The organism is Trinickia camelliae, assembly GCF_053525655.1.
Window position 1 is genome coordinate 170315 of record NZ_JBCHAA010000003.1, and the last position, 228367, is coordinate 398681.

General features: G+C 63.3%; 207 protein-coding genes, 2 tRNA genes, 1 pseudogene and 1 riboswitch (2 of these 211 cut by a window edge). Of the genes and pseudogenes, 129 read left to right on the forward strand and 81 right to left on the reverse strand.

All coding sequences use genetic code 11. From position 1 onward, the window contains the following. The 28 genes from AAHK20_RS07030 to AAHK20_RS07165 all read left to right on the forward strand — a co-directional run. A protein-coding gene (locus tag AAHK20_RS07030; RefSeq protein ID WP_449180738.1) for a GMC family oxidoreductase crosses the window boundary here: on the forward strand, positions 1 to 284 show its 3' end. The gene continues 1423 nt to the left of window position 1, outside the view; 284 of the gene's 1707 nt are visible here — the last part of the coding sequence; the start codon falls outside the window, past its left edge; its stop codon occupies positions 282 to 284. Between the two features lie 366 nt (positions 285 to 650). Further along, a complete protein-coding gene (locus AAHK20_RS07035; protein ID WP_449180739.1) occupies positions 651 to 1430 on the forward strand; it encodes an ABC transporter ATP-binding protein in 780 nt (259 codons plus the stop codon). Further along, the gene (locus tag AAHK20_RS07040) at positions 1427 to 2182 is read left to right on the forward strand and encodes an ABC transporter ATP-binding protein (RefSeq protein WP_449180740.1); all 756 of its coding nucleotides are present in this window, start codon (positions 1427 to 1429) and stop codon (positions 2180 to 2182) included. The genes AAHK20_RS07035 and AAHK20_RS07040 overlap by 4 nt, the downstream gene beginning before the upstream one ends. A 107-nt stretch (positions 2183 to 2289) precedes the next feature. Then, complete coding sequence (locus AAHK20_RS07045; RefSeq protein ID WP_449180741.1) at positions 2290 to 3510, forward strand: ABC transporter substrate-binding protein; 1221 nt, start codon at positions 2290 to 2292, stop codon at positions 3508 to 3510. Positions 3511 to 3600: 90 nt separating this feature from the next. Next, complete coding sequence (locus tag AAHK20_RS07050) at positions 3601 to 4485, forward strand: branched-chain amino acid ABC transporter permease (protein WP_449180742.1); 885 nt, start codon at positions 3601 to 3603, stop codon at positions 4483 to 4485. Next, positions 4485 to 5456 (forward strand): branched-chain amino acid ABC transporter permease, encoded by a 972-nt coding sequence (locus AAHK20_RS07055; RefSeq protein ID WP_449180972.1) that lies wholly within the window; start codon positions 4485 to 4487, stop codon positions 5454 to 5456. The genes AAHK20_RS07050 and AAHK20_RS07055 overlap by 1 nt, the downstream gene beginning before the upstream one ends. Before the next feature lie 523 nt (positions 5457 to 5979). Continuing rightward, on the forward strand, positions 5980 to 7146 hold the full coding sequence (locus tag AAHK20_RS07060; RefSeq protein WP_449180743.1) for an ABC transporter substrate-binding protein: 1167 nt from the start codon (positions 5980 to 5982) through the stop codon (positions 7144 to 7146). A gap of 192 nt (positions 7147 to 7338) precedes the next feature. Next, positions 7339 to 8499: an ABC transporter substrate-binding protein gene (locus AAHK20_RS07065; RefSeq protein WP_449180744.1), complete on the forward strand. Its 1161-nt coding sequence runs from the start codon at positions 7339 to 7341 to the stop codon at positions 8497 to 8499. A gap of 168 nt (positions 8500 to 8667) precedes the next feature. Next, positions 8668 to 9723: a branched-chain amino acid ABC transporter permease gene (locus AAHK20_RS07070; protein ID WP_449180745.1), complete on the forward strand. Its 1056-nt coding sequence runs from the start codon at positions 8668 to 8670 to the stop codon at positions 9721 to 9723. 4 nt (positions 9724 to 9727) lie between these two features. Further along, on the forward strand, positions 9728 to 11512 hold the full coding sequence (locus AAHK20_RS07075; RefSeq protein WP_449180746.1) for a branched-chain amino acid ABC transporter ATP-binding protein/permease: 1785 nt from the start codon (positions 9728 to 9730) through the stop codon (positions 11510 to 11512). A gap of 1 nt (position 11513) precedes the next feature. Next, positions 11514 to 12272, forward strand: coding sequence for an ABC transporter ATP-binding protein (locus tag AAHK20_RS07080; protein ID WP_449180747.1), 759 nt, complete (start codon positions 11514 to 11516; stop codon positions 12270 to 12272). Between the two features lie 275 nt (positions 12273 to 12547). Continuing rightward, positions 12548 to 14515 carry a tRNA uridine-5-carboxymethylaminomethyl(34) synthesis enzyme MnmG gene (gene mnmG, locus AAHK20_RS07085; protein WP_449180748.1) on the forward strand — a complete coding sequence of 656 codons (1968 nt, stop codon included), beginning with the start codon at positions 12548 to 12550 and terminating at the stop codon, positions 14513 to 14515. A gap of 44 nt (positions 14516 to 14559) precedes the next feature. Continuing rightward, complete coding sequence (gene rsmG, locus AAHK20_RS07090; protein WP_449180973.1) at positions 14560 to 15222, forward strand: 16S rRNA (guanine(527)-N(7))-methyltransferase RsmG; 663 nt, start codon at positions 14560 to 14562, stop codon at positions 15220 to 15222. 39 nt (positions 15223 to 15261) lie between these two features. Beyond that, positions 15262 to 16032 carry a ParA family protein gene (locus tag AAHK20_RS07095; protein WP_449180749.1) on the forward strand — a complete coding sequence of 257 codons (771 nt, stop codon included), beginning with the start codon at positions 15262 to 15264 and terminating at the stop codon, positions 16030 to 16032. A gap of 22 nt (positions 16033 to 16054) precedes the next feature. Continuing rightward, positions 16055 to 16942: a ParB/RepB/Spo0J family partition protein gene (locus tag AAHK20_RS07100; RefSeq protein ID WP_449180750.1), complete on the forward strand. Its 888-nt coding sequence runs from the start codon at positions 16055 to 16057 to the stop codon at positions 16940 to 16942. 32 nt (positions 16943 to 16974) lie between these two features. After that, entirely contained in the window at positions 16975 to 18117 is a 1143-nt protein-coding gene (locus tag AAHK20_RS07105) for an SLC13 family permease (protein WP_449180974.1), read from the forward strand. Between the two features lie 281 nt (positions 18118 to 18398). Then, positions 18399 to 18929: an ATP synthase subunit I gene (locus tag AAHK20_RS07110; protein ID WP_449180751.1), complete on the forward strand. Its 531-nt coding sequence runs from the start codon at positions 18399 to 18401 to the stop codon at positions 18927 to 18929. Between the two features lie 124 nt (positions 18930 to 19053). Further along, positions 19054 to 19905 carry a F0F1 ATP synthase subunit A gene (gene atpB / locus AAHK20_RS07115; protein WP_449180752.1) on the forward strand — a complete coding sequence of 284 codons (852 nt, stop codon included), beginning with the start codon at positions 19054 to 19056 and terminating at the stop codon, positions 19903 to 19905. 74 nt (positions 19906 to 19979) lie between these two features. Further along, the gene (atpE, locus tag AAHK20_RS07120) at positions 19980 to 20249 is read left to right on the forward strand and encodes a F0F1 ATP synthase subunit C (RefSeq protein ID WP_007180033.1); all 270 of its coding nucleotides are present in this window, start codon (positions 19980 to 19982) and stop codon (positions 20247 to 20249) included. A gap of 134 nt (positions 20250 to 20383) precedes the next feature. Beyond that, positions 20384 to 20854 carry a F0F1 ATP synthase subunit B gene (locus AAHK20_RS07125; protein WP_449180753.1) on the forward strand — a complete coding sequence of 157 codons (471 nt, stop codon included), beginning with the start codon at positions 20384 to 20386 and terminating at the stop codon, positions 20852 to 20854. A gap of 2 nt (positions 20855 to 20856) precedes the next feature. Beyond that, a complete protein-coding gene (locus AAHK20_RS07130) occupies positions 20857 to 21396 on the forward strand; it encodes a F0F1 ATP synthase subunit delta (RefSeq protein WP_449180754.1) in 540 nt (179 codons plus the stop codon). Positions 21397 to 21445: 49 nt separating this feature from the next. Continuing rightward, entirely contained in the window at positions 21446 to 22987 is a 1542-nt protein-coding gene (gene atpA / locus AAHK20_RS07135; RefSeq protein WP_449180755.1) for a F0F1 ATP synthase subunit alpha, read from the forward strand. A 96-nt stretch (positions 22988 to 23083) separates the two neighbouring features. Further along, positions 23084 to 23959, forward strand: a complete 876-nt coding sequence (gene atpG, locus AAHK20_RS07140; RefSeq protein WP_449180756.1) for a F0F1 ATP synthase subunit gamma — start codon at positions 23084 to 23086, stop codon at positions 23957 to 23959. 85 nt (positions 23960 to 24044) lie between these two features. Continuing rightward, the gene (gene atpD / locus AAHK20_RS07145; RefSeq protein ID WP_449180757.1) at positions 24045 to 25439 is read left to right on the forward strand and encodes a F0F1 ATP synthase subunit beta; all 1395 of its coding nucleotides are present in this window, start codon (positions 24045 to 24047) and stop codon (positions 25437 to 25439) included. A 111-nt stretch (positions 25440 to 25550) separates the two neighbouring features. Further along, on the forward strand, positions 25551 to 25976 hold the full coding sequence (locus AAHK20_RS07150; RefSeq protein ID WP_136897603.1) for a F0F1 ATP synthase subunit epsilon: 426 nt from the start codon (positions 25551 to 25553) through the stop codon (positions 25974 to 25976). Between the two features lie 238 nt (positions 25977 to 26214). Next, entirely contained in the window at positions 26215 to 27945 is a 1731-nt protein-coding gene (locus AAHK20_RS07155) for an AMP-binding protein (protein ID WP_449180758.1), read from the forward strand. 655 nt (positions 27946 to 28600) lie between these two features. Then, positions 28601 to 29092 carry a CoA-binding protein gene (locus AAHK20_RS07160; protein WP_449180759.1) on the forward strand — a complete coding sequence of 164 codons (492 nt, stop codon included), beginning with the start codon at positions 28601 to 28603 and terminating at the stop codon, positions 29090 to 29092. A gap of 28 nt (positions 29093 to 29120) precedes the next feature. Beyond that, positions 29121 to 30059, forward strand: a complete 939-nt coding sequence (locus AAHK20_RS07165) for an alpha/beta hydrolase (protein ID WP_449180760.1) — start codon at positions 29121 to 29123, stop codon at positions 30057 to 30059. Here AAHK20_RS07165 and AAHK20_RS07170 read toward each other — a convergent pair. Next, the gene (locus tag AAHK20_RS07170; RefSeq protein WP_449180761.1) at positions 30052 to 30843 is read right to left on the reverse strand and encodes a transporter substrate-binding domain-containing protein; all 792 of its coding nucleotides are present in this window, start codon (positions 30841 to 30843) and stop codon (positions 30052 to 30054) included. The two genes, AAHK20_RS07165 and AAHK20_RS07170, sit on opposite strands and share 8 nt — an antisense overlap. 172 nt (positions 30844 to 31015) lie before the next feature. Here AAHK20_RS07170 and AAHK20_RS07175 point away from each other — a divergent pair, with 172 nt between their 5' ends. The 3 genes from AAHK20_RS07175 (at position 31016) to AAHK20_RS07185 (ending at position 35524) form a co-directional block, all read left to right on the forward strand. Then, entirely contained in the window at positions 31016 to 31468 is a 453-nt protein-coding gene (locus AAHK20_RS07175) for an Hsp20/alpha crystallin family protein (protein WP_449180762.1), read from the forward strand. A gap of 239 nt (positions 31469 to 31707) precedes the next feature. Next, positions 31708 to 32796, forward strand: coding sequence for a uroporphyrinogen decarboxylase (gene hemE / locus AAHK20_RS07180; protein ID WP_449180763.1), 1089 nt, complete (start codon positions 31708 to 31710; stop codon positions 32794 to 32796). A gap of 451 nt (positions 32797 to 33247) precedes the next feature. Next, a complete protein-coding gene (locus AAHK20_RS07185; protein WP_449180764.1) occupies positions 33248 to 35524 on the forward strand; it encodes a primosomal protein N' in 2277 nt (758 codons plus the stop codon). 339 nt (positions 35525 to 35863) lie between these two features. Here AAHK20_RS07185 and AAHK20_RS07190 read toward each other — a convergent pair whose 3' ends face one another. Next, on the reverse strand, positions 35864 to 36049 hold the full coding sequence (locus AAHK20_RS07190; RefSeq protein WP_449180765.1) for a hypothetical protein: 186 nt from the start codon (positions 36047 to 36049) through the stop codon (positions 35864 to 35866). A gap of 289 nt (positions 36050 to 36338) precedes the next feature. Between AAHK20_RS07190 and putA the strand changes: the two genes are divergently transcribed. From putA to AAHK20_RS07245, 11 genes are all read left to right on the forward strand, one after another. Next, complete coding sequence (gene putA / locus AAHK20_RS07195) at positions 36339 to 40298, forward strand: trifunctional transcriptional regulator/proline dehydrogenase/L-glutamate gamma-semialdehyde dehydrogenase (protein WP_449180766.1); 3960 nt, start codon at positions 36339 to 36341, stop codon at positions 40296 to 40298. 90 nt (positions 40299 to 40388) lie between these two features. Continuing rightward, positions 40389 to 41537, forward strand: coding sequence for a branched-chain amino acid ABC transporter substrate-binding protein (locus AAHK20_RS07200; RefSeq protein WP_449180767.1), 1149 nt, complete (start codon positions 40389 to 40391; stop codon positions 41535 to 41537). A gap of 1241 nt (positions 41538 to 42778) precedes the next feature. Then, the gene (locus tag AAHK20_RS07205) at positions 42779 to 43840 is read left to right on the forward strand and encodes a hypothetical protein (protein ID WP_449180768.1); all 1062 of its coding nucleotides are present in this window, start codon (positions 42779 to 42781) and stop codon (positions 43838 to 43840) included. An 88-nt stretch (positions 43841 to 43928) separates the two neighbouring features. Then, the gene (locus AAHK20_RS07210; protein ID WP_449180769.1) at positions 43929 to 44408 is read left to right on the forward strand and encodes a hypothetical protein; all 480 of its coding nucleotides are present in this window, start codon (positions 43929 to 43931) and stop codon (positions 44406 to 44408) included. Between the two features lie 62 nt (positions 44409 to 44470). Continuing rightward, positions 44471 to 45007 (forward strand): hypothetical protein, encoded by a 537-nt coding sequence (locus AAHK20_RS07215; RefSeq protein WP_449180770.1) that lies wholly within the window; start codon positions 44471 to 44473, stop codon positions 45005 to 45007. A 257-nt stretch (positions 45008 to 45264) separates the two neighbouring features. Beyond that, complete coding sequence (locus tag AAHK20_RS07220; protein WP_449180771.1) at positions 45265 to 45450, forward strand: hypothetical protein; 186 nt, start codon at positions 45265 to 45267, stop codon at positions 45448 to 45450. 11 nt (positions 45451 to 45461) lie between these two features. After that, positions 45462 to 46865, forward strand: a complete 1404-nt coding sequence (gene dbpA / locus AAHK20_RS07225; protein WP_449180772.1) for an ATP-dependent RNA helicase DbpA — start codon at positions 45462 to 45464, stop codon at positions 46863 to 46865. Positions 46866 to 47090: 225 nt separating this feature from the next. Further along, the gene (locus AAHK20_RS07230) at positions 47091 to 48245 is read left to right on the forward strand and encodes a pyridoxal phosphate-dependent aminotransferase (RefSeq protein WP_449180773.1); all 1155 of its coding nucleotides are present in this window, start codon (positions 47091 to 47093) and stop codon (positions 48243 to 48245) included. Between the two features lie 10 nt (positions 48246 to 48255). Next, complete coding sequence (locus AAHK20_RS07235) at positions 48256 to 49113, forward strand: carbon-nitrogen hydrolase family protein (protein WP_449180774.1); 858 nt, start codon at positions 48256 to 48258, stop codon at positions 49111 to 49113. 98 nt (positions 49114 to 49211) lie between these two features. Further along, positions 49212 to 49991, forward strand: a complete 780-nt coding sequence (locus tag AAHK20_RS07240; RefSeq protein WP_449180775.1) for an ABC transporter substrate-binding protein — start codon at positions 49212 to 49214, stop codon at positions 49989 to 49991. A gap of 23 nt (positions 49992 to 50014) precedes the next feature. Next, a complete protein-coding gene (locus AAHK20_RS07245) occupies positions 50015 to 51439 on the forward strand; it encodes an FAD-binding oxidoreductase (RefSeq protein WP_449180776.1) in 1425 nt (474 codons plus the stop codon). A gap of 107 nt (positions 51440 to 51546) precedes the next feature. Here AAHK20_RS07245 and cadR read toward each other — a convergent pair whose 3' ends face one another. Continuing rightward, entirely contained in the window at positions 51547 to 51978 is a 432-nt protein-coding gene (gene cadR, locus AAHK20_RS07250; protein ID WP_449180777.1) for a Cd(II)/Pb(II)-responsive transcriptional regulator, read from the reverse strand. An 81-nt stretch (positions 51979 to 52059) separates the two neighbouring features. Here cadR and AAHK20_RS07255 point away from each other — a divergent pair, with 81 nt between their 5' ends. Beyond that, entirely contained in the window at positions 52060 to 54549 is a 2490-nt protein-coding gene (locus tag AAHK20_RS07255; protein ID WP_449180778.1) for a heavy metal translocating P-type ATPase, read from the forward strand. Between the two features lie 43 nt (positions 54550 to 54592). Here AAHK20_RS07255 and AAHK20_RS07260 read toward each other — a convergent pair whose 3' ends face one another. From AAHK20_RS07260 to AAHK20_RS07280, 5 genes are all read right to left on the reverse strand, one after another. After that, on the reverse strand, positions 54593 to 55720 hold the full coding sequence (locus tag AAHK20_RS07260) for a sulfotransferase family protein (protein ID WP_449180779.1): 1128 nt from the start codon (positions 55718 to 55720) through the stop codon (positions 54593 to 54595). Positions 55721 to 55748: 28 nt separating this feature from the next. Continuing rightward, the gene (gene cysC / locus AAHK20_RS07265) at positions 55749 to 56348 is read right to left on the reverse strand and encodes an adenylyl-sulfate kinase (protein ID WP_449180780.1); all 600 of its coding nucleotides are present in this window, start codon (positions 56346 to 56348) and stop codon (positions 55749 to 55751) included. 86 nt (positions 56349 to 56434) lie between these two features. Beyond that, on the reverse strand, positions 56435 to 58108 hold the full coding sequence (locus AAHK20_RS07270; protein WP_449180781.1) for a methyl-accepting chemotaxis protein: 1674 nt from the start codon (positions 58106 to 58108) through the stop codon (positions 56435 to 56437). 227 nt (positions 58109 to 58335) lie between these two features. Next, the gene (locus tag AAHK20_RS07275) at positions 58336 to 58698 is read right to left on the reverse strand and encodes a DUF1493 family protein (RefSeq protein WP_449180782.1); all 363 of its coding nucleotides are present in this window, start codon (positions 58696 to 58698) and stop codon (positions 58336 to 58338) included. Positions 58699 to 58845: 147 nt separating this feature from the next. Then, positions 58846 to 58921: transfer RNA gene (locus AAHK20_RS07280), tRNA-Lys, on the reverse strand. 213 nt (positions 58922 to 59134) lie between these two features. Between AAHK20_RS07280 and AAHK20_RS07285 the strand changes: the two genes are divergently transcribed. Both AAHK20_RS07285 and AAHK20_RS07290 read left to right on the forward strand, forming a co-directional pair. After that, complete coding sequence (locus AAHK20_RS07285; protein ID WP_449180783.1) at positions 59135 to 59539, forward strand: PaaI family thioesterase; 405 nt, start codon at positions 59135 to 59137, stop codon at positions 59537 to 59539. Positions 59540 to 59541: 2 nt separating this feature from the next. Beyond that, on the forward strand, positions 59542 to 60411 hold the full coding sequence (locus AAHK20_RS07290) for a patatin-like phospholipase family protein (RefSeq protein ID WP_449180784.1): 870 nt from the start codon (positions 59542 to 59544) through the stop codon (positions 60409 to 60411). A 102-nt stretch (positions 60412 to 60513) separates the two neighbouring features. Here the strand turns inward: AAHK20_RS07290 and AAHK20_RS07295 are convergent, their stop codons facing one another. Continuing rightward, the gene (locus AAHK20_RS07295) at positions 60514 to 61554 is read right to left on the reverse strand and encodes a D-2-hydroxyacid dehydrogenase family protein (RefSeq protein WP_449180785.1); all 1041 of its coding nucleotides are present in this window, start codon (positions 61552 to 61554) and stop codon (positions 60514 to 60516) included. A 354-nt stretch (positions 61555 to 61908) separates the two neighbouring features. Here AAHK20_RS07295 and AAHK20_RS07300 point away from each other — a divergent pair, with 354 nt between their 5' ends. Together AAHK20_RS07300 and AAHK20_RS07305 are read left to right on the forward strand one after the other, a co-directional pair. Then, positions 61909 to 63765, forward strand: coding sequence for a phosphoenolpyruvate carboxykinase (GTP) (locus tag AAHK20_RS07300; RefSeq protein ID WP_449180786.1), 1857 nt, complete (start codon positions 61909 to 61911; stop codon positions 63763 to 63765). 385 nt (positions 63766 to 64150) lie between these two features. After that, positions 64151 to 65260: a LysR family transcriptional regulator gene (locus tag AAHK20_RS07305; protein WP_449180787.1), complete on the forward strand. Its 1110-nt coding sequence runs from the start codon at positions 64151 to 64153 to the stop codon at positions 65258 to 65260. A 75-nt stretch (positions 65261 to 65335) separates the two neighbouring features. Here the strand turns inward: AAHK20_RS07305 and AAHK20_RS07310 are convergent, their stop codons facing one another. The 3 genes from AAHK20_RS07310 to dprA form a co-directional block, all read right to left on the reverse strand. Continuing rightward, positions 65336 to 67996 carry a DNA topoisomerase III gene (locus AAHK20_RS07310; protein ID WP_449180788.1) on the reverse strand — a complete coding sequence of 887 codons (2661 nt, stop codon included), beginning with the start codon at positions 67994 to 67996 and terminating at the stop codon, positions 65336 to 65338. Positions 67997 to 68200: 204 nt separating this feature from the next. Continuing rightward, complete coding sequence (locus AAHK20_RS07315; RefSeq protein ID WP_449180789.1) at positions 68201 to 68578, reverse strand: thioredoxin family protein; 378 nt, start codon at positions 68576 to 68578, stop codon at positions 68201 to 68203. A gap of 88 nt (positions 68579 to 68666) precedes the next feature. Beyond that, positions 68667 to 69878: a DNA-processing protein DprA gene (gene dprA / locus AAHK20_RS07320; RefSeq protein WP_449180975.1), complete on the reverse strand. Its 1212-nt coding sequence runs from the start codon at positions 69876 to 69878 to the stop codon at positions 68667 to 68669. Between the two features lie 263 nt (positions 69879 to 70141). Between dprA and def the strand changes: the two genes are divergently transcribed. The 14 genes from def to AAHK20_RS07390 all read left to right on the forward strand — a co-directional run bounded on the left by def (position 70142) and on the right by AAHK20_RS07390 (position 82855). After that, positions 70142 to 70645, forward strand: coding sequence for a peptide deformylase (gene def, locus AAHK20_RS07325; protein WP_449180790.1), 504 nt, complete (start codon positions 70142 to 70144; stop codon positions 70643 to 70645). Positions 70646 to 70718: 73 nt separating this feature from the next. Continuing rightward, a complete protein-coding gene (gene fmt, locus AAHK20_RS07330) occupies positions 70719 to 71711 on the forward strand; it encodes a methionyl-tRNA formyltransferase (protein ID WP_449180791.1) in 993 nt (330 codons plus the stop codon). A 111-nt stretch (positions 71712 to 71822) separates the two neighbouring features. Next, positions 71823 to 72464 (forward strand): LysE family translocator, encoded by a 642-nt coding sequence (locus AAHK20_RS07335; RefSeq protein ID WP_449180792.1) that lies wholly within the window; start codon positions 71823 to 71825, stop codon positions 72462 to 72464. Positions 72465 to 72569: 105 nt separating this feature from the next. Then, positions 72570 to 73427, forward strand: coding sequence for a zinc metalloprotease HtpX (gene htpX, locus AAHK20_RS07340; protein ID WP_449180793.1), 858 nt, complete (start codon positions 72570 to 72572; stop codon positions 73425 to 73427). A 260-nt stretch (positions 73428 to 73687) separates the two neighbouring features. After that, a complete protein-coding gene (rsmB, locus tag AAHK20_RS07345) occupies positions 73688 to 75136 on the forward strand; it encodes a 16S rRNA (cytosine(967)-C(5))-methyltransferase RsmB (protein ID WP_449180794.1) in 1449 nt (482 codons plus the stop codon). Next, positions 75133 to 75723 (forward strand): DUF4390 domain-containing protein, encoded by a 591-nt coding sequence (locus AAHK20_RS07350; protein ID WP_449180795.1) that lies wholly within the window; start codon positions 75133 to 75135, stop codon positions 75721 to 75723. The genes rsmB and AAHK20_RS07350 overlap by 4 nt, the downstream gene beginning before the upstream one ends. After that, complete coding sequence (locus AAHK20_RS07355) at positions 75713 to 78109, forward strand: sensor histidine kinase (RefSeq protein WP_449180796.1); 2397 nt, start codon at positions 75713 to 75715, stop codon at positions 78107 to 78109. The genes AAHK20_RS07350 and AAHK20_RS07355 overlap by 11 nt, the downstream gene beginning before the upstream one ends. Then, entirely contained in the window at positions 78110 to 78796 is a 687-nt protein-coding gene (gene esaR / locus AAHK20_RS07360; RefSeq protein WP_449180797.1) for a response regulator transcription factor EsaR, read from the forward strand. A gap of 58 nt (positions 78797 to 78854) precedes the next feature. Then, positions 78855 to 78930 (forward strand) — tRNA-Phe (locus tag AAHK20_RS07365). 376 nt (positions 78931 to 79306) lie between these two features. Beyond that, on the forward strand, positions 79307 to 80038 hold the full coding sequence (queC, locus tag AAHK20_RS07370) for a 7-cyano-7-deazaguanine synthase QueC (RefSeq protein ID WP_449180798.1): 732 nt from the start codon (positions 79307 to 79309) through the stop codon (positions 80036 to 80038). A gap of 24 nt (positions 80039 to 80062) precedes the next feature. Beyond that, on the forward strand, positions 80063 to 80695 hold the full coding sequence (gene queE / locus AAHK20_RS07375; protein WP_137334252.1) for a 7-carboxy-7-deazaguanine synthase: 633 nt from the start codon (positions 80063 to 80065) through the stop codon (positions 80693 to 80695). A 10-nt stretch (positions 80696 to 80705) separates the two neighbouring features. Continuing rightward, the gene (gene queD / locus AAHK20_RS07380) at positions 80706 to 81149 is read left to right on the forward strand and encodes a 6-carboxytetrahydropterin synthase QueD (RefSeq protein ID WP_449180976.1); all 444 of its coding nucleotides are present in this window, start codon (positions 80706 to 80708) and stop codon (positions 81147 to 81149) included. Positions 81150 to 81320: 171 nt separating this feature from the next. Further along, positions 81321 to 82103: an HpcH/HpaI aldolase family protein gene (locus tag AAHK20_RS07385; RefSeq protein WP_449180799.1), complete on the forward strand. Its 783-nt coding sequence runs from the start codon at positions 81321 to 81323 to the stop codon at positions 82101 to 82103. 62 nt (positions 82104 to 82165) lie between these two features. Then, complete coding sequence (locus AAHK20_RS07390) at positions 82166 to 82855, forward strand: tetratricopeptide repeat protein (protein WP_449180977.1); 690 nt, start codon at positions 82166 to 82168, stop codon at positions 82853 to 82855. 72 nt (positions 82856 to 82927) lie between these two features. Here the strand turns inward: AAHK20_RS07390 and rodA are convergent, their stop codons facing one another. The 5 genes from rodA to AAHK20_RS07415 form a co-directional block, all read right to left on the reverse strand. After that, positions 82928 to 84076: a rod shape-determining protein RodA gene (rodA, locus tag AAHK20_RS07395; protein WP_449180800.1), complete on the reverse strand. Its 1149-nt coding sequence runs from the start codon at positions 84074 to 84076 to the stop codon at positions 82928 to 82930. Between the two features lie 11 nt (positions 84077 to 84087). Beyond that, a complete protein-coding gene (mrdA, locus tag AAHK20_RS07400) occupies positions 84088 to 86484 on the reverse strand; it encodes a penicillin-binding protein 2 (RefSeq protein WP_449180801.1) in 2397 nt (798 codons plus the stop codon). Positions 86485 to 86551: 67 nt separating this feature from the next. Then, complete coding sequence (gene mreD, locus AAHK20_RS07405; RefSeq protein WP_449180802.1) at positions 86552 to 87064, reverse strand: rod shape-determining protein MreD; 513 nt, start codon at positions 87062 to 87064, stop codon at positions 86552 to 86554. Next, positions 87061 to 88164 carry a rod shape-determining protein MreC gene (mreC, locus tag AAHK20_RS07410; RefSeq protein WP_449180803.1) on the reverse strand — a complete coding sequence of 368 codons (1104 nt, stop codon included), beginning with the start codon at positions 88162 to 88164 and terminating at the stop codon, positions 87061 to 87063. The genes mreD and mreC overlap by 4 nt, the downstream gene beginning before the upstream one ends. Positions 88165 to 88276: 112 nt before the next feature. Beyond that, on the reverse strand, positions 88277 to 89320 hold the full coding sequence (locus AAHK20_RS07415; RefSeq protein ID WP_136897651.1) for a rod shape-determining protein: 1044 nt from the start codon (positions 89318 to 89320) through the stop codon (positions 88277 to 88279). 403 nt (positions 89321 to 89723) lie between these two features. Here AAHK20_RS07415 and gatC point away from each other — a divergent pair, with 403 nt between their 5' ends. The 5 genes from gatC (at position 89724) to AAHK20_RS07440 (ending at position 94846) form a co-directional block, all read left to right on the forward strand. Next, positions 89724 to 90023 (forward strand): Asp-tRNA(Asn)/Glu-tRNA(Gln) amidotransferase subunit GatC, encoded by a 300-nt coding sequence (gatC, locus tag AAHK20_RS07420; protein WP_449180804.1) that lies wholly within the window; start codon positions 89724 to 89726, stop codon positions 90021 to 90023. 22 nt (positions 90024 to 90045) lie between these two features. Further along, entirely contained in the window at positions 90046 to 91536 is a 1491-nt protein-coding gene (gene gatA, locus AAHK20_RS07425; protein ID WP_449180805.1) for an Asp-tRNA(Asn)/Glu-tRNA(Gln) amidotransferase subunit GatA, read from the forward strand. 2 nt (positions 91537 to 91538) lie between these two features. Then, a complete protein-coding gene (gene gatB, locus AAHK20_RS07430; RefSeq protein WP_449180806.1) occupies positions 91539 to 93008 on the forward strand; it encodes an Asp-tRNA(Asn)/Glu-tRNA(Gln) amidotransferase subunit GatB in 1470 nt (489 codons plus the stop codon). Between the two features lie 129 nt (positions 93009 to 93137). Continuing rightward, positions 93138 to 93989 carry a PPK2 family polyphosphate kinase gene (locus AAHK20_RS07435; RefSeq protein WP_449180807.1) on the forward strand — a complete coding sequence of 284 codons (852 nt, stop codon included), beginning with the start codon at positions 93138 to 93140 and terminating at the stop codon, positions 93987 to 93989. A 77-nt stretch (positions 93990 to 94066) separates the two neighbouring features. After that, complete coding sequence (locus AAHK20_RS07440) at positions 94067 to 94846, forward strand: exodeoxyribonuclease III (RefSeq protein ID WP_449180808.1); 780 nt, start codon at positions 94067 to 94069, stop codon at positions 94844 to 94846. A 62-nt stretch (positions 94847 to 94908) separates the two neighbouring features. On the opposite strand, the gene AAHK20_RS07445 is transcribed toward AAHK20_RS07440, so the two are convergent. From AAHK20_RS07445 to AAHK20_RS07475, 7 genes are all read right to left on the reverse strand, one after another. Beyond that, the gene (locus AAHK20_RS07445; protein ID WP_449180809.1) at positions 94909 to 95424 is read right to left on the reverse strand and encodes a hypothetical protein; all 516 of its coding nucleotides are present in this window, start codon (positions 95422 to 95424) and stop codon (positions 94909 to 94911) included. A 46-nt stretch (positions 95425 to 95470) separates the two neighbouring features. After that, positions 95471 to 96289, reverse strand: coding sequence for a hypothetical protein (locus AAHK20_RS07450; RefSeq protein WP_449180810.1), 819 nt, complete (start codon positions 96287 to 96289; stop codon positions 95471 to 95473). Between the two features lie 194 nt (positions 96290 to 96483). Continuing rightward, on the reverse strand, positions 96484 to 97542 hold the full coding sequence (locus AAHK20_RS07455; RefSeq protein WP_449180811.1) for a M48 family metallopeptidase: 1059 nt from the start codon (positions 97540 to 97542) through the stop codon (positions 96484 to 96486). Continuing rightward, positions 97539 to 98897: an AmpG family muropeptide MFS transporter gene (locus AAHK20_RS07460; protein ID WP_449180812.1), complete on the reverse strand. Its 1359-nt coding sequence runs from the start codon at positions 98895 to 98897 to the stop codon at positions 97539 to 97541. The genes AAHK20_RS07455 and AAHK20_RS07460 overlap by 4 nt, the downstream gene beginning before the upstream one ends. Positions 98898 to 98913: 16 nt before the next feature. Continuing rightward, positions 98914 to 99522, reverse strand: a complete 609-nt coding sequence (metW, locus tag AAHK20_RS07465) for a methionine biosynthesis protein MetW (protein WP_449180813.1) — start codon at positions 99520 to 99522, stop codon at positions 98914 to 98916. Further along, entirely contained in the window at positions 99519 to 100664 is a 1146-nt protein-coding gene (gene metX / locus AAHK20_RS07470; protein WP_449180814.1) for a homoserine O-succinyltransferase MetX, read from the reverse strand. Before metX ends, metW begins: the two co-directional genes overlap by 4 nt. Before the next feature lie 313 nt (positions 100665 to 100977). After that, a complete protein-coding gene (locus tag AAHK20_RS07475) occupies positions 100978 to 101928 on the reverse strand; it encodes a LysR substrate-binding domain-containing protein (protein WP_449180815.1) in 951 nt (316 codons plus the stop codon). A 174-nt stretch (positions 101929 to 102102) separates the two neighbouring features. Between AAHK20_RS07475 and AAHK20_RS07480 the strand changes: the two genes are divergently transcribed. Then, positions 102103 to 103266, forward strand: coding sequence for a M20 aminoacylase family protein (locus AAHK20_RS07480; protein WP_449180978.1), 1164 nt, complete (start codon positions 102103 to 102105; stop codon positions 103264 to 103266). 58 nt (positions 103267 to 103324) lie between these two features. Continuing rightward, positions 103325 to 104671, forward strand: a complete 1347-nt coding sequence (locus tag AAHK20_RS07485; RefSeq protein WP_449180816.1) for an MFS transporter — start codon at positions 103325 to 103327, stop codon at positions 104669 to 104671. 31 nt (positions 104672 to 104702) lie between these two features. On the opposite strand, the gene slmA is transcribed toward AAHK20_RS07485, so the two are convergent. From slmA to argB, 3 genes are all read right to left on the reverse strand, one after another. Next, positions 104703 to 105404 carry a nucleoid occlusion factor SlmA gene (gene slmA, locus AAHK20_RS07490; protein ID WP_449180817.1) on the reverse strand — a complete coding sequence of 234 codons (702 nt, stop codon included), beginning with the start codon at positions 105402 to 105404 and terminating at the stop codon, positions 104703 to 104705. Further along, positions 105371 to 106150, reverse strand: coding sequence for a pyrimidine 5'-nucleotidase (locus AAHK20_RS07495; protein WP_449180818.1), 780 nt, complete (start codon positions 106148 to 106150; stop codon positions 105371 to 105373). The genes slmA and AAHK20_RS07495 overlap by 34 nt, the downstream gene beginning before the upstream one ends. 90 nt (positions 106151 to 106240) lie before the next feature. Beyond that, positions 106241 to 107140, reverse strand: a complete 900-nt coding sequence (gene argB / locus AAHK20_RS07500; protein WP_449180819.1) for an acetylglutamate kinase — start codon at positions 107138 to 107140, stop codon at positions 106241 to 106243. A 210-nt stretch (positions 107141 to 107350) separates the two neighbouring features. Here argB and AAHK20_RS07505 point away from each other — a divergent pair, with 210 nt between their 5' ends. Genes AAHK20_RS07505 through AAHK20_RS07515 form a run of 3 tightly spaced genes read left to right on the forward strand, consistent with a single transcriptional unit; the run spans position 107351 to position 109443 of the window. After that, positions 107351 to 107599 (forward strand): cysteine-rich CWC family protein, encoded by a 249-nt coding sequence (locus tag AAHK20_RS07505; protein WP_449180820.1) that lies wholly within the window; start codon positions 107351 to 107353, stop codon positions 107597 to 107599. 9 nt (positions 107600 to 107608) lie between these two features. Continuing rightward, positions 107609 to 108904 (forward strand): ATP-binding protein, encoded by a 1296-nt coding sequence (locus AAHK20_RS07510; RefSeq protein WP_449180821.1) that lies wholly within the window; start codon positions 107609 to 107611, stop codon positions 108902 to 108904. Continuing rightward, positions 108901 to 109443 carry a response regulator transcription factor gene (locus AAHK20_RS07515; RefSeq protein ID WP_449180822.1) on the forward strand — a complete coding sequence of 181 codons (543 nt, stop codon included), beginning with the start codon at positions 108901 to 108903 and terminating at the stop codon, positions 109441 to 109443. Before AAHK20_RS07510 ends, AAHK20_RS07515 begins: the two co-directional genes overlap by 4 nt. Before the next feature lie 97 nt (positions 109444 to 109540). Here AAHK20_RS07515 and hslU read toward each other — a convergent pair whose 3' ends face one another. The 9 genes from hslU to AAHK20_RS07560 all read right to left on the reverse strand — a co-directional run bounded on the left by hslU (position 109541) and on the right by AAHK20_RS07560 (position 118948). Beyond that, a complete protein-coding gene (gene hslU, locus AAHK20_RS07520; RefSeq protein WP_449180823.1) occupies positions 109541 to 110890 on the reverse strand; it encodes an ATP-dependent protease ATPase subunit HslU in 1350 nt (449 codons plus the stop codon). 7 nt (positions 110891 to 110897) lie between these two features. Further along, positions 110898 to 111434 carry an ATP-dependent protease subunit HslV gene (gene hslV, locus AAHK20_RS07525; RefSeq protein WP_449180824.1) on the reverse strand — a complete coding sequence of 179 codons (537 nt, stop codon included), beginning with the start codon at positions 111432 to 111434 and terminating at the stop codon, positions 110898 to 110900. 393 nt (positions 111435 to 111827) lie between these two features. Continuing rightward, a complete protein-coding gene (dksA, locus tag AAHK20_RS07530) occupies positions 111828 to 112247 on the reverse strand; it encodes an RNA polymerase-binding protein DksA (RefSeq protein WP_449180825.1) in 420 nt (139 codons plus the stop codon). Between the two features lie 592 nt (positions 112248 to 112839). Then, positions 112840 to 113922, reverse strand: a complete 1083-nt coding sequence (locus AAHK20_RS07535; RefSeq protein WP_498063344.1) for a CobW family GTP-binding protein — start codon at positions 113920 to 113922, stop codon at positions 112840 to 112842. 110 nt (positions 113923 to 114032) lie between these two features. Beyond that, positions 114033 to 115235 carry a class I SAM-dependent rRNA methyltransferase gene (locus AAHK20_RS07540; RefSeq protein ID WP_449180826.1) on the reverse strand — a complete coding sequence of 401 codons (1203 nt, stop codon included), beginning with the start codon at positions 115233 to 115235 and terminating at the stop codon, positions 114033 to 114035. 72 nt (positions 115236 to 115307) lie between these two features. After that, a complete protein-coding gene (xerC, locus tag AAHK20_RS07545) occupies positions 115308 to 116237 on the reverse strand; it encodes a tyrosine recombinase XerC (protein ID WP_449180827.1) in 930 nt (309 codons plus the stop codon). Between the two features lie 40 nt (positions 116238 to 116277). Further along, complete coding sequence (locus tag AAHK20_RS07550; RefSeq protein WP_449180828.1) at positions 116278 to 117030, reverse strand: DUF484 family protein; 753 nt, start codon at positions 117028 to 117030, stop codon at positions 116278 to 116280. A 55-nt stretch (positions 117031 to 117085) separates the two neighbouring features. After that, positions 117086 to 117970, reverse strand: a complete 885-nt coding sequence (gene dapF, locus AAHK20_RS07555) for a diaminopimelate epimerase (RefSeq protein WP_449180829.1) — start codon at positions 117968 to 117970, stop codon at positions 117086 to 117088. A 93-nt stretch (positions 117971 to 118063) separates the two neighbouring features. Then, positions 118064 to 118948 carry a lipid A biosynthesis lauroyl acyltransferase gene (locus AAHK20_RS07560; protein ID WP_449180830.1) on the reverse strand — a complete coding sequence of 295 codons (885 nt, stop codon included), beginning with the start codon at positions 118946 to 118948 and terminating at the stop codon, positions 118064 to 118066. Between the two features lie 289 nt (positions 118949 to 119237). Here AAHK20_RS07560 and metK point away from each other — a divergent pair, with 289 nt between their 5' ends. Beyond that, positions 119238 to 120425, forward strand: coding sequence for a methionine adenosyltransferase (gene metK / locus AAHK20_RS07565; RefSeq protein ID WP_449180831.1), 1188 nt, complete (start codon positions 119238 to 119240; stop codon positions 120423 to 120425). 80 nt (positions 120426 to 120505) lie between these two features. On the opposite strand, the gene AAHK20_RS07570 is transcribed toward metK, so the two are convergent. Next, on the reverse strand, positions 120506 to 120871 hold the full coding sequence (locus AAHK20_RS07570; protein WP_449180832.1) for a hypothetical protein: 366 nt from the start codon (positions 120869 to 120871) through the stop codon (positions 120506 to 120508). A gap of 385 nt (positions 120872 to 121256) precedes the next feature. Between AAHK20_RS07570 and AAHK20_RS07575 the strand changes: the two genes are divergently transcribed. Beyond that, entirely contained in the window at positions 121257 to 122018 is a 762-nt protein-coding gene (locus AAHK20_RS07575; protein WP_449180833.1) for a phytanoyl-CoA dioxygenase family protein, read from the forward strand. 97 nt (positions 122019 to 122115) lie between these two features. Here the strand turns inward: AAHK20_RS07575 and AAHK20_RS07580 are convergent, their stop codons facing one another. Beyond that, positions 122116 to 122325: a DUF3185 family protein gene (locus AAHK20_RS07580; RefSeq protein WP_449180834.1), complete on the reverse strand. Its 210-nt coding sequence runs from the start codon at positions 122323 to 122325 to the stop codon at positions 122116 to 122118. Between the two features lie 256 nt (positions 122326 to 122581). Between AAHK20_RS07580 and mgrA the strand changes: the two genes are divergently transcribed. Then, entirely contained in the window at positions 122582 to 123625 is a 1044-nt protein-coding gene (gene mgrA, locus AAHK20_RS07585; RefSeq protein WP_449180835.1) for an L-glyceraldehyde 3-phosphate reductase, read from the forward strand. 152 nt (positions 123626 to 123777) lie between these two features. Here the strand turns inward: mgrA and AAHK20_RS07590 are convergent, their stop codons facing one another. After that, a complete protein-coding gene (locus tag AAHK20_RS07590) occupies positions 123778 to 123963 on the reverse strand; it encodes a hypothetical protein (RefSeq protein ID WP_449180836.1) in 186 nt (61 codons plus the stop codon). Positions 123964 to 124486: 523 nt separating this feature from the next. Between AAHK20_RS07590 and AAHK20_RS07595 the strand changes: the two genes are divergently transcribed. Together AAHK20_RS07595 and AAHK20_RS07600 are read left to right on the forward strand one after the other, a co-directional pair. Further along, positions 124487 to 124699, forward strand: coding sequence for a hypothetical protein (locus AAHK20_RS07595; protein ID WP_449180837.1), 213 nt, complete (start codon positions 124487 to 124489; stop codon positions 124697 to 124699). A 91-nt stretch (positions 124700 to 124790) separates the two neighbouring features. Then, entirely contained in the window at positions 124791 to 125843 is a 1053-nt protein-coding gene (locus tag AAHK20_RS07600; protein WP_449180838.1) for a serine/threonine protein kinase, read from the forward strand. Between the two features lie 51 nt (positions 125844 to 125894). Here the strand turns inward: AAHK20_RS07600 and AAHK20_RS07605 are convergent, their stop codons facing one another. Beyond that, positions 125895 to 127313 carry a coniferyl aldehyde dehydrogenase gene (locus AAHK20_RS07605; protein WP_449180839.1) on the reverse strand — a complete coding sequence of 473 codons (1419 nt, stop codon included), beginning with the start codon at positions 127311 to 127313 and terminating at the stop codon, positions 125895 to 125897. 91 nt (positions 127314 to 127404) lie between these two features. Next, on the reverse strand, positions 127405 to 129081 hold the full coding sequence (locus AAHK20_RS07610; RefSeq protein WP_449180840.1) for an isovaleryl-CoA dehydrogenase: 1677 nt from the start codon (positions 129079 to 129081) through the stop codon (positions 127405 to 127407). A 226-nt stretch (positions 129082 to 129307) separates the two neighbouring features. On the opposite strand from AAHK20_RS07610, the gene AAHK20_RS07615 reads away from it, so the two are divergent. After that, entirely contained in the window at positions 129308 to 130954 is a 1647-nt protein-coding gene (locus tag AAHK20_RS07615; protein ID WP_449180841.1) for a GMC family oxidoreductase, read from the forward strand. On the opposite strand, the gene AAHK20_RS07620 is transcribed toward AAHK20_RS07615, so the two are convergent. Next, positions 130912 to 131853: a LysR family transcriptional regulator gene (locus AAHK20_RS07620; RefSeq protein ID WP_449180842.1), complete on the reverse strand. Its 942-nt coding sequence runs from the start codon at positions 131851 to 131853 to the stop codon at positions 130912 to 130914. The genes AAHK20_RS07615 and AAHK20_RS07620 overlap by 43 nt on opposite strands. 114 nt (positions 131854 to 131967) lie before the next feature. Here AAHK20_RS07620 and AAHK20_RS07625 point away from each other — a divergent pair, with 114 nt between their 5' ends. The 11 genes from AAHK20_RS07625 to AAHK20_RS07675 all read left to right on the forward strand — a co-directional run bounded on the left by AAHK20_RS07625 (position 131968) and on the right by AAHK20_RS07675 (position 143600). After that, entirely contained in the window at positions 131968 to 132441 is a 474-nt protein-coding gene (locus AAHK20_RS07625; RefSeq protein WP_449180843.1) for a CidA/LrgA family protein, read from the forward strand. A gap of 27 nt (positions 132442 to 132468) precedes the next feature. Further along, positions 132469 to 133194, forward strand: coding sequence for an LrgB family protein (locus AAHK20_RS07630; RefSeq protein WP_449180844.1), 726 nt, complete (start codon positions 132469 to 132471; stop codon positions 133192 to 133194). A gap of 95 nt (positions 133195 to 133289) precedes the next feature. Continuing rightward, positions 133290 to 133400: riboswitch (S-adenosyl-L-homocysteine riboswitch) on the forward strand. A 34-nt stretch (positions 133401 to 133434) separates the two neighbouring features. Beyond that, positions 133435 to 134853, forward strand: a complete 1419-nt coding sequence (ahcY, locus tag AAHK20_RS07635; RefSeq protein WP_449180845.1) for an adenosylhomocysteinase — start codon at positions 133435 to 133437, stop codon at positions 134851 to 134853. 152 nt (positions 134854 to 135005) lie between these two features. Then, positions 135006 to 135359, forward strand: a complete 354-nt coding sequence (locus tag AAHK20_RS07640) for a phage holin family protein (protein ID WP_449180846.1) — start codon at positions 135006 to 135008, stop codon at positions 135357 to 135359. Positions 135360 to 135400: 41 nt separating this feature from the next. After that, positions 135401 to 136231, forward strand: coding sequence for a methylenetetrahydrofolate reductase [NAD(P)H] (gene metF, locus AAHK20_RS07645; protein WP_449180847.1), 831 nt, complete (start codon positions 135401 to 135403; stop codon positions 136229 to 136231). Between the two features lie 441 nt (positions 136232 to 136672). Beyond that, on the forward strand, positions 136673 to 138304 hold the full coding sequence (locus tag AAHK20_RS07650; RefSeq protein WP_449180848.1) for an ABC transporter substrate-binding protein: 1632 nt from the start codon (positions 136673 to 136675) through the stop codon (positions 138302 to 138304). Positions 138305 to 138473: 169 nt separating this feature from the next. Next, complete coding sequence (locus tag AAHK20_RS07655) at positions 138474 to 139484, forward strand: ABC transporter permease subunit (RefSeq protein WP_449180849.1); 1011 nt, start codon at positions 138474 to 138476, stop codon at positions 139482 to 139484. A 7-nt stretch (positions 139485 to 139491) separates the two neighbouring features. After that, complete coding sequence (locus AAHK20_RS07660) at positions 139492 to 140409, forward strand: ABC transporter permease subunit (protein WP_449180850.1); 918 nt, start codon at positions 139492 to 139494, stop codon at positions 140407 to 140409. 2 nt (positions 140410 to 140411) lie between these two features. Then, the gene (locus AAHK20_RS07665; protein ID WP_449180851.1) at positions 140412 to 141419 is read left to right on the forward strand and encodes an ABC transporter ATP-binding protein; all 1008 of its coding nucleotides are present in this window, start codon (positions 140412 to 140414) and stop codon (positions 141417 to 141419) included. Beyond that, a complete protein-coding gene (locus tag AAHK20_RS07670) occupies positions 141419 to 142435 on the forward strand; it encodes a peptide ABC transporter ATP-binding protein (RefSeq protein ID WP_449180852.1) in 1017 nt (338 codons plus the stop codon). Before AAHK20_RS07665 ends, AAHK20_RS07670 begins: the two co-directional genes overlap by 1 nt. Beyond that, a complete protein-coding gene (locus tag AAHK20_RS07675; protein WP_449180853.1) occupies positions 142428 to 143600 on the forward strand; it encodes a TraB/GumN family protein in 1173 nt (390 codons plus the stop codon). Before AAHK20_RS07670 ends, AAHK20_RS07675 begins: the two co-directional genes overlap by 8 nt. Before the next feature lie 154 nt (positions 143601 to 143754). Here AAHK20_RS07675 and AAHK20_RS07680 read toward each other — a convergent pair whose 3' ends face one another. The 10 genes from AAHK20_RS07680 to pxpB form a co-directional block, all read right to left on the reverse strand. Next, the gene (locus tag AAHK20_RS07680; protein ID WP_449180854.1) at positions 143755 to 144891 is read right to left on the reverse strand and encodes a two-partner secretion domain-containing protein; all 1137 of its coding nucleotides are present in this window, start codon (positions 144889 to 144891) and stop codon (positions 143755 to 143757) included. A 254-nt stretch (positions 144892 to 145145) separates the two neighbouring features. Next, complete coding sequence (locus AAHK20_RS07685; protein WP_449180855.1) at positions 145146 to 146858, reverse strand: ShlB/FhaC/HecB family hemolysin secretion/activation protein; 1713 nt, start codon at positions 146856 to 146858, stop codon at positions 145146 to 145148. Positions 146859 to 147251: 393 nt separating this feature from the next. Then, a complete protein-coding gene (locus AAHK20_RS07690) occupies positions 147252 to 149507 on the reverse strand; it encodes a two-partner secretion domain-containing protein (RefSeq protein ID WP_449180856.1) in 2256 nt (751 codons plus the stop codon). A 266-nt stretch (positions 149508 to 149773) separates the two neighbouring features. Further along, positions 149774 to 152086 carry a two-partner secretion domain-containing protein gene (locus tag AAHK20_RS07695; RefSeq protein ID WP_449180857.1) on the reverse strand — a complete coding sequence of 771 codons (2313 nt, stop codon included), beginning with the start codon at positions 152084 to 152086 and terminating at the stop codon, positions 149774 to 149776. Between the two features lie 320 nt (positions 152087 to 152406). Then, the gene (locus tag AAHK20_RS07700) at positions 152407 to 154656 is read right to left on the reverse strand and encodes a two-partner secretion domain-containing protein (protein ID WP_449180858.1); all 2250 of its coding nucleotides are present in this window, start codon (positions 154654 to 154656) and stop codon (positions 152407 to 152409) included. 215 nt (positions 154657 to 154871) lie between these two features. After that, positions 154872 to 155828 carry a DUF979 domain-containing protein gene (locus AAHK20_RS07705; RefSeq protein WP_449180859.1) on the reverse strand — a complete coding sequence of 319 codons (957 nt, stop codon included), beginning with the start codon at positions 155826 to 155828 and terminating at the stop codon, positions 154872 to 154874. Further along, the gene (locus AAHK20_RS07710; protein ID WP_449180860.1) at positions 155825 to 156592 is read right to left on the reverse strand and encodes a DUF969 domain-containing protein; all 768 of its coding nucleotides are present in this window, start codon (positions 156590 to 156592) and stop codon (positions 155825 to 155827) included. Before AAHK20_RS07710 ends, AAHK20_RS07705 begins: the two co-directional genes overlap by 4 nt. Positions 156593 to 156866: 274 nt before the next feature. After that, a complete protein-coding gene (gene pxpA / locus AAHK20_RS07715) occupies positions 156867 to 157619 on the reverse strand; it encodes a 5-oxoprolinase subunit PxpA (RefSeq protein ID WP_449180861.1) in 753 nt (250 codons plus the stop codon). 22 nt (positions 157620 to 157641) lie between these two features. After that, complete coding sequence (locus AAHK20_RS07720; protein ID WP_449180862.1) at positions 157642 to 158688, reverse strand: 5-oxoprolinase subunit C family protein; 1047 nt, start codon at positions 158686 to 158688, stop codon at positions 157642 to 157644. Then, entirely contained in the window at positions 158685 to 159338 is a 654-nt protein-coding gene (gene pxpB, locus AAHK20_RS07725; RefSeq protein WP_449180863.1) for a 5-oxoprolinase subunit PxpB, read from the reverse strand. The genes AAHK20_RS07720 and pxpB overlap by 4 nt, the downstream gene beginning before the upstream one ends. A 189-nt stretch (positions 159339 to 159527) precedes the next feature. Between pxpB and AAHK20_RS07730 the strand changes: the two genes are divergently transcribed. Both AAHK20_RS07730 and AAHK20_RS07735 read left to right on the forward strand, forming a co-directional pair. After that, the gene (locus AAHK20_RS07730) at positions 159528 to 160040 is read left to right on the forward strand and encodes a winged helix DNA-binding protein (RefSeq protein WP_449180864.1); all 513 of its coding nucleotides are present in this window, start codon (positions 159528 to 159530) and stop codon (positions 160038 to 160040) included. A gap of 420 nt (positions 160041 to 160460) precedes the next feature. Next, positions 160461 to 160799: a DUF805 domain-containing protein gene (locus AAHK20_RS07735; protein ID WP_449180865.1), complete on the forward strand. Its 339-nt coding sequence runs from the start codon at positions 160461 to 160463 to the stop codon at positions 160797 to 160799. Here AAHK20_RS07735 and AAHK20_RS07740 read toward each other — a convergent pair. After that, a complete protein-coding gene (locus AAHK20_RS07740; protein WP_449180866.1) occupies positions 160787 to 161377 on the reverse strand; it encodes a 5-formyltetrahydrofolate cyclo-ligase in 591 nt (196 codons plus the stop codon). The genes AAHK20_RS07735 and AAHK20_RS07740 overlap by 13 nt on opposite strands. 32 nt (positions 161378 to 161409) lie before the next feature. Here AAHK20_RS07740 and AAHK20_RS07745 point away from each other — a divergent pair, with 32 nt between their 5' ends. The 4 genes from AAHK20_RS07745 to AAHK20_RS07760 all read left to right on the forward strand — a co-directional run bounded on the left by AAHK20_RS07745 (position 161410) and on the right by AAHK20_RS07760 (position 166358). Next, on the forward strand, positions 161410 to 163377 hold the full coding sequence (locus AAHK20_RS07745; RefSeq protein ID WP_449180867.1) for a lytic transglycosylase domain-containing protein: 1968 nt from the start codon (positions 161410 to 161412) through the stop codon (positions 163375 to 163377). A 101-nt stretch (positions 163378 to 163478) separates the two neighbouring features. Continuing rightward, positions 163479 to 164435, forward strand: coding sequence for a complex I NDUFA9 subunit family protein (locus tag AAHK20_RS07750; protein WP_449180868.1), 957 nt, complete (start codon positions 163479 to 163481; stop codon positions 164433 to 164435). Between the two features lie 40 nt (positions 164436 to 164475). Beyond that, a complete protein-coding gene (locus tag AAHK20_RS07755) occupies positions 164476 to 165123 on the forward strand; it encodes a glutathione S-transferase family protein (RefSeq protein ID WP_449180869.1) in 648 nt (215 codons plus the stop codon). Continuing rightward, positions 165120 to 166358: a multifunctional CCA addition/repair protein gene (locus AAHK20_RS07760; RefSeq protein ID WP_449180870.1), complete on the forward strand. Its 1239-nt coding sequence runs from the start codon at positions 165120 to 165122 to the stop codon at positions 166356 to 166358. Before AAHK20_RS07755 ends, AAHK20_RS07760 begins: the two co-directional genes overlap by 4 nt. Positions 166359 to 166376: 18 nt before the next feature. Here AAHK20_RS07760 and AAHK20_RS07765 read toward each other — a convergent pair whose 3' ends face one another. Both AAHK20_RS07765 and AAHK20_RS07770 read right to left on the reverse strand, forming a co-directional pair. Beyond that, complete coding sequence (locus tag AAHK20_RS07765) at positions 166377 to 166571, reverse strand: DUF2905 domain-containing protein (protein WP_449180871.1); 195 nt, start codon at positions 166569 to 166571, stop codon at positions 166377 to 166379. Between the two features lie 16 nt (positions 166572 to 166587). Then, complete coding sequence (locus tag AAHK20_RS07770; RefSeq protein WP_449180872.1) at positions 166588 to 167775, reverse strand: class I SAM-dependent methyltransferase; 1188 nt, start codon at positions 167773 to 167775, stop codon at positions 166588 to 166590. Between the two features lie 13 nt (positions 167776 to 167788). Here AAHK20_RS07770 and AAHK20_RS07775 point away from each other — a divergent pair, with 13 nt between their 5' ends. From AAHK20_RS07775 to ttcA, 3 genes are all read left to right on the forward strand, one after another. After that, entirely contained in the window at positions 167789 to 168649 is an 861-nt protein-coding gene (locus AAHK20_RS07775; protein WP_449180873.1) for an SDR family oxidoreductase, read from the forward strand. Between the two features lie 91 nt (positions 168650 to 168740). After that, on the forward strand, positions 168741 to 169136 hold the full coding sequence (locus AAHK20_RS07780) for a dihydroneopterin aldolase (RefSeq protein ID WP_137334179.1): 396 nt from the start codon (positions 168741 to 168743) through the stop codon (positions 169134 to 169136). A 2-nt stretch (positions 169137 to 169138) separates the two neighbouring features. Then, positions 169139 to 170137 (forward strand): tRNA 2-thiocytidine(32) synthetase TtcA, encoded by a 999-nt coding sequence (gene ttcA, locus AAHK20_RS07785; protein ID WP_449180874.1) that lies wholly within the window; start codon positions 169139 to 169141, stop codon positions 170135 to 170137. Positions 170138 to 170165: 28 nt separating this feature from the next. Here the strand turns inward: ttcA and AAHK20_RS07790 are convergent, their stop codons facing one another. Next, a complete protein-coding gene (locus AAHK20_RS07790) occupies positions 170166 to 170765 on the reverse strand; it encodes a GNAT family N-acetyltransferase (protein WP_449180875.1) in 600 nt (199 codons plus the stop codon). A 210-nt stretch (positions 170766 to 170975) separates the two neighbouring features. On the opposite strand from AAHK20_RS07790, the pseudogene AAHK20_RS07795 reads away from it, so the two are divergent. The 3 genes and pseudogenes from AAHK20_RS07795 to glmS all read left to right on the forward strand — a co-directional run. Beyond that, a pseudogene (locus tag AAHK20_RS07795) lies at positions 170976 to 171695 on the forward strand (GNAT family N-acetyltransferase); the annotation flags it as partial. A gap of 147 nt (positions 171696 to 171842) precedes the next feature. Next, positions 171843 to 173204, forward strand: a complete 1362-nt coding sequence (gene glmU, locus AAHK20_RS07800) for a bifunctional UDP-N-acetylglucosamine diphosphorylase/glucosamine-1-phosphate N-acetyltransferase GlmU (RefSeq protein ID WP_449180876.1) — start codon at positions 171843 to 171845, stop codon at positions 173202 to 173204. An 87-nt stretch (positions 173205 to 173291) separates the two neighbouring features. Next, on the forward strand, positions 173292 to 175109 hold the full coding sequence (glmS, locus tag AAHK20_RS07805) for a glutamine--fructose-6-phosphate transaminase (isomerizing) (RefSeq protein ID WP_449180877.1): 1818 nt from the start codon (positions 173292 to 173294) through the stop codon (positions 175107 to 175109). 144 nt (positions 175110 to 175253) lie between these two features. Here glmS and AAHK20_RS07810 read toward each other — a convergent pair whose 3' ends face one another. Further along, positions 175254 to 175721: a hypothetical protein gene (locus AAHK20_RS07810; protein ID WP_449180878.1), complete on the reverse strand. Its 468-nt coding sequence runs from the start codon at positions 175719 to 175721 to the stop codon at positions 175254 to 175256. A 300-nt stretch (positions 175722 to 176021) separates the two neighbouring features. On the opposite strand from AAHK20_RS07810, the gene AAHK20_RS07815 reads away from it, so the two are divergent. Beyond that, the gene (locus AAHK20_RS07815) at positions 176022 to 176528 is read left to right on the forward strand and encodes an arsenate reductase ArsC (RefSeq protein WP_449180879.1); all 507 of its coding nucleotides are present in this window, start codon (positions 176022 to 176024) and stop codon (positions 176526 to 176528) included. Between the two features lie 106 nt (positions 176529 to 176634). Then, positions 176635 to 176829, forward strand: a complete 195-nt coding sequence (locus AAHK20_RS07820; RefSeq protein WP_449180880.1) for a DUF3562 domain-containing protein — start codon at positions 176635 to 176637, stop codon at positions 176827 to 176829. Positions 176830 to 177352: 523 nt separating this feature from the next. Here AAHK20_RS07820 and AAHK20_RS07825 read toward each other — a convergent pair. The 6 genes from AAHK20_RS07825 to AAHK20_RS07850 form a co-directional block, all read right to left on the reverse strand. Then, complete coding sequence (locus tag AAHK20_RS07825; protein ID WP_449180881.1) at positions 177353 to 178711, reverse strand: MFS transporter; 1359 nt, start codon at positions 178709 to 178711, stop codon at positions 177353 to 177355. Between the two features lie 21 nt (positions 178712 to 178732). Continuing rightward, a complete protein-coding gene (locus AAHK20_RS07830) occupies positions 178733 to 179086 on the reverse strand; it encodes a DOPA 4,5-dioxygenase family protein (RefSeq protein ID WP_449180882.1) in 354 nt (117 codons plus the stop codon). A gap of 29 nt (positions 179087 to 179115) precedes the next feature. Then, entirely contained in the window at positions 179116 to 180303 is a 1188-nt protein-coding gene (locus AAHK20_RS07835) for a GGDEF domain-containing protein (RefSeq protein ID WP_449180883.1), read from the reverse strand. A gap of 209 nt (positions 180304 to 180512) precedes the next feature. After that, positions 180513 to 181892, reverse strand: a complete 1380-nt coding sequence (locus AAHK20_RS07840; RefSeq protein WP_449180884.1) for an MFS transporter — start codon at positions 181890 to 181892, stop codon at positions 180513 to 180515. Between the two features lie 105 nt (positions 181893 to 181997). Then, positions 181998 to 183248, reverse strand: coding sequence for a metal-dependent hydrolase family protein (locus AAHK20_RS07845; protein ID WP_449180885.1), 1251 nt, complete (start codon positions 183246 to 183248; stop codon positions 181998 to 182000). A 91-nt stretch (positions 183249 to 183339) separates the two neighbouring features. Then, positions 183340 to 184434, reverse strand: coding sequence for a tartrate dehydrogenase (locus AAHK20_RS07850; RefSeq protein WP_449180886.1), 1095 nt, complete (start codon positions 184432 to 184434; stop codon positions 183340 to 183342). Between the two features lie 90 nt (positions 184435 to 184524). Between AAHK20_RS07850 and AAHK20_RS07855 the strand changes: the two genes are divergently transcribed. The 8 genes from AAHK20_RS07855 to AAHK20_RS07890 all read left to right on the forward strand — a co-directional run bounded on the left by AAHK20_RS07855 (position 184525) and on the right by AAHK20_RS07890 (position 195772). Continuing rightward, positions 184525 to 185448 carry a LysR family transcriptional regulator gene (locus AAHK20_RS07855; RefSeq protein WP_449180887.1) on the forward strand — a complete coding sequence of 308 codons (924 nt, stop codon included), beginning with the start codon at positions 184525 to 184527 and terminating at the stop codon, positions 185446 to 185448. A gap of 260 nt (positions 185449 to 185708) precedes the next feature. Continuing rightward, positions 185709 to 187280 (forward strand): ABC transporter substrate-binding protein, encoded by a 1572-nt coding sequence (locus tag AAHK20_RS07860; RefSeq protein WP_449180888.1) that lies wholly within the window; start codon positions 185709 to 185711, stop codon positions 187278 to 187280. A 31-nt stretch (positions 187281 to 187311) separates the two neighbouring features. Next, the gene (locus AAHK20_RS07865; protein WP_449180889.1) at positions 187312 to 188265 is read left to right on the forward strand and encodes an ABC transporter permease; all 954 of its coding nucleotides are present in this window, start codon (positions 187312 to 187314) and stop codon (positions 188263 to 188265) included. A gap of 74 nt (positions 188266 to 188339) precedes the next feature. Further along, positions 188340 to 189260: an ABC transporter permease gene (locus AAHK20_RS07870; protein ID WP_449180890.1), complete on the forward strand. Its 921-nt coding sequence runs from the start codon at positions 188340 to 188342 to the stop codon at positions 189258 to 189260. Position 189261: 1 nt separating this feature from the next. After that, complete coding sequence (locus tag AAHK20_RS07875; RefSeq protein ID WP_449180891.1) at positions 189262 to 191166, forward strand: ABC transporter ATP-binding protein; 1905 nt, start codon at positions 189262 to 189264, stop codon at positions 191164 to 191166. A gap of 108 nt (positions 191167 to 191274) precedes the next feature. Then, entirely contained in the window at positions 191275 to 193338 is a 2064-nt protein-coding gene (locus tag AAHK20_RS07880) for a hydantoinase/oxoprolinase family protein (protein ID WP_449180892.1), read from the forward strand. An 18-nt stretch (positions 193339 to 193356) separates the two neighbouring features. Continuing rightward, positions 193357 to 195351, forward strand: a complete 1995-nt coding sequence (locus AAHK20_RS07885) for a hydantoinase B/oxoprolinase family protein (RefSeq protein ID WP_449180980.1) — start codon at positions 193357 to 193359, stop codon at positions 195349 to 195351. 37 nt (positions 195352 to 195388) lie between these two features. Then, the gene (locus AAHK20_RS07890; protein ID WP_449180893.1) at positions 195389 to 195772 is read left to right on the forward strand and encodes a cupin domain-containing protein; all 384 of its coding nucleotides are present in this window, start codon (positions 195389 to 195391) and stop codon (positions 195770 to 195772) included. A gap of 142 nt (positions 195773 to 195914) precedes the next feature. Here AAHK20_RS07890 and AAHK20_RS07895 read toward each other — a convergent pair whose 3' ends face one another. From AAHK20_RS07895 to AAHK20_RS07915, 5 genes are all read right to left on the reverse strand, one after another. Further along, positions 195915 to 196325, reverse strand: a complete 411-nt coding sequence (locus AAHK20_RS07895) for a hypothetical protein (protein ID WP_449180894.1) — start codon at positions 196323 to 196325, stop codon at positions 195915 to 195917. Then, positions 196312 to 196890, reverse strand: a complete 579-nt coding sequence (locus tag AAHK20_RS07900; RefSeq protein WP_449180895.1) for a lysozyme — start codon at positions 196888 to 196890, stop codon at positions 196312 to 196314. The genes AAHK20_RS07895 and AAHK20_RS07900 overlap by 14 nt, the downstream gene beginning before the upstream one ends. Positions 196891 to 196929: 39 nt before the next feature. Next, on the reverse strand, positions 196930 to 197496 hold the full coding sequence (locus AAHK20_RS07905) for a PAAR domain-containing protein (protein WP_449180896.1): 567 nt from the start codon (positions 197494 to 197496) through the stop codon (positions 196930 to 196932). Then, entirely contained in the window at positions 197497 to 198063 is a 567-nt protein-coding gene (locus AAHK20_RS07910) for a PAAR domain-containing protein (RefSeq protein ID WP_449180897.1), read from the reverse strand. 128 nt (positions 198064 to 198191) lie between these two features. Beyond that, complete coding sequence (locus AAHK20_RS07915) at positions 198192 to 198863, reverse strand: PAAR domain-containing protein (protein WP_449180898.1); 672 nt, start codon at positions 198861 to 198863, stop codon at positions 198192 to 198194. Between the two features lie 261 nt (positions 198864 to 199124). Between AAHK20_RS07915 and AAHK20_RS07920 the strand changes: the two genes are divergently transcribed. Together AAHK20_RS07920 and AAHK20_RS07925 are read left to right on the forward strand one after the other, a co-directional pair. Further along, complete coding sequence (locus AAHK20_RS07920; RefSeq protein ID WP_449180899.1) at positions 199125 to 199334, forward strand: hypothetical protein; 210 nt, start codon at positions 199125 to 199127, stop codon at positions 199332 to 199334. 110 nt (positions 199335 to 199444) lie between these two features. Beyond that, on the forward strand, positions 199445 to 199828 hold the full coding sequence (locus tag AAHK20_RS07925) for a hypothetical protein (protein ID WP_449180900.1): 384 nt from the start codon (positions 199445 to 199447) through the stop codon (positions 199826 to 199828). 104 nt (positions 199829 to 199932) lie between these two features. Here AAHK20_RS07925 and AAHK20_RS07930 read toward each other — a convergent pair whose 3' ends face one another. From AAHK20_RS07930 to AAHK20_RS07955, 6 genes are all read right to left on the reverse strand, one after another. Then, positions 199933 to 200916 (reverse strand): M14 family metallopeptidase, encoded by a 984-nt coding sequence (locus tag AAHK20_RS07930; RefSeq protein ID WP_449180901.1) that lies wholly within the window; start codon positions 200914 to 200916, stop codon positions 199933 to 199935. Positions 200917 to 200953: 37 nt separating this feature from the next. Beyond that, complete coding sequence (locus AAHK20_RS07935; protein WP_449180902.1) at positions 200954 to 202435, reverse strand: NAD-dependent succinate-semialdehyde dehydrogenase; 1482 nt, start codon at positions 202433 to 202435, stop codon at positions 200954 to 200956. Between the two features lie 151 nt (positions 202436 to 202586). Beyond that, positions 202587 to 203069 carry an Lrp/AsnC family transcriptional regulator gene (locus tag AAHK20_RS07940; protein WP_449180903.1) on the reverse strand — a complete coding sequence of 161 codons (483 nt, stop codon included), beginning with the start codon at positions 203067 to 203069 and terminating at the stop codon, positions 202587 to 202589. 177 nt (positions 203070 to 203246) lie between these two features. Then, the gene (locus tag AAHK20_RS07945; RefSeq protein ID WP_449180904.1) at positions 203247 to 204626 is read right to left on the reverse strand and encodes an aspartate aminotransferase family protein; all 1380 of its coding nucleotides are present in this window, start codon (positions 204624 to 204626) and stop codon (positions 203247 to 203249) included. Between the two features lie 210 nt (positions 204627 to 204836). Then, positions 204837 to 205775 carry a 2-hydroxyacid dehydrogenase gene (locus AAHK20_RS07950; RefSeq protein WP_449180905.1) on the reverse strand — a complete coding sequence of 313 codons (939 nt, stop codon included), beginning with the start codon at positions 205773 to 205775 and terminating at the stop codon, positions 204837 to 204839. A gap of 54 nt (positions 205776 to 205829) precedes the next feature. Further along, complete coding sequence (locus AAHK20_RS07955; protein ID WP_449180981.1) at positions 205830 to 206651, reverse strand: GNAT family N-acetyltransferase; 822 nt, start codon at positions 206649 to 206651, stop codon at positions 205830 to 205832. Between the two features lie 290 nt (positions 206652 to 206941). Between AAHK20_RS07955 and AAHK20_RS07960 the strand changes: the two genes are divergently transcribed. Then, complete coding sequence (locus AAHK20_RS07960) at positions 206942 to 208423, forward strand: aldehyde dehydrogenase family protein (protein ID WP_449180906.1); 1482 nt, start codon at positions 206942 to 206944, stop codon at positions 208421 to 208423. A 101-nt stretch (positions 208424 to 208524) separates the two neighbouring features. Here AAHK20_RS07960 and AAHK20_RS07965 read toward each other — a convergent pair whose 3' ends face one another. Continuing rightward, positions 208525 to 208950: a type II toxin-antitoxin system VapC family toxin gene (locus AAHK20_RS07965; protein WP_449180907.1), complete on the reverse strand. Its 426-nt coding sequence runs from the start codon at positions 208948 to 208950 to the stop codon at positions 208525 to 208527. Then, on the reverse strand, positions 208947 to 209210 hold the full coding sequence (gene vapB / locus AAHK20_RS07970) for a type II toxin-antitoxin system VapB family antitoxin (RefSeq protein WP_449180908.1): 264 nt from the start codon (positions 209208 to 209210) through the stop codon (positions 208947 to 208949). The genes AAHK20_RS07965 and vapB overlap by 4 nt, the downstream gene beginning before the upstream one ends. A gap of 284 nt (positions 209211 to 209494) precedes the next feature. Here vapB and AAHK20_RS07975 point away from each other — a divergent pair, with 284 nt between their 5' ends. From AAHK20_RS07975 to AAHK20_RS08005, 7 genes are all read left to right on the forward strand, one after another. After that, positions 209495 to 210163, forward strand: coding sequence for a haloacid dehalogenase type II (locus AAHK20_RS07975; protein WP_449180909.1), 669 nt, complete (start codon positions 209495 to 209497; stop codon positions 210161 to 210163). Positions 210164 to 210234: 71 nt separating this feature from the next. Next, entirely contained in the window at positions 210235 to 211512 is a 1278-nt protein-coding gene (locus AAHK20_RS07980; RefSeq protein ID WP_449180910.1) for an NAD(P)/FAD-dependent oxidoreductase, read from the forward strand. Between the two features lie 32 nt (positions 211513 to 211544). Next, on the forward strand, positions 211545 to 211853 hold the full coding sequence (locus AAHK20_RS07985) for a (2Fe-2S)-binding protein (protein WP_449180911.1): 309 nt from the start codon (positions 211545 to 211547) through the stop codon (positions 211851 to 211853). After that, positions 211835 to 213211, forward strand: coding sequence for an FAD/NAD(P)-dependent oxidoreductase (locus AAHK20_RS07990; protein ID WP_449180912.1), 1377 nt, complete (start codon positions 211835 to 211837; stop codon positions 213209 to 213211). Before AAHK20_RS07985 ends, AAHK20_RS07990 begins: the two co-directional genes overlap by 19 nt. Beyond that, positions 213208 to 214368: an NAD(P)/FAD-dependent oxidoreductase gene (locus AAHK20_RS07995; RefSeq protein ID WP_449180913.1), complete on the forward strand. Its 1161-nt coding sequence runs from the start codon at positions 213208 to 213210 to the stop codon at positions 214366 to 214368. Before AAHK20_RS07990 ends, AAHK20_RS07995 begins: the two co-directional genes overlap by 4 nt. An 11-nt stretch (positions 214369 to 214379) precedes the next feature. Then, on the forward strand, positions 214380 to 214697 hold the full coding sequence (locus tag AAHK20_RS08000; protein WP_449180914.1) for a helix-turn-helix transcriptional regulator: 318 nt from the start codon (positions 214380 to 214382) through the stop codon (positions 214695 to 214697). A gap of 147 nt (positions 214698 to 214844) precedes the next feature. Next, complete coding sequence (locus AAHK20_RS08005; RefSeq protein WP_449180915.1) at positions 214845 to 215804, forward strand: lipase family alpha/beta hydrolase; 960 nt, start codon at positions 214845 to 214847, stop codon at positions 215802 to 215804. A 666-nt stretch (positions 215805 to 216470) separates the two neighbouring features. Here AAHK20_RS08005 and AAHK20_RS08010 read toward each other — a convergent pair. Further along, positions 216471 to 217442, reverse strand: a complete 972-nt coding sequence (locus tag AAHK20_RS08010; protein WP_449180916.1) for a LysR family transcriptional regulator — start codon at positions 217440 to 217442, stop codon at positions 216471 to 216473. Between the two features lie 101 nt (positions 217443 to 217543). On the opposite strand from AAHK20_RS08010, the gene AAHK20_RS08015 reads away from it, so the two are divergent. The 7 genes from AAHK20_RS08015 to AAHK20_RS08045 all read left to right on the forward strand — a co-directional run bounded on the left by AAHK20_RS08015 (position 217544) and on the right by AAHK20_RS08045 (position 223167). Continuing rightward, positions 217544 to 218620, forward strand: coding sequence for an ABC transporter ATP-binding protein (locus tag AAHK20_RS08015; RefSeq protein WP_449180917.1), 1077 nt, complete (start codon positions 217544 to 217546; stop codon positions 218618 to 218620). A 75-nt stretch (positions 218621 to 218695) separates the two neighbouring features. After that, positions 218696 to 219409, forward strand: coding sequence for an HAD-IA family hydrolase (locus AAHK20_RS08020; RefSeq protein WP_449180918.1), 714 nt, complete (start codon positions 218696 to 218698; stop codon positions 219407 to 219409). Beyond that, complete coding sequence (locus tag AAHK20_RS08025; protein ID WP_449180919.1) at positions 219410 to 220738, forward strand: NAD(P)/FAD-dependent oxidoreductase; 1329 nt, start codon at positions 219410 to 219412, stop codon at positions 220736 to 220738. Positions 220739 to 220776: 38 nt separating this feature from the next. Then, positions 220777 to 221646 (forward strand): ABC transporter permease, encoded by an 870-nt coding sequence (locus AAHK20_RS08030; protein ID WP_449180920.1) that lies wholly within the window; start codon positions 220777 to 220779, stop codon positions 221644 to 221646. Beyond that, positions 221643 to 222446, forward strand: coding sequence for an ABC transporter permease (locus AAHK20_RS08035; RefSeq protein ID WP_449180921.1), 804 nt, complete (start codon positions 221643 to 221645; stop codon positions 222444 to 222446). Before AAHK20_RS08030 ends, AAHK20_RS08035 begins: the two co-directional genes overlap by 4 nt. Before the next feature lie 131 nt (positions 222447 to 222577). Then, the gene (locus AAHK20_RS08040; protein ID WP_449180922.1) at positions 222578 to 222850 is read left to right on the forward strand and encodes a type II toxin-antitoxin system Phd/YefM family antitoxin; all 273 of its coding nucleotides are present in this window, start codon (positions 222578 to 222580) and stop codon (positions 222848 to 222850) included. Further along, entirely contained in the window at positions 222847 to 223167 is a 321-nt protein-coding gene (locus tag AAHK20_RS08045) for a type II toxin-antitoxin system RelE/ParE family toxin (RefSeq protein ID WP_449180923.1), read from the forward strand. Before AAHK20_RS08040 ends, AAHK20_RS08045 begins: the two co-directional genes overlap by 4 nt. A gap of 40 nt (positions 223168 to 223207) precedes the next feature. Here the strand turns inward: AAHK20_RS08045 and AAHK20_RS08050 are convergent, their stop codons facing one another. Beyond that, a complete protein-coding gene (locus AAHK20_RS08050; RefSeq protein ID WP_449180982.1) occupies positions 223208 to 224215 on the reverse strand; it encodes an ABC transporter substrate-binding protein in 1008 nt (335 codons plus the stop codon). A gap of 346 nt (positions 224216 to 224561) precedes the next feature. After that, positions 224562 to 225485 carry a helix-turn-helix domain-containing protein gene (locus tag AAHK20_RS08055; protein ID WP_449180924.1) on the reverse strand — a complete coding sequence of 308 codons (924 nt, stop codon included), beginning with the start codon at positions 225483 to 225485 and terminating at the stop codon, positions 224562 to 224564. A 167-nt stretch (positions 225486 to 225652) separates the two neighbouring features. Between AAHK20_RS08055 and AAHK20_RS08060 the strand changes: the two genes are divergently transcribed. Further along, the gene (locus AAHK20_RS08060; RefSeq protein ID WP_449180925.1) at positions 225653 to 226567 is read left to right on the forward strand and encodes a DMT family transporter; all 915 of its coding nucleotides are present in this window, start codon (positions 225653 to 225655) and stop codon (positions 226565 to 226567) included. Between the two features lie 122 nt (positions 226568 to 226689). On the opposite strand, the gene AAHK20_RS08065 is transcribed toward AAHK20_RS08060, so the two are convergent. Both AAHK20_RS08065 and AAHK20_RS08070 read right to left on the reverse strand, forming a co-directional pair. Further along, the gene (locus AAHK20_RS08065) at positions 226690 to 227043 is read right to left on the reverse strand and encodes a YgiW/YdeI family stress tolerance OB fold protein (protein ID WP_449180926.1); all 354 of its coding nucleotides are present in this window, start codon (positions 227041 to 227043) and stop codon (positions 226690 to 226692) included. A gap of 120 nt (positions 227044 to 227163) precedes the next feature. Then, a complete protein-coding gene (locus AAHK20_RS08070; protein WP_449180927.1) occupies positions 227164 to 227604 on the reverse strand; it encodes a DoxX family protein in 441 nt (146 codons plus the stop codon). A 565-nt stretch (positions 227605 to 228169) separates the two neighbouring features. Here AAHK20_RS08070 and AAHK20_RS08075 point away from each other — a divergent pair. Continuing rightward, on the forward strand, positions 228170 to 228367 hold the 5' end (the start) of the coding sequence (locus tag AAHK20_RS08075; RefSeq protein WP_449180928.1) for a response regulator. It continues 432 nt past the right edge of the window; the window shows 198 of its 630 coding nt (coding positions 1–198); its start codon is at positions 228170 to 228172; its stop codon lies beyond the right edge, outside the window.

Here is a 228367-nt window from a genome sequence, read left to right on the forward strand (position 1 = left end):
GCGAAGTCGGCACGACGATCTTTCATCCGGTCGGCACATGCCGCATGGGCACCGTCGACGATCCGGCGGCGGTGGTCGATGCGCGTTTGCGTGTCATCGGATTGGAAGGATTGCGAGTGGTCGATGCATCGGTGATGCCGGTCATTACATCGGGCAATACGAATTCGCCAACGCTGATGATCGCCGAGCGAGCCAGCGCAATGATTCGCGAGGATCGCAAAGCGCGGGTGTCGGGAACGCAAGCTCAATCGCCTTCGACACATGGCGCGAGCGTGTCCGTCTGATGACAGTGAGTGCGCGTCATTGAGTGCACGTCGCGCGCAATAACGCGCTCATGCAGCCGATTCTGTCTATTGGATGAACTCGCATGCAATTGCGTAAAACGCAATTACATGGCTTTCAATGTCATGCACAAAAGGCGTTCGCTTTGTTATTCATAGGTAAACCGACCCTAGTGCAAATCCCAATGATTGCGGTGCATCATTGGCGAGACAATGGCGCCGTACCGCGTGGTGCGGTAGGGACGATCGTCCGTATTGATGCACCACGTCATAAAAAGCGGGGGCCCGACCGGCACCTGTCGTAACCTGGTGCTGCGCGATCGGCGCGCAACCTAGCAGTGCATCGCCTGACTTCGCACGGAAGGGGACATGATTCTCGGCGACACGATTCTCGAAACGCGCGGGCTGACCAAAGAATTCAAAGGATTCACCGCTGTCAACGGCGTCAACTTGCGCGTGCGCCGCGGCTCGATTCATGCATTGATCGGGCCGAACGGCGCGGGCAAGACCACCTGCTTCAATCTGCTCACCAAGTTTTTGCGGCCTACCGCAGGGCAGATCGTGTTCAACGGTGTGGATATCACGGGAGAGCGTCCTGCGCAGATCGCGCGGCGCGGCATCATCCGCTCGTTCCAGATATCCGCCGTATTTCCGCACATGACGGTCTTGCAGAACGTGCGCGTCGCGTTGCAGCGCTCGCTCGGCACCGCCTTTCATTTCTGGAAGAGCGAACGCTCGCTCAAAGAGCTCGATGAAGAGGCGCTCGATCTGCTCACGCAAGTGGGCCTGACCGATTTCGCCGATACGCTCACCGTCGAACTGTCATATGGCCGTAAGCGCGCGCTCGAGATCGCGACGACGCTCGCGATGGAGCCCGAGCTGATGCTGCTCGACGAGCCCACGCAGGGGATGGGCCACGAAGACGTCGACCGCGTGACCGCGTTGATCAAGAAAGTGTCGAGCGGCCGCACGATCCTGATGGTCGAACACAACATGAACGTGATCGCGGGCATCTCCGACACGATCACCGTCCTGCAGCGCGGCGAAGTGCTCGCTGAAGGCACTTACGCCGAAGTATCGAAGAACGCGCTCGTGATGCAGGCTTATATGGGCAGCGTCGATACCGCGCTAACGGGAACGCACGCATGAACCAGGCCGTGAGCGAAAACGTCGATGTAGTCGCCGCTGCGACCGGCACGCCCGCGCTGACCATCGCCGGACTGCAGGCGTGGTACGGCGAATCGCACATCCTGCATGGCGTCGATTTGAAGGTGAACCGCGGCGAAGTGGTCACGCTGCTCGGCCGCAACGGCGCGGGGCGCACCACGACCATGCGCGCGATCATGGGCCTGACGGGACGGCGCACGGGCTCCATCCGCATCGGCGAGCGCGAGACCATCGATTTGCCGACGCACAAGATCGCGCACTGCGGGATCGGCTATTGCCCGGAAGAGCGGGGCATCTTTTCGAGCTTGTCGTGCGAGGAAAACCTGATCCTGCCGCCGATGGTCGGCGCGAGCAAAGACGCGATGTCGCTCGACGAAATCTACGAGATGTTCCCGAACCTCAAGGAACGCCGGATGAGTCAGGGCACGCGCCTCTCGGGCGGCGAGCAGCAGATGCTCGCGGTCGCGCGCATTCTGCGCACGGGGGCGAACCTGCTCTTGCTCGACGAAATCTCGGAAGGTCTCGCGCCCGTCATCGTGCAGGCGCTCGCGCGCATGATCCTGATGCTCAAGCAACGCGGCTATACGGTGGTGATGGTCGAGCAGAACTTCCGTTTTGCCGCGCCGCTCGCGGACCGTTTCTATGTGATGGAGCACGGCCGCATCGTCGAGCATTTCGGTGCGAGCGAACTCGAAAGCAAGATGCCCGTGCTGCACGATCTGCTCGGTGTGTGAATCCAGTTTGACACGTTGGTCCTGACCGATGCGCTTGCGCGCCGGCGGGACCCGTGGGCTCGACTTTGTACGTACAACCAGAACGCAACGAACGAAGGAGTAGACCAATGAAGAAGAAGTTGCTCGCACGCGTCGCAGGATCACTCGCTTTGACGACGGCCGCATGGCTGGCCGCCGCGCCGCTGCAGCAGGCCGTGGCCGACGAGAACCAGGTCACGATCGGCTTCATCACCGACTTGTCGGGTCTGTACGCGGACATCGACGGCAAGGGCGGCCTGACGGCCGTCCAGATGGCAATCGACGACTTCGGCGGCAAGGTCAACGGCAAGCCAATCAAGCTGCTCTACGCCGATCACCAGAACAAGGCCGACATCGCTGCGACGACCGCGCGCAAATGGATCGACACCGAAGGCCTCGACATGCTCGTCGGCGGGACGAATTCGGCGACGGCCCTGGCGATGAACGACGTGATCAAGGAAAAGAAGCGGCCGTTCTTCTCGATCGGCGCAGGCACCGACGCGCTGACGAACAAACAGTGCACGCCTTATACCGTTCACTACGCCTACGACACGACCGCGCTCGCGAAAGGCACCGGTTCCGCGACCGTGAAGCAGGGGCTCAAGACCTGGTACTTCCTGACCGCCGATTACGCCTTTGGCAAGTCGCTCGATGCCAACACGACCAAGGTCGTCGAAGCGGGCGGCGGGAAGGTGCTCGGCCACGCGTTCCATCCGCTGTCGGCTTCGGATTTCTCTTCGTTCCTGCTTCAAGCGCAGGCATCGAAGGCGCAGGTGCTCGGCCTCGCAAACGCGGGCGGCGACACCGTGAATTCGATCAAGGCCGCGAAGGAGTTCGGCATCGGCAAGACGATGAAGATCGCCGCGCTGCTGATGTTCATCGACGACGTGAATAGCGTCGGCCTGCCGACGGCGCAGGGCCTGCTGCTCACGGACAGCTGGTACTGGGATCAGAACGATGCCTCGCGCAAATGGGCGCAGCGCTACTTCGCGAAGACCGGGAAGATGCCGTCGAGCCTCCAGGCCGCCGACTACTCGGCGACGATGAATTACCTGAACGCGGTGAAGGCTGTCGGTACGACGGATGCAGACAAGGTGATGGCGCAAGTCCGGCAGCAGAAGATCGACGACTTCTATGCGAAGGGCTACGTTCGGCAGGACGGCGTCATGATCCACGATATGTACCTGTTCGAAGTCAAGACGCCGGCCGAATCGAAGAAGCCGTGGGACTACTACACGCTCAAAGCGACGATCCCCGGTGATCAGGCATTTGGGACCAAGGCTGAAACGCAGTGCGATCTCTGGAAGTAATGCGGCGCGCGCGCTCGCTCGGGGTTGGCGCGCCAGTGCTGACTCCGATCCACGCGGCGCACCGTTCTGACTCTGACGGCAGGTTCATCGATGGATATTTTTGGCGTTCCGCTGCCTGCGATGCTGAGCCAGTTGCTGCTCGGGCTCGTCAACGGCTCGTTTTACGCGATTCTGAGCTTAGGTCTCGCGGTGATCTTCGGCCTGCTCAACGTGATCAACTTCGCCCACGGCGCGCTGTTCATGCTGGGGGCGATGCTCGCGTGGATGGGTCTCTCGTACTTCAATCTGCCGTACTGGGCGATGCTCGTGGTCGCGCCGATCGTGGTCGGCGTGTTCGGCATGATCATCGAGCGCTCGATGCTGCGCTGGCTCTACAAGCTCGATCACCTCTATGGACTGTTGCTCACGTTCGGGCTGACGCTCGTGATCGAAGGCGTGTTCCGCTCGATTTACGGTTCGTCGGGGCAGCCGTATGACGTGCCCGATGCGCTATCCGGCGCGACGAATCTCGGCTTCATGTATCTGCCGAACTATCGCGCGTGGGTGGTCGTTGCCTCGCTGGTGGTGTGCTTCATCACGTGGTTCGTGATCGAGAAGACACGGCTCGGTTCGTACCTGCGTGCGGGCACGGAAAACCCGAAGCTTGTCGAAGCGTTCGGCGTCAACGTGCCGCTGATGGTCACGCTCACCTATGGCTTCGGCGTCGCGCTCGCGGCGTTTGCGGGCGTGCTGGCGGCGCCGGTCATCCAGGTGTCGCCGCTGATGGGGCAGTCGATGATCATCACCGTGTTCGCGGTGGTCGTGATCGGCGGCATGGGCTCGATCATGGGCTCGATCTTGACGGGTCTGCTGCTGGGTGTGATCGAAGGGTTCACGCGCGTGTTTTATCCGGAGGCGTCGGCCACGGTTGTCTTCGTCATCATGGCGCTCGTGTTGCTCGTGCGTCCCGCGGGTCTCTTCGGCAAGGAACGATGATGCAGAGAAAAGCGCTCTATGGCCTGATGCTGATCGGCCTGCTTGCCGCGCCTTGGCTCGGCGTGTACCCCTTGTTCGTGATGAAGGTGATGTGCTTCGCGCTCTTCGCGGCGGCGTTCAATTTGCTGATCGGCTATACGGGGTTGCTGTCGTTCGGGCACGCGATGTTTCTGTCGACGGCGGGTTACGTCACCGGTTTCGCGATTCAATCGATGTCGCTTTCGCCCGAGGTTGGCGTAGTCGCCGGCACGGCGGCGGCTACGCTGCTCGGTTTGGTCGTCGGCTTGTTTGCGATTCGCCGGCAAGGCATCTACTTCGCGATGGTGACGCTCGCGCTCGCGCAGATGGTCTATTTCGTTTATCTGCAGGCGCCATTCACGCACGGCGAGGATGGCTTGCAAGGCGTGGCGCGCGGCAAGCTCTTCGGCTTCCTGGATCTGTCGTCGGATCTCGCGCTGTATTACGTCGTGCTCGTGCTCGTGGTGCTGGCGTTTCTGCTGATCGTGCGTGTCGTGCATTCGCCCTTCGGACAGGTGCTGAACGCGATCAAGGAGAACGAGCCGCGTGCCACTTCGCTCGGCTACGACACCGATCGCTTCAAGCTGCTCGCGTTCGTGCTGTCGGCGGGGATCGCGGGGTTTGCCGGCGCGCTCAAGGTGCTCGTGCTCGGCTTCGAGACTCTGAGCGACGCGTACTGGACGATGTCGGGTCTGGTCATCCTGATGACGCTCGTGGGCGGCATGGGCACGCTGTTCGGCCCGCTGCTCGGCGCCGCGCTCATCGTTGCGCTGGAAGACCGCATGGGCGATATCGGCACGGCGATCGCGTCGGCGACGGGCATCGACTGGTTCCGCTCGCTCGGCGAATCGACGACCATCGTCATCGGCCTGATCTTCATCGCCTGCGTGCTGGCGTTCCGGCGCGGCATTGTCGGCGAGATCGTCGCCCGTGTTCGGATGTTGCGCGCATGACGGTGTTTTCGGAGCGGCAGGCGAAGTTAGTTCGGAATCCGACGTAAATCGACGCTTCGGAAAATGCCTTGATCTACGGCGTTTCACACCAAAAAACCGCCCCATCTGAGTGCAAACCTGCACCACTAGGGTAAATGCTAGGTTGTCTCGTGGGGCAGGGTTCGTTAATCTTCTGCCTAGTTCTGATGCACCCGAATTTGCAGGTGGAGAACGAGGAGACAATCGAGGCACTCAGTGCCCGGACGAAAGCGCTGTTGGATAGGATCCAACAGCGCTTTTACTTTGTGGCTTCCATTACTGCGTTTTCCGCCGTTCCTGCCGTTTAGCGTGCCGTTCGGCGCGCGCTTCTTTCCCCGCTTTCACCCGCTCCTACGTCCTTAAGAATCGTCCGATTCTTAGCGCGATTCCTTGCTGCGCCTCGCTCGCGTCCCTTACACTCGCCCGTTCTCGATATGGGGCCGGTCCATTCGGCTCCGTTTCAATCGTCAAATTCAAACGAGTAGTCGCTACGGGGTTAAACGGTATGAAGTTCACGTTGCGTTGGATCGGCGCCGCGCTCGCCGCGACAGGCATGGCGGCAGGTTGGAGCGGCCACGCGCTGGCAGACGTCAAGATCGGTGTGACCGTGTCCGCGACGGGTCCTGCCGCTTCGCTCGGGATTCCCGAAAAGAACACGATCGCGCTGCTGCCGAAGGAAATCGCCGGCCAGAAGATCGATTACATCGTGCTCGACGACGCGACTGATTCCACGCAGGCCGTGAAGAACGCACGCAAGCTGACGAGCGAGGACAAGGTCGATGCGATCATCGGATCGACGGCGGCGCCGGGCTCGCTGGCGATGATCGACATCGCGTCGGAATCGTCGACGCCGATGATTTCGATGGCGGCGAACGCGTCGATCGTTGCGCCGATGGACGGCAAGCGCGCATGGGTCTTCAAGACGCCGCAGAACGATACGCTGATGGCGACGGCGATCGCACAGCACATGGCCGCCAACGGCGTGAAGACGGTCGCTTTCATCGGCTTTAGCGATGCGTATGGCGAGAACTGGGTCAAGGAGTTCGGCAAGGCCGCGGGTCTGGCCGGCATCAAGCTCGTCGAGAGCGAACGGTTCGCGCGCAACGATACGTCGGTGACGGGGCAGGTGCTCAAGATGATGTCGTCGAAGCCCGATGCGGTGCTGATCGCCGGCGCGGGCACCCCCGCGGCGCTGCCGCAAAAGACGCTCAAGGAGCGCGGCTACAAGGGCAAGATCTATCAGACGCATGGCGTCGCGAACAACGATTTCCTGCGTGTGTGCGGCAAGGATTGCGAAGGCACGTATTTGCCCGCAGGGCCGCTGCTCGTCGCCGATCAACTGCCCGATGCCAACCCGGCCAAGAGCGCCGCGCTCAAGTACAAGGCCGCGTATGAGGCGGCCTATGGCGCGGGTTCGGTATCGACATTCGGCGGGCACGCATGGGACGCGGGGCTGCTCTTGCAGCGCGCGATTCCCGTCGCGCTGAAAGCGGGGCAGCCGGGCACGAAGGCGTTTCGCGAAGCGCTGCGTGCCGCGCTCGAGAACACCAAGGACATGCCGGCTTCACACGGCGTCTTCAACATGAGCGCGACGGACCACGCGGGGCTCGACCAGCGCGCTCGCGTGATGGTGCAAATCACCGGCGGCAAGTGGAAGCTGATCGGCGATTGATCGGCATCGACCGGCCGGTTGCTCGAAACCAGAAGGCGCGTGCTGTCGGACGCGCCTTTTTTATGCGTGTTGCGCGGGAAAACCATGCTTGGCACGCCGTGGCACGATAACTAGATTCGAGTGTTCGACCTTTGGTTTGGCCTTTGTGTCGGCAACGAAAACACGCTTCTAGAATGCGTTTGGAGACGATCGATGAAAAGAACGAAACGGTGGATGCAAGCAAGCGTTGCGGCAATGCTGGTGTGCGGTGCGAGCGCGGCTTTCGCGCAAGTGAAAATCGGGGTCACGCTTTCGACGACGGGGCCGGCCGCGTCGCTCGGCATTCCGGAGAAGAACACCATCGCGCTGCTGCCGAAGGAGATTGCGGGCAAGAGCGTGCAATACATCGTCCTCGACGACGGCTCGGACACGAGCCGCGCCGTGCAGAACACGCACAAGCTGATCGATGAGGACCACGTCGATGCGATCATCGGCTCGACCGTGACTCCGAATTCGCTGGCGATGATCGACCCGGTATCGCAAGGCAAAACGCCGATGATCTCGCTCGCGGCTTCCGCCGCAATCATCGAGCCGATGGACGCTAAACGCGCGTGGGTCTTCAAGGTGCCGCAGAACGATAGCCTGATGGCGGAAGCGATTGCCGGCTACATGGAAAAGCACGGCGTGAAGACCGTCGGCTTCATCGGCTTCTCGGATGCCTACGGCGAAAGCTGGTACGGCGTGTTCAGCAAGGCCGCCGACGCGCATCACCTGAAGATCGTCAGCAACGAGCGCTACAACCGCACCGACACCTCGGTGACGGGGCAGGTGCTGAAGATCATGAGCGCGAATCCGGACGCGGTGCTGATCGCCGGCTCGGGCACGCCGGCCGCGCTGCCGGCGACGGCGCTCAAGGACCGCGGCTACAAGGGCAAGGTCTATCAGACGCACGGCGTCGCGAATAACGACTTCCTGCGCGTGTGCGGGAAGGTCTGCGACGGCGAGCTGCTGCCGGCGGGCCCGATTCTCGTCACCGATCAATTGCCGGACTCGAATCCGGTCAAGCAATCGTCGCAAGCGTACAAGACGGCCTATGAGAAGGCGTATGGCGTGGGGACGGTGGCGACGTTCGGTGGGCACGCATGGGACGCAGGGCAGATGCTGCAACGGGCGATTCCCGAAGCGCTGAAGAAGGGCGAGCCGGGCACGGAAGCCTTCCGCGAAGCGCTGCGTGCCGCGCTCGAAAACGTGAAGGATTTGCCGCTCTCGCACGGCGTGATGAACACGACGCCGACGAACCACAACGGTCTCGACGACCGCGCACGCGTGATGGTGCAGATCGTCGACGGCAAGTGGAAACTTCAGAACGACTGAAGTGTTTCAACGGAAGCGGGGGGCGCGACGTGCTGTCGTGATCCGCGCTGCTGAATGGCAATTAGCAAACCGCCCGTCGCGCCGCTTTGCGGTCCGGCGGGCGTGCTTTGATGTCAGCGTGCCGGTGCTCTCCCGTTTCCCCATTCGAAGTTAGAAAAAAGAGGAAGTATGGATCTATCGATTGCGGCGATTCTCGCGCAAGACGGCATCACGACGGGCGCGATCTACGCATTGCTCGCGCTGGCCCTGGTGCTGGTGTTCTCTGTCACGAGGGTGATCTTCATCCCGCAGGGCGAGTTCGTTTCCTATGGCGCGCTGACGCTCGCCGCACTCCAGACGCAGAAATTTCCCGCGACGTGCTGGCTGCTGGTCGCGATGGGCTTCGCGTGTTTCGTCGTCGAGACAGCGGGACTCGTCCGGCATCCCGAGCGGCGGCGTCATGCGCTGCGCACGCTCACGACGCTTGTCAGCCAGTATCTGCTGTTTCCGATTGCGATCTATGCGGTGACGCGCGGCGTCTTCATGCAGCCGTTGCCGATGATCGTGCAGATCGCGCTCACGCTCTTGATCGTCGTGCCGATGGGGCCGTTCGTGTACCGCCTCGCGTACGAGCCTATCGCCGAGGCGACGACGCTGTTGCTGCTGATCGTCGCGGTGGCCGTGCACTTCGCGATGGTCGGCCTGGGCCTCGTGATGTTCGGCGCCGAAGGCTCGCGGACGACGCCGTTTTCCGACGCCACGTTCAATTTCGGCAGCCTGTCGGTATCCGGGCAGAGCTTGTGGGTGGTCGGCACGGCGGTCGTGCTGATCGTCGCACTCTATCTGTATTTCGGACGCACGATCTCCGGCAAGGCGTTGCGCGCCACGTCGGTCAACCGGCTTGGCGCACGGCTCGTCGGCATCGGCACGACGCAGGCCGGACGGCTCGCGTTCACGCTGGCTGCGGGCTTGGGCGCGCTGTGCGGCATCCTCGTCGCGCCGCTCACCACGATCTACTACGACTCGGGCTTCCTGATCGGCTTGAAGGGCTTCGTCGGCGCGATCATCGGCGGCTTGGTCAGCTATCCGCTCGCGGCGGCCGGCTCGCTGCTCGTAGGCTTGCTCGAATCGTATTCGTCGTTCTGGGCGAGCGCCTACAAGGAGGTGATCGTTTTCACGTTGATCATTCCCGTGCTGCTGTGGCGGAGTTTCGCGAGCCCGCACGCCGAAGAGGAACAGGAGTAAGCCGATGAAACGCGTCATTCGAAACAAGTTCTTCTGGCTGTTCCTCGTCGTGATGTTTGCGCTTCCGGCGCTTCCGCATCCGATTCGTGTGCCCGAGTACTGGGTCACGCTGCTCAATTACATCGGGCTCTATTCGATTGTCGCGATCGGACTCGTGCTGCTCACGGGCGTCGGCGGGATGACGAGCTTCGGGCAGGCGGCGTTCGTCGGCGTGGGGGCCTATGCGACGGCCTATCTGACGACGCAATACGGCGTCTCGCCGTGGCTTGCGCTGATCGTGGGCGTCGTCTTGACGGCGCTGGTGGCGTTGATTCTCGGCGCGGTCACCATGCGGCTCTCCGGTCACTTCCTTCCGCTCGGCACGATCGCCTGGGGGCTCTCGCTGTACTACCTGTTCGGCAACATGGAGTTGCTCGGCAAGTACGACGGCATCAACGGCATTCCCGTGTTGAACGTGTTCGGCATTCCGCTGGAATCGGGGCGCCACATCTACTACCTGATCTGGATCGTCGTACTCGCGTCGGTCGTCTCAGTTCAGAATCTGCTTAATAGCCGGCCTGGGCGTGCGATTCGCGCGCTGCGCGGCGCCGGCGTGATGGCCGAGGCGATGGGCGTGAACACCGCATGGATGCGGGTCTTGATCTTCATCTATGCCGCCGTGCTCGCAGCGATTTCCGGCTTCCTCTACGCGCATTTGCAGCGCGCGGTGAACCCGACGCCGTTTGGTCTGAACCATGGCATCGAATTCCTGTTCATGGCGGTTGTGGGCGGTGTCTCTCACGTCTGGGGGGCATTGCTGGGCGCGGCGATTCTCACCGTCCTGCAGGACTATCTGCAGACGCTGTTGCCGATGCTGCTCGGCCAGAACGGCAACTTCGAAGTGATCGTGTTCGGCGTGCTGATGGTGCTGCTGCTGCAATATGCGCGGCAAGGCGTCTGGCCGTTCGTCGCGCGCCTGTTTCCACGTGGCCCGAGCGCGCATGTGCCCGAGCACGCGGAGCCGCTGCCGCAGCGGGCGAAGCCGACGGCGGGGGAAACGCTGCTGGTCGTGGACAACGCGCGCAAGCAGTTCGGCGGCCTGGTTGCCGTCAACGACGTGAGCTTTGAGGTCAAGGCGGGGCAGATCGTCGGCTTGATCGGGCCGAACGGTGCGGGCAAGTCGACCACCTTCAACCTGGTCACGGGCGTGCTGCAAGCGACGCGTGGCGCGATCAGTTTTCGCGGCGAGCGGATTGATTCGCTCAATTCACGTGAAATCGTCAAGCTCGGAATCGGGCGCACGTTTCAGCACGTCAAGCTGCTGCCGGGCATGACGGTGCTGGAGAACGTCGCGTTGGGCGCGCACTTGCGAGGCTCGGCGGGCGTGTGGCGCAGTGTGGTCCGGCTGAACGCTGCGGAGGAAGCGCGCTTGATGGCGGAAGCCGCCAAACAGATTCGTCGCGTTGGCCTCGAGTCCCATATGTATGAGGAAGCCGGGAGTTTGGCTTTGGGGCAGCAGCGGATATTGGAAATTGCTCGGGCACTTTGCTGCGATCCGACGCTGCTATTGCTGGACGAACCCGCGGCGGGCCTGCGCTATCAGGAAAAGCAGCAGCTAGCGGGTTTGCTGCGCAAGCTGAAGGCCGAAGGGATGAGCGTGCTGCTGGTCGAGCACGACATGGACTTCGTGATGAATCTGACGGATCGGCTGGTCGTGATGGAATTTGGAACGCGAATCGCGGAGGGCTTGCCGCAGGACGTGCAGAAAGACCCGGCGGTGCTGGAAGCGTATCTCGGCGGAGTGGAGTGAAATGAATCAGACAAAAACCATGCCGATTCTGGAAGTGACGGGTCTGTCGGTGCGTTACGGGAAAGTCGAAGCGCTGCACGGCGCGGGGCTCAAGGTTGCGCCGGGCCAAATCGTCAGTGTTATCGGGCCCAACGGGGCGGGTAAATCGACCTTGCTGAATGCCGTGATGGGTGCGTTGCCTGTGACCGGGCACGCCAAAGGCAGCGTTCGCTATCGCGGAGAGGAGGTGGGCGCGGTCCCGATTGAAAAGCGTGTGGCACGTGGCATGTGCCTGGTGCCGGAAAAGCGCGAGTTGTTTGCGACGATGAGCGTCGAGGACAACCTCGTGCTCGGCGCGTACCGGCGCAAGCGCGCTGGAGAGCGCGATTTTCTGGACCAACTCGGGCCTGTGTTCGATCTCTTTCCGCGCTTGAAGGAGCGTCGCAAACAGGCGGCGGGGACGCTGTCGGGCGGCGAGCGGCAGATGCTCGCGGTGGGGCGGGCACTGATGGGAAAACCCGATTTGTTGATGCTTGATGAGCCGAGCCTCGGTCTGGCGCCGCTAATCGTAAAGGAGATATTTCACATCATCGCCAAGCTCAAGGGAACGGGTGTGGCGACGCTGCTGATCGAGCAGAACGCCCGTGCCGCATTGCAGATCTCGGATTACGGCTACGTTCTGGAAACTGGGGAGCTTGCGCTGGAAGGACCGGCGGAGGATCTTGCGCAGAACCCGCGAGTGATTGAAACGTACCTCGGGCTGGTGAAGAAGACGGCTTAGCGGTTGTTGGGTCAACCAGGTGGCTGGGATGAGCGGTGTGTTTCACGTGAAACACACCGCTTTTTTGTCGACCGGAGTTAGTGGTTCAGCACTTACTCCGGTCCCATGCTGTGGTTGCCTGAAGTTGGCGCTTTAGCGATTACTTCAGGCCCACAGTGAGTATCTGCTTCGCGCGTTAGCCATTCGGATGAAATTCGGGCCAAAAGCGAACCCGCTATAATTCGCGCATACATTTTTCTCGAAAGGCTCGTGCACGTCCCCGCGCGAGGTCTCCAATGCTTTTTCCTACAGAATTTGACGTCATCGTCGTCGGCGGCGGTCATGCCGGCACGGAAGCCGCTTTGGCGTCCGCGCGTATGGGCGTGAAAACGCTGCTGCTCACGCACAACATCGAAACGCTCGGCCAGATGAGCTGCAACCCGTCCATTGGCGGCATCGGCAAGGGCCATTTGGTCAAGGAAGTCGATGCGCTGGGCGGTGCCATGGCCGCTGCCACCGACGAAGGCGGGATTCAATTCCGCATCCTCAATTCATCCAAGGGGCCGGCGGTTCGCGCGACGCGTGCCCAGGCGGATCGTCTCCTGTACAAGCAGGCGATTCGCCACCGCCTCGAGAATCAGCCGAATCTTTGGCTGTTCCAGCAGGCGGTGGATGACCTGATAGTGGAGGGCGATCGCGTCGTCGGCGCGGTGACTCAGGTCGGCATTCGATTCAGGGCTCGGGCGGTCGTGCTGACGGCCGGTACGTTCCTTGATGGGAAGATTCATGTTGGTCTTAACAATTACACCGGTGGCCGGGCAGGCGATCCGGCTGCCGTTTCGCTTTCCGCTCGACTGAAAGAGCTGAAGTTGCCCCAAGGGCGGCTGAAAACCGGTACGCCTCCGCGCATTGACGGCCGCACGATCGATTTCTCGGTGCTCGAGGAGCAACCGGGCGACCTCGATCCGGTGCCGGTGTTCTCGTTCCTCGGTCGCGCCGAGCAGCACCCACGGCAAATGCCGTGCTGGGTGACGCATACGAACGAGCGGACACACGACATCATTCGTGGCGGTCTCGATCGCTCGCCGATGTACACCGGAGTCATCGAGGGGGTAGGGCCGCGCTATTGCCCGTCGATTGAGGACAAGATCCATCGGTTCGCTTCGAAGGAATCGCATCAGATTTTTCTCGAACCGGAAGGGCTGACCACCAACGAGTTCTATCCGAACGGGATTTCGACCAGCCTGCCGTTCGACGTCCAACTTGAGCTAGTCCACTCGATGCGCGGCCTTGAGAATGCGCACATCCTGCGACCGGGCTACGCAATCGAGTACGACTATTTCGATCCGCGTGGCCTGAAGGCGTCGCTGGAAACCAAGGTGATCCACGGGCTCTTCTTTGCTGGCCAGATCAACGGGACGACCGGGTACGAAGAGGCGGCAGCGCAAGGCCTACTTGCCGGGATCAACGCGGGGCTGCAAGTGCAGGGCAAGGACGCATGGTGTCCGCGCCGAGACCAGGCTTATCTGGGTGTGCTGGTCGATGATCTCGTCACGCGCGGTGTTTCGGAGCCGTATCGAATGTTCACGAGCCGTGCCGAATATCGCTTGAGCTTGCGTGAAGACAACGCCGACATGCGGTTGACTGAGATCGGTCGCCAATTGGGCGTCGTTGACGATATCCGCTGGGACGCATTCAGCCGGAAGCGTGATGCTGTTTCACGTGAAACAGAGCGGCTCCGCACCACGTGGGTCAATCCGAAGACGCTTTCGTCAGAGGAGGCGACCGCGCTGCTTGGGAAGCCAATCGATCACGAATATAGCTTGGCTGAATTGTTGCGCCGGCCGGGCGTGAGCTACGACGGCGTTTGTGGCTTGCGTGAAGGCACGTCAAGCCCCGCGGAGCCGCTTGCTGATGACCCGGTTTTGCTCGAGCAGATCAAGGAGCAGATCGAAATCGGCATCAAGTATCAGGGCTACATCGAGCGCCAAGCCGGGGAAATCGAGCGAAACGAGGCCCACGAAAACACGCGTTTGCCGGAAGCGCTGGATTACGCGGAAGTTCGCGGCCTGTCGTTCGAAGCTCGCCAAAAGCTCACGCAATTCCGTCCCGAGACAATCGGGCAAGCTTCGCGGATCTCGGGCATCACGCCAGCGGCCATTTCGTTGCTGATGGTCCACCTCAAACGCGGGCTAGGCCGTCGCGCAACGACGAACGTCGTCGCCGACGAAACCGGGGCTGACAACACCCCGGCGGCTCAATGACGGCGCCGCGTGTGAGCGGCGGTCAATCCGGCAGCGGTGAGGCGATGGCCGCGCTGTTGCGCGCCGGTGCAGCCGAATTGGGCGTCGAGCTGAGTGAAGTGCAGCAGGGTCAGCTGCTCGATTATGTTGCATTGCTTGCGAAATGGAACGCCGTCTATAACCTGACGGCGATTCGCGACCCGCGGCAGATGCTGATTCAGCACATCCTCGACTCGCTTTCGATCGTCCCCCATCTTGCTGGGCGAGGGACGTCGTCAGTCCTGGACGTTGGCTCCGGCGGCGGGTTGCCGGGCATCGTTCTGGCGATCGCGCTTCCTGATTGGACAGTGACCCTGAACGACATCGTCCACAAGAAGACGGCATTTCAGTCCCAGGCAAAGGCCGAATTGAAGCTCGGCAACCTCTCGGTTGTCACCGGCCGAGTCGAAACACTGCGCCCGGGTATCGAAGTGCCGGGGAAATTCGATGTAATCGTGTCGCGCGCATTCGCAGAGCTCTCCGATTTCGTTACACTGGCGCGTCATCTGGTTGCAGAGGGCGGTTTCATCTGGGCGATGAAGGGCGTGCGCCCGGACGGCGAAATCGAGCGCCTGCCGGCCGGCTCGAAGGCGGTGCAGGTGATTCGGCTCGCGGTACCGTCGCTGGATGCGGAGCGGCACCTGGTCCAGGTTTCGGTCGACGGCGGTGCAGGCGAGAGCAGGGCTTAGAACATTCGGTTTGATGCGGTAAAAAGGGATATACCAACGATGGCAAAAATTTTCTGCGTTGCGAACCAGAAAGGCGGCGTCGGCAAAACGACGACAACGGTCAATCTCGCCGAGAGTCTCGCATCGCAGGGACAGCGCGTCCTGCTGATCGACCTGGACCCGCAAGGTAATGCCACGATGGGCAGCGGCATCGACAAGGCCGCGTGTGAGAACACAGTCTATGAAGTGCTCGTCGATGGGGTTTCAGTCGCGGACGCGCGTATCAGGCCCGAGTCGGTGTCCTACGACGTCCTGCCCGCGAATCGCGAATTGGCAGGCGCGGAAGTGGAGTTGGTGAGCGTCCAGAATCGCGAGCGCCAACTGAAGGATGCGCTGGATCTGGTCGTGCAAGAGTACGACTTCGTGTTGATCGATTGCCCGCCTGCGCTTTCGCTGCTGACGCTGAATGGCCTGTGCGCCGCCCATGGCGTCGTGATTCCGATGCAATGCGAATATTTCGCGCTCGAGGGCCTCTCCGACCTGGTCAACACGATCAAGCAGGTGCACGCGAACTTGAATCGTGACCTCAAGGTGATCGGCCTGCTGCGGGTCATGTTCGATCCGCGCATCACACTTCAGCAGCAAGTGTCCGACCAATTGAAGGAACACTTCGGCGACAAGGTCTTCGACGTCGTGATTCCACGCAACGTGCGACTGGCGGAGGCGCCGAGCTATGGTTTGCCGGGTGTCGTCTTCGACCGCGCTTCGCGCGGCGCGCAGGCCTATGTCCAGTTCGGCGCCGAGATGATTGAACGCGTGCGCGCCTTGTAACGCACAGAATCGAGGAAGCACGATGAACGCAGTAGCAAAGAAAAAGGGATTGGGCCGCGGTCTGGAAGCATTGCTCGGCGGCAGCCCTGAAATTGCCGCGGCCGTGCGCAGCGAAGGTGCGCCGCACGTATTGCCGCTCGGCAAACTGCAGGCCGGCAAGTACCAGCCGCGCACGCGAATGGACGAAGGTGCGCTGCAGGAGCTGGCCGCAAGCATCCGCGCGCAGGGCTTGATGCAGCCGATCCTGGTGCGTCCGGTATCCGCGGAGAAATACGAAATCATCGCTGGCGAGCGTCGTTTCCGTGCCGCGCATCTGGCCGGGCTCGACGAGGTGCCGGTGCTGGTCAAGGATGTGCCGGATCAGGCGGCCGCCGCGATGGCGCTGATCGAAAACATCCAGCGCGAAGACCTGAATCCGCTCGAAGAGGCGCACGGCATCCAGCGCTTGCTCGATGAGTTCAACTTTACGCACGAACAAGCTGCCGAATCCGTCGGCCGTTCGCGCAGTGCCGTTTCGAACTTGCTGCGCCTTTTGAATCTCGCGACGCCGGTGCAAACGATGCTGCTGGCAGGCGACCTCGATATGGGGCACGCTCGTGCGCTTCTCGCCGTCGACGCCGCGACGCAAATCACGCTGGCCAATCAGGTGGTCAATAAGCGGATGTCGGTGCGGGAAATCGAGAAACTCGTCACCGCGACGACGAAGGCGAGCCCGGCAGTTAAAGCGCGCGCGAATCACGACGGCGGCCGCGACACGCGCCGTCTCGAAGAAGAACTGTCCGACCTGCTCGCGGCAAACGTGAAGATCAAGATGGGTCGCCGCGGGCGAGGGCAGGTGCAGATCGATTTCGGCGATCTCGACGCGCTCGAGGGCATTCTCAATCGCCTGCGCGGCGGCTCCGCGGTCTGAAACCGTCCGATCGCGCTTGCTCGCCCGTGCCTATCGCCAATGAATCTCGAAGCGTTCGATTGAGTTGGCCGCGCAGGCTTTTGGCGCTCGTTGCCAAAGAGCCTGTGCTGTCGCTGCTGCTGATCGCGCTCGCCTTTCTCCAAGCATTCCATCCGCGTCCCTGGACGTCGCTGCCGGGGCTCGTCGACTGGCAAACCGTGCTGACCCTGGCAGGACTCCTGATTTTGACCAAAGCGCTCGAATTATCAGGAACCCTAACTTGGTTCGCGCACCGCGTCGTCCATCATGTCCACTCCGAGCGAGCGCTCGCGTACTGGCTTGTGACGCTGGCGGCGGCGCTGTCGACCGTTTTGACCAACGATGTCGCGCTCTTCGTCGTGGTGCCGCTCGTGCTATCGCTGAACGAGCTGACACCGTTACCGCTGAAGCGTCTCGTCATCTTTGTCGCGCTGGCCGTCAATGCCGGGTCGATCCTGACTCCGTTCGGAAATCCACAGAACCTATTTCTCTGGCAATTAAGCGGCGTTTCGTTCGGGGGCTTCGTGTGGGCGCTCGCGCCGTTATGCGCCCTGATGATGGCGATGCTGTATGCAGTGACGGCTGTCTCGTTCAAGGCGCGGCCTCTCGACCTCTCGCAAGACTCCGTCGTGCAGCCCGTCGATCGCGCATTCGCGGGCGTCGCAGCCGTTCTCTTTGCCGCGTTCGTCCTGCTTGCGGATTCGCATCATGCCGGCATTGGACTGATCGGCGTCGCGGGCGGCTTTCTGATCTGGCGACGCGACGCGGTCCTGAAAATCGACTGGTTGCTGCTGCTGATTTTCGTCTTCATGTTCATCGTTCTGCGCAGCGTCGCGGCCTTGCCGTGGGTGCAAGAGACGATCGAGCACATCGGCCTCGATACGCCGCAGCGCGCGTACGTGGCGGGGATGGTGCTGTCGCAAGGCATCAGCAACGTGCCGGCCGCGATCATGCTCGCCGAATTCACAAAGGACTGGCGCTCGCTCGCGTTTGGCGTCAGCGTCGGCGGTTTTGGTATAGCGATCGGCTCACTCGCGAACCTGATCGCTGTCAGGCTGGCCAAGAGGCGCGGTATGTGGTCTCAGTTCCATGCCTTCTCAATTCCGTTCTGGATCGTTGGCGGCGTAATCGGCGGATGGGTGTTGTCGCATTTTTGACACGTTATAAACGACATTTCGATATACCTCGCCGCCCCGATGACTCAAGTCAATAAGCGATAAGCCCGCGCCGCGCCCGGCCGTCTTACATTCGACGCGCCCGTCCTATAGACAGACTGTTTTCCAAACCCCGCGAAGCTCCCTTACGCGCCGGGTTTTGGCGCGCCTAAAGTCTTGAATCACCTGCAACTATCGCTTACAATCGCCCGGATTTATTAGCTAGGCAACCCCGTAAGCGTCACGAAAGACACGGGCCAAAATGGACTTTGCGGAACACTGCGATGGCGGGTCGAGCGCCGAATGACAGGCACGAAGAACACGCACAGCGCACCGCCTCCGAAGCGGCCAACGGTCAGCAGGAATGGGCTGACGATGCGTGGGATGCCGAGCAGCAAGATAAAAACATCGTTCCGCTCTCGCGGGCTGAAGCAGAGAAGCTGTTTGGTCCGAATGTGAGTCGTCCATCGCGCGTCACGCCTTTCAAGGTCGTGGTTGCGCAAATGGTTTTGTCCCTGGTTGCTACGCTGGTTTGGTGGCTGTTCTATAAGCCGCCGGGCGCTGCTGCGCTGTCGGCGTTCCTGGGGGGAGCGATTTGCTGGGTGCCGAGCGCATTGTTCGCGGCACGTCTTAGGAAGCTGGGCGGCGGCGCAACCATCCTGAGCTGGATGATTGGCGAAGCGCTCAAGATGGGAGCGACGGTCGCGATGTTCGTGGCGATCGCGTACTGGTATCACGACGTGCGCTGGTTGCCGCTGCTCGTGACCTATCTCATCGCGCTGAAGACGTACTGGATTGCGTTGGCCTGGCGCTGAGCTGGTTGAGTCCGATTACGGCGCACGATTATGAGATCGCTTGCGCCAGCGAGTTCCCGCAACGCACTCTTGCGGCGGGCGCGAGCACCGAAAGATTTTCGACAATTTGGGTGGCATTAACGATATGGCAGCTAGCGAAGGAACGCGCGGTATGGATCCGTCCGAATACATAGCGCACCACTTGCAGAACCTCTCCACGTCGCACCAGACGTCGGTCGTCGACTTCCACGTATGGAATCTCGACACGCTGTTCTGGTCGATCGTCTGCGGTCTCGTGACGATCCTCATCCTGCGTCTTGCCGCGCGCAAAGCGACCCCCGGCGTACCGGGCCGCTTCCAGTGCGCGATCGAAATGCTCGTCGAGATGGTCGAAGACCAATCGAAGGCGATCGTTCACGGCAACCGCACCTTCATCGCACCGCTGGCCCTGTTCGTGTTCGTCTGGGTCGCGCTGATGAACTCCCTCGACTTTCTCCCCGTCGATCTGCCGGGCCGCGTGATTGGCTGGCTGGGTCTGTCGGCGGTCATTCCGCACCACCGCATCGTGCCGACGGCCGACTTGAACGGCACCTTCGGCATCGCACTCGGCGTGTTCGCGCTGATGATCTACTACAACCTCAAGATCAAGGGCCCGGGCGGCTTCCTGCACGAGCTGCTGTCGGCTCCGTTCGGCGCGCATCCGCTGCTGTGGATTCCGAACCTTGCGTTGAACCTCATCGAGTACGTCGCCAAGACCGTGTCGCTGGCGCTGCGGCTGTTCGGCAACATGTACGCCGGCGAACTGCTGTTCCTGCTGATCGCCTTGCTCGGCAGCATGTGGACGTTCAGCGCGGACACCTCGGTGCTTGGCTTCATTGGCCACGTGATCGCAGGCAGTGTCTGGGCAATCTTCCACATCCTGATCGTTCTGCTGCAAGCATTCATTTTCATGATGTTGACGCTGGTGTACATCGGTCAAGCACACGACAAGCACTAAGCGCGTAAAGAGTTTCAAGTTCGTTTCGTTTCTTAAATCCTGGTTTTAAAAAGTCTTTTCACAAAGGAGTGATCATGCAAGCTTTCATCGCCAACATCCAAGGTCTGACCGCCATCGGTATCGGCATCATCATCGGCCTGGGTGCAATCGGCGCCTGTATCGGTATCGGCCTGATGGGCGGCAAGTACATTGAAGCTTGCGCACGTCAGCCGGAACTGATGAACCCGCTGCAAACCAAGATGTTCCTCTTGGCTGGTCTGATTGACGCGGCGTTCCTGATCGGCGTTGGTGTGGCAATGCTGTTTGCGTTCGCGAACCCGCTGCTGTCGAAGCTGGCAGGCTGAGGTTCCTCGGAAGTTTGCGCCAACTCCTTTTCATGGCGCAGGGCGAAACGGGTACTGGGGCGCTGATCGAATCCATGTCGATGAGCGCCTTACCGTTTCATCTTTCCGTGCATAGCAACATTTAAGGAAACACCATGAATCTCAACGCAACCCTGTTTGCGCAGATGGTCGTGTTCCTGATCCTCGCGTGGTTCACGATGAAGTTCGTGTGGCCGCCGTTGGTCAATGCCCTCGACGAGCGCTCGAAAAAGATCGCCGAAGGTCTCGCTGCAGCCGAGAAGGGCAAATCGGAACTCGAAGCCGCGCACAAGCGCGTCGACCAGGAACTCGCTCAAGCACGCAACGACGGCCAGCAGCGCATCGCTGACGCCGAGAAGCGCGCACTCTCCGTCGCCGACGAAATCAAGGCGAACGCTCAAGCCGAAGCCGCACGCATCATCGCGCAAGCGAAGGCCGACGCCGACCAGCAGATCGTCAAAGCACGCGAAGCGCTGCGCGGCGAAGTCGCCACGCTGGCCGTGAAGGGCGCCGAGCAGATCCTGAAGCGCGAAGTCGATCAAAAGGCCCACGCCGAACTGCTGAATCAACTGAAAGCCGAGCTCTGATCATGGCCGAACTTGCAACCATTGCCCGTCCGTACGCAGAAGCGCTGTTCCGCGTGGCCGAAGGCGGTGACGTCGGCGCCTGGTCCACTCTCGTGCAGGAGCTGGCACAGGTTGCGCGTCTGCCCGAGGTGCTGTCGATCGCCGCGAGCCCGAAAGTGAGCCGTACCCAAGTCGGCGATCTGCTGCTGGCTGCGGTCAAGTCGCCGACCAAGGACACCCCGCAGGCGAAGAATTTCGTGCAGATGCTGATCGACAACCATCGGCTTTCGCTGCTGCCGGAAATCGCCACGCAGTTCGAAGAACTGAAGAACGCTCGCGAGGGCGCGGCCGATGCACTGATCGTCAGCGCATTCCCGCTCGAAGGCGAGCAGTTGAACGACCTCGTCGCAAGTCTCGAACGCAAGTTCAAGCGCAAGCTGAAACCGTCGGTTGAAGTCGACGCGTCGCTGATCGGCGGCGTGCGCGTGACGGTGGGCGACGAAGTGCTCGATACCTCGGTCCGCGCGCGGCTCGCCAGCATGCAGACGGCACTGACCGCCTGAAGCGCATACGCGGCTGGCACGCAACAGAATTGACTATCAGGAGCGAATAATGCAACTCAATCCCTCTGAGATCAGCGAGCTGATCAAGAGCCGGATCCAGGGCCTTGAAGCGAGCGCAGACGTTCGCAACCAAGGCACCGTGATCTCCGTGACCGACGGTATCGTGCGCATCCACGGCCTGTCGGAAGTGATGCAAGGCGAAATGCTCGAATTCCCGGGCAACACGTTCGGTCTCGCACTGAACCTCGAGCGCGACTCGGTCGGCGCCGTGATTCTGGGTGAATACGAGCACATCTCCGAAGGCGACATCGTCAAGACGACGGGCCGCATTCTCGAAGTGCCGGTGGGTCCGGAACTCGTTGGCCGCGTGGTCGACGCGCTCGGCAACCCGATCGACGGCAAGGGCCCGATCAACGCGAAACTGACTGACGCAATCGAAAAGATCGCGCCGGGCGTGATTTGGCGTAAGTCGGTGTCGCAGCCGGTGCAAACGGGTCTGAAGTCGATCGACTCGATGGTGCCGATCGGCCGCGGCCAGCGCGAGCTGATCATCGGCGACCGCCAGTGCGGCAAGACCGCAGTCGCTGTCGACGCGATCATCAACCAGAAGGGCAAGGACCTGATCTGTATCTACGTCGCGATCGGCCAGAAGGCTTCGTCGATCATGAACGTGGTGCGCAAGCTCGAAGAAACGGGCGCGATGGAATACACGATCGTCGTCGCCGCTTCGGCTTCGGAATCGGCTGCGATGCAATACCTCGCACCGTACGCCGGCTGCACGATGGGCGAATACTTCCGTGACCGCGGCCAAGACGCGCTGATCATCTATGACGATTTGACCAAGCAAGCTTGGGCGTACCGTCAGATCTCGCTGCTGCTGCGCCGTCCGCCGGGCCGTGAAGCGTACCCGGGCGACGTGTTCTATCTGCACTCGCGTCTGCTCGAGCGTGCGGCTCGCGTCTCGGAAGAGTACGTCGAGAAGTTCACGAACGGCGAAGTGAAGGGCAAGAGCGGTTCGCTGACGGCACTGCCGGTCATCGAAACGCAAGCCGGCGACGTGACCGCGTTCGTTCCGACGAACGTGATCTCGATTACCGACGGCCAGATCTTCTTGGAAACCGACCTCTTCAACGCAGGTATCCGCCCGGCAATTAACGCCGGCGTGTCGGTGTCGCGTGTGGGCGGTGCGGCGCAGACGAAGGTCGTGAAGAAGCTCTCCGGCGGTATCCGTACCGACTTGGCGCAATACCGTGAGCTGGCAGCGTTCGCGCAGTTCGCATCGGACCTCGACGAAGCCACCCGCAAGCAGCTCGAGCGCGGCCGCCGCGTGACGGAACTGCTCAAGCAGCCGCAATACCAGCCGCTGCAAGTGTGGGAGCTGGCCGTCGCGCTGTTCGCGGCCAATAACGGCTACCTCGACGACCTCGAAGTGAAGGACGTGCTGCCGTTCGAAAAGGGCCTGCGCGAATTCCTGAAGACGAGCCATGCCGACCTGATCAAGCGCATCGAAGATACGAAGGACCTCTCGAAGGACGACGAGGGCGCGCTTCACGCCGCTCTGAAGGACTTCAAGAAGTCGGGCGCTTACTGATCCAGCGTGATCCGCTAATCAAAAACGGATGTTGAAGCGGCGCGTACGGCAGAGGTTGAGCCCGCGCCGCTTCGATCAAGGATCAAGGAGCAAGCAATGGCTGGAATGAAGGAAATTCGCGGCAAGATCAAGAGCGTGCAAAACACGCGCAAGATCACGAAAGCGATGGAGATGGTCGCCGCATCGAAGATGCGCCGCGCCCAGGAGCGCATGCGCTCCGCTCGTCCGTACGCCGAGAAAGTCCGCGACATCGCTGCGCACATGAGCCGCGCGAACCCCGAGTACCGTCACCCGTTCATGGTGGAGAACGAGGGCGCGAAGGCGGCAGGCATCATCCTCGTCACGACCGACAAGGGTCTGTGCGGCGGCATGAACACGAACGTGATGCGTGCATCGCTGGCGAAGTTCAAGGAGCTGGAAGGCAAGGGGCAGACGGTCGAAGCGACGGCAATCGGCAACAAGGGCCTCGGCTTCCTGAACCGCCTGCGCGCGAAGGTCGTGTCGAACGTGGTGCAGCTGGGCGATACGCCGCACCTCGAGAAGCTGATCGGCGCGGTGAAGGTTCAGCTCGACCTGTACTCGGAAGGCAAGGTTTCGGCGGTGTACCTCGCGTACACGCGCTTCATCAACACGATGAAGCAAGAGCCGGTGATCGAGCAGCTGCTGCCGCTGTCGGCGGAGCACTTCGAGCGCGACGAGACGACGCCGAACTCTTCGTGGGACTACATCTACGAGCCGGATGCGCAGGCAGTCGTGGACGAGCTGCTCGTGCGTTACGTCGAAGCACTCGTGTATCAGGCAGTGGCCGAGAACATGGCGTCGGAGCAGTCGGCGCGGATGGTCGCGATGAAGGCCGCGTCGGATAACGCGAAGACGGTGATCAACGAGCTTCAGCTGTCGTACAACAAGAGCCGCCAAGCTGCGATTACGAAAGAACTGTCGGAAATCGTCGGCGGCGCCGCGGCGGTCTGATCGTAGCGATCGGCCGCAACGTAGCGAATAGCTCGGTAACTGCGCCTTTGCGCGAGTGAAGAATTGAGTATCTAAAGGAAAAGCGATGAGTACAACTGCTTTGGTAGAAGGCAAGATCGTACAGTGCATCGGCGCGGTGATCGACGTGGAATTCCCGCGCGAGAGCATGCCGAAGGTCTACGATGCCCTGATTCTCGAAGGCACGGAACTGACCCTCGAAGTTCAGCAGCAGCTGGGCGACGGCGTCGTGCGCACGATTTGTTTGGGCGCATCGGACGGCCTGCGCCGCGGCGTCGTGGTGAAGAACACCGCGAAGCCGATCAGCGTGCCGGTCGGCAAGCCGACTCTCGGCCGCATCATGGACGTGCTCGGCCGTCCGATCGACGAAGCTGGCCCGATCACGAGCGAAACGACGCGCTCGATCCACCAGAAGGCTCCGAAGTTCGACGAGCTGTCGCCGTCGACGGAACTGCTCGAAACCGGCATCAAGGTTATCGACTTGATCTGCCCGTTCGCGAAGGGCGGCAAGGTGGGTCTCTTCGGCGGTGCAGGCGTGGGCAAGACCGTCAACATGATGGAGCTCATCAACAACATCGCGAAGGAACACGGCGGTTACTCCGTGTTCGCGGGCGTGGGCGAGCGTACCCGTGAAGGGAACGACTTCTACCACGAAATGAAGGACTCGAACGTTCTCGACAAAGTGGCGCTCGTGTACGGCCAGATGAACGAGCCGCCGGGCAACCGTCTGCGCGTGGCGCTGACCGGCCTGACGATGGCCGAGCACTTCCGTGACGAAGGCCTCGACGTTCTCTTCTTCGTCGACAACATCTACCGTTTCACGCTGGCCGGTACCGAAGTGTCGGCACTGCTCGGCCGTATGCCGTCGGCGGTGGGCTATCAGCCGACGCTGGCTGAAGAAATGGGTAAGCTGCAAGAGCGCATCACGTCGACCAAGACCGGCTCGATCACCTCGGTGCAGGCCGTGTACGTCCCTGCGGACGACTTGACCGACCCGTCGCCGGCTACGACCTTCGGCCACTTGGACGCAACCGTCGTGCTGTCGCGTGACATCGCTTCGCTCGGTATCTACCCCGCCGTGGACCCGCTCGATTCGACGTCGCGCCAGATCGACCCGAACGTGATCGGCGAAGAGCACTACTCGATCACGCGCCGCGTGCAGCAAACGCTGCAGCGCTACAAGGAACTGCGCGACATCATCGCGATTCTGGGCATGGACGAACTGTCGCCGGAAGACAAGCTGTCGGTCGCGCGTGCGCGTAAGATCCAGCGTTTCCTGTCGCAGCCGTTCCACGTCGCGGAAGTGTTCACGGGCTCCCCGGGCAAGTACGTGCCGCTGAAGGAAACGATCCGCGGCTTCAAGATGATCGTCGACGGCGAGTGCGACCACCTGCCGGAACAGGCGTTCTACATGGTCGGCACGATCGACGAAGCCTTCGAAAAGGCCAAGAAGATCCAGTAAAGGTCGGGTGTAACGCGGCGGGCGCCAGTCTCGCGCGTGTTGATACGTGTGATGTATCGATACGCCGTGCAGGCGCCCTCGTAATACGTTCAACCTGCCTTAGGAGTCGATATGGCAACCATCAAAGTAGACGTCGTCAGCGCGGAAGAGCAGATCTTCTCGGGTCCGGCGAAATTCGTCGCTCTGCCGGGCGAGGCGGGCGAGCTCGGCATTCTGCCGGGCCACACGCCGCTCATCACGCGGATTCGTCCGGGTGCGGTGCGCATCGAGGCTGAGAACGGCGAGGAAGAGTTCGTGTTCGTCGCGGGCGGCATTCTCGAAGTGCAGCCGGGCGCGGTGACGGTGCTGGCCGACACGGCGATTCGCGGTGCGGACCTCGACCAAGCCAAGGCCGAGCAGGCTCGCAAGCGTGCGGAAGAGGCGCTGCAGAACTCGGGCTCGAATCTCGAGTACGCGACCGCGCAAGCGGAACTCGCGTACGCAACGGCTCAGCTCGCGGCGATCGAGCGTCTGCGCAAACTGCGCGGCCAACGCTGATACGCTTTCTGTCGCAAGAGAAAAAGCAGCCTTCGGGCTGCTTTTTTTTCGACCCAAGTTAGCGCTTCAGTGCTGACTTGAGTCCCATGCAAAGCTCCGCATTTAGCGCGAAGGTGCAATCGCAGGCGAGCGTATGCTGCGGGAAAGACTTGATGTCGCACTGTCATCCCCGGGTGGCAGAATGACGGCCGATACTTATTCCCAAAAAGCTCACCTCTGGCCGACACAGGAGACAACCATGGCAACGCAAGTCCCAGGCGGCGGCGCGCTCATCGTGCCGGTCGACGGCATGTCCTATGTGCGCGGTTCCACCGAGATCCCGCTGTCCGAGGCGACGATTGGGCAGTTTCTGCGCGACACCGCGCGGCGTTTTCCGGATCGGCCGGCCGTCGTGTTTCGCGAGCAGGGCATTCGCTGGACTTGGCAGGAGTTTGCCGACGAAGTCGACGTTGTCGCGGCCGGGTTCGCGGCGCTTGGGATCGTCAAAGGGGATCGTGTCGGCATCTGGTCGCCGAATCGCGTCGAGTGGCTGCTGACGCAGTTCGCGACGGCACGCATCGGCGCCGTGCTCGTCAACGTCAATCCCGCCTATCGGCTCTCCGAGCTCGAGTACGCGCTGAACAAGTCCGGCTGCAAGATGATCGTTTGCGCGGAGCGCTTCAAGACTTCGATGTATGTCGAGATGCTGCAAACGCTCGCGCCGGAACTCGCGCAGCAGTCGCCGCGAGAACTGCATATCGCACGCCTGCCGCATTTGCGCACGGTGGTTCGGACCTGCGATACCGAGACCGCCGGCATGCTGTGCTTTTCGGAGCTGGTTGAGACGGGACGCGTCGCGCGCGACAGCATGAACTTCGATGCCATCGGTGCGACGCTTTCGGCGCATGACCCGATCAACATCCAGTTCACGAGCGGCACGACTGGCAATCCGAAGGGCGCAACGCTCACCCACCGGAACGTCGTCAACAACGCGCGTCATATCGCAATGGCGATGCGCTTGAGCGAAGCCGATTCGCTGTGCATTCCGGTGCCGTTGTATCACTGCTTCGGCATGGTGTTGGCGGTGCTCGCATGCGTGTCGGTCGGCGCGGCGATGGTGTTTCCCGGCGAGGCGTTCGACCCCGGCGCAACGCTTGCAGCGGTGTCCGATGAACGCTGCACCGCGTTGCACGGCGTGCCGACGATGTTCATCACCGAGTTGGACCACCCGGACTTCGGAAACTTCGACTTGACGTCGCTGCGCACCGGCATCATGGCCGGCGCACCGTGTCCGATCGAAACGATGAAGCGCGTGATGTCGAAGATGCACCTGTCGGAAATCACGATCGCCTACGGCATGACCGAGACGAGCCCGGTGTCGTTTCAAACCTCGACGGCCGACCCAGTCGAGAAACGCACATCCACGGTCGGCCGCATTCAGCCCCATCTCGAAGCGAAGGTGGTCGATCCTTCCGGTCAAATCGTTGCGGTCGGCGAGACCGGCGAGCTGTACGTCAAGGGCTATTCCGTGATGCAAGGCTATTGGGACGACGAAGAGCGCACGCGCGAATCCATCGTCGACGGCTGGATGCGCACGGGCGATCTGGCGACGATCGATACCGACGGTTACTGCAACATCGTCGGCCGCCTGAAGGACATGCTGATTCGCGGCGGAGAAAACGTTTATCCGCGCGAGATCGAGGAATTTCTGTTTCGGCATCCGAAGATTCAGAGCGTCCAGGTGTTCGGCGTGCCGGATGCGAAATACGGCGAGGAGATCTGCGCATGGATCACGCTGCGCGCCGGCGAATCGATGACTGCCGAAGAAGTGACGGAGTTCTGCCGCGGCCAGATCGCGCATTACAAGGTGCCGCGCTATATCCGCTTCGTCGACGAAATGCCGATGACGGTAACGGGCAAGGTGCAAAAATTCGTCATGCGCGAACGGATGATTGACGAACTGAAGCTGTCGACGCCACCGACGGCGTAAAGCACGCAAAGGCACGCACACGCCAGGTCCGGCAATTGCTCGACTTCGATGGAGGAGAGCGGTTGCCACGCCGAATGTGCGCTGCGTCACATATAGACGGAACACCTAAGTGTTCTGGGGCGTTTGCAAAGAGAGAGGGCGAAAAAAAAGCGGGCCTGGAGCCCGCTAAAAACCACACGCTACGGGGTTAGCGCGAGGAGACCAATGTAGGAACCGACTGGATTGACGCATTGCGCCGATAACGGCTCCAGCAGGGATGCCCCCGGGGAGGGATTCGGCGCGAGGCCGACCGGCTTAAGTGCATCGTATCCGCTCACACTTTGCACTGCCGCCACATCCGTGTTGAAACCGTTGAAGGGCATTGTGGGCGAATTGCTTTCAGGACGCGGTAACAAAGTGTTTCAGGTTGTAACGCCCGCCGGATAAGGCTCCCCGGGATTTTTTGCCATCGGCAAACGCTTAATAAGATATTCTTACCGATTTCCAAACGAGTCGTGACAGACCGGCTCGCATCGGCCAATCTTCCATTCAAGAAACGTAGCCGCGCGACACGGAGATCGCCGAATATGCGGACGAATCCGCTCGATAGCGAGCCGCCGATAGAGTTCGTGCCGCCGGATGTCGAGACACCTATCTTTCCGTCGATTATTCAACGATGAACGAGCCTGTAACTTTGCAGCACATTCTGGAGCGCGATCGCGTGATCGCGGTGGTTGGATTGTCGAACCGTCCGCATCGGCCGAGCTATTCGGTCGCCGCCTATATGCAGGCGCACGGCTACCGGATCGTGCCGATCAATCCCGCTTATGCAAACGACTCCGCCGGCGTGCTCGGGGAGCGTTGCTACGCGACGCTTGCCGATGCCGCGCGTGCGCTTGCCGAAGAGCAGGTGTCGATCGACATGGTCAACGTTTTCCGGCGCCCCGAGGAAGTGCTCCCGGTGGCCGCCGACGCCGTTGCGATCGGCGCGAAGTCGCTGTGGTTGCAACTGGGCGTCGTCAACGATGAGGCGGCGGCGCTCGCCGCGGCCGCGGGGCTCGATGTCGCGATGGACGTGTGCGTGAAAGTCGAGCATGAACGCTTGTTCGGCGCGTTGCATCGCGCGCATGCGCCGGCGCCGCGCGTGCCGGGGCAACTGGTCGAGTGAATCCGCGACTGACACGAAAGGCAAACCCATGACGATCGATTCCCAGCTGCTCGATTTATATGCCGCTATCGCCGAGCACTTCGCACCACTTCCTCTCGACGCCGATGCGAACACGCGCCGGCAGCGCATGGCCGACGTGGGGCGCCGCTTCGCAAGGCCGCGTCGCGCGGACGTCGAGTCGGTCGATATCACGGTGCCGCTCGCCGGACGCACGCTGCGTGCACGCATGTATCGGCCTGCCGGGAGCACGGGCCCGTTGCCGCTCGTCGTCTACTTTCACGGCGGCGGTTGGGTCGTCGGCGATCTCGACACGCACGATTCGATCGCGGCCGGTCTGGCGGCGGACGGCGGCCTTGCAGTGGCGAGCGTCGAGTATCGGCTCGCGCCCGAGCATCCGTTTCCTGCGCCGGTCGACGACGCGATCGACGCGCTATCGTGGTTCGCCGAACAACGCGCGCGGCTCGGCTTCGCACTCGACACACTCGCCGTGGCCGGCGACAGCGCAGGCGCGCATCTCGCCACTGTCGCGGCGCGCACGCTCAACGAGCGCGTCGCCGGTCTCGTGAAAGCGCAATTGCTGCTGTATCCGGTGACGCAGTTCGACTTCGATACAGACAGCTACACGCGTCACGCGAACGGCGTGGGCCTGACGCGCGACGAGATGCGCTGGTATTGGGCGCAGTTCTTGTCCGGCGCGCGCCCGCGCGAGGACGACCCGCGCGCTTTTCCGCTCACGGCTCTGTCGGAGCGTGTGCCTGCGCCGGCGGTCGTGTTTGGCGCGCTGCACGATCCGCTCTACGACGACGCTGCCCTCTACGCGCGATATCTGGAGGCGCACGGCGGGCGCGTCGAATGGATCGAAGCATCCGACATGACGCACGCCTTCGGCCGGATGCAAAGCGAATCGGCGGCTGCGCGCGCGTGGATGCGCACGGCGGCGCAGCGTCTGGCGGGGCTCCTCACTTGAGCCACTTGTCGGAGATCGTCTGGAACTCGCCGGTTGCACGCGAGAGATGCAGCCATTGGTCGACGTACTGCTGGAACACGACGTCGTCGCTCGGCACCAGGTAGGCTTTTTCGCCGTACTGAAACGGCTTGTCCGGATGCACCGAGCAGAGACCGGGGTTGAGCTTTTGCTGCAACAGCGTCTCCGATGCATCCGTGACCATCACGTCGGCCTTGCCCGCGAGGATCTGCTTGAAGATCGTGACGTTGTCCGGGTAGACGGTCAGTGTCGCGTGCGGCAAATACTGCTTCGCGAAGCGCTCGTTGGTGCCGCCGGGGTTGACGATCACGCGCGTCGACGGCTGATCGATCTGCGCGACCGTCTGGTATTTCTCGACGTCGGCGCAGCGCGCGATCGGCGTCTTGCCGTCGATCATGTAGGGCTGCGTGAAGAACGCGCGCTTCTGCCGTTCGAGTGACGTCGATACGCCGCCCACCGCGATATCGCACTTCGCGATGAAGTCGTTCATGAGGTTCGACCACGACGTTTTCACGTATTCCGCTTTCACGCCGAGCGACTTCGCGAGCGATTCGGCCATGTCGATGTCGATGCCTTCGAAGCTGCCATCCGCGCGATAGAACGAATAGGGCTTGTAGTCGCCCGTCGTGCAGACGCGCAATGTGCCGCGCGCGGTGATCTGTTCGAGCCGGGACGCCGCGGACTGGCCGGCGGCGCCGTTCGTCTGGGCGAGCGCCGAGCCGGCGCAGGCAACGCTCAGCAGCAGGGCGAATGCGGTTCTTTTCATGGGTCTCCTCGTGCGTCGGTTGGGTGGGTCGATCATAGCCGAGCGTATTGCCCCTTGAACATCGAAAGGCACACCCTATCTTTCTGTCATGGCGGAACGCTTTCCACTTGAACGATGCGCGGCATGCCCGCGCGCGGCGTTTCCGCGTGTGTCCAATTCAAAGGAGCTCGAAATGTCGTCGCTGACCAGCCGTTCCATGTTTGAAGAACTATTCCGTGATTTTGCCCCTGGGTTCTATATTCGCCCCGTGCATGGCCAGGTGCCGGGCGAAGCGTCTCCTGTCGTCGACGTACGCACCGAAGTGCGCGAAGACGCGACCGGCTTCACGTTGCTCGCGGATCTGCCCGGTGTGAGGAAAGAGGACATCCAGGTGTCGATCGACGCGAACGTGGTCACGCTACGCGCGGAGTTGAAGCGCGAGACGTCGACCGAAAACGTCGGCGGGGAAGGGGTGAAGTTCCGCGTGCTGCGCAGCGAGCGGCAATATGGGGTGGTTTCGCGCAGCTATGCGCTGCCCAACGAGGTCGATGAAGCGAATGCCCGCGCCAAGTTTGAAAACGGCGTGCTGACGCTGACCTTGCCGAAAAAGGCGGCCGCCAAGACGCGCCAGCTGACGGTCGAATAAGAGCGGGGTGTGATCGAGGGCCCGCCGCTGGCGCGAACGGGTCGCGGAAAGCCGGTGTGGCGACGAGCCGCACCGGCTTTTTTGTGCCCCTGCGCATGCGGCAGCGCCGCGACAGCGGCGAAAGCGTGGAGCAAAAAAGTGCGGCGGCGCGGCCCGTTATTGCGCGTATCTCGCACGATCGGACAAGCCGCCTCCGGTAGAATCGCTCTTTGCTCTTCTGCCTTTTCGTTGCCTCCACCGTGGCCCATACCCTTCTGAACGACACCTTCCTGCGCGCGCTCCTGCGCCAGCCGACCGACTACACGCCGATTTGGCTGATGCGTCAGGCGGGCCGCTATCTGCCCGAATACAATGCGACGCGCAGCCGCGCCGGCAGTTTTCTCGGCTTGGCGAAGAACCCGGATTACGCGACCGAAGTGACGCTTCAACCGCTCGAGCGCTACCCGCTCGACGCCGCGATCCTCTTCTCCGACATCCTGACGATTCCCGACGCGATGGGCCTCGGTCTCGACTTCGCAGTCGGCGAAGGCCCGAAGTTCGCGCGCCCAGTGCGCACGGAGGCTGACGTCGCGAAGCTGGCGGTGCCTGATATCGGCGCAACGCTGTCGTACGTGACCGATGCGGTGCGCGAAATCCGCCGCGCGCTGACCGATGGCGAAGGCCGCCAGCGCGTGCCGCTGATCGGCTTCTCGGGCAGCCCGTGGACGCTCGCGTGCTACATGGTCGAAGGCGGCGGCTCGGACGATTTCCGCACGGTGAAGTCGATGCTGTACGCCCGCCCCGACCTGATGCACCGCATTCTCGACGTGAACGCACAAGCGGTTGCCGCGTATCTGAACGCCCAGATCGAAGCGGGCGCGCAGGCCGTGATGATCTTCGATACCTGGGGCGGCGCGCTCGCCGACGGCGTCTACCAGCGTTTCTCGCTGCACTACATCGAGCAGGTCGTGAGCCGCTTGAAGCGCGAGCACGACGGCGCACGCGTTCCAGTGATCACGTTTACGAAAGGCGGTGGCCTGTGGCTCGACGAGATCGCAGCGACGGGCGTCGATGCCGTGGGCCTCGACTGGACGGTGAATCTCGGCCGGGCGCGCGAGCGCGTCGGCGGGCGAGTGGCCTTGCAGGGCAATATCGATCCGAACGTCCTGTTCGCGCCGCCGGCGGCGATCCGCGAGGAAGCGCGCAAAGTGCTCGACAGTTTCGGCAACCATCCTGGCCACGTTTTCAATCTCGGCCACGGCATCTCGCAATTCACGCCGCCCGAGCATGTCGCCGAATTGGTCGACGAGGTGCACCTGCATAGCCGCGCGATCCGGGCCGGCGTGTAAATGTCGGCTCGATGACAATCTTTGCTGCGATGCACCAAGGTGGGCTCTTCCCCTAAGGGGGAACCCTCTCGCAGCGCCGCGCCGTTCGGCCGTCTTGTGATTGTCAAGACTTGACTTATACACATTTGGCACGTTGCGGCGCGGTAGAGCGATTTGCCGCTGGCATTGTCTCGAAAACTGTGCTTTAGGCAGTTCCCGGCCTTGACTGGCAAGGGTTTGACGGCATCCCGAAAGAGTGTGCGATGGCCCACAGAATGGCGTCGTAGCGCCATTTCCACCGTTTGCCGGGCGAGTTCTCAACAAAGTTATCCACAGGCTGGGCGGCAACCGGGCAATTCTTAATGAGAATCCAAAACTTAGCGGCGAATGTGATGTTTTACTTTAAGTTCGCGCCGCGTGTCGCAGTCCAGCATCCGCGCCGCACGGCAGCCGCTTCGGGGCTCGCGTCAGCGTGAGCGGCGTGTTCGTCCGCGTCGCGCTCGATCATCCGCTGCCGACGCTGTTCGACTATCGCTGCGAGCCGTCAGGCGGCGAACCGTCGGCGCAGCCCGCACCCGGCACGCTCGTGCAGGTGCCGTTTGGGAAGCGGCACGTGGTGGGGCTCGTTTGCGAAGTGACCGCTCACAGTGACGTGCCGCCCGAGCGGCTGCGCGATGCCGGAGCGCTATGCGTGGCTTGTCCGCCGTTGTCCGCCGAGTGGCTCGCGCTCGCGGCGTTCGCGGCGGAGTACTACCAGCGCGGGCTGGGCGAGGTGGCGCTGCCGGCCTTGCCGCAGGCGTTGCGCGATGCGTCGCGATGGGCGCGGCTGTTCGCGCCGGAGGAACGCTACCGGCTGACTGCCGCCGGCCGTTCCGCGTTGCCGGATGCGCTGCCCGCTCGCGCCAGCGCGCTGCGTCGGCTGGCCGAAGCGCTTGCCGCCGCTGAATCGGTCGAAGCCGCCGAGGCCCGAGCGATCCATCCGAAGGCGATTGCGACGCTTGCAGCATGGCAGGCCGACGGCTGGGTCGAACATCAGGTGATCGATGCGGCCGCGGCGCGCGATCTACCTCGCCTCGTCAACACCGAGCCGCCCGACCCGCTCCCGATCCAACGCCCGACGCTCACCGACGAGCAAGCCCAAGCGGTCGATGCCATCGGCGCAGCCGACGGCTTCGCACCGTTCCTGCTGCACGGCGTGACGGGCAGCGGCAAGACCGAGGTCTATCTACACGCGCTGGCCGCACTGCTCGACGCGCGCCCCGATGCCCAGGCGCTCGTGCTCGTCCCCGAAATCAACCTGACGCCGCAGTTCGAGGCTGCTTTTCGCGCGCGTTTCGCGGCGTTGCCCGACGATGCGATCGTGACACTGCACAGCGGGCTCGCCGAAGGCGAGCGCGCCCGCAACTGGTTCGCGGCGCACCTGGGGCAAGCGCGGATCGTGCTCGGCACGCGGCTCGCGGTGCTGGCGTCGCTGCCGAAGCTCGCGTTGATCGTCGTCGACGAGGAGCATGACCCGGCTTACAAGCAGCAGGAAGGTTTGCGCTACTCGGCGCGCGATCTCGCCGTCTGGCGTGCGAAGCAGCTCGAGATACCGGTTGTGTTGGGCTCGGCCACGCCGTCGCTCGAGAGCTGGTGGCAGGCCGATCAGGGCCGCTACAAGCGGCTCACGCTCGCGCGCCGGGCGGTCGCCGATGCGGTGCTGCCGGCCGTGCGGCTGATCGACCTCGAAGAGGAGCGGCGGCGCGGACGGGCGTCGGTCGAAGGCTTGTCGGGGCCGCTCGTCGCCGCGCTCAAGGGCCGGCTGGAGCGCGGCGAGCAGAGCCTCGTGTTTCTGAACCGGCGTGGCTATGCGCCGGCGCTGTCGTGCGACGCGTGCGGTTGGGTAGCCGGTTGCCCGCGCTGCAGCGCCTACGTCGTGCTCCACAAGCCCGAGCGCGCGCTGCGCTGCCATCACTGCGGCTGGGAGGCGCGCATTCCGCGTTCGTGCCCGGAATGCGGCAACGTCGATATCGCGCCGCTGGGCCGCGGCACGCAGCGCGTCGAAGAGACGCTCGCCACAGCGGTGCCGGGCGCGCGCGTGCTGCGCATCGATGCGGACAGCACGCGCCGCAAAGGCAGCGCGCAGGCATTGTTTTCGGATGTGCACGCGGGCGAGGTCGACATCCTCGTCGGCACGCAAATGATCGCCAAAGGACATGATTTCCAGCGTGTGTCGCTGGTCGGTGTGCTGAACGCGGATACGGCATTGTTTTCGCACGATTTCCGCGCGAGCGAGCGGCTGTTCGCGCAACTGATGCAGGTCAGCGGCCGGGCGGGGCGCGCCGGGCTGCCCGGCGAAGTGCTCGTGCAGACGCGCTATCCGCGTCATGCGCTCTATCACGCGCTCGGGCGGCACGATTACGTCGGCTTCGCGAATTCGACGCTCGCCGAGCGGCGCGACGCGCATCTGCCGCCGTTCGTCTATCAGGCGCTGTTGCGCGCCGAGGGACGCACGCTCGAAGCGGCGCTCGCGTTCCTGCAGCAAGCTGCCGGCGCGCTCGCCGAGATTCCCGCGGCGGAGCGCGTCACCGTCTATGACGCGGTGCCGATGACGATCGTCAAAGTCGCGAATGTCCACCGCGCGCAGCTGCTGCTCGAAAGCGCTTCGCGCCAGGCGCTGCAGGCGACCTTACGCGCGTGGCAGCCTGCGTTGCGCGCGTTAAAGGGGGTGCTGCGCTGGAGCGTCGAAGTCGATCCGCTCGATATCTAGCGTTTTCGCGTTCCCGCAGGCGTTGCGGTCAATATCGCAGGCGGTTGCGCGCAGTCCGCGCACGGGTTCGCACTCGGTTGGCGTAACTGGGGGCAGGGGTTGCGAGCGGTCTCGCACAGGCCGGTGTTGGCCTGCGTCCCCGTTGTTGCGGCTGCCGGTGCCGCGCGGACAACTGGCATTCTTTCGAGCAAAGCATTGTGAGCCTCGCTTTTTTGGTCCGGGGTTTGGTGCGAGCGTCGCCGAGGGTGGTCTGTGCCGTTGGCACGGCCAGCTGGTCTCTCCCGACGATACGTGCGCTCAGTTCTCCCCCTGACTTGCGCACTTCCCGCTTTCTTTTGCTTAGGTGCCCTTCGGCTCAGCGGACGACCGACCTTGATTCTCGAGCTCGGCTTTGCGGCGGCGTTCTTCGCGCGAGCGCGCCATGGCGAGCGCCCGGTTATGCGCCGGCGAGGCGCCGCGCACGAACAGCACCAGGCACGCGACGGACATCGCCCAGATGCTGCCGATCACAATCCACTTCTCCATTTGCTTCTCCTTTCGTGCTGCGCACTGTGCGCTACACCCCGTTCCTGGGTTAACGGCACGGTTTTGCCCACGAAGAGGGCGATGATAACGATTTACGCTCAGGGAAAATACCGAGCGCAACCCTAAGAGCCCCAGCCGGAGCCATTTCCCGGTAAGCCTTGCCGATCAAGGCTTTACGTCGGGTGCAACCCTAACCCATATTTGGTTGCACCTTTTAATTTGAAGGCGTACGATTCGGCCAACTTTTTGGTCATTTCGCCGCAATCCCCGAGCGGCAAACGAAGGAAATATGGCTAGCACCACCCTAGGCGTCAAAGTCGACGACATCCTCCGCGCGCGGCTCAAAGACGCCGCGAACCGTCTGGAACGCACCCCTCACTGGCTCATCAAGCAGGCGATCTTCGCCTACCTCGAGAAAATCGAGCACGGCCAGTTGCCGGCTGAGCTGTCCGGTCACACCGGCACGGCCGATCTCGCCGACGCCGCCAATGGCGAAGCCGACGATGACGGTGCGCTGAACCCGTTCCTTGAATTCGCGCAGAACGTGCAACCGCAATCGGTGCTGCGCGCGGCGATCACGGCGGCGTACCGCCGGCCGGAACCGGAATGCCTGCCGTTCCTGATCGGTCAGGCGCGCCTGCCGGCGAATCTCGCCCCCGACGTAGAAGCCATGGCGACCAAACTCGTCGAAAACTTGCGCGCGAAGCGCACGGGCGGCGGCGTCGAAGGGCTGATCCACGAATTCTCGCTGTCGAGCCAGGAAGGCGTCGCGCTGATGTGCCTCGCCGAAGCGCTCCTGCGCATTCCCGACCGCGCGACGCGCGACGCGCTGATCCGCGACAAGATCAGCAAGGGCGACTGGAAGTCGCACGTCGGGCACGCGCCGTCGATGTTCGTCAACGCGGCGACCTGGGGTTTGATGATCACCGGCAAGCTCGTGACGACCAACAGCGAAGCGGGCCTGTCGTCGGCGCTCACGCGCCTGATCGGCAAGGGCGGCGAGCCGCTGATCCGCAAGGGCGTCGATATGGCGATGCGCCTCATGGGCGAGCAGTTCGTCACCGGCGAAAACATCTCCGAAGCGCTTGCGAACAGCCGCAAGTACGAAGCGCGCGGCTTCCGCTACTCGTACGACATGCTCGGCGAAGCGGCGACCACCGAAGAAGATGCGCAGCGCTACTACGCCTCGTACGAGCAGGCGATCCACGCGATCGGCAAGGCGGCGGGCGGGCGCGGCATCTACGAAGGCCCGGGCATCTCGATCAAGCTGTCGGCGCTGCATCCGCGCTACTCGCGCTCGCAGCAGGAGCGCACGATGAGCGAGCTGCTGCCGCGCGTGCGCACGCTCGCGATCCTCGCGCGCCGCTACGACATCGGCCTCAATATCGACGCCGAAGAAGCGGACCGCCTCGAGCTGTCGCTCGATTTGCTCGAAGCGCTGTGCTTCGATCCGGAGCTGGCGGGCTGGAACGGCATCGGTTTCGTCGTGCAGGCGTATCAGAAGCGTTGCCCGTTCGTGATCGACTATGTGATCGATCTCGCGCGCCGCAGCCGCCATCGCGTGATGGTGCGGCTCGTGAAGGGCGCGTACTGGGATAGCGAAATCAAGCGCGCGCAGCTCGACGGGCTCGAAGGCTATCCGGTCTACACGCGCAAGATCTACACCGATGTGTCGTACCTCGCGTGCGCGAAGAAGCTGCTCGGCGCGCCCGATGCGGTGTATCCGCAGTTCGCGACGCACAACGCGCACACGCTGTCGGCGATCTATCACCTCGCGGGCCAGAACTACTACCCCGGCCAATACGAATTCCAGTGCCTGCACGGCATGGGCGAGCCGCTCTACGAAGAAGTGACGGGCCGCGACAAGCTGAATCGTCCGTGCCGTGTGTATGCGCCGGTCGGCACGCACGAGACGCTGCTCGCCTACCTCGTGCGCCGCCTGCTCGAGAACGGCGCGAACACGTCGTTCGTGAACCGCATCGCCGATGAGAGCGTGCCGGTCAAGGAACTCGTCGCCGATCCGATCGAGGAAGCGTCGAAGATCACGCCGCTCGGCGCGCCGCACGCGAAGATTCCGCTGCCGCGCAATCTGTATGGCGCCGAGCGCCTCAATTCGATGGGGCTCGATCTGTCGAACGAACATCGGTTGGCGTCGCTGTCGTCGGCGTTGCTGGCGAGCGCGCATCATCCGTGGCGCGCGGTGCCGATGCTCGAAAACGATGAAATCGACGCCGGCGCCGAAGGGGCGCGCAACGTGCGCAATCCGGCCGATCATCGCGACCTCGTCGGCACGGTGGTCGAAGCGACCTCGGCGCACGTGAGCGCCGCGCTCGCGAACGCCGTGGCCGCCGCGCCGATCTGGCAGGCGACGCCGGTCGACGCGCGCGCCGACTGCCTCGCGCGTGCCGCCGATCTGCTCGAAGCGCAGATGCACACGCTGATGGGCCTCGTGGTGCGTGAAGCGGGCAAGTCGCTGTCGAACTCGGTGGCCGAGATTCGCGAAGCCATCGACTTCCTGCGCTACTACTCCACGCAGATCCGCAACGAATTTTCGAACGATACGCACAGGCCGCTCGGCCCCGTGGTCTGCATCAGCCCGTGGAACTTCCCGCTCGCGATTTTCATGGGCCAAGTGGCCGCGGCGCTTGCCGCCGGCAACACCGTGATCGCGAAGCCGGCCGAGCAGACGCCGCTGATCGCGGCGCAAGCGGTGCGCATCCTGCGCGAAGCCGGCGTGCCGGCGGGCGCGGTGCAGCTGTTGCCGGGCAACGGCGAGACGGTGGGCGCGGCGCTCGTCGCCGACCATCGCACGCGCGCCGTGATGTTCACGGGTTCGACCGAAGTCGCGCGCCTCATCAACAAGACGTTGTCCGAACGCCTCGATGCGGACGGCAAGCCGATTCCGCTGATCGCCGAGACGGGCGGGCAGAACGCGATGATCGTCGATTCGTCGGCGTTGGCCGAGCAAGTGGTCGCGGACGTGCTGCAGTCGTCGTTCGACTCGGCCGGCCAGCGCTGCTCCGCGCTGCGCGTGCTGTGCCTGCAGGACGACGTCGCCGATCGCACGCTCACGATGTTGAAGGGCGCGATGCAAGAGCTCGCGATCGGCAACCCCGATCGCCTCTCGACCGATGTCGGCCCGGTGATCGACGCCGAAGCCAAGCGCACGATCGATACGCACGTCGCCGCGCTGCGCGAGAAGGGGCGCACGGTCACGCAACTGGCCATGCCGGAGGGCTGTGCGCAAGGCACGTTCGTGCCGCCGACGCTGATCGAACTCGACACCATCGATGAGTTGAAGCGCGAAGTGTTCGGCCCGGTGCTGCACGTGATCCGTTATCGCCGCAGCGCGCTGGACAAGCTGCTCGAGCAGATCAAGGAGACCGGCTACGGCCTCACGCTCGGCATCCACACGCGCATCGACGAGACGATCGCGCACGTGATCAGCCGCGCGCATGTCGGCAACATCTATGTGAACCGCAACGTGATCGGCGCGGTGGTCGGCGTGCAGCCGTTCGGCGGCGAAGGCTTGTCGGGCACGGGTCCGAAGGCCGGCGGCGCGCTGTATCTCCAGCGTCTGCTCGCCAAGCGTCCGGCGGGGCTGCCGAAGTCGCTGGCTTCCGCGCTCGTGGTCGACCCGGTCGCGGGCAGCAGCAATGGCAACGGTAACGGCGAGACCAACGGTTCGACGCCCAGCGCCGCGCTCACCGCGCTGCGCGACTGGCTGATCGCCGAGCGCGAGCCGGCGCTGGCCGCGCGCTGCGACGGCTACCTCTCGCACGTGCTCGCGGGTGCAACCGCGGTGCTGCCCGGACCGACCGGCGAGCGCAACACATATACGCTTGGCGCGCGCGGTACGGTATCCTGCGTGCCCACGACGGCAAGCGGCGCCCGTGCGCAGTTCGCGGCGGTGCTGGCCACGGGCAACCGCGCGCTGTTCTCGGGCGCGGCGGGCGAACAACTGGTCGCCGCGCTTCCCGCGTCGCTCAAGGCCTACGCGAGCGTCAAGAAGAATGGCGAAGGCGATTTCGACGCCGTCCTCTTCGAAGGCGACAGCGACGAGCTGCTCGCCATCGTGAAGGAAGTCGCGAAGCGTCCTGGCCCGATCGTCTCGGTTCAGGGCGTGGCGGCGGGTTCGCTCGAAAACGGCGACGAAGACTACGCGCTCGAACGCTTGCTGACTGAGCGCTCGGTCAGCGTGAACACGGCCGCGGCAGGCGGCAATGCGAATTTGATGACGATCGGCTGAGCGACCCTCATTCCTGATCGATTCAAAAAACGGAAGCGGCAAGGTCACCCCGAAGCCGCTCCAACATCACCTTGGTACCTAGGAGAAAGCATGCAACACACGATGAAACAGCTGGCAGGCGCAACGCTGGTTGCGGCACTGTCGCTGGCGGGGACTGCGCACGCACAACAAGCCGACGAAGTGAAGATCGGTTTTGCTGGTCCGATGACCGGCGCGCAGGCGCACTACGGGGCAGACTTCAAGAACGGCATCACGCTCGCGATCGAAGACATCAACGCGACGAAGCCGGTGATCGGCGGCAAGCCGGTGAAATTCGTGCTCGACGCAGCCGACGACCAGGCTGACCCGCGCACGGGCACGACCGTCGCGCAGAAGCTCGTCGACGACGGCATCAAGGGCATGCTCGGCCACTTCAACTCGGGCACGACGATCCCGGCTTCGCGCATCTACGCGAACGCGGGTATCCCCGAAATCGCGATGGCGACGGCGCCTGAGTACACGTCGCAAGGCTTCAAGACCACGTTCCGCATGATGACCTCCGACACGCAGCAAGGCTCGGTGGCCGGCGCGTTCGCGGTCAAGAGCCTCGGCATGAAGAAGATCGCGATCGTCGACGACCGCACGGCCTACGGCCAGGGTCTCGCCGACCAGTTCGAGAAGGCGGCGAAGGCATCGGGCGCGACGATCGTCGACCGTGAGTTCACGAACGACAAGGCTGTCGACTTCAAGGCGATTCTGACGAAGCTGAAGGCGGCGCAACCGGATCTGATCTACTACGGCGGCGCGGATTCGCAAGCGGGCCCGATGGTCAAGCAGATGAAGACGCTGGGCATGAAGGCCCCGCTGATGGGCGGCGAAATGGTCCACACGCCGACGTTCCTGCAAGTCGCGGGCGACGCGGCGAACGGTACGATCGCATCGCTGGCGGGTCTCCCGCTGGAAGACATGCCGGGCGGCAAGGACTACGTCGCGAAGTACAAGAAGCGCTTCAACGAAGACGTGCAGACGTACTCGCCGTACGCCTACGACGGCGCGATGGCGATGTTCTCGGCGATGAAGAAGGCGAACTCGACCGACCCGGCGAAGTACCTGCCGGTGCTGGCGCAGACCGACATGCCGGCTGTGACGACGGCGCACCTCGCGTATGACACGAAGGGCGACCTGAAGAACGGCGGCATCACGATGTACAAGGTCGTCGACGGCAAGTGGGCGCCGCTGCAGAGCATTGGCGGGAAGTAATTCCGCGTCGAAGCTGAACGTTCGCGCGGCGTGATTTGCGGCGCGACGTGTTAAATGCAAAAGAGAAAGAGCCCCGTGGCAAGTTGAAATGCCACGGGGCTCTTTCTGCTTAAGCACGCTGGCTTAATGTCTATGTTCGAACTCCGCATTATGCAGGGCGCAGGCGGGTGCTTTAAATTTCTGGGAAAGGTTTTCCAAATATCTTAAAACGGCATCCAAACGAGAATTTCCGTGTTACTCCTGTGGGATCAGATATTAGAGGGAATCGCAATTGCGTTCCTTTGAATATTTTTAGTACCCACGTTATTCCTCCTATGAAGCGAAATTCAACCGTGTCGTCATCTCTTATTTTTAATGAGCTGAACGATCCGGTCGAGTAGGGTGCGCCGAGGGTTGCGGAGTCGACGATCGATAAATTTTCGTCCAATAAGGTTATGCGGAGCGTCTCCTCGAATGGAACGTCATCCGTCGTAAAAATCAGGAATGAATCATTCCATCGGAGACTCGCTTCGAGGTATGCCCCCGCAATGGTCGCGTCGGTCGGCTTACCGTCGATGTAAATTCTGCTTTTCGGGAACGCTTCGTCGGGAAGCGGTTCGAGCCGGAATTCTCCGCTTGCAAGCTCATGCATCGAGATGTTCCCTCACCACAAGATGTTTACGCCCATTGCAGCAAATGCACCGCCTACAAAGGCCCCCAGTGTCACACATACAGGAGATGCCGGTCCGCAAAGCAAACCGGCCACTGCCCCTCCCGCGATTCCACCTGCCACGCCGGATCCGGTAGTCGCGACTTCGTGTACAGTGGCCGCCGTTTTGTTTTCTGTTGAACTGCTCCGAGTACGGTAGTGTTCTTGAGTACACTTGCGCTCAGTTTTGGCGCAAAGCGCCTCGTTCGCAAGCAAAAGGAGTCTCCACGATGTTTACCTGCATCAACCAATCCCGCCAGGCTCAATGGGAGCAGTCGGACGTCGGAGTGAAGTGACGCGCCGCGCGCGTGGTGCGGATAGGAAAGGCTCCGGAGGTAGCGATACCGCGGAGCTTTTTGTTTTTGGGGCGCGTGAAAGGAGTTGATCCGGAAATTTTCGGACTTTTCTGATGGACGCGTCTCGTTGTTCTCGCTAGCTTGCGAGTTCAGGTTTCAAAGATTAATTAGGAATACAGAAAAATATGTAAAAGGCATATTTATCTATTTTTTGCCTAGCAGGAGCAGTCGGCCAGTTATGAAAACGACGAACACACATGAACACAATGTATGAACGGTTTTTCTGGCAAAGCATCGACAACTCGATCTATCTGCACATATACGAGCCGCTGTGGGACCGTCTCGTTAGTTACTATCGCTTCGCCGACGGCAGGCTCGATACGGACATAACCCGCGAAGAACTCGATGCTCTGAAAACAGCGATGGAGGCAGCCAGCGCGGCTTTTGTGCGGAGGCGGACGCCTGAATCGTTGATGTCGGAAATAGATCATGATCTGAGGGCCGCGCTCGGGCGCAGCAGCCGTTATGCCGATAGCCTGTACCTGATGAACACTCATCAGGTAGCCCGCGCGCTACATGAGGAGGTGAAAGAGGGGCGCTTGGTCCTTCTCCCCGAGCGAAGAGAGTTGCGGGAATGTGTTGCGGAGATTCTGGCCGACGGGAAGAAGCGCTCACAGGCAGTGGGTGGCGTTGACAAGCCTGCACCTGTTTCGCCCGCCGAGGTGCTATACGGCAACACACCGCGCAATACGCCTGTTCGTGTCAGTGAGTTTATGGCGAACGAAGCTGGTGATGAGGCCAATGCGCTTGTTGGCAAATCTCCGAGTTTGCAAGCGGACTTGAAAAAGCTGGATGGAGCCGACTGGAAAATTCGGTACGGCGAACCGGGGGGCGGCTCGTATGCAAATCGTGAGAGGCAGGTCATTACGCTTGATAGCAGCCTCAAAGGCCACCCTGAGGCGCTTACGCAGACCTTGTCGCACGAGGTCGGGCATGCAACCTATCCGTATCAGGAGGATTTTTCTTCGAAGGCGGCGTACCTCCGGGGCACGATGGCCGACGAGGGGGCGGCTACGATGACCAATATTAGGACGCAGCGCGAGATTCTTGCCCATGGCGGGACGGACATCGGCGTCGCTGGCAGGAGTCACGCGAGCTATAACGCGGCTTACGACCAGTTCCTGAAGGATGGCAATGCCGCAGCTTGCAGGGATGCAATCGGGGTTGCCTTCGGGAATGAGATTACATCGAGCACGGGACAAACCTACAATGAATATTATGGGGGGTGGTATGACAAGACTTTCTCATCGGGGAAGTAGCCTGCGCCGGACCCTTGTGACGCTTGGCTTGGCAATCGGACTTATCGGATGCAGTCAGGCTAGTGGACAACAGAAAAAGGACTCGCAAATGGCCCAACTAGAAATGACGCTTTGGCAGACCATCGACGCGCTAGTGGAGGCGATTCCTCTTACGAGGGTTAAAGTTGAAAACGTCCTTAAGATTAGGTTTGTTGATAGTGACCCCAGTAATTACGCAATTCAGCCTTCTTCTTTTCAACCGCTCGATGGTGGCCCCGTCAAGCTGTCGGACGGTGTGGTGATCGGGAACGTGGATTTGCGCATCAAGCGCGAGGAGGGGCACCCGGGATTTCTTGTGCTGGATAGTCTAGGTGGTGAATGCATTAAGCTTGATGCGGTGCGTGCACGCTACGGTAACCTCAGAATTACAGATTTTCCGCGCGGGCGTTCGCTTGACGAGGCCACATCGTATTCCGCCTTTCCGGCGTGGGGAAAGTTGTCGTTTGGTTTCACGGAGCGAAACCCGGACTGTCTCGCGTATGTTGTCATCAATCCCAAGACACCTGATATCGGCAACGTTGTGAAATGATTAACGTTGGCTTATCAACTCGAAGAGCGGAATTTTCTTCGTTGGGACGCGGAGCGCTTGGCTTGGCTATTGGGCTTGTCGCGAGCAGTGAGGCTAGTGAACAACAAAAAAAGGGTTCGCAATCGACGCAACTGGATATGACTTTGTGGCAGACCATCGAGGTGCCGGTACAGCAGATTCCTTTTACGAAGACCAAGGTCGAGAGCGTGCTTAGCGTCGGGCTTGACGATAAAGACACAAGCAATGTCGCAATCAAGAACACCGCATTTGCGTTCTTCGTAGGTGGCCCTATCAAGCTATCCGACGACGTAGTGATCGGGAACGTGGATTTGCGCATCAGGCATAAGGAAGGGCACCCCGGTTTTCTCGTGCTGAATCTCGCTGGCTCCTGCATTGGCCTCGACGCGGTGCGCGCGCACTACGGTGACCTCAAAATTACGGATTTCCCCCGCGGGCGCTCGCTCGATGAGGTCACCTCACATACGACCGCTTTGGAATGGGGGGAATTGTCCTTTAGCTTCAAGGAGCGCAATCCAGATTGCCTTTCGTCTATCGCGTTTGCTCCCAGGGAGAGCGAAGCAAGCGACGCCGTGAAATGATTAACGCTGCCGCATCATCTGGAAAAATGGATTTTTCTTCGTCGGGACGCGGAGCGCCTGTGACGTTTGGCTCGGCTATCGGTCTTGTTACAGAGTGAAGTAACGCACCACACGCGATATTCGCGTGGAGCGGCCATACAGGCTCCGCGAGTAGCAACACCCCGGAGCCCCTCCTTTTTGGGCATAGCAGCGAGTATCTTCGGTACACTGGCGCCCGTTCACAGCGCGCTGGTCTGCACGCAAAAGGAGTCTCCACGATGTTTACCTGCATCAACCAATCCTGCCAGGCTCAATGGGAGCAGTCGGACGTCGTCATCAAGAACGAGGGGCAAGGGCTCCTGTTCCGCTGTCCGATGTGCGGCGCGCGCAACTATGTCGAGCGCTTCGACGCCGAAGACGGCACGGTCGTCTACGAGCAGATCGAAGGCCGTCCGTTTCTATAACTGGATTCCCCATGACCGCCACGCCCTCGCCACAAGCCGCCCCTTTCAGCCAATTGCCGCTTCCCGCGGCCACGCTCGCGAATCTCGAGCAGCTCGGCTACGTGAACATGACGCCGATTCAGGCGGCGAGCCTGCCGGTTGCGCTCGCCGGCCGTGATCTGATCGCGCAGGCGAAGACCGGCAGCGGCAAGACCGCCGCCTTCGCGCTCGCGCTGTTGTCGCGGCTCGACGCACGCAAATTCGACGTGCAGGCGATGGTGCTCTGTCCGACCCGCGAACTCGCCGATCAAGTCACGCAGGAAATCCGCCGGCTCGCGCGCGCGGAAGAAAACGTGAAGGTCCTCACGCTCTGCGGCGGCACGCCGATGCGTCCGCAAACGGCGAGCCTGGAGCATGGCGCGCATATCGTCGTCGGCACGCCGGGCCGGATCATGGATCATCTCGAGAAAGGCAGCCTAGCGCTCGCCTCGCTCAACACGCTCGTGCTCGACGAAGCCGACCGCATGCTCGACATGGGCTTCTTCGACGATATCGCGACGGTTGCGCGCCAATGCCCGCCCGAGCGGCAGACGCTGCTGTTCTCGGCGACGTATCCCGACGGGATCGCCAAGCTCAGCCAGCAATTTCTGCGCAAGCCGCAGGAGATCAAGCTCGAAGAGCAGCATGACGACAGCAAGATCCGCCAGCGTTTCTACGAAGTCGACGACAACGAACGGCTGCACGCGGTGGGCCTGCTGCTGAACCACTACCGCCCCGTCAGCACGCTCGCGTTCTGCAACACGAAGCAGCAATGCCGCGATTTGCTCGACGTGCTGCGCGCGCAAGGCTTTCACGCGCTCGCGCTGCACGGCGAGCTCGATCAGCGCGAGCGCGACCAGGTGCTGATCCAGTTCGCGAACCGCAGCTGCTCGGTGCTCGTCGCGACCGACGTCGCCGCGCGCGGCCTCGACATCGCGCAGCTTGAAGCGGTGATCAATGTCGACGTGACGCCGGACCCCGAAGTGCACGTGCACCGGATCGGCCGCACTGGGCGCGCGGACCAGGACGGCTGGGCGCTCAGCCTCGCCAGCATGGACGAGATGGGCCGGGTGGGCGCGATCGAGCAGGCGCTCGGCCGCGAAGTCGAATGGCAGCCGCTGGGCGAACTGAAGGCGGAAGACAACGCGCCGCTCGTGCCGCCGATGGCGACGCTGCAAATCCTCGGCGGCCGTAAGGAGAAGATCCGTCCCGGCGACGTGCTCGGCGCGCTGACCGGCGAAGCCGGATTCAGCGGTTCGCAGGTCGGCAAGATCAACGTGACGGAGTTTTCGACCTATGTGGCGGTGGAGCGAAGCATCGTCCGCGATGCGTTGCGCAAGCTCTCCGCGGGCAAGGTGAAGGGCAAGAAGGTCAAAGTCCGGTTGATGGACGAATAACGCGGCAAGCCGTCTCGCCCCGCCGCCATGCGTCCCGCTCATGGCGGCCAAGGTCAAGCCATGAAGTAAACGCATGCCCCGCATGACAAAGTTTCGATTGTGGCGGCGTTTTCGGTCGTGCTTAATTTGCATACTCGAACGGGGCCGCGCGCATTCGGCGGCCTCGTAAGCAACTCATAAGCAAGCACGCCGCGCGGCGCCGAGCCGCCGGCCGGAGGAGCGAATATGCAGAGCGCCTGGACCCCACGCTCGAAACTGCCCGATGTGGGCACGACGATTTTCACGGTGATCGGCCAACTGGCGGCCGAACACGACGCCCTGAACCTGTCGCAAGGCGCGCCGAATTTCGCGCCCGACCCGAAGCTCGTCGACGGCGTGGCCGCCGCGATGCGCGCCGGACACAACCAGTACTCACCGATGTCCGGCATCGGCGCGCTGCGCGAGGCGCTTGCCGACAAGGTCGAACGCCTTTACGGCGTGCAATACGATCCGACGACCGAAGTGACCGTGGTTGCGAGCGCGAGCGAAGGCTTGTACTCGACGATCAGCGCACTCGTGCACCCCGGCGACGAGGTGATCTACTTCGAGCCGTCATTCGACAGCTACGCGCCGATCGTCCGCCTGCAGGGCGCGAAGCCCGTCGCGATCAAGCTGTCGCTGCCGCATTTCCGCGTGAATTGGGACGAAGTCGCCGCCGCGATCACGCCGAAGACACGCATGATCATCGTCAACACGCCGCACAACCCGACCGCGACGATCTTCGGCGAGGACGACATCGCGCGCCTGACAGCGCTGACGCGCAACACCGATATCGTGATCCTCTCCGACGAGGTGTACGAGCACGTCGTGTTCGACGGCGCGAAGCATCAGAGCATGGCGCGTCACCGCGAGCTGGCCGAGCGCAGCGTGATCGTGTCGTCGTTCGGCAAGTCGTACCACGTGACGGGCTGGCGCGTCGGCTACTGCCTCGCGCCCGCCGCGCTGATGGACGAGATCCGCAAGGTCCACCAGTTCATGATGTTCTCCGCCGATACGCCGATGCAATACGCGTTCGCCGAGGCGCTCGCCGAACCGCAAAGCTATCTCGGTCTCTCCGACTTCTATCAGAAGAAACGCGACCTGCTCGCGCGCGCGCTGGCCGAATCGCGCTTCGAGTTGCTGCCGAGCGAAGGCAGCTTCTTCATGCTCGCGCGCTTCCGGGACTTCTCCGACGAAAGCGATAGCGATTTCGTACTGCGCCTGATCCGCGATGCCCGCGTGGCGACGATTCCGCTGTCCGCGTTCTATACGGACGGTACCGACGAGGGCGTGATTCGCCTCAGCTTTTCGAAGGACGACGCAACGCTGATCGAAGGCGCTCGCCGCCTTTGCTCGATTTAAGGGGCGCGCGATGAGCGACATGGTGGAGACGATCAAGGCAGCCGTCGTGCAGATGAGCAGCACGGCCGACGTCGCGCACAACCTCAACGAAGCGCGCCGCTGGGTCGAGAAGGCGGCGCGGGACGGTGCGACGCTCATTAGCCTTCCTGAATACTTCTGCTGGATCGGCAACGACGAACACGAACGCGTGGCACTCGCCGAGCCGTTCGGCGAGGGGCCGATTCAGCAGGCGCTCGCACAACTCGCGCGCGAAGCCAACGTGTGGCTGATCGGCGGCACGGTGCCGATCCGTCCCGAGCGCGGCAGCGCGCAAGAACGCACGCATGCGTACAACACGTCGCTGCTGTTCGATCCGAGCGGTCGATGCAGCGCGCGCTACGACAAGATTCATCTGTTCAGCTTCAACCAGGGCGCCGAGCAGCACGCCGAAGCCGACACGATGATGGGGGGAGCCGCCGTCGGCTCCGCGCAGGGGCCGTTCGGCAACCTGCGGCTGTCGGTCTGCTACGACTTGCGCTTTCCCGAGCTGTATCGCGCGGCACCCGCTGCCGATGTGATCGCGGTGCCTGCCGCGTTCACGCACACCACCGGTCTCGCGCACTGGGAACTGCTGCTGCGCGCCCGCGCCGTCGAGAACCAGGCCTATGTGATCGCAGCGGGCCAGTGCGGCACGCACGTGAACGGCTGGCGCACGTTCGGTCACAGCATGATTGTCGGACCGTGGGGCGAGGTGCTCGCGCGCCACGACGACGAGCCGGGCATCGCGGTGGCGGAACTCAAGGCCGCGGCGCTGCGCGAAGTCCGAGGGCGCTTGCCTGTGCTGACACACAAGCGCATCGCAACCCCCTCGGATGTCGCCGCTTTTTGACGCGCGCATCATTGAACCGATAAAACCAAACGCTTGGCGGCAAGCACGAAACGCCGCCTAAAAATTCGTAAAGACACCCAAAGGCAAGGAGATCCACGATGAAACGACTCAACGTTCTGTTCGCATTCGCGTGCGCATTGGTATCGGCGTCGGCGTTCGCCGACGCGACTTCAATGCGCTTCGGGCTCGAAGCGCAATATCCGCCGTTCGAATCGAAGGCGGCCGACGGCAGCTTGCAAGGCTTCGATATCGATGTCGGCAATGCCGTTTGCGCGGCGGCGCACCTAAAGTGCTCGTGGGTCGAGACGTCGTTCGACGGCCTGATCCCGGCGCTGAATGGCCGCAAGTTCGACGCGATCAATTCGGCGATGAACGCGACCGACAAGCGCCGCCAGGCGATCGACTTCACGACCGTCATCTACCGCGTGCCGACCCAACTGATCGCGAAGGCCGACAGCGGCATCGTGGCGACGCCGGAATCGCTCAAGGGCAAGCGCGTCGGCGTGCTGCAGGCGTCGATTCAGGAGACCTTCGCGAAGGCGCACTGGGAACCGGCTGGCGTGACGGTCGTGGCGTATCAGGATCAAAACCAGGTGTACTCGGACCTCGTCGCGGGCCGCTTGGACGCGACGCTCGTGCTCGCTCCGGCGGGACAGACGGGCTTCCTGTCGAAGCCTGACGGCAAGGGCTACGCGTTCGTCGGCCAGGCGGTGCACGACGACAAGATCCTCGGCAGCGGCATTGCATTCGGCATCCGCAAGGGCGACGACGCGCTGCGCAGCCAGTTGAACGCGGCGATCGCGAAGGTGAAGGCCGACGGCACCGTGAAGACGCTCGCGCAGAAGTACTTCGGCAATATCGACGTTTCCGCGAAGTAACGGCATAGCGAAGGAGCGGGCGGATGATGGCGAGCGAGGGCGGGGCGCCGGTGGCTGTGAACGAGCGTGATGCCGTAGACGTGCTGCTGCGCGAGTTGGGCGACGATCTCGTCGCAGTCGGCGACGCCATCGATCCGCGCTACTTCACCGCCTACAACGAAGCGCCGGGCGTGCGGCCGCTCGCGCTCATCCGGCCGCGCACGGTCGACGATGTCTCGCGCACGCTGGCGCTTTGCTCGCGCTTGAAACTTCCGCTCGTGCCGCAAGGCGGTGCGACCGGGCTCGCGCGTGGCGCGGTGGCGCTCGGCGGCGAGGTCGTGCTCGCGATGGAGCGTTTCGCGGGCGTCGAGGAAATCGATATCGCGGCGGGCACGATCACGGTCCGCGCCGGAACGCCGCTGCAGACCGTGCAAGAAGCGGCGGACGAAGCGGGCTTCACGCTCGGCGTCGATCTCGGCGCGCGCGGCTCGTGCCAGATCGGCGGCAACATCGCGACCAACGCGGGCGGCAATCGCGCGATTCGCTATGGCGTGATGCGCGAGCAAGTGCTCGGACTCGAAGCCGTGCTGGCCGAGGGCACGGTCGTCACATCGCTCAACAAGATGCTCAAGAACAACGCGGGCTTCGATTTGAAGCACGTGTTCATCGGCAGCGAAGGGACGCTCGGCGTCATCACGCGCGCCGTGCTCAAGCTACATCCGAGACTCGCCTCGCCCGCCACGGCCTTGTGCCGTGTGGCCGACTACGATGCGGTCGTGAAGCTCTGGCATCGCGTGCGCGCGACGCTGCCTAGCGTCGTGAGTTATGAGGTCATGTGGCCGGAGTTTTATCGGTTCGTCTGCGCGAATACCCCTGGCGTTACCGCGCCGCTTGCTGCGGACGGCGGGTTTGTCGTACTGATCGAATGCGCGTCGAGCGATGCGGCGGCGAGCGCATCGGATGCGCATGCCGTGCTTGAAGCCTGCCTCGGCACGTGCTTCGAGGACGGCCTGATCGACGACGCCGCGCTCGCCACCTCGACGCGCCAGGCCCTCGACATGTGGACCTTGCGCGAAGGCCTCGCGATCGACACGCTCCCGCACTTCATGAACTTCGACGTGAGCCTGCCGATCGGCGCGATCGGCGTGTTTGCCGAGCGCTGCCGCGCCGCGCTCGTCGAACGGTGGCCGCATGCGGTGAGCGTGTTCTTCGGACACATCGGCGACAGCAACGTGCACATCGGCGTGTCGCTTGCGGATCTGCCGGTGCATGGCGAAGACGCGGTCGATCGCGTCGTCTATGAAGTCGTGCGCGAGATGGGCGGCTCGATTTCGGCCGAGCATGGCATCGGCCGGCTCAAGCGCCCGTATCTCGGCTATTCGCGCAGCGCTGCCGAAATCGAACTGATGCGCCGCATGAAGGCGGCGTTCGACCCGCTCGGCATTCTGAATCCCGGCAAGGTGCTGTAGGCGCGGGACGGTTACGCTGCCGCCGCGCCTTCCCGATCCGCGCCGCGAAACCTGTTCTGCGCATCGATCATCCGACGCTTGAGCGGCACCACGTTTCCCGGAATGGATCAGCCGACGTGCGTGCGTTTCGCTGACGCCGCGACGGTCTCCATGGTCGTCAGACCGTGCACGATCCCGCAGTCCTCCACGGTGTGCTCGCCGACGCATTGCTCACGCAGACCGGTCAGCTGCGCTCTCAACTGCTCGAGTTCGGCGAGGCGCGCGTTCACGTGGCCGATGTGCTCGTCGAGCAGCGCGTTGACGGAGCTGCAGCGGTCGCTGGGGTTGTCGGTGAGGCGCAGCAACTCGCGGATTTCGTCGTGCGTCATGTCGAGCGCGCGGCAGTTGCGGATGAAGCGCAGGCGCTCGATGTGCTCGGCCGAGTAGCTCCGGTAGTTCGAATCGGTGCGCTGGGCGTCGGGCATCAGGCCCTCTTTCTCATAGAAACGGATGGTTTCCGTCGTGCAGCTCGCGGCTTTCGCCAGTTCTCCGATTTTCATCTGAGGTTCCTCGTTTGCGCCTTGACCTTGTAGCGGCTTCAAGGTGTTAACTGTACTCCAACGTACACCAGGAAGCTCGTCATGATTCAAACCAAGAACCCGATCGAAGCGCGCAACGCCGCCCAGCAGTCGCACGATTGCGGCTGCGGGCATGAGCACGCGCACGGTGTGGCTGCGGACGAGAAGCGGCACGCCGACGAGGGCCGGCAGGCGAAAGCGCAGGCTCACGATCACGGGCACGAGCACGCCGATGGGCACAAGCATGACCACGACGACGAGCATGACCACAAGCATGCGCACGGCGATGATCATGCGCACGCTTGCGGGCACGATCACGGCCATGAGCACGGCCATGAGCACGGCGACCGGCACGACCACGAACAAGCGCACGGCCACGACCACGGCGCCGCCTGCTGCAGCGCCCCTGCGCCATCGCTCGCTCCGCTGCGCGCCGCCGAAGTCACCGGCGACGGCGTGCGCACATCGATCCGCATCATGCAGATGGACTGCCCGACTGAAGAAGCGCTGATCCGCAAGAAGCTCGGCCATATGCCGACGGTTTCGAGCATGGAGTTCAACCTGATGCAGCGCGTCCTGACGGTGGTTCACGCACCAGAGGCGCAGCCGGCCGTGCTCGACGCGATCCGCTCGCTCGGCTTCGTGCCCGAGCTGCCCGATCCGGACGCCGGTACGCACCAGGAAATCGCGCCGGCGCCAAAGCGGGTTTGGCCGCTCGTACTCGCTGGCGTCGCGGCGGCCGCATCGGAAGCCGCGACCTGGTTCGGCATGCCGACGTGGCTCGCGGCAGCCTTAGCCGTCGCAGCGATCGCGGTCTGCGGCTTGACGACCTACAAGAAGGGCTGGGTCGCGATCCGCAACGGCAACCTGAACATCAACGCGCTGATGAGCATCGCCGTCACCGGCGCCGCGATTCTTGGCCAGTGGCCCGAAGCCGCGATGGTCATGGTGCTGTTCACGCTTGCCGAGCTGATCGAGGCGAAGTCGCTCGACCGCGCGCGCAACGCGATCCAGGGACTGATGCGCCTCGCTCCAGATACCGCCACGGTCCAGCAGCCCGACGGCGCCTGGGCCTCGGTCGATGCGCGCTCGGTCGCGGTCGGCGCGGTGGTGCGCGTGAAGCCGGGCGAGCGGATCGGGCTCGACGGCGAGATCGTCGCGGGCCGCTCGACGGTGAACCAGGCGCCGATCACGGGCGAAAGCCTGCCGGTCGAGAAGGCCGAGGGCGACGCCGTATTCGCCGGCACGATCAACGAGTCGGGCTCGTTCGACTACCGCGTGAGCGCCGCCGCGAGCAACTCGACGCTCGCGCGCATCATCCACGCGGTCGAGGAAGCGCAAGGCGCGAAGGCGCCGACCCAGCGCTTCGTCGACCAATTCGCGCGCGTCTATACGCCGATCGTGTTCGCGTTCGCGCTGCTCGTCGCGATCGTGCCGCCGCTCGTGTTCAGCGCGTCGTGGCACGAGTGGATCTACCGCGCGCTCGTGCTGCTCGTGATCGCCTGCCCGTGTGCGCTCGTGATCTCGACGCCCGTGACGATCGTCAGCGGGCTCGCCGCGGCCGCGCGGCGCGGGATTCTGGTGAAGGGCGGCGTGTACCTCGAGGAAGGCCGCAAGCTCGCGTGGCTCGCGCTCGACAAGACCGGCACGATCACGCAAGGCAAGCCCGTGCAGACGGACTTCGAACTGCGTGCCGACGTGGATCTCGAGCGCGCACGGCATCTCGGTGCGAGCCTCGCGGGCCGTTCCGACCACCCGGTGTCGCAAGCGATCGCCGCGGCGGCGGCGGGCCGGATCGGCAAGGGCGCGCTCGATGTCGCCGATTTCGAAGCGATCCCGGGACGCGGCGTGCGCGGCACGATCGAAGGCCTGCCGTACTGGCTCGGCAATCATCGGCTCGTCGAGGAGCTGGGCCGCTGCTCGCCCGAACTCGAAGCGCGTCTCGACGAATTGGAGCGGCAAGGCAAGACGGTCGTGATGCTGATCGACGCCGAGCGCGTGCTCGCGTTGTTCGCAGTCGCCGATACCGTCAAGGAAACGAGCCGCGCCGCCGTTGCCGATCTGCACCGCCTCGGCATCCGCACCGCGATGCTGACGGGCGACAACCCGCACACGGCGCAGGCCATCGCCTCGCAAGTCGGCATCGACGATGCGCGCGGCAATCAGCTGCCCGAAGACAAGCTGAACGCGGTCGACGCGCTGTCGGCGAACGGCGCGGTGGTGGGCATGGTCGGCGACGGCATCAACGACGCCCCGGCGCTGGCGCGCGCGGGCATCGGCTTCGCGATGGGCGCGATGGGCACCGATACCGCGATCGAGACCGCCGATGTCGCGCTGATGGACGACGACCTGCGCAAGATCCCCGTGTTCGTGCGCTTGTCGCGCGCGACGCATTCGGTGCTGGTGCAAAACATCGCGTTCGCGCTGGTGATCAAGGCGGTGTTCCTCGGCCTCACGCTCGCGGGTATGGGCACGATGTGGATGGCCGTGTTCGCGGATGCGGGCGCGAGTCTGATCGTCGTGGCGAATGGGCTGAGGTTGTTGCGCAAGTGAATCTGTGCGCGCTTTCGTTGCGCGCACAACCATCAAGCGGCGCTCAATCGGTCACTTCGAATGCCGCTTCCAGTGCATCGAGCTTGTAGGGCTTCGAGCCGATTTCCCCGGTGCGCGCGGCGGCAAACTGTTCCATGCGCGCGCGCACGTTCGCGAGATATTCCGAACGGTGCCGCCGCAGCGCGAAGTCGCGGAAGTTGGCTTGTTCAAGCGTTCGCCACGCTTCGGTGCGGCCGGCTTCGGAGCGGCGGCGAGCGGCGTCGAGCGCGGCCGCGTCGATCTTCGCCGATGCATCGGTCGCCGGTTCATAGCCGTAGTACTGCATGTAGTCCACGGTCAGCGTTTCGATGATCGCGATCTCATCCGGCGACAACTGATGCTTGTACTTGTCAATGTTCGCCGCGATCGGCGGGAAGCAGTTCGACGACCACAGCGCCGACATCTGCGAAATCTGCCGCGCCTCCGGCGAGCGCGATACGTCGAGCATCCGCGGCAGAAAATCGATGCCGAAGAAAAAGCAGATTTGCTTCAACGTCGCTTCCTGGTCGATCAGGAAGTCCTCGTATCGCACCGTCAGCACTCGCTCCGGATAGCGCTTGATCAGCGTATCGGCGGCGCGGTACGCGGCGAGCCACGTTTGCGTGTTGAGCAGGGTGTCGAAGTCGTGAATGATCGCCTTGTTCATCGACGCGATCTGCGCGCGAGGGTCGCGCACGACGTTGAGAAACAGCATGTCCGGCAGCATGCGCATCAGCGCGTCGGCGTAGTGGACGCTGTCGAGCGACTTGTCCATCACGATGCTCGCCTGATTCTGCTCGCCGGCGCGCAGCAGCAGTTCCCATACGATCCGGTGCACGCTGCGCGGCTCGTGCCGTATTGCTTCGAAGACCTCGACGGGATCGAACACGATGCCTGGCCACTTCACCATGCTGGCCGCTTGCAGACCGATCACGTCGCAGACGAGCCGGAAATACGCGCGGTCGTCATCGAGATCGCCGTAGAGCGGCACGATCGGCATGAAATCGACGATGTGCAGCGGATACGGCGAGTAGAACTGCGGGTTGAAATTCAGGCGCAGGCGCAGTGCGTGGCTGCCGCAGCGGCGCAGCGGGATCATCAGGACCGGGCGGGGGCGGGATACGCGCGTGGTGTGTTTGATGTCGGCGTTCATCGGCGGGTCTCCTTTGTGCCATGCGCGCTCATTCTGCAGCTGCGTGATTTGTGTTTTTGTAGCGTTCTGTCAAGAACGTGTGAAGTAATGTCGCCGCGCCGCCGTGCGGCATCCGTGCGGTGTCGACGATGAGCGATGGCGCCAAAGGCGGCTCGTACGGTGAGCTCACGCCGGTGAAGTCCCGGATCTCGCCTTGCCGCGCTTTGCGGTACAGCCCCTTCGGGTCGCGCGCCTCGCACACGGCTATTGGCGTGCTCACATAGACCTCGATGAAACGATCCTCGCCGACGATCTGCCGCGCCGCGGACCGGTCGCCCCGATTCGGCGAAATGAGCGACGCGATCACGATCAAGCCGGCGTCATTCATCAAGCGCGCGACTTCGGCCGTGCGCCGGACGTTCTCGCGGCGGTCTTCGTCGGAGAAGCCGAGATCGCGGTTCAGCCCGTAGCGCAGGTGGTCGCCGTCGAGGACGGCGCAAGGGCGTCCTTCGCTTTTGAGGCGCTGTTCCAGTTCGAACGCGATCGTCGACTTGCCGGCGCCGCTCAGGCCCGTCAGCCAGAACGACACGGGCGCTTGGCTCCCACGCAAATCGGCCAAGCCGGGCTCGCCGAACACAATGCTATTCATGTTCCGATTCCTCTCCGGTGACGTCGATTAGTTATCCAAATCTGATCGAAATCACGTCAGGCTAGAAGCTGCGCCGCCGTCGCTGGTCAAGCGACTTCGGCGGTCTCGTAGGCGAGCGCCATGTCGTTCCTCTCCGGCTGCGCAAACCACGCCGAAGCGCGCGAACGCGTGCTCATCGATACGTCCTGCCGGCTCAGCTTGAACACGCTGACCGCTAGAACGAGCGCGGCCGCCTGCTCGCGCATCGATTCGGCGGCCGCTGCCGCTTCTTCGACGAGCGAAGCGTTTTGCTGCGTCACCTGATCCATTTGGCTGAGCGCCTGATTGATCTGCTCGATGCCGTTGGCCTGCTCCTCGCTCGCGCCCATGATCTCGTTCATGATGTACGTCACGCGTTTGACGCTGTCGACGACTTCATTCATCGTCGATCCCGCTTCTTCGACGAGCCGGTTGCCCGCCTGGACCTGCTCCACCGAGCCACCGATGAGCGCCTTGATTTCCTTGGCCGCCGTGGCCGAGCGCTGAGCGAGGCTGCGCACTTCCGCCGCGACGACCGAGAACCCGCGCCCCTGCTCGCCGGCGCGAGCCGCCTCGACCGCAGCGTTGAGCGCGAGGATGTTGGTCTGGAACGCGATGCCGTCGATCACGCCGATGATCTCGACGATCTTGCTCGATGCGTGGCTGATCGCGCCCATCGTCTGCACGACGCCCGATACCACCGTGCCCGCGCGCTCCGATACAAGCGACGCCGACATCGCAAGCTCATTGGCTTCGCGCGCATGTTCGGAGTTGCGTTTGACGGTGGCGGTGAGCTCCTCCATCGATGCGGCTGTTTCTTCGAGTGAGGCCGCCTGCTGCTCGGTCCGCGAAGACAAATCGAGGTTGCCGGTCGCGATTTGCCCCGCCGCCGACGCGATCGTGCCGGTGCTCGCGTGCACCTGGCTCACGATCACGACGAGACTTTCGCGCATGGTTTTCATCGCGTGCATGAGGCTCGACGTATCGCCCGTTTTCAGGACCACGTCGATGGCGAGGTCTCCTCTCGCGACCCGGTTTGCGGCATCGACTGCGTCACCCGGCTCGCCGCCGAGCTGCTTGAGCAATCCGCGCGTGATGAGCGTCGCCGAGACGACGCTGGTAAGCAACGCGAGCGACGCGAGCGCGATGATCCACGCGCGGCTCTCCCGATATGACGCCTTCGCCGCGGCCGTTTCCTCGTCGTTTTGCTGATGTTCTAGATCGCGCAACTGGCGCACGAAGCCCCACCATTTGGCCTGCACGGGCCTCAAATCGACACGAAGCACATGGTAGGCCGCGTCTTTCTGGCCGGCGAGCACGAGTTCGCGCGCCTTCTGCATGAGCGGCAGCGCCTCGTCGCCTTGCTGTTTGATTTGGTCGAGCAGCGACGTTTCGTCGGAGGTGGTGCCTGGCAGCGCGAACATCGTCGCGAGCTTCGCCCGCGCGTCGTCGTACGCGGCGGACTCCTCGTCGAAGCGCTTGGCTTCGATCGCGATCTGATCTTGTTGATCGGGCTGGAGCAGGATCAGATTGCGCAGCGCGAGCGCGCGATTCGAAATGCTCTGATCGAGACGGCCGGCGAGCTGGGCCTCGACCGAGTTGACATCGGTAATGTCGACCATCGCCGCCTCGAGCCGCGCCATGCGATTCAAGCTGAACAGCGTGACCAACACCAGCAACACCGAAACGAGCGTAAAGCCGATTCCGAGCCGCGTCGCGACTCTCATGTGGGAAAAGTTCATAGCCCTCAGCGCCTTGTTTTTTAAGGTGGCACTCCCTCGCCGGTTTTTTGTGACTCGGGCGAGGTCTCTCAGTTTTATGAGCGCGTAAACGGCGGGGTTGGGGCGGGGCTGAAGTGATTAATCAGACAAATCGTCTGTTATTACGACTTTTTCTTAAGGGAATTTTTAACTGAGTGGTGAAACCGATTTCAGATGTAGGTGGTTTAACGGCGGATGTAGGCGAATGCCTACAGGTCACCCGCCTCAATCTCCTCTGTATCCCAACGCCCTCGACGCATTGCTTCGGCCAGCATGGCGAGAGTCAGTGGCACCAAAGGCGGGCGGCGAAGCCGTTTCGAGAACAAGCCCAAGAACGATGAGAGTAGTTCCTGACCTTCCGCGCTGAAGTAACGTCGATACGGGAAGTCTTTTGCTTCCACTTCGAACGTTGCTGCCCATTTGTCGATGAATTCGACGGCATCTAGCCCGGTCAGGCCGAGATTGTCTTCCAGACGAGAGGCAGGCTCTAGACGAAGTTGACCGCCGAACAGCGGGCGGCCTAGCTCCTCTCGGGCGAATGCTTCCAATCGTGCCCACGTTTCGTCTTTCACTGCAGCACCTGGTCGGCTGGTTGCACGAGGCGGTTATAGGTTCGTACGGTGTTGCGCATGATCACGGGAGCGGCCATGCGCCCATAGTTCACGAGGGGAAAATGAAAAAGGCCGGTCAGCTTTCGCTGACCGGCCTTTCGAATTCCTTGGTGGGGCGTGAGTGACTCGAACACTCGACCTACGGATTAAGAGTCCGCTGCTCTACCAACTGAGCTAACGCCCCAACAGAAGGCGAATTATGCAGGACTTTTCGGACCTTGCCTAGCCCCTTTAGCAAATTCCTTAAAAAATTTCGCCTACGCGCGCTCCGCCGCACCCGAAAACACCAGCCTCTGTACCGAATACCCCCTCTTTGGTGCACTTTTCCCGCTCCCGGTATGATGACGCCACAACAACGCCCCGCGACCCTCGCGAGGCCGGCCCCCGGAGGCAAAACATGGACGAAACCGAGGTTCTCGCGCTGCTCGATCGTGTGCTTGCGCCATGGGTGCGGGCGCTCGGGCTCAAACCGGTCTCCGTCACGGACGAAAGCACTACACTGCGCCTGCCGTTTTCGGGCGAGCTGCGGCACCAGGGCGGCGTGATCTGCGGGCAGGTCTTCATGGCGGCGGCCGATACGGCGATGGTCATCGCGATCTCGGCCGCGCTCGGCGAGTTCAAGCCGATGACGACGGTCTCGCAGAACATCAGCTTCATGCGCGCAGTCCGCAACGGCGACGTCCTGATCACGGCCCGCGTGCTGCGCCTCGGGCGCAATCTCGTGTTCGGCGAAGTCGAATTGACCGACGAAGACGGCAAGATGGCGTGCCACGCCACCACTACCTACGCGCTTCTCAACTAAGCATGTTCGATCAAGTCGTATTCGCGGGAGGCGGCAATCGCTGCTGGTGGCAGGCGGGCTTCTGGGACGTGGTGCAGCCGGAAATCGGCCTCAAGCCCCGCGTGATCACGGCGATCTCTGCGGGCGCGGCGACCGCCTGCATGCTCTACACGCGCGACGCCGAGTGGGTCATGCGCTATTACGCCGACGCGCTGCTCCACAACACGAAAAACGCCTACTGGGGCAATCTCCTGCGGCCAGGCAAAGCCGTCTTTCCGCACTATCGGATTTATCGTCAGGCGCTGCTCGATATCTACGGCGAGCCGTTCGCGAAGCTCGCCGACGCCCCGGAGATTCGCGTCGGCGTCTCGCATGTGCCGCGCTGGCTCGGCGCGCGCAGCGCGGTGGCCGCTGGGCTCGTCGCGTACAACATCGAAAAGCACGTGCGCAAGACGCTGCACCCGACGCTCGGCCGATCGCTCGGCTTTCATCCGGAATTCGTGCGCGTGCAGGATTGCGCGCGCGTCGAGGATCTCGCCGACCTGATCCTGCAGTCGTCGTGCACGCCGCCGTTCACGCCGGTTCTGCGGCGCAACGGCCGTCCGGTGCTCGACGGCGGGATGGTCGACAACGTGCCCGTCGGCGCGCTCGACGCTTCTCCCGGTCGCGTCCTGGTGATGGTGACGCGGCTCTATCCGCGTCCGCAGATGTTCACGGTCGCGCACGGCGAACAGCAACGCCTCTATGTGCAGCCGTCGCGCAAGGTGCCGATTTCAAGTTGGGACTACACGAGCCCGGCGCAGATGCGTCCGGCGTACGATCTCGGCCGCGCCGATGGCGAGCAGTTTCTACAACGCTTGCCGGAAATGTTGGACGTTGCCGCGCACGCTTGAAAGTCGACGAGCGTAAGCGCGATTCGATCAAGCTTGCAAAAAGAAAGCAGGGCCCGGCGTGAACAACGCCGGGCCCCGCCATCATCACTCAGATCCGCTCAATCAGCGCGCGTCGCGCTCGCGCAGCCGGTTATGCCGGCGCGCACCCGAAATGGCTTCGGGATTCGCGACGCTCGTCGTATCGCCGCGATCGAACGCGAGGATATTGTTGAACGCCGCGCTGAAATACAGCTCGTAGCTTTCGCGCTCGACATAGCCAATGTGCGGCGTGCAGATCACGTTTTCCATCCGCAGCAGCCCGTAGCCTTGCAGAATCGGCTCGCTTTCGTAGACGTCGACAGCGACCATCCCCGGGCGATTGCGCGCGAGCGCGGCGGCTAGCGCGCCTTCGTCGAACAGTTCCGCGCGGCTCGTGTTGACGAGCAGCGACGTCGGCTTCATGCGCATCAGGTCGTCGAGCTTGACGATGCCACGCGTGTCGTCGTGCAGGCGCAGATGCAGCGTCAGCACATCGCTTTGCTCGAAGAACGCTTCACGGCTTTCGGCGACATCGTAGCCATCGGCCTTGGCGGCTTCGAGCGAATGCTCGCGGCCCCAGACCATCACCTTCATGCCGAACGCTTTGCCGTAGCCGGCGACGAGCCGGCCGACCTTGCCGTAGCCCCAGATGCCGAGCGTTTGTCCGCGCAGCACTTGACCGAGCCCGAAGTTCGGCGGCAGCGCCGACGTCTTCAGCCCCGACTGCTGCCATGCGCCTTGCTTAAGGTTTGCCACGTATTGCGGAATACGCCGTTGTGCGGCCATGATGAGCGCCCAGGTCAGCTCGGCCGGCGCGATCGGCGAGCCGACGCCTTCGAGCACCGAGATGCCGCGCTCAGTACACGCTTCGAGATCGATATGGCCCGCGATTTTTCCGGTTTGACTGATCATGCGCAGATGCGGACATTTGTCGAGCAGCTGCGAGGTAATGCGCGTGCGTTCGCGAATCAGCACGAGCGCGTCGATATCGGCGAGACGGCTCGCAAGCTGACCGAGGCCGCGCACCGTGTTGTTGAATACTTTGACTTCATGGTCTGCAAGCAAATGAAAGCAATCGAGCTTGCGTACCGCGTCCTGATAGTCGTCGAGAATGGCAATCTTCATAAACAGGTATGTTTTGCAGCGCACGATGTGCGCACGAAATGGAGTGATATCCTTGACGCTCCAACCTGTGGTGTGAAGCACAAGCTGGCATGAGCGATGCGACGCCAGTCATCACGATGCTCATTACTGTGGATAGACAGGACTCTCACTTTTTAACAGCTTGTTGCGTTACGACGCAAGCCATGCGAAACAATGGTTGCCGTCGGCAAGCTGAATGGCTCCTGACGTCATGCAATTCGGCACGCACAGGGGTTTCCCTGGTGTTGTGCCAACGCGCCAAACGCGCCTCTCGCCTGCAGCGTCAGCGAGCGCCTACCGTTTCTCTTTTCACAATCACAAAACGGAGACAGCTCGATGAATCATTCCGCCTTTGGAGGCCAATTCACACTTGAAGCGCCTGCCTATATCAAGCATCGCCGGCTGATCGAATGGGTTCAACGCATCGCTGCGTTGACGAAACCCGAGCGCATCGTCTGGTGTGACGGCTCGCAGGAGGAATACGACCGCCTGTGCGCGCAAATGGTTGCCGCCGGTACGCTGAAAAAGCTCAACCCGGAGAAGCGGCCGAACTCTTATCTCGCGTGGTCCGATCCGTCGGATGTGGCGCGTGTCGAAGATCGCACGTTCATCTGCTCTCAACATCGCGAAGACGCGGGGCCGACCAACAACTGGACCGAGCCCGAGCAAATGCGTACGACGCTCAATGGCCTGTTCGACGGTTCGATGCAAGGCCGCACGATGTACGTCGTGCCGTTTTCGATGGGCCCGCTCGGCTCGCCGATTGCGCACATCGGCATCGAGCTGACCGACAGCCCGTACGTTGTCACGAACATGCGGATCATGACGCGCATGGGCCGCAAGGTGTACGACGTGCTCGGTGAAGACGGCGAGTTCGTGCCGTGCGTGCATTCGGTCGGCGCGCCGCTCGCCGAAGGCCAGGCCGATGTGAGCTGGCCGTGCAACGACACGAAGTACATCGTCCACTTCCCCGAGTCGCGCGAAATTTGGAGCTTCGGCTCGGGCTACGGCGGCAATGCGCTGCTTGGCAAGAAATGCTTCGCGCTGCGCATCGCGTCGACGATGGGCCGCGCCGAGGGTTGGCTCGCCGAGCACATGCTGATTCTCGGCGTGACCTCGCCGGAGGGGCGCAAGTATCACGTGGCCGCGGCGTTCCCGTCGGCGTGCGGCAAGACCAACTTCGCGATGCTGATTCCGCCGCAAGGCATGAGCGGCTGGTCGATCTCGACGATCGGCGACGACATCGCGTGGATCAAGCCCGGCAAGGATGGCCGTTTGTACGCGATCAACCCGGAGGCCGGCTACTTCGGCGTCGCGCCGGGCACGAGCGAGAAGACCAACTTCAACGCGATGGCGACGCTCAAGGGCAATGTGATCTTCACGAACGTCGCACTGACCGACGACGGCGACGTCTGGTGGGAAGGCATGACCAGCGAGCCGCCCGCGCACCTCATCGATTGGCAAGGCAAGGACTGGACGCCGGAGATCGCGAAGGAAACCGGCCGCAAGGCGTCCCACCCGAACGCGCGCTTCACGGCGCCGGCGTCGCAATGTCCGTCGATCGACGCCGATTGGGAGAACCCGGCCGGCGTCGCGATCGACGCGTTCATCTTCGGCGGACGCCGCTCCACCACGGTGCCGCTCGTGACCGAGGCGCGCAACTGGGTCGAAGGCGTCTACATGGCGGCGACGATGGGCTCGGAGACGACGGCTGCGGCTGCGGGCCAGCAAGGCGTCGTGCGTCGCGATCCGTTCGCTATGCTGCCGTTCTGCGGCTACAACATGAGCGACTACTTCGGGCACTGGCTGAACGTCGGCAGCAAGCTCGAGGGGCTCGGCGCGAAGCTACCGAAGATCTTCTGCGTGAACTGGTTCCGCAAGGGCGCGGACGACAAGTTCGTCTGGCCCGGCTTCGGCGAGAACATGCGCGTGCTGCGCTGGATGATCGGGCGCATCGAGTCGCGCGCGGTGGGTGTCGATCACGCGTTCGGCGTTTCGCCGCGCTACGAGGACATCGACTGGCAGGGCCTCGACTTCACGCGCGAGCAGTTCGAGGAGGTGATTTCGGTCGACGATGCGGCGTGGAAGAAGGAGCTGGCGTTGCATGGCGAGCTCTTCGACAAGCTGAGCTACCGGTTGCCCGAGGCACTGACTCAGGCCAAGGCGGCGTTCGAGAGCCGCCTCGAAGCGTAGGCGTGTGAGTCTTCGCTTCGCTGGAAAGGCCGCCCTCGGGCGGCTTTTCTTTGTGTCGGCCGTTAACGTTTCAGCACTTACTTCGGCCCCATGCAAAGCCGTGATTCGATTTTTTTCAATTTAGAGGCGGCCCACGAAAATTTATTTCGACCCCACCCGCGCTTTTCGGTGTTTCTTAACAAGAACGCATAGCCGTATTTCTTGATGATTGTTTCTCAAAAAGGAATGATCGGACCTCGCGGCGTGCACCAAGATAAACAATCGACAAAAAACAACAAGAAATCTGCCCTCGTTGAGCAACTCTGCACGGATTCTCCAGTCGTAGGACAATTACTTATTGTGCTTCGCACGTTTCCGTCAGCTGAAGCCGCTGCAGGAGTAGTCAATGGATCATTTGCAGTCAATGCGCGTATTCGTCAAAGTGGCGGATCTCGGCAGTTTCGCTCGTGCCGCGAGCGCAATGGATATTTCGAACGCTGTCGCCACCCGCCACGTCGCCGATCTCGAAGGCCGGCTGGGCACGCGCCTGCTCAACCGCACCACCCGCAGCCTCTCGCTCACCGAATCCGGTCAGGTCTACCTGGAGCGCGCGCGGCAAATTCTCGACGAGCTCGAAGACGTCGAGCAGATGGTCGTCGCGCGCAATCATGAGCCGGTGGGTACGCTGCGCATCGTCGCTCCCGTCGTGTTCGGGCTGCATAACCTGGCGCCCGTGCTGCAGACCTACACCGAGCGCTATCCGAAGGTCGTTCCCGACGTGACGCTGGTCGATCGGCAGGTTGATCTGGTGGAAGAGGGGTTCGACGTGGGCATCGTGATCGCGCGCCAGATGCGCAGCGCGAGCATCGTGACGCGCCGCCTGACCACCGGCTGCCTGACCGTTTGCGCGACGCCGGCTTATCTCGAGAAGCACGGCGTGCCGACGCGCCCGGAGCATCTGCTCGAGCATCCGTGCCTGAGCCTGCCGTCCGAATACTGGGGCGACGAGCGCATATTCACGGGGCCGGATGGCGAAGTGCGCGTGCGCCCGGCAAACGTGATCATCGCGAACAATACGGAAATGCTGCGCCAGTTCGCTTTGCTCGGCATGGGCATCGCGATCCTGCCGAGCTATCTGATCGGCAGCGACATGACGCGCGGCCGCCTCGTACGGCTGCTCGGTGACTATCGCTTGCCGCAGGTCGAAATCAACGTCGGATACCCGAGCCGGCGCCATTTGCCCGCGAAGGTGCGCACGTTCATCGATCATCTGGTCGAGCATTTCAGCCAGACGCCCAACAGCCTGCTCGGCGAGCAGTGGATCAAGGGCGGCATGGTTCGGCCCGCTGCGGCGGCGCCCGCCGAATTGCGTGCGGGTAGCAAGGCAGAGTTCGCGCACGGCGATGCCGATGGGCATCCAGAGTTGGTCGACGCCGAATTGGCGCCGAAATTGGCGAAATCGACTCGGACGCGCACAGCAGCAGCGCCTGTGCCGCTGTACGCGAACGAGCACTAAACGACGCGGCGGGAAGCCCGCAGTTAACGAACAAAAGCGCAGCGAAAGCTGCGCTTTTGTTTTGAGCCGGCTGTTTTATGAACCGGTTTTTCGCGCCGGCGTTTTTCTTGCCGCCGTCTTGGCCGCTGGTTTCTCGGCAGCGCTCTTTGCCGTCTTCGCTGCGGCTTTCACCGCGCTTTTCTTGGCGGGAACGGCGGCTTCCTCGGCGTCCGCACCTTCGGCTTCAGCCGCTTTCGCCGCGGTTTTCGCCGCAGTCTTCGCTGCCGTTTTCGCCGACGGCTCCTTCTTCTCGAATTCGAAGCCGATCTTGCCGTCGCTCTGCTTGACGAGGAACGCCTTGAAGTTGCGGCCGGTGCGGGACGACTTGAAGTTCGTCAGCAAATCGGTGCGGCCTTCGTCCAGCAGTTTTGTCATCTGCTCGCGCGCGATTTCCTGTTGAAGAATAACCTTGCCCGAGCGGAAGTCGCAGGTCTTCGGATTCGCCACCGAGTTCTCGCAAACGTAGCTCATACCGTGCTCGAACACGCGTGCCTTGCACTTCGGACATGCGCCGACCGGCTGCTGCTCCGAGAAATCCGGCGCTTCGCCGTCTTCGCCGCCTTGATCCTGGCCGAAATCGAACTCGAGCTTGTAGTTCTTCGTCTCGTCGTCGAACGAGAGCTTGAGAATGGCCGAGAACGGCCGGCCCATCTTGCTGCGGAAGCCCGACAGCGGGCCGATTTCCTTCTTCTGCAGCAGTTCTTCGACTTCCTCGATCTCGAACTGGCGGCTGCCCGGGATCTTCGAAATCGAGAATTCGCACTTCGTGCACGCGAAGCGGCGATAGTTTTCCTTCACCTGGCCGCCGCAATTCGGACATGGCGTGGTGAGCGTCGCGTAGTCGCCGGGGATGGTGTCGGAGTCGTATTCCTTCGCGCGCTTGACGATGGTCTGCGTCATGCGGGCGATCTCCTGCATGAACGCATCGCGCGGAAGGTTGCCGCGCTCCATCTGCGAGAGCTTGTATTCCCATTCGCCGGTCAGTTCCGGCGCGGTCAGCTCCTTCACGCCGAGGCCGCGCAGAAGCGTCATCAACTGGAACGCCTTTGCCGTCGGAATCAGGTCGCGGCCTTCGCGCACCAAGTACTTTTCGCCGAGCAGACCTTCGATGATCGCCGCGCGCGTCGCCGGCGTGCCCAGGCCCTTCGCGGCCATGGCCTCGCGCAGCTCGTCGTCCTCGACGAGCTTGCCCGCGCCTTCCATCGCCGACAGCAGCGTCGCTTCGTTGTAGCGGGCAGGCGGTTTGGTGGTCAGCGTGTGGGCCGCGATCTCGTCGGTCTTGACCTTCTCGTTCGGCTGGACCGGCACGAGGTTCGCGTCCTCGCCGCTCGTCTCGCGGCCGTAGACCTGCAGCCAGCCCGGCTCGACGAGCACCTTGCCCTCGGTTTTGAACTGATGGCCGACGACTTCGGTGATGCGGGTCGTGACCTTGTATTCGGCGGCCGGGAAGAACACTGCGAGGAAGCGCTTCACGACGAGGTCGTAGAGCTTCTGCTCGGGTTCCGACAGCGCCTTCGGCGCCTGCAGCGTCGGGATGATCGCGAAGTGGTCGCTGATCTTCGAGTTGTCGAAGATGCGCTTGTTCGGTTTCACCCAGCCCTTGTCGAGCACTTGCTTCGCGAACGGCAGGTAGTTGTTGCTCTCCTTGAGCATGTCGAGCGTGCTCTTGACCGTGTCGAGGTAGTCCTCCGGCAGCGCGCGCGCGTCGGTACGCGGGTAGGTGAGCACCTTGTGCTTTTCGTACAGCGCTTGCGCCAAGCCCAGCGTGTTCTTCGCGGAGAAGCCGAAGCGGCCGTTCGCCTCGCGCTGCAGGCTCGTCAGGTCGAAAAGCAGCGGCGAGAGCTGGGTCGAAGGCTTTGATTCCTCGGTGACGGTGCCGATCTGCTCGCGGCACGCGGCCACCACGGTTTCCGCCGCGGCGACGCTCCAGAGGCGCGAATCGCGTTTTTCCGGATCGAACTCGTCCTTCTTGAACTTTGGATCGAACCACCGGCCCTCGTAGAAGCCGCCGGCGCAGACGAACTGCGCGCGCACTTCCCAATAGTCGCGCGGCACGAATTTGCGGATTTTCTCTTCGCGTTCGACGACGATCGACAACGTTGGCGTCTGAACGCGGCCAACCGTCGTGAGGAAGAACCCGCCGCCCTTGCTGTTGAAGGCGGTCATCGCGCGCGTGCCGTTGATGCCGACCAGCCAGTCCGCTTCCGAGCGGCAGCGCGCGGCATCGGCGAGCGGCTGCATGTCCTCGTCGCTGCGCAGTTGCGCAAAGCCATCGCGGATCGCGGCGGGGGTCATCGACTGCAGCCACAGGCGCTGCACCGGCTGTTTCGACTTCGCGTGCTGCGCGATCAGGCGGAAGATCAGCTCGCCCTCGCGCCCCGCGTCGCATGCGTTGATGAGGCGGTCGACGTCCTTGCGCTTCATCAGCTTGGTGAGCACCTTGAGCCGCGATTCGCTCTTGGCGATCGGGTTCAGGTCGAAGTGGGGCGGGATGACCGGCAGGTGCGCGAAGCTCCATTTGCCGCGCTTGACCTCGTATTCCTCGGGGGCAGCGATCTCGAGCAGGTGGCCGACCGCGGAGGAAAGCACGAAGTCGTCGCTCTCGTAGTACTCGTCATGTTTGGTAAAGCCGCCCAGCGCCCGCGCGATGTCGTTCGCGACAGAAGGCTTTTCCGCAATGATCAGTGCTTTGGACATGACTGGATGTGAGGTGGGTGGTTCGGGGTCAAAACCCTGATGTTGGTCTCTTTAACGACCGCTTTATAGCACACGGCGTTCTGCTTGTTTAAAAACGCGCGCAATGTTAATTGCGGGCCACATTGAAAACAAGCGCGCTGAGAGGCCCGCCGCGCGCGGCTCGCAGGCCGGCGCGGCGGGCTTGCCGCGGCAGGAGAGCGCTAGTCAGACTGCGGCGAGTGCCGGGCGCAGCTTCGGCGCGCCGGCGGAGTTCGGCAGTGCGGTCAGATCGGACAGCATGCGCTCGAGGATCGACAAGTGCGGCAAAACGGTACCGAAAAAGCGCGTGGTGATGCCGTCTTCGATCAGGATCGTCGGGAAGTTCTCGACGTCGAGGTCCTCGAAGCGATCGGCGTGGGTTTCGACGTCGATCCAGGCGAAGCAGACATTCGGGTGCGTGTCGGCGAGGCGGTCGAAGCCGGCGCGGTAGTCGCGGCAGGTGCCGCACCATTCCGCACACAAGCAGGCGACGAGGAGGGTATCGGTGTCGTTGATGCGCTCGGCGATCCGGTCTGCGTCGGTGTCGAGATTCAGCGCTGGCATGGTGTTTCCTTGCGTTCTTTTCTGAAATGCGAACTGCTTGCGGCGACTGTAGCACGCCTCTCGCGGGGCGGCGTGGTCGTCGGTGCGCTTAGCCGCGCTCGATGCGCGCGAAGCGCCCGCCCGGCAGAGCCGTCAGCCGCCCGGCGAGTTCCAGCTGCAGCAGCGTGCTTTGCAACGTCGCATTTTCCATCTCGGTTCGGGCCGCGAGGACGTCGAAGGTGGCGGGCGCATGGCCTAGCGCGGCGAGCAGGCGCTCGGCGTGGGCGTCGAGTTCTGGCGGGAGCGTATTTCGCGTTTCCGTCGGCGCGCGTGTGGGTGTGGATTGTCCATCTGCCGATGCGGTGGTTGTTCGACGCTTTGACCGAGTTCCAGACGATGCGGCTTGCGGCGAGCTTTCCGCGGCCACGCGGATGCCAAGTTCTTCGAGCACTTCCTCCGCCGTTTCGACGAGTTTTGCCCCTTCTTTGATGATCCTGTGACACCCGCGCGAAAGCGGTGCGTGGATCGAACCGGGAATCGCGAATACATCGCGCCCCATCTCGTTGGCGAGACGCGCCGTGATCAGCGAACCGGACCGCAGCGCCGCCTCGACAATCAGCACGCCGCTCGAAAGGCCCGCGATCAGCCGGTTGCGCTGCGGAAAATGGGCGGACCTGGCAGGCGTGCCGAGCGGCCATTCCGACAAAATCGCCCCTTCCACGGCGATCTGATGAGCGAGCGCGTGATGCTTCGCGGGATAGACGATGTCGGCGCCGGTGCCGATCACGGCGATCGTGCTGCTGCGCCCGGCCAGTGCACCTCGGTGCGCGGCGCCGTCGATGCCCTGCGCGAGACCGGACACAACGGTCAATCCGACATCCGACAGGGTTTGCGCGAAGCGAGCCGCGTCTTCGAGCCCTTGCGGCGTCGCGTTGCGGCTACCGACGATCGCCACGCTCTTGGCGTGCAGCAGGTCCATACGGCCCTTTACATATAGCAGCGGCGGCGGATCGGGCATCGTAAGCAGCGCCGGCGGGTAGGCCGGGTCGCTCAAAGTGACGATTGCGTTGCCGGGCTGCGCGCGCCAATGCGTGGTGTCGGCGAGCTGCTGCGCAAAGCCGGGCGGCGGCGCCGCGAGCACAGCTTGCGCAATGACGTCGCCGACGATCGCCGCCAGCGCGCGAAAAGGCATCGCCAGCACCGCTTCGGGCAAACCAAACGCGTCGAGCAGCGCGCGCAGCGCGGCGGGTGCGAGTCCGCGCGCGGCGGCGAGGCGCAGCCACGCGGCGAGTTCGGTATCGGTCATCGGCAGGGTCTGCATGGCGGGTCGAGCCTCGAGCACCGCCTGCGGGCGTTCGGTCAGCATGCTAAAATTTTCATCATCCGAAATACAATGCAGCGCCGCGCAAAGTCGCGGGTGTCCGTGGCTGCGTCCAAAACAGGTGAGTTGAATCTGCTGGGTTCAGCAGACATCTTCGAGACGCGGCACCGAGCCCGCAAGCTGACCGATCGGTCTATTGCCGTATCCGATATTTTTCGTCACGGTATCGCTTTGCGCGACAGCATCCGACCACTTTCAAGATCATGGCCTTACTCAGCATCCTCAATTACCCCGATAAACGCCTGCACAAAATCGCGAAACCGGTCGAGCGCGTCGACGATCGCATCCGCAAACTCGTGGCCGACATGGGCGAGACGATGTACGCGGCGCCCGGCATTGGCCTGGCCGCCACGCAGGTCGACGTGCACGAGCGCGTGATCGTGATCGACGTCTCGGAGACGCACGATCAGCTTTTGGCGTTCATCAATCCGGAGATCGTTTGGTCGAGCGACGAGCGCAAGCTCAACGAGGAAGGCTGCTTGTCGGTGCCGGGCATCTACGACAGCGTCGAGCGCGCCGAGCGAGTGCGCGTGCGCGCGCTGAACGAGAAGGGCGAACAGTTCGAGCTCGACTGCGAAGGGCTGCTCGCGGTCTGCATTCAGCACGAAATGGATCACTTGATGGGGCGGGTGTTCGTCGAGTATCTGTCGCCGCTCAAGCAGACGCGCATCAAGACCAAGATGAAAAAGCTGGCGCACGCGATGTGACGCCCGGCGCCGGGTTTGGTTGGTTCCGCGTTCAGTTGCTTGCTCCATTGCTGTTTATTCGAAGCTCATCCCTATGACCCACACGTTGCGCGTCGTTTTTGCCGGCACCCCGGAATTCGCGGCGGCGGCTCTTGCCGCGATTCACGCCGCCGGGTTTCCGGTGCCGCTTGTGCTGACTCAGCCCGACCGCCCCGCTGGGCGCGGCATGAAGCTGCAGGCGAGCGCCGTCAAACGCTATGCGCAGGAACACGGGCTCGCCGTCGCGCAGCCGCCGTCGTTGCGCCGCGCGGGGAAATATCCGGCCGAAGCTGCCGCAGCGATCGATCAGCTCTGCGCCACGCCGCACGACGTGATGGTCGTCGCCGCGTACGGTTTGCTGCTGCCGCAGGAAGTGCTCGATATCCCTCCGCACGGCTGCATCAACATTCACGGTTCGCTTTTGCCGCGCTGGCGCGGTGCGGCGCCGATCCAGCGCGCGCTCGAAGCCGGTGACGCCGAAACCGGCATCACGCTGATGCGCATGGACGCGGGCCTCGATACGGGCGCGATGCTCAGCGTCGGGCGTGTGCCGATCGAAACGAGCGACACGTCTGCGACGCTGTTCGACAAGCTCACCGCCGAGGGCGCGCGTCTGATCGTCGATGAGCTCGTCGAGCTGGAGAAGAGCGGCACGTTGCAAGCGACGCCGCAGCCCGAAGAGGGCGTGACCTACGCCGAAAAGATCGGCAAGCATGAAGCCGCGCTCAACTGGCGGCGGCCGGCCGCCGTCTTGGCGCGGCAGGTTCGCGCGTTCGATCCGTTTCCGGGCGGCGTCGCGACGCTCGGCGACGGTACCGCGTTGAAAATCTGGGCCGCCGAGCCCGTCACCGCGCACGCTGACGGCATGGCCGAACCCGGCGCAATCGTCGAGGTTTCTACAGACGGCGTCGTCGTCGCGTGCGGCGAAGGCGCATTGCGTCTGACTCAGTTGCAAAAACCAGGCGGCAAGCGCTTGCCGGTGCGCGAATTCCTGGCCGGCGCGGCCCTCTCGGCAGGACAACGCTTTGGGTTGCCTGAGCCTCAGTGAGCGCTGCTTAGGCGCGTCTCCTAGCCCGATCGGGCAGGTCGCGCAGCGGTTGCGGCGCGCGTTAGAATCAGCTGTATATCCCCATCCCAAATTCCCCACTTAAAGCTCGCCATGTTCGGCATCGTCCACTTCGCGTTTTTTATCGCCGCTGTTTTTCTGCTCAACGTGACGCCGGGGCCGGATACGGCTTACATCGTTGGCCGAAGCGTGGCGCAGGGGCGTGGCGCGGGGTTGATGTCGGCGCTCGGCATTTCGGCGGGCTGTTGCGTGCACTCGCTCGCATGCGCGTTCGGGTTGACCGCGTTGCTGGCGGCATCGGCAACGGCTTTCACGGTCATCAAGTTTGTCGGTGCGCTGTATCTGATTTATCTCGGCGTGCGGCTGATCTTCGCGAATCCAGAGAAAGCGGAGGCTGTGGGCAACGCGCGCGCGGCGGGCGGTCCGAAGTCGTTGAAACAGCTCTTCATGCAAGGGTTCTGGACCAACGTCCTGAATCCGAAAGTCGTGCTGTTCTTCGTTTCGTTCTTCCCGCAGTTCGTCGCCGCGGACAGCGAGCACAAGGCGCTCGCGTTCCTGTCGCTCGGCGTCGTGTTCGTGCTGATGAGCACGGTATGGAACAGTTTCGTTGCGTGGATCGCCGGCAGCGTCACGCAACGGCTGGGCGGCAAGCCCGCGGTGAAGCGGTGGTTGGACCGCGGCGTCGGCAGCGCTTTCGTCGGGCTTGGCATCAAGCTCGCCACGACGCGGCACTGATTGAATTTTTTGCGCCCGCCCCTATCTAACATTTCCCTTACAATTCTCCGCTCGGCCTTTGAGGCGGAACAAGGCGTGATGCACGCAGACAGGTTAGGAGCAAGCATGTTCAATTGGGTCAAAACGGCAATGCTGATGGCCGCGATCACGGCCCTCTTCATTGTGATCGGCGGAATGATCGGCGGGCATCGCGGCATGATGCTGGCGCTTTTCATCGCGCTCGGCATGAATTTCTTTTCGTACTGGTTCTCGGACAAGATGGTCCTGCGCATGTACAACGCGCAGGAAGTGGACGAAGCGAGTGCGCCTCAGTTCTACCGGATGGTCCGCGAGCTGGCGACGCGCGCGCAGTTGCCGATGCCGCGCGTCTACCTGATCAACGAAGACGCGCCGAACGCGTTCGCCACCGGCCGCAATCCCGAGCACGCGGCGGTCGCGGCCACCACGGGCATTTTGCGTGTGCTGTCCGAACGCGAGATGCGCGGGGTGATGGCGCACGAACTCGCGCACGTGAAGCACCGCGACATCCTGATCTCGACCATCTCCGCGACGATGGCCGGCGCCATTTCGGCGCTCGCGAACTTCGCGATGTTCTTCGGCGGTCGAGACGAACAAGGGCGGCCGGCCAATCCGATCGCAAGCATTGCGGTCGCGCTGCTCGCTCCGATTGCGGGCGCACTGATTCAGATGGCGATTTCGCGTGCGCGTGAATTCGAAGCGGACCGCGGCGGCGCGCAAATCTCGGGTGATCCGCAGGCGCTCGCGTCGGCGCTCGACAAGATCCATCGCTACGCGCAGGGTATCCCGTTCGCTGCGGCGGAAGCGCATCCGGCGACGGCGCAGATGATGATCATGAATCCGCTGTCGGGCGGCGGTATCGCGAATCTGTTCTCGACGCACCCGGCGACAGAAGAGCGTATTGCCCGGTTGATGGAAATGGCGCGTACCGGGCGATTCGATTGACGCGCAGTGTCCGGCGCGCTGCGCACGGGCGTAGCTAAGGCAGTCGTGGCCGTTGGGGCGAGCCGAGAGGTTCGCCCTTTTGCTTTGTCGACCTCGTCGTTCAATCGCGTGCCGCTGCTCGCTGCGGCAGCAGCGAGCGCTCAGCCATCCTCGCCTCTGGACTACCATACGACGGATCGCTCACCTCGCCACGCTACAATGCGGCGTTTGCTCAACGGGGGTGCCGCGCAATTCCGATGCGGTACGCTCAAACTCTTTCCATGACTCAAAAACCCGCCGCACGTCGCCAGTCGAAACAGCCTGCAGCACCGAAACACGCAGCGCGACAGGCGCGCCTATCGGCACTGCATCTCGTGCCTGAATCGCTCGGCTTTGCGCTCGATGGCGCGGCTCAGGCTGTCGGCGCCGTCCGCTATGGCACCGCGCTGCCGGCGGCGCTTGCCGCCGTGAACGCATCGTCGAACGCGGCTCACGCTGCGTTGTCGCGCGGCGCCGTGCAAGACATCGCCTATCGAACGCTGCGCCGCCTTGCAACCGCCGATTGGCTCGTTTCGAAGCTGGTCCGCAAGGCGCCCGCCGCGCATGTCGGCAACGTGCTCAGTTGCGCGCTCGCGCTGCTCTCCGATGATGCCGATACGGCCGCTTACGCACCGTTCACCGTCGTCGATCAGGCCGTCGAGGCGATCGGCGCGCGACCCGAATTCGCCTTCGCGAAAGGGCTCGTCAACGCCGTGCTGCGCAACTTCCTGCGCGAGCGCGACGCGCTGCTGAACGAGTCCCGCGCGGACCGCGTCGCGCACTGGAACTATCCGGCTTGGTGGATCGATGCGGTTGAACACGCGTGGCCCGATCGCTGGCAGGACATCCTCGAATCAGGCAATCGACAAGGGCCGTTGACACTGCGCGTCAACGCGCGCCGCTCGACGGTCGCGGCTTACTTGGAAACGTTGCGCGCGCATCAAATCGACGCGCAGGAAGCCGGCGTTCACGCGGTGCGGCTCGCGACGCCCATGCCGGTCGAGCGCATTCCCGGCTTCGCCGACGGCGTCGTGTCCGTTCAGGACGCCGGCGCGCAACTCGCGGCGCAATGGCTCGGCGCGCGTGACGGCATGCGGGTGCTCGATGCCTGTGCGGCGCCCGGCGGCAAGACCGGACACGTTCTCGAGCTGGCCGACGTCGAGCTCGTCGCGCTCGAAAGCGACGGCTCGCGGGCGGCGCGCATCGGCGAGAATCTCGCGCGCCTCGGACTCAAAGCCGAGGTGCGCATCGGCGATGCCGGCGATCCCGCGCAATGGCACGACGGCGCTGCCTTCGACCGCATTCTCGCCGACGTGCCCTGCTCGGCGTCGGGCATCGTCCGGCGCCATCCCGACATCCGCTGGCTGCGCCGCGAGTCGGATATCGCCGCGCTTGCCGCCGAGCAGCGGCGCATCCTCGCCGCACTGTGGCCGCTCGTGAAACGTGGCGGCGAGTTGCTCTACGTTACCTGCTCGATCTTTCCGGAAGAGGGCGAGTTGCAGGCGCAGTGGTTTGGAAGCGCGCATGAAGATGCGGTACGATTGGACGCACCGGGGCAACTGGTGCCGGTTCTCGCCGGCGAAGCAGCAACAGCGGCAGCCGAACTCCCGAGCGCAACGCCACTCGGGCAGCGCACCGGTTCAGACACAGACCACGACGGATTCTTCTACGCGCGCTTTCAGAAACGGTGACGATCAAACGCTTTCTTCCGCTCCGGCTCGCGGCCGCGCTTTGGATTGCGCTGGCCCTTTGCCTCGCCGCAGCCGGGCCCGCGTGCGCAGATCCGATCTCGGTGCAGCGCGCGTCGCTGCAAGCGGACGGCACCGGGTGGAACCTGGACGCCCGCTTCGATTTCGAGCTCAACAGCAGTCTCGAAGATGCCGTCAACAAAGGCATCCCGCTTTACTTCACAACCGATTTCGAACTGAGCCGTCCGCGCTGGTACTGGTTCGATGAGCAGCCCGTGTCCGTCTCGCAGACTATCCGCCTGTCGTTTCAGCCGCTCACACGCGAATACCGCGTGTCGAGCGGTGGTTTGCAATTGGGTTTCGCCTCGCTCAACGAGGCGCTTGCGGTCATCAAGCACGTCACCTCGTGGCACGTGATCGACCGCAACCAAGTGACGTCGGGCGAAACCTACAACGCGTCGGTGCGGATGCAGCTCGATACCGCGCTGATGCCGAAGCCGTTCCAGGTCGATGCGGTCAACAACCGCGACTGGGCGCTCGCCTCCGATTGGAAGCGTTTTACTTTTACGGTGGCCGAACGTGCTAAATAGAGTCCGCCGATCCGTGGGAGCGAAGGGCCTCGTCGTGCGAGTGCTCGTGTCGACGGTCGCCGTCACCGCGATCCTGCTGCTGGTCCTCCTGGCCGCGGCGAGCGCGAACACCGAGTTCTTCGATCGCTATTACTCGTGGCTCTACGCCGCGAACATCATCGTCGCGCTGATCTTCTTGCTCGTCGTCGTGACGCTTGCCGTCATGATTCTGGCGCGCTTGCGAAGGGGCAAGTTCGGCACCCGGCTGCTCGCGAAACTGGCGATCTTCTTTGCGCTTGTCGGCGTCGTGCCGGGCGGGATCATCTACATCGTGTCGTACCAGTTCGTCTCGCGCAGCATCGAGTCATGGTTCGACGTCAATGTCGAAACCGCGCTGACCTCGGGGCTGAACCTCGGGCGCGGCATGCTCGACGCTTCGTTGTCGGACTTGCAGACCAAAGGCCGCATGATGTCCGAGCAGCTCGCGAGCACCGACCCGTCGAGTATGACGCTCACGCTGCTGCGTTTGCGCGATCAGTTCGGCGTGCAGGACGCCACGCTCGTCGAAACGGTGCGCACGGTGTCGGGTGCGGCGCCGGAACTGCACGTGGTCGCGCAAGCGACGGGCAACTACGCCGCGCTCGTGCCTGACGACCTGCCGACCCAGTTGATGCTCAACCAGGCGCGCGGCCGGGGTTATGCGGCGATCGAGGGCGAGGTCGACGGCGACGCGAAGGGCGGCTTGCGCCTGCGCATCGTGCAGCGCATTCCGGATTCGAGCACGTCGCTCCTGCAGCCGGCTGAACGTTTCCTGCAGCTCGAGCAACCGGTATCGGCCACCTTGGCGCGCAACGCCGATGCCGTGCAGCGCGCGTATCGCGAGTACCAGGAGAAGGCGCTGGGCCGCACCGGCTTGCGCAAGATGTACATCGGCACGCTGACGCTCGCGCTCTTTCTCGCGACCTTCATCGCGATGATGCTCGCGCTCGCGCTCGGCAATCAGCTGGCGCGGCCGCTCTTCCTGCTTGCGCAAGGGACGAAGGAGGTGGCCGAAGGCGACTACACGCCGAAGCGTGAAATCAAGTCGCGCGACGAACTCGGCTTCCTCACCCAGTCGTTCAATGCGATGACGCGTCAGCTATCCGAAGCGCGCGCGGCGGTCGAGAAAAACCGCATTGCGCTGGAACACTCGAAGGCCTACCTCGAGAGCATTCTTGCGAACCTGACAGCGGGCGTGTTCGTGTTCGATCGCCAGTTCCGTCTGACGACCGCCAATCGCGGCGCCGAGCGCATCTTCCGCCAGCCGTTTCAATCGACGCTCGGCGCTTCGCTCGATCACATCGGCGCGCTTGCCGAATTCGGCGCGATGGTGAAGAAGGCGTTTGCCGATCGCGAAGCGGCGAGCACGAACGGCGCGGCCGACGGCGGCCACTGGCAGCAGCAGTTCGCGGTGCCGGTCGCGGGCGAGACCGAGCCGCTGACGCTGCTCGTGCGCGGCGCGCGTCTCGTATCGAGCACGGAGAACATCGAAGACGTGCAGACCGCGGGCTACGTCATCGTGTTCGACGACATCTCAGACGTGATCTCCGCCCAGCGTTCGATCGCGTGGGGTGAGGTCGCGCGGCGTCTTGCGCACGAGATCAAGAACCCGCTCACGCCGATCCAGCTTTCGGCGGAACGCCTGCAAATGAAACTCTCCGACAAGCTCGCGCCGCAAGACGCCGACGTCTTGAAGCGCGGCGCGACGACGATCGTGAACCAGGTCGCGGCGATGAAGCAGATGGTCGACGATTTCCGCGAATACGCGCGCACGCCGCCTGCGGTGCTCGGGAATCTGCAACTGAACGAACTGGTGTCGGAGGTGTTGACGCTCTACGGCATTGAGGAAGGCAAGAGCGCGATCAAGGTCGAGCTATCGGCGCTGCCGGTGATTCGCGGCGACGCCACGCAGCTTCGTCAGGTGATTCACAACTTGCTGCAAAACGCGCAGGACGCGGTGGCCGATGTCGAAAACCCGCGTGTTTTGCTGGAAACCAAGACAGTAGAATATGGCGACCCCGACGCGGACGGTAAAGTGCGCGTCGCGGTGCGCCTGACCGTATCGGACAACGGTCCGGGCTTCCCCGCGCGCATCCTGACGCGCGCGTTCGAACCCTACGTGACGACGAAGGCCAAAGGGACGGGACTCGGTCTCGCCACGGTCAAGAAGATCGTCGATGAACATGGCGCGCGTATCGACATTCGCAACCGCCTCCGAGCGGGCGACGTGATCGAAGGGGCGCAGATCTCAATTCTGTTTCTGCAAATGGCAGACGATGGTGCCTCGCCCGGTGCGGCGAGCGGGTCATCGCACGGCGCGGAAGTGCCGGGACACACAAAAGCAATAGTGCAGACAAGGGCAGCGTAAATGGCAACCATCCTGGTGGTAGATGATGAAATGGGCATCCGGGAATTGCTCTCGGAGATCCTCTCCGACGAAGGACACGTCGTGGAGGCCGCGGAAAACGCGCAGCAGGCGCGGGATTTCCGCTTGCGCGCGGCGCCCGATCTGGTGCTGCTCGATATCTGGATGCCCGATACCGACGGCGTCACGCTGCTCAAAGAGTGGGCGGCGCAAGGGCAGTTGACGATGCCGGTCATCATGATGTCGGGCCACGCGACGATCGATACGGCGGTCGAGGCGACGAAAATCGGCGCGCTGAATTTTCTCGAGAAGCCGATCGCGCTGCAGAAGCTCTTGAAGGCGGTCGAGCAGGGTCTCGCGCGCGGCAACGCGACGACGCCCGTCGGCGCGGCGGCCAAGCCGGCGTCGCCGATCAATTCGTCGGCTGTGGCCTCGGCGGCGGCGCTGCCGATTTTGGCAGCGGAGAACGGCGCGAGCGGCGGCCTGCCCGCACAGACCGCGTCGATCTCGTTCGATATTCCGCTGCGCGACGCGCGCGATGCGTTCGAGCGCGCGTACTTCGAATATCACCTCGCGCGCGAGAACGGCAGCATGACGCGCGTCGCGGAAAAGACCGGGCTCGAGCGCACGCACTTGTATCGCAAGCTCAAGCAGCTCGGCGTGGACCTTGGGAAGAACAAGGGGGAATAAATCTTCACAAAGGGGCTTGAGCACCGCCAAAACCCTTGCTATACTCTTTCTTCTTCGTGGCCCGGTAGCTCAGTTGGTAGAGCAGCGGATTGAAAATCCGCGTGTCGATGGTTCGATTCCGTCCCAGGCCACCAGCAGTATCCAACCCCAAGAATCGTGAGGTTCTTGGGGTTTTTCTTATGTCGACCTGAGTTGGCGCTTCAGCGCGGCGCCAGCGCCATTTCGGGACGGCATGATAAAATCCCGCTATTACAAGGACTTGCAACGCATTTGTCCCGCAAGTCCTTTTTTGTTTTCGGCCGCGAGTTCTGCGTGCGCGTAGCCCGGCCGGCGGGATGCGGCACATCGGCGGCGCATCGCGTCAGGCGATCAGCGGTATAAGCGGCGCGGCGACTGTCGCCAAACGGTGCGACCTATACTGCATGAGCCGGCGCCGCCGGCACGCGTTGCCGCACGGCGCCGCCACCGCGCCGGCGCGACGCGAGCCTTCATCACTCACGGAGTTTCACGGTGACTCGGACAGACGCTAAGAACAGCGCGCTCGTGTTGTTTTCCGGCGGCCAGGATTCGGCCACATGCCTTGCATGGGCGCTCGATCGATTCGAAACGGTCGAGACGCTCGGCTTCGATTACGGTCAGCGGCACCGTGTCGAACTCGAATGCCGTGAAGGCTTTCGCAGCGCGATTGCGCGCGAGTTTCCCGCCTGGGCGGAGCGGCTCGGCGACGATCACATGATCGACTTGTCCGTGCTCGGCTCGATCAGCGATACCGCGATGACGCGCGAGATCCAGATCGAAGCGGCGGCCAACGGTCTGCCGAATACGTTCGTGCCCGGCCGCAACCTGATGTTCATGACGATCGCTGCGGCGATCGCCTACCGGCGCGGGTTGAAGGTGCTGGTCGGCGGCATGTGCGAGACCGATTTCTCGGGCTACCCCGATTGCCGCGACGACACGATGAAGGCGCTGCAAGTCGCGCTAAATCTCGGCATGGACAGCCGCTTCTTGCTCGAGACGCCGCTGATGTGGCTCGACAAGGCCGATACATGGCGCCTGGCGCAAACGCTGGGCGGCGATGCACTCGTCGAACTGGTGCGCGTCGAGACGCACACGTGCTACGTCGGCGAACGCGCCGAGTTGCACGATTGGGGCTTCGGCTGCGGCGAATGCCCGGCGTGCCGTCTGCGCAAACGGGGCTACGAAGCGTTTCTCGCGGGCGAGAAGGTGACAGAGCCGGCCTAAAGCGGCTGGATACTAGAGAGCGGCATGACGTACGCGGTAAAGGAAATTTTCTACACGTTGCAGGGCGAGGGCGCGAACGCCGGCCGCCCGGCCGTGTTTTGCCGGTTCGCCGGCTGCAATCTGTGGTCGGGCCGTGAGGAAGACCGCGCGGAAGCCGTGTGCCGCTTCTGCGATACCGATTTCGTCGGCACCGACGGCGAGAACGGCGGCAAGTACAAGAGTGCCGACGAACTCGTCGCGATGATCGCGTCGCTGTGGCCCGAAGGCGAGACGCACCGCTTCGTCGTCTGCACGGGCGGCGAGCCGATGCTGCAGATCGACCCGCCGTTCGTCGACGCGCTGCACGCCGCGGGCTTCGAGATCGCGATCGAAACGAACGGCTCGCTGCCGGTGCTCGAGACGATCGACTGGATCTGCGTGAGCCCGAAGGCCGACGCGCCGCTCGTCGTGACGAAAGGCAACGAGCTCAAGGTCGTGGTGCCGCAGGACAACCAGCGCCTCGCCGACTACGCGAAGCTCGATTTCGATTATTTCCTCGTCCAGCCGATGGACGGTCCGTCGCGCGATTTCAATACGAAGCTCGCGATCGACTGGTGCAAGCGCCATCCGCAGTGGCGCCTGTCGATGCAAACCCACAAGTACCTGAACATTCCGTGACGCCGCCGTGCTGACGATTACCCGAAAACTCGAATTCGATGCGGGCCACCGCATCCCCGACCACCGCAGCCAGTGCCGCAACCTGCATGGGCACCGCTACGTGCTCGAAATCACGCTGCAAGGCGATGTCGTCGAAACAGAAGGCGCGCCGGATTGCGGCATGGTGATGGATTTCGCCGACGTCAAATCGCTGGCGATGGAACATCTCGTCAATCGCTGGGATCACGCGTTCCTCGTCTACGAGGGCGACGTGAAAGTGCGCGAGTTTCTCGATTCGATGCCGGACCATAAGACCGTGGTGCTCAACCGCATTCCGACCGTCGAAAACCTCGCGGCGATCGCGTTCGACGTGCTCGCCAACGTCTACGACGCGCACTACGGCGTGAATCTGCGCCTTGCGCGTGTGCGTATATACGAAACGCCAAATTGCTGGGCCGAAGTAGTCCGAGACTGAGCCGTTTTTGTCACGGTATGATCGTTCCGGTATAGGCATAAGCGATACACACACGGAGCGAGACATGCCGGAGACCTTATTCATCAGCGGGCCTAGCGGGCCTTACCGCCGCCTGGCCCGCGCCATTGGGCGCATTTCGTGCTGCACCGCGCGTGCGGGAGGAATGCGTCGATGAGCGCCCTGACCAATCCCCTGAAGCAGCGCCTGAAGGAAGCCGACCCGCTCTACGGGTTGTGGCTGTCGCTCGGCAGCGAGAACGCGGCCGAGGCGCTCGCGCATGCCGGCTTCGACTGGCTTTGCATCGACATGGAACACGCGCCGAACGATTCCGGCGACGTCACCGCGCAGTTGCGCGCGATTGCCGCCGCGCACTTGCCGAGCGAGCCCGTCGTGCGCGTGCCGGCCCAAGACCCGTGGCTCGTGAAGCGCGTGCTCGATGCGGGCGCGCGCACGATCATGTTCCCGAACATCGAATCGGCCGATGAAGCGGCGCACGCGGTGCGTCTCACGCAATACCAGAACGCGGATTCGCCAGAGGGCTTGCGCGGCGTCGCCGGCGCTGTGCGCGCGGCCGCCTTTGGCATGCGGCGAGACTACGTGATGACCGCCAACGCACAGATCGCGACGATCGTGCAGATCGAATCGGCGCGCGCGCTTGAAAACGTCGAAGCGATTGCGGCGACGCCGGGCGTCGATTGCTTGTTCATCGGCCCGGCCGATCTGTCGGCGAGCCTCGGTCATCTTGGCGATACGAAGCATCCGGAAGTGCTGGCGGCGATCGCCCGCATCGTGGACGCGGCGCAGCGCGCCGGGGTCGCCACCGGCATTTTCGCGCTCGACAGCGCCGGCGCGCGTCAATATCGCGACGCCGGCTTTCGATTCATCGCGCTTGCGGCCGACGTCATGTGGCTCTTGCGAGCGACGCGGCAAGCGTTACAGGAGGTGCGGTCATGAGCAAACGGGCTACGACGACGGCTTCGGTCTGGGCCATTTCGGCTTGGGCCATCTCGACCCGAATGGCTTGGGCGGGCGCGGCGCTCATCGGCGTCTTGGCGACGAGCGGAGCCGTCCACGCGCAGACGGTGAAGAAGGAAGCCCCCGACGCGGAAACGCAGACGGCCGTCGCCGACTACAACGCTGGCAATTTGCCCACCGCGTTGAAGGAATTCCGCGACGCCGCCGAGCACGGCAGCCGGCTCGCCGAATTCAACTACGCGATGATGCTCTTGAACGGCGAGGGCACGCAGGCCAACGTCGAAGAAGGCAAGAAATGGCTGCGCAAGGCGGCCGACGCGAACATGTCGCACGCGCAGTATGTGTACGGCAAGATGTACGACGACGGCGATTTCGTCGCGCGCGATCCGGCGGAGGCGCATCGCTGGTTTCTGAAAGCCGCAGAGCAAGGCCACGTACAGGCTCAACTCGCGCTCGCGAATCAGTTTCTCGACGGACGCGGCACGACCCGCGACAACAAGCAGGCGTTCGTCTGGTACAAGAAGGCGGCCGAGGGCGGCGACATGACCGCGCAATACGTGACGGGATCGTTCTACGAACGTGGCGGGGATGGCGTCGAGCAGAACATCAACGTGGCGCGCGCGTACTACGCGGCGGCAGCGGCGCAGGGCGATCCGGCGGCGCGCCTGAAATACCAGCAGCTCAGCACGCAATTGCAGCAACAGGCAAAGCCGCAGACGCAATCGCAGTAGCGAGCAGTCGTCGCCGGCGAAACAAGAACGCCGCGCATCGGGTCTCGAAGCCCGGGCGCGGCGTTCGGCTTTTCATGACTTCATGAGCCGCTTTTGCCGCCCGACGCTCATGATCAGGCCGACCGCGACACCGAGCGTGGTGAGCGCGGTGCCGCCATAACTCATGAACGGCAGCGGCACGCCGACGACCGGCAGAATCCCGCTCACCATCCCGACGTTGACGAACGCGTAGGTGAAGAACGCCATCGTGAGCGAGCCCGCCAATAATCGACCGAACAGCGTCGCTCCGTTTGCGGCGACGTACAGGCCGCGCGCGATCAGCAGGGTGTAGAGCACGAGCAGCACGATCCCGCCCGCGAGCCCGAACTCTTCCGAGAACACGGCGAAGATGAAGTCGGTATGTTTTTCGGGGATGAACTCGAGGTGCGCCTGCGTGCCTTTCAGCCAGCCCTTGCCGAGCGGGCCGCCCGAGCCGATCGCGATGACGGCCTGGATCGTGTGGAAGCCTTTGCCGAGCGGATCGGAGGTCGGGTCGAGCAGCGTGCAGACGCGGTGCTTCTGGTAGTCGTGCATCAACGGCCACTGCACCTCGGGCTGGCAGATCTTGTCCTGGAACGTCGCGATCAACCCCACCGAAATGACGACGGCGACCAGCACCGGCGCGATCAGCTTGAATGACAGGCCTGCGAAATAGATGACGAAGAGGCCGGCGGCGAACACGAGCATCGCCGTGCCGAGGTCCGGCTGCTTGGCGATCAGACCGACCGGCACCGCAAGAATGGCGAAGCCGACGAGAAAGTCCCACCATCGCAGCCCGCCTTCGCGCTTCTGGTAGTACCACGCGAGCATGAGCGGCGTGGCGATCTTCAGGAGCTCGGACGGCTGGATCACGACGCCCACGTTGATCCAGCGTTTCGCGCCTTTCTTCGTGATCCCGAATACCGCAACGCCGATGAGGAGCGCGATCCCGACCGAGTAGAGGGGCACGGCGAATCGCATCAGCGTCGTGGGCGGCAGGTTGGCGAGCGCCCACATGAGGATGAAGGTGAAGACGATGTTGCGCAGCTGGTCTTCGACCTTGCCGGGCATGTCGAGCGTCGCGCTATAGAGCGTCACGATGCCGACACACAGCAACAGGAACACCGTCAGCGCGAGCGGGCGATCGAAGCCCGCGAACATCTGCTTGACGCGTTCGATCCAGACACGCTTGTCGAATTGCATGCCTTTCTCCGTTAATCGTCGATACCGGACGAGGCCGGTGTGGAGGGGGCGGCGGACGGCGAATTCTCGTCGCGAGACGGCGGCGCGATGGCGACGTCGGGCGTATCGCTGGCGGGGCGCGGCTTGCGCGGTTTCTTGGCCGGGGCGGCAGCGGCGGCGCCTGACGCCGAGGCGTCCGAGGCGCCGGACGCGCGCTTCGCTTTCGTCGTGACGGCTGGGCTCGATGCGCCCGACGCAGGCGTCGAGCCAACTACTGCGGCGTTGGACGCACCGGCCGCATTCACGGCGCCCGAGGCCGCGCCCGCATCGGCCGCGCCGGATGCGGCAGCATCGGAAGCCGCGGCGTCGGACGCGCTCTTCGGCGGCACGGGCGAGGGCAGCGCCGTGAACCCGGCAGCAACCTTGACCACCGGCGCCGAGCCGTCGGCCACATCGGACGCGCCGATCACCGGCTCGCTGATACCCTGCGTCGCCGAAGCCGCCGCCATGACCGCCGCCGCTTCCACGCCCGGCTTCTGGCGCTGGAGCAGCCAGAAGTCGAGCACGCGGCGCGCGATCGGGCCGGCCGCCTGTGCGCCCCAACCGCCGTTTTCGACGACCAGCGCGACCGCGATCTGCGGATTGTCGGCAGGAGCGAACGCAATGAAGAGCGCGTGGTCGCGCAGATTCTCGGCGAGCGCATGGCCGTGGTACTTCGCGCCTTGTAGCGAGAACACCTGGGCGGTACCCGTCTTGCCGGCCGTGACGTACGGCGCATCGCGAAACACCTGATACGCGGTGCCGGACTGATTGGTCGTCACGTTGATCATGCCGCGCTTGACGACGTCGATGTCGGATTGCAAGACGTTGATCCGGCCGTTGTCTTTGGGCACGGTCAAACGCAACTGGTGGGAGATCGGATTCTCGATTTCCTTCACCAAGTGCGGCTTCATGACGACGCCATTGTTCGCGAGCGTGGCCGTCGCGTGCGCGAGCTGAAGGATCGTGTACGAGTTGTAGCCCTGGCCGATCCCGAGGCTGATCGTCTCGCCTTCGTACCAGCGCTGCTGCTCGGGCTTGCGGTAGGCCTTCTTCTTCCAGTCCGTCGACGGCAGCACGCCGCGCGCTTCGCCCGCAATGTCGATGCCGGTGATCTGCCCGAAGCCCCACGGCTTCATGAAGTTGGCGATCGCGTTGACGCCGAGATCGTGCGCGAGCATGTAGAAGTACGTGTCGTTCGACACCATGATCGCGCGGTTCATGTCGATCCAGCCCTGGCCCTGCGGCACGTCGTTGCGGAACGTGTGGCCGCCGAACGTGTACGAGCCCGGGTCCTGGAAGCCCCAGCTCGGCGTGCGCTTGTGCAGCGTCAGCGCGGCGAGCGCCATGAACGGCTTGTAGGTCGAACCCGGCGGATACGTGCCGTGCAGCGGCCGGTTCAGAAGCGGGTGATCGGGCGAATTGTTGAGCTCGTCCCAGGTTTGCTGATCGATGCCGTCGACAAACGAATTCGGATCGAAGCTCGGCGACGACACGAACGCGAGCACGTCGCCCGTCGACGGCTCGATCGCGACAAGCGCGCCGCGCTTGCCCGCGAACGCCTGCTCGGCGACTTGCTGCAGGCCAATATCGATCGACAGCACGAGATTGTTGCCCGGCGTCGCCTGCGTGCGCGAGAGCGTGCGCACAGGCCGCCCGCCCGCCGTCACTTCGACTTCCTCGAAGCCGGTCATCCCGTGCAATTCAGTTTCGTAGCTCTGCTCGACGCCGATCTTGCCGATGTAGTCGGTGCCCTTGTAGTTGTTGGCGTCGAGGCGCGGATCGTAGTGGTCCGGATCGCTGTCGTTCTGGTCGCTGATGTCGTCGATGCGCTCCTGGTCGCGCTGCGAGATCCGGCCGATGTAGCCGATCACGTGAGCGGCGGTCACGCCGAGCGGATATTGGCGGAACAGGCGCGCGCGCACGTCGACGCCCGGGAAGCGGAAACGCTGGGCGGTGAACTTCGCGACTTCGTCGTCGGTGAGGCGGGTGCGGATCGGCAGGCTCTCGAAGTTCTTCGAGTCTTCGAGCAGCTTCTTGAAGCGGCGGCGGTCGCGCGCATCGATCGTGATGACGGTCGAGAGCTTGTCGATGGTGTTGTCGAGCGTGTCGTCGATCTTCGACGGCGTGATTTCCAGCGTGTACGCCGAGTAGTTCTTCGCGAGCACGACGCCGTTGCGGTCGGTGATGATGCCGCGGTTCGGCACGATCGGCGCGACGGAAATGCGGTTTTCCTCGGCCTGCAGCGAGTATTTGCTGTAGTGCCAGACCTGCAGGTTCAGAAAGCGCAGCACGAGGAGGCTGAAGCAGACGAGCACGAACAGCCCGGCCAGCGCGACGCGCACGCGGAACTTTGAGAGCTGTTGCTGAGTGTCCTTGAATTCGGTCATGCGAGTACTGCTTCAGCGGCGCCGGGTGTGGCGAAAACGATAGAGCACATCATGGCGCGGGGCATTCTCAGATCGGCCGGGTGTCGTCCGGATCTTCCGGGCGGCGCTGGGGCATCAGGAGCAGCGTACTCGCAATCGGCCACAGCGCGGCTTCGACGAAGCCGTTGATCAGATAACCCCAGCCGGGAAACGCGGCGCCCATCAAGAGACGGATCACGAAAGGCACGATCTGCGCGCCGACCAGGAGCGGCGCGACGGCGAACATCTGCACGCCAAGCGTCATCCACAGCACGCGCCGGTGAATCGTGATCGCGCCATACGAGAGCAGCGTGTAGGCGAGCGCATGCTCACCGAGCAGGCTCGCGTTGTGCACGTCCATCAGAATGCCGAGCAGGAACGCGATGCCCATGCCGACTTTGCGCGGCTGGTGCACGTTCCAGAACAGCAGTACGAGCGCGACGAAGTCGGGCACGGCGACCATGCGCCCCCACGGCATCAGGTTCAGCAGGAACGCAGCGGCGAGACTGAACGCGATGAAGTACGGATTCACCGGCAGCAAGATGTATTGCGGGCGGTTCATCGCTTGGCTCCCGAGGCGGCGATGGCTTTGTCGGCGGCCGGCGCCTTCGCGTTCTTGTCGGTGGCCTTTTCCGCGGCCTTTTCCGGCGCCTTGTCCGCGCTCTTGGCGGGGGCTTTGCCGTCGGTCTTGTCGGCAGGCTTCACGGCGGCTTTGTCCGTGGCGCTATCGCTGGGCTTGGCCGTGGTTTTGTCGGCCGCTTTCACCGCTTTCTTGCCCTTGGCGTCTTTGCCCGCTGCCGCCTCCGGCTCCTCCGGACGAGGCGGCACGTTGCTCTGATAGTGCAGCACGAGGAACTGCTTCGCGCCGCGCACGGTGGCGATCGGCTCGCAGACGACGCGGGCGAACGCGGTATCGGCGAGCTTGTCGACGCGCATCACCTTGGCGACCGGCAGACCCGGCGGATAGACGCCGTCGAGGCCGCTTGTCACGAGTTCGTCGCCCGCGAGCACATCGGCGCTGATCGGCACGAAGCGCATTTCGAGCGCGTCGCCCTTCGGCGTGCCGTAGATCACGCTGCGCAGCCCGGTGCGCACCACTTGCACCGGAACGGCCTGGTCTTTATCGGTGAGCAGCGTCACTTCCGACTGCATCGGGTACACCCGCGTGACCTGGCCAACGACACCGTTTTCGTTCACGACCGGCGAACCGTTCTGAACATCCTGATGCGACCCGACACCGATCACGACTTTCTGCGTGAACGGATCGCTCGTGTCGTACTGGATTTCGGCGGGCAGGGCTTGCGTCGTGATCTGCTTGGACAGATCCAAAAGCGCGCGGAGATGCGCATTTTCGGCTTGGAGCTCGGCGGCTTGATTCGCTTGCAGCGAGAGCTGCAGGTTGCGCGCGGTGAGCTTCTCGTTTTCCGTGCGCAGCGTGGCGCTCGTGACCGCGAGATCGGCCGCGCCCACGAAGACGTCGCGCGGCACGAGGGCTGCGCGCTGCAGCGGGTAGAGCCCCGCGCCAAGCACGCCGCGCACGACTTCGAGCGTCTTGAAACGCGCATCGGAGACGAGCAACGCGATCGCGAGCACGACGAAAAAGACCAGCCGCGCGAGCGCAGACGGGCCTTGCTTGAAAAGAGGCGGCGGACTGTATTCCATGGTCGGCGCCGGGGGCGTGATCGTGTGAGTGAGGCTACGGCGCGCTTAGCTTAGCGCGCGGCTTCCAGCCGGTGAGGCTGCGAGCGCCGCGCTGCCAAGGATGTCACGGGGTTCACTCGTACGAGAAGATGCTGCCGAGCTTGTCCATGCGCTCGAGCGCCATGCCCGAGCCACGTACCACGCAGGTCAGCGGGTCTTCGGCGACCAGCACCGGCAGGCCGGTTTCTTCGGCGAGCAGGCGGTCGAGATCGCGCAGGAGCGCGCCGCCGCCCGTCAGCATCATGCCGCGCTCGGCGATGTCGGCGCCCAGTTCCGGCGGGGTTTGTTCGAGCGCGATCTTCACCGACGAGACGATCTGGTTCAGCGGATCGGTCAGCGCTTCGAGGATTTCATTGCTGGAGATCGTGAAGCTGCGCGGAATGCCTTCCGACAGGTTGCGGCCCTTGACTTCGATTTCCTTGACTTCGGAGCCCGGGAACGCGGAGCCGATTTCTTTCTTGATCGATTCCGCCGTTTGCTCGCCGATCAGCATGCCGTAGTTGCGGCGGATGTAGTTGACGATGGCTTCGTCGAACTTGTCGCCGCCGACGCGCACCGAGCCCTTGTAGACGATGCCGCCGAGCGAGATCACGCCGACTTCCGTCGTGCCGCCGCCGATATCGACGACCATCGAGCCCGTCGCTTCCGACACCGGCAGGCCCGCGCCGATCGCGGCGGCCATCGGTTCTTCGATCAGGTAGACCTGCGAGGCGCCCGCGCCGTGCGCGGCTTCCTTGATCGCGCGGCGCTCGACTTGGGTGGAGCCGCACGGCACGCAGATGATGATGCGCGGCGACGGCGAGAACATCCGCGACTCGTGCGCCATCTTGATGAACTGCTTGATCATCTGCTCGGTGACCGTGAAGTCGGCGATCACGCCGTCCTTCATCGGGCGGATCGCCTCGATGTTGCCCGGCACCTTGCCGAGCATCTGCTTGGCTTCCTTGCCGACTGCCTGAATGGTCTTCTTGCCGTTGGGACCGCCTTCTTGGCGGATGGAGACGACGGATGGTTCGTCGAGAACGACACCCTTGCCACGCATATAGATGAGCGTGTTGGCTGTGCCGAGGTCAATCGCCAGATCGTTGGAGAAGTAGCTGCGCAAAAAACCGAACATGTAAATCCTGTCTCGCTGGGAGCCGGCTTCGCTTCATGGGCGCCGCGCGGCAGCGGAAAAAATAACAGCTTCGAGTTCGGGCGTGAGCGGCCGCCACACGAGCGCGAAGCTGCAATGAAATCTACCGGGAACCGTGTAAAACCAAGGTGGAATTCTCAGCGCAGTGATCAGTAAACACGCCGAAAGGCCAGGGTAAGTGGGCCCGGGTTTGGGTCGAACGCGTAATGATACCTTATAATTTTGTCGTATTTGAAGGCCACGGGCGGCACTTTTTGCCCTGGTTTAACCCTCGGAAGCCTGCTTTTTTGAGGGTTCGACCCGGCCCTCGTAATGCTTCGTAACCCCCTGTCGCGGCATCGTTTTTTCCGATGCGCCAAGTTCCACGCCCTTTTCCGGTGACAGCATGGCTTTGACCCTGACCGATGTTAAACGCATCGCCCACCTGGCGCGCCTCGAATTGGCCGACGCCGATGCCGAGCACACGCTGATCCAGCTCAATGAATTCTTCGGGCTTGTCGAGCAGATGCAGGCCGTCGATACGACCGGTATCGCTCCGCTCGCCCATCCGATCGAGCACATCGAAGACGTCGCGCTGCGCTTGCGCGAGGACGCCGTCACCGAGTCGGTCGACCGCGACTCGAATCAGCGTCCGGCGCCCGCGGTGCAGGATGGTCTGTACCTCGTCCCGAAAGTGATCGAATAACCGTCTTCAGGAAAGCCCCCCAATGCACGCAAAGAGTTTGACCGAGCTGCGCGCGCTCATCACGTCGAAGGAATGTTCGGCCGTCGAGATGGCGCAGCACTATCTGAAGCGAATCGACGCCGCGAACGCGCTCAACGCGTTCATCCAGGTCGATCCCGAGTTGACGCTCGCGCAGGCGAAGGCCGCCGACGAACGCATCGCCAAAGGCGACACTGGAGCGCTGGTCGGCCTGCCGATCGCGCACAAGGACGTGTTCGTCACGCGCGGCTGGCGTTCCACCGCCGGCTCGAAGATGCTCGAAGGCTATGTCAGCCCGTTCGACGCGACGGTCGTCGAGCGCTTCGCGCGCGCCGGCATGGTGACGCTCGGCAAGACCAACATGGACGAGTTCGCGATGGGCTCGTCGAACGAAAATTCGGCGTTTGGCCCCGTGAAGAACCCGTGGGACACAGCGGCGGTGCCGGGCGGCTCGTCGGGCGGTTCATCGGCAGCCGTGGCGGCGCGCCTCGCGCCCGCCGCAACCGCTACCGACACCGGCGGCTCGATTCGCCAGCCGGCGTCGTTCTCGGGCGTGACCGGCATCAAGCCGACTTACGGCCGCGTATCGCGCTACGGGATGATCGCGTTCGCGTCTTCGCTCGACCAGGGCGGTCCGATGGCGCAGAGCGCCGCCGACTGCGCGGCACTGCTCAACGCGATGGCCGGCTTCGACGAACGCGATTCGACGAGCTTGAAGCGCGACGACGAGGACTACACGCGCTATCTCGGCAAGACGTGGTCGGTTGACGGTTCGGACGCGAAGCCGCTCGCGGGCTTGCGCATCGGCTTGCCAAAGGAGTACTTCGGCGCCGGTCTCGCCGACGACGTGCGCGCCGCCGTCGACGCCGCGCTCAAGCAATACGAAGCGCTCGGCGCGACGCTCGTGCCCGTGACGCTGCCGAAGACGGAGCTGTCCATTCCCGTCTACTACGTGATCGCCCCGGCGGAGGCGTCGTCGAACCTCTCGCGCTTCGACGGCGTACGCTTTGGTCATCGTGCGGCGGAATATCGCGATCTGCTCGACATGTACAAGAAGTCGCGCGCCGAAGGCTTCGGTCACGAAGTGAAGCGCCGCATTCTGGTCGGCACGTATGTTCTCTCGCACGGCTACTACGACGCGTATTACCTGCAGGCGCAGAAGATCCGGCGCATCATCGCGCAGGACTTCGAGGAAGCGTTCAAGTCGTGCGACGTGATCATGGGGCCGGTGGCGCCGTCGGTGGCGTGGGATATCGGCGCGAAGGGCGACGATCCGCTGCAGATGTATCTCGCCGACGTCTACACGCTGTCGATCAGCCTCGCGGGTCTGCCCGGCATGAGCGTGCCGTGCGGCTTCGGCGCGGGCGCGAACGCGAAGCGCCCGGTCGGCTTGCAGATCGTCGGCAACTATTTCAATGAAGCCCGGATGCTGCAGGTCGCTGACGCGTTCCAGCGCGCGACCGACTGGCACAAGCAATCCCCGGCAGGAGTCTGAATATGGAGTGGGAAGTCGTTATCGGCCTCGAGACGCACGCACAGCTCTCGACGGCCTCGAAGATTTTCTCGGGCGCCTCGACGCAGTTCGGCGCCGAGCCGAACACGCAGGCGTGCCCCGTCGATCTCGCGCTGCCGGGCGTGCTGCCCGTGATGAACAAGGGCGCGGTGGAGCGCGCGATCCGCTTCGGTCTCGCGATCGGCGCGACCGTCGCGCCGCGCAGCATCTTCGCGCGCAAGAATTATTTCTATCCCGATCTGCCGAAAGGCTATCAGATCAGCCAGTACGAGATCCCCGTCGTGCAAGGCGGCCAGATCACGATCCAGGTGCCCGCGAACGACAAGGCCGGCACGGCCGCGTACGAAAAGACCGTCAACCTGACGCGCGCTCACCTCGAAGAAGATGCGGGCAAGTCGCTGCATGAGGACTTCGCGGACATGACCGGCATCGACTTGAATCGCGCCGGTACGCCGCTGCTCGAAATCGTCACCGAGCCGGAAATGCGCAGCGCCGCCGAAGCGGTTGCGTATGCGAAGGCGCTGCATGGGCTCGTCGTGTGGCTCGGCATTTGCGACGGCAACATGCAGGAAGGGTCGTTCCGCTGCGACGCGAACGTGTCGGTGCGTCCGGTCGGGCAGAAGGAATTCGGCACGCGCGCGGAGATCAAGAACCTGAACTCGTTTCGCTTCCTCGAAGAAGCGATCCAGTACGAAGTGCGTCGCCAGATCGAGTTGATCGAAGACGGCGGCACCGTCGTGCAGGAAACGCGCCTCTACGATCCGGACAAACGCGAAACGCGCTCGATGCGCAGCAAGGAAGACGCGCACGATTACCGCTATTTCCCCGATCCCGATTTGATGCCTCTCGTGATCGACGCGGCGTGGGTCGAGCGCGTGAAGGGCGAGATGCCCGAGCTGCCCGCCGGCATGCAGACCCGCTTCGTCGAGCAATATGGCGTGACGCCGTATGACGCCGGTGTGCTGACGTCGAGCAAGGCGATGGCGGCGTACTTCGAGGCGGTCGTCGAAAAGGCGGGTGCCGCGCAGGCGAAGATCGCAGCGAACTGGCTGATGGGCGAAGTGTCGTCGCAGCTGAATCGCGACGGACTCGAGATCGCCGTGAGCCCGGTGTCCGCCGCGCAGCTCGCTTTGGTGCTGCAACGCATCGCCGACGGCACGATCTCGAACAAGATCGCGAAGGAAATCTTCCTCGCGATCTGGGACGAAAAAGCCACCGACGAAGCCGCCGCCGACCGCATCATCGAAGCGAAGGGACTGAAGCAGATCTCGGATACGGGCGCGCTCGAAGCGATCATCGACGAAGTGCTCGCCGCGAATCAGAAATCGGTCGAGGAATTCCGCGCGGGCAAGGAAAAGGCGTTCAACGCGCTGATCGGCCAGGCGATGAAGGCGACCAAGGGCAAGGCCAATCCGCAGCAGGTCAACGAGCTGTTGAAGAAGAAGCTGTCTTGATGGCGTTTTGATCGAAATACATCGCCGGCTCTCGTGAGCCGGCGCGATGGAATAACGGGCTGTTGCCGGATTTGAATACTGGGCGGCAGCCCGTTTTTTCTTGGGCAACCCAAAGCATGGGGAGTGCGCATGGCCAAGCAACCGAATCTGGACGACTTTCGCGTCCCATACGTCGGCAACGGCAACGGTAACGGCAAGAAGAATGGAAAATTCGCGCTGACCGATTTCGATCCCGCATCGAAGCCGTTTTCGGCCGGATCGAAAGAGGCTGACCGCGCGCGCCTGTCGGAGATCGGCAAGCGGCTCGACGAGCTGCAGGAGCGCCTTCACGCGCAGCGCCGCCAGCGCGTGCTGCTCGTGCTGCAAGGCATGGATACGAGCGGCAAGGACGGCACCGTGCGCGCCGTGTTTCATGAAGTCGATCCGCTCGGCTTGCGCATCGTGCCATTCAAAGCGCCGACGCCGCTCGAGCTCGCGCACGACTTCCTGTGGCGTGTGCACGCGAGTGCACCGGCGGCGGGCGAGCTGACGGTCTTCAACCGCAGCCACTACGAAGACGTGCTCGTGCCGCGCGTGCTCGAACAGATCGACGACACTCAGACAGAGCGCCGCTACAAGCACATCCGGTATTTCGAGGAACTGCTCTTCGATGCGGGCGCGACGATCATCAAGTGCTTCCTGCACATTTCGAAGGACGAGCAAAAGCGCCGCCTGCAGGCCCGGATCGACGATCCGACGAAGCACTGGAAGTTCGACGTCTCCGACATCGAAGCGCGCAAGTTCTGGGACCCGTATCAAGACGCCTATCGCGACGCGCTCGCGGCGACCTCGACGGAATACGCGCCGTGGTACGTGATCCCGGCCGATTCGAAAACGCACCGCAACGTGATGATCGCCGAGTTGCTGCTGCGCGAACTCGAAGGCATGAAGCTCGAATTTCCGCCCGCGAAGGAAGCGCTCAAAGGCGTCAAGGTCGAATGACCGCTACGGCACGGTGCGCCGCGCGCGAGCGGTGCATCGGCCGCACTCCATCCATCGACAAGAACTTAGGGAACACTATGCTGCGTGTGATTACCGCCAATCTGAACGGCATCCGCTCCGCCGCGAAAAAGGGCTTTTTCGAGTGGTTCGGCGAGCAGAAAGCCGACGTGCTTTGCGTTCAGGAATTGAAGTGCTCGCAGGACGACATGACGCCCGAGTTTCTCGCGCCGCACGGCTTCAACGGCTATTTCCAGCATGCGGAGAAAAAGGGCTACAGCGGCGCGGGCGTCTATACGCGCCATGAGCCGGACGACGTGGTGATCGGCTTCGGCAGCGAAGAGTTCGACCCCGAAGGGCGCTATGTGGAAGCGCGGTTCGGGAAGCTGTCGGTGGTGTCGGTGTACGTGCCGTCCGGGTCGAGCGGCGACGATCGCCAGCAGGCGAAGTACCGCTTCATGGACGAGTTCATGCCGCACCTTGCGGAGCTTTCCAAGAAGCGCGAAGTGATCCTTTGCGGCGACGTGAACATCGTCCACAAGGAAATCGACATCAAGAACTGGAAGAGCAATCAGAAGAACTCAGGCTGCCTGCCCGAAGAACGCGCGTGGCTGACGCAGCTCTTCGACGAAGTCGGGTACGTCGACGTGTTTCGCACGCTCGATCAGCGGCCCGAGCAGTACACGTGGTGGAGCAATCGCGGGCAGGCGTATGCGAAGAACGTCGGGTGGCGCATCGACTATCAGATCGCGACGCCGGGCATCGCTGGCAAGGCGAAAAGCACGTCGATCTTTCGCGATATCAAGTTCAGCGATCACGCGCCGCTGACCATCGATTACGACCATAAGGTGAAGGGCTGAGGGAGCGGGGGCTTTGCCCCCGTCAAGCTCGATATTGGCCCAAGCGTTCTTGGGTTGGCGGGTTAGTCGGCGCGTGGCTTGGCGGCCTTGAACGGCTTGATGACATACTTTTCGCCGTGCTTCATGCAGTCGTCGGCGACGGCGTGCCACCATTGTTCCGTTTCAAGGTAGGTGCTGCCGTTGATGTCATCCTCGGTTTTGACCGTGTCTTTGCCGAGTTCCAGGGCGCGGCGAACGCCGTTGAAACTTTCTGCTCGACTATCGGGGTCCAATGCGCCATCCCAAAGAAGAAGCTCCTTTTCTTCTTTCCAGAGAACCCAAACCTGAATGTTTCCGCGTTTCCATTGGTAGCCAACGACACAGAGATGATTGGTTTGATGGTTTTTTTTGTAAGCGGCAACCCCGTTCTTTAAGGCGATCCGCGGGTCTTTGTAGTATGGATTTTCGGATACGACGAATCTCGAGGCTGGCTTTTCGCCAAATCCCTCGGGAAGGTCGTCTGCAGCAAAACTTGTCGTGCAGATGAGCGAGGCTGACAACGATGCCGCAATGAGGCTCGTGGCGCTTATGCGCATCATGGCTGCCCTCCTGTGCGGGGTTGCGCTTTCGATAGGAAATCATCCTTCAACGTATAGAAATCTTGTCCGCCCTTCGTCGTGAATTTGACAAAGTTGCTGCCAGGCAACTTGCCCCGGTAGTGCGCCACGCATAGAGGCCGGTCGGACAGGGATCAGCGCTCGTTAGCTCGCCACGTGCCACCGCTAATGCAATTTCAACGTAGTCTCGATATTGCTTATTGAGTCTGTGCGTTCCGTCGTTGGCGCTCTTAATCACCCTATCTATTAAATTTTGCTGCTTAAGCACGATATCTGGGTATTTTTCAAACCCATCGACTTGATTGGGCGCTTTAATCAACGTTTCCAAAGTGGTCGCCTGCTGACCTGCGGCAAAATGGCGAGCGCCGAGTTTGAGACGATTTCTCAACACGATGACCATCCACTGCATCGCTTCTCGCGCCTCGTGCAGGCTGACGAAATCTGGACTTTCCGGTCCCGCATTTTCCGAAATCAACATCCGCGCCAACGTTCCCGCTTCAGTCATGGCGGACGGCAATTCGAGTTTCGGGAGTATCTGGACGGCAAGCTGCGGCGTATCTAAATCGCGGCGCAGCGGATGACCGCGTTCATCGCTGACGTAGGCTTCGACGTGAGCAATTTGCTGGCACGAAATACCGCATTCGCCCGCTTCCAGCATGAGGCGCTGCTCGACGTTTTGGTGGTCGACTCTGACCGGAAGGACCCGGACTGAGCGGTGGTCGCTCATCAGAATGAGATGCCGACGGTTCGACCCCAATCCAGACACTTTCAATGGAAGCTGGTTGCCCGCGACCAGCGTGATTTGCGCTCCGATGACGGCCCCATCGTTGCGTAGCAATTTAGCCAAGTGGAAACCTCGCCTTTCGAGATAGTGGAGCCTCCACTGTGTCGAGCGGGTTTCGAGATATCCATCAGACAATTCCGATAGGCCGGTTTCTCACTCTTCTTAGGCTGAGCGGGCGTGCACTCCCCCAGCGCTCCGACAGACGACGAGCGCGACGACTGCACGCGCACGCAGTGTCGCTGCCACCCGGCGAACGCCTACTCGCGCGACGCGCGCTGCTTCACCGCAGCGATGCCCGCATAGTCCGGCAACGCCTCGACCGGCACGCCCTTCGCCTTCGCATACAGCACGAGCATGTCGGGCAGGCGCTTCATGATGTCGTGACGCCGCGCTGCGCTGTACGGATGCACGTAGATGAAGCCTTGCTCCTTGTTCGCGTGCGTCGCCGCGGCGAGCTTGTCCCACAGCGTGATGGCCGCGCGCGGATCGAAGCCCGCGCGCGCGGCGATGTCGCTGCCGATCACGTCGGCCTCGGTTTCGTCGGTCGGCGTGTAGCGCATCGCGAGAAGCTGCGAGCCGATGCCGAGCGGCGTCGCGCCGAGATCGGCGAGGCCGAAGAGCTGGGGGATCGCCCCCGTGCCGAGCTGCCCCGACTGCTGCTCGCCGAGCCTTTCGCGCGCATGTTCGCGCAGCGCATGTGCGATTTCATGGCCGAACAGCACGCCAAGCTCGTCTTCGTTCAAATGCACGCGATCCAACAGCCCGCTGTAGACGACGATCTTGCCGCCGGGCAGGCAGTACATGCGGATCTCCGTCGAGCGCACCACGTTCACTTCCCACTTCCAGGTCTTCACGCGGTCGTTCCACTTCGCCGCGTACGGCGTCACCTTGGCTGCGATGTCGCGCGCGAGTTTCACGCGCGGGTCGGAATCCGGCAGTAGGCGGCCGGTTTGCTCCGCGCCATGCAGGATGTCGGCGTATTCGTCGGCGGCTTGTTCGTCGAGTACCGACGACGGAATCAGGTTGCGGAACGTGGTCGCGTTACCGAAGCGCACTTGGAGGTTGCGGTTCTGTTGATAGACCGCAGCGTCGCTGGACGCGGCAGGTGCGCTCGGCGGCAAGGCGGACGGTGCGCTGGCGGGTGTTTTCGCGGGCGCCGGCGCGGGCATGGGCGGCGTGGGCGTCGCCAAGGATGGGCTCACGGGCGTGCTCGACGCCGTCTGCGCGGTGGCCGCGATCGGCAAGCTCGAAAGCAAAGCGCCAGCGCAAAGCAGCGCCGCCATGCGGCGTAGCGCCGACGAAGCCGTTGCGCTCACGACCGGGCCCTCCAAGGCGCGATCATCGGCAACAGCAGCATGCCGGGCAGCGCGAGCACGGCGCACACGAGGAAGTAATCGAACCAGCCGATCTTGGCGACGACGAAGCCGCTCGACGCCGAAGCGAGCGTGCGCGGCACCGAGGCGAGGCTCGTGAAGAGCGCGAACTGCGTCGCGGTGTAGCGGGGGTCGGTGGTGCTCGCGATGTACGCGACGAACGCGGCCATCGTCAGGCCGGTCGCGAACGTCTCGAAGCCATAGATCAGCGCGAGTGCCGCCGCCGACGGGCCGATTTTCGCGAGCCACGCGAAGCCGAGCGTCGACACGATCTGCAGGATGCCGAAGATCCACAGCCCGCGCGCAATGCCGATCTTCACCAGCCACGCGCCGCCGATGATGCCGCCCGCGATGCTCGCCCAGAACGCCGTCGTCTTCGCGATCACGCCGATCTGCGTCTTGTCGAAGCCGATGTCGAGGAAGAACGACGTCGACAGCGTGGTCGCCATCGTGTCGCCGAGCTTGTAGAGGAAGATGAAGCCGAGGATGACGAGCGCCGTGCGCCAGCCGTCGCGCGCGATGAATTCGGAGAAGGGCAGCGCGATAGCTTCGCGCAGATTCTTCGGCGGCGCGCCGTGAATCTCGGGTTCGCGCACGAGAAGCGTCATGACCATGCCGGGCAGCATGAACGCGGCCGTGACGGCGAACACGACGTCCCACGGCATGTGGTCGGAGAGGATCAGCGAGAGCGAGCCGGGAATCAGCGCCGCGATCTTGTAGGCGTTCACGTGGACCGCGTTGCCGAGGCCCTGCTCGGTGTCGCGCAGCAGCTCGCGCCGGTAGGCGTCGATCACGATGTCCTGACTCGCGCCGAAGAGGGCGACGAGCGCGGTGAGCGCGGCCACGGTCCAGATATCGGTGCGCGGCGAGACGAAGCCGAGCGACGCGATCGCCCCCGCGACCAGCAGTTGCGTGACGAGCATCCAGCCGCGCCGCCGACCCGGACGCCAGCCCGGCAGGCGCGGGACGTAGCGGTCCATGAGCGGCGCCCAGATGAACTTCCACGTGTACGGGAACTGGATCAGCGCGAAGAGGCCGATTTCCTTGAGATTGACGCCTTCCGAGCGGAGCCACGCCTGCACGAGATAGACGAGCGTAAAGAGCGGCAATCCCGACGTGAAGCCGAGAAAGACGCAAATCAGCATGTGCCGGTTCAGGAACGCACGCCAGCCCGGATGCGCCTCGTGGGCGCTCAGCGCGGGCGGCTCATGGTGCTCATGGGGCTCGTGCGGCGGTTTCTGGTCCTGTTCCTGCTGATTCACCGGCTCTTTTGCCTGCTCGTTGACCGGATCGGGCATGTCTCGTTTGATGGGGCTACCCTTTTTTAACGCGATAGACCGCAAGACTACCACGCCAGTTAACCCCCCACCTCACCGTCTGACCGCCGTGCAGCACGACGCGGTCGAGAATTTCGATACCGACTTCCGGCGCGAGCGCCTCGAAGTCCTTGATCGTGAGCACACGGACGTTCGGCGTGTTGTGCCACTGATAAGGCAGCGATTTCGACACCGGCATGCGGCCCTGAATCACCGAGAGCCGGTGCGCCCAATAGCCGAAGTTCGGAAACGACACAATGCACTCTTTGCCGACGCGCACCGTCTCGCGCAGGATCGCGGCGGTCTGGTGGATGGTCTGCAGCGTCTGCGAGAGGACGGCGAAATCGAAGCTGCCGTCTTCGAAGAGGCGCAGGCCGTCTTCGAGGTTTTGCTGAATCACGTTCACGCCGTTCTTCGCGCACGCGAGCACGCCGGCGTCGTTGATCTCGATCCCGTAGCCCGAGACTTCGAGTTCTTCGGAAAGGAGCTGGAGCAGCGAGCCGTCGCCGCAGCCGAGGTCGAGCACGGTCGAGCGCGGCTCGACCCAGCGGGCGATCGCGCGGAAGTCGGAGCGTGCGGTGAGGCTATCGATAGCGTGCTGGTTCATGCGCCCACCTCCTCGGCGATGCGTTCGTAATAGGCGCGCATCAGGTTGTGATAGCGCGCGTCGTCGAGCAGGAAGGCGTCGTGGCCGTGCGGCGCGTCGATTTCGGCGTAGGTCACTTGGCGCTTGTGGTCGAGCAGCGCCTTCACGATCTCGCGTGAGCGCGCGGGGGCGAACCGCCAGTCGGTCGAGAAGCTCGCGATCAAGTACTTCGCCTTGGTGTGCGCGAGCGCGGCAGTCAGGTCGCCGTCGAACGCCTTGGCCGGATCGAAGTAGTCGAGCGCGCGCGTGATCAGGAGATAGGTGTTCGCGTCGAAGTAATCGGCGAACTTGTCACCCTGGTAGCGCAGGTACGATTCCACTTCGAATTCGACGTCGAAGTTGAAGTTGTATTCATCCAAGGCGCCTTCGGCGCGACGCAGCGCGCGGCCGAATTTGACCGCCATGTCGTCGTCCGAGAGATACGTGATGTGACCGATCATCCGCGCCACGCGCAGGCCGCGCTTCGGCTTCACGCCGTGCGCGTAGTAGTCGCCGCCGTGGAAGTCCGGGTCCGACAGGATCGCCGAGCGTGCGACTTCGTTGAACGCGATGTTCTGCGCGGAGAGTTTCGGCGTCGACGCGACCACGATGCAGTGGCCGAGGCGCTCCGGATACATCGTGCTCCAGGCGAGCGCCTGCATGCCGCCCAAGCTGCCGCCCATCACGGCCGCGAAGCGCTCGATGCCGAACGCGTCGGCGACGCGCACCTGCGCGTTCACCCAATCTTCGACCGTCACGACCGGAAAGCTCGCGCCATACGGCTTGCCCGTCGCGGGATTGAGGCTCATCGGACCGGTCGAGCCGAAGCACGAGCCGAGGTTGTTCACGCCGATCACGAAGAAGCGGTTCGTATCGAGCGGCTTGCCGGGGCCGACCATGTTGTCCCACCAGCCGACGTTCTTGGGCTCGTCGGCGTAGACGCCCGCGACGTGATGCGACGCGTTCAGCGCGTGGCAGACGAGCACCGCGTTCGAGCGCGCCGCGTTGAGCGTGCCGTAGGTTTCGACCATGAGGTCGTAGCTGTCGAGCGAGCTGCCGTTCTGCATCGCGAGCGGCTCGGTGAACTGCATTTTTTGTGGAGCGACGATACCGATCGATTCCATTTATTCCGCCTTCTGACAGGGGCGGCTAAATGGTGTCGGCGTGCGCGAAGGGAGGAAGTGCGCGGCTGACGACCTCTTTAGCCGCATTTATAGTGAACCTTCGCTTTCGAAGGTTCGCGCGCCCGCAATCGAGTCAGCAAATCGGCGCGCTGTGAGGAAATCCGTCCCGCGCCTATACGAAGTATGCGCAGCGAATTTCACGACAGACGGCAAAGTATAGCGGAAAAAATTCTGCGGCGACGGCGCTTGCTGCATAGTCCGCATTTCGGCGACGGATGCCGTGCGCGGCGCAGCAGACGTGCACCGCATCGATTCAGAGCAGCAGCTCGATCGAATGAAAGAGCCGCCGCCGGTCCGGATCGTCCGAGCGCGCACCCTCGTCGATCACCTCGCGCAGGCATTCGAGAAAGCACGCCCCAGCGGGGCTCGGCGGCGCGCCCCGACGCGAGACGACCGAGACGAGCGTCTCGTCGACCGTCTCGCGCAACGGCAGCGCCCACAGGTTCTCCTTGCCGATGCTGACCTCGACGAGCGGCCACGGGAAGATGCTGAGCATGTCGGTATGCGCGATGAGCCCAAGCACGATCGCGAGCGAATGCGCGAGATGGATCGTGCGCGGCACCTTCATCCCCCGGCGCAGAAAGACGTTCTCCGAAATCGACTCGCGGCTCGCCGGGTCCCAGTTCAGCACCCATTCGGCGTCTTCGAGTTCGAGCAGCGTGCGGCATTGGGCGAGCGGATGATCGCGCCGCGCGACCACGGCCGAGTGGGTCGAAAAGAGCGGCACATTCTGAAACTCCGACTGCGGCGACGCGGGCGGCGGCCGTCCGATCGAGAAGTCGAGGCTGCCGTCGCGCAGACGCGGCTGAACGACGGCAAGAAGCCCCTCGAAGAATTCGAGCTGGACTTCGGGCATGCGCTCGCGGAAACGCTTCACCGTCTCCGGCAGGAAGGTCAGCGCCACCCACGGTGTGACCCCGATCGACAGCTTCCCGGCCGCGCGGCCGCGCATCGAGTCGAGTTCGGCCTCGGCGCGCGCCAGCTGGCCGAGCACGAGCCGCGCATGGACGACGAGCGCGCGGCCGTACTCCGTGAACGTAATGCCGCTCGTGCCGCGGATCACGAGCGGCGCGCGCAGGTCGGCTTCGAGCTCGCGCACCGCCTTGGTCGCGGCGGCCGGCGAGACGCCCAGCGAGCGAGCGGCGGCGCGGATGCTGCCGGTGTCGGCGATGGCAGCAAGGGTGGTGAGCTGATGGAGTTTCATCGGATGAACTCGTCGGCCGCCGGATGCGGCCAAGGGCTTTGCGGCGCCTTGACTTGGCATACCGAACGGCAACCATTGGTTGCTGTCGCGACGATTCTACGCCTGCCTCCCAACAATATCGCTGGCTATGCTGCGTCGATGCAAATCACAGACGGAGACAGCACCGTGAACACGATGGCAATCCCTGCCGGCATCGCCGATTTGGAAGACGAAATGATCGCCTTGCGGCGCCAGATCCACGCGCATCCGGAGCTCGCGTACGAGGAAGTGGCGACCGGCGATCTGGTCGCAGAGCGGCTCGAGGCGTGGGGCTACACGGTCCATCGCGGGCTCGGAAAGACCGGTGTGGTGGGGCAACTGAAAGTAGGCAATGGCACGCGGCGCCTTGGCTTGCGTGCCGATATGGACGCGCTGCCGATCCACGAGCAGACCGGCCTTCCGTACGCAAGCAAGCTCCCCGGCAAGATGCACGCGTGCGGCCACGACGGCCACACGGCGATGCTGCTTGCCGCCGCGAAACACCTCGCGCGCGAGAAATCGTTCGACGGCACGCTGAATCTGATTTTCCAACCAGCCGAGGAAGGCCTCGCGGGCGCCAAGAAAATGCTCGAAGACGGCCTGTTCGAGCGCTTCCCGTGCGATGCCGTGTTCGCGATGCACAACATGCCCGGCCACCCGACCGGCAAGTTCGGCTTCCTGCCGGGCTCGTTCATGGCGTCGTCCGATACGGTGATAGCGAAAGTGATCGGCCGCGGCGGCCACGGCGCGGTGCCGCACAAGGCCATCGATCCGGTCGTCGTGTGCGCGCAGATCGTGCTGGCGCTGCAGACGATCGTCGCGCGCAACGTCGCGCCGCTCGACATGGCGATCATCACGGTCGGCGCGATCCACGCGGGAGAGGCGCCGAACGTAATTCCGGACAGTGCGGAAATGCGCCTCTCGGTGCGCGCGCTGAGACCAGAAGTGCGCGATCTCCTCGAAAAACGCATCACCGAAGTGATTCACGCGCAGGCCGCCGTGTACGGCGCGCGCGCCGAGATCGACTACCAGCGCCGCTATCCGGTGCTCGTCAACGATGTGGAGATGACCGCTTTCGCTCGCCAGGTCGCGTTCGACTGGGTCGGCGAGGCCGGCCTGATCCGAGACATGGAGCCGCTCACGGGCAGCGAGGACTTCGCGTTCCTGCTCGAACGGTGCGCGGGCAGCTACCTGATCATCGGCAATGGCGACGGGGAGGGCGGCTGCATGGTCCACAACCCGGGCTACGACTTCAACGACGACTGTCTCGCGACAGGCGCCGCGTACTGGGTGAAGCTCGCCGAGGCGTTCCTCCTTTGAGCACGACATAGTGCCTGAAGCCGCCTGAGCGGCCAGCGCACCACGCATGGAGAGAGACATGGAATATTCCGCCGCTGACGCGACCGGCCCGCAGAGCGCCGGCGCTGTTCAACCCAAGCGCATCTCGAAGCCGAAGGCGATCGCTGCGATCACGATCGGCAACGGCCTCGAGTTTTTCGACTTCACGATCTACAGCTTCTTCGCGACGATCATCGGCAAGCTGTATTTCCCGGTTCACGGATCGCTCGCGCAATTGATGCTGGCCGTGGGCACCTTCGGCGTCGGCTTCATCATGCGGCCGATCGGCGGCATCGTGCTCGGCGGCTACGCGGACCGCGCGGGCCGCAAGGCCGCGATGAGCCTCACGCTGTGGCTCATGACGCTCGGTTCGGCGATCATCGCGTTCGCGCCGACTTACGCGATGATCGGTGTTGCCGCGCCTGCGCTCGTGATCCTCGCGCGGCTGATCCAGGGCTTTGCGATCGGCGGCGAGGTCGGCGCGTCGACCTCGCTTCTGCTCGAATACGGCAGCGACCGTACGCGCGGCTTCTACGGCAGCTGGCAGTTCGTGAGCCAGGGGCTCAACACGGTGTGCGGGTCGTTGCTTGGCGTGGTGTTGGCGGCGAGCTTGTCGACGCCGTCGCTCGAAAGCTGGGGCTGGCGCATTCCGTTCGTGATCGGCATGGCGATGGGGCCGATCGGCAGCTATATCCGCCGACATCTCGACGAGACGCTGCCGGGCGTCGAGACCGGCGATCGCCAGCCGGCAACGAAGCCGGCCGCCGAGCCCGTCGCGCACCCCGCGCGCACGATCTTCCGCCACCACGCGAGCGCGATCACGACGGGCGTCGTGACGACGATCGGCGGCACTGCAGCGAACTACATCGTGCTGTTCTATCTGTCGACCTACGCGATCCGGATGCTGAACATGCCGATGTCGCTCGCGCTGTGGGCATCGTGGACCGCCGCACTCATGACCGTGATCTGCTCGCCGTTTGCGGGGGCGCTGTCGGACCGAGTCGGCCGCAAGCCGGTGCTGTGGGTGTCGCGCGTGCTGCTCGTGCTCGTGGTCTATCCGGCGTTCATGCTGATCAATGCCTATCCGACCGTGCCCGTGCTGCTTTCTGTAGTCGCCGTTCTCGCAGTGCTGGTCGCATTCACCGCCGTGCCGAACATCGTGATGTTGCCCGAGCTGTTTCCGCGCGAGATTCGGGCGACCGGGATGTCGATCGTCTACTGCCTCGGGGTGTCGATTTTCGGCGGCTTCGCGCAGTTCTTCGCGACGTGGCTGATCGAGCTGTCGGGCAGCCCGCTCGCTCCGGCGTGGTATCTGATCGGCTGCGGGGGCGTGTCGTTGCTTGCGCTTCCGTTTATTCGCGAGACGGCGGGGCGGCCGATCGACTGACGGGCATCGAACCCGCCCAAGACATTCTGGACTATTGAAGGATCAGCCGCAGTTGCGCGTCGGCGTGCTCGCCCGGCGCGCGCGAGAAGCCGCTCTTTGTATATCGGTGCCAACGTCCGAGCACGTAGCTGATGACGAGGCTCGCGCGCACGGCAGGGTCGTAGTCGGTCGGCAGCGGCACCGGGGACTCGGCCGATTTCTGATTGGCCTCCATCAGTCCCAGCCGCAGACACTGCTTGAGCGACGCTTCGATGCGCTCGAGCATCTGCGTGACGCGTTCGGCGAGCCTCTCGTGCTCGCCGACGAGCGCCTCGCCCGTCAACACGCGCGTCATGCCGGGATTTTTCGCGGAAAAGTTGAGCAGCATCAAGCCGATCGCACGCGCTTGCAGCACGCCGTTCGGCTCCTTCGCCGTGATCTGGTTGACGAGGCCAAAAAAGGTCTCTTCGATGAACTCGATCAGCGCTTCGAACATCTGCGCCTTGCTCGCGAAATGCCGATAGAGCGCGGCTTCCGATACGCCGAGCCGTGCGGCCAGCGCCGCGGTCGTGATCTTTTCGCTTTTTGGGGCTTCCAGCATCGCGGCGAGCGTCTGGAGGATATGCACCCTCCGCTCGCCGGGTTTTAGGCGCGGCGCGCGGGCGCCCACTGGATGGGTCTCTTCCGCGTGGTCCTGCTGGTACTGCGCGTCCTCGCTATTTACGGCCGCGTCATGCTTTTGAGTCGGCTGCATTTTTGTCGCCCCGATCGAGTACTCACTCGAAGTGATTTTAACGAACGAATGCGACGATCGACATAGTGGGGACGACCCGTGCCCGGCTGGCGCGCCGGGGTGCCGTTTGCCTGAGTCGCAGTGGGTAGATGGCCGACGATCCAAACTGTCTTGATCCCCAAGCGCTTGTAGCGCTTCAGGTGCCCGCGTGTGTCTTCGACGAGGATCGCGTCGGATAGCGGCACGTGCGCGTCGCGCATCGCCCGGCGCAGCATCGAGGCGTCGGGTTTCGCGCGCCACACGCGGCGGTCGCGCATGTGCTCGATGGCGATCACGCGCTCGAACAGGCGCTCGATCGAGAGCTCTCGCAGCACCGCGCGCGCGTAGGCTTCCGGGGCGTTGGTCAGCACGATCTTGCGTCCCGGCAGCGCGGCGACGAGGCGCGCCAGGCCGCGCTCGGCGCGCACCATCGGGCCGAGGTCGGGGAAGTTGTGCACTTCCTTAAGGAAGTCGTGCGGATCGATCGGATGATGCCGTGTGAGCCCGAGCAAGGCCGCGCCGTAGCGCTCCGTGTAGCCGGTGCGCAGACGGTTCGCTACGTCGAGCTCGACTTGTAGCGTATCGATGATGTACTGCGTCATCGCTTGATTGATCGCCGGGAAGATCTTGTACGACGCGTGGTGCAGCGTGTTGTCGAGATCGAACAGCCAGACGGGGCCGCCTGTGTTGACGTGCGGCCGGCGCCGCTTGGAGCGAGAGGTGGGCATGGCGAGGGGGCGGGGCAGAGCGGGATACATGCGCCCGGACAGCAGGCGAAGCACGGCGCCATTATGCGCGCCGCGCTTCGCGGGTCGGGCTCAATGCGAGCGGATCATCGTGCCGAACGGCTGCTCGGTCAGGATTTCGAGCAGCACCGAGTGCTCGATTCGGCCGTCGATAATGTGGACCGAGCGCACGCCGCTCTTCGCGGCGTCGAGCGCGGAAGCGATCTTCGGCAGCATGCCGCCCGAGATCGTGCCGTCGGCGAAGAGCGCGTCGATCTCGCGCGCCGACAGATCCGTCAACAAGTTGCCCGCCTTGTCCATCACGCCGGGGATGTTCGTCATCATCACGAGCTTTTCGGCGTTCAGCACGACAGCGAGCTTGCCCGCGACCAGATCCGCATTGATGTTGTACGAGAGACCGTCTTCGCCGAAGCCGATCGGCGAGATGACCGGAATGAACGCGTCGTCCTGCAGTGCGCGCACGACAGCCGGGTTGATCGCCTCGACTTCGCCCACTTGGCCGATGTCGACATATTGGCCGGGGTTGTCGCGGTCCGGCATCATCAGCTTGCGCGCGTGGATCAGGCCGCCGTCCTTGCCCGTGAGGCCCACGGCATGGCCTCCGAAATGATTGATGAGCGTGACGATGTCTTGCTGCACCTCGCCGCCGAGCACCCATTCGACGACTTCCATCGTCTCTTCGTCGGTGACGCGCATGCCCTGGATGAACGTGCCTTGCTTGCCGATCTTCTTGAGCGCCTGATCGATCTGCGGGCCGCCGCCGTGCACGATCACCGGGTTGATGCCGACCAGCTTCAGCAGAATGACGTCGCGCGCGAAGCCTTGCTTCAGGCGCTCTTCGGTCATTGCATTGCCGCCGTATTTGATGACCACGGTCTTGCCGTGATACTGGCGAATATAGGGCAGCGCTTCCGCGAGAATTTCGGCTTTCAGCGTGGGGGCAATCTGCGAGAGGTCGACGGGCTCGGACATGGCGGCAAACTCGGCACGGAACAAACGGTTGAGACGGGCGAAACAGGGCGAATTGTACAGGACTGGCGCAGCGCAGCACGGTTTTTACCGGTCATCCAAACGTCATAGGACGGTGGTTTTTACGCCGTTCTCCGGCGAGCCCCGCGAGCCGTGGCATCATGCATTTATCCGCTTGATTCGACTCAGTTTCGATTGTTGTTTCGACGCGTCATGACTCATTCAGGCTCCTCCTCCCCGACTCGCTCCGCGTCGCCCGCCGGCGCGAGCGCACGCTGTCCGCGCTGCGGCCGCGCGTTCGATTGCGGCAAGCGCGCCGACCCATCCGAACCGTTCAACTGTTGGTGCACGTCGATGCCCGCCGTGCCGTCCGAGCGCTTGGTACCCAATATGCGTTGCCTGTGCCCGGAGTGTCTCGCCGAGGCCATCGTCACTGTGTCCCCGGAAGCGCCGAGCGGTTAAACTCGTGCGATGCACCGAATAACCAATACCGGCCGCGTGAATCTCGGCCACCTGTTCTGGCTGCGTTGCCTGGCGATCATCGGCCAGCTTGTCACCATTGCCGTTGTGCAGATCTTCTTCGGCGTGCATTTGCCGCTGCCGGCCATGCTCATGGTGATCACGCTCGAAGTCGTCTTCAATGCGCTCACCTGGGTACGTGTCGCGCGGGCGCGGCCCGAGACCAATTTCGAGCTGCTCGGCCAGTTGTGGGTCGACCTCGGTGCGTTGTCCGCACTGCTCTTTCTGTCGGGCGGCACGACGAACCCGTTCGTCTCGCTTTACCTGCCTTCGCTCGCGATCGCCGCCGCCGTCCTGCCGTGGCACTTGATGATCTGGCTCGCGGCGTTCGCGGTCTGCTGCTACGCGGCGCTCGGGTTCGATTCGATCCCCCTCAACATGGACAACCCCGCCAACCTGTTCGACTACTATCGCGCTGGCATGTGGGTGAACTTCATGGTGAGCGTCGGGTTGATCGCGTGGTTCGTCGCGCGCATGTCGAACGGGCTGCGTCTGCGCGACGCCGCGCTTGCCGATGCGCAGCAGCGTCTCTTGCGTGATGAGCGGGCGGTCGCGCTGGGCGTGCAGGCGGCCACGGTCGCTCACGAAATCGGTACCCCGCTATCGACTATCGCGATGCTGTCCGAGGAGTTGCGCGACGCGGCTCGCAGCGACAAAGGGCTTGCGCCGTATTCCGCCGATCTGGATCTGCTCGAACAGCAGATGACGCTCTGCACATCCGCACTAGCGCGCTTGCGAAGCCGGGCGTCGGTGGCGTCCCATCGGCAAACGCTCGACGAGTGGCTCGAAAGTTTTGCCGCCCAGTGGCGCTTGCGCCATCCGCACGTGAAATTCGAACGGATCGGCGTCGTGCCCACAGGCGTGTGGCTTGACGACACGGTCGCCGTCAGCCAGATTCTGACCATCCTGCTCGACAACGCCGCGCGCGCGAGCCGCGATCGCGTCACGCTCGCCGCATCGAGCGTGAATGGCGAAATCGAGTTCGAGGTCTGCGATTCAGGGCCGGGCATTCCGCCGCAGTTGCGCGGCAGGCTCGGCGCGATGCCGGTAGACAGCACGCAAGGTGGCCACGGCGTGGGGCTCTATCTGGCTTTCACGGCTGCGGCGCGGCTTGGCGGCGAGATCGAGCTTGCCGACGGCAAGCCGCGCGGCACGCGGGCGGTGCTTCGTCTGCCCGCAGCCAAAGGGGAGGCAGGCGCGGGCCACGCCGCTTCCGCTTCAACCGATACGAGGGAGAAAAACACATGAGCGATATGAATTTCCTGGTCATCGACGACGACGAAGTGTTCTCGGGCATCCTGGCCCGAGGGCTGACGCGCCGGGGGTACACGGTTCACACGGCGCCGAATGCCGACGAAGCGATCAAGCTCGCGAACCAGCAGAAGTTTGGGCAGATCACGGTCGACCTGCATTTGGGGGGCGATTCGGGTTTGAGTCTCGTCGCGCCGCTGCGCGAATTGCAGCCCGCCGCGCGGATGCTGATCCTCACCGGCTACGCGAGCATTGCGACAGCCGTGCAGGCAGTGAAGGACGGGGCCGACAACTACCTCGCCAAGCCGGCCAACGTCGAATCGATTCTCGCGGCGTTGCAGGCGGAGGCGAGCGCCGCGACGGCTGAGGAGGCCATCGAGCACCCGACGCTGCTTTCCGTCGCGCGGCTCGAGTGGGAGCACATTCAGCGGGCGCTGGCTGAGAACGGCGGCAATATCTCGGCGACGGCGCGTGCGTTGAACATGCATCGGCGCACGCTGCAGCGCAAGCTCTCGAAGCGGCCGGTGAAGCAGTAACGTTTGTTCACGTTTTCCGCGTCGAATAAAAAACGGGCGGTCCTGCGCGATGCAGGCCGCCCGTTTTCTCTTGGTTTAACGCTTTACGCGTAACCGCTTACAGCACGTAGCGAGACAGATCCTCGCTTTGCGACACTTCACCCAGAGCGCTATCGACGTATGCCGCATCGATCTTCACCGCTGTGCCCGAGTGATTGCCCGCCGCGAAAGATACTTCCTCGAGCAGCTTTTCGATCACTGTGTACAGGCGCCGCGCGCCGATGTTCTCAGTCTTCTCGTTGACCGAGAACGCGATTTCGGCCATCCGGCGGATGCCGTCTGCGGCGAAATCGAGCTGCACGTCTTCAGTCGCGAGCAGCGCCTGGTATTGCTTGACGAGGCTCGCGTCGGTCGCGATGAGAATTGCTTCGAAGTCCTCAACCGACAGCGAATCGAGCTCGACACGAATCGGAAAGCGCCCTTGCAGCTCGGGGATCAAGTCGCTCGGCTTCGACAGATGGAACGCACCGCTCGCGATGAAGAGGATGTGATCCGTCTTCACCGTGCCGTACTTTGTATTGATCGTCGTGCCTTCGACGAGCGGCAGCAGATCGCGCTGCACGCCCTGGCGGGACACCTCGGCGCCGCCCGTCTCGCTGCGCGAGGCGATCTTGTCGATTTCGTCGAGAAACACGATGCCGTTCTGCTCGACGTTCTGCACGGCCTTCGCCTTCACTTCCTCGTCGTTGAGCATCTTCGATGCTTCTTCGTCCGTGAGAACCTTCAGCGCTTCCTTGACCTTGAGCTTGCGGCGCGTTTTCTTGCCGCCGCCCAGATTCGCGAACATCGAGCGGATTTGCTCGGTCATGTCTTCCATGCCCGGCGGGCCCATGATGTCCATGCCGATTTGCGGCGATTCGACATCGAGCTCGATTTCCTTGTCGTCGAGCGAGCCTTCGCGCAGGCGCTTGCGGAACGTCTGGCGCGTGGCGTTGCCGTCGTCGCCGTGATCGCTCGAAGCCGGCGCCGTCGAGCCGAAGCCGACCGGACGCGCGCTCGGCAGCAGGATGTCGAGGATGCGGTCTTCGGCTTGGTCTTGCGCTTTCGAACGGACCTTGCGCATTTCCGTCTCGCGCGTCTCCTTGACGGAGATTTCGATCAGGTCGCGCACGATGCTGTCGACGTCGCGCCCCACGTAGCCGACTTCCGTGAACTTGGTCGCTTCGATCTTGATGAACGGCGCGTCGGCGAGCTTCGCGAGACGCCGCGCGATTTCGGTTTTGCCAACGCCCGTCGGCCCGATCATCAGAATGTTCTTCGGCGTGATTTCCTGGCGCAGCGGATCGGCGACTTGCTGGCGGCGCCACCGGTTGCGCAGCGCGACGGCCACCGCGCGTTTCGCACGCTTCTGGCCAATGATGTGTTTGTCGAGTTCCGAGACGATCTCGGCGGGGGTCATGGTGCTCATCGTTGCCTCACTCGATCGTCTCGATGACGCGGTTATGGTTGGTATAGATACACATGTCACCGGCAATCGCCAAAGACTTTTCGACGATGTCGCGCGGCGAAAGATCCGTATTTTCGGCGAGCGCGCGGGCCGCGGCCTGCGCATACGCGCCGCCCGAGCCGATCGCGCAGATTCCCTCTTCGGGATCGAGCACGTCGCCGTTGCCGGTGATGACGAGGGTGGTTTGCGCGTCGGCGGTGATCAGCATCGCCTCGAGGCGGCGCAGCATGCGGTCGGTGCGCCAGTCTTTGGCGAGTTCGACGGCGGCGCGGGTCAGGTTGCCCTGATGTTTTTCGAGCTTGGCTTCGAAGCGGTCGAGCAGCGAAAACGCATCGGCCGTGCCGCCGGCGAAGCCAACGAGTACCTTGCCGCCGTAAATGCGCCGGACTTTCTTCGCGCCGCCTTTCATGACGATGTTGCCGAGCGTCACCTGGCCGTCGCCGCCGAGCGCGACCTTGTCGCCGCGCCGCACGGATACGATCGTCGTGCCGTGAAATTGCTCCATGTGCGTTCCTTTTGAAAAGCTGAAGATCCCGGGCGGTGCTGAGTCATGTGCCGCCCGAGCGTATCGGGTAGGCGGACGAGGCGCGACTTGACGCGCGCGCGCTCATGCAACGCACGTTCGGTTAATTTTAGGGCGTGCGCCGCTTTATCAAGAGTCGGCCAAAGGGCATAGGAGGGAAATTGGCGCGCAGGCGAGGGACGCAGTAAAAGCTGCGCGAGCGGAGCGCCGGACATCAGAGCAGCGCCGGTAACGAATGCCATCACCGGGGCGTGGAAATGCGCAGAAAAGGGCGTGGCGCGGCCGCACCAAAAGAAAAAGGCGCGCGGTTCACCGTGCGCCTCTTCGACGAAGCAGCGTATCAGGCGCGGCAGGCAGGCCGCGCGGTTCCAGCAATCAGTCGCCGAACAGCTTCTGGCGCAGCTCGCGGCGTTCCTGCGCTTCGAGCGACAGGGTGGCCGTGGGCCGGGCGATCAGACGCGGAATGCCGATCGGCTCGCCGGTTTCCTCGCACCAGCCGTAATCGCCCGAGTCGATGCGCGCGAGCGATTGCTGCACCTTCTTCAGCAGCTTGCGTTCGCGATCGCGCGTGCGCAGTTCAAGCGCATGCTCTTCTTCGATCGTCGCGCGGTCGGCCGGGTCCGGCACGATCACGGTTTCGCGCAGGTTCTCGGTCGTCTGGCCGGCATTGCGGAGGATTTCCGCCTGCAGCTGTTCGAGCCGGTTCTTGAAGAAAGCGAGCTGATCCTCATTCATGTAATCCTTCTCGCTCATCTTCAGGATTTCGGCTTCGGTCAAGAGTCGTTTCGTCGTCATCTGCGTGCTTCTTCAATGTGAGGCAAAACTCTTACATATTGCCCGCACTTTCGTGTTGCCCGCAACCAGCGTCATTGATGCGCAGGCGAACACGGACGCTGGGCTGTCGTGCCGCCCTTCGCGCCGTTGCGGGGCCGAACTCCTCAGGAAACCGATCCTCGGATGCCCCCGAGCATCTCGATGCCGGACTGCGCGCTCGCTTACCAACCGGCGCGCAGGCCAGCGCTTCGGTATTGTTCGGCATAGTCCGGATGAGGTTTTCCGGCGCCGTGTACCTGCCCGGCATCGTTGTGCGACATCCAGCAGATGCGCGAGACAATGCGCGGGCAATTCGTTGTCTTTCTCCAGTGGGCCCGTATTGTAACTGAATCAGAATTCGGTTCTGCAACCGATCCATCGCTATGTCGGACCCACGTGCTATCCCGAAAATATAGCGCGCAAGCGGTCAAAAAGCGATGGCCATCCGGCCCCTTCTGTCATAGGGCTTTCACCTGTTTTACCACGGGCAGGGGTGCGGCGAACCGGTTTGGGTGCCATAGCGCACACAAACCGGCCTCGCCTATGCGGGATGGGTCACGGATCGAACGCGGCCTTACGCGAGGCAGGCGTCCAGACCGTCGGTGATGAGGTCTTGCGGGAGGTCGACGCCGATGAACACCATCTTGTTGGTTTTCTTCTCGACCGGCAGCCACTTGGCGGCGAGGTCGCTGCCCATCATCTGGTGCACGCCCTGAAACACGACCTTGCGGTCGACGCCTTTCATATAGAGCACGCCCTTGTAGCGCAACAGACGCTCGCCGTAGATCTGCAGGATGCCGCCGAGGAAGTCTTCGAGCTTGTTCGGGTCGAACGGGCGATCGTTGCGGTAGACGAACGACTTGATCTTGTCGTCGTGATGCGCGTGGTGATGGTGGTGCTCGTGCCCTTCGTGCTCGCAGTGGCCGTGATCGTGATCGCAGTCCTCGTGGTCATGGGCGTGATCATGATCGTGCTCATGGGCGTGATGAGCGTGGTCGTGATCGTCTTCGGCGAGGAAGTCCGGGTCGATTTCGAGCTTCGCGTTCAGATTGAAGCCGCGCAGGTCGAAGATTTCCTTGATGTCGGCCTCGCCGAAATTGACGACCTTGATCGTCGCTTTCGGATTCATGTGCACGAGGCGGTGACGCAGGTCCGACAGCGTCGCTTCGTCGACGAGATCCGACTTCGTGATGAAGAGGCGGTCAGCGAAACCGACTTGGCGCTGCACGACTTCGTGCTCGTCGAGCTGATGGTTCGCGTGCTTCGCGTCGACGAGCGTGATGATCGCGTCGAGCAGGAATTCGTCGGCGATTTCGCTATCGATGAAGAACGTCTGCGCGACCGGGCCCGGGTTCGCGAGGCCAGTCGTTTCGATCACGACGCGGTCGAACTGGAGCTCGCCCGACTGCTTCTTCGACGCCAGGTCGCCGAGCGCCCGCGCGAGGTCGCCGCGAATCGTGCAGCAAATGCAGCCGTTGCTCATCTGGACGATCTGCTCGGCCGAGTCTTGCACGAGGATTTCGTTGTCGATGTTCTCTTCGCCGAACTCGTTCTCGATCACGGCGATTTTCATGCCGTGCTTTTCGTTCAGGATGCGCTTGAGCAGCGTGGTTTTGCCGCTGCCGAGGAAGCCGGTCAGGATAGTGACGGGAATCATGTGAGTCGCCTGTGGTTCGTGAATCGGTGTCAATGCGTCCAACAGCTCACGATTGTTGCATAACTGTCAAGCGCCCGTGGTCCGCGCGGTTCGTCGCTAACTATGGGCGTTCAGGCGATTTGCAACAATAGACCTTTCAGGTATTCGCCTTCCGGAAACGCCGTCAGAAGCGGGTGATCGACCCCGGCGCCCAGGCGCTTCAGGATGCGGGCGTCGACGCGCGCGTCCGCCGCGGCGCCGGCGACGATCTTCTGGAACAGGTCGGCATCGATCGCGCCCGAGCACGAGTACGTGAACAGCAGGCCGCCCGGGCGCAGCAGCTTGAAGCCGGTCAGGTTGATGTCCTTGTAGGCGCGGGCGGCGCGGTCCACGTGCTCGCGCGACGGCGCGAATTTCGGCGGATCGAGCACGACGAGGTCGAAGCGCTCGCCCTCGTCGTAGAGGCGGCGCAGCGTCTTGAACGCGTCGGCGTCGAGCCATTGCGCGCGGCTCGCGTCGAAATCGTTCGCGGTGACGTTCTCTTGCGCGAGCGCCAGTGCTTCGCCCGACGAATCGATCGACACCACGCGTTTCGCGCCGCCTTTGAGCGCAGCGAGCGAGAAGCCGCCCGTGTAGCAGAAGCAGTTGAGCACGTCGCGCTCGGCCGCGTACGCCTGGACTAGCGCGCGGTTGTCGCGCTGGTCGACGTAGAAGCCGGTCTTGTGGCCCGAGCGGACATCGACGTGGTACCGCACGCCGTTTTCGTTCGTGATCAGCGTGGCGGGTGGCGGGTCGCCGGCCAGCACGCCGGTGGTCTGCTCCAGACCTTCCTTTTCGCGGATCGACACGTCCGAGCGCTCGTAGACGTTCGGGCAACCGGTCGCGCCGACGAGCGCCGCGACGATCGCTTCCTTCCATGCCTCGACGCCCGTCGCCATGAACTGGCAGACGAGTTGGCCCCGCTTCTCGGCATCGTCCGCGATGTAGTAATCGACGATCAGACCCGGCAGGCCGTCCGCCTCGCCGAAGATCAGCCGCACCGCGCCCGTGTCATGGACGAGCGCCTGACGATGCGCAATCGCGCGCTGCACGCGGCGCTTGAAAAAGGCGTGATCGATCGGCTCGGCTTCATCGAAGCTCCAGACCCGCACGCGGATCTGCGACTGCGGGCTATACGCGGCGCGCGCGAGAAAGCGGCCGTCGTGCGCGCGCACGATCACGGTGGCGCCGGGGGCGGGCTTGCCGTCGATGCGGTCGATCGCGTTCGCATAAACCCACGGATGGCGGCGCAGCAGCGATTTTTCCTTCGACGGTTTCAGCGTTACGGTATTCATAAATGATCAAAAGCAAGTTTCTGCCGCGCGGATCGTGCGTGGCGGGGTCTACGCCCGTTATGAGGCAGGCATTCAGTCGCGCTTCTTCGCGCGCGGATGCGCCTTGTCGTACACCTGCGCGAGATGCTGAAAATCGAGCGCGGTATAGACCTGCGTCGCGGTGATGCTCGCGTGCCCGAGCAGCTCTTGCACCGCGCGCAGATCGCCGCTCGATTGCAGCACGTGCGTCGCGAACGAATGGCGCAGCACGTGCGGATGGACGTTGGCCGGAATGCCGGCCACGAGCGCCGCGCGCTTCACGCGGTCGCGCACGACGTTCGGCGACATCCGGTTGCCGCGCGCCGATAAAAAGAGCGGATGCGGATCGAGCTTCACGAACTCGCCGCGTGCGGCGAGCCAGTTCTTGAGCGCATCGAGCGCCTTGCTGCCGACCGGCACGGTGCGCCGCCGGTTGCCCTTGCCGAGCACCGTCACTTCGGCCGACTGCAGGTCGAGCCAGCCGGCCGAGCGGTAGCCGTCGGCATCGGCGAACGCGACATCGAGGCCGACCAGTTCCGCGAGCCGCAGCCCCGACGAGTAGAACAGCTCGAGCATCGCGTGATCGCGCAGACCTTCGGTGTTCGCGGCGGCGGGGGCTTCCATCAGCGCGTTGGCGTCGTCGACGGAAAGCGCCTTTGGCAGCGTTTTTGCCTGTTTTGGCGCGCGGACGGTCGCAACTGGGTTGGCGGGCAGCTCGATGCGTCCGGCGAGCCAGCGGTAGAACGCGCGCCATGCCGACAGGCGATGCCCGATCGAGCGCGCCGACAGCCCGCCCGCATGCGCGCGCGCGACGGCGCCGCGCATGTCGGTAGCAGTGAGGCTTTCCAGCGGGCGGCCCTTCGCGAGCTTCTTCAGCTCGTCGAGTTCATGCGTGTAGCCGCGCAGCGTATGCGCCGACAGCCGCCTCTCATGCTCGAGGCTCGAGAGGTAGGCGGCGATCGGGTCGTTGTCGGCCGGGGTCACTGGACGGTTTCGGGATCGATGAGGGCGCGGATCAAGCGCGTCAGCGCGCGATCAGGCGGCTCAGCGCCGCGCTTGCGAGCCCGCCGATCTGGGAGAGGAAATCGGTCGCCATGCCTTCGTGGAAACGGCGTGGGTCCGGCGAGCCCATCACGAGCAGACCGAAGGCGGCCCCGCTTTCGTCGGCCGCGCGCGGATCGCGCAGCGCGACCAGCGCGATCGATTGCGTCGCGGCGCTTTCGGCGGGGCCGCCTTCGGCTGCGGCGGGATCGGCGGACGAATCGCTCGCCGCACTCGTGGCCGTCGCTGCGGATTCGCCCGAAATCAGCCACTGCGCAGCTTCAAAACCGGTATTTGCGCCGCAATAAGGCGCGGCGAGGCTGTTCGCGAAGATCCGCACTTCCTCGCCCACGTGGCGCGCGAAGTCCGCTTCGCGGTACGGCTCGGCCAGATCCCAGACGCGCAGCGCCGCCTGCGGCACGTCGAACACTTCGGTGAGCCCTTGCGAGACGGCGCGGGGCAATGCGTACGCATCGCGCTCGGCCATCACGCGCATCGTCCAGCGGTTGAATTTCGCCGCGATGCTGTCGTTCTCGTGTCCGTAGCGCAAGAGTTCGGCGAGACGCCGCTCGAGATGCTTGTTCTTCTCGCGCAGCATTTCCATCTGCCGCTCCTGCAGGGACACCGCGGCCTTGCCGTGCGGGTTCGCAAGCCGGATGGTCGCGAGCAGCTCGGCGTGCTCGTCGAAGAATCCAGGGGTGGCGAGCAGGTATTCAGCGACTTCGCGATCGTTCATGGTCTCGGCAATAAGGAATGCGCAGGGAATCGGTTGAATGGGTGGGTTGGCGAGATCAGTCGGCGATCTCGATCTCGCCTTCGAAGACGGTCGCGGCCGGACCCGCCATCGTGAGCGGGGCGGCTTCGGCGCGCGCGCCGTCCCAGGCGATGGTCAGCACGCCGCCGTGCGTGTGCACGGTGACGGGCGAATCGAGCAGCCCGCGGCGGATGCCCGCTGCCACCGCCGCGCACGCGCCCGTGCCGCAGGCGAGCGTTTCGCCGGCGCCGCGCTCGAACACGCGCAGCTTGATTTCGCTGCGCGACACGATTTGCATGAAACCGGCGTTGACGCGCTGCGGGAAGCGCGAGTGATGCTCGACCGCAGGGCCGACCTGGCCGACCGGATATTGCTCGACGTCATCGACGACCTGCACCGCATGCGGATTGCCCATCGAGACGACGGAGATCCAGTGCGTGCTGTCATTCGGGCCATCGACACCGCTCAACTGAAGGGGCCAGAGCGTATCGGCGCCTTCGCGTCGGCCTTCGAGGCCGCTTGCGTCGAACGGCACGCGCGCCGGTTCAAACACCGGCTGCCCCATATCGACGACGACTTGGCCGTTTTCCCGCATCGTTAGCGTGATGACGCCGTTTTGTACCTGCACGCGTACGCTCTTCTTATCTGTGAGGCGCGTGTCGCGCACGAACTTGACGAAGCAGCGCGCGCCGTTGCCGCAATGCTCGACCTCGCCGCCGTCGCAATTGAAGATCCGATACTTGAAATCGACGCCGTCGATCGTGGGCCGCTCGACGAGCAGCAGCTGATCGGCGCCGACGCCGAAATGCCGGTTCGCGAGCGCGCGCACCTGGGCGCTCGTCAGTGCGAGTGGACGGGTGTAACCGTCGAGCACGACGAAGTCGTTGCCCGCGCCATGCATTTTGGTGAACTTGAGCTTCATGGGCGCTATTGTAAGTGACTCGGCTTGCGGCGTCGGCGTCTAAAAAAGGGTGTTCAGGGCCTGTAGCCGGCGCGATCGGGCCCTGGGCCAATATCAATAGAAGCTCGGTTCGCCCTCCGGGCGCGTCTTGAAGCGCTTGTGCACCCAGTAGTACTGCTCGACGATGCGCGGAATCTGCTCTTCGAGAAAGGCGTTCATGCGGCGTGCGTCGATGACGTCGTCGCCGCTCGGGTAGTTGTCCCACGGCTTGAACACCTTGAGCCGGTAGCCCTTGTAGTTCGGCAGCACCTCGCCGATGAACGGCAGGACCTGCGCATGGCCCACCTTCGCGAACCGGCCGACGGCAGTCAGCGTGCAGGTGGGAATCCCGAAGAACGGCACGAACGTGGAGTTGCGCACGCCATAGTCCATGTCCGCGCCGAGCATGACCGGCTTGCGCTCTTTTAGCCAGCGCAGCACGACGCGCGCGCTGTCGGCGCGGCTCGCCATGTCCGCACCGAAGCGGCCGCGCGCCTGCTTGGCGATTTCATCGAGCTCCTGATTCTTCAACGGCTGATAGAGCGCGCCGCACCGGCGCCGCAGCGCGTGATTGATGAAGACCGAGCCGGCCTCGATGCCGACGAAGTGGAGGCCGAGCAGCAGCGTGGGCGGCATGTCGGGATCGGTCAGGTCGACTTCGCTGTCGACCTGCACCAGCTTCTCGAGCTTCTCCAACGAGCCGAACCACTGGACGCTGCGCTCGACGTAGCTGCGAATCGCATGCCGGAAGTGCTTTTGCGCGATGTCTTTGCGCTTTTCGTCGCTCCACTCGGGAAAGCACAACTTGAGGTTGATATGGACGATGCGCCGGCGCCGGCTGGGGACCTGGTAGAGCAGCCAGCCGAGCCCGTCGCCCATGCGCGCGACGAAACCATACGGGAGAATGGCGAGAAACTTGAGCAGCGCAATGCCCAGCCTGCCTCCGAGCCGGCCTAGCATGCCGCTGCTCCGCAGGCGGCCGGACGGCGCGCGCAAAGCGCGCGAGGCGTGTGTGGAAGAAGAGACACCGAAACGAAATGTGGATACTGCACGCGTGCATGCCCTGTGACAATTCCGAGAAGACGCTATAATACGGGCTTCGCCGAGTTAATAGACAACTTGCGGGGCGAAGCCGCCGAGCGCGCAACCAGCGCCATGGCGGTCCGGAAAATCCGCTAAAGCGTCGCCGCTTCAGGCTCCCGAAGCTGGCTACGTGAAAAACCAACCGTAACCAATGGAGTCTGCAAAAGTGGCAAACGACTATCTCTTCACGTCTGAATCCGTTTCCGAAGGTCACCCGGACAAGGTCGCCGACCAAATCTCGGACGCGATCCTCGACGCAATCCTCACGCAAGACAAATACTCCCGCGTTGCCGCCGAAACGCTGTGCAACACGGGTCTCGTCGTGCTCGCCGGTGAAATCACCACGACCGCGAACGTCGATTACATCCAGGTCGCGCGCGACACGATCAAGCGCATCGGCTACGACAACACCGAATACGGCATCGACTACAAGGGCTGTGCGGTGCTCGTTGCATACGACAAGCAATCGCCGGACATCGCCCAAGGCGTCGATCGCGCGCACGACAACAACCTCGATCAAGGCGCGGGCGACCAGGGCCTGATGTTCGGCTTCGCCTGCGACGAAACGCCCGAGCTGATGCCGCTGCCGATCTACCTGTCGCACCGTCTGGTCGAGCGCCAGGCGAGCCTGCGCCGTGACGGCCGCCTGCCCTGGCTGCGTCCGGACGCAAAGTCGCAGGTCACCGTGCGCTACGTCGACGGCAAGGCGCATTCGATCGACACCGTCGTGCTGTCCACGCAGCACGCACCGGAAATCGAACTGGCAACGCTGCGCGAAGCGGTGATCGAAGAAGTCATCAAGCCGACGCTGCCCGCTGAGCTCATCAAGGGCGACATCAAGTTCCTCGTGAACCCGACTGGCCGGTTCGTGATCGGCGGCCCGCAAGGCGACTGCGGTCTGACGGGCCGCAAGATCATCGTCGATACGTACGGCGGCGCGGCGCCGCACGGCGGCGGCGCGTTCTCGGGCAAGGACCCGTCGAAGGTCGACCGCTCGGCTGCGTACGCCGGCCGCTATGTCGCGAAGAACATCGTGGCCGCGGGCCTCGCATCGCGCTGCTTGATTCAAGTGTCGTACGCGATTGGCGTGGCGCAGCCCACGTCGGTGATGGTCAACACGTTCGGCACGGGCCGCGTGTCGGACGAGACGATCACGAAGCTCGTGCGCGAGCACTTCGATCTGCGTCCGAAGGGCATCGTTCAGATGCTCGACCTGCTGCGTCCGATCTACGAAAAGACTGCGGCATATGGTCACTTCGGCCGCGAAGAGCCGGAATTCTCGTGGGAAGCGACCGATAAGGCGCTGGCACTCGCGGAAGCCGCCGGTACGGAAGCCGTGGTGGCAGTGGCCTGACCCCCGCGAACGTAGTCAATAGAAAAACCCCGGTGCTTGCGCACCGGGGTTTTTCTTTTTGTGCGACTGGATGCCGCGATTCAGCGCGCGGCGAACGCGAACCAGCCGGCGCTGGCCGCGAGGCGGCGCGGACGCCGGCTCGCGCCGCGCAGCGAAACGCCTGGCGTGCGGCGCGAGGTCAGCGCGCGGAGCACGACCGGCGGCTTGGGCAGCAGCGTGCGTAGCGAGAAGCGCGAGAACGGGCGCGCGCCAGCACGCACACGCAGCTTCGAGACGATCGTTTGGAGCCAGGCGCGCAAGCCATCGGCCGACGAGGCCTGCCGTTGTTGCGCGAGCTGGCGGGTGCGCGCCGCGTGATGGCGCAGCGCACGCACGATGTGGCGTCGTGCGGGGCGGGCCGCCTTCATGACGACGCGCGTGATACCGGTAGTCAGACGAGTGTGCATGGTTCGAACGAAAGGGGAAGGGCGTCTCAGGACGTGAGCGGCGGCAAGCTGAACGGAGCAGCATGTATGCCAGCACGCGGGACGTAATGGCCCAAAGCAGGGCCCGACGCGGCGGCGATCCCGATGGAGCGCGCGCAGAAAGGGGATGCAATCGACATCGATGCAGACTACACGTGATTCGTGACGGGCGAAAGTCGGAGTAGTCCCACTAAAGTTAAGGGTTTTTACCAAGAAAGATCGCACTGTTTTCGCGGACGTTGCGAACAATTTACGTGCATCGATGCACGAGCGCCGTGCAGCGCGCGCCCGCGCCGATCATGCCCGCTTTACAATCGATCCAGTCACAAAAACGTCAACCTGCGTCATACGTAATACGGATCGCCTCATGCAAGAGCATTCAAAAAAGGAACAGGTGCAAATGCTGCGGGAACGCGGCTACGTGGTCGTGCCGGGGCTCGTCGCGCCCGAGCGGTGCGCCGCGCTCAAGGCGCTCGCGCAGCAGCAGCTCGAGGAAGCCGCCGCGCCGCTCGAATTCGAAGCCGATTTGCGCTATCCGGGCGCGCCGGATTCGAAAGAGGCGCCGGGCGGTCATACGGTGCGGCGTCTGCTTGACGCTTACGTGCGCCATGCGCTTCTGCGCGAGTGGGCGACGGCGCCGGAAATCAAGGGCTGGATGGAGCTGTATTTCGGCGAGGAGCCACGCCTGTCGCGCGCGCATCACAACTGCATGATGACGAAGCACCCGCGCTACGGCAGCCTGACCGGCTGGCACCGCGATGCGCGCTACTGGTCGTTCGAGCGCGACGATCTGGTGTCGACGTGGCTTGCGCTCGGGCCCGAGACGGTCGACAACGGCGGGCTATGGTTCGTACCGGGCTCGCACAACACCGCGTTCACGTCCGATCGTTTCGACGAAGCGAAGTTTTTCCGCTCCGATCTGCCGGAGAATCAGGCATTGATTCACACGGCGGTGTCGCCGGAATTGCAGCCGGGCGATGTCGTTTTCTTCCACTGCAATACGCTGCATTCGGCGGGACAGAATCTGTCCGACGATGTGAAGTTTTCGCTTGTCTTCACGTATCACGGCGCGAGCAATGTGCCGCTGCCTGGATCGCGCTCGGCTTCCAAACCGGAAGTGGCGCTTTAAGAAGGGGGGATGGCGTCGGCGGCTGCCATGAAGCCGGCGCCACAGTCTCTTGATCGGCGCGCACTACCTTGGCGCGCCGCCGCCGGGTTCCTTCTGTTCAACGACGCTTGCCCAACGACGACGAAAGCCCGATCAGCCCCGCGACCGTCGCCACGACGCCGCCCGCGATCAGCATGATCGTCTTGTTGGTCGGCGCGCCAGTGAACACGCGCGACATGTCGTTGGCAAACGAGTGAAACGACTGACCGCCAAAATACAGCAGCACGACGCCGCCAACGATCAGCGCAAGCGAAATCGCCTTGATCATGTGAAGCTCCCATCGATAGAAACGCAGACGCGGCAGTGTATGAGACCTGCATGACGTCGTCCATCCCTCGGACAGGCGCTTCATCCCATCGGCATTGCATCGCAATGTCGGCTCATGCAGGCCGATCGCGGCGCGCCGAATCCCACTATCCGGACCGCTCGCGGCCGTCAGCACGGACAGACGCGTTTAGCTAACATATCCGGTTGGACGGCCGCGCGAGGCCGTGCACTCATCCACGCTTTCATCGAGGATTCACATGGCCTACGAAGCAGCAACGGAACGCTATTCGGATATGCAGTACCGCGTATGCGGCAAGTCGGGGCTCAAGCTGCCGGCACTTTCGCTAGGGTTGTGGCACAACTTCGGCGATACGACGCCGCTCTCCACGCAGCGCGACATTCTGCGCACGGCGTTCGATCTGGGCATCACGCACTTCGATCTGGCGAACAATTACGGCCCGCCCTACGGCAGCGCGGAAACCAATTTCGGCCGGCTCTTCAAGGACGATTTCAAGCCCTATCGCGACGAACTCCTGATCTCGTCGAAGGCTGGCTGGGATATGTGGCCGGGCCCGTACGGCCAAGGCGGCGGCTCGCGCAAGTACGTGCTCGCGAGCCTCGATCAGAGCCTGCAGCGCATGGGGCTCGATTACGTCGACATCTTCTACTCGCATCGCTTCGACGCCGACACGCCGCTCGAAGAAACCGCCGGTGCGCTCGCGACGGCCGTGCAGCAGGGCAAGGCGCTCTATGTCGGCATCTCGTCGTACTCGGCCGCGAAGACGAGCGAGATGGCGAAGCTGTTGCGCGAGCACAAGGTGCCGCTCTTGATTCATCAGCCCGCGTACAACATGCTCAACCGCTGGATCGAAGGCGAGCTGCTCGATACGCTAGATGAAGTCGGCGCGGGCAGCATCGCGTTCACGCCGCTCGCGCAAGGGCTCTTGACCGGGAAGTACCTGAATGGCGTGCCTGCCGATGCGCGCGTCAACAAGCCCGGCGGCGGCTCGCTGCAGCAAGGCCATTTGAGCGCGGAGAACATCGAGCACGTGCGCAAGCTCAACGCGATCGCCGAGCGGCGCGGCCAGAGCCTCGCGCAGATGGCGCTCGCGTGGGTGCTGCGCGATTCGCGCGTGACTTCGGCGCTGATCGGCGCGAGCAAGCCGGAGCAGGTGCGGGAGAACGTCGGGGCGCTGAAGAACCTCGCGTTCACGCAAGAGGAGCTCGCCGAAATCGATCGCTACGCGACCGAGGGCGGCATCAATCTGTGGGAAAAGCCGTCGACCGATCAGGCGATTTGATGCGCGCTTGATTCACGCGTCGACGCAAATTCAGCGCAAATAAGACGCACCGGCGTCGCTGACGACAGCCGGTGCGCGCCATCGGGAAACCGAAAACCGCCTGACGGATGTCAGGCGTGCGAAGTGAGCGCTTTTCGGCGCGACTCGCGGCGCTACATCAGGACGGGAAGTCCTTCGACCAGCACCACCGCAAAGGCCACGCCCAGCAGCGCGCCAAGCACGCGTAGCACGTTGTGCTTGAACGCGGATGACGTCGGCAGCGCGCCGAGAAAGAGTGCGCCGGCAAGCGCCATCGGAATGACCAGGATGAAATCGCCCATGGTGAAGTAGGTCGTCATGCTGTGTCTCCACTGTAGTGGTCGTTGTGAGAACTCTGTGAGCTCGGTGAACCGTGCGGACTTCGCATCGCGCTCGGTGCCCGTCTGCATTAATTGAGTATAGGAGACGATTCGAGCGGCACCCGCCTTCGAGCGACGCTGCACCGCACCGCATCCGGCCCCGGAAAGCCCCGTGCAGCACGGCTTGCGAGGTGATCACGCGATTCACATGATGGTTTGCACTGACGGTGCTTACACTTGCGTTCGCCTTTCATCCATGCGCGGCGGGTCTGCGCGACGGTTTATCATGGTGCCGCTTCCTCGCCTGCCCGGCGCTGCTCCAAAAAGCACGGTCAGGTGTTCGTAAGTGCGATTTCGGAAAGTAGAGGCATTTCTACTATTACCTTTGGCTTTCCTGCATCCGTAATTGCAGGAACAATGGATGTACGCGCAACGGCTTGTCCGTTGCGCGGTTTGACTGCCAGGGCCGCGCGCTTTGAGCGTGGCTCTGGGTTTGCCGGCAACATAGAACGGGGGAAATATCATGCAAGTCGGTTCGATCGTCCGGTCCGTGCATATTGCGGTGCCTGCTGGCGCCCGCGGCATTGTGATGCGAATTCTCGGGGACATGGCGATGGTGGCCTGGTATGCCGGCGAGCCCGGTGCGTCGCTCCAACTCAACACTGAACCGTTCTTTTTGGAAGATCTGATCGATACCGGCGACCTCGTGCGGCCGGCCTCCGAATTGATGCATTGAATGTAGCGCTGGTTAGGCTTTATTGGTTTTTCTGCCTGCTTGTGCAGCAGTGCGCGCGATGGCAAGCGCGCTCATGCGGCACAATGCGGGCATGAACGACTCCAATTTCGATCCCTCCTCCGAAGCGGATGGCGAGCCCGCCGATCGTGGCGCGGCCGGCCATCCGTTCACCCGGCTCACGCCGGAATGCGTGCTCGACGCCATCGACAGCGTGCTCATCGACACCGGTGTGCGCACCGACGGCCGCCTGCTGCCGCTCAACAGCTACGAAAACCGCGTGTACCAAGTGGGCGTCGAAGACGGCCCGCCCGTGATCGCGAAGTTCTACCGGCCGCAGCGCTGGTCGAACGAAGCGATTCTCGAAGAGCACGCGTTCGTTGCCGAGCTTGCTGCGCGCGAGATTCCCGCCGTGCCGGCGCGCGTGACCGAAGGGCGCACGCTCCACGAATTCGACGGCTTTCGCTTCGCGATCTTCGAGCGGCGCGGCGGACGCGCCCCCGAAATCGACCGGCGCGATACGCTCGAATGGCTGGGCCGCTTCATCGGCCGCATTCACGCAGTGGGAGCGAGCAAGCCGTACGTCGAGCGTCCTTCGCTCGATATTCAAACGTTCGGCTATGAGCCGCGCGACTATCTGCTCACCCACGATTTCATTCCGCTCGATGTGCGCGCGTCGTACGAGGCGGCGGTGACGCTGGCGCTCGAAGGCGTCGAGCGCGCTTTCGAGCGCGCGGGCGACGTGCGCCAGTTGCGCCTGCACGGCGACTGCCATCCGAGCAACGTGCTGTGGACTGACGCCGGCCCGCACTTCGTCGATTTCGACGACAGCCGCATGGGCCCGGCGGTGCAGGACTTGTGGCTGCTGCTGCCGGGTGGCCGCGCCGACGCGTCTCGCGCGCTTGCCGATTTGCTCGCGGGCTATGAGGACTTCTGCGAGTTCGAGCCGCGCGAGCTGCATCTGGTCGAGGCGCTGCGCACGCTGCGGCTCATTCACTACGCGGCGTGGCTCGCACGCCGCTGGGACGATCCCGCGTTTCCGGCCGCGTTTCCGTGGTTCAACACGCAGCGCTACTGGGAAGAGCGTGTGCTCGAGCTGCGTGAGCAGATCGGCGCGATGCAGGAAGGGCCGCTTTGGCCGGTTTAAGCGCGGATTAGCGGGCTGACCGCGCGGGCTAACCGCGCGATCAGCTCGCGTTCACCGCTTCATCATCATCTTCAAGATCGCGCCGACGCGCGCGCCGTAAGGCGGCGCGATCAGCGCGCGCGCATTGAAGCGCGGCTGCGTGAGCACCGGCTTCATCTTCGAGAACGTCACGAAGCCGTCATAGCCGTGATACGCGCCCATGCCGCTTGCGCCGACGCCGCCGAACGGCAGGCTGTCGCACGCGACGTGCATCAGCGTTTCGTTGACCGCCACGCCGCCGGAGATCGTCTCGTGCAGCACGCGGTCGATCGTCGTGCGATCGCTGTCGAACAGATACAGCGCGAGCGGACGTTCACGCGCATTGATGTAGCGAAGCGCGTCGTCGAGCGTGTCGTAGGGCACGAGCGGCAGGAGCGGGCCGAAGATTTCCTCGCGCATCAGTGTGGATTCGGCGGGCGCGTTGGTCACCACGCAGGGTGCGAATTGGCGCAGCGACGCATCGGCTGTCGAATCGGCGAGCGGGTGCAGTTGCGCGCCGCCGGCGGCGGCTTCGTCGGCGAGCTGTTGCAGCCGCGCGAAGTGCCGCTCGGAAACGATCGACGTGTAGTCGCGATTGCGCGCGAAATCGGGGTAGAGCCGCGCGACGCAGGCCCGGGCGCGCGCGATGAACGCGTCTTCCTTGCCGCGCGGCACGAGCACGTAGTCGGGCGCGATGCAGGTTTGCCCGGCGTTGAGCGTCTTGCCGGCGACGATGCTGTCGACCGCCGCATCGAAGCGCGCGTGCGGTCCGATGATGACGGGCGACTTGCCGCCGAGTTCGAGCGTGACGGGCGTGAGGTTGTCGGCGGCGGCGCGCATCACGTCGCGGCCGATTTTCGTCGAGCCCGTGAAGAGCAGGTGATCGAACGGCAGCGCGCTGAACGCGGCGCCGATCGACGCATCGCCGTTGACCACCGCGACGTGATGGCGCGCGAACGTCTTCGCGATCAGCGTTTCGAAGAGCGCCGACGTGCGCGGCGTCAGCTCGGACATCTTGATGAGCGCCCGGTTGCCGGCGGCCAGCGCGCAGATCAACGGCCCCGCGGCGAGCAGCACCGGATAATTCCACGGCGCGATGATGCCGACCACGCCCAGCGGCTGCGGCACGACTTTCGCGCGCGCCGGCTGAAGCCAAATGCCGGCGCGCTTCTTCTGCGGCTTCATCCAGCGCTTGCCGTGCTTGAGCGCGGCGTCGATCTCGTTCTTCGCGAGAAAGATTTCCGAGAGCAGCACTTCCTCTTTCGCGCGATTGCCGAAGTCGGCCGACACCGCTTCGGCCAGCGCGTCGCGATTGTCGAGCAGCATCGCGCGCAGCGCCTTCAGGTGCGTGGCGCGTGCTTGCCATGATGGAAACGGCGTCAGCAATTGCGCTTGCCGCTGTTCGCGCCATAGCGCTTCGAGCGCGGCATAGCCTGGCAGATCGTTTTTCATCTTCGCTTCCTGGTTGCGGCGCCTGGGTGGCGCGCTTATCGACGCTTACTGATGGTGAATGCGCTCGTGCTTCAGGCGCGTTGTCCGCACGTCACGCCTGAAAGGCACGCGCGACGATCGCCGCATGGTCGAACGTCCCGGGCAGCGTGCCGTAGACGCGGCCGCATGGGCCGTCGGCAAGGCGCGTGGCGATGAACGCGTCGGCGATCGGTTCGGGCGCGTTGCGCAGCAACAGCACTCCCTGCGCGGCGAGCACGAGTTGCTGCGCGATGCGGCGCGCAAGCGCTTCGCGCGTGTCGGGCGCGGCGGCGAGCGTCGCGGCGAGCCGTTCGAGCGCGGCGCGCAAGGCGGCATGACTTTGGGCGTCGGCGAGCCAGGACGCAAGCAGCGCCTGCGCGCCTTCCGGATCACGCTCGATGCCGCGCAGCACGTCGAGACACATCACGTTGCCCGAGCCTTCCCAGATCGAATTGACGGGCGCCTCGCGATAAAAGCGCGCCATCGGACCTTCTTCGACATAGCCGTTGCCGCCCCACACTTCCATTGCCTCGCCCGTGAATTCGAGCGCGCGCTTGCAGACCCAGAACTTGGCGGCCGGCGTGACGATGCGCCGCCACGCGCGATCTTCCGGCGAGGCGGCGGCCGGGTCGGCATCGAAGGCGCGCGCCAGGCGCATGAAGAGCACGGTCGCCGCCCCCGATTCGAGCGAGAGGTCGGCGAGCACGTTTTGCATCAGCGGCTGCTCGACGAGCCGCTTGCCGAACGCGGCGCGATGGCGAGCGTGATGGATCGCCTGCACGAGCGCGGCGCGCATCAGCGCGGCGCTGCCGATCACGCAATCGAGCCGCGTGTAGTTCGCCATTTCGATGATGGTCGGCACGCCGCGTCCTTCGTCGCCGATCATCACGCCGTAGGCATCGACGAATTCGACTTCGCTGCTCGCGTTCGAGCGGTTGCCGAGCTTGTCCTTCAGCCGCTGGATCTGGACGGCGTTCTTCGTGCCGTCGGGCGCGAAGCGCGGGACGTAGAAGCACGACAGCCCTTCGTTCGTATCGGTGCGCCCGAGCACGAGGTGCGCGTCGCATTGCGGCGCCGAGAAGAACCACTTGTGGCCGACAAGCCGGTATTCGGTGCCGCGGCCCGCGCTGGCCGACGTCGCGAATGCACGCGTCTGGTTGCTGCGCACATCCGATCCGCCTTGCTTCTCCGTCATCCCCATGCCGACCATCATCGAGCGCTTGGCGCCCAGCGGGATGTCGCGCGGATCGTGTTCGCGCGACAGCAGCTTGTCGCGCAGCGTCGCGTAGAGCGCGGGTTCGCGCTGCAGCACGGGGATGCTCGCGAAGGTCATCGTCAGCGGACACAGCGAGCCGGACTCGAGTTGTGCATGCAGGAAGTACCCGGCGCAGCGCGCGGGCATCGCACCTGGCTGCGGCTGTTCGAACGGCAGCGCGTGCAGGCCCTCGCGGCGCAGAAGCGTGAGCAACTGATGCCAGCTCGGATGGAACTCGAGCGCGTCGATGCGTTCGCCGCGCGGGCTGAAGGTGAAGAGTTCCGGTTCGTGACGGTTCGCTGCGCTGGCGAGCGCGAGCGTCGCGGGTTCGCCCAGTACCGCGCCGTCGCGCGACAGCGCGGCCCGGTGCCAACCGGCGCCCTCGCGCTCGACCGCCGCGGCCAGGGCCGTATCGCACTCGAAAAGGTTGTAGTTTTCGAGCGGCGGGACCTGGTTCGTGACTTCGTGTGTGGCCGTTGGGGCTTGCGAGGGCATGAACGTCTCCTGATGCAGTTCGGGCTTTTGTTCTTGGTCGAGAAATGCCCTTGCATGATAGGTTTGCGCCGCGCGATTCGTTTAGAGGAATCGCTCTTGCCGCATCGCGCCGCAGACGCAAACCACTCCCTACAATGCGCAAAAAATAAGTGTGCACGAGGCGCGTGACGCACACAACGGGCGTACAACGTCCCGCATCGCGCTGCCAAAAAGGAGGGAGGAGCACGTGCAATACGACTACATCGTTGTCGGCGCAGGCTCGGGTGGCGCGACGCTCGCGAGCCGGCTCGCGGACCGCTGCCCCGACGCGACGATCGCGCTCATCGAAGCGGGGACCCACACGCAGCGCAACGCTATCGTCAACACGCCGTTCGGCATCGCCGCGCTCGTGCCGTTCAAGCGCAAGACCAACTACGGCTACGAGACCGTGCCGCAGCCGGCGCTCAACGGCCGGCGCGGCTACCAGCCGCGCGGACGCGGCATGGGCGGCTCCAGCGCGATCAACGCGATGATCTATACGCGCGGCCATCCGCTCGACTACGACGAATGGGCGCAACTCGGCTGCGAGGGCTGGGCGTGGCGGGACGTGCTGCCGGTGTTTCGCCGCGCCGAAGGCAACGCGCGCGGCGCAAACGCGTGGCACGGCGCGGACGGACCGCTTAGCGTGTCGGATCTGCACTATCGCAATCCTTTCGCGCACCGCTTCATCGATGCCGCCCTCGACGCGGGCTTTCCCGCCAACGACGACTTCAACGGCCCCGAGCAGGAGGGCATCGGCTTCTACCAGGTCACGCAGCGCGACGGCCGCCGCTGCAGCGTGGCGCGCGCTTATCTATACGACAAAACGCGCAGCAATCTGCACGTGATGACCGATGCGACCGCGCTGCGCGTCGTCTTCGACGGGCGGCGCGCCACCGGCGTCGAGGTCGCGCGCGCAGGCCGCGTCGAAACCCTTGATGCGCGCGCCGAAATCGTGCTCGCGGCCGGCGCGTTCAATACGCCGCAATTGCTGATGTGCTCCGGCATCGGTCCCGAAGGGCCGCTGCGTGCTCTCGGTATCGGCGTCGTGCACGATGCGCTCGGCGTCGGAGAGAACTTGATCGATCACATCGACTTCACGCTGAACAAGCGCGTGAAATCGACCGAGCCGGTCGGCTTCTCGCTGCGCGGCTTCGCGAAGATGGCCGCGCAACTGGCGCCGTTCATTCGTCACGGCAGCGGCATGCTGTCGAGCAACATCGCGGAGGCGGGCGGCTTCATCAAAAGCGATCCGTCGCTCGATCGTCCCGATCTGCAGCTGCATTTCTGCACCGCGCTCGTCGACGATCACAACCGCCGCCTGCACTGGGGGCACGGCTATTCGCTGCATGTCTGCGTGCTGCGTCCGAAAAGCCGTGGGACGGTCACGCTCGCGAGCGCCGACGCGCGCGATGCGCCGCTGATCGATCCGCGCTTCCTGTCCGATTCACGCGACCTCGATCTGCTGGTGCGCGGCGCACAGTGCGCACGGCGGATCTTCGAGGCGCCTGCGCTCGCCTCGCATGGCGGCACGGAGTTGTACACGCGCCGCGACGCGACCGAAGCGCAATTGCGCGAGCAGATCGCCGAGCACGCCGACACGATCTATCACCCGGTCGGCACGTGCCGGATGGGCGGCGATGCGCTGGCGGTCGTCGATCCGCAGTTGCGCGTGCGGGGCGTGGCGGCGCTGCGCATCGCCGATGCCTCAGTGATGCCGACGCTCATCGGCGGCAATACCAATGCGCCGACCGTGATGATCGGCGAGCGCGCGGCCGATTTCATCGTGGCGGCGCGTCACGCCGGCGGCGCTCAGTCCTCGGGCGTGCCTGTGAGCTTGCGCGATCGCGTGTAGGAGAAGTCCTCATAAGGCTCGCCGGGGAGGGTTTCGCGCGCGACCGCGATCCACGCGCGCGCCGCATGCGACAGGTAGCCGTTTTTTCGCCAGCCGATCGCCATGTCCCACGGAATCTCCGGTTCAACGACCGGCCGGCAGGTGAAGTGCTCAGTTTCGAGCCGCTTGCAGTACGGCGACGGCAAGAGCGCGATGCCGACGCCGGCATGCACGAGTGCCGCCATGAAATCCCAGTGGCTGCTGCGGCCCACGATTGTCGGCGTGAAGCCGACCTGACGGCACGCTTCGGTGACGACGTCGTTGAGCGCGAGGCTTTCGTTGTAGAAAACGAACGGCTCGCGCGCGAGATCGGCGAGCGGCACGTTCTTCATGGTGTCCCAGCGCAAGCCCTTGCGCGTCACGACCCACAGCTTCTGGTTCGACATCGGCAGCACGTCGAACGTGTTCGGATCGACCGGCTGTAGCACGCCACCCAACTCCAGTTCGCCCGCGATCAGCGCCGCCTCGATCGCACGCGAACCATGCTCGAACAGCTTCAGTTCGATCTTCGGGTAGCGCAGCCTGAACTCGGCGATGACCGGCGTGAAGAGCGATCCGCCCATCGGAGGAATGCCAATGGCGAGCTCGCCGCGCCCCAGCGTGCCGATGTCGTCGAGTTCGGCTTGCAACTGCGCCTGCGCGGCGAGCACTTCCTGGCCGCGCTGAAAAACGATCCGGCCCTCGTCGGTCAGCACCATCTGCCGACCCTCGCGCAGCAGCAGCGGGGCGCCGATTTCGTCTTCGAGCGCCTTGACCATCTTGCTGATGGTCGGCTGCGTGACGAACATCCGCTCGGCGGCGACCGTGAAGCTCTGCTGACGGACGACTTCCACGAAATAGCGCAGCGCACGGAGTTCCATGGGCAGTTTCCTTGAATAATTCCAATGTGGAATGGTTTTGATGATTCTAAGTCATTTTATTTATAGTGACGCGATTTCTATACTCCTTGCATCAGATCAAACAAGGTGGCCGTCATGACAACTCGTCGTTCCAACAGCCTCGCAGCGACGCGGTTGGGGAGCATCGTCATGCGAGTGGGCAAGATTGCCTTGCAAACCGCAGCGATTGCCGCCGTCTGGTATGTCGCCGATTTCATCGTGCGGCGCACCGGTCTGCCGGTCTCGGGCGGTGTGGTGGGCCTCGGCCTGCTGCTCGTGCTGCTCTTCAGCGGCGTGGCGACGCGCTGGGTCGAGGACGGCGCCAACTGGCTGCTGTCCGACATGCTGCTGTTCTTCATTCCCGCGACGATCGCGGCGGTCAAATACGGCGGGCTGTTCGAACAGGACGGCTGGCGCCTCGCGCTGGTGCTGGTCGCCGGGACAGTAAGCGTGATGGTCGCTGTGGCGTTTGCGGTCGACATCGCCGCGCGTTTCGAGCGCCGTCTCGCGTTGCAGCGCGTGCGGGTTGAACGAGGCGCTCGGCGCGCGGCATTGATGGAGAGGGCGTAGGCGCAAAGCGCCGCCCGATTGCGAATCATGAACCCTATGTCTACTCAGTTTTTTGCCGGCGTGCCCGCGCAATGGATCGCCGCCGGTTGCTTCGTGCTGACCATCGCGCTCTATTTCGCGATGAAGCGCGTGTACGCCAGCGCCAAGAAACCGTGGCTGGCGCCGTTCATCGTGGTGCCCGTCTTGATCATCGGCCTCTTGGTGGCGAATCACATTCCTTACGCCGAGTACTTCCAAGACACCCGCTGGCTGCTGTGGCTTCTCGGGCCTGCGACGGTCGCGTTCGCCGTGCCGATCTATCACTACCGCGAGTTGATGAGGCGTCATTGGATCTCCCTGACCGTGGGCGTGACGGTCGGCATCATCGCGGCGGTCGGCGGATCGCTGCTGCTCGCAAAACTGCTGCAGCTGTCGCCCGATTTGCAACGCAGCCTGTTGAGCCGCTCGATTTCGACGCCGTTCGCGCTCGCCGTCTCCGACAAGATCAACGCGCCGAAGGAATTGACCGCTCTGTTCGTGATCGCCACCGGCATGTGCGGGATGCTGCTCGGCGAACTCGTGCTCGCGTTCGTTCCGGCCAAGACGCGGCTCGCGCGCGGCGCGCTGTATGGGGCGTCCTGCCATGCCGTCGGCATTGCGAAGGCCCGTGAGCTGGGCGGCGAAGAGGGCGTGGTCGCGAGCCTCACGATGATGATGACCGGCATCGTGATGGTGCTCGTCGCTCCGCTCTTGCCGATGATTCTGCCGATTTAGGGTGCGAACCGCTTAAGGCGGGCTATAAGGCGGGCTCGTTCGGAACCTGCCAAAGTCATCGCAAAACCCCGTCGTCCTTTGCTACAATCGCGCTTCGTTCCGAGGAGCGTTGCGACGGATCATTCCGCCAGGCTCGGACACTTCATTTGGACCGCAAGCGTGCATCGAACGCGCTTGCCGGCTCCATCGAACGGCGCTCACGTCACAATTTTCTAGAACTTTTTTAGAAAGGAGGGCGTGATGAACGCCGCAGTTATCGATTCCAAATCCCAAGATTTCGTCGTTGCCGACCTGTCGCTTGCTGACTGGGGCCGCAAGGAACTGAACATCGCCGAGACCGAAATGCCCGGTCTCATGCAAATCCGCGAAGAGTACAAGGCGCAGCAGCCGCTGAAGGGCGCGCGCATCGCGGGTTCGCTCCACATGACGATCCAGACCGCCGTGCTGATCGAGACGCTGAAGGCGCTCGGCGCGGACGTGCGCTGGGCCTCGTGCAACATCTTCTCGACGCAAGACCATGCCGCCGCCGCGATCGCCAAGGGCGGCACGCCGGTGTTCGCGTTCAAGGGCGAGTCGCTCGACGAATACTGGGAGTTCTCGCACCGCATCTTCGAATGGCCGAACGGCGAAAACGCCAACATGATCCTCGACGACGGCGGCGATGCCACGTTGCTGCTGATCCTCGGCTCGAAGGCGGAGAAGGACTGCTCGGTCATCGCCAAGCCGACCAATGAAGAGGAAGTCGCGCTGTACAAGTCGATCGAGCGTCACCTCGAAATCGATCCGACGTGGTACTCGAAGCGCCTCTCGCAGATCCAGGGCGTCACCGAAGAAACGACGACCGGCGTGCACCGTCTCTATCAGATGGAAAAGGACGGCCGCCTGCCGTTCCCGGCGATCAACGTCAACGACTCGGTCACGAAGTCGAAGTTCGACAACCTGTACGGCTGCCGCGAGTCGCTCGTCGACGGCATCAAGCGCGCGACCGACGTGATGATCGCGGGCAAGATCGCGGTCGTCGCGGGCTACGGCGACGTGGGCAAGGGCTGCGCGCAATCGCTGCGCGGCCTGGGCGCGACGGTTTGGGTCACCGAAATCGATCCGATCTGCGCGCTGCAGGCGGCGATGGAAGGCTACCGCGTCGTGACGATGGAATACGCCGCCGACAAGGCCGACATCTTCGTGACGGCCACCGGCAACTACCACGTGATCGGCCACGATCACATGAAGGCGATGCGCCACAACGCGATCGTCTGCAACATCGGCCACTTCGATTCGGAAATCGACGTTGCGTCGACGCGCCAGTACCAGTGGGAAAACATCAAGCCGCAAGTCGATCACATCATCTTCCCGGACGGCAAGCGCGTGATCCTGCTGGCTGAAGGCCGCCTCGTGAACCTGGGCTGCGCGACGGGCCACCCGTCGTTCGTGATGTCGAACTCGTTCGCGAACCAGACGCTCGCGCAAATCGAGCTCTTCACGCGCGGCGGCCAGTACGAGAACAAGGTGTACGTGCTGCCGAAGCATCTCGACGAGAAGGTTGCGCGCCTGCACCTGGCGCGCATCGGCGCGAACCTGACCGTGCTGTCGGACGATCAGGCCGGCTACATCGGCGTCGACAAGAACGGCCCGTTCAAGCCGAACCACTACCGGTACTAAGCAGAACCTAGGTAGAAAATAAGCGGGAATCCGGCAACGCGCGTGCGCTCCATGCGCCGCGCCCAGCCGCTTGATGTCTCCGATGCCGCCGTGCGCCGCAATGCGCGCGGCGGTGTTCCATGTGGCGGACCCCAAACCGAAAGGAGCCCTCGATGACTTTGCTGCTGACCTGGGTGATCAACGCGCTCGCGCTCTTGATCATCACGTACCTCGTGCCGTCGATCCATATCCGCAGCTTCGGCACGGCGCTCATCATCGCGCTCGTGCTCGGGCTCATCAATGCGATCATCCGGCCGGTTCTGATCCTGCTGACGCTGCCCGTTACGATCGTCACGCTCGGCCTCTTCATCCTGGTGGTCAACGCGCTGTGCTTCTGGCTGTGCGCGTCGCTCTTGAAGGGCTTCGAGGTATCGGGTTTCTGGGCGGCCTTCTTCGGCTCGATTCTGTACAGCATCGTGTCGTGGCTGCTGTCCGCGCTGATCTTCGGCAATCGCAACCTCGTCTGACGCTTCGTCTGACTCGGGTACCGCCGGACTATTCACTCATCATGAAACCGATCGAAATTTCATTCGAGTTCTTCCCGCCGAAAACGCAGGAAGGCATCGATAAGCTGCGAGCCACGCGCAAGGAGCTCGCGCACCTGAAGCCCAAGTTCGTGTCCGTCACGTTCGGCGCGGGTGGCTCGACGCAGCAAGGCACGCTCGATACCGTCCTCGACATGGCCGCCGACGGCCTCGAAGCCGCGCCGCATCTGTCGTGCATCGGCTCGTCGAAGGAGAGCTTGCGTGCGATTCTCAACGAGTACCGCTCGAACGGCATTCGCCATATCGTGGCGCTGCGCGGCGACCTGCCTTCGGGCATGGGCGCAGTCGGCGAGCTGCGTTATGCGTCGGAGCTCGTGAGCTTCATTCGCGCCGAACACGGCGACTGGTTCTGGATCGAGGTGGCGGGCTACCCGGAATACCATCCGCAGTCGCGTTCGCCGAAGCACGATCTCGAGAACTTCGCGCGCAAGGTGAAGGCCGGCGCGAATTCGGCGATCACGCAGTACTTCTTCAACGCGGACGCGTACTTTCGCTTTGTCGACGACGCCAGGAAGCTCGGCGTCGACGTGCCGATCGTGCCGGGCATCATGCCGATCACGAACTACTCGCAACTGATGCGCTTCTCGGAGATGTGCGGCGCCGAAGTGCCGCGCTGGGTCGCGCGCCGCCTCGAGAGCTTCGGCGACGATCGCGAAGCGATTCGCGCCTTCGGGCTCGATGTCGTGACCGGGCTGTGCCAGCGGCTCGTCGACCAGGGCGTGCCGGGCATCCATTTCTATACGCTCAACGCCGCCACGGCCACCAAGGCGATCTGCGAGCGCCTCGGCGTCTGACCATTTCGTAGGCTTCGCCCGCTTCGCCCGCTTCGCCCGCTTCAAACGCTTCAAACGCTTCAACCGGGCCGCGGCTTTCCCGCCGCGGCCCGCCCTCCGTAAGATCGGCGTAATCCCTGTCCTCACCGCCGAAAATATTGACTAAGCTACGATCACGTCACTGTACGCATCGCTCGAACCAGAACGGTTACAAAAAGGAGCGCGTCATGTCGAAGGATCGCAGTTCGATTCCCCCTCCTGCGCGGCGGCGCTACCCTACAAAACCCTTGTTTACTGCTTCGAAATCAGCCCGGCCGAGCGCCCGCGCGACGTGTCCCGGCACGCACTCAGCACGGGTTTTCGCCGCTTGGCAATGCCTATTTTCGACCGCTTGTTCGGGTAATCAAAGGTAAGTAATATCGCGCTACGCCGGCCCAAGCCGGCTTGAGAACTGGAGGAAACATGAAGCAAACCCGACTGTTGCGCGCCGTGCGTACGACCATGCTCGCAGGCGTCGCCGCAGCGGCATCGCTGGGCGCCGCGACGATCTCGCACGCCGCGATCCCGAATAAGACCCTGGTTTACTGCTCAGAAGGCAGTCCCGCAGGCTTCGATCCTGCCCAATACACGACCGGCACCGATTTCACCGCCAACACCTTCACGGTCTACAACCGCCTCGTCGAGTTCGAGCGCGGCGGCACCAAGGTCGAACCGGGTCTCGCCGAATCGTGGGACGTCGCGCCCGACGGGCTGAGCGTCACGTTCCACCTGCGCCATGGCGTCAAGTTCCAGACGACGTCTTTCTTCAAGCCGACTCGCGAATTCAACGCGGACGACGTCGTGTTCACGTTCCAGCGCATGCTGGACCCGAACCAGCCGTTCCGCAAAGCCTACCCGGTGCAGTTCCCGTACTTCAGCGACATGGGCCTCGACAAGCTGATCACCAAAGTCGAGAAAGTCGATCCCTACACCGTCAAGTTCACGCTGAAGGAAGTGAACGCGCCGTTCATCCAGAACATGGCGATGGAGTACGCGTCGATTCTGTCGGCTGAATACGCCGATCAGTTGCTCAAGGCCGGCAAGGCCGCCGACATCAACCAGTACCCGGTCGGCACGGGCCCGTTCATCTTCAAGAGCTACACGAAGGACGCGACGATCCGCTTCGATGGCAATCCTGACTATTGGAAGTCGGATGCCGTGAAGGTCTCGAAGCTGATCTTCGCGATCACGCCCGACCCGGGCGTGCGCGTGCAGAAACTGAAACAGAACGAGTGCCAGGTGATGGCATATCCGCGCCCGGCCGATGTCGCGGGGCTGAAGGCCGATCCGAACATCGACATGCCGTCGCAGCCGGGCTTCAACCTCGGCTACCTGTCGTACAACGTGACGCACAAGCCGCTTGACAACGCTCAGGTGCGCCAAGCGCTCGACATGGCGATCAACAAGAAGGCGATCATCGATTCCGTGTACCAGGGCGCGGGTCAGGCCGCGCAGGCACCGATGCCGCCGACGCAATGGTCATACGACAAGAATCTCAAGCTGGCGTCGTACGACCCGACGAAGGCGAAGGATCTGCTGTCGAAGGCCGGCTTCCCGAACGGCATGGACATCACGCTGTGGGCGATGCCGGTGCAGCGTCCGTACAACCCGAACGCGCGCCTGATGTCGGAAATGATTCAGGCCGACTGGGCGAAGATCGGCGTGCGCGCGAAGATCGTCACGTATGAGTGGGGCGAGTACATCAAGCGCGCCCACGCCGGCGAGGACGACACGATGCTGATCGGCTGGACGGGCGACAACGGCGATCCGGACAACTGGCTCGGCACGCTGCTCGGCTGCGACGCGGTGAACGGCAGCAACTTCGGCAAATGGTGCTACAAGCCGTTCGACGATCTGGTCAAGAAGGGCCGCGAAACGCCGGATCAGGCGCAACGCACGCAGATCTACCAGCAAGCACAGCAAATCTGGGCGCAGCAGTTGCCGTTCTCGCCGATCGCGCACTCGACCGTCTATCAGCCGGTCAGCAAGAAGGTGATCGACATGAAGATCGAACCGCTCGGGTATCTGCGTTTCGACGGTGTCGGCGTGAAGTAAGGCTAGCCTTTAAGGCCCGCCGTTACGGCTAGCCGTAACGGCTTGCCGTAAGGCAGGCAAGGTACGCTTTTTAGCGGTTGCTGAAAGTCCTCACAAAGTCCGGCGACGGGGGTCACGAGCCCCTTGTCGCCGGTCGCGTTTTTCCTCCTCGAAGATTTAGGGACGAACCATGTTCCGATTCGTTTTACGCCGCATCGGCATGGTGATACCGACATTCATCGGCATTACCATCCTCGCTTTCGCACTCATCCACCTGATACCGGGCGACCCCATCGAATTGATGATGGGCGAGCGCGGCGTCGACCCGGCCATGCATGCGGCAGCGCTGCACCAGCTCGGGCTCGACGAACCGTTGGCGATGCAGTATTTCCACTACGTCAGCCGCGCGCTGCACGGCAACCTCGGCATGTCGCTGATCACCAATACGAGCGTGATGGGGGAATTCCTCGCGCGCTTTCCGGCGACCGTCGAGCTGTCGTTCTGCGCGATGATTTTTGCACTCGTCGTCGGCCTGCCGGCCGGCGTGTTCGCGGCGCTCAAGCGCGGCACGATCGTCGATCACGGCGTGATGGGCACCGCGCTCACCGGCTACTCGATGCCGATCTTCTGGTGGGGCTTGATCCTCATCATGTTCTTCTCGGCCGATCTCGGCTGGACGCCGGTGTCGGGCCGCATCGCGGTCGAATTCGACATTCCGCACGTCACCGGCTTCATGCTGATCGATGCGCTGCTCGCGCCCGATGAAGGCTCGTTCAAATCGGCGGTGAGCCACCTGATCCTGCCGGCGATCGTGCTCGGCACGATTCCGCTGGCAGTTGTGGCGCGGATGACGCGCTCGTCGATGCTCGAAGTGCTGCGCGAAGACTACATTCGGACGGCTCGCGCGAAGGGTTTGTCGCCCGTGCGCGTGGTCGTCGTGCATGCGTTGCGCAATGCGCTGATTCCGGTTGTGACCGTGATCGGCCTGCAGGTCGGCACGCTGCTCGCGGGCGCGGTGCTGACCGAGACGCTGTTCTCGTGGCCGGGCGTCGGCAAGTGGCTGATCGATGCGATCAGCCGGCGCGACTATCCGGTCGTGCAAGGAGGGATTCTGATGATCGCGACGCTCGTGATCGTTGTGAATCTCGTCGTCGATTTGATGTACGGCGTGCTCAACCCGCGCATTCGCCATACGAGGTAAGACTGATATGGCTGACATTCAAAACACCGTCCCCCAAGCGGTCACGCCGCCCAGCGGCCGCGTGCTCGCCCTGCGCGAGTTCTGGGCCAACTTCTCGCGCAACCGCGGCGCCGTCACGGCGGGCGCCATCGTGCTCGTGCTGGTCTTCGTTGCGATCTTCGCGCCGTTGATCGCGCCGCACAGCCCGATCGAACAGTACCGCGACAACGTGAAGATCCCGCCCGCGTGGCTCGACGGCGGCAACTGGAAGTTCATCCTCGGCACCGACGAAGCGGGCCGCGATATCTTGTCCCGTCTGATGTATGGCGCGCGGATGTCGTTCTGGATCGGCTTTGTCTCCGTCGTGCTCGCGCTGATTCCGGGCGTCGTGCTCGGCTTGATCGCCGCGTTCTTCGACAAGTGGGCCGATACGCCGATCATGCGTCTCATGGACGTGCTGCTCGCGCTGCCGTCGCTGCTGCTCGCAGTGGCGGTGGTCGCGATCATCGGCCCGGGCCTCACGAACACGATGTTCGCGATCGCGATCGTTGCGCTGCCGGGCTACGTGCGTCTGACGCGCGCCTCGGCGCAGGGTGAATTGCAGAAGGAGTACGTGACCGCGTCGCGCGTGGCCGGCGCCGGCACGCTGCGCCTGATGTTCTCGCAGGTGCTGCCGAACTGCACGGCGCCGTTGATCGTGCAGGCGACGCTCGGCTTTTCGTCGGCGATTCTCGATGCGGCGGCGCTCGGCTTCCTCGGCCTCGGCGTGCAGCCGCCCGCTGCGGAGTGGGGCGCGATGCTCGCTTCGGCGCGCGACTACATCGACAACGCGTGGTGGATCGTGACGATGCCCGGCCTCTCCATCCTGATCTCGGTGCTCGCGATCAACCTGCTCGGCGACGGGCTGCGCGACGCGCTCGACCCCAAACTGAAACGGATGGCCTGAACATGAGCAACAATCTTCTGACCGTCCGCAACCTGCGGGTGAATTTCAGCGGCCTGCCCGCTGTCGACGGCGTCGATATCCACATCGCCCCGGGCGAAGTGATCGGCATCGTCGGCGAGTCTGGCTCGGGCAAGAGCGTGACGATGATGGCCCTGATGGGCTTGATCGACGCGCCCGGCATCGTGACCGCCGACGAGATCACGTTCAACGGCAAGAACCTCCTGAAAGCGACGGCGAAAGAACGCCGCAAGATTGTCGGCAAGGACATCGCCATGGTGTTCCAGGACGCGCTGACGAGCCTGAACCCGAGCTACACCGTCGGCTATCAGATCAAGGAAGTGCTGAAGCTGCACGAAGGGCTGCGCGGCGACGCTTTGCACAAGCGCGCGCTCGAGCTGCTCGATCAGGTGGGCATCCCCGATGCGAAGAACCGCATCACGTCGTTTCCGCATCAGATGTCGGGCGGGATGAACCAGCGCGTGATGATCGCGATGGCCGTCGCGTGCAACCCGAAGCTCCTGATCGCCGACGAGCCGACTACCGCGCTCGACGTCACGATCCAGGCGCAGATCATGGACCTGCTCGTGAAGCTGCAGAAGGAGCGCGGCATGGCGCTCGTTTTGATCTCGCACGATCTGGCGGTGGTGTCGGAAGTCGCGCAGCGCGTCGCGGTGATGTACGCGGGCGAGGTGATCGAGACGAACCGCGTGCCGGACATCTTCGCGGCGCCTCACCATCCCTACACGGAGGCGCTGCTCGCCGCGATTCCCGAGCACAATATCGGCGCAGTGCGGCTCGCCGCGTTGCCGGGCATGGTGCCGGGACGCGACGACCGCCCGAAGGGCTGTATGTTCGCGCCGCGCTGCAAGTACGTGGTGGACGATTGCATGAAGGCGCGGCCGGCGCTTGCTATGCTTGACGCGCCCGACGAACGGATGCGCACGCGCTGCATCAAGCCGCTCAACCTTGATTCGCTCCACTCGAAGACCACCCCGCACGGAGGCGCCTGATGAATGCAGTACCCCAAACGCCTCACGCGCAACATGGTGAGGAACCGGTGCTCATCGCCGATCAATTGACGAAGCACTACCACGTCAAGCGAGGGATGTTCGGCCAGGGCACGGTCAAGGCGTTGAACGGCGTGTCGTTCTCGCTGACGCGCGGCAAGACGCTCGCGGTGGTCGGCGAGTCCGGCTGCGGCAAGTCGACGCTCGCCCGGCAGCTCACGATGATCGAACCGCCCACGTCGGGGCGGCTGGTTCTCGAGGGCTACGACGTCGCGGGCGGCAGCAAGGAGCGGATCGCGGCGCTGCGCCGGAGTGTGCAGATGGTGTTCCAGAATCCGTTCGCGTCGCTCAATCCGCGCAAGACCGTCGAGCAGACGCTCGGCGAGCCGCTCGCGATCAACACGGCGCTTTCCCCCACCGAACGCGCCGAGCGCATCGCGCAGATCATGCGCACGGTCGGCCTGCGGCCCGAGCATGCGAAGCGCTACCCGCATATGTTCTCGGGCGGCCAGCGCCAGCGCGTGGCGATTGCACGCGCGATGATTCTCGATCCGCAGATCGTCGTCGCCGACGAACCGGTGTCCGCGCTCGACGTATCGATCCAGGCGCAGATCCTGAACCTGTTCATGGACCTGCAGGACCAGTTCAAGACGAGCTACGTGTTCATCTCGCACAACTTGTCGGTGGTGGAGCATGTCGCCGACGACGTGATGGTGATGTACTTCGGCAGCGTCGCCGAGCTGGGCGACAAGAAGACGGTCTTCGCGAGGCCGCGGCATCCGTACACGCGCTCGCTGATGTCGGCGACGCCGGCCATCTTCGAATCGGACCGGCGCATTCAGATCAAGCTGCAAGGCGAGCTGCCGTCGCCGCTCAATCCGCCGTCGGGCTGCACGTTCCATCAGCGCTGCCCGTATGCGGTCGAGCGGTGCCGCAGCGAGGTGCCGCAGCTGCGCGAAGTGGATGGACGGCAGGTGGCGTGCCACCGCGCCGAGGAGGTAGGGGAGGCGGATGCCTGAAGCGCGGGCGGCGCGTCGCATTGCGCGCCGCTTGCACGAAGGTGGCCCACGCGCCGCCTTCGCGCGGCGCTGGACAGCGCTCCTCCTTGCGAGCGCTGCGCTCGCGCTCATCCCGCAGGGCTTCGACGTACCGATAGGTATAGCGCAGGCGGCCGGCGTGCCTGCCAATACGGCGATGCCGCCGGCGCATTTGCCGGTGCCTACTCCGGCGCCTGACGGGGCGCCCGCGAGCAGCCAGCGTCGGGCGTCGCTGCCTGGGTTTCATACGGCGCCGCCGAGTTTTCCGAGTACCAGCGGCGGTACGACCGCAAGCGGGCCGGTGCAGGTGCAGCCCGCGCATATGCCGTTTTACGTCGCCACCAAAGGGCAGACGACGATCTATCTGCTTGGGACGCTGCATGTTGGCGACCCGTCCGACTATCCTGCGGCCCAACCTTTTCGGCGGCCGATCTTGGCGGCTTTAGCCGCTTCCCCAACGCTTGCGTTGGAACTCTCTCCTGATGACCTGATCGAGTCGCAAGACGATGTGACGAAGTACGGCGTTTGCGCGCGTGCGTGTCTGCCGCGGTTGCTGCCGGAGGCGTTGTGGCGCAAGCTCGCGAATCGCTTGCGTGGCAATCCGGCTGCGTTGGATGAGATCAAGAAGACGCGGCCTTGGCTCGCTGCGTTATTGGTTGAAACGTATGATTCGCTCGCGGCCGGGCTGCAGACCGAATATGGGTCGGAAGCGCAATTGCAGAACGTTTATCTGAAGACGAAGGGCAAGGTTGTTGGGCTCGAAACGTTAGGCGAGCAGATGCGGGCGTTTACGGGGCTCACGCTTGCGGAGCAGCGGGAGATGCTTGCGCAGGATTTGCAGCAGACGCCAGCCGAGAACGTTGCCGATGTGATGGAGCTGCATCGGCTTTGGCGCATTGGCGATGCCGATGCGATTGCGGCGTGGGCCTCAGCGAAGTCCGACAAGCTCGCGCGCTCGCAGCCGGTGTCGGATGCGATCGACAACAAGATCGTTTATGAGCGGAACCGGCGGTTTGTGGCGCGGATGCTTTTGATCGCCGGGCCGAATAAGCCGGTTTTTGTGGCGATCGGGGCACTGCATCTTGGCGGGCCGAAGGGTGTGCTGGCGCTGTTGCGCCAGCATGGGTTTGTGGTGGAGACGGGGTGAGGGCGGTTTATTCGACGGACGGCAGCGGAGCTGCTGCCGCCGAAAGAGCTCATGGATATTGATTTGTAGAGACGGCCATGATGACCAACTCGAGCCGCCGCCGCAGTAGATCGAAACTCAGGCGGGGACCTCACTTGGTCCCGCCCCGAGGGCGTTAAATCTCCAAAATGTTGGGGGCGCCGCCAGGGGAATATATAAAATTGCCACGGCTCCAATCGTAGATGCCAAAGCCACTGCTCCAAAGGTTCCCCGTCTCGATCCATGCGCGGTCGGTAGTCGAAACATGGGATCCGATTGCACGGAGCGTGTAGTTGACGAGGAGGGTCCCGTCGACTGTCACCGTTGCGCCCCAAAGTTGTACGTTTTCTGCGGAGATTGAGCCGCCCGCAGTGACGTCACCGCCGATGACGGCAAATGGCCATGGGCCGCCAGGTACGTATGTGGACTGGCCGTTGCTGTCGTAATCGCTTTTCCCTGCCACTAGGTTGACGCGGCCGTAAAGAGGGTAGTTCTGCTTAGACGACTCATCACGGCTCAAGCTCGACGCCTCGAGCGTCCCCGTGTTGTTGACCACACTGCGCACGACCGAGTCCCGAGCCCACGCCGTGAGCGTGATGTTTCCATCATCGGTCTTGATGAAGCCGCCATTGTTGACGAGCGCTTCGAGGCTGCCCTTGTTCAGCTTGGCTTCCAGATGGGAGTCCGCGAATTCGAGCGTGATGTCGTCTCCGGAAGCCATTACAACGTCGCCGCCGCTGCTCGTGATCGTGCCGAGGTTCTCGACCGTCTTCGAACCGATAAGGCCAACGGATTCTTTTGCCGTGATCTTGCCGTAGTTGGCAACTCTGCCTTGACCGCCGCCGGAAAAATTCAGGTTATTAGCCCTGAAATCTTCATCGCTGATGTTGAGCGAGGACGCGAACAGCGCGCCAACATTGATCCTGCCGCTCGGCCCAACGACCACGCCGTTCGGATTGACGATGAACACACGGCCATTGGCATTCAACGAACCGAGGATGGTAGTCGGATCAAGCGAGTTGACGCGGTTAAGAACGGCGGCCGTCGAACTGCGCTGCTTGAAGTTCAGCGTCTCGTTCCGGGCCACATCCATGTTGTCCCAGTTGATGATGAGCTTGTTGGTGCTTTGTGTGACGGTGGTGGTTGTACCGTCTTTGCTGATGTTGCCAGTGCCGTCAGCAATGGTGCCGGTACCGGCAGCATGAGCATGTGCGGCGATCAGCAGCGACACAGCCAAGGCCGCAGGGCGGATTTTCGTGAATACCCGAGACATCGTTTTATCTCCCTTCTTACAAAATTATTTCGGGCGGAGAGTATAAGATGATCTGGATAACTAATATATAAGGCAAATCTGAGCGGGAAATGCCCGGTCGTCCTAGGACCATGCGCCGTGCAACCCGCTACGGAAAATAGAAAGCCGTGTCGACGCTAATGCGTCAACACGGCTTAAGGACGATGCCTGGTGATGCCCGCTGTCAGTAAAACGTGCACCGCGCGCCGCATGAGCGCGCTGTCTCGGTTGCGGTGTTAGAAGCGAACAACCGTGCTAGCCCAAACCATGGACTTGTGCTGTGGCCCAAGTGCAGGATCGTCGCCGATTCGCATGGCGTAGCTGAGATTGGCCGATACGTGCTTGCCGACATCGACATTGACGCCGACGCCCGCGCCCGAAATGTTGATGTTTTGTTTGCTGCGGCCAAACTTGCTCGTAGTACCTTGTGCACGATCGTAGAAGGCTTGGAGCGTCACGCCGTTGACCTTCGGAACGGCAACGTTCAACGTCGTCGTTGCAACGTAGCCGCTGTCAACGCTCGCCGCATCGTTGCTATAGGCGCGCACGGCGCCCGGGCCGCCAAGCACCATCTTTTCCGACCCGTCGAGATTGCGCGTCGATTGTTGCGCGTCGAACGTCATGTCCAGGTACACGCCTCTGACCAACCCCTGCATGAGTCTGGCGCTTTGCGTCGTCTTGACGAAGTTGCCCTCTGTTAGCGGATCGCCCAACTCGGCGTCTCTGCTCAGGTGACCAAATGACGCCCCGGCAGAGTATTGGATTGCATTCGGAAGACCGAAAACACTGCCTCGCTGTGTTCCGTTCAACTGCAATCCCAACACCTGAGCGGAGCGATTGTTGGTAAGGTCGAACATCCAATCGGACATGCGCTTGTAATCCAGATTCGCGTTGATGTCCAAAGTGCTTGATGCGGTGCGCAGCAGCGGAGAGCTGCCGTATAAGCTGTACACCGTTGCGAGGCCAACGCCTAAGGGGGTGCCATCTGAGAAGCGGAACGCGCCGCCATAGTTATAGTTGACTCGCGTAAACGAGAAGCCGGCGCGCGCGCCCCGCGCGTTGACAGGCAGGTCGTAGGATGCCCGGCCGATTACCGTGAAGCCGCCGTCGCTGTCGTGATTGCCCTGAAGGAAATCGGGCGCGCCGTAGGCGACCACCTGCAGCCGGTCGCCAATTCCGAGGGGGCTGTTGACCGTCGCTTGAGCGCCGACCCGATTGCGGCCCGTCGAAGTCGAACCGGCGTTATCGAAAACCACCGCGCCTTCGAAGCGCTTTGCAGGGTCTACGTTTACGGTCAGTTTGGTTCCGCCGGGAGTATCGCCCGCAGCCAGAACCGGAGTGATGCCGCCGATGCCGGGCAAATCGGACAGGCGGTCCAGCTGGCCTTGCGCCCCTTTCAGTTCGCCGTTTTGCGTGAGCCCGCGCTTCAGAAACGCGTTCACCACACTGTCGCGCACCAACGAATTGTTGTGGCCCAGGGTGACCGATTCGACGTGACCGCGCAGAATAGCGAGCCGCACAACATCGTCGACGATATCCTGCTGCGGAACGTAGGCGTACGAAAGACTCTCGCCATTGTCCAATAGCACCTGGGTGACCTGGACCGCGACCGCGCGCAGGTCGTTCAGCGACATCTGCCGATCTTGATACGGAACGACGATGGCTTTGATCGCCGTTTCCAGTTCTGGCGGCGCTCCGTCGACGACGATACGCGCTACGTGAACGCGCTCTTCATCAGCCGCATCCGTCCCCCCGGACGTGGCGGCCGGACGTGTGCCGTCGATCTTCGGCGCGACACCATCGGCGCGGGGATCGGTTGGGGTGTTCAGGATCGGATTGCTTTGCAGAATTGAACCGCTCGACGGCAGACCCTGCGCTCCGGCTTTCTGGGTGCCCATTGCGCTGTAGGCAAGCACACCGAGCGTTATCAATTTCAAAGAGGTATTCATAGTCACAACTCTGTGCACCGACGCCTGTATTGCGAAACGTGCGGGTCTAGAAACGGAAAATTTGCAATCTCAGGCGAACTTGTGGCGAGACTTGCGCTTAGCACTTTGGAAAGGATGGCAATCCTCGACGACTTCCTTAGCCTTGGGATACTGGCCTAATATGCGTCGTGGTTGCATCGGAGGATTCCGAAAAGCACGAATGGATTTCACGCTTGGTCCATACCGTTGATAGGATTCGGTCGAACCATTTGGGAAAAATGCGAGCCGTTGGTCTGGCTCTCGAAGAGTGAGACCGGAAGGTGTACGAACCTTCCGGTAGTTGGAGCAAAGACGTCATGCCGTTATCCCCAAGAGGGAACGTGGTAATCCGTCTTTGCGAATTCGCCGATCGAATCAGCGATCGGGCAAATTCAAGAGATTCGTCAGTTGTCTGTTCAGTTCCTGAACCAGCTTGGCGTAGTCCATCGATTCAACTTTCCTCAGTGCTTCTTCGGCCTTGCGCTTGTCTTCGTCGGCTTTGAGTTTGGCCACTTCGCTAGGCCTCCTCCTCGCCTCCTCCTCAACCTTGCGCATCATTTCCTCAGTCTTACTTTTGGCGTCGTTTGCGCCATCAGCATTCTGCTCAGGCGGAGTATTTCCGTCCTGATCATTACCGCCGCCGCCGTTGTCGCCGCTGCCGTTGTCTCCGCCGCCGTTGTCTCCGCCGCCGTTGTCTCCGCCGCCGTTGTCGCCGCCGCCGTTGTCGCCGCCGCCGTTGTCGCCGCCGCCGTTGTCGCCGCCGCCGTTGTCGCCACCGCCGTTATTGCCACCGCCGTTGTCGTCGTCGTTATCGCTGCCACCCGAATCATTCAAACCGATGGTTCTGCCCTTCACGACGTTCGCGTGGCCTTTGCTTGAAACCTTGCTGCTTTTGGAAATTTTGTATTCGAGATCGCCGCCAACCTCGACGCCGTCCTCTTGTGTGATGTCGCCTTGCGAAACGAGCGTCAGATTCTTTCCGGTGGTTGCGCGCCCGTTCAATACGATCGAGCTGCCGCCTTCCAGATAGGCATCCTCATCGCTCTGGATGACCTCGGTGTAAAGCTTGCCGGATTTGGCTTTCACCTCGATGGACTTGCCGTAGAGGTCTCCCGTGGTGACGTCCTTGTCGGCGCTCAGGCGGATGTCGCCCTTAGTTTCGATCATGCCGAGCTTGATGCTTTCGTCGGCCGTCACGGTGACATTGCCGTCCGTTTGGATGGCGTCTTCAATGCCGCTTCCATTTGCGGGCTTCGTTGCGGTGACGTTCTTGCCGTGAAGCACAATGTCGCCGTCAACCAGCAAACTCGTAAAGACCAAGTCATCTATTGCGGATGCGTCGAGTTTTCCACCGACGGAAAGCTTTTGAAGCTGAAGCTTGTTATTGCCGCGTATCAGCGCGTCGCCGACTACAGTTCCTTCAACGATGGATTCGCCATTGAGCGAAAGCTTGATCGAGTTGACGGCAAGCTTTGTATTGCGGAAAGCGTTGACGCCGAGCGAGAAATCGTAGGCGCCGCCGTTTAGCGCCGCCGTCTCGGTCACCGTCAATTTCGCGTTATCGGTGGTCGTGGCGGTTTCTGTCGCGCTAACTTTGAGGTTCTGTGTTTCGATCGTGCCATCGAGATTGGCGTTTTGGCTGTCGATAGTCACTGAAGAAGTGCCGTACGTCTCGCCCGACAATGTCACCGTGCCGGTTTTCGCCGTGAATTCCACCGTGTCCGAATCGATACGGGCACCCTTATTTTGTGTCACGGAGCCACCGCTAACGTATACCCCGGTCGCAGCCTTGATTGTGCCGTCGACGTTAGTTGTGCCGGTGTTACCGTTAAGCAGCGTGACCTTGCCCGCCTCTCCGGAAGCCAGTTTGTTCGCTTCGATCGTGCCGGTGTTGTTGATGACCGTACGGGTGTTCGCATCGTTAATCGAAGCGGCCAGCGTGACGGAACCGTCAGTGGTTTTAAGTACACCTGAGTTGGTAACGAGCCCGCGAGAACTGTTTCCTGATTGGTATGAGAATGCAAAACCAAGACCAGATGGATCGTATGTACCCATCACATGACTGGCAGACGCGAGTTCAACGGCCTTGTAGCCATTAATCGTACCGCTGTTTCCCACAATCCCCGTGCTGAACAGGTAGACCGATTCTGTGGCCGTTATTTCGCCGGCGTTGGTGACATCGCCTCCGCCACCGCCCGTGAATATCAGTCGGGAATCGGTATTGAACCAGCGATCCGTGATGTTGATCGATGAGGCGATGAGGCTTCCGACGTTGATCTTGGCTCCGTTGCCGATTACCACGCCGTTAGGGTTGACGATGAACACGCGGCCGTTGGCGTTTAAGGCGCCGAGAATGCTGGTCGCCGTCGAGCTCGAGGCGATGCGATTCAACACGAACGATTTAATGTCTTTCTGATTGAACGTCAGCGTCTCGCCTTTGGCCACGTCCATGTTGTCCCAGTTGATGATCAGCTTGTCGCTGCCTTGGGTGACGGTGGTGGTTGAGCCGTCTTTCGAAATGCTGCCGGTTCCACTTGCGACTGTGCCTGTGCCCACTGCATGAGCTTGGCCGGTCAAGAGAATCAAGACGGCGAGGGCCGTGGGGGTAATTTTTAAAGCATGAGCTTTCATGTGCACAACAATCCTTACGCAATTCGCTTATTTCGTAAGGATTGTGTGGATTGCGCGTACGAGCAATGAGAAATTGCCTAAACGACTGAGATGCGGCTTTTTAGCCGGTGGTCTTTCAATTCAGCAAAAAAAGAGCGCCCGGCTTTGCGCCGGGCGCTCTTGGACAAAGCCGGAAGCTGTGCAAGCCTTCCGGTGGAAGTCATGCGGCTTTTGCCAATAGGCTAAATGGCAAAGGCTTCTGACTTCCTAATACTGCTGCCCCGATATTATCTCCAGCCAAAGAAGCTGAAGATGGACTTGATAATATTCTGAAGCTGCTTGATCAGAGCATCCAAAGCGTCCTTCACCCGCTTGGCATCGTCCGCGGCCTTCTTCTTATCGTCGTCAGCCTTCTTCTTCTTGTCCTCTTCCGCCTGGCGATTCGCGAGCTCTGTCTTCGTGAGGGCAATCTGCTTCGTCAATCGATCGATCTGTGTCTCGAGAGATTGCTTACGAGCCTGGTCCGTTTCGGCTGCTGATTGCTTCTTGAGATCGGCGAGTTGCGTTTGCCAATTTTGCAGCGAGTCTTCCAGATCGCCCTTGGTAGCCGTTTTTGCCCAGTCAATGAATTTAGCCTCTTCCTCAGCCGTCCAGGGCTTCGTGTTGTCGTCCGGCTTGTTGTCGTCGGGCTTCGCGTTGTCGTCGGGCTTGTTGTCGTCCGGCTTCGCGTTATCGTCCGGCTTGTTGTCGTCGGGCTTCGCGTTGTCATCCGGCTTGTTATCGTCAGTTTGTCCCGGCTGGCCGGTCGTCGTGCCCTTCACGTCGTTAGCCTGGCCTTTGTTCTCGACCTTGCTGTTGTCGCCAAGCTTGTATTTCAGATCGCCGCCCACGTCGACACCGTTTTCCAGCGTCACGTCGCCTTGCGATTCGAAGGTCAGATTCTTGCCTGCGCTGCTGCGCGAGCCGACATGAATCGAGGTGCCACCCTTGAGGTACGCGTCTTCGGTGCTCTTGAAGCCGTACACGTCGAGGACGCCGTTCTCGGCCCGCAGATCGATCGCCTTGCCCGTGACCACGCCCGTCTTGACATCCTTGCCTGCGGAGATGTTGACGTTGCCCTTGGCAGTGATCTTGCCCGTCTTGACGTTCTCATCGGCGTTCACCGTGACGCTTCCGTCCGTCTCGATGCTGTCGTCGGAGGTAAGGCCCCCGGTGCCCGTGATGCCGCGGACGTTCTTGCCGCTAAGCAGCACATCGCCGCCGATTTTTCCGAGATCGGAGTAGGTCAAATCCTTTTGAGCTGCCGCAGTGAGCTTGCCGTCAACCCAAAGGTTCTGAAGATTCACATCGCCCTTGCCGCGAACGCGCAAATCGCCGCGCACGCCTCCGGTTACGCTGGCGTAATCCTCGCCGTATGCAAGATCTGCGGAGTCGGCGTCAAGCACCGTACTGTAAATCGAATTGTCGCCTTGCGAGAGATCGAAGGTGCCGCCGCTCAAAGTTGCCTTCGATGCAGTCGTTTTCGAACGCGCGGTGGAGGAAGCACGATCGGCCTTAATGTAGAGATTGCCGGTGTTGATTGCGCCATCGAGCTTGACGTTCTTGCCCTTGATCGTCGTGCCTTGATTGGCCGTCGTCTCGCCCGAGAGCGCGACGTCGCCGGTGGTGCCCGCGTCGAAGGTGACGGAATTGCCGCTAGTCTTGGCGCCTTCAAGTTGCGTAATCTTTGCGCCCGATACGTTCACGCCGCCGCGTTGCTGGTACGAACGAATGTTGCCGCCAACCGTGACCTCGCCGTTGCCGAGGCTTTGCAACGTGACGCTGCCATTCGAGAAGGCGCCTCGTGTCGGCTTCATCGCTTCGATGGTGCCGGTGTTGTTGATAACCGAGCGAACGAGCGAGTCGCGTGCCCAGGCGGTCAGCACGATATCGCCATCCTGGGTGGAGAGCAGGCCGCCGTTGTTGATGAGCGCTTTAAGGCTGCCTTCGGTGACTGTGGCGCTCAAACCGGCGTCGGAGAACTGGAGCGTGATCGCGTCGCCAGCGGCGAGCGCGACATTGCCCGTGCTGGTGATCGAACCCGTGTTCGATACGGTCTTCGATCCGATCAGCGCAACCGATTCGTTGGCCTTGATATCGCCCTGGTTGACGACATCGCCGTTGCCGCCGCCCTTGAAGTTCAGGCGATTGTCCTTGAAATCAGCGTCGGAGATGTTGAGCGACGAGGCGATCAGGCTGCCGACGTTGATCTTAGCGCCGTTGCCGATGAGCACGCCGTTCGGGTTGACGATGAACACGCGGCCGTTGGCGTTCAATGCGCCGAGAATGCTGGTGGCGTTGGCCGAATTGATGCGGTTCAGGACTGCCGAGTTATAGTTCTTCTGATTGAAGTTGAGCGTCTCGCCCTGGGCCACGTCCATGTTGTTCCAGTTGATGATGAGCTTGTCGCTCGACTGGTTGACGTTGGTGGTCGTGCCGTTCTTGTTGATGGAGCCGGCGCCGTCGGCAATGGTGCCATTGCCCACTGCGTGAGCCTGGCCAGCCAACAGCAGCGAGGCAGCGAGGGCGGCGGGGGTAAGCTTTAACGCGCGATATTTCATATGCGTAGCAATCCTTTCGTTTTAGTTGGGAATGTAAGGATTGTATGAAATGAGCATATGCTCAATGAGAAACTGCCTAAAGAATTCGGATGTGGTGCTGGCTGTTGTTTTTTGATTCACTTACTTTGGGCAACTCAAAATTAAGGCGTAGTGCTGGCTGATGGGTTTCTTATCTAGTTGTCTTTAGAAAAAATAAGAGAGCCCGGTTTTAGGCCGGGCTCTCTTATAGGAAAACCGGAAGCTATGAGAGCCTTCCGGTAGTGTGTCGCTAAGATTTTATGCCGTTGTCGCTAAGAGGCTAAACGGCAATTCAATCTTGCTTACTTCGTTGCGGTGCGTCGGGCGAGTTCGGCCTTCATGGTTACGAGATCCAAACCAAGCTGATAGGCGTTCTTGCTTCCTCCGTAGGCCATCATGTCCTCGTAACTCATGGTCAATTGCAAGATCCGATTCCGCAGCGCCTCCGTATCAAGACTCCTCAAAAATGCTCGGTACCCGGCTTCCATTTCAGCAGACCTCGGCTGGAATCCTTCGGGCGGCGTGATGCCTTGGTCCGGCTCGTTGCCGCCTTGACCCTTATCGTCCGGCTTGTTGTCGCCGCCTTGGCCCTTATCGTCCGGCTTGTTGTCGCCGCCTTGGCCCTTGTCGTCCGGCTTGTTGTCGCCGCCTTGGCCCTTGTCGTCCGGCTTGTTGTCGCCGCCTTGACCCTTATCGTCCGGCTTGTTGTCGCCGCCCTGGCCCTTGTCATCCGGCTTGTTGCCGTCGGCCTGCCCCGGCTGGCCGATGGTCTTGCCCTTCACGTCGTTAGCCTGGCCGTTGTTCGCGACCTGGCTGTTGGCGCCGAGCTTGTATTCCAGATCGCCACCGACGACGACGCCGTCTTCCAACACCACGTTGCCTTGCGATTCCATGGTCAGATTCTTGCCCGCGGTGCTGCGTTTGCCGACATGAATCGAGCGACCGCCCTTGAGGTACGCGTCTTCGGTGCTCTTGAAGCCGTACACGTCGAGGATGCCGTTCTCAGCACGCATGTCGATCGACTTGCCCGTGACGATGCCCGTCGTCTTGACATCGTTGCCCGCCGAGACCTTGACGTAGCCGTTGGCGTTGAGCTTGCCCGTTTGGACGCTATCGTCGGCGGTGATCTCGATGTTGCCTTGGGTGTCGATATCGGCGCCATCGTCGAAACCGTAGCCGCGTTGACCCGTCACGTTCTTGCCGTGAAGCTTGACATCGCCATCGACGTACAACGTGTCGTAAGTCAAGTTGTCTTTTGCAGACGCGTCGAGTTTGCCGCCAACGTTGAGGTTGGAGAATTGCAGGTTGTCGTTGCCGCGAACGCGCAGATCATTCTTGACGCTGCCGGTCACGTAGGAGTAGCCGTCCAATGCGATATCGGCCGAATCGACGCCGAGATCCGTGCGATCGAACTTGTTGCTGCCGCGCGAGAAATCGAACTTGCCGCCGCGCAACTGCGCGTTCGACGCATTGATCTTGGCGCGGTCGGTGGTGCGAGCGTTTTCGGCGGAAATGTAGAGCGAGCCGCCGTTATTGAGCGTGCCGTCGACCGTGACGTTCTTGCCCTTGATGGTCGTGCTGGCGATCGTCTTGCCCGACAGCGTGATGTCGCCATTGTTGCCGGCGTTGAGCGAGGCGTTGCGAGCGAAAATCTCGGAGTCTTCCGATTGGGTCAGCTTGGCGCCGGACACGAACACGGAGCCCTTGTTGTATTTGGACTCGATCCTGCCGCCGAGCTTGACTTCGCCGTTGCCGCTGCTCGCCAGCGTGATGTTGGCGGACGCACGGCCACGGGAGTTCAGCGTGCTCGCTTCGAGCGTGCCGGTGTTGTTGATGACCGTGCGGGCGATTGCGTCGCGGGCCCAGGCCGTCAGTGCGATGTCGCCATCTTGGGTGGCGATGAGGCCGCCGTTATGGATGAGCGCCTGGAGGCTGCCTTCGGTGACCGAAGCTTGCAGGCCGGAGTTGGCGAACTGGAGCGTGATGGCGTCGCCGGCTGCGAGCGCGACATTGCCGTAGCTGTTGATCGTGCCGGTGTTCTGCACGGTCTTCGAGCCGATCAGCGCGACAGATTCGTTGGCGTTGATTTCGCCCTGGTTGACGACATTGCCGTTGCCGCCGCCCTTGAAGTTCAGGCGATTGGTCTTGAAGTCGTCGTCGGAGATGTTCAGCGACGAGGCGATCAGGCTGCCGACGTTGATCTTGGCGCCGTTGCCGATGAGCACGCCGTTCGGGTTGACGATGAACACGCGGCCGTTGGCGTTCAATGCGCCGAGAATGCTGGTGGCGTTGGCCGAATTGATGCGGTTCAGGACTGCCGAGTTATAGTTCTTCTGATTGAAGTTGAGCGTCTCGCCCTGGGCCACGTCCATGTTGTTCCAGTTGATGATGAGCTTGTCGCTCGACTGGTTGACGTTGGTGGTCGTGCCGTTCTTGGAGATGGAGCCGGTGCCGTCGGCAATGGTGCCATTGCCCACTGCGTGAGCCTGGCCAGCCAAAAGCAGCGAGGCGGCGAGGGCTACGGGGCTCAGCTTTAGTGCGCGATATTTCATAGACACAAATTCCTTACATTTTCCGAGGAATTGTAAGGATTGTATGGATTGCGCATAGGGGGCAATGAGATATTGCCTAAAGTATCGAATTAGCCGGGAAAATTCCCTTATTCGTGAATTGTTTGGAGTCCTTTGTCTCTCGTAGCGAGACTGATGCCGCTTAAATGGCGGCGCCGTATCGCGTGACGGGCGCCGCGCTTTGGACAATTCCGCGTCTATCGAAACATCAAGAAATTCATGAGGAAGATGTTGGCGATAAGGATTGCTAACGCTGTTGGCACCTGTATCCGGATCACCGCGTTCTTGTCGGGCAACTCCAATAACGCCGCGGGCACGATATTGAAATTCGCGGCCATCGGCGTCATCAACGTCCCGCAGTAGCCGGAGAACATCCCGATCGCGACCATCGTCGCCGGGTTGCCGTGGAAGACGTTGACGAGAATCGGCACGCCGACGCCGCCTGTCATCACCGGAAACGCGGCGAAGCCGTTGCCCATCACCATCGTGAAGAGCGCCATGCCGACGCAGTACACGGCCACCGCGACGAGCCGGTAATCGAGGTTGATATACGCCGTCGTCACATGCGCGACCGCCTTGCCCACGCCCGCATCGGAAAACACGAGGCCAAGCATGCCGAGCATCTGCGGCAGTACCGCGGCCCACGACAACGCATCGACGAGACGCCGCGCCTCCTTCATCGATTGCCCGACGGTATCTCGCGTCATCACGCAGGTAACCGCGAGCGCGATCACGCAGCCAAAGCCGAAGCCGATCAAGGTCACGTTCTTCGGATCGACAAACGGCGTGCCGCCGAAGATGAGATGGCTCGCGGCCAGCGTCACGATCACCGTGACGACGGGAATCGTCAGCGCCGGGATGAAGAGCTTGTTGCCGAGCCGCGTGGCGCTCGCGCGGCGTGCGTCTTCCGAGAGCATCTTCGGTTTGCTCGCTGTCACGCCGCCGAAGCCCGCGATCAGCGCCATCAAGATCACCAGCGCGCCGACTACTTCGACCGGCAGTTTGTCGCCGATCAGAAAGATGAACGCATACAGAATCCAAAAGCCGCCGGCAGAAAAACGCCGTGGATGCTCCTTATCGACGAGAATCATCCCGCCGACGATCAAGAGAGTGAGCCCGACGAGCCAGAACAAATAGTTGAGCGTGATCGTCATGCCTGGTCTCCTGCGGCGTTCGACGAGCCTTGAGAGGCATGGGTATCGGCATCGGCTTCGGACTGGCCGGCGCGTTGCCCGCCAAGTTCTTTTTCTAGCCGGCGATCGAGCAGGTAGAGCCTAAAGCCGTGGATCAGGAATGCGCAGATCGCAGTCGGAATACCCCACACCGCGACGTGCTGCGGCTCGACGCTGATGCCCAATTCCTTGAGGAACGTGACCATCAGCACGATTGCGCCGAACGCGACGAAGATGTCCTCGCCGAAGAAGAGGCCGACGTTGTCCGTCGACGCCGCGTAGGCGCGCAGCCGATAGCGCATTGCGTCGCTGATCTTGCCGAAGCGAGACTCGGTCGCGCCCTCGGCCATCGGCGCGAGCAGCGGCCGCACCATCTGCGGATGTCCGCCGAGTCCGGTCAGCCCGGCTGCGGCAGTCAGCTCGCGCACGAGCAGATAGATGATGAGCAGCCGTCCGGCGGTCGCGGTCTTGATGCTCGCGATCCACATCTGCGCCCGCTCGCGCAGGCCGTGCCGTTCAAGGAGCCCGATCACCGCGAGCGGCAGGAAGATGATGATCGGGATGTTGCGGGTCTTCAAAAAGCCGCTGCCGATCGCGGCGAGGATTTTGTCGGGCGGGAAATGCGCGGCGAGCGCGGTCACGATCGAGGCGGCCGCGACGATCAGCATCGGATTGAAGCGCAGCAAGAATCCAATGATGATGACGGCCACTCCGATCAGCGGCCATAGGCTGACGGTGGTCTGCATGGTCTAGTCTCCAAACGGGTGTCCAACCAAATCGCCGCGGCGCTCGCCTCGACGCGTTGGTGGCGCGCGAAGCGGGCAAAGCGGCGAACCTCCTCGGAAGCGCGACACGTCCTGGGTTTTATTCGTGTCGCGGGTTTGCTTCGTGCGGCTCTTCTCGTGTTTGTCGTGGTTTTCTGGCCGCTGGGACTGCACTTGGCAGACGCCCCGCAAGGAGCGGGGCGTCTGTCGTACTCTGCGATGCTGATTTAGGCTGCGTATCCGTTAAGCCGCTGGCTCAGACGCGCAGCGCGCTGGCGGGGTGGACCTCGATGCCGTTGGCCTCGAGCGCGTCGCGGATCCGCCGCGCGAAGGCGAGGGCGTGCGGGCCGTCGCCGTGCAGGCAGATCGTCTGGGCGTTGAGCGGCACCCACTTGCCGTCGATCGCTTTCACTTTCCGCTCGCGCACCATCGTGAGCGTGCGCTCGAGCATTTCGTCTTCGTCGTCGATCATCGCGCCCGGCTGGCTGCGCGGCACGAGCGAGCCGTCGGAGCGGTAGCCGCGGTCGGCGAAGACTTCTTCGATTGCGACGAGCCCGGCGTGGCGAGCCGCGTCGACGAAGCTGCTGTTCGCGAGTCCGAACACGGCAACCGACGGATCGAAGTCATGCACCGCCGACACGACCGCGTCGGCGATCGCCGGGTCGCGCGCGGCCTGGTTGTACAGCGCGCCGTGCGGCTTCACGTGGACGATGCGTCCTCCCTCGGCCTGCGCGATCGCGGACAGCGCGCCGAGCTGGTAGAGCACGCCCGCGTAGATGTCACCCGCCGGCAGGTCCATCTCCTTCCTGCCGAAGTTTTCCGGATCGTTGAAGCTCGGATGCGCGCCGATCGCCACGCCTTTTTCGACGGCCCAGCGCACACAGTCGCGCATCGCGTTGGCGCCGCCCGCGTGCCAGCCGCACGCGATGTTCGCCGAGCTGACGAAATCCAGCAGAGCCTCGTCGAATCCGCAGCCTTCGCCGAGATCGGCGTTCAAATCGATTTCCATGGTGGTGACCTCTTCTATATTGCTAAGCGGCGCGCGTCCGGCCACGCAGTCGCTCCTCGTGCATGGCGATTGCGACGTCGATCTGCCGCAGATACGCCCGTTCTTCGTGGAGCGCGTAGAGCGCTTCTTCGTGTGTTGTCGGGATGAAGCGGATGCTGCCGTTCAGGCGCACCTGCGCGAGCTTCCAGAGGTCCGCGCGGATCACCGCGCCGATCTTCGGGTAGCCGCCTGTCGTCTGCGCGTCGCTCATCAGCACGATCGGCTGGCCGTTCGGCGGCACCTGGATCGTGCCCGGCAGCACCGCGTGCGAGAGCAGATCGCCCGGCCGCGTGCGCTTGAGCTGCGTGCCCGCGAGCCGGTAGCCCATGCGATTGCTGTTCGGCGTCACGATCCATTCGTCTGTCCAGAAAGCGTCATGCGCGTCCGTCGTGAAGCTGTCGTATTCCGGGCCGCGCAAGACGCGGATCGGCACGGCCCAGTCGGCGCCCGGGCCGTGCTTGCCGCGCCGCACCGGCTGGTGGGCGAACAGGACGAAGCGGCACCAGGCCGGCGCCTTCACGCCGAACTCCGGTGCGTCGGGCGACACGAGCGATTCGGGCGCGAACAAATTGCCTATCGGCAGGCGGTCGCCATCCTTTAGCGCCCGGCCGCCCAGGCCGCCAAAACGGGCGCCGAGATCGGTGCTGCGCGAGCCGAGCATCGGCAGTACATCGATGCCGCCCGCGACGCACACATAGGCGCGCATCCCGCGCTTGGCGGCGTGCAAGATCAGTTCCTGGCCGGCCTTCACGGGCAGGCTCCACCATGAGTAGACCGGCTTGCCGTCGAGCGTCGAGCCGAACTCGGTGCCGGTGATCGCGACGCGCGTCGCGCGCGAGAAGCGCAGGACCGTCGGCCCCATCGTCACTTCGAGCGCCGCCGCCTGCGGCCGGTTGCCGACGAGGCGGTTGCCGACTTCGAGCGCGAGCGTGTCGAGCGCGCCGCCGAGCGCGATGCCGAGGTGTCGCCAGCCGGGCCGTCCGAGATCCTGAATCGTCGTGAGAAGCCCCGCGCGAAGGACGTCGATCATCGATGGAGCCCCGCGACGGTGAAGCGCACCCGGTCGCCCGGCTGCAGGAGCGTGGGCGGCGTGCGCGCCGGGTCGAACAGGGGGAGCGAGGTGCGGCCGATCAACTGCCAGCCGCCGGGGGCCGCCGCCGGATAGATGCCGGTCTGCGCGCCGCCGATGCCGACCGACCCGGCCGGCACCTCGAGCCGCGGCGCCGCGCGCCGGGGCGTGTGCAAGGCGTCTTCGAGCCCGCCCATGTAGGCGAAGCCCGGCTGGAAGCCGAGGAAGAATACGACGTAGGCGCCGGCCGCGTGACGCTCGACCACTTCGTCCGGCGTGAGCCCCGTGTGCTCTGCGACCGCGAGCAGATCGGGTCCGAACTCGCCGCCATACTCGACCGGCACCTCGACTTCGCGGCCTGCCGCCGCCGCATCCGGCTCGCGCTCCATGGCAGCGGCAAGCTCGGCGGCGAGCGCCTCGGCATCAGTGGCGAGCGGGTCGAACACGATCGTCAGGTTGTTCATGCCGGGCACGACTTCGACCACGTGCGGCCATTGCCGCGCGGCCTCGGCCGCGGCCCAGATGCGCCGCTGGCAGTCGAGCGTCGCGGGCGGCGGCGTCTCGCAGACCAGGGCGGTGTCGCCGAACGGGTAGATACGCGGTTGGCTCATCGATATGAAGAGTGGTTGGACGAGGGCGGCCCTGGGGCGAACCGGGGGTGAAGCCCGCCAAGGTTGGTAGGATACATTGTCGATAAAATATTGAGAAATTACCAATAAGCGTTTTTGCTAGGAGCGGGACGACTTGTACGCGTCGTACACTTCCGGCACTTCCCACTTTCATCTTGAAAATTGCCGACCATGTCGCGTCACCCGACCAAGATCGTTTCCTCGGAACATCTCGTCTCTGAAACGAGTGCGGAATTATCCGAGTTCGAATATGGCCTCATCATGGCAAGCAACGCGTTCAATCGCTGGATGGTGCGCTGCATGTCGGCCGCGGGCGCGAAGGACATGACGGCGATCGAAGTCTCGCTGCTGCATCACGTGAGCCATCGCGAGCGCAAGAAGAAGCTCGCGGACATTTGCTTCGTGCTGAATATCGAAGACACGCACGTCGCGACGTACGCGCTGAAGAAGCTGGTGACTAGAGGGTATGTAAAAAGCGAAAAGACAGGCAAGGAAGTGTTCTTTTCGGCCACCCAGGCGGGACGCGACCTCTGCATCAAGTACCGCGAGGTGCGCGAGAGCTGCCTGATCGCCACGCTAAAGGAAAGCGGCCTGACCAACGAGCAGATTGGAGAGGCGGCGCAGTTGATGCGCAACGCTTCCGGGTTATACGACACGGCGGCTCGGGCGGCGGCGTCGCTGTAGGAGTTGGTTATTGCTCTCCCGACAAGGCCGTGGATGCGTGGCGAGAGAGCAGGGCGACTCAATGCTTGGCACAACGCACAGGCTGAAGTAATCGCGAGAGCGCGTTTATATTCCGGTCGAGTGAATATTCATTTTGCATTGATCTAAATCGTGCTCCAGTCCCAGTGGGAGCATTCTTCGATATTTAGAGACGCAAGGGAACATACAATGAGCGGCTGTGCCGATTGACGGCTTGTTCGTCATTGTATGGCGGCACTTCACTCCCGCGCGAAAGTATCCCTCTGTATCAGGTTGATTTACTGCCGGGCCTTTGTGTACTTGGCTACGTTGCCAAAACGTTAATTTGGCGTCTAATAAGCAAGGATGCGTAAAAGTATCGTAGAACTCGCTGTGACAGCCTGGCTCCGCGGCTACGGGCGAATGTTTAAATTCTCCGGCCGAGAGGCTCGTGTCGATTTTTTTATATTTTTAGTGATTCACTATTTCGCCGTCTATCTGGCGACTAGGGCCGTAACTGATTGGTTTGAAGCAAAAAGCCAAAATTCAGAAATTTTGATTTTTCTAATTTGGCTGATTTCTCTTGTATCCACGCTGTCATACAACGTCAGGAGGCTTCACGACAGTAACCGCTCTGGAGTTTTGTGCGCAGGATATCTTTTATTCGTTGCCCCGATCGTGATATTGGTTTCTCTGTTCTTGCCGCCACGAAATGCCGGAAATCGATACGGCCCAGATCCCAGGTCAGATCAAAGCCTATAACTTCCCGCATCCGTCACGATTGCATCAAGCGGCACATCATGCGCTTCGCGCGGCAGGTCGTTGGCTCGACATGCCTCGAACGCAACGCCCACGGTAACGGGCCGAACTGCTCCAGGCCAAGCCGCAAGCGTGCGGTCGTAATAGCCGCCACCATAGCCCAGCCGATAGCCGTCCCCATCGAACCCCACGCAGGGCACGAGCAGCAGATCGGGCACCAGCACCCGCCCGGACTCCGGCTCGGGAATCCGATGATGGCCGATTTTCATCGGCGCGCCCGGCGACCACTCATGAAATTCCATTGCGTTGCCGATAACCGGTATGACAGGCAGCGCGGCCTGTCGATGCGCGTCGAGCGAGAGCCAGAGAGCCAGTGCTTCGCGCGCGTCGAACTCGCCGGGCAGTGGCCAGTAAAAACCGGCGACGCGCGGTGCATAGTGTTCCAAAATTTCGCGTACACGAGCACCGAGCGCAGCATGGCCGTCAGGCGCGCAGATCGCGGTTTTACGCGCTTCGAGCAGCGATTTTCGCAGCTCGCCTTTGCGTTTCGACGCGGGGTTGCGTGCTATGCTTTCGCTCAATTTTTCGCTCCAGAAACAACGCAGAAATAACGATGTTCAATCGACTTCATCGAGTATATCGCGCGGTCAGTTACGCTCTTGCCGCTGCGACACTCGTCGCGTGCGGCACGGCTTCCGCCGTGCGTCCCGCCCCCATCTCCCAGCTCTCCGGCGACGATCAGATTTTCATTCAGTTGCGTGAGGCCGCCCGCAACAATGATCCCGATCGCGCGGCGCAGCTCGCGAGCATGATCCCGAATTACCCGGCGCCAACGTATCTCGAGTACTTCCAGATCAAGCCGCAGCTTTTCGACGGCTCGGGGCATGCGAAGGTCGACGCGCCGGATGCACCGGTGCTGTCGTTCCTGCAGCGCAACGACGGCACGGCGATCGCCGACCGTCTGCGCAACGATTACCTCACCGTGCTCGGCGCGCGCCACGATTGGAAGAACTTCGATCAGCAATACCCGCGCTTCGTGCTGAACGACGATACGCAGGTCAAGTGCTACGCGCTCGAATCGAAGATGTCGCGAGGCGAGAACGTGGCTGACGCGGCTCGTGCGCTGCTGGTCGAGCCGAAGTGGTACGGCGATGGCTGCGTCGACCTGATCACGGCGCTCGCGAGCAGCAAGCAGTTCAGTCCGGACGACGTGTGGCAGCAGATCCGTCTGTCGTACGAGCAAGGCCAAACCTCGACAGGGAGCAAACTAATCGATGCGCTCGGCTCCGCCGCGCCCGACCCGACACTCTTCCAGCAAGCCACCACCACACCGCCGCTCTTGCTGGCCAAGGGCGTGACGCCCGATTCGACCTCGCATCAGCTGGCGCTGCTGGCCATCACGCGCATGGCCGCCAACGATCCGGCGACGGCTGCGGCCACGTTCGCGGCGGTGGCGCCGTCGCTCGCATCGCCCGAGCGCGCGATCGGTTGGGGCACGATCGCCTACCAGGCGTCGGCACGGCAGGTGCCCGGTGCGGTCGACTGGTTCCGGCTGTCGGCGAACGCGCCGCTTTCGTATCCGGCCTACGAGTGGCGCGTGCGCAGCGCGCTGCTCGCCGGCGACTGGACGATGGTGCGTTGGTCGATCGAACAGATGCCGGCCGAGTTGCGCGCGCGTCCGTCGTGGGTCTACTGGCATGGGCGCGCCTTGAAGCAGCTCGGCGACACCGTGAGCGCCAACCAGGACTTCGAGCAAATCGCTGGGAACTACAATTTCTACGGTCAGCTCGCGTCCGAAGAACTGGGCCAGAAGATCACGATTCCGCCGCAAACCAAGGTGACGGACGAGGAAGTGCAGCAAGCGTCCCAGACGCCCGGCTTCGCCCTCGCGCAGCGCTTCTACGCGCTGAACCTGCGGCTCGAAGGCAATCGCGAGTGGAACTGGCCGCTGCGCCAGATGACCGATCGCCAGCTTCTCGCCGCCGCCGAGTACGCGCGCCGTGTCGAGCTGTATGACCGCACCGTGAACACCGCCGACCGCACCCAGGTCGAGCACGACTTCTCGCTGCGCTACCTGTCGCCGTTCCGCGATATCGTCGAGCGCGACGCGCAGTCCAACGGGCTCGACGTCGAATGGGCCTACGGCCTGATTCGCCAGGAATCGCGCTTCATCATCAACGCGCGTTCGGAAGTCGGCGCGGGCGGCCTGATGCAGCTGATGCCGGGCACGGCGCAGATGGTGGCGAAAAAGATCGGCCTCGGCACGCTCTCGCGCGCCCAGATGAACGACATCAACACCAATATCCTGCTCGGCACGAACTATTTGTCGATGATCTACAATCAATTCGACGGTTCCGCCGTGCTCGCCACGGCCGGCTATAACGCCGGTCCCGGCCGTCCGCGCCAGTGGAAGGCCAACCTTTCGCGCGGCGTGGAAGGGGCGATCTTCGCGGAAACGATTCCGTTCAACGAGACCCGCGACTACGTCAAGAACGTGCTGTCGAACACGGTCTATTACGCGGCGCTGTTCGAAGGCAAGCCGCAATCGCTGAAAGAGCGGCTCGGCTACATCATGCCCTGACGCGTATGCATCGCCGCCGCGCGGGCCTTTCAGAGACCGCGCGGCGAACCGGCCAAAGCGCCAGCCGTTGCAGCGGCGTCTCTCCACCCAGGGAGTCGAAGATGCGACATCAATGCATTGCACTCATCGGCGGCTCGGGTTTCATCGGCAGCCATCTCACGAATGCGCTGGTCGCCGCGGGCAAAGACGTGCGAATCGCCACGCGCCGCCGCCAGCACGCCAGCCATCTCACGCTCCTCCCGATCGACGTCATCGAAGCCGATGTCTTCGACCCCGTCCAGCTCGCTAGCTTCGTCGAAGGCGCGGACGCGGTCGTCAATCTAGTCGGCACGCTGCATGGCGGCAGCGGCGACCCGTATGGGTCCGGGTTCGCGAAGCTGCATGTCGAACTGCCGTCGAAGATCGTCGCGGCCTGCGAAGGCAAGCGCGTTCACCGGCTGATTCACGTGAGCGCGATCGGCGCCGATGCGCGCGGGCCGAGCATGTATCTGCGCTCGAAGGGCGACGGAGAGAAGGCCGTGCACGCGTCGGCGTCGCTGGCTTGGACGATTTTCCGGCCGTCGGTCGTGTTTGGCCCCGAGGATGCGTTCCTCAATACGTTCGCGGTCCTGCAGCGCATGTTTCCCGTGATTCCGCTCGCCAAGCCGGACGCGAAGTTCCAGCCGGTCTACGTCGGCGATGTCGTGAAGGCGATCGTCAACGTGCTCGATCTCGATGCCGCGGGCGGGCATACTTACGAACTCGGCGGCCCGGCGGTGTACACGCTCGAGCAACTGGTGAAGTTTTGCGGCGAAACGATCGGCCGCGATGCCCGCATCGTCCGCTTGCCCGATGCGTTCGCGCGGCTTCAGGCGTTGTCCTTCGAAATGCTGCCCGGTGAGCCGATGCTCACGCGGGACAATCTCGATTCGATGAAAATCGACAGCGTGATGCACGGCCCGCTCGCGCCGGAACTGGGCGTCGAGCCGGTCGGAATCGATGTCATCGCGCCGGTGTATCTGAGCGGCGCGTCGCTGCGTTCGCGCTTCAACGCGTTTCGTGCCCATGCGGGCCGCTGACGTGTCTGTCCATCCATCCAACCTACCTCTTGCCTAGAAGATGAAACTGATAATCGGTGACAAGAACTATTCGTCGTGGTCGATGCGTCCGTGGGTCTTGATGAAGCATTTCGGCATTCCGTTCGAGGAGGTCCTGATCTGGTTGAATGAGCCCGATACGAAGGCGCGCATTCTCGAACATTCGCCGTCGGGCAAGGTGCCGTGTCTGGTCGGCGACGACGGCGTGGCGGTTTTTGAATCGCTCGCGATCTTCGAGACGCTCGCCGAGCGTTATCCGCAGCACGCGCTGTGGCCGCGCGACGCGGCAGCGCGTGCGCACGCGCGCAGCGTTTCCGCCGAAATGCACGCGGGGTTCGGCGACATGCGCTCGTCGATGTCGATGAACATTCGTGCGAAGTGGCCCGGCAAGGGCGCGACGCAGGGCGCGCTCGCCGACGTGGCGCGCGTCGATGCGATCTGGCGCGAGTGCCTGGCCAAGCACGACGGCCCGTTCCTGTTCGGCGAGTTCGGCATTGCCGATGCGATGTACGTGCCGGTCGTGATGCGGTTCAGGACGTACGCGCCGAAGCTGTCCGGCGAGGCGCAGGCGTACATGGCGCGAATCACCGCGCTGCCGGCGGTGGCCGCGTGGATCGAAGACGCGATGGTCGAACCGCACCCCGTCGCCTATCTCGACCAAATCGAATGAATATCTACGCAGTAGGCGGGGCGATTCGCGACGCGCTGCTCGGCTTGCCGGTGTCCGACCGCGATTACGTCGTGGTCGGCGCGACGCCCGAGCAGATGGCGGCGCAGGGATACCGTCCGGTCGGCAAGGATTTCCCGGTGTTCCTGCATCCGGACACGCAGGAGGAATACGCGCTCGCGCGCACCGAGCGCAAGACGGCAGCCGGCTATCACGGCTTCCAGTTTTTCTATGCGCCCGACGTCACGCTCGAGGAAGACCTGGCTCGCCGCGACCTGACGGTCAACGCGATGGCGCGGTTGGTGCGCCCGGACGGCGAACTGACCGGGCCGGTCATCGATCCGTTCGACGGTCAGGCGGATTTGCAAGCGCGAATTTTTCGGCATGTCGGCGAGGCGTTTGTCGAAGATCCGGTGCGCATCCTGCGGCTCGCGCGCTTTGCCGCCCGCTTTCACGACTTCACCGTCGCGCCCGAGACGCTCGCGCTGATGAAGACGATGGTCGCGGCGGGCGAAGTCGATGCGCTGGTGCCGGAGCGCGTCTGGCAGGAGGTATCGCGCGGCCTGATGGAAAAGAAACCGTCGCGGATGTTCAGCGTGCTGCGCGAATGCGGCGCGCTCGCGCGCATTCTGCCGGAGATCGACAACCTGTTCGGTGTGCCGCAGCGCGCGGACTATCACCCGGAAGTCGATACCGGGGTGCACGTGATGATGGTCGTCGACCACGCGGCGGCGCAGGGCTACGCGCTGACGGTGCGCTTTGCCGCGCTCACCCACGATCTCGGCAAGGCGACGACGCCCGAGGACGTGCTGCCGCGCCACATCGGCCACGAAGGGCGCAGCGTCGAGTTGCTGAAACCGCTTTGCGACCGGCTCCGCGTGCCGAACGATTGCCGCGATCTGGCGCTCTTGGTCGCGCGCGAACACGGCAACATTCATCGCGTGATGGAGATGGGCGCGGCCGCGCTCGTGCGCCTCTTCGAGCGCAGCGACGCGCTGCGCAAGCCGGCGCGTTTTGCCGAATTCCTGCAGGCGTGCGAGTCGGATGCGCGCGGGCGGCTCGGGTTCGAGACGCGCGCGTTTCCCGAAGCCGTGCTGCTACGTGACGCGCTGATCGCGGCGCGCGCGGTCGATGCCGGCGCGGTTGCGCAGACGTGCGCCGGCCAGCCCGAGCGGATCAAGGAAGCGGTGCATCAGGCGCGTGTGGCGGCGGTGGGGCGGGTGATGGGGGCGGGGTGAGCCAGCGTCACTGGCGCTTCAAAACAACCGCACCAACAACGACACCACCATCGACACGACCAAAGTCGACATAAACGGAAACGGATATTCGCGTCCGCCGATTTTCAGCGTGACGTCCCCCGGCATCCGGCCGATGCCGATCTTCTTGAGCCACGGCCACGAGCCGGACAGGATCGCGACCGCGATGAAGGTGGTGAAGAGCCAGCGGATCATCGCGAGTCGCCCGAACTCAGAGCGTGTGGGAACGGTCGCCGCGCGCGAAGGCGTCGAGCGTGCCGTCGATGCCGCGCGAGAACGCGATCACTTTGAAGAGCTCGCCCATCTCGGCCTCCGAAATCAGCTTCTGCACGGCGTTGGCGGCGGGCAGGAAGCGGGCGGCGTCGCTGGGATCGAACTCGGCGAGCGCGTCGGTGATGCCCGCGTTCAGCAGAAAGCGCGCTTGCGACGTGTAGCCCAGCAGATCCGCGCCGGTTTCGACGCCGGCTTCGGCGATGCCGGTGAATTCGACGTGCGCGGTGATGTCCTGCAAGCCGGGATAGACGAATGGATCGCCGTGCGCGCGATGCCGGTAGTGGCACATCAGCGTGCCTTGCGCGCGCTGCGGGTGGTAGTACTCGTGGCGCGGAAAGCCGTAATCGATGAAAAACGCCGCGCCGCGCGCGAGCATCGTGCAGATCGTGCGCGTGAAGGCGCGGCCCGCTTCGTGCGTTTCGGTGACGTAGTCGCCCGCGATGCCGGTTTCGGCGAGTAAGGCCGCGTCGTCCTGGGAGGTCACAGGGCGGTCTTCGAACGCGAGCGCGTCGCCCACTAGCGCGACGCCGCGTTCGTGCCACACGTCGCCCGCGTACGAGAACAGGCGCACCGGCATCGCGTCGAGCACTTCGTTGCCGATCACGACGCCTTCGAACGTCCCAGGCAGCGCGTCGAGCCAGCGCACGCGCGATGCGAGCGCCGGCGCTTGCGCTTCGATCGTCTCGCGCTGCCGCTCGCGCAGCTCGCCGGACAAATCGACGATCGAGTAGCTGTCGAACGAGGCGCCGAGCGCGTCGAGCGCAATCAGCAGGCCCGTCGCGAGCTTGCCCGTGCCCGCGCCGAACTCCATCAGATGCCGCGTGCCGCTTGCTTCGAGCGCCTGTGCAAGCGGCCGCGCGAGCGTCGCGGCGAAAAGCGGCGAGAGTTCGGGCGCAGTGACGAAGTCGCTGCCGTCCTCGGCGCGGCGCCCGAATTTGACGGCGCCGCCGCTGTAGTAGCCGAGTCCCGGCGCGTACAGCGCGCGTTCCATGTAGCGATCGAACGGCAGCCAGCCGCCGGCCGCGGCGATCTCGTCGCCGATCAGCGCGACGAGCTTTTCGGACGCGCCGAGCGCGGTCGGACCGGGAGCAGGTAAACTATCGGGTTGGTGAGCTTTTTGATTCATCCCGGCATTGTAAATGACCGTCTCGTCCGACATTTCTGGCAATTTCGCCGCTGATCGCCCCAGCGCGGCCGCAGAACGCTCCGGTGAGTCCGGCGCGACCGCTTTCTCGCGCGCCGTGCTGATTACGGGCGCTGCCCGCCGCATCGGCCGGGCGCTCGCGCTCGGCTTTGCGGCGCGCGGCTGGGACGTCGCCGTGCATTTCAGCGCGTCGGGCGAGGAGGCGGAGGCGCTCGTCGCCGAAATTCGGGCGCTCGGCCGCCGCGCCGTGGCGCTGCAGGCCGATTTGGCCGTCGAGGCCGAGGTGGCGAGGCTCGTCCCCGTCTGCGTCGCGGCGTTCGGCCGGCTGACGTGCGTCGTCAACAACGCGTCGCGCTTCGCAGAAGACACGGCGCAGGATGTCGGTTACGACAACCTGCTGAATTCGATGGCGATCAACGTCGGCGCGCCGCTCGCGCTGGCGCGCGCGTTGTACGACGCAACGCCCGCGGCGGCGGCCGAGGACGAAACGCTGCGCGCAGTCGTCATCAACGTGCTGGATCAGAAGCTCTACAACCTGAATCCCGACTATCTGTCGTACACGCTGACGAAGGCCGCGCTGCAGACGGCGACCGTGACGCTCGCGCAGGCGCTTGCGCCGAAAGTGCGGGTGGTCGGCCTGGCGCCGGGGCTCACGCTCCAGTCCGCCGACCAGACGCCGGAAGGCTTCGCCGCCGCGCACCGCGTGACGCCGCTGGGCCGCGCGTCGCGACCCGAGGATCTGGTGGCGGCGGCCTGCTATCTCGCCGACGCGCCGGGCGTGACCGGCACGACCCTCGTCGTCGACGGCGGCCAGCATCTCGTGCCGCTGCCGCGTGACGTGATGTTTTTGACTTGAGCTTTTGAAGGACGCGCGGCGGTTTCGAATGCGCGTCGCCCCAAGCGAATTTTTAGCGTGCCCGTCACGCACTTTTTAGACTGGAACGAACATGGTTGCCGCACTCTCGCACCCCCGGCTCGCCGACTGCCGCAGGCTCTTCCTGCGCAACTACGAGGTGTACATCAACATCGGCGTGCATGACTTCGAGAAGCGCGGCGAACAGCGCGTGATCATCAACGTCGAACTGTTCGTGCCGCTTGCGCTGTCCACGCCCGTGGAAGACAAGCTGCGCGAAGTCGTCGACTACGATTTCATGCGCGCGACGATCGCGAAGCGCGTCGAGCAAGGGCATATCCATCTGCAGGAAACGCTCTGCGACGACGTCGCGAAAGCGATGCTCGCGCATCCGCACGTGCGCGCCGTGGCCGTATCGACCGAAAAGCCTGACGTTTATCCGGACTGCGACGCCGTGGGCGTCGAAGTTTTCCGCATCAAAGAGGACTAAACATGAGCGCTTCCGAGATCCTGACGGACGGCGGCGAAGTCAGCGCCAACGCAACCGGCGCCGAAGCCGGAAAACGCCGCGCGCTCACGCGCCATGAGCAAAAAGAGGCGTACGAGAACAACAAGCTCTTCAAGCGTCTCGCGCGCCTCGTCGGCCAGGCGATCGGCGACTACAACATGATCGAGCAAGGCGACAAGGTGATGGTGTGCCTGTCGGGCGGCAAAGACAGCTACGCGATGCTCGACGTCTTGCTGCGCCTGCGCGAACGCGCACCGATCGATTTCGACATCGTCGCCGTCAATCTCGACCAGAAGCAGCCCGGCTTTCCCGAGCATGTGCTACCCGAGTACCTGACCAAGCTCGACATCCCGTTCCACATCGAGAACCAGGATACGTACAGCATCGTCAAGCGCCTGGTGCCCGAAGGCAAGACGACCTGCTCGCTGTGCTCGCGGCTGCGGCGCGGGATTCTCTATCGCGTCGCCGGCGAGCTCGGCGCGACGAAGATCGCGCTCGGCCACCATCGCGACGACATCCTGCAGACGTTGCTGCTGAACCTGTTCTACGGCGGCAAGCTGAAGGGGATGCCGCCGAAGCTGCAATCGGACGACGGCAAGAACATCGTGATTCGCCCGCTCGCGTATGTGAAGGAGACCGATCTCGAGAAATACGCCGAGCTGCGCGAGTTCCCGATCATCCCGTGCAACCTGTGCGGCAGTCAGCCGAACCTGAAGCGCGCGGAGATGAAGGCGCTGATTCGAGAGTGGGACAAGCGCTTTCCGGGGCGCGTCGAGAATATGTTCAACGCGCTATCGAACGTCGTGCCGTCGCACTTGATGGATACGGGCCTGTTTCCGTTCACGAGCCTGCGCGCGACGGGCGAGGCTGATCCGGCGGGCGACATCGCCTTCGACGAAGAGCCATGCTCGACCGACGCTTCCGACGGCGTCGGCGGACCGGGCGGCAAGCCGATTTCGATCGTCCAGTTCGACGATCTTTGATCACGGATGGCGCGATACGTAACGATACCTATCGCGCCATTTTCTTTTCCAGCATGGCTTTCACGTCCGGCCATTCGGTATCGATGATGGAAAAGCGCACGGAGTTGCGCTTGCGGCCGTCGGGCATGATGCGCTCGTTTCGCACGATGCCTTCCTGCTTCGCGCCGATGCCGAGGATCGCAGCGCGCGATTTTGCATTTTCCTCATCGGTGGTGAACTGCACGCGCACCGCCATCATCGTTTCGAAAGCGTAGGTCAGCAGGAGGTACTTCGCCTCCGTGTTGATGCCGGTGCGCTGAGCCGAGGCGGCGAGCCACGTGCTGCCGATCTCCATCTTCCGGTGGTCGCGATCGATCTTCCAGAAACGCGTGGTGCCGGCGACTTGCCCGGTGTCGCGCCTCACGATCACGAACGGCATCACCGTGCCGGTTTGCCGGCCGGTCAACGCCCTCTCGATGTACTGATCGATCGTGTCTCGATCGGGGACGACGGTGACCTTCAGATTCCATAGCTCGCCATCGGCCGCCGCTTCGACGAGCTGCGCCGCGTGTTCGTATTGAAGCGGCCGGAGTTCGACGGTTTTTCCGGTGAGCGTGGGCTGCTCGATGCGGGATGTGTCGGGGCTCATGGGGCGTTTATTCGGCGTCGGCGGGTTGCGTGGCTTCAGAGAGTAAAGCGCGATGACGCGGCGAATCAAGCCGATTTTTCGACCGGTGTGGGGGCGTGTCGTGGTTCTAATAAAGTGACGCAGTGTGGATCTTTCGCTGGCACCACGATTTTCGTAAATTGATGGTTTGCCCGGCACGCCGTCGCGCTTCACTCAATCAAGGAATCGGTCATGGCAACCACGAACCCCTATCAGCAACCCGTCGGCGAACCGGTTCCCGATTGGACCGCGCGCCCTCAGCCGCCACGCGTTTCCCTCGACGGGCGCTCTTGCCGGCTCGAACCCCTCGACGCCGCCAAGCACGCCGCCGACCTCTACGACGCCTACAGCAGCGCCGGAGACGGCCGCGACTGGACCTATATGTCGTCCGGCCCGTTCGCCGATGCTTCGGCCTTCCGCGAGTACGCCGAGCGGATCGCCGCCAGCAAGGACCCGCTGCACTACACGGTGATCGATCTGAAAACGCAGCGCGCCGTCGGCACGCTGGCGCTGATGCGGATCGATCCGGCCAATGGCGTGATCGAAGTCGGTTTCGTCGCGTTTTCGCCGCTGCTCAAGCGCACCACGATCTCGACCGAGGCCCAGTACCTGCTGATGAAGCACGTATTCGACGATCTCGGCTATCGCCGCTACGAGTGGAAGTGCGATAGCTTGAACGCGCCTTCGCGCGAGACGGCGGCGCGTCTCGGCTTCCAGTTCGAAGGGATTTTCCGCCAGGCAATCGTCTACAAAGGGCGCAGCCGCGATACCGCGTGGTTTTCGGTCATCGATAAGGAATGGCCCGCACGGCGCGCGGAATTCGAGCAATGGCTCGCGTCGGAAAACTTCGACGCCGAGGGCATGCAGCGCAGGTCGCTGACGGCCATTCGCGGCGCGCAGGCGGCCAGCCGATAGCGCGCGACGGCATCCGGCGCCGCCTTGCCGGATGCCCGGCGTCAATCCGCGGAAAGAGCGTGCGGGCGGCCTCATAGCAAGGGATGGCGTCACACCCCCCATGCTAGAATTGCCCGCTCAAAAACTCCTCTTTTCGCCGACGCCATGAACATCGTGATTTTGGCGGCAGGCACCGGCAAGCGTATGCGTTCCGCGCTGCCCAAGGTGCTTCATCCTCTGGCCGGCAGGCCGCTTCTTTCCCACGTCATCGATACCGCACGCACGTTGAAGCCCGGGCGGCTCGTCGTCGTGGTCGGTCATGGCGCCGAGCAGGTCCGTGAGGCCGTCGCGGCGCCCGATGTGCAGTTTGCGCTGCAAGCCGAACAGCTCGGCACCGGGCATGCCGTCCAGCAGGCGCTGCCGCTTCTCGATCCGTCGCAACCCACCCTCGTGCTTTACGGCGATGTGCCGCTCACGAAGGCCAGCACCTTGAAGCACCTGACCGACGCGGCTGTGGAAGGGCGCTATGGCGTGCTCACCGTGACGCTCGACGATCCGACCGGCTACGGACGCATCGTTCGCGATCAGGCCGGCTACGTTCAGCGCATCGTCGAGCAGAAGGACGCGACGCCCGAGCAACAGAAGATCCGCGAGATCAACACCGGCATCGTCGTGACACCGACCGCTCAGCTCGCGATGTGGCTCGCTTCGCTCAGGAACGACAACGCGCAGGGCGAGTACTACCTGACGGACGTCGTCGAGCGCGCGATCGAAGCGGGCTTCGATATCGTGACGACGCAGCCCGACGAAGAATGGGAAACGCTCGGCGTGAACAGCAAGGCGCAGCTTGCCGAGCTCGAGCGCATCCATCAAGGCAACGTCGCGGATGAACTGCTCGCAACCGGCGTGACGCTTGCCGATCCGGCGCGGCTCGACGTGCGCGGCACGCTCGAATGCGGGCGCGATGTCTCGATCGACGTGAACTGCGTCTTCGAAGGCCGCGTGACGCTGGCCGACAACGTGACGATCGGTCCGAACTGCGTGATTCGCGATGCGGCGATCGGTGTGGGCACGCGTGTCGATGCGTTCACGCACATCGAAGGCGCGCAAGTCGGCGCGCAAGTCGTGCTCGGCCCGTACGCGCGGCTGCGGCCCGGTACGTCGCTCGCGGACGAAGCGCACGTCGGCAACTTCGTCGAAGTGAAGAACGCGGTGCTCGGCCACGGCTCGAAGGCCAATCATCTGACCTATATCGGCGACGCCGACATCGGCGCGCGCGTGAACGTCGGCGCGGGCACCATCACCTGCAATTACGACGGCGCGTTCAAGCACCGCACCGTGATCGAAGACGATGTCTTCGTCGGTTCCGATACGCAGCTTGTGGCGCCGGTGCGCGTCGGGCGCGGCGTGACGATCGCGGCGGGCACGACGGTCTGGAAGGACGTGCCTGAGGGCACGCTCGTTCTGAACGACAAGACGCAAACGTCGAAGAGCGGCTATGTGCGCCCGACGAAAAAGAAGAGCTGATCTGCACGGCAGGTAACTGAACCGGCCGCCGACGCCATGTACGCTGGCGGCGCAGAACAGAACATTCATAAGCAAAGGATCGAACCCATGTGCGGCATTGTTGGCGCGGTAGCGCAACGTAACATCGTTTCCATTCTGGTCGAAGGACTGCGCCGCCTCGAATATCGCGGCTACGATTCGTGCGGCGTCGCCGTGCTGGCCGACGGCGTGCCGCGCCGCGCCCGCAGCGTGGCGCGCGTGGCCGATCTCGACGCGCAAGTGCACGAGTCGAAGCTCGACGGCGTGACGGGCATCGCGCACACGCGCTGGGCGACGCACGGCGCGCCCGTCACCGACAACGCGCACCCGATCTTCTCGCGCGACACCGTGGCGCTCGTGCACAACGGCATCATCGAGAACTTCGAGTCGCTGCGCGAGATGCTGCGCGGCAAGGGCTACGAGTTCGTCTCGCAGACCGATACCGAAGTCGTCACGCACCTGATCCACAGCCTGTATGCCGGCGACCTGTTCGCGGCCGTGCGCGAAGCGGTCAAGCAGCTGCACGGCGCATTCGCGATCGCCGTGCTCCACAAGGACCAGCCGCATACGGTGGTCGGCGCGCGTCTGGGCTCGCCGCTCGTCGTGGGCTTGGGTGATGGCGAGAACTTCCTCGCGTCGGATGCGCTCGCGCTCGCGGGTAGCACCGAACGCTTCATCTTCCTCGAAGAAGGCGACGTGTGCGAGCTGTCGCTCGACGGCGTGAAGATCGTCGGTCGCGACGGCCAGGCGGCCGAGCGCGAGGTGCGCAATGTCGTGGCGTACGGCGGCGCGGTCGAACTCGGGCCGTATCGCCACTTCATGCAGAAGGAAATCTTCGAGCAGCCGCGTGCGATCAGCGACACCATCCCGGCCACGGAAACCTTCGATCCCTCGATCTTCGGCGAAGGCGCCGGCGCGGTGTTCGGCGAGATCGACAGCCTGTTGATTCTCGCGTGCGGCACGAGCTACTACTCGGGGCTGACCGCGAAGTACTGGCTCGAATCGATCGCCAAGATTCCGACGCAAGTCGAGATCGCAAGCGAATACCGGTATCGCGATTCGGTGCCGAACCCGAAGTCGCTCGTGGTCGTGATCTCGCAGTCGGGCGAAACGGCGGACACGCTGGCGGCGCTCAAGCACGCTCAAGACCTGGGGCATCGCCACACGCTGTCCGTTTGCAACGTCGGCACCAGCGCGATGGTGCGCCTGACCGAGCTGTCGTTCCTGACGCGTGCTGGGCGCGAGATCGGCGTGGCGTCGACGAAGGCGTTCACGACGCAGCTTGTCGCGCTGTTCGTGCTGGCGGCGACGCTCGGCAAGCAGCGCGGGCATATCGATGCCACGCAGGAAGCGAACTACATCAAGCAGTTGCGGCACTTGCCGGCGGCGTTGAACAGCGTGCTGGCGCTGGAGCCGCAGATCATCGCGTGGTCGGAGGAGTTCTCGCGCAAGGAGAACGCGCTGTTCCTCGGCCGCGGGATGCACTATCCGATCGCGCTCGAAGGGGCCCTGAAGCTCAAGGAAATCTCGTACATCCACGCCGAGGCGTATCCCGCCGGCGAGCTGAAGCACGGGCCGCTCGCGCTGGTGACGGAAGCGATGCCGGTCGTGACCGTGGCGCCGAACGATGCGCTGCTCGAGAAGCTGAAATCGAACATCCAGGAAGTGCGGGCGCGCGGCGGCGAGCTGTACGTGTTCGCCGATGCTGACACGAAGATCGTCAACGACGAGGGCCTGCACGTGATCCGGATGCCGGAGCACTACGGGCTGTTGTCGCCGATTCTGCACGTCGTGCCGCTGCAGTTGCTGGCGTATCACACGGCGTGCGCGCGCGGGACCGATGTCGACAAGCCGCGCAATTTGGCGAAATCGGTGACGGTGGAATAAGAGTCGGGAAGGCGCATTCGGCAAGGTTGGAAAGCCTGCGTCGAATGCGGTGAGCTAGCTGCGCAAAAGGCGTCAAAGCAGACTGTCTGCCTTGACGCCTTTTGTTTTATCGAGCGCTACCGATGGCGGCGCGCCTTTCACACCTTACGACTTCGCGGGACGCCCGGTCTTGACGGGTTCCAGCGCGGAAACGGCCGCAACCAGACGCTTGTCCGCTGCGAACGCGAGCATTTGCAGTCCGGCGCGCAGCAACTCGCTCTTCTTCACCGAAATCCCATTCGCGACGCAGCGCTTCTTGAGTTCGTCGATCTTTGCGTAGTCAGACTTCGGCATCGTGAAGCTGTCGCGCACGACCTTTTCTTTCTTGGCTCGGCGCGCTTTCTCTTCGGCCGGGGCGGGTGCCGGAGCGGCTTCGGCCTTCTTGGTCTTGCGGGCTTCAGCTGTCTTCGCTGTGGCTTTCTTTGCCGTGGGTTTCTTCGCCGTGACTTTCTTCGGCGTTGCGGCCTTGGGTGCCTTCACCGGCGGCTTTTCCGCTTCGGGCGCGGCCTGCTCGGCGCTCTTGGGGAAGTGGAACTTCTTCTTGGTCGGCTCTTTGGTGATGGGTGTGTTCATGTCGAATCCTCAAAAACAGTGAAAACAGTATATACGATTTTTGAGACGACACTTCCCGTGGCAGGGGGACGCAGCGGTTTCCGATTGTCCATGACGTGTTCACGTTATTCGCCACAGCGCGATTCCGTCTGATGATTTCGCGATAGCGTAGAATCCGCGCCTCGGCACGAAATGGGAAATCTTGAATAGGTGTTTGCGAGCGTTTGCACTCGAGTTCTAGCTTGGAACACTGTCACCGACGTGCAAAACTGGCTCGGCAAGATGCCGTTTTACAAAAAACACGTATGACGGGGCGAAGCAGTGACCAAGAAACATAATGTGCTGTTTCTCTGCAGAGAGAACGCGGCACGCAGCATCATGGCGGAAGCCTTGCTGCGCGAGCTGGGCGGGGATCGATTCGAGGCGTTCAGCGCGGGGTCCGATCCTGCGGCGCGCGTGCATCCACTGGCGCTCGCGCAATTGCGGCCCGGCATTTCCGATCTGGACCTGCTCGGTCCGCGGAGCTGGCTGGAATTCACTGGCGAATGGGCGCCGAGGATGGACCTCGTCATCGCCATGGACAGTTCCGTTGCCGAATATCACGCGCCGATTTTTCCCGGTGAGCCCGAGTTTTACGAGTGGAGCTTCCCGGACCCGCTCGCCGACGGCATGAACCAGCGCGAACGAGCGCGCTCGTTCGAAAGCGTCTTCTGGCAGATTTTGCGGCGCGTCAGTGTGCTGATCGCGTTGCCGCAGTACACGCTGAATGTACCGATCGAGGTTTCGGGCCGGGTCGTTCGCAAGGGTGAAGCGCTGCTGCAAGGGTAGGCGCTGGATACGCGCCATATGTGAAGGGCACGCTGTGCTTCCGACGCAGCGTGCCCGGGAACGTTCGATGCTCGCCTCCGGTTATCGATAGGCTGACGGAGGCATCATGAAGCCCGCGATAAGAACCCCCAACCCTCGCGACATCGTCAAGGAAATTGCCGAGTCCACTCACACTGACGAAGAGACCGTCGGCAATCTGTACGCGGAAACGCTGGACGAGTATCGCCGCACCGCAAACATCCTCGATTACGTCTCGCTCCTGGCGGCAAAACGCGTGCGCGAGCGGCTGCGCAGGCATTGAGCGGCGCCGCGCCGCAATTCGGCGAACTGGTATGTAAATCGCCCTCGAATCGCCCAATCGCTTTCGGGCTTCACTCCCTACAATGATTTCCATGGAGCGAGTTGTTGAGCCCATCGGCGCGGCCTCCCCCCGCGTTGGTTTTGCCCGTACCAGTGCTAGCGGTTCAAGCAGTTGTAGTCGAAGCAGAAGGTTTTCGAAGCAACGGTATTTGATGTGCACGCAGTATCAGCACCACGCAGTCGAAGGTCAGGCGGCATCGGCAACAAGCAGCACGATGCAGCACCTAGCAACATGCAGCGCAGGCAGCACGATTTGCGGCACGATTTGATTGCAGTTGGGGTTAGTAACTTAGCAGCTTAGTAACGAGGAGTAGGCGCGGGCCATTCGAAGCAAGTAGTTCAAGCAATAACAGCTTCACCCGTGGTGAGAAAAAATCGGCAAGCCTCCACGCGCCTGCACGATATGGCTCATCCACACGAGCCCTGTTCCCCGCGGAACAGGGCTCTTTTTTTGCGTCACGGCGTCAGTGACCGAACGAATCGGCCTTGAATGACGGCGCCCCCACGATCTCGGGGCGCGCCATCTGCTTGATCAAGAGCGCCACGCATGCGATTGCGCCGGCCACGGCGACCGTCGCGAAGATTCCCGCAAACGTGAAGTGCCGGCGCGTGAGTTCCGCGACCAGGAACGACCCCGCAATGCCCCCGAAGCGGCCGACGCCGAGCATCCACGCAACACCGGTGCCGCGCCCTTGAGTCGGGTAGAACGCGGCGGCGAGCGCGGGCATCGACGACTGAGCGGTATTCATCAGCACGCCGGCGACGAACACCACGAGCACGAGCGCGCCGACATTGCCGACCGCTTGCCCGATGAAATAGACGCTGACGGCGGTGAGCGCATAGCACGCGGCGATGATCCGGTTCGCGTTGAAACGGTCCATCAGCATGCCGCTCAAGACGGCGCCCACGCCGCCCAAAGGAAAGAGCGCCGAGATCAGCGTGGCGCGCTGCGGGTTCAGGCCTGCTTCCTTGAGCAGGATCGGCATCCAGTTGATGGACGCGTAGAAGATCACGAGGCCCATGAAGTACGCGATCCACAGCATCACCGAGCCGACGACGTACGCGCGCGACAGCACCACGCCCGCACCCTTGCCGCCGGTGGCCGGCGCGGTCTCGGTCATGACGAACGAGACGGCCTGCGCCGCGTCGCTCGAGATGCGCATGAGCGCGGCGCGAATCCGCTCGGCCGGATGGTGGTTGGCGACCATGTAGCGCACCGATTCCGGCATCTTCAAGAGCAGCACGATCGCGAGCAGGATCGGTGTGACGCCGCCAAGGAGCAGCACGCTGCGCCAGCCGAAATGGGGAATCAGCCACGCGGCGAAGAAGCCGCCGAAGGCGGCGCCGAGCGGAAAGCCGCAGAACATCAGGTTGACCATCGTCGCGCGCCGGCGATCCGGGCAGAACTCGCCCATCATCGTCACGGCGTTCGGCATCGCCGCGCCGAGGCCGACGCCGGTGACGAAGCGCAGCGCCGTCAGTTGCCCGACGCTCGACGAAAACGCGGACGCCAGACACGCGAGTCCGAACAGCAGGACGGAGCCGGTCAAGAGCGAACGCCGGCCGAGCCGGTCCGACAGCGGGCCGGAGATCAGCGCGCCGCAGGCGAGGCCGAACAGCGCCGCGCTCAGCACCGGCGCGAGCGCGGGCTTGCCGATGCCCCATTCGGTGATGAGCGAGGGCGCGATGAAGCCGATCGCTGCGGTGTCGAAGCCGTCGAGCAGGACCACGACCGCGCACATGGCGAAGATGAGCCACTGAAATCCGGAGAACGGATGCTCGTTGACGAAGGCTTGCACGTTGACGACGGAATCGCGGCTCATCGAGTGTCTCCTTTGTTCCAGCTAGTCTCCCAACGCCGACAAAACCAGCGCATGCGACCGCCCGATCCACACCGCCGAATCCCGATGATCGCGCAGCGCATCGCCGGTGTTGGGGTGAACGAACACGTCGAGCGCGCCGTGATTGAGTGCCAGCCAAGCGAAGATTTCGGCGAAGTGGTCGTTGCCGAAGGCAAGCTGATACGACCATTGCGGATGCGGGCCCACCAGGCGCTCGTGAAAGCGGCCCAGTTTCAGGATGTTGCCGAGATGCGCTTCGATCGCCTCTCGGAACGTCCAGGCGGCGTCGCGGCTCGCGGCGTCGAAGTACACGTGGGCGTGCCAGTCGGCGATTTCAGCGGTGTCGAGATAAGTCATAACAGGATCCCAATGCTCGTCAGAGCCCATCAGTCTGCCTCCACGCACTCTACGCTCAGTCCTTCCGGCGAGGGCGCCACCACCACGCAATTGCGTCCCATGGCCTTGGCCTCGTAGAGCGCGGCGTCGGCTCTCGCCAGGACGGCAGTCAAGGTGTCGCCGTCGCCGAATTCGTCGACGCCCGCGCTGAACGAGCACGCGATCGCGCACGAGCCGGCGGGCGCGGGGGAGGCCGTCACCGTGGTTCTGAGTTGATCGACCAGTCTTGCCGCGTCGGACTTGCCGGTCGATACGAAGAGGATCGCGAACTCCTCGCCGCCGAGGCGCCCGATGACGTCGGTGCGCCGTATGCCTTGCGAGAGCAAGGTGACGAAATGAGCGAGCGTATGATCGCCGACCGCGTGCCCGTGCTGATCGTTGACGGCCTTGAAGTGATCGATGTCGAGAATCGCGAGCGACAGCTTGCGTTTGCCCGCGCGCGCCGCGACGAGCAGCGTTTCGGCGCGTGCGATGAACGCGCGGCGCACCAGCGCGCCGGTCAGTTCGTCGATCGTCGCGAGGCGCTCCATGCGCTCGGCGAGGCGGTCGTGAGCGAGCATGACCATGCCGATCGACAGAAACGGCAACGTCAGGATGCCGAGCGCGAGAAAGGCGACATTCAGCGGCGAGGGCTCCAGGAATGCCGTTTGATGCGCGAGCCCGAAGAAGTACGCGAGCCCTCGGGCCAGGTGAAAGATCGCACCGGTGAGCGCGGTGATCGTAACGAACAGGTAGCTGTACTTCGGACGGTGCAGAGGCCGGAAGCGATATGACATCCACGCGATCGCGAAGCGCACGTACGCGAAATACAGCGACATCGTGGTCACACGCGCGTTGAGGTTGGGTGCGACGAAGGTCCAATAGGCGAGACCGATCAGCACCGCGGCCACGCCAGCCATCTCGAGCCCATGTAGCGGAGGGCGGCCGAAGAATTGCCGGCAGCCTTGCAGGACGAAGAGTGCGCCGATCAACAGCAAAGCGCTCGCGCAGATGAAAGCGAAGCCTTCCGGCTCGTGGCCGCGCAATTCGAGTACGACGAGGGCGACGGTGATGAGCCCGTAAGCGGAAAACCAGCGGGTCAGACCGGGAATCGCGGCTTTCAGCAGCGAACCGAAAACGGCCATGCTGATCACGCAGGAAAGGATCGCGATGCCGATGAGTCCGACAGGGCTAAACATGGTGTGTGGCGCTAAATGGCTCGTATGGCACGAAACGGTGACCCTAGGACGCGGGCGGCGTGAAACGGGCTTTCGGCGCGGCGGCTACGGTGCGCTTTAATAGGGACTGCATGCGGAACAGGCTGAAACTATAGCAGCGCGCGTTGGCGGCTAAGGAAAGATTTGGCGCATAGCGCGGCGTGGTGTTGCGCAATTGCGGCGGCGCGCGTTCATCGGCGCAGTTGCCCCGCCGCGATTTCTTCGAGCGAGCGCCCGCGGGTCTGCACGCCCATCACGACGACGGCCAGCGCGCCGATCAGGAGCACGGTCGTGGTCGCGCCGAACACGCCGGCAAAGCCCGCTATCGGATACACGTAGCCGACCAGGATCGGCGCCGCGATCGCCCCGAGCCGCCCGATCGACGACGCGAGTCCGACGCCGGTCGTGCGCACGTCGGTGGGAAAGACCTCGGGGGTATACGCGTAGACGCCCGCATACGTGCCGTTCATGAAGAACGACAGCAGGAAGCCGCACATCAGGATGCCGGAGCCGCTGTGCGTGAGCGCAAGCCCGAGCGCCGACGCGCCGCCCAGCACCATGTACGTCGCGATCGTCGCCTGCCGGCCGATCTTTTCGTTGAGCCATGCACCGGTGAAGTAGCCCGGTATCTGCGCGATGTAGATCACGAGCGAATACGAAAAGCTCTTCGTAATGGTCATCCCGCTCTGCACGAGCAGGCCCGGAATCCACGTGAAGAAAGCGTAGTAGCTGAAGGTGATCGACAGCCACATGAGCCAGGTCATCGCGGTGATGCGCGCAAGGTGCCGCGACCAGAGCGCCTTCACGTTCTCGAGCACCGACCCGCGCCGCGCTGCCGCCACTGGCACGGCGCCCGCGAGCGCGGCCTCGTCGGGGACGGCTTCGAGCACCTTGCCTTCGGCGGCGAGCTCGGCCTCCGCACGTGCGACGATCGCTTCCGCTTCGTCGTGCCGGCCGCGCGCTTCGAGCCAGCGCGGCGACTCGGGCAGCGCGCGGCGCCACCAGAGCAGCATCACGATCGGCAGCGCGGTGATCACCATCACGGCGCGCCAGGCTTCGGGCGCGAGCGGGATCACGAGGTAGCCGAGCAGCGCGGCGGCGACGAAGCCGAACGAGAAGAACCCGGCCAGCGAGCCGGTGAACGCGCCGCGATAGCGCCGCGCGACGAACTCGGAAAGAAACGGCGCGACGATCGCGCTTTCCGCGCCGGTGCCGAGCCCGGCGACGATCCGCGTGCCAAGGAAGAACGGCCAATCGTGCGCGACGGCGCTCGCGAGCGACGCGACGCAATAGATGACGAGCGCCCACATCATCACGCGCCGTCTGCCGATCAGGTCGCCGAGCATGCCGGCGAGCATCGCGCCGAAGAAATACCCCATGAACGTGCCGCTGCCGAGCACGCCGGTCTGCACGCTGGTGAGTCCCCACTGCTGCCGCAGCACCGGCAACAGGAACGCCAGCACCGCGGCATCCATGGCATCGAACGTGTAGCCGAGGCCGCCCATCAGCAGCAGGCGACGATGAAAGCGCGCAAACGGCATGCGCTCGATACGGGCGGCAATCGATGTCATGGCGTCACCTGCTTAAGGTCGGTGAACGAAAGGATGCTGCGGTACGGCGCTTTCTTATGTGCGCTGACGGGCGATCAAGCGCCCGTGGTAAGGCTCAGGGGATGATCAGGCGCTTTCCAACTCGTTGAAATGGATGTGCCCATCCTTCATCACGAGCGGAATGTGGTCGCCTTGGCCAAGCAGGCAGTCGACGGACTTGAGCGGATTGCCGTCGACGACGAGCACATCGGCGATCGCGTCAGGTGCGAGGCGTCCGAGCTTGCCGGTCATGCGGAGCACTTCGGCGCCGACGAGCGTCGCGCTCTGGATGATCTCCAACGGGCTCAGCACCTCCGAGCGAATGCGGAACTCGTCGCTTTGCAGGCGCTGCGCTTCGCCGAGCAGATCGGTGCCGAAGCCCATCTTGACGCCTGCCCGCTTCAGGATTTCGAGCGAGCGCAGGCCCGCGGCGTGAACCGCTTCGACTTTCGCCACGCTCTCGGGCGGCAGGCCGTACTTTTCGCCTTCGCTCGCGAGCGCATCGTAGGTGACGAGCGTCGGCACGACGAACGCATTGTGCTCGGCGACGAGCCGCGCGGTGGCCTCGTCGATGAGGTTGCCGTGCTCGATCGTGCGCACGCCGCAGCGCACCGCGCGCGCGATCGATTCGGCCGTGTAGGCGTGCGCGAGCACGTAGGTGTCGCGTGCGCGGGCTTCTTCGACGATCGCGCGGATCTCGTCTTCCGAATAGCCCCACGCGCCGACGGGATCGGTCGGCGAGGAGACGCCGCCCGAGGCCATGATCTTGATCTGGTCCGCGCCCATTTGCAGTTCCTCGCGCACGGCGCGGCGCACGCCGTCGACGCCGTCCACGATCCGCCCGAGCGCGCCGACGCGCACGCAGCATTGGCACGGCATGTCGGGCGCGAGGTAGTCGTGGCGGGAGCGCATGTCGGCGTGGCCGCCTGTCTGCGACAGCGCGCGTCCCGAGACGAACATGCGCGGGCCCTCGGCGAGCCCGCTTTCGACGGCCTCTTTAAACGGGAAGCCCGCGCCGCCGGCGTCGCGGATCGTGGTGAAGCCGCGGCGCAGCATCGCGCGCATGAGCGGCAGCGCGCGCAGCGTGACGAGCACGTTGGGCAGGGTCGCGACGCGCGGCAGGTTGAACTCGATCGCGATGATGTGCGCGTGCAAGTCGATCAGGCCCGGCATGATCGTCTTGCCCTTCAAATCGATGACCGTCGCGCTGGCGCTCTTGATCGGCTTGTCCGACACCTCGCGCACGACTTTGCCTTCGATCAGTACGTCGTGGCCGGGCAGCAGTTCGGGTTGGGTCGGATCGAGCAGAGCGCCGTTGCGGAACAACACGGAATTCATCCTGGGGTCTCCATAGAATGCGGCGCCGAGGAGGCGGCGCCGTTTTCCTCATATGGTGACTTGATGCAACCCGATTGCCAACCCCGCTGGGTTACGCGCTTTGCAACCGCTCGCTGATCGCCTGGCCGACTTCCGTCGTACTCGCCTTCCCGCCGAGATCCCCTGTATGCGGCCCTACCTTGAGCACATCCTCGATCGCCGCGAGGATCGCATCGTGCGCCTCACGCTCCGGCCCAGCCACATTACCGCCCAGAAAATCGACCATCATCGCCGCCGACCAGATCATCGCCACCGGGTTCGCGATGTTCTTCCCCGCGATATCCGGCGCCGACCCATGCACGGGTTCAAACAGCGACGGAAACTTGCGCTCAGGATTCAAATTGCCCGACGGCGCCAGACCAATCGTGCCGGTGCACGCCGGCCCGAGATCCGAGAGGATGTCACCGAACAGGTTCGACGCGACCACCACGTCGAAGCGGTCGGGGTTCATCACGAAGCGCGCGCAGAGGATGTCGATGTGCTGCTTGTCCCACGCGACGTCCGGATACTGCGCCGCGACCTCCGCCGCACGCGCGTCCCACCACGGCATGCTGATCGCGATGCCGTTGCTCTTCGTCGCGACCGTGATCTTCTTCGCGGCGCGGCGCTGGGCGAGATCGAACGCGTACTTCAGCACGCGCTCGGTGCCGTGGCGCGAGAAGATCGACTGCTGCATCACGACTTCGCGCTCGGTGCCTTCGTACATCACGCCGCCCACCGACGAATACTCGCCCTCGGTGTTCTCGCGCACGATCATGAAATCGATGTCGCCCGCCTTGCGGTTCGCGAGCGGGGAGGGCACGCCTTCGAAGAGACGCGCCGGACGCAGGTTGATGTACTGATCGAATTCGCGGCGGAACTTGAGGAGCGACCCCCACAGCGAGATGTGGTCGGGCACCGTGGCCGGCCAGCCGACCGCGCCGAACAGGATCGCGTCGGCGCTCTTCAACTGTTCCTTCCAGTCGTCCGGCATCATCTTGCGGTGCTTCATGTAGTAATCGCAGCTCGCCCACTCGATGTGCTGGTAGTCGAAGCCGATGTCGAAGCGCTTGCTGACGACGTCGAGCGCGCGCAGCGCCTCGGGCATCACTTCAACGCCGATCCCGTCGCCCGGAATCACGGCGATGCGGTACGTTTTCTTGGGCATGTTGAGTCCTCCTCCAGGGAATGCGAGCGATTCTATTCCCTTTTGTTTCGCCTAAAATCGTGCTTTCGATTAAGCCACTGTGCACGAATCGTGAATAAATCGCTGAACCTCGATGACGTCCGCGTGTTCTGTGTCGTGGTCCGCAATGCGAGCTTCAGCGCGGCGGCCGAGGCGCTGGCCGTGTCGCCTGCTTATGTCAGCAAGCGCGTCGGCATGCTGGAGACGCAGCTCGGCACGCGCCTGCTGCACCGCTCGACCCGCCGCGTTGCGATCACCGAAGCCGGCGAGCGCGTCTACGCGTGGGCCGAGAAGATTCTCGACGACGTCGATCAGCTCGTCGAGGACGTCTCCGCGACGCGCCAGGTGCCGCGCGGCACGCTGCGCGTCTCCAGCAGCCTTGGCTTCGGCCGCAAAGTCGTCGCGCCCATCCTCGAACGCCTCTCGCAGCGGCATCCGCAGCTTCGCGTGCGGCTCGATCTGTTCGATCGCCTCGTCGACGTGGCCGGCGAAGGCTTCGATCTCGACATCCGCATCGGCGACGAGATCGCCCCGCATCTGATCGCCAAACATCTTGCGCCGAATCATCGCGTGCTGTGCGCGGCGCCCGCTTACCTGGAACGGCACGGCGCGCCGAAGCATCTCGCGGACCTGTCCTCGCATCACTGCATCGCCATCAAGGAGCGCGATCAATCGCTCGGCGTCTGGCGGCTTTCCGTGCGCGGCGAGCCCGCGACGATCAAGGTGACCGGACCGCTGTCGACGAATCATGGCGAGGTCGCCGTCGATTGGGCGCTTGCCGGTCGCGGCATCGTATTGCGATCGATCTGGGACGTGCGCGAGCATCTGGAAAGCGGTGCGCTCAAGCAAGTCCTGCCTGATGTGACGCAGCCCGCCGACGTCTGGGCGGTGTATCCGTCGCGGCTCGCGTCGTCGGCGAAAGTGCGCGCTTGCGTGGACTTTGTGAGCGAAGCACTCGCTGAGTTAGGCATCGCTGACCTACGGGCAATCCCTTAGCCCCCGCCCTCCAAAATCGGCAACAGCAATTCATGCTGTGAAGCGCCACCAAAACGACGCGTTTCGATCGCGCGAGACCCCGAATCGGGACATCCGCTCAATTTGGCGGTGCTTAAATTTCAATCAACACGCGGCTTTCCGGCGTTGTCCTCATCGTCGTCGGACGGCAGGACGATATGCCGCCCCGCGTGCCTAGAAGTGCATAAAGGACGCTCAAAACAATCTGTGTTCACCCTTCCCACGGTACAAGGAGTAGTTCCATGAACGACGACGAAATCAAACAAGGTGGTTTCAGCCGCCGCGACATGATGCGTGTACTGGCCGCGGGAGGCATGCTGGCCACGGGCGGCGGTCTCATGAGCGTGGCGCAGCGCGCGCTCGCCGACACGCCGAAGAAGGGCGGCAAGATCCGCGTCGCCTACGAATCGAGTTCGACCGCCGATACGCTCGACCCCGCCAAGGGCTCGACCGGCGCCGACTACATCCGCTTCTTCATGTTCTATAGCGGCCTCACGCAGTTCGACGGCAGCCTGACGCCGCAGCCCGCGCTCGCGGACTCGTTCACGTCGACCGATGCGAAGACGTGGGTCATCAAGCTCAAGAAGGGCGTCACGTTCCATGACGGCAAGTCGCTGACGCCGGCCGACGTCGCCTACTCGCTGATGCGCCACAAGAATCCGGCGACGGCGTCGAAGCTGAAGTCGGTGGCCGACCAGTTCGCCGACATCAAGCCGACCGGCCCGGACGAAGTGACGATCACGCTCGCCGCGCCGAACGCCGATCTGCCCGCGATTCTCGCGACGCCGCAACTCGTGATCATCAAGGACGGCACGACCGATTTCACCACGGCGGTCGGCACGGGCCCGTACAAGCTCAAGACGTTCAAGCCGGGCGTGACGACGATCGGCGTGCGCAACGACAGCTACTGGCGCCCCGGCAAGCCGTATCTCGACGAGGTCGAGCTGATCGGCATCGGCGACGACGCGGCGCGCGTGAACGCGCTGCTCTCGGGCGACGTGCACCTGATCAGCGCGGTCGATCCGCGCGCGACGCAGCGCGTGAACTCGACGCCGGGCTACGCGATCCAGGAAACGAAGTCGGGCCTCTACACCGACCTCATCATGCGCCGCGACAACTCGCTCACGGGCAACCCGGACTTCGTGATGGGCATGAAGTACCTGTTCGATCGCGAGCAAATCCGCTCGGCTGTGTTCCGCGGCTTCGCGGTGATCGGCAACGACCAGCCGATTCCCCCGGGACACCGCTACTACTTCGCGGGCTTGCCGCAGCGGCCGTACGATCCGGACAAGGCCAAGTTCTTGCTGAACAAGGCGGGTGCGCTCAACACCGCGCTGCCGCCGATCTTCGCGACGTCGGACGCCAACGGGTCGATCGAAATGGCCGAGATGCTGCAGCTCTCGGGTCAGAAGATCGGCGCGAACATTCAAGTCAACCGCGTGCCGCCGGACGGCTACTGGTCGAACCACTGGATGAAGCATCCGCTCGGCTTCGGCAGCATCAACCCGCGTCCGAGCGCCGACGTGCTGTTCACGCAGTTCTTCAAATCCGACGCACCGTGGAACGAGTCGGGCTGGAAGAACCCGCAGTTCGATCAGCTGCTCGTCGCCGCGCGCGCCGAAACCGACGACGCCAAGCGCAAGAAGATGTACGCGGACATGCAGGTGATCGTCAGCAACGAAGGCGGCATCGGCATTCCGGCGTTCATCAGCCTGCTCGATGGCTACGACAAGCATCTGAAGGGCCTCGGCTCGATTCCGACCGGCGGCATGATGGGCTTCTCGTTCGCCGAGCACGTTTGGTGGGAAGCGTGATGTTCCGGTCTTAGAAAAGGAGACCCGTGCGATGAACCAGACGATAGTCGCGCTGATCGCGCGGCGTTTCTTGCTCACGCTGCTGACGTTGTTGATCGTGTCGATGATCATCTTCACGATCACCAACCTGCTGCCGGGCGACGCCGCGCAACAGGCGCTCGGCCAGGCGGCGACGCCGGAAACGCTCGCCGCGCTGCGCCTGCAGTTCGGCCTCGACCAGCCCGTGTACCTGCGCTACGTGAACTGGCTCATCGGCCTCGTGCACGGCAACTTCGGGCGGTCGCTGTCGAACGACATGCCGGTCAGCGAGTTGATCGCCGGGCGCTTGCCGAAGTCGCTGTCGCTCGCGGCGATCACGACGCTCGTGTCGGTGCCGATCGCCATCTCGCTCGGCATTCTCGCGGCGGTCAAGCGCGGGTCGGTGCTCGATCGGATCGTGAGCCTCGGGACGTTGTCGCTGGTGGCGACGCCCGAGTTTCTGATCGCCACCTTCGCGGTGCTCATTTTCGCGGTGAAGCTGCACTGGCTTTCGGCGCTGTCGTATGGCGGCGAGATCGACAGCTTCGATCACTTCATGCGCGCCTATGCGATGCCGGTGATCACGCTGTGCTGCGTGATCATCGCGCAGATGGCACGCATGACGCGCGCGGCCGTGATCGAGCAGCTCGGTTCGTCGTATGTGGAGATGGCGGTGTTGAAGGGCGCGAGCCCCGCGCGCGTCGTGCTGCTGCATGCGCTGCCGAACGCGATCGGCCCGATCGCGAATGCCGTGGCGTTGAGCCTGTCGTATCTGCTCGGCGGCGTGATCATCGTCGAGACGATCTACAACTATCCGGGGCTCGCGCGGCTCATGGTCGACGCGGTCAGCAACCGGGATCTGCCGCTCGTGCAGGCGTGCACGCTGCTGTTCTGCCTCGGCTATCTGACGCTCGTGCTGCTCGCCGACTTGTGCGCGATCCTCTCCAACCCGAGGCTGCGGACATGAAATATCACCGTTCATCCTCAGCCGACCCGACTGCGTTGGTCCGCCCCGATGCGGCATTGCGAAGGAGTTCTGCCATGCCATACCCTGATTCGCCGATGCCCCCGGGCTCTCCGATGCCCGCCGGCGGCGGCAGCGAACCGGCGCCGCTCGCGAAACGCGCGCGTCGTCGCGCGCCGTCGCTGTCGGTGAGCGGCTGGATCGGTTTCTCGATGGTCGTCGCCGCGTTGTTCGTTGCGGTGTTCGGACCTTGGCTCGCGCCGCATGCGGTCGGCGAGATCGTCACGGCCGACGTGTTCGCGCCGTTCTCCGCGAAGCTGCCGCTCGGCTCCGACTATCTCGGCCGCGATATGCTGAGCCGCATCATGTACGGCACGCGCCTGACGGTGCTGCTCGCGCTCGCGGCGGCACTGTTCGCGGCGACGGTCGGCACGGGCCTTGGGCTTTTGGCCGCCGTGGCCGGCAAGGCCGTCGACGAAACGATGAGCCGCGTGCTCGATGCCGTCAGCTCGATTCCGACCAAGATGTTCGCGCTGATGATCGTGGCCGCGTTCGGCTCGTCGCTGATGCTGCTGGTGATTACCGCTGGCATCAGCTACACGCCCGGCGCGTATCGCATCGCGCGTTCGCTGGCCGTGAACATCAGCCAGCTCGAATACGTGCAGGTCGCGAAGGTGCGCGGCGAAAACGCGATCTATATCTGCTGGGTCGAGATTCTGCCGAACATGTTGCATCCGATGCTCGCCGATCTCGGCCTGCGCTTCGTGTTCGTCGTGCTGCTTTTGAGCAGCCTGAGCTTCCTCGGGCTTGGCGTGCAGCCGCCGTTTGCGGACCTTGGCTCGCTCGTGCGCGAGAACATCGCCGGTCTCGGCGATGGCGCGCCCGTCGTGCTGATGCCGGCCATCGCGATCGCGATTTTGACGGTCGGCGTGAATCTGCTGATCGACGGGCTGCGCGGCGGGAAGCGTCTGCGCGTGCGTCGCGCGGTGGAGGCTTGAGATGGCTGCGAACCTCGCGATGAATTTGGGCAGCCTCTCCAGCAACCTCGTCGAAGTGCGCGGCTTGCGCGTGGTCGGCAGCAGTGAAGGCCGCCCCGAAACGACGATCGTCCACGACATCGACTTCACCGTCGCGCGCGGCGAAGTGCTCGCGCTGATCGGCGAATCGGGCTCGGGCAAGACGACGATCGCGCTCTCGCTGATGGGCCATGCGCGGCGCGGCTGCCGCATCGCGGGCGGCTCGATCCGCGTCGGCGATTGCGACGTGCGTTCGCTTTCACCTGCGCAGCTTGCTTCGCTGCGCGGCCGCAAAGTGGCTTACATCGCGCAGAGCGCGGCGGCGGCGTTCAACCCGGCGCGCTCGATCATGGATCAGGTGATCGAAAGCGCGCTGATTCACGGCACGATGACGAAGGCCGCCGCGCAGGCGAAGGCCGTCGAGCTGTTCCGCGCGCTCGCGTTGCCCGCGCCGGAGACGATCGGCAAGCGCTATCCGCACCAGGTGTCGGGCGGTCAGTTGCAGCGGTTGCTCGCCGCGATGGCTTTGATCACCGATCCGGAACTCGTGATTCTCGACGAGCCGACTACCGCGCTCGACGTCACCACGCAGATCGACGTGCTGCAGGCGTTCAAGCGCGTCGTGAAGGAGTTGGGCACGACTGCCGTCTACGTGTCGCACGATCTGGCTGTGGTCGCGCAAATGGCCGACCGCATTGTCGTGCTGAGCGACGGGCAGATTCGCGAAGTCGGCAGCACGGGGCAGATTCTCAATGCGCCCGAGCATCCGTACACGCAAAGCCTGATTGCCGCGGTCGCGCCGAAGCGGCGCGGCGCGAATGGGGCCGGCGAGCAGGTGGAAGTCAATGCTGCCGCTGCGAAGCCGAGGCCACTTCTCGAAGTGAAGCGCCTCGTCGCGGGCTACGGGAAGATCGACGCGAAAGGGTTGCCCGCCGCGCGCATTCTCGACGACGTCGATCTCGTGATTCCGCGTGGCAAGACGGTGGGCGTGATCGGCGAATCGGGCTCCGGCAAGACGACGCTCGCGAAGGTGATCGCGGGTCTCGTCCCGGTGGCGGGCGGCCAGTTGCTGCTCGACGGCGAACCGATGCCCGCGCGGCTGGAACAACGCACGAAAGAGCAATTCCGCCGCATCCAGATCGTGTTCCAAAACGCCGACACTGCGCTGAACCCGGTGCATACGGTCGAGCAGATCCTGACGCGGCCGCTCGCGTTCTATCACGGCATGAAGGGAGAGAAGGCGCGGCGTCGCGTGGCCGAGCTGCTCGATCTCGTGCGGCTGCCGGCGGCGCTGGCGGCGCGCAAGTCGGGCGAGTTGTCGGGCGGGCAGAAGCAACGCGTCAACCTCGCGCGTGCGCTCGCCGCCGAGCCCGATCTGATTCTTTGCGACGAGGTGACGTCGGCGCTCGATACGGTCGTCGGCGCGGCGATTCTCGATCTGCTCGCCGATCTACAGAAGAAGCTCGGCGTTTCGTATCTCTTCATCACGCACGACATCGGCAAGATGCGCGCGATCAGCGACGACATCGTCGTGCTGTACGCGGGCCATCGCGTCGAGGCGGGCGACCGCACGGCGCTGTGCGCGCCGCCGTTCCATCCGTACGCGGACCTGCTCATTTCGTCGGCGCCCGAGTTGCGTACGGGCTGGCTCGACGAGGCCAGCGAGCGTTGCCATGGCGAGTTGCCGCCGATCGGAAACCGCGCGGACCACACCGAGCTCTGCACGTTCCTCGGCCGCTGTCCGCTGCGCATCGACGGTCTTTGCAACACGACAGCGCCCTCGAAGCGGCAGTTGTCGAACGGCGCCGAGGTGCTGTGCCATCGCTCCGAGGCCGATCTCGTGACGCTGCAGCAAGTGTCGGTCGCGCGCGAACGGACGGTGGTGTGACGTCTCGAGCCGTGCGTTGACGTTCGCCGCTTGGCGAGCGCGTCGGCGCACGGCCTCACAACCAAGCCGGGAAGAAGGAAACCCCAAGGCATCCCCAAGGAAACCTGCATGGGCATGAGAATCGGCGTGGACATCGGCGGCTCGTTTGCCGACTTCGCGGTACTGGACGACGAGACGGGCGAGCTCAAAACGCTCAAGGTGTTCTCCCGGCCCGACAGCCCCGGCGCCGAAGTCCTGCGTGGCATGGAGGGCTTGGCCGAGCGCTACGGAATCGATCCTCATGACGTCGCTTACTTCACGCACGGCACGACCGTCGGCGTGAACGCGGTCGTGCAGCGCAAAGGCTTGCGCCTTGGCCTCATCACGACGCGCCACTTCGAGGATGTGCTCGACATCGCGCGCCTCAAGGGGCCGGATATGTACAACCTTTTTTCGAAACGCCCCGCGCCACTTGTGCCGCGCGAACGCGTGTTCGGCGTGGTGGAGCGGCTCACGGCGGACGGTACGGAAGACACACCGGTCGATGAAGCGAGCGTGCTCGAAGCGCTCGCAGGATTGCGCCGCGCCGGATGCGAAGGCGTAGTTGTTTCGTTGCTGCATTCGTATCGCAACCCGGCGCACGAGCATGAAGTGAAGGCGCTTATCGAGCGCGAGATGCCGGGGTTTTTCGTGTCGTGTTCGAGCGACGTGTGGCCGATCATCCGCGAATACGAGCGCACGTCGACGGCCGTGATCGGCGGCTATGTGCAGCCCAAGGTTGCGCACTATCTTTCGTCGCTGCAGCGCGCGTTGCGCGAAACCGGCATCGCCGCCGACATGAAAGTCACGAAGTCGAACGGCGGCGTGATGAGCGCCGAGGCCGGCAAAACCAACTGCGTGCAGATGATCCTTTCGGGCACCGCGTCGGGCGTGATCGGCGCGGCCTACGTCGCGCAGCTTTGTGGCTTGAAGCACTGCATGAGCCTCGACATCGGGGGTACCACAGCGGATGTCGCGCTGATCGTCGATGGCGAGCCACAGTACGCGACCGGCGAGTATATCGGCGATTTTCAGATTCATATTCCGTCGGTGTCCGTGTCGTCGATTGGCGACGGCGGTGGCTCGATCGCCTGGGTCGACGACTTCGGCGTGCTCAAGGTCGGCCCCGAAAGCGCGGGCTCCAACCCCGGGCCCGTGTGCTACGGACGCGGCGGCACCCGCGCGACGATCACCGATGCGTTCGCGGTGATGGGCGTGATCGGCAACGCGAGCCTCGGCTACAACTCGGTGAAGGTCGATCACGACGCCGCGTGCCGCGTGATCGATGCCTTGGCGCAGCGCCTCGGTTCCGATATCTACAAGACGGCGGAAGCGATCGTTGATGTGTCGGTGTCGGGGATGTACGCGGGCGTGAGCCGGATCGTGTCGCGCTTCGGTATCGATCCCCGCATGTTCTCGCTGCTGCCGTTCGGCGGCGCGGGGCCGATGCTCGCGTGCTACTTCGCGCGGGCGCTCGGGATGGAGCAGATCGTCGTGCCGGTGACGCCCGGCGTGTTGAGCGCGCTCGGCGGATTGATCGCCGATACGAAGAACGACTTCGTGAAGACGACGTACTACGACCTTGACGCGGCATCGCTCAAGCAGTTGCGCGACGATGTGCGCGCGCTCGATGCGGCGGCGCGGGCGTGGCTGGCGGGTGAAGCTGGTGACGCCGATTCGTTAAGCGACGTGCGCGTGACCGTCACCGTTTCCGCCGACATGCGCTACAAGGGCCAGTCGTTCGAAATCGACACGCCGCTCGACATGACGTGGCTCGAAACACAGGACCTCGCCGCATTGAGCGATGCGTTCCATCGCGAGCACGCGCGCCTCTACGGCCACAGCGATGCGCACGCCAAGATCCAGGTCGTCGCGTTGCGCTTGGTGATCGCCTCGCAAACGCCGAAGCCCGCGCTGCGCCCGATCGCCGCCAGCGACGAACCCGCGGTCCCTGATGCACGCGTGAAAGTCTGGATGGACGGCGCGTTCCGCGACGCGACGCTGTTCCATCGCTCGAAATTGCTCGCGGGGCAACGTCTCGAAGGCCCGGCGGTCATCGCACAGGACGACTGCACGACCTGCGTGCTGCCGGGCTTCGCGGGCGAGGTCGATGCCTACGGCAATCTGATCCTGACGCAAATCCTCGCGAACTAACCGGAGCCGCCGATGCCGATGTCGTTCGACAAGTCCGTGCTGCAGATCTTCGCGAATTACTGCGTGGCTGCTGCGGAGAGCATGGCCTACACGCTCGTGCGCACCGCGCACTCGACCTTCGTCAAAGAGACCGAAGACTTCTCGTGCGCGATCATGACGCCCGACGGCCACACGTTCGCGTCGCCGAAAACGCTCGGCGCGACGTGGTACGTCGGCCTCGACTACGGCCCCGTGATCGGCATGATCGACCACTACGAGCCGGGCGACATCGGCATGACGAACGACGCTTACAGCGGCTTCGTCGCGACGCACACGCCCGATATCGTGCTGTGGAAGCCGGTGTTCTACGAAGGCGAGATCGTGTGCTTCGTCGGCGGCCACATCCATAACACCGATATGGGCGGCGCTGTGCCCGCGTCGCTCTCGCGCACGCTGACCGAGATCGAGCAGGAGGGCATCCGCTTTCCGCCGACCAAGATCGTGCGCCAAGGCATGCTCGACGAAGCGCTCGTGCGCGTGATGGCGGCGAATGTGCGCGTGCCTGCGCAGAACGTCGGCGATTTGCATGCGCAGTTCGCGTCGCTGCATACGGGCGAGCGGCGTGTGCTGGAGATCATCGAGCGCTTTGGTATCGATGGCTTCAAGGCTGGCATGCGGGCGCTGCTCGACTATTCGGAGGAGCAGGCGCGCACGATCCTGCGTGGCATTCCCGATGGCGAGTATTTCTTCGCCGAGTACGCGGATGAAGACTCGGTGCGCGGCAAGCCGATGCGCGTCGCGCTCACGCTGCGGATTCGCGACGGCAGCGTCGAGTTCGATTACACGGGCAGCGATCCGCAACTGCAGTCGTCGCTGAACATTCCGACAGGTGGACGTGAGCGGCATGCGCTGGCGCTCGTGGGCTTCGTGTATGTGCTGTACACGTTGAACCCGGAGATCCTGCTCAACAGCGGCCTGCTGCGCGCCGCGCGCTGCGTGCTGCCGGAAGGCAGTGTCGTCAATGCGCAGCGCCCGGCGGCGGTGGGCATGCGCAGCCTCACGTGCAAGCTGCTGCATTTGCTGACGTTCGGCGCGTTTTCGCAGGCGATTCCCGAACGGCTTGCGGCGTGTCCGGCCGGTGGTCTGTCAATCCTCAGCGTGAAGACGATGAACAAAGAGGGTGGCACGGTGATGGCGTCGATCGGCCCGATCGGCGGTGGGGCTGGCGGCATGCCGTTCGATGATGGCGAGGACGGCTCTGGCGCGAACAACGCGTTCCTGCGCAATACGCCGGTCGAAATCAACGAGGCCGAGGTGCCGATTCGCATCACGCGCTATGGCGTCGCGCCTGGTTCGGGCGGTGCTGGAAAGTATCGCGGCGGGCAGGGGCTCGTGATGGAGTTTCAGGTGTTTTCGCCGAACACGCTCGTCACGGCGCGCAATCGCGATCGCACACACTTTGCGTCGTGGGGCGTGCGCGGCGGACGTGCGGGTGCGAATGCGCGCTTTACGAAGAATCCTGGCACGCCGCGTGAGGAGCCACTTGGCAATACCGATCTCGTGATCTGCAATCCGGGCGATGTGATTCGGCTGGAGGGCGCGGGGGCGGGGGGCTATGGATTGCCGATCGAACGCGATATCGAGCGTGTGCGCGATGACGTGCGGCGTGGGTACGTCACCGAGTTGGAAGCGCGCGAAGTGTATGCGGTGGCGCTGGTCGACGGTGAAATCGATGCCGAAGAGACGGCGAGGTTGCGCGAGCGGGCGCAGCTCGCGGCGCGCGTCGGCGAGACGCCGGCGTTCGATTTCGGCCCTTACCGCGCCGCATTCGAAGCGAAGTGGACGCGCGAGCGTTACGCCGCGCTCACGCGCATTCTGGCCGGCGTGCCGGTGCAGTGGCGGTACTTCATCAAGCACCGGGTCTTCGATGCGCTCGATGCGCGTGTCGAGATGAACGACGGCGCTGAAGCGATCGACGAGATTTTCATGGAGTTATGCGCGTCGTGGCCCGAGCTTCGGCAGGCCGCGCGTTGAACGTTTTTGAAATCACCAAGAGAAAGAGAGCCGACCGATGTCTTTGTCCCTGACTAACAGTTCGATCGAAAGTCATTGCTTCAACCTGCCTGAAGGCGAGGGCGTGCAATTAACGCTCGCGCCCGGACGCCTGCTGCGCGGCGATCCCGACCGGCGCGACTGGCCGCATTTCGAAAGCGCGGACGGAAAGGTGTCGAGCGGTATTTGGAGTGGTACTGAAGGCGCGTGGCGGATCGATTTTCCGGCGGGGCAGTATGAGTTCTTTCACGTGATCTCGGGCACGGGGGCGATCGTCGCCGATGATGGGACCCGCAAACCGTTCGGGCCCGGCGATGCGGTGTTCGTGCCGGAGGGGTTTCGCGGGGTGTTTGAAGTTAGCGAGAAGGTCACGAAGCAATATATGTTCGTGCAGAACGTTTGACGGCGACGCGCGCCGCATCAACGCAGAGGAAACGAGGGCCAGCGGAAGCTGGCAAAGGGCATTGTTTGATCGTGCGAACGAGGCGCACGAACAGGCACGATTGGCGCTCAAATGAATTGCCCCGCCGAAGCGGGGCTGATCTTTACCAATTCGCCATGTTCGATAGGTCTTTCAGAAACTTGTTTTGTACTTTCCGAAGATCGTAAACGCATTGTTCATATAGTGCCGGGTACATTGATCCGCTCGGGTTGGTCTCCCACTTTGCGCCCGCATCGCGTTGCAGATCACAGAAGGCAACGGCTTTATCCTGTGCCACCATATAAACGTCAAGCGTCTTCGCGTGTTCGTTTCCCTCTGGGATCGTTGAGCGAATCTTTTTATATAGACTCTTGTTTTCTTCAACGATCTGCGCACTAAGACCGGCGTAGCATTGTGCGTCAGAGAATCCCCCACCTAGGTGCTTGAGGCATTCCGGACTCGTTTTGCCGAATGCGCTTACGAATAAAAACAGCGATCCGCAGAGGGCGACACCTGCTAATTTAATGTCTCGCATCATATATCCCTGAAGCAAACAGACGTCCTTCCCAAAAGCGACGATGTTTAAGATTTGGATTGTTTCCGATTCGATATGTAAGTATAAAATCGAATAGAGAATTGTAATTTCCCGCGTTGCCCTTTTCTATGATCTTGTCCGCTCCCCCATAGGCGCCACAGTTGAATACTATGCTGACAAGTGCATCGTATTCAAATTGATAGAGGGGAACCTTAACATCTCGGTTAAGCCTATTTTCGACTGTCGCTAGATCGTCCCGCAAGAATTTTTGTGCTTGCTCTAGCGTGATGGCTTGCCCTGTCTTCAACTTGTCATTGGGCACAACAAGGTGGCCGCAACCGACGGTAGGCAAACCTCGATTATCCAAATATACAGTGAGAATAAAGCCGTCTGTTACTTGGTGACCCTGGAAGTTTTTGCCGTTCAACAGGCCGGATTCGATCTCAGCGATGAACGACAATCCGTCGCTCGAAATTTTCCAAGGCTTGCACAAACGTGACGTATAAACATTGATGTTTGAATTTGGTTCCGTGTTTGTTAAACACTGGTAAAGCGGTTCAGTCATTTCTATTCCATTGTATGAATTGAGATGATGAGCAAGTGATTATATGGTTTCGCGATGTCCAAGGTAGATGTGCATGCGTTGTGCACCATCCGTTACATGCCTCGCGGTGCGTCCGGTGCTGTCCGTCGTGCCGTGAATCAGTTCGCCATTCGGCAAGCGAATCGTGTAGTACGTCTCCGCAAGGACGCTGCCATTGCCATCTCTAAGCGTGAATTGTTCATCATGAGGGACGCGCGATGCAGGTACGGAATCGGCCAGTGCGTTGACCGTTGGTGTGTCATCACTGTCGATATATGAACTTGCACGCGCATAGACAGAAACGACGCGTGGGTGTTGTGCGCATTTGCAAAGCACAATATCGCCGCCTACCGCTTCAAACGCTTGCAGACGGCCGTCCCAACCTCGAAGGTTTTCGCGGATACCTGCCCCGGCGAGGATCGGGCCGGTGGTCTTGCAAACCCCGCACCATGCAAGTTGACCCAAGTGCGTTTGTCGGCGTGGGCGGCCGTGCTGATCTTCTATTGTCGAATGATCCGCGCCGCCAATAACCTGGCTACCATTCCCGTTATCGAGTGGATCACCTTCTACCACAGCGTAGTAGATCAATTACACCTCCCTATGGCCTAAATAGAGCGCCAATTGGTGTGCGCCGTCTGTCGCATATCGTGCTGTCTTGCCCGACGAGTCGGTAATGCCGTGCCGCAGTTCGCCGGAAGGTAGTCGAACTGTGTACCAGGTATCAGCGAGCGCGTTACCTGCCGCATCGGCAAGCGTGAACTGCTCGTCGTAGATGGGCCTTTGTGCGAGCGCTTTGGCAACAGGCGCCAGTTTCTCTTCACCGCGGTCATGAATCATCCATTTGCGCCCATACACCGCAATGATTCGGGGAGGATCGGCGCACTTGCAAAGAACTATATCGCCGCCTACGGCCTGCCTTCGTCCGCCGTTCACGAGGTCAATCATGCGCTTTCGATCACTCACACCAGCACCGTAGGTGATCGTGCCCGTGCTATTGCACGCTGGACAATAGGCTTCGTCTCCTATAAACGCCAAGCGGCGGTGTTTGCCATCTTCGCCGTCGATCGTGCCAGCCTGTTTGTACGCGAATACGCGGCTGCCTTTGCCACTCGTCAGTGGGTCATCCTCGACCGCTGCATAGTAGATGCCAGTCAATTTCGCTTCCTATAGGTTACGTCTCAACATCAATAAAAATTCGCTTCGTGCCATTCGAAATACGATTCCTGTGTCACGTAGTTCTTTCGTCGCGACTACGCAAAATAGGAACACTCATGGTGTCCGCGTTACTGGCGCGTTAACGCAACGCCGTGTTCGTCGATGGGGACATAGATGGTGGAGATTCGCGGATCGCGGTGGGGGCTGTCGGTAATCACATCGCCGTTATCCAGCAGACTGCCGACGACCGCATACCGGTTCTGCTCTTTACCCGGCATACCGATACCCGTAATGATGCGTGCGCGGCTTCCGTCCTGGTACTCGACAAAATCGCCAATGCCCGCAGCGTTGCGGTGCGTTCCTTCGACTTCCCATGTGGTTGACACTTCGCGCACGATGCCGCCTCGCGCAGTCGTTGCGCCAGGCACTGCGAAGCGATCGAGGGGTTTGCGCGGTGGCGCTGTCCAGTTCGCATCGAACAGGCCCGACACCGTTTCATCGTTGGCGATGAAAACACCCATTTCCAGGTGTCCCCACGGCGTTTCGATGATCCGGTCTCCGTTGCTCAGATGACTGCCGACAAGCGCTGCGGCCCGGTTGCCAAGCACGGCGGCATATCCTGCACCGTCCACGATGACGGCTTCGCTTCCATCGGCGTAGGTCACAACGTCTCCCACCCGCGCGATGGGAGGACCACAAATCGTTGCCTTGTCGCCGCTAGTGACACGACCACCGCGCTCAGTGAGCGCGCCAACCGTCGCGAAGCGATACAACGTTCCTTTACGTTCCTGTTCCGACATTTCTAAGCCTCCCACCCGGGATAGATGAAAAGAGCTGGTCAGCAAGGCGACCGGCACCCGCGCGACGGCGAGCCGCCGCGAACTAAAAATCCTCAGGGGAACCAATGGCTACGGGAAATCAGAAAATGACTAAAAAGGAATGCGAACTATGCAGATCGCATAAGTGCGCACACGTGGTTTGACATTCGACAATGTTTAATATGTAAGGCTATTCGGGTTGTCGATTCTTGCGCCGAGTATCTCTAAGTGCAGCGCTGCGCTGTGAACCGAAATACCGTGGCCGCTCACGTTGTAATCATCCAGGTGGGTCGGTTAGGTGCCCGGCAAAGTGCCGATTGCTTCGATCATCCGAGCGCGCGCATCGATGCGCTCTTGCGCCAGATGGGAATCGTGGCCGATGTGGATAAAGCGGCAACGGCTGCCGCAAACGACGCAGCACATGCGCAGGTGGCGTACCGCGGCGAGGTGTGATCTACGCGTAAGAGTCCGTGAAATCTTTGGTGGCACCACGCTGAGTCAAAAATAGATTCGTCGCTTCAGGCATTGGAAAGCCTTTTCTCAACATGCAGGGTCGCGTAACCATGTTCAATCGCCTTAATCAAGCCGTGCTGCGGCATATCGACCGTAAACGCGGAGTACCGCGCATCGACGCTGTCGGATCGACACCAGATGGCTTCACTGTGAATTGGCGCACTCGTGGCGATCAGCCTTCCGAAGTGACGCATCACGCCTGGCGTGATATTCGCCGCGTGGCGGCAACCTTGGTACCCGGGTTGGTAGGTGGCGACGAGTGCCTGCTAGTCGAATTGGAGGGCTCCACGCTGCAGTTCACGGCGGAAGTGGCCGGGTTCGAAACTTTCATTGACGATGGAGCCAGATGGCTCAACGGCTGGCGCCCTGCTACCGAATGGCGTTTGGCCCTCGCGGCAGTTTCGCCCGGCCAGGTAGTCGATGTCTACGGTTAGAGCAAGGAAACGAGGGCCGCAAAAGCGGCCCTCGGTGTTTTGGGGTAACGGCAACTGAGGACGTACCGGCTTGACTCGCAAGTTCGCCAGGCTGAATTGCGTGACTAATCGATCAACCGCCCCAACCGCACCACCGTCACCCCCGGCTTCAACTGCCGCAGCGACGGCATCACGAGCACGCAGTTGTCGTAAGGCGTGACCACTGGCTCGCCGCCGTTCCAGCCGATGACTGTCCCCGCCTTCTCGAACGTCTCCAGCCCGGTATAAGCGCCAGCGAACCGAAAATCCATACTCTTCGCCACAACCGGTTCCGTCACCCGAATCACACGCATCGTCTCGGGCTTCGGCGCAAACCAATCCGCCGGCAAATCGGCTTCATCGATCACACCCGACAGCACCAGAAACCGCGCCGTGCAATCCTTCGCCACCGTCACCGCCGACGGCTCCCAATGCTGCCCACACTCCACAAGCAGTGCATTGCGCGGGCTTTGCGGATCGCCAAAGCCCGCATAGTCGCGCATGCGCTTGCCTTCGGGATGGCCTTCGTCGCTAATGACAGTCGCGGGCGCCCCCAACGCGCGAGCTAGCGCGATGCCTTTCTCCAGCGGCCCCGAAACAATCAGCGGCGCGCTCTTCTCATGCATCGAGTGCAGATCGAGTAGCGCATCAACGGTATCGACCACAGGACGCAACGACCTCGCGCGCCGCAGCTCGACGGAAATAGCGGTCTTATCGTCGAGCTTTTCCGCAGTCCACACGCGATTGAAATCCTGATCGACATAGCGCGACGCATCGGGCCGGCGGCGATCGAACGTCCGGTAGGCGTCGATATTGGCGAACGACAGCGTCAGCTTCCCGCGCCGCGGACGCACGCCGAGATCGAGCAGCGCCTTCACTGTGATCGCGCCGCACACTTCGTTGCCGTGCGTGAGCGCGTTGATCATCACATGCGGCCCCGGCGCGCCGCTGTCATATGTGTAGACATACGGAATGCCGGCGTTGCCTGCCGCGTACGCATCCAGAACAGGAAACTCGAGGTCGACGGGATAGGCGTCGGCGTGATCGCGCTGTGGGGAATCGGTTGTCATGTACGGGTCCTTTCAAGCCAACAAGGCAAAGACGGCTTCAAGCCAATCCACCCTGGCAAAGATATTTGACGTGCATGTAGTCGTCGAGCCCATAGCGCGACCCTTCGCGGCCATAGCCCGATTCCTTCACGCCACCGAACGGCGCCGCTTCGCTCGACACCGCGCCTTCGTTGATGCCGATCACGCCGCTCTCCAAGCGCGATGCGACGCGCCAGATACGCCGCACATCGGTCGAATAGAAGTAGGCGGCGAGGCCGAACGGCGTGTCGTTGGCTTCGCGCAGGACATCGGCATCGTCGTCGAAACGGAACAGCGGCGCGACCGGGCCGAACGTTTCTTCGCGGAACAATGCCATGTCGCGGTTCGCGTTGCCGAGGACCGTCGGCGCGTAATAGTTCGCGCCTTCGAGGCCGTCGCCCGACAGACGTCGCCCGCCAGTCAACACGGTCGCGCCGTGCGCGAGCGCATCCTCGACGTGGCGTTCGATCTTGTCGACGGCGCGTGCGTTGATCATCGGGCCGATCTGCGAATCCTCTTGCGTGGCCGGTCCAACGCGCAGCGCCGCCACGCGCTCGACGAGCTTGCGCGCGAACGCGTCATACACGCCGCTTTGCACATAGACGCGGTTCGGACACACGCAGGTCTGCCCGCCGTTGCGGAACTTGGACGCCATCAAACCCGTGACGGCCGCGTCGAGATCGGCATCGTCGAACACGATAAACGGCGCGTTGCCGCCCAATTCGAGCGAGAGCTTCTTCAACGTCTCGGCCGATTCGCGCGCGAGATACTTGCCGACCGGCGTCGACCCCGTGAACGTGATCTTGCGCACGCGCGAATCGGCGAGCCAGTTCGCGACAGTGGCGGGCGTATGGTCGCGCGAGGCGGTCACGATGTTGAGCACGCCCGCCGGCAATCCCGCTTCCTCGGCGAGACGTACAAGTGCGAGCGCGGTGAGCGGCGTATCCTCCGCGGGCTTTGCGACGACCGTGCAGCCCGCCGCCAGCGCGGGCGCGATCTTGCGCGCGATCATCGCGAGCGGAAAATTCCACGGCGTCACGGCGGCGACCACGCCGACCGGCTCTTTCACCGCCATCATCCGCTTGCCCGGCATCAGCGCGGGGATCATGTCGCCGTAAGAACGCACGGCTTCCTCGGCGAACCACTCGACGTACGACGCGCCATACGCGACTTCGCCGCGCGCTTCGGCAAGCGGCTTGCCCTGCTCGCGCGAGATGATGCGCGCGAGGTCCTCGCCGTTGGCGACGATCGCCGCGTGCCAGCGCTTGAGGAACTGCGCGCGCTCGCGGGCGGTACGGTCGCGCCAGCTGTCGAAGGCGGCGTGCGCGGCGTCGGTGGCGGCTTGGGCGTCGGCGGCGCCGCTGTCGGGGACGCTCGTGAATTCGATGCCGGTGGCGGGATCGCTGACGGGATGGCGCGCGCCCGAGGCGGCGTCTTGCCATTGACCGGCGATGTAGTTCTGCGAGCGGGAGAGTTCGGGGCGGGTGAGTGTGAGCGGCATGGCGGTGTACGAATCTGAAAGAATAAGGATGACGAAATGTAATTTGCGGACGATGCCGCTGTAAAAGCGGAACCGCACAACCATCGCTATCGATCGATCCACCGCCTACGCGTTTGTGCCGGCGGGCTTCAATCCCGCCACGCTCAAGCGCTCATTCCGTTAACGGAAACAGCTTCTCGATCGCATAGTGGTTCTTCACGAACGGCGTCTTGATGACGACGTAGCTGAAATACTTTTCAATGCCGATGTTGCGTTCGAGCAGCCCCTCCATCACGGTCTGGTAGTGCACGACGCTGCGCGTGACGAACTTGAGCAGGTAATCGTAGCCGCCGCTCACGAGATGGCATTCGGCGATCTCGTCGACGTTGCGGATCGCGGCCTCGAACTTGACGAAGTCTTCGCGGCGATGGTCCTGCAGCGTGATTTCGGTGAACACGAGCTGGATGTCGCCGAGCTTGCTGAGCTCCAGGTGCGCGCCGTAGCCCGCGATATAGCCGGCCTTCTCGAGCCGCTTCACGCGAATCAGGCAAGGGCTTGGCGAAAGGCCGACCGCGTCCGCGAGCTCGACATTCGTAATGCGGCCCTTCCGTTGCAACTGGGACAGGATGCGAAGGTCGATCCGGTCCAACTTCATCGATCCGTTTGCGTTCGTCGACACGGCGGGTAATGACCTATGAAAGCGTGGTGAGCGAACTATCGTAGCACGCGCCGTCCCAAAATAATTCCTCTTCAAACCCTTGTGCGGCAAGCCTCTTGGCGACGCGAGACGGCGGCGCGGCAGAGGTTGCCGCTGCCGCCATCCCGAGGCATCTCAGGCCAGCGCCGAGCGCACTTCCGGCGCGTCGAGCACCGTATCGAGCGTCTTCTTCAAGCGCTCGAACAGCACGTCGAACTCCTCGCTCGTGTAGCAGAGCGCGGGTGCGAAGCCGAGGATGTTGTCGTTGAACGCCCGGAAGATCAGGCCGTTGCGATAGGCGGTCGAGGCGATCCGTTCGCTCAGGTTGAGGGCCGGGTCGAAGCGGCGCTTCGTGGCTTTGTCGGCGACCAGTTCGAGCGCGCCGAGGAGGCCCCGGCTGCGCGCATCGCCGACGAGCGGATGCGCGAGCAGCTCGCGCAAACCGGCTTCGAAGCGCGGCGTTTGCGCCGCGCCGTTCGCGAGCAGTCCGCCTTCGTGATAGAGCCGCATCACTTCGAGTCCGATCGCTGCGCTCACCGGGTGCGCCGAATACGTCTGGCCGTGGCCAACCGCCGAGCCCGTGCCCGCGCCGTCGGCGATGCCCGCGTAGACCTCGTCGGACATCAGCACCGCGCCCATCGGCGCATAGCCGGCGGTGAGGCCCTTGGCGACCGTCATCAGGTCCGGCTCGACGCCTTCGGCTTCGCAGGCGAAGAGCGGGCCGGTGCGGCCGAAACCGGTGATGACTTCATCGGCGACGAAGAGGATATCGAGCTCGCGGCACGCTTCGCGCATCGCCTTCAGCCAGCCTTTCGGCGGCACGATCACGCCGCCTGAGCCCTGGATCGGCTCGCAGAAGAACGCGGCCACGCGCTCGGGCCCGAGCGCGGCGACTTTCTCGCGCAACGACGCGACCGAATGCGCGATGAGCGCCTGTGGATCGTTGCCGACCTCGCTGCGATACGCGTACGGCGACGGAATGTGATGCTGATGCGGCAGCGGCAAGTCGAAGTTGTGATGGAACGCGGGCAGCGCGGTGAGCCCCGCGCCGACCGACGACGACCCGTGATAGCCGCGTTCGAGCGCGATGAACTGCTTCTTCTGCGGCCGGCCGGTCGCGTTGTAGTAGTTCGTGATGTAGCGCACGGCCGCATCGACCGCATCCGAGCCGCCGAGCGTGAAGTAGACATGGCGCAGCGACCTGGGCGCCTTGTCGATCAGTTGCTCCGCGAGCTTGATCGCCGGCTCGCTGCCGAAGTGGAAGTAGCCGGTCGCGTACGGCAGGCGGCGCATCTGCTCGGTGGCCACGCGCACGATGCTCTCGTGGCCATAGCCGGTGTTCACGCACCAGAGGCCGGAGAACGCGTCGAGCAGTTCGTGGCCGTCGATATCGGTGAGCCACGCGCCACGCCCCGATTCGAGGATCGTGACGCCGCGCGCTTCGTGCGCGCGCAGGCTCGCTACCGGGTGGATCAGATACTTGCGGTCGGACTCGATCAGGGCGGAGGTCGGCATGGTTTGGGCGCGGTTAGGGTGTGCGGGGCACGTCGCGAAATGCGGGAAAGGCGCGCGCATCGTGCGTGACGAGCGCGAACCGCTTGCAAACCATGGTAGCGGGAGTGAAATAACGAAGACGTTTGGATTGGCCGCCGCTTAAGCGCAGGAATTGTGTTTTTGCGGTGTGGGCAGCATTTTGTGCTGCGATGCTGCAAGGTCGCCGTCGCGTCAGTAGCCGCGCGAGCGGTCGACCAATCCAACCAGCGGCGCGCCCTCGCGATGGCGGCGCAAGTTGTCGAGCACGACTTCGACCGCGCTTTCCGGCTGCGTCATGCTCGCGATATGCGGCGTCAGCATCACGCGCGGATGTCGCCACAGCGGATGATCGGCGGCGAGCGGTTCGGGATCGGCCACGTCGAGCACGGCCGTGCCGAGCTGGCCGCTATCCAGCGCCGCAAGCAGATCCTCCTGCTGTAGATGCCCGCCGCGCCCGACGTTGATCAGCGACGCCCCGCGCGGCAATTGCGCAAACAGATCGCGATTCAGGAAGTGGCGAGTCTGATCCGTCAGCGGCAGCAGGCACACGAGGATGTCGGTGCGCGCGAGAAACGCGGGAAGCGCATCGGTGCCCGCGAAGCATTCGATTCCATCGAGCTTATGCGGCGAACGGCTCCACCCGGCGCATTGAAAGCCGAAGCTCGCAAGGCGCGTTAGCACCGCTTGGCCAAGCACGCCGAGACCTAGCACGCCGACTTGGCGCGTGTTCGCCATGTGAGTTTGCAGCGGCTTCCAACGCCCTTCGCGTTGCTGCGCTGCGTAAGTGAGCCAGTCGCGATGCAGCGCGAGCGCCGCGAGCGTCACGTACTCGACCATCCCTGCGACGATCCCCGGCTCGACCATCCGCACGACCGGTAAATGCGTCGGAATCGCCGACAAGTCGAACTGGTCGACACCTGCGCCCGTGGAGAACACCACTTCGAGATTAGGGAAGACCGCCGCGAGATCGAGCTTCGGCACTTGCCATACCGCGAGGTAACGGACCTCGCGCGCGTCACACGGCGGCAGATCGCCGGTCCAGATGTGAAAGGGCGTATCGGGCGCTTTCTCGGCGAAGATGCGTGCCCATTGCGCGCCGCGCACGGGATCGGCCTTGTAGACGAACGTCATGGCGTGGCGTCGAAGAAGAAGGACGTCGATTCAATGGAAAGGGAAAGGCGCCGATCAGCCCAGCGCCTGATTGGTAATCGCAAACGCGCGCGCCTTGCCCGCTCCGCGAGGCGGCTCGCCGCGCACCATCGTCACGACGCTGTCGACTTTCGGCAAGCCCAGCTCCTCTAGCCAGTCGGACAAGCCGCTTTCGCCCGTCACGTCGATGCGCGTGAACTTCCCATCATTGGCGGCGAGCCAGTGGCTGATCAGCGCCTTCGCGCCTTCCGCATGCGGCGCGATGACCGGCCCGATTACGTGGCCGCGCCCGAAGCGTCGCAGCATCGCGAAGCCGATCGGCTCGCCGTCGCGCGCGAGCACGATCCCCTCGGCGACGTCGAGCAACGCATCGAGGAGCGGCGTGCGATCGTAGCCGGCCGCCTGGTTCCAAAGCGCCGCGAGCCGGTCGCGGTCGCGCGCGCCGAGCGGGCGGATGCGTTCGCCGGGGGCGAGCGCCACGACGGGCGGATGCGCGTCGCTCGGCCCTTGATGCTGGTGAATGCTGCCGATCGCCTTGAAGCCGAACTTCTCGTAGAGCGGCTGGCCGGCGGGCGTCGCGTTCAGGAACGTCGTGCGTTCGGCGAGCGCGTCGACGGTGAGCGTCATCAGATCGCGGCCGATGCCGCGGCCTTGCTGATCGGGCGAGACGATCACCATGCCGAGCGACGCGTGTTCCGCCCCGAACTGCCAATAGAGCGCGGTGCCGATGACGCCGCCGCCGTCTTCGGCCGCGAACCCCGTGCCGAGGTTCAGCGCGAACTCCCAGTCTTCGAGGCGATGCGGCCATTTGACGGCCATCGACAGTTCGTGCGCGGCGGTGAGATCGTCCGCGGTCATCGGACGATAGCGGACCTGCGCGGCGGCTTCGCCGCGGGCAATCGGTTCTGTCACGTTCCCCTCCTGTTCAGTGCTTCACTTCGCGTGGGTACTGTCGCATCGGCGAAAAGTCGCGGCTAGGACGATCTTATTGTGCGGCCGATACCGCATGCCGCGCTGCGCGAGCCCGTCACAACGCGTGCCGCAAGCGGTCAAGCCCCGTCATCACGGCAGCAAATGCTGCGGCACCGCCCGTACCATGATTTGAGTCTATTTGCGTCTTTTCAGCGAACCGAACCGGAACCCACATCATGGACAGCTTCGATCCCGCTCTTGTCGCCGTGCGCAGCGCGCACTTCATCGGAGGCCGCTATGTGGCGGGCGCGGCGGCGCTCGACGTCGTGCGCCCGTCGGACGGCGTCGTCTACGCCGATTTGCCGATCGCCGATGCGGACCTCGTCGACCGCGCGGTGGAAGACGCGTGGCACGCGTTCAAGACGAGCGACTGGGCGCGCCGCGCGCCGCGCGAGCGGGCCCGCGTGATGCGCCGCTGGGCCGAGCTGATCGAGGCCGACGTCGATACGCTCGCGCGGTTGGAGTCGGTCGGCTCGACGCGCCCGATTCGCGACGCCGCGCAGTGGGACGTGCCGTTCACGGCCGAGGGCATTCGCTTCTATTCGGAGTTCGCCGACAAAGTCGGCGGCGAGGTCGCGGCGACGCGTCCCGATCATCTGGGCATGATCGTCGCCGAGCCGTACGGCGTGATCGGCGCGATCGCGCCGTGGAATTTCCCGTTGGTGATGGCGTCGTGGAAGATCGCGCCGGCGCTCGCGGCGGGCAACGCGGTGGTGCTGAAACCGTCCGAGCTGACGCCGTTTTCGGCGCTGCGCTTGGCCGAGCTCGCGATCGAAGCGGGCATCCCGCCGGGCATCTTCAACGTGGTGCAAGGCGACGGACGCACGACGGGCGATGCGCTGGTGCGTCATCCGAAGATTGCCAAGGTCACGTTCACCGGATCGAGCAAGACCGGAGCGACGATCATGAGCGCCTGCGCCGAGACCGGCACGAAGCCCTGCACGTTGGAGCTGGGCGGCAAGAGCCCGCAGATCGTGTTCGCCGATGCGCCCGATCTCGATCTCGTTGCGCGCCGCGTCGCGGGGGCGATCACGGGCAACGCGGGGCAGGTGTGCGTGGCCGGTTCTCGGCTGATCGTCGAGCGCTCGGCGGCGCCGCGCTTGATCGACGGCATCGGGGCGGCGTTCCAGGCGCTCAAGGCCGGACACACGTGGGCGCCGGGCACCACGCTCTCGCCGATCATTTCCGCAGGGCAGGCGCAGCGCATCGAGGGCATCGTCGCGCGCACGGTGCAGCAGGGCGCGCGGATCGCGACGGGCGGCGGCCGGATCGCAGTGGAAGGCGAAGGCGCGTTCTACGCGCCGACCATCCTGACCGGCGTGACGACGGAATCGGAAGCGGTGCGCGAAGAGGTGTTCGGCCCGGTGCTGACCGTGCAGACCTTCGACGACGAAGACGAGGCGCTCGCGCTCGCGAGCCATGAGAAATATGGCTTGGCGTCAGGCGTCCATACATCGGACTTGAGCCGTGCGCTGCGCGCGATGCGCAGCATCGAAGCGGGCACGGTGTGGATCAATCGCTATGGGCGTACTTCGGATTTCGTGATTCCGACCGGTGGTTATAAGCACTCGGGGCTCGGCAAGGATCTGGGACGTCACGCGTTCGAGGCGAATTTGCGCTTCAAGAGCGTGTTGATCGATTTGAATCAGGGGGCTTGAGGAAATTAAAGGACGTCACGATGTAGTGCTGACTTTTCCATCGCTTTACGACGGCCGCGTCGGTTTTCGACGCGGCTTTTGCCGTCCTCGCACGGCGGGTGTTAGCCGACAGGCATGGCCCAGTCTTCAAACAAAAGACCCCGCACGCGCTTAAACTCCCGCACGTTGTTCGTGACAAGAACCGCACCTGCGGAAATGGCATGGCCGGCAATGGCCGAGTCGTTTTCTCCGATTGGTTTTCCCAGCTTCGCCAAATCAACGCGTATACGCGTCGCCTCATCCACCGCCAAGGCATCCCAAGGGAGCACGCCATCCAGGCGTGCAACAAACGCGGACACCAATGCAGCGTGTTTTGGCGACGCCTTCTTGCCGATGGATCCAAACCGCATTTCAGCGTAAGTGACCGCCGATACGACGATTCGCTGCTGTGCATCGACGCAAGCCTCGAGTCGCGCCAAAACTTCAGGCGGACGCTCACGCATGATGAACGAACAGATGTTGGTGTCGAGCATATACAGCTGCGTCACTGATCAGACTCCTCACCGTCGTCATCGTCGCTCGAAAGATCGAACCGGCCGGAGCCGATGACCGGGGGGCGCTTGGCAAGAAAATCCTCGTCGGCCAACGGCTCGCTGGCAAAGGAGGACCAGTTCGGGCGTACCGGACGCAGCACGATGGTGTCGCCTTCCCGGCGAATTTCGAGTTCGGTCACCCCCTCGAACTGCATGTCTTTGGGAATGCGAATAGCCTGATTGGCGTTGTTCTTGAAAATCGAAACGGTGCGCACGAGGACCTCCCGAGAGCTTGGAACGTGAGCACTATTTTATGCATATGTCGGCATATGTCAAGGCGCATTCCAAGGCGGTTGCTTGTAGAGAAAGGCGACGACATTCCACGTTCGCAGACGCTTTCCGGACGGTGCCGCATTCTCTGCTGCCCGCCCCCCCAAAAACGGCCGATTCTTTCTTGAGCCCCACCGAATACGCGCCAAGCCACACTTTTTGTGGTGCTGTAATGCTTCTCAGCAACCGGTGCTTCGAACGCTCAATTTGCCTGACCAAGGACATCGACATGGCCCACTTCAAGCCCAAATACATCACCTTCGACTGCTACGGCACACTGACCCGCTTCCGCATGGGCGACATGGCGCGCGAGACTTTCGCCGACCGCGTCGGCCCCGAGCAGATGGAGCAGTTCGTCAAGGACTTCGCCGGCTATCGCCTCGACGAAGTGCTCGGCGCATGGAAGCCGTATCAGGAAGTCGTCAAGAACGCTGTGCGCCGCACGCTCAAGCGCTGGAACCTCGCCTACGACGACGCCGAAGCGCAGCGCTTCTACGACGCCGTGCCGACCTGGGGCCCGCACGCCGACGTTCCGGAAGGCTTGTCAAAAGTGGCGAAGGAAATCCCGCTCGTGATCCTGTCGAACGCATCGAACGACCAGATCCAGAGCAACGTCGACAAGCTCGGCGCACCGTTCCACAAGGTCTTCACCGCGCAGCAGGCGCAGGCGTACAAGCCGCGCTTCCAGGCGTTCGAATACATGCTCGACAACCTCGGCTGCAATCCGGAGGACATCCTGCACGTGTCGTCGAGCCTGCGCTACGACCTCATGTCGGCGCACGATCTCGGCATCAAGAACAAGGTGTTCGTCGCGCGCGGACACGAGCCGTCGACGCCCTACTACGGCTATACCGAGATCAAGGACATCGGCGGGCTGGCCGGCGTGGTCGGTCTCTAAGCCGCCACGCTAGACAGCACCGGCTCGCCGCCCGCACACGACCACCCGCTCGCCATCCGCGAAGGAGCACGATGAAACTCGAATCCTACTGGCTCGACACCGCCCCGCCGTTTCAGAGCGGGCAGGTTGGCCCGGTCGAGGGAAGCGCCGAGGTGGTCGTGATCGGCGGCGGGTTCACCGGTTTGTCGGCGGCGCTCGAGCTTGCCAAGCGCGGCGTGCCGGTGACGGTGCTGGAGGCGGGGCGCATCGTCGGCGAGGCGTCGGGGCGCAACGGCGGGCACTGCAACACGGGTCTCGCGCACGACTACGCGGCGCTCGCCGAGCGCATCGGCGCGGAGCGCGCGAAGGAGTTCTATCGCGCGTACGAGAGCGCGGTGAAGACGGTCGAATCGATCGTCGTCGACGAGCAGATCAACTGCGATTTCTTCCACGGCGGCAAGATCAAGCTCGCCGCCAAACCGCGGCATTTCGACAAGCTCGCGAAGACCTACGAGTCGTTGCGCGCCAACGTCGATTCGAACGTCGAGCTGGTGCCGCCCGAGCGCATTCGGGATGAAGTCGGCTCCGATGGTTTCTACGGCGGGCTCGTGCAGCGCAACGGCGCGCAGATGCATATGGGCAAGTTCGGCGTCGGTCTCGCGGAAGCCGCGGCGCGGCATGGCGCGCAGATTTTCGAGCACGCGCCGGTCACGGGCTTGAAGCACATTTCCGGCGAAACGTATGAGGTGACGAGCGAACGCGGGACGATCCGCGCGGGCCGCGTGCTCGTCGCGACCGGCGCGTCGCAGATCGGGCCGCTGCAGTGGTTCCGCCGCCGCATCGCGCCGGTGGGCAGTTTCATCGTCGCGACGGCGCCGCTTGCGACCGAGCAGCTCGACGTGCTGCTGCCGAAGCGCCGCGCCTACGTGACGACGCGCCATATCGGCAACTACTTCCGCACGACCGCCGATAACCGGCTGATATTCGGCGGACGTGCGCGCTTCGCGATGTCAAATCCGAGTTCCGACGAAAAAAGCGGCCGGATTCTGCGCGCCGCGCTCGCGAACTATTTCCCCTCGCTCGCCGACGTGCAAATCGACTACTGCTGGGGCGGTCTCGTCGACATGACGGCTGACCGCCTGCCGCGCGCGGGCCAGCACGAGGGGCTGTTCTATTCGATGGGGTACAGCGGCCACGGTGTGCAGATGTCGGTGCACATGGGGCGCGTGATGGCCGACGTGATGTTCGGTGCCGCGTCGCGCAACCCATGGAGGCAGCTCGAATGGCCCGCGATTCCGGGACATTTCGGCAGCCCGTGGTTCTTGCCGCTCGTCGGCGCGTATTACCGGCTGCAGGACATTCTGCATTGAACAACCGCTTCAGAGCGCAGGGAGGCAGTGGCATGAGCGGACGATTCATCCGACTGGGCGAGACAGGGCGTACGACGGTGAAGCTGCGCATCGACGGCAAGGACATCGATGCGCTCGCGGGCGACACGCTGCTCGTCGCGATGCTGTGCTCGGTCGGCCACGTGCGCCAATCGGAGTTCGGCGGCGAGGTGCGGGCGGGGTTTTGCTTGATGGGCGCTTGCCAGGACTGCTGGGTGTGGACGGCGGACGGCGAGCGTTTGCGCGCCTGCACGACGGTGGTGAGCGAAGGCATGCACATCGTGACCACTCAACCGGAGGCGACATGGGTCAACCTCGCGTAATCATTGTCGGCGCGGGGCCCGCAGGCGTGCGCTGCGCCGAGACGCTGCTCGCGGCGGGCGTCGCGCCGATTGTCGTCGACGAAAGCCGCCGCGATGGCGGTCAGATCTATCGTCGGCAGCCGGAGACGTTCTCGCGTCCGTACGCGAAGCTCTACGGCACGGAAGCCGCGCGCGCCGAAGATTTGCACCAGACCTTCGAGCGCTTGCGCACGCGGCTCGACTACTGGCCCGATACGCTCGCGTGGAATGTCGCCGAAGGCAAGCTGCACACGTTGCACGACGGCCATTCGCGCGCGCTACCCTACGACGCGCTGATCCTCTGTTCCGGCGCCACCGACCGCCTGATGCCGGTGAAAGGCTGGCAGTACGCGGGCACCTACAGCCTCGGCGCCGCGCAGATCGCATTGAAGGCGCAGGCCTGCGCGATCGGCCGCAAGGTGGTTTTCATGGGCTCGGGCCCGCTCCTGTATCTCGTCGCGAGTCAATATGTGCAAGCGGGTGCGCAAGTGGCGGCGGTGCTCGATACGTCGACGCGCGGCGCTCGCCTGCAAGCGCTGCCAAAGCTCCTGGCGCGGCTCGATGTGCTAAGGAAGGGCGCGGCGCTGGTGTCGTCGCTGAAGAAGTCAGGCGTGCTGATCGAGCACGGGATCGAGCCGGTGCAGATCGTCGGCACCGATGCGGACGGCGTACGCGGCATCCACTACCGCGACGCGAGCGGACACGATCAGCAAATCGCATGCGACGCGATCGGGCTCGGCTACCACTTGCGTCCGGAAACGCAGCTCGCGGACCTCGCGCGCTGCGCGTTCTATTTCGACGCGAACACGCGCCAATGGCTGCCGCAGATCGACGAGTTCGGCCGCAGCTCGGTGCCGCGCGTCTATCTCGCGGGCGACGGCGCGCGTGTATTCGGCGCGGACGGCGCGGAGCTGGCCGGGCGGCTCGCCGCCTACGCGGCATTGGCCGACCTGGGTCACAAGATCGACCCGGCCAAGGTCGAGCCTTTGAAGCACCAGCAGCGCAAGATGGACCGCTTCCGTCTCGGCTTGGCGCAGGCGTTCCCGTGGCCCGCTGAGCAAGCGGCGAAATTGAGCGACGACACCATCGTCTGCCGCTGCGAAGGCATCACGGCGGGCGAGCTGCGTCGCGTGATCCGCGACGAAGGCGCGCGCGAAGCGAATCGCGCGAAGGCGTTCAGCCGGGTCGGCATGGGCCGCTGCCAAGGACGCTATTGCGGCCACGCCGGCGCGGAAATCATCGCGGCCGAGGCGCGCGTGCCGCTCGAACAAGTCGGCCGGCTGCGCGGGCAGGGGCCCGTCAAGCCGCTCGCGATCGCCACCGTGGAGGATGTGGAATGAACCACGCAACCGAAGCGGATGTGATCATCGTCGGCGGCGGCATCATGGGCGCGTCCGCCGCGTTCTTTCTGCGCAAGCGCGGGCGTTCGGTGATCCTCATCGAACGCGGCTTGATCGGCCAGCAGGCGAGCGGCACCAATTTCGGCAACGTGCGGCGCCAGGGGCGCTTTCTGCCGCAATTGCCGCTTGCGAACCGGTCGCGCGAGATCTGGGGCAAGCTGCCCGAGCTGATCGGCCACGACGCGGAGTTTCTGCAGTCGGGGCATATCCGCGTCTGCTATCGCGAAGAGCAGGCCGACATGCTCGAAACCTACGCGAAGGAAGCGAGCCACTACGGCCTCAATCTCGAACTCGTGCGCGGCGACGAGATGCGTGCGCGCTTTCCGTTCCTCGGCCCCGAGGTGCTGGCCGGGTCGTATTCCGCGAAGGACGGCCATGCGAATCCGCGTCTCGCCGCGCCCGCATTAGGACGCGCCGCCGCGCGCCTCGGCGCGCAGATCTTCGAGAACACAGAGATCGTCACTGTCGAAAAAGAGGGGGCCGAGTTTCGCGCGACCAGCACCGACGGCCGCGTGTTCCGCGCGCCTCAATTGCTGATCACCGCGGGCGCGTGGGGCAGCCTGCTTTCCGAGCAATTCGGCGAACCGGTGCCTATCGCCGTGCACGGTCCGCAGATGGCCGTGACCGAGCCGGTTCGTTACAGCCTCAAGCCGGTGGTCGGCGTATCGTCGCCGCTGATGGAGGAGGTCGTGTATTTCCGGCAGGTCGCGCGCGGCAACATCGTGCTCGGCGGCTGCGCACGCGGTCCGGCGTATCCCGACGTGCGGCGCGCGTACGTGTTGCCGCAGAACACGCTGCTGCAGTTTCGTCAGTTGTATCGCGTGGCGCCGGCCCTCACGCGGCTCAACATCATCCGCGTGTGGAGCGGCATCGAAGGCTACATGCCCGACGACCGGCCGATCATGGGTGCAAGCGGCACGACGAGCGGCCTCTACTACGCGTTCGGTTTCTGCGGACACGGCTTCCAGCTCGGACCGGGCGTGGGCGACGTGATGGCCGAACTGATCGATACCGGCGCGACGAGCACGCCGCTCGAACCGTTCGACATTCGGCGCTTCGCTGCCTCTGTGGCTAGCGCGGCGCCGCAGGCGGCATAGGGGCGGGCGCGATGGTGACCGAGCCGATTCAGCGGGCAATCGAATTCATCGAAGCCTCGTTCGCGCAACCCGTGCCGCTCGCGACGCTTGCGGCTGCGGCGGAACTGAGCGTGTCGCGCTTCGCGGCGCTCTTTCGCGCGCAGGTGGGGATCTCGCCGCATCGCTATGTGTGCCTCGTGCGCGTGAGGCACGCGGAGCGGCTGTTGCGCGGCGGCGTGCCGCCGTCGGTCGTCGCTACGGAAGTCGGCTTCTTCGATCAGAGCCACCTTGGCCGACACTTCAAACGCACGCTCGGCATCACGCCGAGCGCGTGCCTTGCCGGGCGTTGAGGCCTGCGGGGCGGTGTTCCGATTCGGAGGACGGCCATAAATGTCTCGGGACTCCTAGTCGATCGGCATATAGATTAGGAATCTTCTGATTTTGATGCGTGTGCCTGCATGGTGTAGTGGCGGTCTTTCGAGTCCACTGGAGCCTGTATGCGCCCCTTCCGTTCTATTTCATTCCGCCGCCTCGCCGGCGCGGCGGCCTTGCTGTGCACCATCCCCGGCGCCAGCTACGCCGCTGACGATTACGCGAAAACCCAATTCCCCATCGTTCTCGTCCATGGCTTCATCGGCTCGGCCAAGCTGGGCGGCGTGGTGGACTACTGGTACGGCATCCCCTCCGACCTGCGTGCGCATGGCGCGACGGTTTATTCGGCCGACGTCTCCTCGTTCAACGACAGCACGGTGCGCGGGGAACAGCTGCTTCAACAGATTCGGGCGCTGCTGGTCCAAACCGGCGCGAAGAAGGTCAACCTGATCGGCCACAGCCAGGGCGGCCCGACCGCGCGCTACGTCGCGGCGGTGGCGCCGGAGCTGGTGGCGTCGGTCACGACCATCGCGGCGCCGCACAAGGGCATGGTGCTGGCCGACATGTTCGACAAGACGCCGGCCTTCCTGCAAGGCGCGGTGCAGACGGCTGCCAATGCGATCGGCTGGCTGTTCGGTTTCATGAACGGGCACAGCAATGCCCAGAACTCCGCTGGCGTGTTCCGCGAGTTCACCACGGCGGGCGCGGAAGCGTTCAACAAGCGCTTCCCGTCGGCGGGGATACCGGCTAACTGCACGGTCAACGGCGCTCCTGTCGATGTCATCGACGGCAACACGCAGCGCCTCTACTCGTGGACGGGGCGCGGCAATGTCACCAATGTGTTCGATCCGTCGGATTGGGTGCTTGGTGTGACGGGCACGCTAGCCAAGCTTGGCGGCGAGGCCAATAACGATGGTCTCGTTTCGGTTTGTAGTGCTCGCTACGGGCAAGTGATCTCCACGACGTACAACTGGAATCATATGGACGAAGTGAATCAGTTCCTTGGCATGCGCAGCCCGTTTGCGGAGGATCCGGTGGCTGTTATTCGCGTTCACGCTAATCGGCTTAAGGCTGTGGGGCTGTAGCTTGTCTTGCCGGGGGCTGGTGTTGTTGTTGCTCGCTTGGGGTTTGCGTGGAAACTTTGAATTCGCGCCGGTCCGTATAGTCCGTCCCTCCCCGGGACCGGGGTCACTTTGGTCCTTGCCCAAAGTAACCAAAAGCGCGTCCTGGGCGGACGGCCTAGCCCGGAGGCACTCAACCCTGTTAGTACCGGTGTCCCGAGGGCAAGCGTGGGAAACCGTTACTACTCGACGTGAGTCCGGTTAGCACGCGGCACAGAATTACGCAGAGTCGCAACAAATCGAAGCTATCGATTTGGCCGCGCCCCACGCCTACGATTGGAAGCGAGCCCAGCGCATGGGCTGCATCGCAAGACAGCCTCTTTAGACCTGTCCTGACCTCCAGGGCCGATTTGACGCGAGCGGACTTCATTCCGTGCCGCGTGCTAACGGGATGTACGGCGAGTAGTAACGGTTTCCCACGCTTGCGCTTGGAACGCCGGTACTAACAGGGTTGAGTGCCTCCGGGCTAGGCCGTCCGCCGAGGACGCGCTTTTGGTTACTTTGGGCAAGGACCAAAGTGACCCCGGTCCCGGGGAGGGACGGACTATACGTATCGCCGCGAAATCAAAGTGTTCACACAAACCCGAAGCAAACGACAAACAACGCGCCGCAGGCAAAAGACCCCAAACCTTACCCCAACACCATCCCCGCCCGCTCCATAGCATCACACAGCCCGAGCTCCGGATAAATCCGATCAACAGTGCGCATATCACGCTGCGTCTCCGCGATGATCCAATCGCGCACTTCGGCGACGATCGGCCGTACCGGCCGGTTTAGCGGCGTCATCAACACGCAGCGCCGATTCGTCACGATCAGCTCTTGCTCCGCAGGCAAAAGCGCGCCTTGCGCAAGCCAGTGCGATACCACCGAAAGCCACCCGAGCGCCACACCCTGCCCAAGCAGCGCCGCCTGCACGACGATCGCATAGTCGTTGAAGCTCAACATGTTCGCCGCGCGCCGCCGATGCTCGGCGAACGCGGCAAAGCGGTCATGCCAGCCGCGCTCTTCGTCGTCCATCACGATCACCGTGTCGCCGTGCTCGCCGCCCGCATCGGCCAGCGCGGCTTCGTGATAACGCGCGTTGCACACGGGCACGAGCGTCTCGGGCATCACGAGCCGGCAGTGCTCGTCGATCTCGTCGTCCTTGACGAAGCGCATGCCGAGATCGACGTCCACGAGCGGCCCGCCTAGCCGCCCCGATATCAGCTGAAAGCGCAGATCGACGGACGGAAACGCTTGGTTCAGACGATTCAAGCGCGGCATCAGCCAGTGCGTCGTGAACGCCGTCGATACCGACAGCGAGACCGTTTCCACCCCCGTCTTGCGCGCCTCGATTTCCCGTATCGCGTCTTCGATGCCGACAAACCCTTCGGCGATCTTGCGATAGAGGATTCTGCCGTTCTCCGTGAGCTCGATACCGCCGTGCACGCGCTCGAACAGGCGCACGCCGAGCCGGTCTTCCATGCGCGCGAGCATGCGGCTCACGGCGGGCTGGCTGACGTAAAGCTCCTCGGCCGCGCGCGTGAAGTTGCCGCAGCGCGCAGCGGCCTCGAAGACGAACAGCGCGTTCGCGCTTGGCAGTTTTCTGCGGAGATTGGGCATGACTTGATGTTATGCCTAATCCAACAATTCGGGAATTGCCGTCAAAAATGCCGACGCCTATATTGGTCTCAACCCAAGCTGTTTCGCGAGGAAGACAGGCCATGGACACGAGAGCGAAAACCGGCGTATCGATCCGCTCGGCGAGCAAGCGTTATGACACGGTGGTCGCGCTCGATGACGTGTCGCTCGAAATCGCGCCGGGCGAGTTCGTGTCGCTGCTCGGGCCGTCCGGTTCGGGCAAGACGACGCTCCTCGGCATCCTCGGCGGCTTCGTGCAGCCGAGTTCCGGCAGCGTCTGGGTGGGCGAGCGGGACATTACATTCGAGCCGCCCCATAAGCGCGATATCGGCATCGTCTTCCAGAACTACGCGCTCTTTCCTCATATGACGGTCGGCCAGAACGTCGCGTTTCCGTTGCGCGCGCGCCGTCAGCCGAAAGCGGGCTGGGCGAAGAAGGTCGCCGATGCGCTTGCGATGGTCGAGCTCGCAGGCTATGAGCACCGCAACATCGCGCAACTGTCCGGCGGGCAGCGTCAGCGCGTGGCGCTCGCGCGCGCCATGGTCTTCGAACCGCAACTGATCCTGATGGACGAGCCGCTTTCCGCACTCGACAAGCAGTTGCGCGAAACGATGCAGATCGAGCTGCGGCGCCTGCACCGCAAGCTCGGCGCGACGATCGTCTATGTGACGCACGACCAGCGCGAGGCGCTGACGATGAGCGACCGCGTCGCCGTCTTGAAGAGCGGCAAGCTCGTGCAGATCGACACGCCCGAGCGGCTCTACGACCGACCGAGCGACGCGTTCGTCGCGAGCTTCATCGGCGAGGCGACGCTGTTGCGCGTCGCGCGCGCGGGCCACGACGCCGTGCGGCTCGGCGATGCCGTGCTGCGCTCGACGCAACCGCTGCCGCGCGGCGAGAACCTGCTGCTCGCGGTGCAGACCGAGAAGCTCGTGATCGACGGCGGCCAGCACGAAGCGCATGTGAACCGCCTCGCCTGTCGCGTCACCGACGTGCTCTACCAAGGCGAAAGCCTGCGCGTGTTCGCGACGCTCGCCGACGGCACGTCGATCAGCCTGCGGCAGCCCGGCAACCGCGATGCGCGCCTGCGCATTCCCGAGCCCGGCCGCGAAATGACCGTGGTGCTCGACCCGCACGACACGATCGTCGTGCCTGCGTGACTTTTCTCGATGCCTGCCGAGCGGCGGGCGCTCCTAACTTTGACGCTTTCTTTTAAATTCATAGGATCGCTAAACATGAAACTGACTGACTTCAAGATGTTGACGTTCGATGTCGTGGGCACGCTGATCGATTTCGAAACGGGCCTGCTCGCCTCGGTGCGGCGCATCGGCGGGGCGGCCGCGAAAAACCTCACCGACGAACAAATATTCGAGCCCTACATGCGCGGCCGCGCGGCATTCCCGGGCCGCTCGAGCCACGCGATGGCCGACGTCTACAAGTCGCTCGCGAAAGAACTCGACCTGCCCGCCGACGACATCAGCGCCGCCGCCTTCCAGCGCGACGTGCTCGACTGGCCCGCGTTCAAGGATTCGGTCGATGCGCTCAAGCGCTTGCGCAAGCACTTCCGGCTCGTCGCGATGACGAACGCGGACCGCGTCGCGTTGTCGGCCTACGCGCACACGCTCGGCGACCCGTTCGACGACACGGTCTGCTGCGACGAAACCGGCGTCGCGAAGCCCGATCCGCGCTTCTTCGCCTATAACGCCGGCCGACAGTCGGCATTCGGCTACAAGTTTCGCGAGATCCTGCACACGGCGCAGAGCCAGTACCACGACATCGGCATCGCGACGAAGCTCGGCTACGCGACGTGCTGGATCGAGCGCCGCCAGGGCTTGAACGGCTTCGGCGCGACGCCGACGCCGGACGCCGTGACGACGCCGACCTTCAAATTCGCAACGCTCGGTGCGCTCGCCGACGCCGTCGAAGCCGAAGCGCGCGCCGCAGCCTGAATGGGACAAGTCGAGCGATCGAAGATGCAAGACGCGCCGTCACTGTGGAGAGCGCTGGCTGGCCCGCTGCAACAGCGGGTGAGCATGGGCACGCCGCTCGATCGCGACCTCGAGACCGAGGTCGCGATCATCGGCGCGGGCTACACGGGTCTTGCCGCCGCGTATGCGCTGCAACAGCGCGGCGTCGGCTCGATCGTGCTCGATGCGAACCCGGTCGGCTGGGGCGCGAGCGGGCGCAACGGCGGCGTGGTGTCGTCGAAATTCCGCTTGTCGTTTCCGCTGATCGAGCGGCTTCATGGGCTCGACACCGCAAAGACCATGCACCGTCTCGCGCACGATGGCGTGCGCGTCGTCGAGCAGTTCGTCGACGAGTTCGATATCCGGCGCGCGCAATTCGAGCACACAGGCAGCCTGCGTTGCGCGCACACGGACCGCGCATTCGAGAGCATCAAGGCCGAGGCCGACTGGGTCAGGACGACGCTCGGCGACCGCACGATGACCGTGCAATCGCGCGCCGAAGTCACGTACGAGACGGGCTCGAGCGGCTTCGTCGGCGGCGTGCTCAGCGCGGACGCGGGCACGATCTACCCGCTCGAATACGTGCGCGGCATCGCTGCCGGGCTGGTGAAGCGCGGGGCCGAGATCTACGAATCGACGCCGGTGCTCGCGACCGAGCGCGCCGAGGGCCGAGCGGGCGTCATGCTGCGCACGCCGAGCGGCACGGTGCGCGCGAAACAGGTGATCGTCGCGACCAACGCGTACTCGAATCTCACCGAAGCGACCTCGCCGTTCACGCGCGAGCTCGTACCTTTCCGCAGCGCGATGATCGCGACCGAACGCTTGCCCGACGACCTCGACGCGACGCTGATGACCGAGCGCCGCAGCTACACGGAGACGCGGCGCATGATGAAGTGGTTTCGCAAAGTCGATGGCCGCATGCTGTTCGGCGGCCGCGACGCGTTCGGCAAGGAAGGCGGGACAGACGGCCTCGAAGCGCTGCGGCGCGCGATGATCGCGCTCTTTCCCGATCTGGCGGAGGTGCGCGTCGAATACGGCTGGTCTGGCTACGTCGGCATGACGTTCAATGCGCTGCCGCATGTCGGCCGCAGCGACGACAGGACCACGTTCTGCCTCGGCTACAACGGCGCGGGCGTCGCGATGGCCAGCCTGCTCGGACAGCACGCGGCGGCGCTTGCGCTCGGCGAAAAGCCTGAGCTGTCGCTGCTCGCGCAACGCGGGCTCAAGCCCGTGCCGTTTCATTCGTTACGCGCGCCGGGCGTACGCGTCGTCGCCGCGTGGTACCAGATCCTCGACGCGATGGGGGCATGATGCGCACGATCAACCGGCCTTTACACGGATGGGCTTCGATGCACGCTGCTTCGCCTGATCGCGCGGCGCAATATCAGCGGCGCGAGGATCGCAAGATGCTGTTCTTGATGACGCCCGCGCTCGCGGTGATCGTCATCCTCCTGATCGTGCCGCTCGCGTGGCTGTCGTGGCAATCGATCTATCACGACGGCAGCTTCACGCTCGCGAACTACCAGCGCATCTTCACCGGCACCTACCTCGATACGTTCCTGCTGACGTTCAAGCTCAGCTTCATCGTGACGGGGCTCACGCTGTTGCTCGGCTATCCGGTGGCGTACTTCGCGGCGTCGCAGTCGCCACGCGTCAGCTCGTTGATCCTCGGGATGGTGGTGCTGCCGTTCTGGACCAGCGTCCTGGTGCGCACCTACGCATGGCTCGTGCTCTTGCAGCGCACGGGCCTCGTCAACAAGGCGCTGATGTCGATGGGCATCATCGATACGCCGCTGCAGCTCGCGTACAACCAGCTCGGCACCGTGATCGCGATGGTGCATATCCTGCTGCCGTTCATGGTGCTGCCGCTTTACTCGGCGATGCAGAAGATCCCGTCGAACCTCGTGCAAGCGGGCGCGAGCCTCGGGGGCTCGCCGCTGCATGTGTTCCTGCGCGTGTTTCTGCCGCTTTCGATGAGCGGCGTGCTCGCGGGTTTCACGCTTGTGTTCGTGCTGTGCCTGGGCTTTTACATCACGCCGGAGCTGATGGGCGGCGGCAAGTCGATCATGGTGTCGATGGTGGTGAGCCGCAATGTCGAGATCTACAACAGTTGGGGCGCGGCAAGCGCGGTCAGCCTCGTGCTGCTGGTTTGCGTGTTCGCGATCTTCTTCCTCGCGAGCCGCGTGGTGCCGCTCGAAAAGACGCTGGGGGCGAAATGAAACGAATCTCGTACGGACAGATAGCGCTCGGCGCTACGGTTGCCGCGATCCTCGTCTTCCTGATGCTGCCGGTGCTGATCGTCATTCCGATCTCGTTCTCCGACACGCGCTTCATGACCTTCCCGCCGCCCGCGTATTCGCTGCGCTGGTACGACTCGTTCTTCGGCAACCCCGAGTGGATCGAGGCGGCGAAGACGTCGTTCACGGCGTCGGCGTTCGCCGTGATCTTTGCGACTCCGCTCGGCGTGGCCGCGGCCTACGCGATCCAGAACGGCAAGCATCGCTTGATGCGCTACGCCCGCACGCTGCTGATGCTGCCGCTGATGGTGCCGATCATCATCGTGGCGGTCGGTGTGTTCTTCGTCTTTTCGAAGACGGGCTACGTGAATACGCTCTCGGGCCTGATCGTCGCCGATACGATGCTCGGCCTGCCGTACGTGCTGATCTCGGTCAGCGCGGATCTGCGCACGTTCGATCCGACGCAGGAGATGGTCGCGCGCAGCCTCGGCATGAACCGTTTCCGCAGCTTCATGACGGTGACGCTGCCGCAGATCAAGTCGAGCGTGATCGCGGGCGCGGTGTTCGTGTTCATTCAGGCGCTCGATGAGACGGTGGTCGCGCTGTTCATCTCGGGCGGCGACAATCAGACGCTCACGCGGCGCATGTTCGTCACGCTGCGCGACGAAATCGACCCGACGATCGCGGCGGTCAGCACGATGCTCACGGCGCTGACGCTGTGCTTGATCATGGTCGTGGCGGTGAGCCGGAAATCGAAAGGGGCTGCGGTGGTCAAGGCTTGAGCGACCGATTCGGTCTCGCGGTCGCAGTCGAAAGATCGACTTTGGCGTTGGTTTTGTCCTGATACACCGATGGATGCAGTCTGAATTTTGGACTATATTTGGTTCTCTGCATCCAACCAGCAGGAGCCACCGTGAAGCCCAGCCACGTCAAACCGATCAGCTACCTCAAGAGTCACGCGGCCGAAATCGTCAAAACGATTACCGAGAGCGGCGAGCCGATGCTGATTACTCAGAACGGGGAAGCCAAGGTGGTCGTGCAAGATGCCCAGTCATATGAAGACCTGCAGCAAACCGTTGCATTGTTGAAGATCCTTGCCATGGGACAGAGGGACATCCAAGCTGGCCACTACCGCGATATCGATGAGTTTCTGGCCGAACTGGATGCGGAGGACAAGCCGCAATGAGGGTTGTCATCCTGCTGGGTGCCGAACAGGACGTCAGAGACATTAAGCGCTATGTCACTAAGAACTTCGGTACGGATGTCTGGAGCGAGACCTACGGCAAGCTCAAATTGACCTTCGGTCGGCTCAAGGAGTATCCACTCAATGGCAAGATCATTGAAGAACTCGATGAGGTGGAATCGATCGGATATCGAGAGGCAATGAGCGGTATGAACAAGGTCATTTACAGCATTCAAGGCGACGTGCTCTACGTCCACATCGTCACTGACGCACGGCGAGACATGAAAGCCCTGCTCGCAAGACGGCTGCTGAGCAGGTAGCCGCTAGCCTTTTCTTCCCATCCTGCGATCACCGTCGCGGTCACTGCTGCATGAACTTCAACCACCGCGCCTTCGCATCGATCCCCGCCGGCGACGCCCACCACTCTTCCTGCATCAGCACCTGCTTCGCCGCGTTCTGCGGCGAACTTGGAAGCTCGGCCGCGCGCTGCGCCGAAATCTTGCCGGTCTTGAACGCGGCCGGGTTGCCGGGACCGTAATCGATGTAGAGCGGCAGATTCGCCTGCAAATCGGGCGACACCGCCGCGTTGATGAACTGCACCGCGGTATTCAAGTTCGGCGCGTTCTTGAGCACGCAAAGCTGCGTGTTCTGCAGAATCCCGTCGTTATACGTAAAGCCGATGTCGGGGTTGTCCTTCATGACCGCGCTCGCGCGGCCGTTCCAGATCATCTCCATGTCGACTTCGCCGTCGTGCAGCAGTTGCGCCGCCTGGCCGCCCGAGGTCCACCACACCGCGATGTTCGGCTTGATCTGAGCGAGCTTCTTGAACGCGCGGTCGACGTCGAGCGGATAGATCTTGTCGCGCGGCACGCCGTCGGCGAGCAGCGCGGCTTCGAGCACCGTTTGCGGGTCGTTGCGCAGCGCGCGCTGGCCGGGGAAATCCTTCACGTTCCAGAAGTCGGCCCAACTGTTCGGCGTCTTCTTCAGCGTCTTCTTGTTGTAGGCGATCACCGTCGAATAGAACTCGTAGGCGACCGAATACGGCGTGCGGTATTGCTCGGGCATCGCCGCGGCGTTCGGGATCTTCGAGAAGTCGAGCGTTTCGAGCAGGCCGTCGTGGCCGCCGCGCAGACAGTTCGACTGCGGCGTGTCGACGACGTCCCAGATCGGCTTGCCGGTGGCGCCCTGTGCCTTGATGGCGGGCCACGCGTCCGGGATGCTGTCCTGATTGATCGTGATGCCGAGTTGTTTCGCGGCGGGGTCGAGGATGGCCTTCGTTTGCGCTTCCTGATACGCGCCGCCTTGCGACACGAACGTGATCTTGCCGCCTGCCGCGTGCGCCGCATTCGCGCAGGCGAAGCCAAGCATCAAGGACAGGGCGATAGGGCGAATGGTGTGCTTCACGGCGGCGGTCCCGATGATCGAGTTGACGAAAAAGGTCCAAAGCGCCCGGCATGGACGGCGGTGAGCCGTCTGCTGCGCAAAATGTAATGGCTGGTGGGCGAATCAACGAAACCGGTCGACCAGACAAAACACGCCGCGAAGCATGGCCAGCCGCGCGGCAATGCAGCAACAGAACACGCAGGAATACGCAGTGCCGAGCTTGAAAAAAATATACGAAGCCATTTAGTGAATGGCAACGCTCGAATTGTTGGAGCGGCCATAACGTGGCGTCATGGCTCGCGGCAGTGGGAAAGGACTGCTGAGGAAAGGCTTAGGACTGCGTCATCGCACGCCTGAACGCAAGCGGACTTGCGCCGACGGCCGCGCGAAAGCGGTGGCTGAAGTGACTGCCGTTGGCGTAACCGCAAAGCGCAGCGACTTGCTCGAGCGGCATCGCCGTGGTTTGGAGCAGCACGCGCGCGCGTTCGACTCGCTGCTGCGCGATCCACGCATGCGGCGGCATGCCGAACGACGTCCGGAACATGCGCGCGAGATGGAATTCCGACAGGCACGCGACGTTGGCGAGTTCGCCGAGCGTCAGCGGCTCGGTCAGGTTGGCCTCGATGTAATCGCGCAGGCGCCGCCGCGTCGCTGCCGACAAGCCGCCCTTGAGCTGCGCATTTTCGCGCCGCGTCGACTGGCCGCGCAGCAACAGCGAGAGCACTTCGTGCGCGATCTCGTTGGCGCGCAGCCGTTCGTCGACGCCGTCCCACGGCAGGATAGCCAGCGATTGGCACAGCTCGGCGATGCGCGGGTCCTCGAAATAGGTGCGATCGGCGAGCGTCAGTTCGCGCGGCTCGCGATCGAGCTCGATCACCGCGCGGCGGGTGAAGTGCTCGGGCATGAAGTACAGATGCATGAAATGCATGTGCCCGCGCACCCACCAGCGCGATTCGTGATCGCCCGGCAGCGCGCAAAGGCGGCGCGGCGCGCCGAACCCCGGGATCTTCTGGCGTTCGGTCCGGTAGCCGCCGTCCAGGTAGCACGACAGCGTGTGATGGCCGGGATGGTCGTAGGCGGTCTCGGCGACGTCGATGTCGCGCGTCCAGACGGCGGCCGCGAGCTGGTCGCCGAGCCACGTAAAGCGTTCGAGCTTTGCGTTGGCGTCGGCCAGCGTGCGGCACACCGATTGCACACCGAGCGATTGATCGGCGCGTTCGTCGAGCGTGGCTGAGGCGGGTGGACAGACCGTCACGGGTGTCGATGGGGGTAGAGAACGATGCTCCGAGTATAGAGGCGGCCGCCCGTTCGCGCCCGAGCCGCAGTGATCCGGCCCGCATAAAAGCGCAAGGATGGACAAGGATTGGGGTCGCGGCGGTCGCATAGTCGGGCAATCGATCTTCTTCGTCTTTCGACCGTCTCATGAACCTCTTTCTCTACATCGTGACCGTGCTGATCTGGGGCACCACCTGGATCGCGATCAAATGGCAACTCGGCGTCGTCGCGCCGCCCGTTTCGATCGCACTGCGCTTCTGGTGCGCTGCGATCGTGCTGTTCGCGCTCCTGCGCATCATGCGCCGGCCGATCCTGCCGCCGCGCGCGGCATGGCCGCTGCTCGTGGCGCAGGCCCTCGCGCTCTTCTGCGTCAACTTCCTGTGCTTCTACTACGCCGAGCGGATCGTGCCGAGCGGCCTCGTTGCCGTCGTCTTTTCGACCGCGCCGCTGCTCAATTCGATCAATGGCCGGATCTTCATGGGACGTCCGCTGCGCCCGAGCGCGATCGCCGGCGCGCTGTTGGGCCTGACGGGAATCGGGTGTCTCTTCGCCCAGCACATGGCCGGCCATGCCGGCGACACGGAGATGTGGCTCGGCCTCGTCATCGCGTTTCTGGGGACGATGTCGTTTTCCGCCGGCAACCTGCTGTCGAGCCGCATGCAGTCGATGGGTCTGCAACCGATCGTCACGAATAGCTGGGCCATGCTGATCGGCGCGGCGGTGCTGACCGTCGGCAGTCTGCTGGCCGGGCTGCCGTTCGAGCCGGAACTCACCGTGCGCTACCTCGGCGCGCTGGCTTACCTCGCGGTGCCCGGCTCGGTAATCGGCTTTACGGCGTATCTGATGCTGGTCGGGCGGATCGGGCCGGAGCGGGCCGCTTACTGCACGGTGCTGTTCCCGATCGTCGCGCTGGCCGTGTCGACCGTATTCGAAGGCTATCGATGGTCGGCGCTCGCGGTGCTGGGGTTGATGCTCGTGGTCGCGGGCAATCTGGTCGCCTTCGATCTGACGCGCCGTCTAGTCGCGTGGCGGGGAAGCGAGCGGCGGGCGTTCGGACGATAGCGGCGCGGGCCGCCGCCCTCTCTACAGGCGATCCGGCAGTCAAAGAAATGGCCTCACGCGAGTGAACGCGTGAGGCCATCTTCAATCCAGCGGCTGGCGCGCGACAGCTCGCGCGCTCAGCATTACTTCAACACCGTCAACTGCTCCACTTCGATCTCGGAATGTGCTTCGCGCCATTCCTTGTCGAACTTGCCGGTGATGCGCACGCGCGACTTGGCGTCGACGGGCTGCCCCGCCGGGAACACGTGGGGCTTGATTTCGACCTTCACCTGGCCGCTGTCGTCGGCAAACATGTAATCCTTGCCGCCGATGTGCGACACGATGCGGCCTTCGAGTGTCACGTATTGATCGTCGTGGGCCGAGGCGTGCAGGGTCTTGACGTTGGTCACGGGCGTCGCCCCGCTGGGCCCGGTGTATTGAGCGCTGGCCGCCGCGCAGACGATGGAAAGAACGGCAGCGGTAAGAACTCGTTTCATCGTGAATCTCCTTGGTTGGATGAAAAATGCGGCAAACCTGAACTGCGCCTGACCGGCTGATCAGCGCTTACCGCACGGCACAACGTTAAGTGGGGAGGCGAGAGGCGCGTTTGATGCAGGTCACGCGCAGAGCCGCCGCATCTCTGCCGGCAGGCGCTTGCGCAGCCATGCGTCGACCGACAGCTGGCCGCCTCCCGTGAGCACATACGAGAGGCAGACGAATGCCCACAGCGCCGGGTACTCCCAGCCGCCGCCCGGATTGGCCCAGGTGAAGCCGAAGTGGTCGTGGTGCCCGGCGAACATCGAGATGAGCAGGTAGAGCGCGGTGCCGACCGCTGCGACACGCGTGAAGACCCCAAAGGTGAAGCCGACGAAGGCGGCGAATTCGCACAGCCCCGCGACGATCACGAATACCGTCGAAAACCCGACGCTATGAAAGTAGGCGACGACGTTATCGAAGGCTTGCGGCCCGAGCAAGCCGAATTTCTCGGCGAAATGATGCGAGAAATCAATGCCGATATATATACGGATCAGAAATAAATGAATATCTTTTAAATTCATGATTATTGAAAAAATTCAGAAATGCATTGGTATGCGCTTTGGCGGCGCTGATTGCCTGGCGAGTTGAGATTTTCCGTTGCTCGCAGTCGATTTCGTTTCGCCCCGACGACCGTGCCATTTTGGGTATAGCTGTCTCAAGAGGAAATAGGACTATTCCTATATGAATCACGAACGGGTCAGGTAAATTACGATTTTAGTTAGCCGATCCGCATTACATAAAGGCATATCGATGCCTTTACACATCGTTTGCGTCAACGTCCGGCAATCTCGATCGCCAACGATGGTTTGCCCGGCAACGCTATCGCGTAAATGCGCGATTTTTATCCGCGACCTTGCGATCTGTCTTAATCGCGATGTGTTGCGGTCGGACAAATGCGGCATGAATAAATGAACGCCCCGCCAAAATAGTGAGCTAAACTTGTCTCAATAATGCGCGTGGGTGTTTCATTGCCGGGCACTTATTCGTGAGCAATAGATGATTAACAGCATTTCAGGAAACGAACCCGAGCGCCACGCCTCCCTTGATTCGGCAGCGCAGGATTCGTTGCCCCAGACGAGGCTCATTGTGGCGGACGACCATCCGGTCGTCGCTTTGGGCATCAGCAAGGTTCTGGAGGGGCATCCTCGAATTCAACTCGTCGCTTCGGCGACTTCCATTTCGGAATTGATCGAAATCTTGCAGAACAACGTGTGCGACGTACTGATTTGCGACTATTCGTTTGCCGACGACCTCGAGCCGGACGGCATGCAGCTGCTCGAACGC

What these genes read in the sequence shown, in the direction of transcription:
- AAHK20_RS07035 (WP_449180739.1), top strand. Translation starts at nt 651, where the DNA reads ATGATTCTCGGCGACACGATTCTCGAAACGCGCGGGCTGACCAAAGAA.
- AAHK20_RS07040 (WP_449180740.1), top strand. Translation starts at nt 1,427, where the DNA reads ATGAACCAGGCCGTGAGCGAAAACGTCGATGTAGTCGCCGCTGCGACC.
- AAHK20_RS07045 (WP_449180741.1), top strand. Translation starts at nt 2,290, where the DNA reads ATGAAGAAGAAGTTGCTCGCACGCGTCGCAGGATCACTCGCTTTGACG.
- AAHK20_RS07050 (WP_449180742.1), top strand. Translation starts at nt 3,601, where the DNA reads ATGGATATTTTTGGCGTTCCGCTGCCTGCGATGCTGAGCCAGTTGCTG.
- AAHK20_RS07055 (WP_449180972.1), top strand. Translation starts at nt 4,485, where the DNA reads ATGCAGAGAAAAGCGCTCTATGGCCTGATGCTGATCGGCCTGCTTGCC.
- AAHK20_RS07060 (WP_449180743.1), top strand. Translation starts at nt 5,980, where the DNA reads ATGAAGTTCACGTTGCGTTGGATCGGCGCCGCGCTCGCCGCGACAGGC.
- AAHK20_RS07065 (WP_449180744.1), top strand. Translation starts at nt 7,339, where the DNA reads ATGAAAAGAACGAAACGGTGGATGCAAGCAAGCGTTGCGGCAATGCTG.
- AAHK20_RS07070 (WP_449180745.1), top strand. Translation starts at nt 8,668, where the DNA reads ATGGATCTATCGATTGCGGCGATTCTCGCGCAAGACGGCATCACGACG.
- AAHK20_RS07075 (WP_449180746.1), top strand. Translation starts at nt 9,728, where the DNA reads ATGAAACGCGTCATTCGAAACAAGTTCTTCTGGCTGTTCCTCGTCGTG.
- AAHK20_RS07080 (WP_449180747.1), top strand. Translation starts at nt 11,514, where the DNA reads ATGAATCAGACAAAAACCATGCCGATTCTGGAAGTGACGGGTCTGTCG.
- mnmG (WP_449180748.1), top strand. Translation starts at nt 12,548, where the DNA reads ATGCTTTTTCCTACAGAATTTGACGTCATCGTCGTCGGCGGCGGTCAT.
- rsmG (WP_449180973.1), top strand. Translation starts at nt 14,560, where the DNA reads ATGGCCGCGCTGTTGCGCGCCGGTGCAGCCGAATTGGGCGTCGAGCTG.
- AAHK20_RS07095 (WP_449180749.1), top strand. Translation starts at nt 15,262, where the DNA reads ATGGCAAAAATTTTCTGCGTTGCGAACCAGAAAGGCGGCGTCGGCAAA.
- AAHK20_RS07100 (WP_449180750.1), top strand. Translation starts at nt 16,055, where the DNA reads ATGAACGCAGTAGCAAAGAAAAAGGGATTGGGCCGCGGTCTGGAAGCA.
- AAHK20_RS07110 (WP_449180751.1), top strand. Translation starts at nt 18,399, where the DNA reads ATGGCGGGTCGAGCGCCGAATGACAGGCACGAAGAACACGCACAGCGC.
- atpB (WP_449180752.1), top strand. Translation starts at nt 19,054, where the DNA reads ATGGCAGCTAGCGAAGGAACGCGCGGTATGGATCCGTCCGAATACATA.
- atpE (WP_007180033.1), top strand. Translation starts at nt 19,980, where the DNA reads ATGCAAGCTTTCATCGCCAACATCCAAGGTCTGACCGCCATCGGTATC.
- AAHK20_RS07125 (WP_449180753.1), top strand. Translation starts at nt 20,384, where the DNA reads ATGAATCTCAACGCAACCCTGTTTGCGCAGATGGTCGTGTTCCTGATC.
- AAHK20_RS07130 (WP_449180754.1), top strand. Translation starts at nt 20,857, where the DNA reads ATGGCCGAACTTGCAACCATTGCCCGTCCGTACGCAGAAGCGCTGTTC.
- atpA (WP_449180755.1), top strand. Translation starts at nt 21,446, where the DNA reads ATGCAACTCAATCCCTCTGAGATCAGCGAGCTGATCAAGAGCCGGATC.
- atpG (WP_449180756.1), top strand. Translation starts at nt 23,084, where the DNA reads ATGGCTGGAATGAAGGAAATTCGCGGCAAGATCAAGAGCGTGCAAAAC.
- atpD (WP_449180757.1), top strand. Translation starts at nt 24,045, where the DNA reads ATGAGTACAACTGCTTTGGTAGAAGGCAAGATCGTACAGTGCATCGGC.
- AAHK20_RS07150 (WP_136897603.1), top strand. Translation starts at nt 25,551, where the DNA reads ATGGCAACCATCAAAGTAGACGTCGTCAGCGCGGAAGAGCAGATCTTC.
- AAHK20_RS07155 (WP_449180758.1), top strand. Translation starts at nt 26,215, where the DNA reads ATGGCAACGCAAGTCCCAGGCGGCGGCGCGCTCATCGTGCCGGTCGAC.
- AAHK20_RS07160 (WP_449180759.1), top strand. Translation starts at nt 28,601, where the DNA reads ATGAACGAGCCTGTAACTTTGCAGCACATTCTGGAGCGCGATCGCGTG.
- AAHK20_RS07165 (WP_449180760.1), top strand. Translation starts at nt 29,121, where the DNA reads ATGACGATCGATTCCCAGCTGCTCGATTTATATGCCGCTATCGCCGAG.
- AAHK20_RS07170 (WP_449180761.1), bottom strand. Translation starts at nt 30,843, where the DNA reads ATGAAAAGAACCGCATTCGCCCTGCTGCTGAGCGTTGCCTGCGCCGGC.
- AAHK20_RS07175 (WP_449180762.1), top strand. Translation starts at nt 31,016, where the DNA reads ATGTCGTCGCTGACCAGCCGTTCCATGTTTGAAGAACTATTCCGTGAT.
- AAHK20_RS07190 (WP_449180765.1), bottom strand. Translation starts at nt 36,049, where the DNA reads ATGGAGAAGTGGATTGTGATCGGCAGCATCTGGGCGATGTCCGTCGCG.
- putA (WP_449180766.1), top strand. Translation starts at nt 36,339, where the DNA reads ATGGCTAGCACCACCCTAGGCGTCAAAGTCGACGACATCCTCCGCGCG.
- AAHK20_RS07200 (WP_449180767.1), top strand. Translation starts at nt 40,389, where the DNA reads ATGCAACACACGATGAAACAGCTGGCAGGCGCAACGCTGGTTGCGGCA.
- AAHK20_RS07205 (WP_449180768.1), top strand. Translation starts at nt 42,779, where the DNA reads ATGAACACAATGTATGAACGGTTTTTCTGGCAAAGCATCGACAACTCG.
- AAHK20_RS07210 (WP_449180769.1), top strand. Translation starts at nt 43,929, where the DNA reads ATGGCCCAACTAGAAATGACGCTTTGGCAGACCATCGACGCGCTAGTG.
- AAHK20_RS07220 (WP_449180771.1), top strand. Translation starts at nt 45,265, where the DNA reads ATGTTTACCTGCATCAACCAATCCTGCCAGGCTCAATGGGAGCAGTCG.
- dbpA (WP_449180772.1), top strand. Translation starts at nt 45,462, where the DNA reads ATGACCGCCACGCCCTCGCCACAAGCCGCCCCTTTCAGCCAATTGCCG.
- AAHK20_RS07230 (WP_449180773.1), top strand. Translation starts at nt 47,091, where the DNA reads ATGCAGAGCGCCTGGACCCCACGCTCGAAACTGCCCGATGTGGGCACG.
- AAHK20_RS07235 (WP_449180774.1), top strand. Translation starts at nt 48,256, where the DNA reads ATGAGCGACATGGTGGAGACGATCAAGGCAGCCGTCGTGCAGATGAGC.
- AAHK20_RS07240 (WP_449180775.1), top strand. Translation starts at nt 49,212, where the DNA reads ATGAAACGACTCAACGTTCTGTTCGCATTCGCGTGCGCATTGGTATCG.
- AAHK20_RS07245 (WP_449180776.1), top strand. Translation starts at nt 50,015, where the DNA reads ATGATGGCGAGCGAGGGCGGGGCGCCGGTGGCTGTGAACGAGCGTGAT.
- cadR (WP_449180777.1), bottom strand. Translation starts at nt 51,978, where the DNA reads ATGAAAATCGGAGAACTGGCGAAAGCCGCGAGCTGCACGACGGAAACC.
- AAHK20_RS07255 (WP_449180778.1), top strand. Translation starts at nt 52,060, where the DNA reads ATGATTCAAACCAAGAACCCGATCGAAGCGCGCAACGCCGCCCAGCAG.
- AAHK20_RS07260 (WP_449180779.1), bottom strand. Translation starts at nt 55,720, where the DNA reads ATGAACGCCGACATCAAACACACCACGCGCGTATCCCGCCCCCGCCCG.
- cysC (WP_449180780.1), bottom strand. Translation starts at nt 56,348, where the DNA reads ATGAATAGCATTGTGTTCGGCGAGCCCGGCTTGGCCGATTTGCGTGGG.
- AAHK20_RS07270 (WP_449180781.1), bottom strand. Translation starts at nt 58,108, where the DNA reads ATGAACTTTTCCCACATGAGAGTCGCGACGCGGCTCGGAATCGGCTTT.
- AAHK20_RS07285 (WP_449180783.1), top strand. Translation starts at nt 59,135, where the DNA reads ATGGACGAAACCGAGGTTCTCGCGCTGCTCGATCGTGTGCTTGCGCCA.
- AAHK20_RS07290 (WP_449180784.1), top strand. Translation starts at nt 59,542, where the DNA reads ATGTTCGATCAAGTCGTATTCGCGGGAGGCGGCAATCGCTGCTGGTGG.
- AAHK20_RS07295 (WP_449180785.1), bottom strand. Translation starts at nt 61,554, where the DNA reads ATGAAGATTGCCATTCTCGACGACTATCAGGACGCGGTACGCAAGCTC.
- AAHK20_RS07300 (WP_449180786.1), top strand. Translation starts at nt 61,909, where the DNA reads ATGAATCATTCCGCCTTTGGAGGCCAATTCACACTTGAAGCGCCTGCC.
- AAHK20_RS07305 (WP_449180787.1), top strand. Translation starts at nt 64,151, where the DNA reads ATGGATCATTTGCAGTCAATGCGCGTATTCGTCAAAGTGGCGGATCTC.
- AAHK20_RS07310 (WP_449180788.1), bottom strand. Translation starts at nt 67,996, where the DNA reads ATGTCCAAAGCACTGATCATTGCGGAAAAGCCTTCTGTCGCGAACGAC.
- AAHK20_RS07315 (WP_449180789.1), bottom strand. Translation starts at nt 68,578, where the DNA reads ATGCCAGCGCTGAATCTCGACACCGACGCAGACCGGATCGCCGAGCGC.
- dprA (WP_449180975.1), bottom strand. Translation starts at nt 69,878, where the DNA reads ATGCAGACCCTGCCGATGACCGATACCGAACTCGCCGCGTGGCTGCGC.
- def (WP_449180790.1), top strand. Translation starts at nt 70,142, where the DNA reads ATGGCCTTACTCAGCATCCTCAATTACCCCGATAAACGCCTGCACAAA.
- fmt (WP_449180791.1), top strand. Translation starts at nt 70,719, where the DNA reads ATGACCCACACGTTGCGCGTCGTTTTTGCCGGCACCCCGGAATTCGCG.
- AAHK20_RS07335 (WP_449180792.1), top strand. Translation starts at nt 71,823, where the DNA reads ATGTTCGGCATCGTCCACTTCGCGTTTTTTATCGCCGCTGTTTTTCTG.
- htpX (WP_449180793.1), top strand. Translation starts at nt 72,570, where the DNA reads ATGTTCAATTGGGTCAAAACGGCAATGCTGATGGCCGCGATCACGGCC.
- rsmB (WP_449180794.1), top strand. Translation starts at nt 73,688, where the DNA reads ATGACTCAAAAACCCGCCGCACGTCGCCAGTCGAAACAGCCTGCAGCA.
- esaR (WP_449180797.1), top strand. Translation starts at nt 78,110, where the DNA reads ATGGCAACCATCCTGGTGGTAGATGATGAAATGGGCATCCGGGAATTG.
- queE (WP_137334252.1), top strand. Translation starts at nt 80,063, where the DNA reads ATGACGTACGCGGTAAAGGAAATTTTCTACACGTTGCAGGGCGAGGGC.
- AAHK20_RS07385 (WP_449180799.1), top strand. Translation starts at nt 81,321, where the DNA reads ATGAGCGCCCTGACCAATCCCCTGAAGCAGCGCCTGAAGGAAGCCGAC.
- AAHK20_RS07390 (WP_449180977.1), top strand. Translation starts at nt 82,166, where the DNA reads ATGGCTTGGGCGGGCGCGGCGCTCATCGGCGTCTTGGCGACGAGCGGA.
- rodA (WP_449180800.1), bottom strand. Translation starts at nt 84,076, where the DNA reads ATGCAATTCGACAAGCGTGTCTGGATCGAACGCGTCAAGCAGATGTTC.
- mrdA (WP_449180801.1), bottom strand. Translation starts at nt 86,484, where the DNA reads ATGACCGAATTCAAGGACACTCAGCAACAGCTCTCAAAGTTCCGCGTG.
- mreD (WP_449180802.1), bottom strand. Translation starts at nt 87,064, where the DNA reads ATGAACCGCCCGCAATACATCTTGCTGCCGGTGAATCCGTACTTCATC.
- mreC (WP_449180803.1), bottom strand. Translation starts at nt 88,164, where the DNA reads ATGGAATACAGTCCGCCGCCTCTTTTCAAGCAAGGCCCGTCTGCGCTC.
- AAHK20_RS07415 (WP_136897651.1), bottom strand. Translation starts at nt 89,320, where the DNA reads ATGTTCGGTTTTTTGCGCAGCTACTTCTCCAACGATCTGGCGATTGAC.
- gatC (WP_449180804.1), top strand. Translation starts at nt 89,724, where the DNA reads ATGGCTTTGACCCTGACCGATGTTAAACGCATCGCCCACCTGGCGCGC.
- gatA (WP_449180805.1), top strand. Translation starts at nt 90,046, where the DNA reads ATGCACGCAAAGAGTTTGACCGAGCTGCGCGCGCTCATCACGTCGAAG.
- gatB (WP_449180806.1), top strand. Translation starts at nt 91,539, where the DNA reads ATGGAGTGGGAAGTCGTTATCGGCCTCGAGACGCACGCACAGCTCTCG.
- AAHK20_RS07435 (WP_449180807.1), top strand. Translation starts at nt 93,138, where the DNA reads ATGGCCAAGCAACCGAATCTGGACGACTTTCGCGTCCCATACGTCGGC.
- AAHK20_RS07440 (WP_449180808.1), top strand. Translation starts at nt 94,067, where the DNA reads ATGCTGCGTGTGATTACCGCCAATCTGAACGGCATCCGCTCCGCCGCG.
- AAHK20_RS07445 (WP_449180809.1), bottom strand. Translation starts at nt 95,424, where the DNA reads ATGATGCGCATAAGCGCCACGAGCCTCATTGCGGCATCGTTGTCAGCC.
- AAHK20_RS07460 (WP_449180812.1), bottom strand. Translation starts at nt 98,897, where the DNA reads ATGCCCGATCCGGTCAACGAGCAGGCAAAAGAGCCGGTGAATCAGCAG.
- metW (WP_449180813.1), bottom strand. Translation starts at nt 99,522, where the DNA reads ATGAACCAGCACGCTATCGATAGCCTCACCGCACGCTCCGACTTCCGC.
- metX (WP_449180814.1), bottom strand. Translation starts at nt 100,664, where the DNA reads ATGGAATCGATCGGTATCGTCGCTCCACAAAAAATGCAGTTCACCGAG.
- AAHK20_RS07475 (WP_449180815.1), bottom strand. Translation starts at nt 101,928, where the DNA reads ATGAAACTCCATCAGCTCACCACCCTTGCTGCCATCGCCGACACCGGC.
- AAHK20_RS07480 (WP_449180978.1), top strand. Translation starts at nt 102,103, where the DNA reads ATGGCAATCCCTGCCGGCATCGCCGATTTGGAAGACGAAATGATCGCC.
- AAHK20_RS07485 (WP_449180816.1), top strand. Translation starts at nt 103,325, where the DNA reads ATGGAATATTCCGCCGCTGACGCGACCGGCCCGCAGAGCGCCGGCGCT.
- slmA (WP_449180817.1), bottom strand. Translation starts at nt 105,404, where the DNA reads ATGCAGCCGACTCAAAAGCATGACGCGGCCGTAAATAGCGAGGACGCG.
- AAHK20_RS07495 (WP_449180818.1), bottom strand. Translation starts at nt 106,150, where the DNA reads ATGCCCACCTCTCGCTCCAAGCGGCGCCGGCCGCACGTCAACACAGGC.
- argB (WP_449180819.1), bottom strand. Translation starts at nt 107,140, where the DNA reads ATGTCCGAGCCCGTCGACCTCTCGCAGATTGCCCCCACGCTGAAAGCC.
- AAHK20_RS07505 (WP_449180820.1), top strand. Translation starts at nt 107,351, where the DNA reads ATGACTCATTCAGGCTCCTCCTCCCCGACTCGCTCCGCGTCGCCCGCC.
- AAHK20_RS07510 (WP_449180821.1), top strand. Translation starts at nt 107,609, where the DNA reads ATGCACCGAATAACCAATACCGGCCGCGTGAATCTCGGCCACCTGTTC.
- AAHK20_RS07515 (WP_449180822.1), top strand. Translation starts at nt 108,901, where the DNA reads ATGAGCGATATGAATTTCCTGGTCATCGACGACGACGAAGTGTTCTCG.
- hslU (WP_449180823.1), bottom strand. Translation starts at nt 110,890, where the DNA reads ATGAGCACCATGACCCCCGCCGAGATCGTCTCGGAACTCGACAAACAC.
- hslV (WP_449180824.1), bottom strand. Translation starts at nt 111,434, where the DNA reads ATGGAGCAATTTCACGGCACGACGATCGTATCCGTGCGGCGCGGCGAC.
- dksA (WP_449180825.1), bottom strand. Translation starts at nt 112,247, where the DNA reads ATGACGACGAAACGACTCTTGACCGAAGCCGAAATCCTGAAGATGAGC.
- AAHK20_RS07535 (WP_498063344.1), bottom strand. Translation starts at nt 113,922, where the DNA reads ATGATTCCCGTCACTATCCTGACCGGCTTCCTCGGCAGCGGCAAAACC.
- AAHK20_RS07540 (WP_449180826.1), bottom strand. Translation starts at nt 115,235, where the DNA reads ATGAATACCGTAACGCTGAAACCGTCGAAGGAAAAATCGCTGCTGCGC.
- AAHK20_RS07550 (WP_449180828.1), bottom strand. Translation starts at nt 117,030, where the DNA reads ATGAACGATCGCGAAGTCGCTGAATACCTGCTCGCCACCCCTGGATTC.
- dapF (WP_449180829.1), bottom strand. Translation starts at nt 117,970, where the DNA reads ATGAAGCTCAAGTTCACCAAAATGCATGGCGCGGGCAACGACTTCGTC.
- AAHK20_RS07560 (WP_449180830.1), bottom strand. Translation starts at nt 118,948, where the DNA reads ATGCTAGGCCGGCTCGGAGGCAGGCTGGGCATTGCGCTGCTCAAGTTT.
- AAHK20_RS07570 (WP_449180832.1), bottom strand. Translation starts at nt 120,871, where the DNA reads ATGCACACTCGTCTGACTACCGGTATCACGCGCGTCGTCATGAAGGCG.
- AAHK20_RS07575 (WP_449180833.1), top strand. Translation starts at nt 121,257, where the DNA reads ATGCAAGAGCATTCAAAAAAGGAACAGGTGCAAATGCTGCGGGAACGC.
- AAHK20_RS07580 (WP_449180834.1), bottom strand. Translation starts at nt 122,325, where the DNA reads ATGATCAAGGCGATTTCGCTTGCGCTGATCGTTGGCGGCGTCGTGCTG.
- mgrA (WP_449180835.1), top strand. Translation starts at nt 122,582, where the DNA reads ATGGCCTACGAAGCAGCAACGGAACGCTATTCGGATATGCAGTACCGC.
- AAHK20_RS07590 (WP_449180836.1), bottom strand. Translation starts at nt 123,963, where the DNA reads ATGACGACCTACTTCACCATGGGCGATTTCATCCTGGTCATTCCGATG.
- AAHK20_RS07595 (WP_449180837.1), top strand. Translation starts at nt 124,487, where the DNA reads ATGCAAGTCGGTTCGATCGTCCGGTCCGTGCATATTGCGGTGCCTGCT.
- AAHK20_RS07600 (WP_449180838.1), top strand. Translation starts at nt 124,791, where the DNA reads ATGAACGACTCCAATTTCGATCCCTCCTCCGAAGCGGATGGCGAGCCC.
- AAHK20_RS07605 (WP_449180839.1), bottom strand. Translation starts at nt 127,313, where the DNA reads ATGAAAAACGATCTGCCAGGCTATGCCGCGCTCGAAGCGCTATGGCGC.
- AAHK20_RS07610 (WP_449180840.1), bottom strand. Translation starts at nt 129,081, where the DNA reads ATGCCCTCGCAAGCCCCAACGGCCACACACGAAGTCACGAACCAGGTC.
- AAHK20_RS07620 (WP_449180842.1), bottom strand. Translation starts at nt 131,853, where the DNA reads ATGGAACTCCGTGCGCTGCGCTATTTCGTGGAAGTCGTCCGTCAGCAG.
- AAHK20_RS07625 (WP_449180843.1), top strand. Translation starts at nt 131,968, where the DNA reads ATGACAACTCGTCGTTCCAACAGCCTCGCAGCGACGCGGTTGGGGAGC.
- AAHK20_RS07630 (WP_449180844.1), top strand. Translation starts at nt 132,469, where the DNA reads ATGAACCCTATGTCTACTCAGTTTTTTGCCGGCGTGCCCGCGCAATGG.
- ahcY (WP_449180845.1), top strand. Translation starts at nt 133,435, where the DNA reads ATGAACGCCGCAGTTATCGATTCCAAATCCCAAGATTTCGTCGTTGCC.
- AAHK20_RS07640 (WP_449180846.1), top strand. Translation starts at nt 135,006, where the DNA reads ATGACTTTGCTGCTGACCTGGGTGATCAACGCGCTCGCGCTCTTGATC.
- metF (WP_449180847.1), top strand. Translation starts at nt 135,401, where the DNA reads ATGAAACCGATCGAAATTTCATTCGAGTTCTTCCCGCCGAAAACGCAG.
- AAHK20_RS07650 (WP_449180848.1), top strand. Translation starts at nt 136,673, where the DNA reads ATGAAGCAAACCCGACTGTTGCGCGCCGTGCGTACGACCATGCTCGCA.
- AAHK20_RS07655 (WP_449180849.1), top strand. Translation starts at nt 138,474, where the DNA reads ATGTTCCGATTCGTTTTACGCCGCATCGGCATGGTGATACCGACATTC.
- AAHK20_RS07660 (WP_449180850.1), top strand. Translation starts at nt 139,492, where the DNA reads ATGGCTGACATTCAAAACACCGTCCCCCAAGCGGTCACGCCGCCCAGC.
- AAHK20_RS07665 (WP_449180851.1), top strand. Translation starts at nt 140,412, where the DNA reads ATGAGCAACAATCTTCTGACCGTCCGCAACCTGCGGGTGAATTTCAGC.
- AAHK20_RS07670 (WP_449180852.1), top strand. Translation starts at nt 141,419, where the DNA reads ATGAATGCAGTACCCCAAACGCCTCACGCGCAACATGGTGAGGAACCG.
- AAHK20_RS07675 (WP_449180853.1), top strand. Translation starts at nt 142,428, where the DNA reads ATGCCTGAAGCGCGGGCGGCGCGTCGCATTGCGCGCCGCTTGCACGAA.
- AAHK20_RS07680 (WP_449180854.1), bottom strand. Translation starts at nt 144,891, where the DNA reads ATGTCTCGGGTATTCACGAAAATCCGCCCTGCGGCCTTGGCTGTGTCG.
- AAHK20_RS07685 (WP_449180855.1), bottom strand. Translation starts at nt 146,858, where the DNA reads ATGAATACCTCTTTGAAATTGATAACGCTCGGTGTGCTTGCCTACAGC.
- AAHK20_RS07690 (WP_449180856.1), bottom strand. Translation starts at nt 149,507, where the DNA reads ATGAAAGCTCATGCTTTAAAAATTACCCCCACGGCCCTCGCCGTCTTG.
- AAHK20_RS07695 (WP_449180857.1), bottom strand. Translation starts at nt 152,086, where the DNA reads ATGAAATATCGCGCGTTAAAGCTTACCCCCGCCGCCCTCGCTGCCTCG.
- AAHK20_RS07700 (WP_449180858.1), bottom strand. Translation starts at nt 154,656, where the DNA reads ATGAAATATCGCGCACTAAAGCTGAGCCCCGTAGCCCTCGCCGCCTCG.
- AAHK20_RS07705 (WP_449180859.1), bottom strand. Translation starts at nt 155,828, where the DNA reads ATGACGATCACGCTCAACTATTTGTTCTGGCTCGTCGGGCTCACTCTC.
- AAHK20_RS07710 (WP_449180860.1), bottom strand. Translation starts at nt 156,592, where the DNA reads ATGCAGACCACCGTCAGCCTATGGCCGCTGATCGGAGTGGCCGTCATC.
- pxpA (WP_449180861.1), bottom strand. Translation starts at nt 157,619, where the DNA reads ATGGAAATCGATTTGAACGCCGATCTCGGCGAAGGCTGCGGATTCGAC.
- AAHK20_RS07720 (WP_449180862.1), bottom strand. Translation starts at nt 158,688, where the DNA reads ATGATCGACGTCCTTCGCGCGGGGCTTCTCACGACGATTCAGGATCTC.
- pxpB (WP_449180863.1), bottom strand. Translation starts at nt 159,338, where the DNA reads ATGAGCCAACCGCGTATCTACCCGTTCGGCGACACCGCCCTGGTCTGC.
- AAHK20_RS07730 (WP_449180864.1), top strand. Translation starts at nt 159,528, where the DNA reads ATGTCGCGTCACCCGACCAAGATCGTTTCCTCGGAACATCTCGTCTCT.
- AAHK20_RS07735 (WP_449180865.1), top strand. Translation starts at nt 160,461, where the DNA reads ATGTTTAAATTCTCCGGCCGAGAGGCTCGTGTCGATTTTTTTATATTT.
- AAHK20_RS07745 (WP_449180867.1), top strand. Translation starts at nt 161,410, where the DNA reads ATGTTCAATCGACTTCATCGAGTATATCGCGCGGTCAGTTACGCTCTT.
- AAHK20_RS07750 (WP_449180868.1), top strand. Translation starts at nt 163,479, where the DNA reads ATGCGACATCAATGCATTGCACTCATCGGCGGCTCGGGTTTCATCGGC.
- AAHK20_RS07755 (WP_449180869.1), top strand. Translation starts at nt 164,476, where the DNA reads ATGAAACTGATAATCGGTGACAAGAACTATTCGTCGTGGTCGATGCGT.
- AAHK20_RS07760 (WP_449180870.1), top strand. Translation starts at nt 165,120, where the DNA reads ATGAATATCTACGCAGTAGGCGGGGCGATTCGCGACGCGCTGCTCGGC.
- AAHK20_RS07765 (WP_449180871.1), bottom strand. Translation starts at nt 166,571, where the DNA reads ATGATCCGCTGGCTCTTCACCACCTTCATCGCGGTCGCGATCCTGTCC.
- AAHK20_RS07770 (WP_449180872.1), bottom strand. Translation starts at nt 167,775, where the DNA reads ATGAATCAAAAAGCTCACCAACCCGATAGTTTACCTGCTCCCGGTCCG.
- AAHK20_RS07775 (WP_449180873.1), top strand. Translation starts at nt 167,789, where the DNA reads ATGACCGTCTCGTCCGACATTTCTGGCAATTTCGCCGCTGATCGCCCC.
- AAHK20_RS07780 (WP_137334179.1), top strand. Translation starts at nt 168,741, where the DNA reads ATGGTTGCCGCACTCTCGCACCCCCGGCTCGCCGACTGCCGCAGGCTC.
- ttcA (WP_449180874.1), top strand. Translation starts at nt 169,139, where the DNA reads ATGAGCGCTTCCGAGATCCTGACGGACGGCGGCGAAGTCAGCGCCAAC.
- AAHK20_RS07790 (WP_449180875.1), bottom strand. Translation starts at nt 170,765, where the DNA reads ATGAGCCCCGACACATCCCGCATCGAGCAGCCCACGCTCACCGGAAAA.
- glmU (WP_449180876.1), top strand. Translation starts at nt 171,843, where the DNA reads ATGAACATCGTGATTTTGGCGGCAGGCACCGGCAAGCGTATGCGTTCC.
- glmS (WP_449180877.1), top strand. Translation starts at nt 173,292, where the DNA reads ATGTGCGGCATTGTTGGCGCGGTAGCGCAACGTAACATCGTTTCCATT.
- AAHK20_RS07810 (WP_449180878.1), bottom strand. Translation starts at nt 175,721, where the DNA reads ATGAACACACCCATCACCAAAGAGCCGACCAAGAAGAAGTTCCACTTC.
- AAHK20_RS07820 (WP_449180880.1), top strand. Translation starts at nt 176,635, where the DNA reads ATGAAGCCCGCGATAAGAACCCCCAACCCTCGCGACATCGTCAAGGAA.
- AAHK20_RS07825 (WP_449180881.1), bottom strand. Translation starts at nt 178,711, where the DNA reads ATGAGCCGCGATTCCGTCGTCAACGTGCAAGCCTTCGTCAACGAGCAT.
- AAHK20_RS07830 (WP_449180882.1), bottom strand. Translation starts at nt 179,086, where the DNA reads ATGACTTATCTCGACACCGCTGAAATCGCCGACTGGCACGCCCACGTG.
- AAHK20_RS07835 (WP_449180883.1), bottom strand. Translation starts at nt 180,303, where the DNA reads ATGTTTAGCCCTGTCGGACTCATCGGCATCGCGATCCTTTCCTGCGTG.
- AAHK20_RS07840 (WP_449180884.1), bottom strand. Translation starts at nt 181,892, where the DNA reads ATGACATCGATTGCCGCCCGTATCGAGCGCATGCCGTTTGCGCGCTTT.
- AAHK20_RS07845 (WP_449180885.1), bottom strand. Translation starts at nt 183,248, where the DNA reads ATGAATTCCGTGTTGTTCCGCAACGGCGCTCTGCTCGATCCGACCCAA.
- AAHK20_RS07850 (WP_449180886.1), bottom strand. Translation starts at nt 184,434, where the DNA reads ATGCCCAAGAAAACGTACCGCATCGCCGTGATTCCGGGCGACGGGATC.
- AAHK20_RS07860 (WP_449180888.1), top strand. Translation starts at nt 185,709, where the DNA reads ATGAACGACGACGAAATCAAACAAGGTGGTTTCAGCCGCCGCGACATG.
- AAHK20_RS07865 (WP_449180889.1), top strand. Translation starts at nt 187,312, where the DNA reads ATGAACCAGACGATAGTCGCGCTGATCGCGCGGCGTTTCTTGCTCACG.
- AAHK20_RS07870 (WP_449180890.1), top strand. Translation starts at nt 188,340, where the DNA reads ATGCCATACCCTGATTCGCCGATGCCCCCGGGCTCTCCGATGCCCGCC.
- AAHK20_RS07875 (WP_449180891.1), top strand. Translation starts at nt 189,262, where the DNA reads ATGGCTGCGAACCTCGCGATGAATTTGGGCAGCCTCTCCAGCAACCTC.
- AAHK20_RS07880 (WP_449180892.1), top strand. Translation starts at nt 191,275, where the DNA reads ATGGGCATGAGAATCGGCGTGGACATCGGCGGCTCGTTTGCCGACTTC.
- AAHK20_RS07885 (WP_449180980.1), top strand. Translation starts at nt 193,357, where the DNA reads ATGTCGTTCGACAAGTCCGTGCTGCAGATCTTCGCGAATTACTGCGTG.
- AAHK20_RS07890 (WP_449180893.1), top strand. Translation starts at nt 195,389, where the DNA reads ATGTCTTTGTCCCTGACTAACAGTTCGATCGAAAGTCATTGCTTCAAC.
- AAHK20_RS07895 (WP_449180894.1), bottom strand. Translation starts at nt 196,325, where the DNA reads ATGCGAGACATTAAATTAGCAGGTGTCGCCCTCTGCGGATCGCTGTTT.
- AAHK20_RS07900 (WP_449180895.1), bottom strand. Translation starts at nt 196,890, where the DNA reads ATGACTGAACCGCTTTACCAGTGTTTAACAAACACGGAACCAAATTCA.
- AAHK20_RS07915 (WP_449180898.1), bottom strand. Translation starts at nt 198,863, where the DNA reads ATGTCGGAACAGGAACGTAAAGGAACGTTGTATCGCTTCGCGACGGTT.
- AAHK20_RS07925 (WP_449180900.1), top strand. Translation starts at nt 199,445, where the DNA reads ATGTTCAATCGCCTTAATCAAGCCGTGCTGCGGCATATCGACCGTAAA.
- AAHK20_RS07930 (WP_449180901.1), bottom strand. Translation starts at nt 200,916, where the DNA reads ATGACAACCGATTCCCCACAGCGCGATCACGCCGACGCCTATCCCGTC.
- AAHK20_RS07935 (WP_449180902.1), bottom strand. Translation starts at nt 202,435, where the DNA reads ATGCCGCTCACACTCACCCGCCCCGAACTCTCCCGCTCGCAGAACTAC.
- AAHK20_RS07940 (WP_449180903.1), bottom strand. Translation starts at nt 203,069, where the DNA reads ATGAAGTTGGACCGGATCGACCTTCGCATCCTGTCCCAGTTGCAACGG.
- AAHK20_RS07945 (WP_449180904.1), bottom strand. Translation starts at nt 204,626, where the DNA reads ATGCCGACCTCCGCCCTGATCGAGTCCGACCGCAAGTATCTGATCCAC.
- AAHK20_RS07950 (WP_449180905.1), bottom strand. Translation starts at nt 205,775, where the DNA reads ATGACGTTCGTCTACAAGGCCGATCCCGTGCGCGGCGCGCAATGGGCA.
- AAHK20_RS07955 (WP_449180981.1), bottom strand. Translation starts at nt 206,651, where the DNA reads ATGACCGCGGACGATCTCACCGCCGCGCACGAACTGTCGATGGCCGTC.
- AAHK20_RS07960 (WP_449180906.1), top strand. Translation starts at nt 206,942, where the DNA reads ATGGACAGCTTCGATCCCGCTCTTGTCGCCGTGCGCAGCGCGCACTTC.
- AAHK20_RS07975 (WP_449180909.1), top strand. Translation starts at nt 209,495, where the DNA reads ATGGCCCACTTCAAGCCCAAATACATCACCTTCGACTGCTACGGCACA.
- AAHK20_RS07980 (WP_449180910.1), top strand. Translation starts at nt 210,235, where the DNA reads ATGAAACTCGAATCCTACTGGCTCGACACCGCCCCGCCGTTTCAGAGC.
- AAHK20_RS07985 (WP_449180911.1), top strand. Translation starts at nt 211,545, where the DNA reads ATGAGCGGACGATTCATCCGACTGGGCGAGACAGGGCGTACGACGGTG.
- AAHK20_RS07990 (WP_449180912.1), top strand. Translation starts at nt 211,835, where the DNA reads ATGGGTCAACCTCGCGTAATCATTGTCGGCGCGGGGCCCGCAGGCGTG.
- AAHK20_RS07995 (WP_449180913.1), top strand. Translation starts at nt 213,208, where the DNA reads ATGAACCACGCAACCGAAGCGGATGTGATCATCGTCGGCGGCGGCATC.
- AAHK20_RS08000 (WP_449180914.1), top strand. Translation starts at nt 214,380, where the DNA reads ATGGTGACCGAGCCGATTCAGCGGGCAATCGAATTCATCGAAGCCTCG.
- AAHK20_RS08005 (WP_449180915.1), top strand. Translation starts at nt 214,845, where the DNA reads ATGCGCCCCTTCCGTTCTATTTCATTCCGCCGCCTCGCCGGCGCGGCG.
- AAHK20_RS08010 (WP_449180916.1), bottom strand. Translation starts at nt 217,442, where the DNA reads ATGCCCAATCTCCGCAGAAAACTGCCAAGCGCGAACGCGCTGTTCGTC.
- AAHK20_RS08015 (WP_449180917.1), top strand. Translation starts at nt 217,544, where the DNA reads ATGGACACGAGAGCGAAAACCGGCGTATCGATCCGCTCGGCGAGCAAG.
- AAHK20_RS08020 (WP_449180918.1), top strand. Translation starts at nt 218,696, where the DNA reads ATGAAACTGACTGACTTCAAGATGTTGACGTTCGATGTCGTGGGCACG.
- AAHK20_RS08025 (WP_449180919.1), top strand. Translation starts at nt 219,410, where the DNA reads ATGGGACAAGTCGAGCGATCGAAGATGCAAGACGCGCCGTCACTGTGG.
- AAHK20_RS08030 (WP_449180920.1), top strand. Translation starts at nt 220,777, where the DNA reads ATGCACGCTGCTTCGCCTGATCGCGCGGCGCAATATCAGCGGCGCGAG.
- AAHK20_RS08035 (WP_449180921.1), top strand. Translation starts at nt 221,643, where the DNA reads ATGAAACGAATCTCGTACGGACAGATAGCGCTCGGCGCTACGGTTGCC.
- AAHK20_RS08045 (WP_449180923.1), top strand. Translation starts at nt 222,847, where the DNA reads ATGAGGGTTGTCATCCTGCTGGGTGCCGAACAGGACGTCAGAGACATT.
- AAHK20_RS08050 (WP_449180982.1), bottom strand. Translation starts at nt 224,215, where the DNA reads ATGCTTGGCTTCGCCTGCGCGAATGCGGCGCACGCGGCAGGCGGCAAG.
- AAHK20_RS08060 (WP_449180925.1), top strand. Translation starts at nt 225,653, where the DNA reads ATGAACCTCTTTCTCTACATCGTGACCGTGCTGATCTGGGGCACCACC.
- AAHK20_RS08065 (WP_449180926.1), bottom strand. Translation starts at nt 227,043, where the DNA reads ATGAAACGAGTTCTTACCGCTGCCGTTCTTTCCATCGTCTGCGCGGCG.
- AAHK20_RS08070 (WP_449180927.1), bottom strand. Translation starts at nt 227,604, where the DNA reads ATGAATTTAAAAGATATTCATTTATTTCTGATCCGTATATATATCGGC.